221 protein-coding genes, 8 tRNA genes, 1 other RNA gene and 3 pseudogenes are annotated in these 224509 nt (G+C 66.3%); 137 read left to right on the top strand and 96 right to left on the bottom strand.

Annotated features, from left to right (window positions below; all coding sequences use genetic code 11):
* From ACT3HL_RS00005 to ACT3HL_RS00025, 5 genes and pseudogenes are all read right to left on the bottom strand, one after another.
* A pseudogene (locus ACT3HL_RS00005) lies at window positions 1-104 on the bottom strand (IS6 family transposase); the annotation flags it as partial.
* A gap of 201 nt (window positions 105-305) precedes the next feature.
* Window positions 306-701 (bottom strand): OB-fold domain-containing protein, encoded by a 396-nt coding sequence (locus tag ACT3HL_RS00010; protein WP_445084760.1) that lies wholly within the window; start codon window positions 699-701, stop codon window positions 306-308.
* Window positions 698-1864 carry a thiolase domain-containing protein gene (locus ACT3HL_RS00015; protein ID WP_445084761.1) on the bottom strand — a complete coding sequence of 389 codons (1167 nt, stop codon included), beginning with the start codon at window positions 1862-1864 and terminating at the stop codon, window positions 698-700. The genes ACT3HL_RS00010 and ACT3HL_RS00015 overlap by 4 nt, the downstream gene beginning before the upstream one ends.
* A gap of 173 nt (window positions 1865-2037) precedes the next feature.
* On the bottom strand, window positions 2038-3297 hold the full coding sequence (locus ACT3HL_RS00020; RefSeq protein WP_445084762.1) for an FAD-dependent monooxygenase: 1260 nt from the start codon (window positions 3295-3297) through the stop codon (window positions 2038-2040).
* Window positions 3298-3396: 99 nt separating this feature from the next.
* Window positions 3397-4299: a VOC family protein gene (locus ACT3HL_RS00025; protein WP_445084763.1), complete on the bottom strand. Its 903-nt coding sequence runs from the start codon at window positions 4297-4299 to the stop codon at window positions 3397-3399.
* Window positions 4300-4424: 125 nt separating this feature from the next.
* On the opposite strand from ACT3HL_RS00025, the gene ACT3HL_RS00030 reads away from it, so the two are divergent.
* The 3 genes from ACT3HL_RS00030 to ACT3HL_RS00040 all read left to right on the top strand — a co-directional run bounded on the left by ACT3HL_RS00030 (window position 4425) and on the right by ACT3HL_RS00040 (window position 7346).
* Window positions 4425-5792 carry a CoA-binding protein gene (locus ACT3HL_RS00030; RefSeq protein WP_445084764.1) on the top strand — a complete coding sequence of 456 codons (1368 nt, stop codon included), beginning with the start codon at window positions 4425-4427 and terminating at the stop codon, window positions 5790-5792.
* Window positions 5789-6487 (top strand): acetate--CoA ligase family protein, encoded by a 699-nt coding sequence (locus tag ACT3HL_RS00035; protein WP_445084765.1) that lies wholly within the window; start codon window positions 5789-5791, stop codon window positions 6485-6487. The genes ACT3HL_RS00030 and ACT3HL_RS00035 overlap by 4 nt, the downstream gene beginning before the upstream one ends.
* 67 nt (window positions 6488-6554) lie before the next feature.
* On the top strand, window positions 6555-7346 hold the full coding sequence (locus ACT3HL_RS00040) for a cyclase family protein (RefSeq protein WP_445084766.1): 792 nt from the start codon (window positions 6555-6557) through the stop codon (window positions 7344-7346).
* Window positions 7347-7636: 290 nt separating this feature from the next.
* Here the strand turns inward: ACT3HL_RS00040 and ACT3HL_RS00045 are convergent, their stop codons facing one another.
* Entirely contained in the window at window positions 7637-8425 is a 789-nt protein-coding gene (locus tag ACT3HL_RS00045) for an IclR family transcriptional regulator domain-containing protein (protein WP_445084767.1), read from the bottom strand.
* A 121-nt stretch (window positions 8426-8546) separates the two neighbouring features.
* Between ACT3HL_RS00045 and ACT3HL_RS00050 the strand changes: the two genes are divergently transcribed.
* The 19 genes from ACT3HL_RS00050 to ACT3HL_RS00140 all read left to right on the top strand — a co-directional run bounded on the left by ACT3HL_RS00050 (window position 8547) and on the right by ACT3HL_RS00140 (window position 27960).
* On the top strand, window positions 8547-9515 hold the full coding sequence (locus ACT3HL_RS00050) for an amidohydrolase family protein (RefSeq protein WP_445084768.1): 969 nt from the start codon (window positions 8547-8549) through the stop codon (window positions 9513-9515).
* 76 nt (window positions 9516-9591) lie between these two features.
* Entirely contained in the window at window positions 9592-10026 is a 435-nt protein-coding gene (locus tag ACT3HL_RS00055; RefSeq protein ID WP_445084769.1) for a VOC family protein, read from the top strand.
* A 164-nt stretch (window positions 10027-10190) separates the two neighbouring features.
* Window positions 10191-10943 carry a glucose 1-dehydrogenase gene (locus ACT3HL_RS00060; RefSeq protein ID WP_445084770.1) on the top strand — a complete coding sequence of 251 codons (753 nt, stop codon included), beginning with the start codon at window positions 10191-10193 and terminating at the stop codon, window positions 10941-10943.
* 67 nt (window positions 10944-11010) lie between these two features.
* Window positions 11011-11910 (top strand): VOC family protein, encoded by a 900-nt coding sequence (locus tag ACT3HL_RS00065; protein WP_445084771.1) that lies wholly within the window; start codon window positions 11011-11013, stop codon window positions 11908-11910.
* A gap of 195 nt (window positions 11911-12105) precedes the next feature.
* Entirely contained in the window at window positions 12106-13092 is a 987-nt protein-coding gene (locus ACT3HL_RS00070) for a dihydrodipicolinate synthase family protein (RefSeq protein ID WP_445084772.1), read from the top strand.
* 110 nt (window positions 13093-13202) lie between these two features.
* Window positions 13203-14696, top strand: a complete 1494-nt coding sequence (locus ACT3HL_RS00075) for an aldehyde dehydrogenase family protein (protein WP_445084773.1) — start codon at window positions 13203-13205, stop codon at window positions 14694-14696.
* 315 nt (window positions 14697-15011) lie between these two features.
* The gene (locus ACT3HL_RS00080) at window positions 15012-15401 is read left to right on the top strand and encodes a Rid family hydrolase (protein ID WP_445084774.1); all 390 of its coding nucleotides are present in this window, start codon (window positions 15012-15014) and stop codon (window positions 15399-15401) included.
* Between the two features lie 252 nt (window positions 15402-15653).
* Window positions 15654-17099 (top strand): Rieske 2Fe-2S domain-containing protein, encoded by a 1446-nt coding sequence (locus tag ACT3HL_RS00085; RefSeq protein ID WP_445084775.1) that lies wholly within the window; start codon window positions 15654-15656, stop codon window positions 17097-17099.
* Window positions 17096-17602, top strand: coding sequence for an aromatic-ring-hydroxylating dioxygenase subunit beta (locus tag ACT3HL_RS00090; protein ID WP_445084776.1), 507 nt, complete (start codon window positions 17096-17098; stop codon window positions 17600-17602). Before ACT3HL_RS00085 ends, ACT3HL_RS00090 begins: the two co-directional genes overlap by 4 nt.
* Window positions 17603-17604: 2 nt before the next feature.
* Window positions 17605-18012, top strand: a complete 408-nt coding sequence (locus ACT3HL_RS00095) for a hypothetical protein (protein WP_445084777.1) — start codon at window positions 17605-17607, stop codon at window positions 18010-18012.
* Between the two features lie 204 nt (window positions 18013-18216).
* Window positions 18217-19101 carry an aldolase/citrate lyase family protein gene (locus ACT3HL_RS00100; protein WP_445084778.1) on the top strand — a complete coding sequence of 295 codons (885 nt, stop codon included), beginning with the start codon at window positions 18217-18219 and terminating at the stop codon, window positions 19099-19101.
* Window positions 19102-19195: 94 nt separating this feature from the next.
* Window positions 19196-21190, top strand: a complete 1995-nt coding sequence (locus ACT3HL_RS00105; RefSeq protein WP_445084779.1) for an AMP-binding protein — start codon at window positions 19196-19198, stop codon at window positions 21188-21190.
* A 143-nt stretch (window positions 21191-21333) separates the two neighbouring features.
* On the top strand, window positions 21334-22206 hold the full coding sequence (locus tag ACT3HL_RS00110; protein WP_445084780.1) for a 3-keto-5-aminohexanoate cleavage protein: 873 nt from the start codon (window positions 21334-21336) through the stop codon (window positions 22204-22206).
* Window positions 22207-22497: 291 nt separating this feature from the next.
* Window positions 22498-23835, top strand: a complete 1338-nt coding sequence (locus tag ACT3HL_RS00115) for an ABC transporter substrate-binding protein (protein ID WP_445084781.1) — start codon at window positions 22498-22500, stop codon at window positions 23833-23835.
* A 2-nt stretch (window positions 23836-23837) separates the two neighbouring features.
* Window positions 23838-24704: an ABC transporter permease subunit gene (locus ACT3HL_RS00120; RefSeq protein ID WP_445084782.1), complete on the top strand. Its 867-nt coding sequence runs from the start codon at window positions 23838-23840 to the stop codon at window positions 24702-24704.
* Window positions 24701-25792 (top strand): ABC transporter permease subunit, encoded by a 1092-nt coding sequence (locus tag ACT3HL_RS00125; RefSeq protein ID WP_445084783.1) that lies wholly within the window; start codon window positions 24701-24703, stop codon window positions 25790-25792. Before ACT3HL_RS00120 ends, ACT3HL_RS00125 begins: the two co-directional genes overlap by 4 nt.
* A complete protein-coding gene (locus tag ACT3HL_RS00130) occupies window positions 25785-26573 on the top strand; it encodes an ATP-binding cassette domain-containing protein (protein WP_445084784.1) in 789 nt (262 codons plus the stop codon). Before ACT3HL_RS00125 ends, ACT3HL_RS00130 begins: the two co-directional genes overlap by 8 nt.
* The gene (locus tag ACT3HL_RS00135) at window positions 26573-27292 is read left to right on the top strand and encodes an ATP-binding cassette domain-containing protein (protein WP_445084785.1); all 720 of its coding nucleotides are present in this window, start codon (window positions 26573-26575) and stop codon (window positions 27290-27292) included. Before ACT3HL_RS00130 ends, ACT3HL_RS00135 begins: the two co-directional genes overlap by 1 nt.
* A gap of 530 nt (window positions 27293-27822) precedes the next feature.
* On the top strand, window positions 27823-27960 hold the full coding sequence (locus tag ACT3HL_RS00140) for a hypothetical protein (RefSeq protein WP_445084786.1): 138 nt from the start codon (window positions 27823-27825) through the stop codon (window positions 27958-27960).
* A gap of 67 nt (window positions 27961-28027) precedes the next feature.
* On the opposite strand, the gene ACT3HL_RS00145 is transcribed toward ACT3HL_RS00140, so the two are convergent.
* The gene (locus ACT3HL_RS00145) at window positions 28028-28984 is read right to left on the bottom strand and encodes an NAD(P)-dependent oxidoreductase (RefSeq protein ID WP_445085267.1); all 957 of its coding nucleotides are present in this window, start codon (window positions 28982-28984) and stop codon (window positions 28028-28030) included.
* 261 nt (window positions 28985-29245) lie between these two features.
* On the opposite strand from ACT3HL_RS00145, the gene ACT3HL_RS00150 reads away from it, so the two are divergent.
* Complete coding sequence (locus ACT3HL_RS00150) at window positions 29246-29581, top strand: 4Fe-4S binding protein (RefSeq protein WP_445084787.1); 336 nt, start codon at window positions 29246-29248, stop codon at window positions 29579-29581.
* Between the two features lie 86 nt (window positions 29582-29667).
* Here ACT3HL_RS00150 and ACT3HL_RS00155 read toward each other — a convergent pair whose 3' ends face one another.
* Complete coding sequence (locus tag ACT3HL_RS00155) at window positions 29668-30879, bottom strand: MFS transporter (protein ID WP_445084788.1); 1212 nt, start codon at window positions 30877-30879, stop codon at window positions 29668-29670.
* A 169-nt stretch (window positions 30880-31048) separates the two neighbouring features.
* Here ACT3HL_RS00155 and fer point away from each other — a divergent pair, with 169 nt between their 5' ends.
* The 4 genes from fer (at window position 31049) to ACT3HL_RS00175 (ending at window position 36670) form a co-directional block, all read left to right on the top strand.
* The gene (gene fer / locus ACT3HL_RS00160; RefSeq protein ID WP_445084789.1) at window positions 31049-31426 is read left to right on the top strand and encodes a ferredoxin Fer; all 378 of its coding nucleotides are present in this window, start codon (window positions 31049-31051) and stop codon (window positions 31424-31426) included.
* A 79-nt stretch (window positions 31427-31505) separates the two neighbouring features.
* Window positions 31506-31907: a hypothetical protein gene (locus ACT3HL_RS00165; RefSeq protein WP_445084790.1), complete on the top strand. Its 402-nt coding sequence runs from the start codon at window positions 31506-31508 to the stop codon at window positions 31905-31907.
* A 68-nt stretch (window positions 31908-31975) separates the two neighbouring features.
* A complete protein-coding gene (locus tag ACT3HL_RS00170) occupies window positions 31976-33187 on the top strand; it encodes an iron-containing alcohol dehydrogenase (protein WP_445084791.1) in 1212 nt (403 codons plus the stop codon).
* Window positions 33188-34201: 1014 nt separating this feature from the next.
* Window positions 34202-36670 (top strand): GmrSD restriction endonuclease domain-containing protein, encoded by a 2469-nt coding sequence (locus ACT3HL_RS00175; RefSeq protein ID WP_445084792.1) that lies wholly within the window; start codon window positions 34202-34204, stop codon window positions 36668-36670.
* Window positions 36671-37123: 453 nt separating this feature from the next.
* Here ACT3HL_RS00175 and ACT3HL_RS00180 read toward each other — a convergent pair.
* The 3 genes from ACT3HL_RS00180 to gnd form a co-directional block, all read right to left on the bottom strand.
* Window positions 37124-37196, bottom strand: a tRNA-Arg gene (locus tag ACT3HL_RS00180).
* 73 nt (window positions 37197-37269) lie between these two features.
* On the bottom strand, window positions 37270-37860 hold the full coding sequence (locus ACT3HL_RS00185) for a 2Fe-2S iron-sulfur cluster-binding protein (protein WP_445084793.1): 591 nt from the start codon (window positions 37858-37860) through the stop codon (window positions 37270-37272).
* A gap of 281 nt (window positions 37861-38141) precedes the next feature.
* Window positions 38142-39044 (bottom strand): phosphogluconate dehydrogenase (NAD(+)-dependent, decarboxylating), encoded by a 903-nt coding sequence (gene gnd / locus ACT3HL_RS00190; protein WP_445084794.1) that lies wholly within the window; start codon window positions 39042-39044, stop codon window positions 38142-38144.
* A gap of 161 nt (window positions 39045-39205) precedes the next feature.
* Between gnd and ACT3HL_RS00195 the strand changes: the two genes are divergently transcribed.
* From ACT3HL_RS00195 to ACT3HL_RS00230, 8 genes are all read left to right on the top strand, one after another.
* Window positions 39206-40303 (top strand): aminopeptidase, encoded by a 1098-nt coding sequence (locus tag ACT3HL_RS00195; RefSeq protein WP_445084795.1) that lies wholly within the window; start codon window positions 39206-39208, stop codon window positions 40301-40303.
* 69 nt (window positions 40304-40372) lie between these two features.
* Entirely contained in the window at window positions 40373-40807 is a 435-nt protein-coding gene (locus ACT3HL_RS00200) for a 30S ribosomal protein S6e (RefSeq protein WP_445084796.1), read from the top strand.
* Between the two features lie 6 nt (window positions 40808-40813).
* On the top strand, window positions 40814-41251 hold the full coding sequence (locus ACT3HL_RS00205; RefSeq protein ID WP_445084797.1) for a DUF7112 family protein: 438 nt from the start codon (window positions 40814-40816) through the stop codon (window positions 41249-41251).
* Between the two features lie 81 nt (window positions 41252-41332).
* Window positions 41333-43129 carry an oligoendopeptidase F gene (pepF, locus tag ACT3HL_RS00210; RefSeq protein WP_445084798.1) on the top strand — a complete coding sequence of 599 codons (1797 nt, stop codon included), beginning with the start codon at window positions 41333-41335 and terminating at the stop codon, window positions 43127-43129.
* Between the two features lie 3 nt (window positions 43130-43132).
* Window positions 43133-44560: an FAD-binding protein gene (locus ACT3HL_RS00215; protein ID WP_445084799.1), complete on the top strand. Its 1428-nt coding sequence runs from the start codon at window positions 43133-43135 to the stop codon at window positions 44558-44560.
* A 259-nt stretch (window positions 44561-44819) separates the two neighbouring features.
* On the top strand, window positions 44820-45902 hold the full coding sequence (locus ACT3HL_RS00220) for an aldo/keto reductase (RefSeq protein ID WP_445084800.1): 1083 nt from the start codon (window positions 44820-44822) through the stop codon (window positions 45900-45902).
* 1 nt (window position 45903) lies between these two features.
* Window positions 45904-46104, top strand: a complete 201-nt coding sequence (locus tag ACT3HL_RS00225) for a hypothetical protein (protein WP_445084801.1) — start codon at window positions 45904-45906, stop codon at window positions 46102-46104.
* 28 nt (window positions 46105-46132) lie between these two features.
* Window positions 46133-46573, top strand: coding sequence for a DUF1707 domain-containing protein (locus ACT3HL_RS00230; protein WP_445084802.1), 441 nt, complete (start codon window positions 46133-46135; stop codon window positions 46571-46573).
* Window positions 46574-46700: 127 nt separating this feature from the next.
* Here the strand turns inward: ACT3HL_RS00230 and ACT3HL_RS00235 are convergent, their stop codons facing one another.
* A complete protein-coding gene (locus tag ACT3HL_RS00235) occupies window positions 46701-48248 on the bottom strand; it encodes a heme-binding protein (protein WP_445084803.1) in 1548 nt (515 codons plus the stop codon).
* A gap of 96 nt (window positions 48249-48344) precedes the next feature.
* Complete coding sequence (locus ACT3HL_RS00240; RefSeq protein WP_445084804.1) at window positions 48345-50162, bottom strand: site-2 protease family protein; 1818 nt, start codon at window positions 50160-50162, stop codon at window positions 48345-48347.
* A gap of 262 nt (window positions 50163-50424) precedes the next feature.
* On the opposite strand from ACT3HL_RS00240, the gene ACT3HL_RS00245 reads away from it, so the two are divergent.
* Window positions 50425-50964, top strand: coding sequence for a hypothetical protein (locus tag ACT3HL_RS00245; protein WP_445084805.1), 540 nt, complete (start codon window positions 50425-50427; stop codon window positions 50962-50964).
* A 147-nt stretch (window positions 50965-51111) separates the two neighbouring features.
* Here the strand turns inward: ACT3HL_RS00245 and lysS are convergent, their stop codons facing one another.
* Window positions 51112-52836, bottom strand: coding sequence for a lysine--tRNA ligase (gene lysS, locus ACT3HL_RS00250; protein ID WP_445084806.1), 1725 nt, complete (start codon window positions 52834-52836; stop codon window positions 51112-51114).
* Window positions 52833-53555 (bottom strand): UMP kinase, encoded by a 723-nt coding sequence (pyrH, locus tag ACT3HL_RS00255; RefSeq protein ID WP_445084807.1) that lies wholly within the window; start codon window positions 53553-53555, stop codon window positions 52833-52835. Before pyrH ends, lysS begins: the two co-directional genes overlap by 4 nt.
* A 123-nt stretch (window positions 53556-53678) precedes the next feature.
* On the opposite strand from pyrH, the gene ACT3HL_RS00260 reads away from it, so the two are divergent.
* The 3 genes from ACT3HL_RS00260 to ACT3HL_RS00270 all read left to right on the top strand — a co-directional run bounded on the left by ACT3HL_RS00260 (window position 53679) and on the right by ACT3HL_RS00270 (window position 56427).
* Window positions 53679-54491 carry a molybdopterin synthase gene (locus ACT3HL_RS00260; RefSeq protein WP_445084808.1) on the top strand — a complete coding sequence of 271 codons (813 nt, stop codon included), beginning with the start codon at window positions 53679-53681 and terminating at the stop codon, window positions 54489-54491.
* A 349-nt stretch (window positions 54492-54840) separates the two neighbouring features.
* Window positions 54841-55110: a DUF7123 family protein gene (locus tag ACT3HL_RS00265; RefSeq protein ID WP_445084809.1), complete on the top strand. Its 270-nt coding sequence runs from the start codon at window positions 54841-54843 to the stop codon at window positions 55108-55110.
* Window positions 55111-55287: 177 nt separating this feature from the next.
* Window positions 55288-56427: a site-2 protease family protein gene (locus ACT3HL_RS00270; protein WP_445084810.1), complete on the top strand. Its 1140-nt coding sequence runs from the start codon at window positions 55288-55290 to the stop codon at window positions 56425-56427.
* 40 nt (window positions 56428-56467) lie between these two features.
* Here the strand turns inward: ACT3HL_RS00270 and ACT3HL_RS00275 are convergent, their stop codons facing one another.
* Both ACT3HL_RS00275 and thiL read right to left on the bottom strand, forming a co-directional pair.
* Complete coding sequence (locus tag ACT3HL_RS00275) at window positions 56468-56731, bottom strand: hypothetical protein (RefSeq protein WP_445084811.1); 264 nt, start codon at window positions 56729-56731, stop codon at window positions 56468-56470.
* Between the two features lie 95 nt (window positions 56732-56826).
* Window positions 56827-57699, bottom strand: a complete 873-nt coding sequence (gene thiL, locus ACT3HL_RS00280; protein ID WP_445084812.1) for a thiamine-phosphate kinase — start codon at window positions 57697-57699, stop codon at window positions 56827-56829.
* A gap of 90 nt (window positions 57700-57789) precedes the next feature.
* On the opposite strand from thiL, the gene ACT3HL_RS00285 reads away from it, so the two are divergent.
* The 10 genes from ACT3HL_RS00285 (at window position 57790) to ACT3HL_RS00330 (ending at window position 64691) form a co-directional block, all read left to right on the top strand.
* Window positions 57790-58839 carry a flippase-like domain-containing protein gene (locus ACT3HL_RS00285; protein WP_445084813.1) on the top strand — a complete coding sequence of 350 codons (1050 nt, stop codon included), beginning with the start codon at window positions 57790-57792 and terminating at the stop codon, window positions 58837-58839.
* Window positions 58840-58917: 78 nt separating this feature from the next.
* The gene (locus tag ACT3HL_RS00290) at window positions 58918-59373 is read left to right on the top strand and encodes a 30S ribosomal protein S19e (RefSeq protein ID WP_445084814.1); all 456 of its coding nucleotides are present in this window, start codon (window positions 58918-58920) and stop codon (window positions 59371-59373) included.
* 73 nt (window positions 59374-59446) lie between these two features.
* Window positions 59447-59806, top strand: a complete 360-nt coding sequence (locus ACT3HL_RS00295; RefSeq protein WP_445084815.1) for a DNA-binding protein — start codon at window positions 59447-59449, stop codon at window positions 59804-59806.
* Window positions 59807-59814: 8 nt separating this feature from the next.
* Window positions 59815-60405, top strand: a complete 591-nt coding sequence (locus ACT3HL_RS00300; RefSeq protein WP_445084816.1) for a DUF7411 family protein — start codon at window positions 59815-59817, stop codon at window positions 60403-60405.
* Window positions 60406-60648: 243 nt separating this feature from the next.
* Window positions 60649-61944, top strand: coding sequence for a histidine--tRNA ligase (gene hisS, locus ACT3HL_RS00305; RefSeq protein WP_445084817.1), 1296 nt, complete (start codon window positions 60649-60651; stop codon window positions 61942-61944).
* Between the two features lie 62 nt (window positions 61945-62006).
* On the top strand, window positions 62007-62483 hold the full coding sequence (locus tag ACT3HL_RS00310) for a universal stress protein (RefSeq protein WP_445084818.1): 477 nt from the start codon (window positions 62007-62009) through the stop codon (window positions 62481-62483).
* 3 nt (window positions 62484-62486) lie between these two features.
* Complete coding sequence (gene truA, locus ACT3HL_RS00315; RefSeq protein ID WP_445084819.1) at window positions 62487-63317, top strand: tRNA pseudouridine(38-40) synthase TruA; 831 nt, start codon at window positions 62487-62489, stop codon at window positions 63315-63317.
* Between the two features lie 264 nt (window positions 63318-63581).
* Window positions 63582-63845 carry a hypothetical protein gene (locus tag ACT3HL_RS00320; RefSeq protein WP_445084820.1) on the top strand — a complete coding sequence of 88 codons (264 nt, stop codon included), beginning with the start codon at window positions 63582-63584 and terminating at the stop codon, window positions 63843-63845.
* Window positions 63846-63967: 122 nt separating this feature from the next.
* On the top strand, window positions 63968-64123 hold the full coding sequence (locus tag ACT3HL_RS00325) for a DUF7563 family protein (protein ID WP_199723024.1): 156 nt from the start codon (window positions 63968-63970) through the stop codon (window positions 64121-64123).
* A 55-nt stretch (window positions 64124-64178) separates the two neighbouring features.
* On the top strand, window positions 64179-64691 hold the full coding sequence (locus ACT3HL_RS00330; RefSeq protein ID WP_445084821.1) for a DUF5807 family protein: 513 nt from the start codon (window positions 64179-64181) through the stop codon (window positions 64689-64691).
* A gap of 49 nt (window positions 64692-64740) precedes the next feature.
* On the opposite strand, the gene ACT3HL_RS00335 is transcribed toward ACT3HL_RS00330, so the two are convergent.
* The 4 genes from ACT3HL_RS00335 to ACT3HL_RS00350 form a co-directional block, all read right to left on the bottom strand.
* Window positions 64741-65994, bottom strand: coding sequence for a DHH family phosphoesterase (locus ACT3HL_RS00335; RefSeq protein ID WP_445084822.1), 1254 nt, complete (start codon window positions 65992-65994; stop codon window positions 64741-64743).
* Between the two features lie 85 nt (window positions 65995-66079).
* Window positions 66080-66547: a universal stress protein gene (locus tag ACT3HL_RS00340; RefSeq protein ID WP_445084823.1), complete on the bottom strand. Its 468-nt coding sequence runs from the start codon at window positions 66545-66547 to the stop codon at window positions 66080-66082.
* Between the two features lie 105 nt (window positions 66548-66652).
* The gene (locus ACT3HL_RS00345) at window positions 66653-67528 is read right to left on the bottom strand and encodes a phosphatase PAP2 family protein (protein ID WP_445084824.1); all 876 of its coding nucleotides are present in this window, start codon (window positions 67526-67528) and stop codon (window positions 66653-66655) included.
* A gap of 1 nt (window position 67529) precedes the next feature.
* Entirely contained in the window at window positions 67530-69413 is a 1884-nt protein-coding gene (locus ACT3HL_RS00350; protein ID WP_445084825.1) for an ABC transporter substrate-binding protein, read from the bottom strand.
* A gap of 114 nt (window positions 69414-69527) precedes the next feature.
* Here ACT3HL_RS00350 and ACT3HL_RS00355 point away from each other — a divergent pair, with 114 nt between their 5' ends.
* Window positions 69528-70916 carry an arylsulfotransferase (asst) gene (locus tag ACT3HL_RS00355; protein WP_445084826.1) on the top strand — a complete coding sequence of 463 codons (1389 nt, stop codon included), beginning with the start codon at window positions 69528-69530 and terminating at the stop codon, window positions 70914-70916.
* Window positions 70913-72565 (top strand): glycosyltransferase family 39 protein, encoded by a 1653-nt coding sequence (locus ACT3HL_RS00360; RefSeq protein WP_445084827.1) that lies wholly within the window; start codon window positions 70913-70915, stop codon window positions 72563-72565. Before ACT3HL_RS00355 ends, ACT3HL_RS00360 begins: the two co-directional genes overlap by 4 nt.
* A gap of 24 nt (window positions 72566-72589) precedes the next feature.
* On the opposite strand, the gene ACT3HL_RS00365 is transcribed toward ACT3HL_RS00360, so the two are convergent.
* Window positions 72590-73852 (bottom strand): hypothetical protein, encoded by a 1263-nt coding sequence (locus ACT3HL_RS00365; protein WP_445084828.1) that lies wholly within the window; start codon window positions 73850-73852, stop codon window positions 72590-72592.
* A 178-nt stretch (window positions 73853-74030) separates the two neighbouring features.
* On the opposite strand from ACT3HL_RS00365, the gene ACT3HL_RS00370 reads away from it, so the two are divergent.
* The 3 genes from ACT3HL_RS00370 (at window position 74031) to ACT3HL_RS00380 (ending at window position 76198) form a co-directional block, all read left to right on the top strand.
* A complete protein-coding gene (locus tag ACT3HL_RS00370; RefSeq protein ID WP_445084829.1) occupies window positions 74031-74195 on the top strand; it encodes a preprotein translocase subunit Sec61beta in 165 nt (54 codons plus the stop codon).
* Window positions 74196-74368: 173 nt separating this feature from the next.
* The gene (pdxT, locus tag ACT3HL_RS00375; RefSeq protein WP_445084830.1) at window positions 74369-74965 is read left to right on the top strand and encodes a pyridoxal 5'-phosphate synthase glutaminase subunit PdxT; all 597 of its coding nucleotides are present in this window, start codon (window positions 74369-74371) and stop codon (window positions 74963-74965) included.
* Window positions 74966-75082: 117 nt separating this feature from the next.
* Window positions 75083-76198, top strand: a complete 1116-nt coding sequence (locus tag ACT3HL_RS00380) for a M20/M25/M40 family metallo-hydrolase (protein WP_445084831.1) — start codon at window positions 75083-75085, stop codon at window positions 76196-76198.
* Between the two features lie 43 nt (window positions 76199-76241).
* Here ACT3HL_RS00380 and ACT3HL_RS00385 read toward each other — a convergent pair whose 3' ends face one another.
* Complete coding sequence (locus ACT3HL_RS00385) at window positions 76242-77075, bottom strand: NAD+ synthase (protein ID WP_445084832.1); 834 nt, start codon at window positions 77073-77075, stop codon at window positions 76242-76244.
* A 326-nt stretch (window positions 77076-77401) separates the two neighbouring features.
* Between ACT3HL_RS00385 and ACT3HL_RS00390 the strand changes: the two genes are divergently transcribed.
* From ACT3HL_RS00390 to ACT3HL_RS00400, 3 genes are all read left to right on the top strand, one after another.
* On the top strand, window positions 77402-78178 hold the full coding sequence (locus ACT3HL_RS00390) for a hypothetical protein (RefSeq protein WP_445084833.1): 777 nt from the start codon (window positions 77402-77404) through the stop codon (window positions 78176-78178).
* A gap of 169 nt (window positions 78179-78347) precedes the next feature.
* Entirely contained in the window at window positions 78348-78893 is a 546-nt protein-coding gene (locus tag ACT3HL_RS00395) for a DUF7344 domain-containing protein (protein WP_445084834.1), read from the top strand.
* Window positions 78894-79061: 168 nt separating this feature from the next.
* Window positions 79062-80708, top strand: coding sequence for a hypothetical protein (locus ACT3HL_RS00400; RefSeq protein ID WP_445084835.1), 1647 nt, complete (start codon window positions 79062-79064; stop codon window positions 80706-80708).
* Between the two features lie 4 nt (window positions 80709-80712).
* On the opposite strand, the gene ACT3HL_RS00405 is transcribed toward ACT3HL_RS00400, so the two are convergent.
* Complete coding sequence (locus ACT3HL_RS00405; RefSeq protein WP_445084836.1) at window positions 80713-81267, bottom strand: hypothetical protein; 555 nt, start codon at window positions 81265-81267, stop codon at window positions 80713-80715.
* 285 nt (window positions 81268-81552) lie between these two features.
* Here ACT3HL_RS00405 and ACT3HL_RS00410 point away from each other — a divergent pair, with 285 nt between their 5' ends.
* Window positions 81553-82122 carry a hypothetical protein gene (locus ACT3HL_RS00410; RefSeq protein WP_445084837.1) on the top strand — a complete coding sequence of 190 codons (570 nt, stop codon included), beginning with the start codon at window positions 81553-81555 and terminating at the stop codon, window positions 82120-82122.
* Between the two features lie 57 nt (window positions 82123-82179).
* On the opposite strand, the gene ACT3HL_RS00415 is transcribed toward ACT3HL_RS00410, so the two are convergent.
* Window positions 82180-83334 (bottom strand): signal peptidase I, encoded by a 1155-nt coding sequence (locus ACT3HL_RS00415; RefSeq protein ID WP_445084838.1) that lies wholly within the window; start codon window positions 83332-83334, stop codon window positions 82180-82182.
* Between the two features lie 98 nt (window positions 83335-83432).
* The gene (locus tag ACT3HL_RS00420) at window positions 83433-84455 is read right to left on the bottom strand and encodes a DUF5305 family protein (protein WP_445084839.1); all 1023 of its coding nucleotides are present in this window, start codon (window positions 84453-84455) and stop codon (window positions 83433-83435) included.
* Window positions 84456-84585: 130 nt separating this feature from the next.
* Here ACT3HL_RS00420 and ACT3HL_RS00425 point away from each other — a divergent pair, with 130 nt between their 5' ends.
* Entirely contained in the window at window positions 84586-85989 is a 1404-nt protein-coding gene (locus ACT3HL_RS00425; protein ID WP_445084840.1) for a hypothetical protein, read from the top strand.
* 15 nt (window positions 85990-86004) lie between these two features.
* Here the strand turns inward: ACT3HL_RS00425 and ACT3HL_RS00430 are convergent, their stop codons facing one another.
* The gene (locus ACT3HL_RS00430; RefSeq protein WP_445084841.1) at window positions 86005-86886 is read right to left on the bottom strand and encodes a DUF7504 family protein; all 882 of its coding nucleotides are present in this window, start codon (window positions 86884-86886) and stop codon (window positions 86005-86007) included.
* A gap of 114 nt (window positions 86887-87000) precedes the next feature.
* Between ACT3HL_RS00430 and ACT3HL_RS00435 the strand changes: the two genes are divergently transcribed.
* Together ACT3HL_RS00435 and ACT3HL_RS00440 are read left to right on the top strand one after the other, a co-directional pair.
* Window positions 87001-87567, top strand: a complete 567-nt coding sequence (locus ACT3HL_RS00435; protein WP_445084842.1) for a response regulator — start codon at window positions 87001-87003, stop codon at window positions 87565-87567.
* Between the two features lie 82 nt (window positions 87568-87649).
* Window positions 87650-87720, top strand: a tRNA-Gly gene (locus ACT3HL_RS00440).
* A gap of 271 nt (window positions 87721-87991) precedes the next feature.
* Here ACT3HL_RS00440 and ACT3HL_RS00445 read toward each other — a convergent pair.
* Window positions 87992-88900 carry an acyltransferase gene (locus ACT3HL_RS00445; RefSeq protein ID WP_445084843.1) on the bottom strand — a complete coding sequence of 303 codons (909 nt, stop codon included), beginning with the start codon at window positions 88898-88900 and terminating at the stop codon, window positions 87992-87994.
* A gap of 79 nt (window positions 88901-88979) precedes the next feature.
* Complete coding sequence (locus ACT3HL_RS00450; protein WP_445084844.1) at window positions 88980-89573, bottom strand: AsnC family transcriptional regulator; 594 nt, start codon at window positions 89571-89573, stop codon at window positions 88980-88982.
* A gap of 128 nt (window positions 89574-89701) precedes the next feature.
* On the opposite strand from ACT3HL_RS00450, the gene ACT3HL_RS00455 reads away from it, so the two are divergent.
* Window positions 89702-89905 carry a CopZ family metallochaperone gene (locus ACT3HL_RS00455; protein WP_445084845.1) on the top strand — a complete coding sequence of 68 codons (204 nt, stop codon included), beginning with the start codon at window positions 89702-89704 and terminating at the stop codon, window positions 89903-89905.
* Between the two features lie 19 nt (window positions 89906-89924).
* On the opposite strand, the gene ACT3HL_RS00460 is transcribed toward ACT3HL_RS00455, so the two are convergent.
* Window positions 89925-90344 (bottom strand): SHOCT domain-containing protein, encoded by a 420-nt coding sequence (locus ACT3HL_RS00460; protein WP_445084846.1) that lies wholly within the window; start codon window positions 90342-90344, stop codon window positions 89925-89927.
* 195 nt (window positions 90345-90539) lie between these two features.
* Between ACT3HL_RS00460 and ACT3HL_RS00465 the strand changes: the two genes are divergently transcribed.
* A complete protein-coding gene (locus ACT3HL_RS00465) occupies window positions 90540-92426 on the top strand; it encodes an SLC13 family permease (RefSeq protein ID WP_445084847.1) in 1887 nt (628 codons plus the stop codon).
* A 51-nt stretch (window positions 92427-92477) separates the two neighbouring features.
* Here the strand turns inward: ACT3HL_RS00465 and ACT3HL_RS00470 are convergent, their stop codons facing one another.
* The 3 genes from ACT3HL_RS00470 to ACT3HL_RS00480 all read right to left on the bottom strand — a co-directional run bounded on the left by ACT3HL_RS00470 (window position 92478) and on the right by ACT3HL_RS00480 (window position 95099).
* The gene (locus tag ACT3HL_RS00470; RefSeq protein WP_445084848.1) at window positions 92478-92780 is read right to left on the bottom strand and encodes a DUF6360 family protein; all 303 of its coding nucleotides are present in this window, start codon (window positions 92778-92780) and stop codon (window positions 92478-92480) included.
* Between the two features lie 170 nt (window positions 92781-92950).
* Window positions 92951-94699 carry a nitrite/sulfite reductase gene (locus ACT3HL_RS00475; protein WP_445084849.1) on the bottom strand — a complete coding sequence of 583 codons (1749 nt, stop codon included), beginning with the start codon at window positions 94697-94699 and terminating at the stop codon, window positions 92951-92953.
* 46 nt (window positions 94700-94745) lie between these two features.
* Window positions 94746-95099, bottom strand: coding sequence for a hypothetical protein (locus tag ACT3HL_RS00480; RefSeq protein ID WP_445084850.1), 354 nt, complete (start codon window positions 95097-95099; stop codon window positions 94746-94748).
* Window positions 95100-95317: 218 nt separating this feature from the next.
* On the opposite strand from ACT3HL_RS00480, the gene ACT3HL_RS00485 reads away from it, so the two are divergent.
* From ACT3HL_RS00485 to ACT3HL_RS00495, 3 genes are all read left to right on the top strand, one after another.
* A complete protein-coding gene (locus tag ACT3HL_RS00485; RefSeq protein WP_445084851.1) occupies window positions 95318-95503 on the top strand; it encodes a hypothetical protein in 186 nt (61 codons plus the stop codon).
* A complete protein-coding gene (locus ACT3HL_RS00490) occupies window positions 95500-95691 on the top strand; it encodes a hypothetical protein (protein WP_445084852.1) in 192 nt (63 codons plus the stop codon). Before ACT3HL_RS00485 ends, ACT3HL_RS00490 begins: the two co-directional genes overlap by 4 nt.
* A gap of 69 nt (window positions 95692-95760) precedes the next feature.
* A complete protein-coding gene (locus ACT3HL_RS00495) occupies window positions 95761-96456 on the top strand; it encodes a DUF7119 family protein (RefSeq protein WP_445084853.1) in 696 nt (231 codons plus the stop codon).
* 108 nt (window positions 96457-96564) lie between these two features.
* On the opposite strand, the gene ACT3HL_RS00500 is transcribed toward ACT3HL_RS00495, so the two are convergent.
* On the bottom strand, window positions 96565-98931 hold the full coding sequence (locus ACT3HL_RS00500) for a PAS domain S-box protein (protein ID WP_445084854.1): 2367 nt from the start codon (window positions 98929-98931) through the stop codon (window positions 96565-96567).
* Between the two features lie 263 nt (window positions 98932-99194).
* On the opposite strand from ACT3HL_RS00500, the gene ACT3HL_RS00505 reads away from it, so the two are divergent.
* Window positions 99195-99268 (top strand) — tRNA-Lys (locus ACT3HL_RS00505).
* Between the two features lie 172 nt (window positions 99269-99440).
* Here the strand turns inward: ACT3HL_RS00505 and ACT3HL_RS00510 are convergent.
* Complete coding sequence (locus ACT3HL_RS00510; protein WP_445084855.1) at window positions 99441-101024, bottom strand: ATP-binding protein; 1584 nt, start codon at window positions 101022-101024, stop codon at window positions 99441-99443.
* A 110-nt stretch (window positions 101025-101134) separates the two neighbouring features.
* On the bottom strand, window positions 101135-102565 hold the full coding sequence (locus ACT3HL_RS00515; RefSeq protein WP_445084856.1) for an FAD-dependent oxidoreductase: 1431 nt from the start codon (window positions 102563-102565) through the stop codon (window positions 101135-101137).
* 299 nt (window positions 102566-102864) lie between these two features.
* Between ACT3HL_RS00515 and glpK the strand changes: the two genes are divergently transcribed.
* On the top strand, window positions 102865-104400 hold the full coding sequence (glpK, locus tag ACT3HL_RS00520) for a glycerol kinase GlpK (RefSeq protein WP_445084857.1): 1536 nt from the start codon (window positions 102865-102867) through the stop codon (window positions 104398-104400).
* Between the two features lie 466 nt (window positions 104401-104866).
* On the opposite strand, the gene ACT3HL_RS00525 is transcribed toward glpK, so the two are convergent.
* Both ACT3HL_RS00525 and ACT3HL_RS00530 read right to left on the bottom strand, forming a co-directional pair.
* Window positions 104867-106168: a dihydroorotase gene (locus ACT3HL_RS00525; protein WP_445084858.1), complete on the bottom strand. Its 1302-nt coding sequence runs from the start codon at window positions 106166-106168 to the stop codon at window positions 104867-104869.
* Window positions 106169-106192: 24 nt separating this feature from the next.
* Window positions 106193-106879, bottom strand: a complete 687-nt coding sequence (locus ACT3HL_RS00530; protein ID WP_445085268.1) for a lipoyl protein ligase domain-containing protein — start codon at window positions 106877-106879, stop codon at window positions 106193-106195.
* 162 nt (window positions 106880-107041) lie between these two features.
* On the opposite strand from ACT3HL_RS00530, the gene ACT3HL_RS00535 reads away from it, so the two are divergent.
* On the top strand, window positions 107042-108055 hold the full coding sequence (locus ACT3HL_RS00535; protein ID WP_445084859.1) for a hypothetical protein: 1014 nt from the start codon (window positions 107042-107044) through the stop codon (window positions 108053-108055).
* A gap of 70 nt (window positions 108056-108125) precedes the next feature.
* Here the strand turns inward: ACT3HL_RS00535 and ACT3HL_RS00540 are convergent, their stop codons facing one another.
* Window positions 108126-108707, bottom strand: a complete 582-nt coding sequence (locus ACT3HL_RS00540; protein ID WP_445084860.1) for an isochorismatase family protein — start codon at window positions 108705-108707, stop codon at window positions 108126-108128.
* A gap of 90 nt (window positions 108708-108797) precedes the next feature.
* Between ACT3HL_RS00540 and ACT3HL_RS00545 the strand changes: the two genes are divergently transcribed.
* Together ACT3HL_RS00545 and ACT3HL_RS00550 are read left to right on the top strand one after the other, a co-directional pair.
* Window positions 108798-110282: an Hvo_1808 family surface protein gene (locus ACT3HL_RS00545; RefSeq protein ID WP_445084861.1), complete on the top strand. Its 1485-nt coding sequence runs from the start codon at window positions 108798-108800 to the stop codon at window positions 110280-110282.
* A gap of 117 nt (window positions 110283-110399) precedes the next feature.
* Entirely contained in the window at window positions 110400-111563 is a 1164-nt protein-coding gene (locus tag ACT3HL_RS00550; protein WP_445084862.1) for a nicotinate phosphoribosyltransferase, read from the top strand.
* Between the two features lie 13 nt (window positions 111564-111576).
* Here ACT3HL_RS00550 and ACT3HL_RS00555 read toward each other — a convergent pair whose 3' ends face one another.
* Window positions 111577-112179, bottom strand: a complete 603-nt coding sequence (locus ACT3HL_RS00555) for a TIGR00296 family protein (RefSeq protein WP_445084863.1) — start codon at window positions 112177-112179, stop codon at window positions 111577-111579.
* Between the two features lie 291 nt (window positions 112180-112470).
* On the opposite strand from ACT3HL_RS00555, the gene rnpB reads away from it, so the two are divergent.
* From rnpB to ACT3HL_RS00570, 3 genes are all read left to right on the top strand, one after another.
* Window positions 112471-112934, top strand: an RNA gene (gene rnpB / locus ACT3HL_RS00560) — RNase P RNA component.
* A gap of 92 nt (window positions 112935-113026) precedes the next feature.
* Complete coding sequence (locus tag ACT3HL_RS00565) at window positions 113027-114136, top strand: matrixin (RefSeq protein ID WP_445084864.1); 1110 nt, start codon at window positions 113027-113029, stop codon at window positions 114134-114136.
* 152 nt (window positions 114137-114288) lie between these two features.
* The gene (locus ACT3HL_RS00570; protein ID WP_445085269.1) at window positions 114289-114579 is read left to right on the top strand and encodes a hypothetical protein; all 291 of its coding nucleotides are present in this window, start codon (window positions 114289-114291) and stop codon (window positions 114577-114579) included.
* 55 nt (window positions 114580-114634) lie between these two features.
* Here the strand turns inward: ACT3HL_RS00570 and ACT3HL_RS00575 are convergent, their stop codons facing one another.
* Both ACT3HL_RS00575 and ACT3HL_RS00580 read right to left on the bottom strand, forming a co-directional pair.
* Window positions 114635-115921: an MBL fold metallo-hydrolase RNA specificity domain-containing protein gene (locus ACT3HL_RS00575; protein WP_445084865.1), complete on the bottom strand. Its 1287-nt coding sequence runs from the start codon at window positions 115919-115921 to the stop codon at window positions 114635-114637.
* Complete coding sequence (locus ACT3HL_RS00580) at window positions 115922-116710, bottom strand: DUF5806 family protein (RefSeq protein WP_445084866.1); 789 nt, start codon at window positions 116708-116710, stop codon at window positions 115922-115924.
* A gap of 134 nt (window positions 116711-116844) precedes the next feature.
* Between ACT3HL_RS00580 and ACT3HL_RS00585 the strand changes: the two genes are divergently transcribed.
* Window positions 116845-117213: a universal stress protein gene (locus tag ACT3HL_RS00585; protein ID WP_445084867.1), complete on the top strand. Its 369-nt coding sequence runs from the start codon at window positions 116845-116847 to the stop codon at window positions 117211-117213.
* A complete protein-coding gene (locus ACT3HL_RS00590) occupies window positions 117210-117767 on the top strand; it encodes a GNAT family N-acetyltransferase (protein WP_445084868.1) in 558 nt (185 codons plus the stop codon). The genes ACT3HL_RS00585 and ACT3HL_RS00590 overlap by 4 nt, the downstream gene beginning before the upstream one ends.
* A gap of 52 nt (window positions 117768-117819) precedes the next feature.
* On the opposite strand, the gene ACT3HL_RS00595 is transcribed toward ACT3HL_RS00590, so the two are convergent.
* Window positions 117820-118278: a universal stress protein gene (locus ACT3HL_RS00595; protein ID WP_445084869.1), complete on the bottom strand. Its 459-nt coding sequence runs from the start codon at window positions 118276-118278 to the stop codon at window positions 117820-117822.
* A 117-nt stretch (window positions 118279-118395) separates the two neighbouring features.
* On the opposite strand from ACT3HL_RS00595, the gene ACT3HL_RS00600 reads away from it, so the two are divergent.
* From ACT3HL_RS00600 to ACT3HL_RS00610, 3 genes are all read left to right on the top strand, one after another.
* Window positions 118396-118689, top strand: a complete 294-nt coding sequence (locus tag ACT3HL_RS00600) for a thioredoxin domain-containing protein (RefSeq protein WP_445084870.1) — start codon at window positions 118396-118398, stop codon at window positions 118687-118689.
* 115 nt (window positions 118690-118804) lie between these two features.
* Entirely contained in the window at window positions 118805-118954 is a 150-nt protein-coding gene (locus ACT3HL_RS00605; protein WP_445084871.1) for a 50S ribosomal protein L40e, read from the top strand.
* A 573-nt stretch (window positions 118955-119527) separates the two neighbouring features.
* Window positions 119528-120634, top strand: coding sequence for an AI-2E family transporter (locus ACT3HL_RS00610; protein WP_445084872.1), 1107 nt, complete (start codon window positions 119528-119530; stop codon window positions 120632-120634).
* 141 nt (window positions 120635-120775) lie between these two features.
* Here the strand turns inward: ACT3HL_RS00610 and ACT3HL_RS00615 are convergent, their stop codons facing one another.
* From ACT3HL_RS00615 to ACT3HL_RS00660, 10 genes are all read right to left on the bottom strand, one after another.
* Window positions 120776-121561, bottom strand: coding sequence for a DUF7260 family protein (locus ACT3HL_RS00615; RefSeq protein WP_445084873.1), 786 nt, complete (start codon window positions 121559-121561; stop codon window positions 120776-120778).
* 86 nt (window positions 121562-121647) lie between these two features.
* The gene (locus ACT3HL_RS00620) at window positions 121648-122331 is read right to left on the bottom strand and encodes a glycerophosphodiester phosphodiesterase family protein (protein ID WP_445084874.1); all 684 of its coding nucleotides are present in this window, start codon (window positions 122329-122331) and stop codon (window positions 121648-121650) included.
* 49 nt (window positions 122332-122380) lie between these two features.
* The gene (locus tag ACT3HL_RS00625; protein WP_445084875.1) at window positions 122381-123547 is read right to left on the bottom strand and encodes a sn-glycerol-3-phosphate ABC transporter ATP-binding protein UgpC; all 1167 of its coding nucleotides are present in this window, start codon (window positions 123545-123547) and stop codon (window positions 122381-122383) included.
* Between the two features lie 4 nt (window positions 123548-123551).
* Window positions 123552-124433 (bottom strand): ABC transporter permease subunit, encoded by an 882-nt coding sequence (locus tag ACT3HL_RS00630; protein ID WP_445084876.1) that lies wholly within the window; start codon window positions 124431-124433, stop codon window positions 123552-123554.
* Between the two features lie 4 nt (window positions 124434-124437).
* Entirely contained in the window at window positions 124438-125322 is an 885-nt protein-coding gene (locus ACT3HL_RS00635; RefSeq protein ID WP_445084877.1) for an ABC transporter permease subunit, read from the bottom strand.
* Window positions 125323-125342: 20 nt separating this feature from the next.
* A complete protein-coding gene (locus ACT3HL_RS00640; RefSeq protein WP_445085270.1) occupies window positions 125343-126530 on the bottom strand; it encodes an extracellular solute-binding protein in 1188 nt (395 codons plus the stop codon).
* 905 nt (window positions 126531-127435) lie between these two features.
* Window positions 127436-127720: a type II toxin-antitoxin system RelE family toxin gene (locus ACT3HL_RS00645; RefSeq protein WP_445084878.1), complete on the bottom strand. Its 285-nt coding sequence runs from the start codon at window positions 127718-127720 to the stop codon at window positions 127436-127438.
* Complete coding sequence (locus ACT3HL_RS00650; protein ID WP_008307424.1) at window positions 127713-127994, bottom strand: ribbon-helix-helix domain-containing protein; 282 nt, start codon at window positions 127992-127994, stop codon at window positions 127713-127715. The genes ACT3HL_RS00645 and ACT3HL_RS00650 overlap by 8 nt, the downstream gene beginning before the upstream one ends.
* A 356-nt stretch (window positions 127995-128350) precedes the next feature.
* Window positions 128351-128422, bottom strand: a tRNA-Thr gene (locus tag ACT3HL_RS00655).
* 93 nt (window positions 128423-128515) lie between these two features.
* The gene (locus tag ACT3HL_RS00660) at window positions 128516-129304 is read right to left on the bottom strand and encodes a DUF7114 family protein (protein WP_445084879.1); all 789 of its coding nucleotides are present in this window, start codon (window positions 129302-129304) and stop codon (window positions 128516-128518) included.
* A gap of 100 nt (window positions 129305-129404) precedes the next feature.
* Here ACT3HL_RS00660 and ACT3HL_RS00665 point away from each other — a divergent pair, with 100 nt between their 5' ends.
* The 4 genes from ACT3HL_RS00665 (at window position 129405) to ACT3HL_RS00680 (ending at window position 134736) form a co-directional block, all read left to right on the top strand.
* Complete coding sequence (locus tag ACT3HL_RS00665; protein WP_445084880.1) at window positions 129405-131003, top strand: carboxypeptidase M32; 1599 nt, start codon at window positions 129405-129407, stop codon at window positions 131001-131003.
* Between the two features lie 83 nt (window positions 131004-131086).
* Complete coding sequence (locus ACT3HL_RS00670; RefSeq protein WP_445084881.1) at window positions 131087-131269, top strand: HVO_0416 family zinc finger protein; 183 nt, start codon at window positions 131087-131089, stop codon at window positions 131267-131269.
* Between the two features lie 163 nt (window positions 131270-131432).
* A complete protein-coding gene (locus tag ACT3HL_RS00675; RefSeq protein ID WP_445084882.1) occupies window positions 131433-133289 on the top strand; it encodes a UvrD-helicase domain-containing protein in 1857 nt (618 codons plus the stop codon).
* 22 nt (window positions 133290-133311) lie between these two features.
* Window positions 133312-134736: a M24 family metallopeptidase gene (locus ACT3HL_RS00680; RefSeq protein ID WP_445084883.1), complete on the top strand. Its 1425-nt coding sequence runs from the start codon at window positions 133312-133314 to the stop codon at window positions 134734-134736.
* Window positions 134737-134824: 88 nt separating this feature from the next.
* Here the strand turns inward: ACT3HL_RS00680 and ACT3HL_RS00685 are convergent, their stop codons facing one another.
* A complete protein-coding gene (locus ACT3HL_RS00685) occupies window positions 134825-135076 on the bottom strand; it encodes a DUF7533 family protein (RefSeq protein WP_445084884.1) in 252 nt (83 codons plus the stop codon).
* Window positions 135077-135232: 156 nt separating this feature from the next.
* Between ACT3HL_RS00685 and ACT3HL_RS00690 the strand changes: the two genes are divergently transcribed.
* Complete coding sequence (locus ACT3HL_RS00690; protein ID WP_445084885.1) at window positions 135233-135904, top strand: riboflavin synthase; 672 nt, start codon at window positions 135233-135235, stop codon at window positions 135902-135904.
* A gap of 79 nt (window positions 135905-135983) precedes the next feature.
* Here the strand turns inward: ACT3HL_RS00690 and ACT3HL_RS00695 are convergent, their stop codons facing one another.
* Window positions 135984-136994: a PrsW family glutamic-type intramembrane protease gene (locus ACT3HL_RS00695; RefSeq protein WP_445084886.1), complete on the bottom strand. Its 1011-nt coding sequence runs from the start codon at window positions 136992-136994 to the stop codon at window positions 135984-135986.
* A gap of 111 nt (window positions 136995-137105) precedes the next feature.
* On the opposite strand from ACT3HL_RS00695, the gene ACT3HL_RS00700 reads away from it, so the two are divergent.
* From ACT3HL_RS00700 to ACT3HL_RS00750, 11 genes are all read left to right on the top strand, one after another.
* Window positions 137106-137480: a DUF7532 family protein gene (locus ACT3HL_RS00700; protein ID WP_445084887.1), complete on the top strand. Its 375-nt coding sequence runs from the start codon at window positions 137106-137108 to the stop codon at window positions 137478-137480.
* Between the two features lie 22 nt (window positions 137481-137502).
* Window positions 137503-139056: a DUF402 domain-containing protein gene (locus ACT3HL_RS00705; RefSeq protein WP_445084888.1), complete on the top strand. Its 1554-nt coding sequence runs from the start codon at window positions 137503-137505 to the stop codon at window positions 139054-139056.
* A 162-nt stretch (window positions 139057-139218) separates the two neighbouring features.
* Complete coding sequence (locus ACT3HL_RS00710) at window positions 139219-140448, top strand: translation initiation factor IF-2 subunit gamma (RefSeq protein WP_445085271.1); 1230 nt, start codon at window positions 139219-139221, stop codon at window positions 140446-140448.
* Between the two features lie 71 nt (window positions 140449-140519).
* A complete protein-coding gene (locus ACT3HL_RS00715; RefSeq protein WP_445084889.1) occupies window positions 140520-140903 on the top strand; it encodes a DUF188 domain-containing protein in 384 nt (127 codons plus the stop codon).
* Window positions 140904-140906: 3 nt separating this feature from the next.
* On the top strand, window positions 140907-141485 hold the full coding sequence (locus ACT3HL_RS00720) for a DNA-directed RNA polymerase (RefSeq protein WP_445084890.1): 579 nt from the start codon (window positions 140907-140909) through the stop codon (window positions 141483-141485).
* Complete coding sequence (spt4, locus tag ACT3HL_RS00725) at window positions 141486-141683, top strand: transcription elongation factor subunit Spt4 (protein WP_445084891.1); 198 nt, start codon at window positions 141486-141488, stop codon at window positions 141681-141683.
* A 7-nt stretch (window positions 141684-141690) separates the two neighbouring features.
* Window positions 141691-142224, top strand: coding sequence for a DUF359 domain-containing protein (locus tag ACT3HL_RS00730; protein WP_445084892.1), 534 nt, complete (start codon window positions 141691-141693; stop codon window positions 142222-142224).
* Between the two features lie 184 nt (window positions 142225-142408).
* Window positions 142409-142738, top strand: a complete 330-nt coding sequence (locus ACT3HL_RS00735; protein ID WP_445084893.1) for a 30S ribosomal protein S24e — start codon at window positions 142409-142411, stop codon at window positions 142736-142738.
* A 33-nt stretch (window positions 142739-142771) separates the two neighbouring features.
* Complete coding sequence (locus tag ACT3HL_RS00740; RefSeq protein WP_445084894.1) at window positions 142772-144367, top strand: bifunctional N(6)-L-threonylcarbamoyladenine synthase/serine/threonine protein kinase; 1596 nt, start codon at window positions 142772-142774, stop codon at window positions 144365-144367.
* A 261-nt stretch (window positions 144368-144628) separates the two neighbouring features.
* Entirely contained in the window at window positions 144629-144904 is a 276-nt protein-coding gene (locus tag ACT3HL_RS00745; RefSeq protein ID WP_445084895.1) for a DUF5808 domain-containing protein, read from the top strand.
* A 156-nt stretch (window positions 144905-145060) separates the two neighbouring features.
* Window positions 145061-145711, top strand: a complete 651-nt coding sequence (locus ACT3HL_RS00750) for a non-canonical purine NTP pyrophosphatase (protein WP_445085272.1) — start codon at window positions 145061-145063, stop codon at window positions 145709-145711.
* A 22-nt stretch (window positions 145712-145733) separates the two neighbouring features.
* Here ACT3HL_RS00750 and ACT3HL_RS00755 read toward each other — a convergent pair whose 3' ends face one another.
* Window positions 145734-148181, bottom strand: a complete 2448-nt coding sequence (locus tag ACT3HL_RS00755) for a DUF2298 domain-containing protein (RefSeq protein ID WP_445084896.1) — start codon at window positions 148179-148181, stop codon at window positions 145734-145736.
* 159 nt (window positions 148182-148340) lie between these two features.
* Here ACT3HL_RS00755 and ACT3HL_RS00760 point away from each other — a divergent pair, with 159 nt between their 5' ends.
* From ACT3HL_RS00760 to ACT3HL_RS00770, 3 genes are all read left to right on the top strand, one after another.
* A complete protein-coding gene (locus tag ACT3HL_RS00760; RefSeq protein ID WP_445084897.1) occupies window positions 148341-149153 on the top strand; it encodes a glycosyltransferase in 813 nt (270 codons plus the stop codon).
* Complete coding sequence (locus ACT3HL_RS00765; RefSeq protein ID WP_445084898.1) at window positions 149154-149603, top strand: GtrA family protein; 450 nt, start codon at window positions 149154-149156, stop codon at window positions 149601-149603. It begins immediately after the preceding gene.
* Window positions 149604-149672: 69 nt separating this feature from the next.
* Window positions 149673-149747 (top strand) — tRNA-Met (locus ACT3HL_RS00770).
* 84 nt (window positions 149748-149831) lie between these two features.
* Here ACT3HL_RS00770 and ACT3HL_RS00775 read toward each other — a convergent pair.
* From ACT3HL_RS00775 to ACT3HL_RS00790, 4 genes and pseudogenes are all read right to left on the bottom strand, one after another.
* Window positions 149832-150241: pseudogene (locus ACT3HL_RS00775) on the bottom strand (Rieske (2Fe-2S) protein).
* Between the two features lie 81 nt (window positions 150242-150322).
* Complete coding sequence (locus tag ACT3HL_RS00780; RefSeq protein WP_445084899.1) at window positions 150323-151147, bottom strand: helix-hairpin-helix domain-containing protein; 825 nt, start codon at window positions 151145-151147, stop codon at window positions 150323-150325.
* A gap of 165 nt (window positions 151148-151312) precedes the next feature.
* Entirely contained in the window at window positions 151313-151807 is a 495-nt protein-coding gene (locus ACT3HL_RS00785; protein ID WP_445084900.1) for a DUF5790 family protein, read from the bottom strand.
* An 84-nt stretch (window positions 151808-151891) separates the two neighbouring features.
* Window positions 151892-152236, bottom strand: coding sequence for a dihydroneopterin aldolase family protein (locus tag ACT3HL_RS00790; RefSeq protein ID WP_445084901.1), 345 nt, complete (start codon window positions 152234-152236; stop codon window positions 151892-151894).
* Between the two features lie 122 nt (window positions 152237-152358).
* Between ACT3HL_RS00790 and azf the strand changes: the two genes are divergently transcribed.
* Window positions 152359-153147 (top strand): NAD-dependent glucose-6-phosphate dehydrogenase Azf, encoded by a 789-nt coding sequence (gene azf / locus ACT3HL_RS00795; protein ID WP_445084902.1) that lies wholly within the window; start codon window positions 152359-152361, stop codon window positions 153145-153147.
* A 63-nt stretch (window positions 153148-153210) separates the two neighbouring features.
* On the opposite strand, the gene ACT3HL_RS00800 is transcribed toward azf, so the two are convergent.
* Both ACT3HL_RS00800 and ACT3HL_RS00805 read right to left on the bottom strand, forming a co-directional pair.
* Window positions 153211-153687, bottom strand: a complete 477-nt coding sequence (locus ACT3HL_RS00800) for a hypothetical protein (RefSeq protein ID WP_445084903.1) — start codon at window positions 153685-153687, stop codon at window positions 153211-153213.
* Window positions 153688-153768: 81 nt separating this feature from the next.
* Window positions 153769-154431, bottom strand: coding sequence for a DUF309 domain-containing protein (locus tag ACT3HL_RS00805; protein ID WP_445084904.1), 663 nt, complete (start codon window positions 154429-154431; stop codon window positions 153769-153771).
* A gap of 120 nt (window positions 154432-154551) precedes the next feature.
* Between ACT3HL_RS00805 and ACT3HL_RS00810 the strand changes: the two genes are divergently transcribed.
* A complete protein-coding gene (locus tag ACT3HL_RS00810) occupies window positions 154552-154788 on the top strand; it encodes a DUF7564 family protein (protein ID WP_445084905.1) in 237 nt (78 codons plus the stop codon).
* A gap of 360 nt (window positions 154789-155148) precedes the next feature.
* Here ACT3HL_RS00810 and ACT3HL_RS00815 read toward each other — a convergent pair.
* Window positions 155149-155221 (bottom strand) — tRNA-Arg (locus ACT3HL_RS00815).
* Window positions 155222-155387: 166 nt separating this feature from the next.
* Here ACT3HL_RS00815 and ACT3HL_RS00820 point away from each other — a divergent pair.
* The 4 genes from ACT3HL_RS00820 to ACT3HL_RS00835 all read left to right on the top strand — a co-directional run bounded on the left by ACT3HL_RS00820 (window position 155388) and on the right by ACT3HL_RS00835 (window position 159337).
* Complete coding sequence (locus ACT3HL_RS00820; RefSeq protein WP_445084906.1) at window positions 155388-155903, top strand: hypothetical protein; 516 nt, start codon at window positions 155388-155390, stop codon at window positions 155901-155903.
* Between the two features lie 315 nt (window positions 155904-156218).
* Window positions 156219-157676: a single-stranded DNA binding protein gene (locus ACT3HL_RS00825; protein ID WP_445084907.1), complete on the top strand. Its 1458-nt coding sequence runs from the start codon at window positions 156219-156221 to the stop codon at window positions 157674-157676.
* 211 nt (window positions 157677-157887) lie between these two features.
* Complete coding sequence (locus ACT3HL_RS00830) at window positions 157888-158319, top strand: histone (RefSeq protein ID WP_445084908.1); 432 nt, start codon at window positions 157888-157890, stop codon at window positions 158317-158319.
* Window position 158320: 1 nt separating this feature from the next.
* Window positions 158321-159337, top strand: a complete 1017-nt coding sequence (locus ACT3HL_RS00835) for a histone deacetylase family protein (protein WP_445084909.1) — start codon at window positions 158321-158323, stop codon at window positions 159335-159337.
* A 47-nt stretch (window positions 159338-159384) separates the two neighbouring features.
* Here ACT3HL_RS00835 and cca read toward each other — a convergent pair whose 3' ends face one another.
* Window positions 159385-160785 carry a CCA tRNA nucleotidyltransferase gene (gene cca, locus ACT3HL_RS00840; protein ID WP_445084910.1) on the bottom strand — a complete coding sequence of 467 codons (1401 nt, stop codon included), beginning with the start codon at window positions 160783-160785 and terminating at the stop codon, window positions 159385-159387.
* A 177-nt stretch (window positions 160786-160962) separates the two neighbouring features.
* Here cca and ACT3HL_RS00845 point away from each other — a divergent pair.
* From ACT3HL_RS00845 to ACT3HL_RS00860, 4 genes are all read left to right on the top strand, one after another.
* Window positions 160963-161035: transfer RNA gene (locus ACT3HL_RS00845), tRNA-Asn, on the top strand.
* Window positions 161036-161146: 111 nt separating this feature from the next.
* Window positions 161147-161221 (top strand) — tRNA-Ile (locus ACT3HL_RS00850).
* Window positions 161222-162041: 820 nt separating this feature from the next.
* Window positions 162042-164093, top strand: coding sequence for a hypothetical protein (locus ACT3HL_RS00855; RefSeq protein WP_445084911.1), 2052 nt, complete (start codon window positions 162042-162044; stop codon window positions 164091-164093).
* A gap of 180 nt (window positions 164094-164273) precedes the next feature.
* On the top strand, window positions 164274-164912 hold the full coding sequence (locus tag ACT3HL_RS00860; RefSeq protein ID WP_445084912.1) for a hypothetical protein: 639 nt from the start codon (window positions 164274-164276) through the stop codon (window positions 164910-164912).
* 82 nt (window positions 164913-164994) lie between these two features.
* Here the strand turns inward: ACT3HL_RS00860 and ACT3HL_RS00865 are convergent, their stop codons facing one another.
* Window positions 164995-165336, bottom strand: a complete 342-nt coding sequence (locus tag ACT3HL_RS00865) for a hypothetical protein (protein ID WP_445084913.1) — start codon at window positions 165334-165336, stop codon at window positions 164995-164997.
* A gap of 504 nt (window positions 165337-165840) precedes the next feature.
* On the opposite strand from ACT3HL_RS00865, the gene ACT3HL_RS00870 reads away from it, so the two are divergent.
* The 3 genes from ACT3HL_RS00870 (at window position 165841) to ACT3HL_RS00880 (ending at window position 168025) form a co-directional block, all read left to right on the top strand.
* Complete coding sequence (locus tag ACT3HL_RS00870; protein ID WP_445084914.1) at window positions 165841-166878, top strand: tyrosine-type recombinase/integrase; 1038 nt, start codon at window positions 165841-165843, stop codon at window positions 166876-166878.
* A 270-nt stretch (window positions 166879-167148) separates the two neighbouring features.
* Window positions 167149-167838: a DUF4382 domain-containing protein gene (locus ACT3HL_RS00875; RefSeq protein ID WP_445084915.1), complete on the top strand. Its 690-nt coding sequence runs from the start codon at window positions 167149-167151 to the stop codon at window positions 167836-167838.
* Window positions 167828-168025, top strand: a complete 198-nt coding sequence (locus ACT3HL_RS00880) for a hypothetical protein (protein WP_445084916.1) — start codon at window positions 167828-167830, stop codon at window positions 168023-168025. The genes ACT3HL_RS00875 and ACT3HL_RS00880 overlap by 11 nt, the downstream gene beginning before the upstream one ends.
* Before the next feature lie 8 nt (window positions 168026-168033).
* On the opposite strand, the gene ACT3HL_RS00885 is transcribed toward ACT3HL_RS00880, so the two are convergent.
* Entirely contained in the window at window positions 168034-168864 is an 831-nt protein-coding gene (locus ACT3HL_RS00885) for a ZIP family metal transporter (RefSeq protein ID WP_445085273.1), read from the bottom strand.
* A gap of 116 nt (window positions 168865-168980) precedes the next feature.
* Between ACT3HL_RS00885 and ACT3HL_RS00890 the strand changes: the two genes are divergently transcribed.
* Window positions 168981-169505, top strand: a complete 525-nt coding sequence (locus ACT3HL_RS00890; RefSeq protein ID WP_445084917.1) for a DUF7575 domain-containing protein — start codon at window positions 168981-168983, stop codon at window positions 169503-169505.
* 147 nt (window positions 169506-169652) lie between these two features.
* Here the strand turns inward: ACT3HL_RS00890 and ACT3HL_RS00895 are convergent, their stop codons facing one another.
* The 7 genes from ACT3HL_RS00895 to ACT3HL_RS00925 all read right to left on the bottom strand — a co-directional run bounded on the left by ACT3HL_RS00895 (window position 169653) and on the right by ACT3HL_RS00925 (window position 181709).
* Window positions 169653-170081, bottom strand: a complete 429-nt coding sequence (locus ACT3HL_RS00895) for a ribbon-helix-helix protein, CopG family (RefSeq protein ID WP_445084918.1) — start codon at window positions 170079-170081, stop codon at window positions 169653-169655.
* 94 nt (window positions 170082-170175) lie between these two features.
* Entirely contained in the window at window positions 170176-170877 is a 702-nt protein-coding gene (locus tag ACT3HL_RS00900; protein WP_445084919.1) for a DUF6663 family protein, read from the bottom strand.
* Window positions 170878-170888: 11 nt separating this feature from the next.
* Window positions 170889-171848, bottom strand: a complete 960-nt coding sequence (kdgK1, locus tag ACT3HL_RS00905; protein WP_445084920.1) for a bifunctional 2-dehydro-3-deoxygluconokinase/2-dehydro-3-deoxygalactonokinase — start codon at window positions 171846-171848, stop codon at window positions 170889-170891.
* Between the two features lie 255 nt (window positions 171849-172103).
* Window positions 172104-174611, bottom strand: a complete 2508-nt coding sequence (gene mutL, locus ACT3HL_RS00910) for a DNA mismatch repair endonuclease MutL (RefSeq protein WP_445084921.1) — start codon at window positions 174609-174611, stop codon at window positions 172104-172106.
* A complete protein-coding gene (locus ACT3HL_RS00915; RefSeq protein WP_445084922.1) occupies window positions 174608-175039 on the bottom strand; it encodes an NUDIX domain-containing protein in 432 nt (143 codons plus the stop codon). The genes mutL and ACT3HL_RS00915 overlap by 4 nt, the downstream gene beginning before the upstream one ends.
* A gap of 210 nt (window positions 175040-175249) precedes the next feature.
* Complete coding sequence (locus tag ACT3HL_RS00920) at window positions 175250-176683, bottom strand: PGF-pre-PGF domain-containing protein (protein ID WP_445084923.1); 1434 nt, start codon at window positions 176681-176683, stop codon at window positions 175250-175252.
* Entirely contained in the window at window positions 176676-181709 is a 5034-nt protein-coding gene (locus ACT3HL_RS00925; protein ID WP_445084924.1) for a hypothetical protein, read from the bottom strand. Before ACT3HL_RS00925 ends, ACT3HL_RS00920 begins: the two co-directional genes overlap by 8 nt.
* Before the next feature lie 433 nt (window positions 181710-182142).
* Here ACT3HL_RS00925 and ACT3HL_RS00930 point away from each other — a divergent pair, with 433 nt between their 5' ends.
* Complete coding sequence (locus tag ACT3HL_RS00930; RefSeq protein ID WP_445084925.1) at window positions 182143-182949, top strand: transcriptional regulator FilR1 domain-containing protein; 807 nt, start codon at window positions 182143-182145, stop codon at window positions 182947-182949.
* Window positions 182950-182977: 28 nt separating this feature from the next.
* Here the strand turns inward: ACT3HL_RS00930 and mutS are convergent, their stop codons facing one another.
* The 4 genes from mutS to leuS form a co-directional block, all read right to left on the bottom strand.
* Window positions 182978-185716, bottom strand: a complete 2739-nt coding sequence (mutS, locus tag ACT3HL_RS00935) for a DNA mismatch repair protein MutS (RefSeq protein ID WP_445084926.1) — start codon at window positions 185714-185716, stop codon at window positions 182978-182980.
* A 292-nt stretch (window positions 185717-186008) separates the two neighbouring features.
* On the bottom strand, window positions 186009-186821 hold the full coding sequence (ubaA, locus tag ACT3HL_RS00940; protein ID WP_445084927.1) for an SAMP-activating enzyme E1: 813 nt from the start codon (window positions 186819-186821) through the stop codon (window positions 186009-186011).
* Between the two features lie 182 nt (window positions 186822-187003).
* Window positions 187004-187297, bottom strand: a complete 294-nt coding sequence (locus ACT3HL_RS00945; protein WP_445084928.1) for an ArsR family transcriptional regulator — start codon at window positions 187295-187297, stop codon at window positions 187004-187006.
* Window positions 187298-187407: 110 nt separating this feature from the next.
* Window positions 187408-190320, bottom strand: a complete 2913-nt coding sequence (leuS, locus tag ACT3HL_RS00950) for a leucine--tRNA ligase (RefSeq protein ID WP_445084929.1) — start codon at window positions 190318-190320, stop codon at window positions 187408-187410.
* Between the two features lie 132 nt (window positions 190321-190452).
* Between leuS and ACT3HL_RS00955 the strand changes: the two genes are divergently transcribed.
* The 3 genes from ACT3HL_RS00955 (at window position 190453) to npdG (ending at window position 192268) form a co-directional block, all read left to right on the top strand.
* Window positions 190453-191319 (top strand): TIGR01548 family HAD-type hydrolase, encoded by an 867-nt coding sequence (locus ACT3HL_RS00955; RefSeq protein ID WP_445084930.1) that lies wholly within the window; start codon window positions 190453-190455, stop codon window positions 191317-191319.
* 13 nt (window positions 191320-191332) lie between these two features.
* On the top strand, window positions 191333-191527 hold the full coding sequence (locus ACT3HL_RS00960; protein ID WP_445084931.1) for a DUF7534 family protein: 195 nt from the start codon (window positions 191333-191335) through the stop codon (window positions 191525-191527).
* Between the two features lie 72 nt (window positions 191528-191599).
* Window positions 191600-192268: an NADPH-dependent F420 reductase gene (gene npdG, locus ACT3HL_RS00965; RefSeq protein WP_445084932.1), complete on the top strand. Its 669-nt coding sequence runs from the start codon at window positions 191600-191602 to the stop codon at window positions 192266-192268.
* A 28-nt stretch (window positions 192269-192296) separates the two neighbouring features.
* On the opposite strand, the gene ACT3HL_RS00970 is transcribed toward npdG, so the two are convergent.
* Window positions 192297-193283, bottom strand: coding sequence for a plastocyanin/azurin family copper-binding protein (locus ACT3HL_RS00970; protein WP_445084933.1), 987 nt, complete (start codon window positions 193281-193283; stop codon window positions 192297-192299).
* A gap of 645 nt (window positions 193284-193928) precedes the next feature.
* Here ACT3HL_RS00970 and ACT3HL_RS00975 point away from each other — a divergent pair.
* The 5 genes from ACT3HL_RS00975 to ACT3HL_RS00995 all read left to right on the top strand — a co-directional run bounded on the left by ACT3HL_RS00975 (window position 193929) and on the right by ACT3HL_RS00995 (window position 197595).
* Window positions 193929-194582 carry a DUF6517 family protein gene (locus tag ACT3HL_RS00975; protein ID WP_445084934.1) on the top strand — a complete coding sequence of 218 codons (654 nt, stop codon included), beginning with the start codon at window positions 193929-193931 and terminating at the stop codon, window positions 194580-194582.
* Window positions 194583-194699: 117 nt separating this feature from the next.
* Window positions 194700-194867 carry a hypothetical protein gene (locus tag ACT3HL_RS00980; protein ID WP_445084935.1) on the top strand — a complete coding sequence of 56 codons (168 nt, stop codon included), beginning with the start codon at window positions 194700-194702 and terminating at the stop codon, window positions 194865-194867.
* Entirely contained in the window at window positions 194864-195862 is a 999-nt protein-coding gene (gene corA / locus ACT3HL_RS00985) for a magnesium/cobalt transporter CorA (RefSeq protein ID WP_445084936.1), read from the top strand. Before ACT3HL_RS00980 ends, corA begins: the two co-directional genes overlap by 4 nt.
* A gap of 315 nt (window positions 195863-196177) precedes the next feature.
* Window positions 196178-197236 (top strand): transcription initiation factor IIB, encoded by a 1059-nt coding sequence (locus ACT3HL_RS00990; protein ID WP_445084937.1) that lies wholly within the window; start codon window positions 196178-196180, stop codon window positions 197234-197236.
* Window positions 197237-197415: 179 nt separating this feature from the next.
* Window positions 197416-197595, top strand: coding sequence for a DUF7836 family putative zinc-binding protein (locus ACT3HL_RS00995; RefSeq protein ID WP_445084938.1), 180 nt, complete (start codon window positions 197416-197418; stop codon window positions 197593-197595).
* Window positions 197596-197709: 114 nt separating this feature from the next.
* Here ACT3HL_RS00995 and ACT3HL_RS01000 read toward each other — a convergent pair whose 3' ends face one another.
* Complete coding sequence (locus ACT3HL_RS01000; RefSeq protein WP_445084939.1) at window positions 197710-198117, bottom strand: translation initiation factor IF-2 subunit beta; 408 nt, start codon at window positions 198115-198117, stop codon at window positions 197710-197712.
* A gap of 227 nt (window positions 198118-198344) precedes the next feature.
* On the opposite strand from ACT3HL_RS01000, the gene ACT3HL_RS01005 reads away from it, so the two are divergent.
* A complete protein-coding gene (locus tag ACT3HL_RS01005) occupies window positions 198345-198581 on the top strand; it encodes a UPF0058 family protein (protein WP_445084940.1) in 237 nt (78 codons plus the stop codon).
* Between the two features lie 238 nt (window positions 198582-198819).
* On the opposite strand, the gene ACT3HL_RS01010 is transcribed toward ACT3HL_RS01005, so the two are convergent.
* The 5 genes from ACT3HL_RS01010 to malQ form a co-directional block, all read right to left on the bottom strand.
* On the bottom strand, window positions 198820-199221 hold the full coding sequence (locus ACT3HL_RS01010) for a globin domain-containing protein (protein WP_445084941.1): 402 nt from the start codon (window positions 199219-199221) through the stop codon (window positions 198820-198822).
* Window positions 199222-199320: 99 nt separating this feature from the next.
* Window positions 199321-199797, bottom strand: coding sequence for a DUF555 domain-containing protein (locus tag ACT3HL_RS01015; RefSeq protein ID WP_445084942.1), 477 nt, complete (start codon window positions 199795-199797; stop codon window positions 199321-199323).
* A 56-nt stretch (window positions 199798-199853) separates the two neighbouring features.
* Window positions 199854-200852, bottom strand: coding sequence for a DNA glycosylase (locus tag ACT3HL_RS01020; protein WP_445084943.1), 999 nt, complete (start codon window positions 200850-200852; stop codon window positions 199854-199856).
* Between the two features lie 58 nt (window positions 200853-200910).
* Window positions 200911-201867, bottom strand: coding sequence for a mechanosensitive ion channel domain-containing protein (locus tag ACT3HL_RS01025; RefSeq protein WP_445084944.1), 957 nt, complete (start codon window positions 201865-201867; stop codon window positions 200911-200913).
* Window positions 201868-201962: 95 nt separating this feature from the next.
* The gene (gene malQ / locus ACT3HL_RS01030; RefSeq protein ID WP_445084945.1) at window positions 201963-203489 is read right to left on the bottom strand and encodes a 4-alpha-glucanotransferase; all 1527 of its coding nucleotides are present in this window, start codon (window positions 203487-203489) and stop codon (window positions 201963-201965) included.
* A 132-nt stretch (window positions 203490-203621) separates the two neighbouring features.
* Between malQ and ACT3HL_RS01035 the strand changes: the two genes are divergently transcribed.
* Window positions 203622-204530, top strand: a complete 909-nt coding sequence (locus tag ACT3HL_RS01035; RefSeq protein WP_445084946.1) for an SDR family NAD(P)-dependent oxidoreductase — start codon at window positions 203622-203624, stop codon at window positions 204528-204530.
* Between the two features lie 19 nt (window positions 204531-204549).
* On the opposite strand, the gene ACT3HL_RS01040 is transcribed toward ACT3HL_RS01035, so the two are convergent.
* Both ACT3HL_RS01040 and ACT3HL_RS01045 read right to left on the bottom strand, forming a co-directional pair.
* A complete protein-coding gene (locus ACT3HL_RS01040) occupies window positions 204550-205824 on the bottom strand; it encodes a TRC40/GET3/ArsA family transport-energizing ATPase (RefSeq protein ID WP_445084947.1) in 1275 nt (424 codons plus the stop codon).
* A gap of 65 nt (window positions 205825-205889) precedes the next feature.
* A complete protein-coding gene (locus ACT3HL_RS01045) occupies window positions 205890-207167 on the bottom strand; it encodes an aminotransferase class I/II-fold pyridoxal phosphate-dependent enzyme (RefSeq protein ID WP_445084948.1) in 1278 nt (425 codons plus the stop codon).
* 137 nt (window positions 207168-207304) lie between these two features.
* On the opposite strand from ACT3HL_RS01045, the gene ACT3HL_RS01050 reads away from it, so the two are divergent.
* From ACT3HL_RS01050 to ACT3HL_RS01065, 4 genes are all read left to right on the top strand, one after another.
* Window positions 207305-207823 (top strand): nicotinamide-nucleotide amidohydrolase family protein, encoded by a 519-nt coding sequence (locus tag ACT3HL_RS01050; protein WP_445084949.1) that lies wholly within the window; start codon window positions 207305-207307, stop codon window positions 207821-207823.
* Between the two features lie 387 nt (window positions 207824-208210).
* On the top strand, window positions 208211-208777 hold the full coding sequence (locus ACT3HL_RS01055; RefSeq protein ID WP_445084950.1) for a metal-dependent hydrolase: 567 nt from the start codon (window positions 208211-208213) through the stop codon (window positions 208775-208777).
* 141 nt (window positions 208778-208918) lie between these two features.
* Entirely contained in the window at window positions 208919-209725 is an 807-nt protein-coding gene (gene pheA / locus ACT3HL_RS01060) for a prephenate dehydratase (protein WP_445084951.1), read from the top strand.
* Between the two features lie 101 nt (window positions 209726-209826).
* Window positions 209827-210279: an Hsp20 family protein gene (locus ACT3HL_RS01065; protein ID WP_445084952.1), complete on the top strand. Its 453-nt coding sequence runs from the start codon at window positions 209827-209829 to the stop codon at window positions 210277-210279.
* Between the two features lie 15 nt (window positions 210280-210294).
* On the opposite strand, the gene ACT3HL_RS01070 is transcribed toward ACT3HL_RS01065, so the two are convergent.
* Window positions 210295-210723, bottom strand: coding sequence for a UPF0146 family protein (locus tag ACT3HL_RS01070; RefSeq protein ID WP_445084953.1), 429 nt, complete (start codon window positions 210721-210723; stop codon window positions 210295-210297).
* A 39-nt stretch (window positions 210724-210762) separates the two neighbouring features.
* Between ACT3HL_RS01070 and ACT3HL_RS01075 the strand changes: the two genes are divergently transcribed.
* The 4 genes from ACT3HL_RS01075 (at window position 210763) to ACT3HL_RS01090 (ending at window position 213505) form a co-directional block, all read left to right on the top strand.
* A complete protein-coding gene (locus ACT3HL_RS01075; RefSeq protein WP_445084954.1) occupies window positions 210763-211284 on the top strand; it encodes an archaemetzincin family Zn-dependent metalloprotease in 522 nt (173 codons plus the stop codon).
* A gap of 105 nt (window positions 211285-211389) precedes the next feature.
* Window positions 211390-211839, top strand: a complete 450-nt coding sequence (locus ACT3HL_RS01080; protein WP_445084955.1) for a universal stress protein — start codon at window positions 211390-211392, stop codon at window positions 211837-211839.
* On the top strand, window positions 211839-212987 hold the full coding sequence (rtcA, locus tag ACT3HL_RS01085; RefSeq protein ID WP_445084956.1) for an RNA 3'-terminal phosphate cyclase: 1149 nt from the start codon (window positions 211839-211841) through the stop codon (window positions 212985-212987). The genes ACT3HL_RS01080 and rtcA overlap by 1 nt, the downstream gene beginning before the upstream one ends.
* A gap of 272 nt (window positions 212988-213259) precedes the next feature.
* Window positions 213260-213505 (top strand): hypothetical protein, encoded by a 246-nt coding sequence (locus ACT3HL_RS01090; protein ID WP_445084957.1) that lies wholly within the window; start codon window positions 213260-213262, stop codon window positions 213503-213505.
* A 123-nt stretch (window positions 213506-213628) separates the two neighbouring features.
* On the opposite strand, the gene ACT3HL_RS01095 is transcribed toward ACT3HL_RS01090, so the two are convergent.
* The 5 genes from ACT3HL_RS01095 to ACT3HL_RS01115 form a co-directional block, all read right to left on the bottom strand.
* Window positions 213629-214117 carry a hypothetical protein gene (locus tag ACT3HL_RS01095; RefSeq protein WP_445084958.1) on the bottom strand — a complete coding sequence of 163 codons (489 nt, stop codon included), beginning with the start codon at window positions 214115-214117 and terminating at the stop codon, window positions 213629-213631.
* A 181-nt stretch (window positions 214118-214298) separates the two neighbouring features.
* Window positions 214299-215084 (bottom strand): TSUP family transporter, encoded by a 786-nt coding sequence (locus ACT3HL_RS01100; protein WP_445084959.1) that lies wholly within the window; start codon window positions 215082-215084, stop codon window positions 214299-214301.
* 3 nt (window positions 215085-215087) lie between these two features.
* The gene (locus ACT3HL_RS01105; RefSeq protein ID WP_445085274.1) at window positions 215088-215285 is read right to left on the bottom strand and encodes a Rieske 2Fe-2S domain-containing protein; all 198 of its coding nucleotides are present in this window, start codon (window positions 215283-215285) and stop codon (window positions 215088-215090) included.
* A gap of 407 nt (window positions 215286-215692) precedes the next feature.
* Window positions 215693-216049 carry a DsrE family protein gene (locus ACT3HL_RS01110; RefSeq protein ID WP_445084960.1) on the bottom strand — a complete coding sequence of 119 codons (357 nt, stop codon included), beginning with the start codon at window positions 216047-216049 and terminating at the stop codon, window positions 215693-215695.
* A gap of 146 nt (window positions 216050-216195) precedes the next feature.
* Entirely contained in the window at window positions 216196-217623 is a 1428-nt protein-coding gene (locus tag ACT3HL_RS01115) for a dihydrolipoyl dehydrogenase (protein WP_445084961.1), read from the bottom strand.
* Window positions 217624-217794: 171 nt separating this feature from the next.
* Between ACT3HL_RS01115 and ACT3HL_RS01120 the strand changes: the two genes are divergently transcribed.
* Both ACT3HL_RS01120 and ACT3HL_RS01125 read left to right on the top strand, forming a co-directional pair.
* Window positions 217795-218220, top strand: coding sequence for a hypothetical protein (locus ACT3HL_RS01120; protein WP_445084962.1), 426 nt, complete (start codon window positions 217795-217797; stop codon window positions 218218-218220).
* Window positions 218221-218280: 60 nt separating this feature from the next.
* Window positions 218281-219270 (top strand): TSUP family transporter, encoded by a 990-nt coding sequence (locus ACT3HL_RS01125; protein ID WP_445084963.1) that lies wholly within the window; start codon window positions 218281-218283, stop codon window positions 219268-219270.
* Between the two features lie 20 nt (window positions 219271-219290).
* Here ACT3HL_RS01125 and ACT3HL_RS01130 read toward each other — a convergent pair whose 3' ends face one another.
* The 4 genes and pseudogenes from ACT3HL_RS01130 to ACT3HL_RS01145 form a co-directional block, all read right to left on the bottom strand.
* Complete coding sequence (locus tag ACT3HL_RS01130) at window positions 219291-219887, bottom strand: helix-turn-helix domain-containing protein (RefSeq protein ID WP_445084964.1); 597 nt, start codon at window positions 219885-219887, stop codon at window positions 219291-219293.
* A gap of 58 nt (window positions 219888-219945) precedes the next feature.
* Window positions 219946-220218 carry a hypothetical protein gene (locus tag ACT3HL_RS01135; protein ID WP_445084965.1) on the bottom strand — a complete coding sequence of 91 codons (273 nt, stop codon included), beginning with the start codon at window positions 220216-220218 and terminating at the stop codon, window positions 219946-219948.
* Between the two features lie 130 nt (window positions 220219-220348).
* Window positions 220349-220666 (bottom strand): putative ATP-dependent zinc protease, encoded by a 318-nt coding sequence (locus ACT3HL_RS01140; protein ID WP_445085275.1) that lies wholly within the window; start codon window positions 220664-220666, stop codon window positions 220349-220351.
* 209 nt (window positions 220667-220875) lie between these two features.
* Window positions 220876-221637 (bottom strand): annotated as a pseudogene (locus tag ACT3HL_RS01145) (ATP-grasp domain-containing protein); the annotation flags it as partial.
* A 115-nt stretch (window positions 221638-221752) separates the two neighbouring features.
* On the opposite strand from ACT3HL_RS01145, the gene ACT3HL_RS01150 reads away from it, so the two are divergent.
* From ACT3HL_RS01150 to ACT3HL_RS01165, 4 genes are all read left to right on the top strand, one after another.
* Entirely contained in the window at window positions 221753-222778 is a 1026-nt protein-coding gene (locus tag ACT3HL_RS01150) for a succinylglutamate desuccinylase/aspartoacylase family protein (protein WP_445084966.1), read from the top strand.
* Between the two features lie 71 nt (window positions 222779-222849).
* The gene (locus ACT3HL_RS01155; RefSeq protein WP_445084967.1) at window positions 222850-223125 is read left to right on the top strand and encodes a glutathione S-transferase N-terminal domain-containing protein; all 276 of its coding nucleotides are present in this window, start codon (window positions 222850-222852) and stop codon (window positions 223123-223125) included.
* A gap of 3 nt (window positions 223126-223128) precedes the next feature.
* Window positions 223129-223644, top strand: coding sequence for a redoxin domain-containing protein (locus ACT3HL_RS01160; RefSeq protein ID WP_445084968.1), 516 nt, complete (start codon window positions 223129-223131; stop codon window positions 223642-223644).
* A gap of 117 nt (window positions 223645-223761) precedes the next feature.
* A complete protein-coding gene (locus tag ACT3HL_RS01165) occupies window positions 223762-224229 on the top strand; it encodes a cupin domain-containing protein (protein WP_445084969.1) in 468 nt (155 codons plus the stop codon).
* Window positions 224230-224509: the final 280 nt, after the last annotated feature.

A 224509-nucleotide genomic window follows, 5' to 3' on the forward strand; every position in this document is an offset into this window, starting at 1 on the left:
TGGAGCCGGACGGCGAACGCCCTGACGGGCGTCGCCGTCCGCTCACGCTCCCAACATTCATCTAACTCACCGTCTAAGTCCTCGTTGAGCAGGTCTGCGAGCATCTCTGGATAAGATACTCAACGACCTGCTCGTTCCTCAATCTACGCTAACTAGACAGTGCCGATTCAGAAAAAAGTTATTCAAAATTATACTATTGAGAAATCATCATTGAAATTATATCCTTACTTCGTCGGTCCACCAACCACTGAAACGTAGCTACGAGCGTTCGCCGACTGCTTCACCCAGCTAATCTGCACAGTGCCTCAGCGGTTCCGCGACGGCGGACAGAACACGACGGTTTGCTCGTCGGTCGTTCCCACGTCTCCGATGCTCAGTTCGACGGGCGTCCCCGGTTCGAGGGACTCAAACGCGCCATCGGAGAGCCGGCCGGTAATCCGAACGCCGCCGAACTCCGCGATGGCGACACCGACGGCGTCTCGGTATTCGTACCGGGGTGGCAGGACGCAAATTTCAGTGTACGTCTCGATACTCCCCTTGTCCGGGAGCGGCCGCCGATCGAAATCAGTCGCTCCGCACCGCGAACAGGCACGTCGCGGCGGCAGCCACGTATGACCGTTCGGGCAGACGAGCGCAAAAGCGTCGTTAGCAGCGATCGCCTCTAGCCACTCGCCGTGACTCGCGTGTTCGATGTCGCTCATTGCTCCACCTGGAGCACGTGAACAGTCGCGCTGGCGACTGTTCCGCCCGCGTTGTGAGCAACGCCCGTTTGTGCGTCGCTGACGACGTCGCTCCGGGGGTGATCGCCGCGGAGTAGCCGCGTCATTTCGACGAGCTGTGCCACGCCGGTCGCCCCGACAGGGTGTCCCTTCGCCTTCAGGCCGCCAGAGAGGTTCACCGGGAGATCGCCGTCCATCGTCGTTTCACCGCTCGCCGCCGCCTCGATGCCACTACCGGGCTCGTAGAATCCAAGCCCTTCGATCGCGAGCACCTCCGCGATCGTGAAGCAGTCGTGGACTTCGACTACGTCCACGTCTTCGGGCTCGACTCCCGCCTCGTCGTACGCTTCTGCGGCTGCCGTCTCGGTTGCGGGCGCCCGACACAGCGACGATCTGTCCTGCAACGCGAGCGAGTCACCGCCCTGTCCGGACCCGGAGATCACGACCGGCGCGTCCACCGAGCGGTCATCGGCGTATGCCTCGCTGACCAGGACCGCTGCCGCCGCACCGTCGGTCACGGGGCAGGAGTCATACAGCCCCAGCGGATCGGCGATCGTCGGCGCGTCAAGAACGTCTTCGACCGTGATTTCGCTCCGGAACTGCGCGTACTCATTCACGGTGGCGTTGGCGTGGTTCTTCACCGCAATGGCGGCCAGCGCATCGTGGGTCCCCCCGTACGTCTCGAAGTACGCCCGCGCCATCAGGGCGTACGCACCGGGGAACGTCAGTCCGGTCCGGCTCTCGAAGAGGTCGTCGGCGGCCATCGCGAGCGCCCCCGTGACGTGCGGCGTATCGAGCGACGTCATCTTTTCGACGCCGCCGACGAGCACTACGTCCGCCTCCCCGCTGCGGATCGCTCGCAGCGCACCCCGAATCGCCGTGCCGCCGGACGCACAGGCGTTCTCGAACCGGGTCGCCGGGGCGTCGATTCCGGCGGCGTCCGCCATCAGTGGCGCCTGATGTCCCTGACGCTCTGCGACGTCGCCGACGAAGTTCCCTAGACAGAGCTGATCGACGTCGCTCCGTGGGACCCCAGCGTCAGCTACGGCCGCTTTCGCGGCTTCTGCAAAGAGGTCTCGGCTGGTCTGGTTCGGGTGCTCGCCGAACGGCGTCAACCCTACACCAGCTATGCGAACTGGTTTCATCCAACTGGGAGTACTGGATCGAGCTAAGTATGTGTTATGGTTAGTGAACGATACCGAATCGATCATCGGACCGAAATTTGCGGACCGCTCTGGCGTGGAGCAGTCTTCGTCGAGCCGCCGCAACAGGACAGTGCTCGGAGGGGACATCCCCGTGAACGATCGCCGCGATCGAATCAGAACTTGCCGGTGGTGTGAATCGGGGGACTCTCGTGGGGGCCGAAGTGGGCCTTATCCAGCCACGCGCCGGCGCGGCCCGAAACCCGTCCGAGCTGCGCCGCCAGCCACTTCTTGGCGTTGGGCGTGAAGCGGTCACTGTAAATGTGCTCGAAGGCCTGTTTGGCGGCGCTCGTGTTCCAGTCGGCTGCCTCCTCGCGGATCCGGGCGTAGTTTTCGATGTCGCGGTCAGCGAGTTCGCGCGTCTCGGCGTTGAGCGCGCCGGCGACTGCCCACGCCGCGAGGTCCGCGTCGTGGATCCCGGAGTTCATCCCTCGGCCCCCGAACGGCGCGAGGAGATGTGCCGAATCGCCTGCCAAGAGGACGCGTTTGTCCTCGTCGATAAACCGATCGGCGGTGACGTGCTTGAACTGGTAGGTCGTCACCCACGCGATGTGGTCGGCATAGCGCTCACCCAGCGTTGCCGCGACGAATTCTCGGACGTTTTCATCGCTCGTCATCATCTCCACGTCGTCTGAAGTCCGGAGCGTGAGGTCGACGCGCCAGCCGCCTTTGAACGGGGCGATCAGGACGTTTCGTCCGTCGACGTCCGGGTGCCCGTAATGGAACGTCAGCACGGGGTCCAGTGGATCCTCCGAAATCTCGTCGACGTCGATGATCAAGAACGTGTTCGGCGACTCCGATCCCGACATACTGACTCCGATCTCCTTGCGCACGGTCGAGCCGGCACCGTCGGTGCCGATCACGTACGGGACGTTCCACGTCCGGCCGTCCCTCGTCTCGACGCGGACGCCCTCCTCGGTACTGTCGACCGTCTCGACGGGTGAATCCCAGTAAATCGGGACCGAGCGTTCCTCGAGTGCGTCGATCATATAGTCCTCGATGACGGGCTGTGGAATGCGCGTCGAATGGGGGAGGCCGTCGAGTTCGTCGGGGCTATCGGGGACCGGGAACTGTTTCGAGTACACCTCTCTCCCTTTCCAGCACGTCCGGCGTCTCGGAAGCATCAGCCCGTCCTCGACGATCCGTTCGCCCAGTCCCGGATGGGCGGCTTCGAGGATTGCGAGCGTGGACCCGTGGATGTAGTCCGCTCTCGTGCCCGGCCGTTCTCGGTCCTTCGATTCGGCTTCCAAGATCGCGACGTCGACTCCGCGCGCATCGAGCGCGAGGGCCGCACTCATACCGACCGGACCAGCACCGACGATGAGGACGGTTAACGGCTCCCCGGCGGTATCCTGATCACTACGTGTTGGCGTCATCTATTTTAGAAAATTAATCCGCATAAATTAATTCTACCGGTTCGTTCGATCGCTTCGGTAGCGATCCGCTGGAATCAGTAGCTGGATCCCTCGGTAGCGTTACTTCTGTACGAGTCCCGATCCCTCGTCAAACGATGCCGGCGGGTCAGGCCCCCACGCCGTCGTCGCTGACAGGTAGTCCTCCGCGTGGTCGGGTTCGTCGGTCTTGACGACGGCCATCTCCGCACAGAGCTCGAATCGGTTGCCGCCGGGCTCCCAGATGTACGCATAGAGGTTGTTACCAGCGTAATGGCGGCCGATACCGCGTTCGAAATCCATCCCTCGGCCGCTGACGGTGTCGAGAAACAGCTTCAGGTGGCCGATGTCGTCGAACCCCCACGCGACGTGGTGGAGGCTCGTATGATCCGGCCCGCCTTCGGGCATCTGCTTCAATGCGACGTCGTGGTGAAGGGTGTTACACCGCGCGAACGCGACCTCGAGGTCGTCCATCGGCCCGGCGATGTCGGAGACGGCCATCCCGATGGTGTCTCGAAGGAACCCGAGATCGGCGTCGATGTCCGGCGTGAAAAACTGGACGTGATCGATCGAGGACGGCGCCTGACCGGCCCGGCTGGGAAGCGAGATGTTTCCGTGGGGGTAGTCCTCGTCGGCGACGGTGACGATTTCCATCGGTACGCCCGACGGCATCTCGAAGCGTACACCGGCCTCCTGTCCGGGTTCGTCGCCGTCGACTCGCTCGGTCTCGACTCCCCGCGCCCCGAGTTCTCCTTCGTACTCGTCGACGAGGTCTGCGCTGTCGGCCCGCACGGCGAAGTGCTCGATTCCGGTGCCGCCTTCGGTCACCGCGAGCTCGAAGTTTTCCGTCAGCCCGGTCCCGAGGTACACAGTCCCGTTTTCGCGGGCCACCTCCACGAGTCCCATCGCGTCGGTGTAGAATTCGGTCGCCTCCTCGAGGTCCTCGACGTGGACGCTGGCGTGCTCTATCCGCTGCAAGTCTGCCATACTTCCCCGTTCAGCAAAAACATATAAAAATATGTCGTTGGATAGGCGCGGCTGCCGCGATGGTCCGGGACTCATAGGGGCGCGATGGGCAACTATTATACTAACAGTCTGACAATGACCGGTCGATGGCGTTGAACGCTCTCTTCAGTCCGGAGACTGTCGCCGTTATCGGCGCGTCGAAGTCCCCGGAAAAAATCGGCCACGAGGTACTGGCGAATCTCGGAGGATTCGACGGCGACGTCTTCCCCGTCAATCCGAACAGCGACGGAGAATTATTCGGACGGCCATTCCACGAATCGGTGACTGACGTACCGAAGCAGGTCGATCTGGCGCTGCTCTGTCTTCCCGCTCCGGTCACTCCGGACGTGATGGAAGACTGCGGCACGGCGGGTGTCGGAGCTGCTGTCATCTACGGCGGCGGCTTCGCCGAGGCGGGTGAGGAGGGCGAATCGCTCCAGCGGGCGGTGACCGAGATTGCCGACGAACGCGGGATTTCGATCCTCGGGCCCAACACCAGCGGCTTCCTCGTCCCTCGATCGGGACTGTACACGCACTTCGTCGACGGGACGGACCGCGTCGAGCACGGGAACGTCGCGGTCGTTGCCCAGAGCGGCGGCGTCGGGACGGCACTGGCGTTCCAAGCGGTGAGTGAGGGCCGCGGTCTCTCAGCGATGGTGGGCCTTGGTAACCGCGCGAACGTCGGCTTCAACTCCGTTATCGAGTACTTCGACGCCGACGAGGAGACCGACGCGATCGTACTCCACCTAGAGGGGACCGACGACGCCCGGGGCCTGCTAGAGGTCTGTGAGGCCGCGGACACGCCGGTCGCGGTGTACAAAGTCGGTCAAGAAGATGTCAACGACTTTGCCGCCTCCCACACCGGGGCGCTAACCGGCGACCACGAACTATACGTGGGAGGGTTCCGCCAGCACGGCATCGCTACGGCCTCGTCGACGACACGCCTTCTGGATGTGGGGGTCACGCTTGCGAAAGCTGGGCCTATCGATGGGCCGAACGTGGGCGTCGTCACCGCGCAGGCGGGACCGGGGATCATCGCTGCCGACCGATTGAAGGCCGCTGGTGCGGAGCTGCCATCGTTCGACGACGCGACCTCGGAATCCATCGACGCGATTCTACCGGGCATCACCTTTTCGGGAAATCCTGTTGACACGGGTCGACCGATGCCGGAATTCAGCGACGTCGTCGCCCACGTCGCCAGCGACGACGCGATCGACGTCGTCCTCGTCTATCAGGTATACGAGCCCGCCGTCGGATTCCACGCCGACGCCCTCTCATCACTCCCCGAGGAGACTGGAACGCCGGTACTGTTCGCGACCAACGGCCCCGAGGACGAGATCCGCGAGGACCTCTCGGAGCTCGAATCGGTCGGGATACCCGCCTTCCCCTCGGTCGAGCGCGGGGCCGACGCGGCGGCGGCAGCGATCGAATACGCTGCGCGACAACGCGTCGTCGGGGAGGGGAACGACCGATGACTGACGATCCCATCGTCGCGGCGCTTGCGGCAGGTCGCACGACGCTGACCGAACCCGAATCCAAGCGTCTTCTCGAGGCATACGGGGTCGATGTCCCGGATTTCGAGGTTGTGTCCTCCGCGTCGACCGCGGCCGAGGCCGCCGAGCGCATCGGCGGGCCGGTGGTGGCCAAACTCTCGACATCCAGCGTGGCTCACAAAAGCGAATGGGGCGGTGGAATCGGCGTCCAGACCGGTATCGACACGCCCGACGCGGCGGCGTCAGCTGCGAGTGCGATCCTCGAGGAGGCGGACGAGCAAGGCGTCGACGCGTCAGTCCTGATCGAAGAGAGCGCCGACCTCGACGCTGGCACGGAGATCATCGTTGGCGGGTCGAGGAATCCCTCGTTCGGTCCCAGCGTACTCGTCGGGCTCGGGGGCGTCTTCGCGGAGATATACGAGGATACGGCCCACCGACTCGCCCCGTTGTCTCCGGCGACCGCGCGTGACGCCATCGACGAACTCCGGGCGGCGCCGCTACTCGAGGGATACCGCGGCCGCCCGCCTGCGGACGTCGGGGCGCTGGCCGATGTCGTCACCGCAGTCGGTGACCTCCTCGAAAACCGCGAAGAGATCGCCGAGATCGACGTGAACCCGGTTTTTGTCTCTCCAGCGGGTGCGCGTGCGCTGGACGCGCACATCGTCTTGCACGGCTAGGGCCAGCCGTCCCCTCTCGGAAAACCCGCCGATAGTATCAAGGCGTTCCTCGTCGAGGACTCACGTGATGTTTCCGACGGACGCTCGTCTCATCGACCTGAGTATTGGAATCGAGCCCGACTCCGAGAGCGAACCGTGGCCCCCATCGATCGACTACGACGACCACCAGACGGGGGCACAGAATATCTCGGAGAAACTGCGCGAGATGGGCTATGACGTCTCCGCGATGGACTTCCCGGACGGGATCGCCTTGGCGGACGAAGCGATCGAGACGATGACGCACACGGGCACGCACGTCGACGCGCCGTGGCACTTCGGGCCGACTGTCGACGGCGAACCGGCCCCCACGATCGACGAGCTCCCGCTGGAGTGGTTCGTGGGGGAAGCGGTGGTTCTCGACTTCACGTGGAAGGAGGCCGGCAGCGAGATCGCCGCCGCGGAGGTCGAAGCACAGCTCGAAGAGCTGGATCACGAGCTCGGTGAGGGCGAAATTGTCCTCATCGAGACGGGTGCGGACGAACTCTGGGGAACGCCTGAGTACCTCACTGACTTTCCGGGAATGGGGTCCGAAGCCACCGAGTATATCCTCGATCGGGGCGTGACGGTCATCGGAACCGACGCCTACGGCTTCGACAAACCCTTCGAATCGATGGCGGAACGGTTCGTCGAAAGCGGTGACAGCAGCGAGCTCTGGCCCGCTCACTTCGTCGGCCGCGAACGGGAGTACACCCACATCGAGAAAATGGCTAACTTCGACGAGCTTCCGCGGCGTACGGGCGTCCCGATCGTCACGTTCCCCGTCAAGATCGCCGGCGGGAGCGCTGGCTGGGCTCGCCCGGTCGCCTTCGTCGAAGACTGACCCTGACTGCCGAATCCGCCCTTCGCTGCTCACAACACCGATAGCGGTCAGTCCCGCTGAGAGAGCACAGTCGTCTGTCCCGAGCGTTTCGAGCCCCGACGGGTTTGTATATGACAAATACGTGTGCGAAATGATATCTGTCCTCAAACAATCTATTACAACTATAACGCTGTAATCCCTGTACGAAGTGCGGGACTCGATGAGAGCGTGGAGCTGCGAATACGGCGTGCAGAATGCGAGTTCTCGATGAGCCGCTTCAGACGCGTTCGTCTATTGTAATATACGAACATTCACAACATCGGATTCGAATGGATCTCCATTTCGATGTTGTTCGCCGATCGGATGACCGACCGAGGAAGCTCCTCGCGGAACAGCCTGTCTTTCCAGTAGTTAGCCGGCCCGGAGATACTGATCGCGCCCTCGATGCTGCCGTCGTCACGCGTGATCGGCGCTCCCACCGCCCGGTGTCCCTTTGTCACCTCCTCGTCGTTCAGCGCGAACCCCTGCTCTCTCACCTCTTCGAGTTCCTCCATCAGCGATCCGATATCGGTGATCGTGTGAGACGTGTACTTCGGAAGACCGATCTCCTCGATTATGGCCCGGACCTCCGGTTCGGGGAGATGGGCCAGGATCGCCTTCCCCGCGGCAGTGCAGTGGATCGTCGTCTCGATCTGTTCGATCTTCCGTATGTGAAACTCCTTGCCAATGGCGTTCTGAGCGACCGCCTCGTGGAGGATGATGAGGCCGCGACCGGAGATCGTACTCAGGTGAGCGATCGAATCGTGTTCATACGCCAGCTTCTCCAGATGTTCTTTGCCCACGCGAAGCAGGTCCGTCTGCACCCGCACCTTGTTGCCGATCGGAATGAACTCCAGTCCCAGTCGGTACCGACCGTCATTCCGATCGATCAAATTGTTCGATTCGAGGGTCGCGAGGTACGTATGGACCGTTCCCGGGGTGAGGTCGATCGCCTCTGCGATCTCCGAGAGTCTCGCTTCGTCGTTCTCCCGCAGGTACTCGATGATCCGACACGCCCGATCGACGGTCTTTAGCTGGCGAACGTCCGTTTCCCGGTTCATTTTGGGTACCTTTCGCACGCAGTAGCAAAAATCTTTGTACTATACAAATCCTTCAGGGTAATATGTGTTGGACCGCGGGCACCGGTAGTTCGATAATCCCCCGGAGCGTACGGCGATCCGGATGTCACAACCGATCGTAGATTTCGGCGCGCATTATCACCCAGAACAGCCCGGGCCGATGCGGCCGATCCACGACTTCATCGACGACGCGGACGGGAATCCGATCTGCAGCGACACGGACACGATCAAACAGCGGTATCGGGCGGCTGGCGTCGACTATGCGGTCCTCTCGCAACCCTTCTATATGGGATCGGAAGACGCGGCGACCGCCGCCGCCGCGAACGATGCGCTGTTCGAGATCGTCGACGCCCACGAGCCGTTCCTCGGGTTGGCGAGTCTTCCCACCGCCGCCGGCGGTGAGGCTGCCGCAGCCGAATTCGAGCGAGCGCTGGAGATGGGCTATCACGGCGGTGCCCTCGAGACAACTTCGGACGGGATCGGCCTTCTGGATGAGACAGTCGAGCCGATGCTCGAGGTTGCAGACCGAACCGGCGCGCCGATTCTCGTCCACCCGAAGCTCCACGACTCGCTCGGCGAGCCCGTCCTCGATGACGCGTGGCAGCTCAACGCGATCTTCGGTCGCGAGGCCGCGCTCGCATCTAGCATCTGCAAAGTCATTCACGAGGGTGTCTACGATCGGTATCCCAACCTGACCCTCGTCTTTCACCACACCGGCGGTAATCTCTCGAGTATGCTCCCCCGCGTACGTCTGCAACTCGACGAGGGTCGGTGGCCGGGTCTGGACGGACTCAAGTCCCCCGCCGAGTTCGAGGCGCAGTTCGCCGAGCGAGTCTACTTGGATAGCTCCGGATACTTCGGCGAACGAGCGCCGATACGGCGGACCCTCGAGACGCTCCCGGCATCGAACTTCCTCTTTGCGACTGACTTCCCGTACGAGACGAGAGCGGAGTCCACCTTCCGCAAGTTCGTCGACGCCGTCAGCGACGTCTGTTCACCGCCCGACGTCGAGAAGGTCCTGGGTGGTAACGCGCTCGAGATCCTCGTCAACGGGCCTAATACCGAAACATAAATTACACGTCATCGAGTTGCGTAAAGCGTGGTCGTCGAACTGACGACCTGCAAGTGACCCCAATCCAACGAGACCTATGACACTGACAGCACACCACCAAGGAGTGAATGTATCGGATATCGACACCGCTCTCGAGTTCTACCGCGACACGCTCGGGTTCGAGGTCGATATGCGCATCCCGATGAGCGACGTTCAGAGCGACATCGTCGGCGTCGAGGGCATCGAGGGCGAACTGGCTTTCGTCGACACCGGCGAATTCAAAATCGAACTGATCTCGTACGCCAGCCCCGACAACGAGAACGTCCACGAGCAGTCCTCCGGCGTCGATATCGGCGTCACACACCTGTGTTTCGAGGTCGACGATCTCCAAGCGGAATACGACGAACTCCGATCCGGCGTCGAGTTCGTCAACGAGCCGCAGACCGTCGAGAACGGCGCCGAAATCGTCTACGGGCGCGACCCCGACGGGAACTTCATCGAATTCATCGAGCTTCCCGAAGGGATGGAGTAGCTCCCGACTATCCTGCCCCGCGAGCCGCCGATTCCGGGGCTCTGATCGCGGTCGATTACTCCGGCTTCGATCGTTCGGATCCGTCGGTTCGGGGGCCGATTTCGCGTCCGCTCGGCACGAACCGCTCGGGAAAAGCTTTAGTCGGGATACCGAGACCGACGCGTATGGTCGAACTTTCCGAGAGTACCGTCGTGGTCACGGGTGCCGCGTCGGGTATCGGACGAGAGATGGTGTCGGCGTTCGCGGCCGAGGGCGCATCGGTCGTCGCCGTCGACATCGACGAGGCTGTCACGGACATTCGAATTGAAACGCACGACGCCGGCGACGTGCTGGGTGTGGTCGGGGACGTGTCCGACGCTGATCGCGTGGACGAAATACTCCAGCGGACTGTCGACGCGTTCGCGACGGTCGATGTGCTCTGCAACAACGCCGGCGTCCTCGACGACTTCACGCCCGCGGGGGAGACCTCCGAGGAGCTCTGGGAGACCGTACTCGGTGTGAACCTCACCGGGGTGTTCCTGATGACGAGAGCGGCACTGCCGCACCTCCGTGACGGCGACGGCGAGGGTGTGGTGATCAACACGGCCTCCGTCGCGGCGAAGGCGGCCGGGGGTGGCGGTGCCGCGTACACGTCCTCGAAGCACGGTGTCCTCGGCTTCACGAAACAGCTCTCGCACGATTACGGACCCGAGATCCGCGCGAACGCTATCTGTCCCGGATTCGTCGACACCGCGATGACGGCCGAACAGTTCGAAGGCGCGCCCGAACGGGTCCAGCGCATCGTCGGTGACACTCCGGCGGGGCGAGCAGGAGATCCCGAGGAGGTCGCACGCGTCGCGACGTTTCTCGCCAGCTCTGAGGCGTCGTTTGTCCACGGGGCCGACATCAACGTCGACGGCGGCATCTCGGTCGACTGAACCCACCCGGCAGTGAGTGACCAGTGGATCGGTATGTTTAAATATATTTAATCGACATTCGAGATGTATGACGGACGTATCCAAAGCCGAGCATGCGAAGTTGCTCGTCGACGATCTCGACGAGGCGTACGAGTTCTATACCGGGGTTATGGACCTGAAGGAAATCGATCGGCGGGACGGCGTCGTCTACCTCGGTTGCGGCTACGACGAGAACTACGATCTGGCCATCGAGGAGGGCGGGACCGGTATTGAGCACTTCTCGATCCGCGTCGAGGACTCCGAGACGCTGGCGGAGTACGAGAGCCGGATGGAGGAAAACGGCGTCGACGTTCGACGAGAGGGCGCGGACGAACCCAACGTCGAGGAGTCGGTCCGCTTCGAGCTCCCGAGCGGTCACACGATGGAACTGGTACTCGTCGCCGACAACGAGTACTGGCACTCCGCGGACGCGCGGGTCCCGAACTCGGGTACTGTCCCTAAGGACCTCGACCACCACAACGTCTACTCCAGCGACATCGAGGCTGACGTGGAGTTCCTCGAAGAGAACCTCGATTTCAAGATCTCCGACGTCGTCGAGAACGAGGACGGCGACACGATGCTGGCGTTCACCCGGTACGGGGACTTTCACCACGACCTCGGTCTCATCCGTGCGATGGAGCCCGGCGTGACGCTGAACCACATCGGGTGGCAGGCAGACAACGTCGACCATATGACGCGCTTCATCGACAACATCGGTCAAGCCGGTGTTCGACTCGAGATCGGCATCAGCCGGCACAACATCGGCAACAACGTGTTCGCCTACTTCTGGGAGCCGGGCGGAAACCGCTTCGAGATCAGTACGGAGATGGCGACACTCAACGATAACTCTCCGACGGACTACCACACGATCACCGGGTTCATGGGTCAGGAGGACCTCTCGGCGTGGGGCGGTATCGACATCCCCGAATCCATCACCGACGGTTCGTAAGCGGCCGATCCGACGCGCGATTCGTCCATTCCGATTTCGGTTTCCCCTCGAGAGACCGATAGCCACGACACCGGGATTCCGTTCTGCGGTCCCGCGCTGACTAGGGGCACGGTATCGCGTTCAGTGTAGAGGGATAGCGGACCCGCCGGACGCTGATGGGATATATTTATATACGTTGTTGCTAAATTCGCAGGTATGCCTTCACAGCGGTTGACATACGAGGACGTCCGGGGAGTGTACTCGATAATGCCGACACCGGCCGTCGAAGACGCGACGGACCCGGAGACGACGTACTCGCTGAATCTCGAGGAGTCCCGACGCGGGGCGAAAGCGCTCGCCCGTGACGGTGTGGATGCGATCATGATCAACGGAACGTTCGGAGAGGGCGCAACCCTCACCGACGAGGAGTGGCGGATGTTCACTCAGGCGGTCGTCGACGCCGTCGACGGCGAGGTGCCGGTGCTGGCCGGTCCGACGACGCTGAACACCCGGAAAACGATCGACCGCGCGGAGTTCGCCCGTGACGTCGGTGCGGATGGGTTGCTGCTCGGCCGACCGATGTGGTGTAAACTGTCTGCGGAAGCCACCCTTGAGTTCTACCGAGACGTTGCCGAGTCCGTCCCCGAGCTGGGTATCGTCCTGTATTACAACCCAACGGCGTTCAAAAACGAGTTCGACCTCGACCTGTGGGAGCGGCTCGCAGAGATCCCGCAGATCGTGGGGACGAAGTACATCACCTTGGATGAGGACTACCCGAAGATATTCGAGCGAGTGAAAGGGAAGATGCGGGTGATGACGCTCGAACACAAGTGGGTGGAGGCCTACCAGCAGCTGCCGGAGCACGCCACCGCGTTCTGGTGCGGGAGCGCCTCCTGTGATCCTGCCCCCGCAGTCGCACTTCGGGAGGCCGTCTTTTCGGGTGATATGGACGCTGCAGAAGAGATCACCGATCGCCTCGCGGAGGCGAACTGGCCGATGATTCCCGAGGGCGATATGCGGACCTTCCGAACCTACAACATCCCGCTCCAGAAGGCCCGGATGAGCGAGGCGGGGTACATCGCCGCCGGACCGGCTCGGCCCCCGTATCACGTGGTTCCCGAAGCGTACGAGGAGGGCGCTCGCGAAGCGGGGCGACGGTGGAAGAAGCTTGCCGGAGAAATCGAGAACGGTGAGGTCCCCTGACCGAGCGCGGGGACTCCCGAGGCGCGCACCCGGGCCAGTGACTGACTCCCGAGGTACGCCGGCGGAACCACGGCACAAGCGATTTATAGCTCTACGATAGAATCCCGTGTATGGGTTTAGAAAGCAGTACGGGTAGTGACGCCACGATCGACAGGGAATGGGGACTATTCGTCGACGGCGAGTTCCGGCCCGCATCCGACGGTGCCCTCTTGGAGGTGCGAAACCCCGCGACGGGCGATCGGCTCACCGAAGTCGCGGCTGGCACGGCAGAGGACGTCGACGCGGCCGTCGAGACGGCCCGTGACGCGTTCAAAGAGTGGAAGTGGACCGATCCAGAACGCCGGGGCGACCTGCTCCGAGAGGTGGGCGACGTGATCGAGGCGCACGAAGACGAACTGACGAGAATCGAGAGCCTCGAGAACGGGAAGCCGATGTGGCAGGCCCGTCGGGACGTCGAACTGGCCGCGCGACGCTTTCGGTACTTCGCCGGCGCCGCGGACAAGCTCTACGGATCGGCCGTCTCTCATACCCCGGAGGAGGTCAGGACGATGGTGTACGAACCCTACGGGGTCGCGGGACTCATCATCCCGTGGAACTGGCCCGCGATGCACACTGGCGACTTCATGTCCGTCGCGCTTGCCGCCGGCAACTCGGTCGTTCTGAAGCCTTCGCCGAGCACGCCAGTGACGTCGTTGCGGATGGCAGAACTGGCAGACGAGATCCTCCCGGACGGCCTCATCAACGTCATCCCCGGCGGCGTCGAGCCCGGATCGGCCCTCTCGAGTCACGAGAACGTCGACATTGTCGCGTTCACCGGCAGCGACGCCAACGGCGTGAAGGTCCTCGAGAGCGCGGCACAGAACATCACGCCGGTAATGGCCGAACTCGGCGGCAAGAATCCGACGATCGTCTTCCCCGACGCTGACCTCGAGACGGCCGCCCAGACCGCCGTCTCGAACTCGTTTTTCAACAGCGGCCAGGCGTGTACGAACCCCGAACGGCTCCTGATCCACGAGGACGTCTACGACGAGTTCCTCGAACGCGTCAGCGCGCAGGTCGCGGACTTCGTGCTCGGATCTGGCCTCGACGACGAGACCCAGATCGGCCCGCAGGCGACACCCCAGCAGGCCCAGAAGTTCGCGGAGTACCTCGATATCGCCGTCGACGAGGGCGCGACGATCCACACGCAGGCGTCACTCCCGGATGACCCCGAACTCGAAGGCGGCAACTTCGTCCGGCCGACAGTCCTCACCGACGTCGACCCCGAGATGCGAATCGCACAGGAGGAGGTGTTCGGACCGCTCGTCGGCGTGATGTCATTCGCCGACGAAGCGGAGGCGATCGAGATCGCGAACGGAGTCAAGTACGGGCTGAGCGCTGCGATCTACACGCAGGACCTCGAGCGCGCCCATCGGGTCGCCAGCCGGATCGAGGCCGGAATCATCGGCGTCAACCATCCGAGTTTCGCCCTGCAGGGTCTCCCCTTCGGCGGGTACAAACGCAGTGGAATCGGTCGGAAGAACGATTTCGAGGAGGCGATGCACGACTTCGTACAGTCGAAAAGTATCGAGATAGACCTGACCGAGGGCGGAATGTCTCTCTGAACCAGGCTAGTGTCGTCTCTCCTTCCCGCTCGCGGCCCCGCCGACGCTCGGGTGTTAGTCCCCCATTCGGTAGTGGTCGTGGACCACGCATACACATTTATACTGAAACGTTTGGCCGTGTTTAGGTACGTATGAAGGGTGAGGTAGAAGTATTTCTTGGCGCTCTAGGACCTGAGACTGTCGAGAATTGGATCCGAGCGTTTGCCGCTTCGTTCAATGCGCCAAACTGACCACGAACAGGGCTGTGGCACAAACTTTTACTTAGCGTCCCCCAACCCGTGACATATGACGATCGAACGATTCGTTCCTGAGACAGTGTATGAGAAACTCCCGGACGGACTACCGGTCGCAAGTCTGTACTCCCAAGTCGTCCGGACGAGTCGCCCAACGCGGGTTCACATTGCGGGGACGGTAGCCGTCGACGACGAGGGAGATATCGTTGGAGAAGACGATATGGCGGCCCAGGTTCGGCAAGTCGTGAAAAACATCGAGAATTCACTCGCGGCAGCCGATGCCGATATGTCAGACGTCGTACGCACACGCGTGTACACCGTGGATATCGACCGATACCTCTCACAGGGAGTCGACGAGTTTCAGGTCGCCTTCGACGGGAACGAGCGGCCAGCGTCCACACTCGTCGGCGTCGACGAACTCGCGGTGCCGGAGTACCTCGTAGAGATAGAGGCCACCGCTGCTCCGGAGTGAAGGATATCATCGTACTGTGAACCACTATAGTAGCGTTTGCAACTGATTGCACAGCCGACCGCACGACGGCGTGCGGTCGAGTGTGTAAAGACTTGCAAACGCTACTATCGGCGGACCACTGGCGTTTCGGTCGAGGACCGGCAGCGTCGAGCACCACGACGCACGTCGTGTCTTGACTTTTCGTCTCACTGGACACGACGGATATATGAGGCGAAAAATTATTATATGTATGTTGGAAACGGTTATGTGGTTATGTCCCACGAAGAGTCATATGACAGCAGTTCAGCATCCCTCGGGGGCGATGGCCCCGACTCGTCGCCGTCTCTCCGAGAGTTTCTCGAATCCGGCGACGAGGTGGTCCAGGAAGGGCTCGTTCCGTTAAAGGCGTACAACGACGCAGAGGTCTTTGAGCTCGAACGCGAACGAATCTTCGGTCAGTGCTGGGTTTTCCTTGGTCACGGGTCGGAGATCCCCGATCCGGGCGACTACGCGTCGCGGTACATCGGCACGGACCCGTTTATTATGACTCGGGACGAGGCCGGCGATATTCGGGTCCTGTTCAATAGCTGTCGGCACAAAGGAGCCAAGGTCTGTCGGACCGAACAGGGGAATTCGAGTCACTTCCGGTGTCCGTACCACGGCTGGACCTACAAGAACGACGGCGATCTCATCGGCGTCCCGAACCGGGATTTGCTCCACGGGGAGAGCGAGCTGTGGACAGATATCGGGCTCAAACAAGCGCCGCGCGTCGATGACTACAACGGTCTCATCTTCGCCTCGCTCGACAGGGACGCGCCGCCGCTAGAGGAGTTCCTCGGTCCGGCAACGTGGTATCTCGACCTCTTCACGAAGGGGTTCAAAGGCGGGATGGAAGTGCTCGGGGAGCCGCACCGCGTCGAGATCGACTCCGACTGGAAGAGCGGCTCGGACAACTTCTTCGGCGACGCGCACCACACGGAGGTGGCCCACCAGTCCCTCCTCGAAATCGGGATGGCCGAGCCCGAGGCCGTACAGTACAGCCAAGAACTGAAGCAGGTCGTCGACCGTGTCAACGTCAGTCACGCCGGGCCCGCAGCGGGCACGTTCCGCATTCACAAGCAGGCGCCGGAGATCTATCTGGGGCAGGACCCGGCGTATATGTCCGGCGAAGAGCTGACCGAAGAACAGCAGGAAGCGCTCTCAAGGATGATGATCTACGTCGGGAGCGTCTTCCCGAATCTCTCCTTTATTTTCACGCCGGACACCGGTGCGCCGGGTGAGCCGGGCGCGACCGCGTCGATCCGTCAGTGGCAACCGCTCGGTCCCGGAAAAGCGGAAATGTGGAGCTGGGTCGTCGCCCCGGCCGACGCGCCTGACAGCTACAAAGAAGAGATACACAAAGCGACGACATCCACGTTCTCTCCCTCCGGGAACTTCGAACAGGACGATCTGGCGGTCTGGGAAACCATCGCCGACGTGGCCGACAGCACGTTCGCATCGAAAGAGGACTTACAGCTGAATTATAAGGGCGGGTGGCAGGTCGGCAATATATCGCCCAGAGACGACGACTGGTACGGTCCCGGTGTGGCGTGGGACGACGTCGTGACGGACGTTTCCTCGTATGCGTTCCACCAGAACTGGTACCACAAAATGCTCCAGAAAGACGGTTGGGCCTCCTGTCCCGACGTCGGAGACGGAAACGGGGGTGACGAGAGATGACCGCTGAATACGAGCGGCACTACCAGTGCGTTCAGTTCTACAACAGGGAGGCAGAGCTTCTGGATAGTCGGGAGTTCGAGGAATGGGTCGATCTGCTTTCCGACGATATCAATTACGAGATGCCGGTCCGCAACACCAAAGAGATTGGCGCGGACGCTGACGAGTTCAGTGACCAGACGTACTATTACTGCGAGAACAAAGCGAGACTCGAAAAGCGCGCTGAACGGTTTCACACGGAATACGCTTGGTCGGAGGATCCGCCGTCACTGACGCGGCGGTTCGTCACGAACGTCCGCATCGAGGAGGCGGACGACGAGGTGATCGAGACACGGAACAATCTCCTCGTGTATCGGAGTATGGGGGGCGACCGGCGACCGGTGTATCTGATCTCCGCAGAGCGGCGGGACACGCTGATCGAAGACGGGGACGAACTACTGCTCGACGACCGACAGATCCTCCTCGACGACCCAAGCGTCAAAGAGCGGTTGTCGCTGTTCCTGTGACAATGAGCGCAACCACTGATTCGCCAGAAGTTCGGCTCGAAAAGGTCGACACGAGGATGGGGTACCGGTTAGAAGTGAGGAGCACTCACTCGGGGAGTTCGATTCGAATTGATCCGCTCGGTCTCGAAGGGCTCTCTTGGCAGGATTTCGACGAACTGACAGAAGACACCGAAGCGAACCCCGATATCACACTCTACAAAGACGGGGAACCCGTGACGCCACCGCAGGAGATTCGGTTCCGGAACGAATACGCCTTGGCACTCGTCGACGTGACCGACGACAGCGTGGAGATATCGTCGCCGAAGATCGGTTTCACGAACCAGCTGACCGGTGAGGACCTCTCTTGGCTGTCGGAGCAGACCACCGAAATACTGTCTGAATTCCTCGAAAACCCCCTCGGTCCGGATTGAAGCACAGCACAGATGACTTACTGTGGACGCAATTGGGGAGGTGATCCACCTCTTGTCTGTCGATGACGACCGGGGTTTGGCGGACTTCACTGTGATTGTTCTCGAATGAGCAGACGTCCGGTTCGACCCGTCCGAGCCGATCGCGTCCCTGTCTGAAGGCAGTCGAAACGGTTACGGTCCGTGCGCGCGGTACCAATCGAGTATATGGACGAAATCCGCTCAATCCTGTACGTTCCGGCGCACCACAGCGACTGGGTCGCGGCGGCGACGACGCACGGGGCCGACGCCGTCATCCTCGATCTCGAAGACTCTGTCCCGGTCGATCAGAAGCCGACCGCGAGAGAAGCACTCGACGAGAACAAATCGACACTCGCAGAGGCCGAGACGGTCATCACTGTGCGGACCAACGAGTTCGGCTCCGAACTGTTCTACGAGGACATCGAGAGTCTCGGAGAGTGGGTCGACGCAGTCGTCGTCCCGAAAATCGAGTCCGCCGAAACCGTGAGTTCGATCGAAACGCTCCTCGAGTACGTCGAAGCGAAGGCGGGACTCGAGGATCGGATCGGACTCATCCCGTTACTCGAGAGCCCCGGGGGGGTCTACAACGCCCACGACATCCTCGCTGAAAGCGATCGAATCTCTGCTGTCGGAGGCGGAACGAGTCGCGGAGGCGACATCCAGCAGTCTCTCGACCTCGGTTGGTCTGCGGAGGGGTCCGAGACGATGTACCTCCGGTCGAAACTCGTGCTCGAAGCGAAGACGGCTGGCGTCGATCAAATCCTCTCGGGAATCTGGTCGACGGTCGACGACGAGGACGGTCTCCGAGAGAAGGCGAGACGACAGCGGCAGTTCGGCTTCACGGGGATGCAGGTCATCCACCCCTCGCAGGTGACTCCGGTCAACGAGGTCTTCACCCCGGACGCCGACACGGTCGAGTACTACCGCGAACTCGTCGAGGCCTTCGAGCGAAGCCAGGGCAGCGAGCAGGGCGTCATCGAGTTCGATGGCGAGATGGTCGACGCCGCGAAAGTCAAAAAGGCCCGACGCGTCCTCGAGCGCTCGGAGGTCATGGAGCCGGACTCGACGTAGCATCCCGCGCGAAGGCGACAGTGCGTCCGCCTCAACCCCCGGTATACTCAACAACATTTAATACCGCTCTGTCATCCAGTATTTGATAGTCACGATGGTAGATTCAGTAGATGACGAAATATGCTACGAACCAACAGAGGAGTTCGTCGAGCAGAGCAACGTGAGCGCGTTTATGCGCGAACACGGCATCGAGACGTTCGAGGACCTCCACGAACGCACGGTTTCGAACATCGAGGGGGTCGAAGATTCGGGTCTGGACTGGTTCTGGGACGAGGTGATCGAACACCTCGGGCTGGAGTTCTTCGAGGAGTACGACCTCGTCCGCGACGCCACCGACGGTCCGCAGTTCACAGACTGGTACGCCGGCGGCGAACTCAACATCGCACACAACACCGTCGACCGCCACGCCCGACTCGAGTCCGAACGCCGCAACAAGGTCGCGACGATCTGGGAGGGCGAGGACGGCGACGTCCGCGAGGTGACGTACCACGAACTGCACCGGCAGTCGAACCGCGTCGCCAACGCCCTCGAGAACCGAGGAATCGAGACCGGCGACACGGTCGGACTGTATATGCCGATGGTCCCGGAGATCGTCCCGCTGCTCTACGGCTGTTTCAAGGCCGGAGCCATCGCCGTCCCGATCTTTTCGGGGTTCGGCGTCGACGCCACCGCCACGCGCATCGACGACGCCGAGTGCGCCGTGCTGTTCACCGGCGACGGATACTACCGGCGCGGCGACGAGATCCGCCTCAAGGCGCAGGCCGACGAGGCCATCGAGAAAGCGGGTCACATCGAGCACACGATCGTGTACGACCGTCTGGGATCCGACGAGGCGTCCATCCCGTGGGACGACGCCCGCGACGAGTGGTGGGACGACGCCGTCGGGTCGGCGTCCGCCGAGTACGAGACCAAATCGCTCCCCTCGGATCACGAGTCGATGCTGCTGTACTCCTCGGGGACGACGGGAAAGCCCAAAGGGATCGTCCACACCCACGCCGGCGGGCTGGTGCAGCCGACTAAAGAGATCTACTTCGCGTTCGACCACAAGCCCGCAGACCGGTTCTTCTGGGTGAGCGACATCGGCTGGATGATGGGGCCGTGGACGCTCATCGGCAACCACGCGCTCGGCGGGACGGTCTTCCTCTATGAGGGCGCGCCGGACTACCCGAACCCCGACCGCTTCTGGGAGCTGATCGACGAGCACGGGCTCTCGGTGTTCGGGATCTCGCCGACCGCTATTCGCGCGCTGCAAAAGCACGGCGACGAGTGGCTCGCGGGCCACGACTTCTCGACGCTCCGCCTGCTGGGGTCGACGGGAGAACCGTGGGACCCCGACTCCTGGAAGTGGTTCCTCGACCGCGTCGGCGGCGGCGAGACGCCGATTATGAACATCTCGGGCGGGACAGAGATCTTCGGGTGCTTCCTCCAGCCGACGCCGCTTCACGCGCTGAAACCGGGGACCCTCGGCGGGCCGGCGCTCGGGATGGACGTCGACGTCGTCGATGCCGGCGGGGAGTCGGTAGCCGACGACAACGAGAAGGGGTATCTCGTCTGTAAGTCCTCTGCGCCCTCGATGACAAAATCGCTGTGGAGCGGCGACGAGCGATATCTCGAGGAGTACTGGTCGCGGTTCGAGGACATGTGGGACCACGGCGACTGGGCCCAGAAAGACGAGGAGGGCTTCTGGTTCCTCCACGGGCGCTCCGACGACGTGCTGAACGTGGCCGGACGAAAGGTCGGGCCCGCGGAGGTCGAGGGCGCGCTCATCGAACACGAGGCGGTCAACGCCGCCGTCGCGGTCGGGGCCGACGACGAGACGAAGGGGACGGCGATCGTCACCTACGTGATCCTCAACGAGGGGTACACGGAGACGGAGGCCCTGCGGGAGGAACTCCGGAGACGGGTCGGCGACGAACTGGGCAAGCCGTTTCGGCCCCGCGAGATCCTGTTCGTCGATGAGTTCCCCAAGACCCAGAGCGGGAAGATCGTCCGGCGGATCATCCAGAGCGTCTACGAGGGCGACGAGATCGGGGATCTCTCCAGCATCGAGAACCCCGAGGCGATCGACGGAATCGACGCCGCTCGGTAACGGGGTCGAATTATTCGCTTCTGGGCACTGAAGACAACGGGAGAACGACCGCAACCTCTCAATCGCGTCCCCTCGGAGTATGTGTCCACAATAGTTTTATAGTATGTCGCTGAATTCGCAGATGGTAGGTACCGCTGATTCCAATGAGTAAGGTAATCGTCACCGTCGCCCCTACGGGCGGCTTCGCAGGGAAAGAACAGAATCCGAACCTCCCGACCCGGCCCGATGAAATCGCAGAAGACGTCGCGAGGTGTCGCGAGGCCGGAGCGAGTATCGCGGCGATCCACGCCAGGAACCCCGACGACTCGGCCACATGCAACCCGGAGATCTATTCGGAGATCAACCGAAAGGTGCGCGATCGGTGTGACATCGTCATCAACAACAGCACGGGCGGCGGGTTCGGCGGCGATATGGACAAGGACCTCCCCGGCGGGCGCATCGAAGCGGACTGGGAAGAACGAAAGAAGGGCCTCGAGGCCGAGGGGGTCGAGATGGCCACGTTCGACTGCTTTACCACCTCTGTCGCTGTCGGCGATAAGACACAGATTCTCGACACCTCGATGGAACGATGTCGCGAACTCGGCGACCGCTTTGAGGAACGGGGGATCAAGCCCGAGTGGGAGGTGTTCGCCCCCACGCACATCCAGACGGTCAAGCAACTCATCGAGGAGGGGTACGACGAACCGCCGTACTACATCAACATCGTACTGAACGGCCACAAGACGTTCCAAGACGCGATGCCGTACAAGCCTGAGATCCTCCAGAACATGGCCTCGCAGCTGCCCGAGGAATCGAACCTCTGCGTGTCGGCTATCGGACCCGCCCAACTTCCGGCGACGACGCATTCGATCCTTCTCGGCGGCAACCTCCGCGTGGGGCTCGAGGACAACCTCTACTACGACGAAGGCGAGCTCGCGACCAACGTCGAACTCGTCGAACGAGCCGTTCGCATCATCCGCGAGCTGGGTCACGAGCCAGCCACGCCGGACGAGGCGCGCGAGATGCTCGGTCTGTAAGGCGCGCTCACTCGTTTCTCCGAGCGGGCGTCCGACCGGTGCGTGATTCGTGACGCCCGCTCATCCCTATAGAACGCCGTATCGGTGTCAGTATCGGATCAGTGATCGACGCTGGAGACCGGACGATCGCTTCTGCGGTCCGTTTCTGCGAATTACTCACTCGGACAGCCTCGTTCGACGGGACCGGACTCCGCCGAATCAGTACGAAAATTATTTATAGATCATAATGAATTGCTTTGGTAGGCTTTGGCAGTAGAGGTACGAGCAGAAGCCAGAGCAGATACTAGAATAATGTCAGATAAGCCTACGCGGTCGTTCGATCGGCGGTCGTTCCTGATGGCGGGAGCGGCCGTCGCGACCACTGGTGTGGCAGGGTGTCAGAATGGACAGAGCGGCGACGGGGGACAATCCGGCGACGGTGGAACGACTACCGGACAGGGAGGGGATTCGAGTAGCGACCCCCTGAAGATCGGCGTCCTCGCTCCCTCGCCGAACAACAATCCGGTCGGCGAAGGAATGCAGAACGCGGCGGCGTTAGCCGCGGAGCAGCTGAACGCCAACGGCGGAGTCGTTGGGAGAGACGTCGAGGTCGTCGTCGGCGACACCGAGGGAACCGCACAGGCGGGACGTGAGGCGTATCGAGACCTCACGCTGGGCGAAGAAGTCGATTTCACCACCGGCGTGTTCAACGCCGAAGTACTGCTCGGACTGATGGACTCGTTCGCCGATCAGGAGACGGTCCACCTGACGACGGCCGTGCTCACTCCCCAAGCGTCGCAGATGGTGAGCCGGGACTACGAGTCCTACAAATACCACTTCCGGCCGATGCCGAACGCGGTGGAGTTCGGCAACGCCGCCGTCGACTTCGTCACGCAGCGCTTCGCCGACTACGGGTGGAACAGGATCGCGGGGTTGGGCCTCGACGTCGACGATATGGCCCCACTCCAAAACGGTATCCTCGGTGCCGTTCGCGAGATGGAGGATTTCGAGGTCGTACTGGACGAGACCTACTCGCCCGGCACAGAGAACTTCGGCCCGCTCTTCGACCAAGTCGAGGAGAACGACGCCGACGTGTTGATGCCGTTTATGCCGTCGCCGCCGGATACGGCCGCCGCCGTCCAGTGGGCCCGCGGCGAGCGACAGTTCGAGTTCGCCGGCCTCCACGTTCCGTCGCAGTCACCGGACTTCTATCAAGAGACCGACGGGGCCGCGGCGTACACGATGTCGCTGACCGGGTTCACTCCGACAGTCGAGTTCAGTGAGGCCACCCAACCGTTCCTCTCGGAGTACCGCGAGACGTTCGATACCACTGGCGTGTTCTCGGCGCTCATCACGTACGCGGCCGTCAACATCGCCGTCACGGCCATCGAACAGGTCGGCGAGATGAACACCGAAGCGCTCATCTCGACGCTGGAATCGAACGAGTACGAAAGCTCTCAAGGGGCGATCAACTTCTACGGACCCGATCATGACTTCGCACACGACATGATGTATCAGATCGGCGAAAGTCCGCCGATCATCCAGCAGTGGCAGCCCACGGCGGACGATTCGAGCCGCGGGACACAGGAGGTCGTCTTCCCCTCCGAGTTCCAGACGGCAGAGCACCAGTCTCCGCCTTGGATCAATTAGGTATGGCGGATCCACTCACAATCGTCGTACAGGCGGCGATGATAAGCGCGCTGTACGCGCTCGTCGCCATCGGATTCACGCTGATCTTCGGCGTCGGCGGCGTCCTGAACCTCGCACACGGCGCGACGCTCACGATCGGCGCCTTCTCGGCGTACTATGCCGTGAACGCGCTTGGACTGGGACTCCTCGGAGCGGTGGCTACAGCGGCCGTCGTCCCAGCGCTGTTCGGCGCAGGGCTGTATTTCGTGTTGATTCGGAAGTTCCGAGACGACCCGATCATCGTGATGATCCTCACGCTCGTCGTGACCGTCGCGGTCGAGTCGCTATTCCTCGTTGTGGAGGGAACGAGCGCGTACACGCTCCCGCAACTCCTCTCGGGGAACACGACTGTCGCAGGGGCCAGCGTCTCGTACAATCTCGTGGCCATCTTCGCGCTATCTTGGGTGATCATCGGTGCCGTGTTCTACTGGGTCAACCGAACCGATACCGGTCGGGCGATTCTCGCGACGAGTATGGATGGGAAGGGAGCGTTCCTCGTCGGGATCGACACTGGACGCGTGAACCTCCTGATGTGGGTCGTCGCCAGTGTACTCGCGGGGCTCGCCGGGTACTTTCTCGGATCGCACCTGACGATTGGCTGGAGTATGGGACGGACGCCGTTTATCCTCTCGTTCGCCATCGTCATTCTCGGCGGCCTCGGCTCCGTCAAGGGCAGCGTCGTCGGCGCGTACGTGATCGGGACGATCGAGGTCCTCACGACGAACGTCCTCAATCCGCAGCTCCAAGGGCTGGCTCCGCTCGTCGTAGTGATTATCGTGCTCTTGGTCCGCCCATCCGGACTGTACGGAACCGAGGTGGATATCGGATGAGCACGGGCGCGGACGTGGCGACCGACCGCGAAGGCGGGGGGGCGTCCCTTCTGGAAACGGTCAACCCGTTGGCGAAGCCGCTTCGGTACAAGCTCGGGCTTTTCGGGTTCGTACTGCTGGCGGTGTTACCCATCGCGCTCACTCCGTTGCAGGCACTGACAGTCGCGACAGCGTACTTCTTCGCGATGTTTGCGATGAGTTGGGACGTCGTCTCTGGGTACACCGGTCAGATCAGCCTCGGCCACGGTGCGTTCTTCACGGCCGGCGGGTACACCTCGACGCTTCTGAACCTCACGTTCGGACTCGATCCGGTGTTGACGATTCCCGCAGGTGTCGTCGTGGCTGTCGTCGCAGGCCTGATCCTCGGTATCCCGACTCTCAGGCTCAAGGGGCCCTACTTCTCGCTGGTGACGCTGATCGCACCGCTGATACTGTTGCGAGTGTTTATCGTTTACAGCGACGTCCTCGGTGGCACTACCGGTCTCAGCCGCCCCGACGCGCTGTTCGACCTCGGTTCGACCGATGCAATCGCGACGTACTACGTCGCATTCGGTCTGTTTACGATCGTGCTCGCCGTCCTGCTCGCCGTGACTCGATCGAACGCAGGCGACGTGTTCACCGCGATCAGGGAGAGCGAAGACGCCGTCAGTTCCGCCGGTCTGAACCCCGCGAAATTCAAGCTCTTCGCGTTCGCTCTCAGTGCGGCTATCGGGGGGCTTGCGGGCGCCGTCTTCGTTCACACGCCCGTCGGAAGCCCGACGCCGAGTTCGCTACTGGATCTCTTCGTCAGCGTCGAGGTCATCATCGCGGCCATCATCGGCGGGATGGGAACCATTGTCGGGGCCGCCGTCGGCGGCCTCTTCTTCGTTCTCCTCCGAGAGGTCCTCAGCGGAGTGGCAGTAGAGATCCCGATGCTCGGCGTCAGCGTCGCCGAGGTCGATACGGTCCTCTTCGCGGTATTGACGATCGCGCTGGTGTATTATTATCCCAGCGGCCTGCTCGGGGGCGCGCTCACCGAGGGAAGGCGACTGCAACGCGGGTTTGTGACCCGGTTCGGGAACTCTGAGGGGGGGCTCGACGATGAGTAACGCCCGCCGCCGCGACGGGGGTGAGGACCCCGATTTCGGGTCGACAGACGGCAAGCTCGTCGTCTCCGGACTGACCAAGCGCTTCGGCGGTCTCACCGCAGTTGATCACCTCTCTTTCGCGGTCACTGGGGGTGAGATTCTCGGATTCATCGGACCGAACGGCGCTGGGAAATCGACAACATTCAACTGTATTACGGGGGCCCTTGAGCCGACATCCGGAACTGTTTGGTACGAGGGCGAAAACGTCACGCGACTGGCGCCGCATCAGATGGTGAAACGAGGACTCGCTCGCACCTATCAGTCGTTTCGCCCGCTCGAAGACCGACCCGTCATCGAGAACGTGAAGCTCTCGTTAGTTCCGGACAAACTGCTCTCGCTGTCGGGGCTTCGCGGTGAAACCCGATCGAGGGCCCGAAGTGTCTGCGAACTCGTCGGCCTCGCGGACGATCTCGAGACGATGCCGGACGAGCTGCCGCACGCCGGCGTCCTCCGGCTCGAACTCGCTCGCGCACTGGCGACTGATCCGGAGTTCCTATTGATCGACGAGCCGTTCGCCGGACTCGCCGAACAGGAGGTCGAGGAACTCTCAGCGCTCATCAGGCGACTCCGAGACGAAAACGGCGTCACGGTCGTTATCGTCGATCACAATATGCGCGGACTGCTGTCCCTCGTCGACCGGGTCGTCGTCATCCGGTTCGGCGAGCACATCGCCGAGGGATCGCCCGAAGAGATCCGCGACGACCCCGTCGTCAAGCAGGCGTACCTCGGGGGTGAGTCGTGATGAGCGACGATACTGGGGCGGACGGTTCGCTCCTTCGCGCAGAAGACCTCTCGGTCTCCTACGGAAAGGTCGCAGCGCTCCGCGGCGTCTCTTTCTCCGTGGATGACGGGGAGTTTGTCGCCGTTATCGGTCCAAACGGCGCCGGAAAGTCGACACTCTGTGATGCGATTTCCGGCTATCTGGACTACGAGGGATCGATCGAATACGCGGGAACGGAGGTCAGAGAGACCGGCCACGTCGTAGAGGACGGCCTCATCTACTGCTCTGAATCCCGCAACCTCTTCGGAAATATGAGCGTCGCGAACAACCTCGAACTCGGCGCGTACCGAAGGAAGGGTAACGTCGACGAGCGTCGGGAGTTCGTCTACGACCTGTTCCCGGTTCTGGAGGATCGAAAGAAGCAACTGGCGCGTACGCTCAGCGGCGGCCAACAGCAAATGCTCGCCATCGGTCGGGCACTGATGGGAGATCCGCGCGCGCTGGTGCTCGATGAACCGACGATCGGTCTCGCGCCGGTCATCTGTGACGACATCACCGAGGCACTCGCGCAGATTCACGACGAGGGCGTTTCGGTGATCCTCCTCGAACAGAATGTGACCTTCGCGATGGATCTGGCCGATCGAGTCTTTCTCCTTGAGAACGGTTCCTTCGCCCGTGAGGGGCCGCCGGAGGTCCTCGAAGACGACGAATACATCCGGGACGCCTATCTCGGAGGATAGCGCCGCTGTGTGAGGCGCTCTACTGCATCGCACTCGTGGCTCTCACTCTCGGACCGTATCGACTGACCGCGTTTTCATACCCTCCGGAGCGTCGGCGCTCCGTCACAACGGCCGTGATTATCACGAACGTAGATGTTTGTTATATACGAAGTTTATTTGATCGGCTGATAGCTCCCTTTGGACATATACTATTACGAAACTACTGTTGTAACACCTTGGGGATATTCTCGAACTTCGGTCGTATTTTCACCGCTCGCGATCGCCACTCCGTAGCTTGGGTATACGGAGATCGAGATACGTCTTTCATCATCGACTCGCTCCATTTCCCTTTGCAATATACGAACCATAGCTCGAAACCGCTCCCGACTCCCCGATCGGCTATGTAGGATCACGGGACCGAACTCCCCCTCGACGACCGCTGGACGGACCACGAGTGACAGGGTCTACACCTGCGCGGACGTCGTCCAATCGCATCGCTGGGTGCGTCCCTCGAAGTCGGTGACGGCATCACTACCGGCACGCACGCAGGCGTGAGCGAACTCCACGGCGGCGACGCCATCGAGACCGAGATCGAAGGCGTCGGCTCGATGACCGTCGATGTCGCCGGTCGCGACGTCAGCTACGCCGACGCCAGCGTTCAGCAGGGCGGGCAGGAAGAGCAGGTCTGAGTACACTCCCGAACGTCTCAAGGCGGATTCTGGCGTGCAGGCCCTCGAATGGCCCTATCCCATCGGTTCAGGGTACCACTTGATTTTCCAGACCAGTCCACGTGTCCGTCTCTTCGGCCTGTTCGACGTTCCGAGCGAGGATATCCGCGCGCCGCGTCCAGTACGCCGGCGTGTAGCCGGCGACGTGTGGCGTAATGAAGACGTTCTGGAAATTCCACAGCGGATGGTCCTGCGGCAGCGGCTCAGGGTCCGTTACGTCGAGTGCGGCCCCCCCGAGCTGACCGCGACGAATCGCGTTCACCAACGCATCGGTATCGACGACTCCACCTCGACTGACATTCACTACGATCGCATCGGAGGGAAGCACATCAAGGGTATCAGCGTCTATGAGGCCCGCTGTCGTCTCGGTGAGCGGACACGCCAACACGAGGTAGTCCGCTCGAACGAGTGCGGATTCGATTTCGTCGAACCCCAGTACCTCGTCGCTCGGGCCTCCCTTTTCGGGCGTATATCGGATGCCGATGGTCTCGACGCCGAACGGTTCGAGCCGGTTGACGATGGCTGTCCCCACCGCACCGAGGCCGACGACCGTGACAGTCGAACCGTTCAATTCGCCGGCCGCTTGGAAATGTCTCCACTCTGCTCTATTTTGTCGACGAATTCCTTCGTCGAGCCGCCGGACGAACGTGAGCAGCCACCCGATAACGTGTTCGGCGATGTTCGGACCGTGGACGCCCGATGCGTTTGTTACCGTAACACCCCGCTCACGAAGGTGGTCCAGCGGGAGTTGATCGTACCCGGCCGATACAGCGGCGAAAAGACGGAGTTCGGTAGCCGCCGAGAGCAACGATTCGGGGAGAAAGAGTCCCGTAATAACGTCGGCATCGACAGCCTCGCTCTCTCTTTCCGACGCGGTTTTCGGATGAACCATAGTCGCCTCCGGCAACTGCTCCGACAGCGCGTCGACGTACTCTCTCACAGGGATACCGTGTACAGCGTCGTCGAGGACGAGAACTTTTGTCATCGTTTCTCGCACGTCATTTCAGCAGGGGCAGGCAAAGTCTTTCCTCTGCTCGAGAGGAGCCACCGCTCGAAGTCACAAGCGTCGACTCTCTCGGGAACCACGCACCCACACATCTTGAGCCGGGGAGTTCGTAATATACAAAGGCAGTCCGGATGTCGTAGTGTCCCTCTTTTGATCCGGTCTGGTTCAGCTTTGACGTCGGATCGACCCGATGGATTATTGATTACTATTAAGTGGGCTCCTGTAGCATATATGGTAACGATGTCCATCGATACGGAGTTCGAGGAGACGTACGAGAAGGTCGACGGCCACGCGGACCATCGGGTTTGGACCCCAGACGGTGACGCTCCGACTGCGGAAAAACAGGGTATCCACGGAACAAACGTCGCGGTCGACTTCGATGTCTGTATGGCGGACGGTTCCTGTCTCGACGGATGCCCGGTTTCCGTGTTCGAGTGGACGGAAGCGCCGGGCGACGATGGGAGAAAGAAGGTTGTTCCGACCAACGAAAGCAAGTGCATCGAGTGTATGCTCTGTGTCGAGATCTGTCCGGTCGATGCCGTCGACGTCGATTCCGGCCGAGAGAGCCGAATATGATGCTGTGCACGTCGATTGTCGTATTCTACTCTAAGACCCCCCGTCTCAACACGCGTTCGAAATCGACCAACTGACGCCATTCTCGGTTACGAACGGCGAACGAGAACGAACAGGATTGTCGCGCTGACGAGGAGCAGCGAACCAAACGCGGCGACGAGGAATCGGTATCCGTCGACAGTAGACGCAAAGCCGGTCTCTGCGAGATACGTGAATGAGACGGGTCCGACGGTCTGGCCGAGCCGAAGCATACTCGTCCGCAGTCCCATCACGCCCGCACGGAGTCTGTTCGAGACCGACGAAACGATGGTGGTATCGATAGAGGGCGTGACGACCCCGAAGCCGAGACCGAAGGCGAGCAACGACGCGCCGACGAACACCGGCGACGGTGACAGTCGAACACCCAAGAGGCCGGCTCCACAGAAGGCAAACCCGACCAGAATCAGTTCCGGTGCGGGTAGCCGGGCAGAGATCCGCCCGTATTGTGCGGCGATCACCGCTGTCGAGAGGGATACTGCCCCGAGGACGAGGCCGATCCCGCCTGATGAGAGCGCGAACCCGTCTCTGAGCAGGAGCGGCACGGCAGTCTGGACCGCACCGTAGAACACGAAAAACAGCGTGAAAATCGCCCCGAAGATCGCCACCGCTTTCGGGTGCATCGCCGCGATCCGCAGCTGGCCGAAGTAGGCGCGTATATCGTCCGACTGCGCGCTATCGGGTTCTGGAAGCACGACCACGGCGACGATTCCGACGAGGATTCCCACCCCGAAGAAATAGAACGGAACGTTCCAGCGGATCCCGGCTAGCGCCCCACCGATCAGCGGATACAGCGCTGCCCCAGTGCCGATCATGCTCGCGTTCACGCCCAGCACCGCGTTCTGTTGTGTCCCGTGGTAGAAATCACCGATCAACGTGACCGTCAGCGTCACGAGTGCGCTCGCGCCCACTCCTTGGAGGAATCGAAGAATCAAGACTACCTGAAAGGTCTCGACGAATCCGATTCCGGCCCCGCTGGCTCCGAATATAAACAGCAGCGGGATGATGACGCGTCGTCGTCCGATACGGTCCGCGACCAGACCGATAAACGGTGTCAGGACGATTCCCGGGAGCGTATAGACCGTCAGCAGGAGACCGACTCGGGCGTCAGAGATTCCGAACACGGTTCGCAACTCCGGCAGGAGGGGACTGATGAGCGAAACGCCCATGACTCCCATCAGTGAACTTGCGAGGATTATACTCAGCGTTCCCGACCCCCACGGAATCTGTGAGCCTGTGACGTCCGTCTCAGTGACCGAACTCATATTCACACTCGGATCGTGCCATCATCTCGATGGATCTGCTTCTCCCCAGTGACGTACTGGCGCGTTTCTCCGCTATTCTTTTAATCGCTTTGATGTTCTGCGTCTACAGAGCCTGTTTCGCATATGTTTTGCGAAGAGTATATGTGTGATCGAACGTGACGCTACAGGTATGCCAACCGTCGAGTATCTCGACTACGACGTGATCGAAAAAGAAGAGTGGGACGTCGATAACGAGGACAATTTCGAACGGGCCGCCGAAATGGACCTCCCCGAGGAATCTTACGGGACGATAGATGTTGACGAGGGAGAGACGATTCTTGACGCCGCCGAGGCTGCGGGCCTCGAGTGGTCCTACTCCTGTCGGGCGGCCTCGTGTGCGAACTGCACTGCGTTCCTCGTCGATGGCGAGATCGAGATGGGGATGCAGCACGTCCTGAGCCACGCTGATATCAACGAAGAACATTTTAGGCTGACGTGTGTTGGGTCACCGGCGACCGATTCCGTGAAGATCGTGTGTAACGCTAAGGGTCTCACACCGTACTGGTAATAGAATTTCCGGCCGTCAGAATATCTGACTTGAGTATCACAACGGTACGTTTTAGTTCAGAAGCACAATCCACCGGTGTATGTCGCGTGAGGAATACCGAGACGCGAAGAATTACACCATCGAATGGGACAGCGACGTCGAGTCCGTGATTCACACTTGGACGCGGTTCTCGACCGGTCAGGCCTTTCGAGACGGTCTCGACGAGGCACTCGAGGCAATCAGGTACTACGGGTCTTCGAGAATTATCTTTGACACCAGTAACATCAAGGCACACAGTTCGAACGATAAAGAGTGGCTTCAGACCGAGTGGCTTCCGGACATGCTCGATGCGGGTGTAGACTCGGTCGCGACAGTCCACGCCGACAGTTCGATTTCGGCATCCGAGCGCAGGCAAATGCAAGAAGAGATGAGTAGCGCTCGACACGATCAGTTTGTAACCGAAGATCTCGAAACGGCACGAGACTGGATGGATACTCGGTAGACTGCCCTCGATTGCCGTCCACCGACGTCTACGCCACAGTTATGCCCCCACGATGTCTGCCTCGGAGTATGGACTCGGAAACCGAGCCGTTCACCTTCGAGTATCTCCCGACGGAGGTCGCATTCGGTCGTGGATGTGTCCGGATGCTCGGTGAGAGATTGGATGAACTGGGGCTCTCGCGGGCGCTCGTTGTGTGCGGAGAGAACGTCGGTGCGAATCGAGACGTGATCGAACCGGTGGAATCAGCTCTCGACGCACGGCGGGTATCAACATTCGATTCCACCACGCCCACGAAGCGATTGGAAACAGTGTTCGACGGTATCCGTCGAATCGACGAACGCACTGTCGACTGTGTCGTCGCCGTCGGGGGCGGCAGTTCGATCAACATCGCGAAGGCGATGTGTCTGCTCGAGCCGTCCGACCACTCTCACAACAGTATCCGTATCGCAGTCCGCGAAACGGGTGCGCTCCCGAAGCCCGACACAGATAAGACGGTTCTGCCGAACGTCGTGATTCCGACGACGATGGCCGGGGCTGACCTCACCGACGATGGAGGGGTCACGTACGCACATTCCGCAACAGAGGCGCCGGGAACGAGTGACCGGCGCACCGCGTCCTACTCGGACTCGAGGATTATGCCTTCTGCCGTGTTCTACGATCCGGAGCTATTCGCGACGACACCGACGGATGTCCTCGCGGCGTCTGCGATGAACGGGTTCGACAAGGGGATTGAGACGGTCTATTCGCGCGAAGCGACGCCAGTCTCGCGTGCTCACGCGTTACAGGGGTTGCGGTATCTCCAGGCCGGCCTCCCGCGTTTGTCCGCTAACCACTCTGAGGGAGCACTTGACCGATCGGTGCTGGGTATTCTGTTGGTGCAATACGGCCGAAAGACGAATATCATTCACACGTTCGGAAATGGCGTTTCTGACCACTGCGACGTCCATCAGGGACTCGTTCACGCCGTAGTGGCCCCGGCCGTCCTCCGATACGTCTTCGACCGCGCCGATGCCAAACGTCGAGAGATCGCTTCCGCCCTCGACCTGCAACAAACAAATCTCTCCGACGGTCAGGTCGCTGACGCCGCGGTCGAACGTCTGTCGACAATCCGTGATCAACTCGGACTCCCTTCGAGACTTCGCGAACTTGACGGAATCAAACCCGAGTACCTACCCAGTGCCGCCAAAGCCATCGCAGCGAACCCGAAACACGCCCGGAACCCTCCCCGTGTCTCTCCATCGTCTGAGGAAATACTGGAAATATTACAAGCGGTTTGGTGAGAAGCTCTCTCACTCTCGTGCGATCAGTGACATAGAAACCCGTCTCTACGTTGTAGAATTATCAATATGAAATACAGTCATCTCAGTCATTAATAATGCCTCAAAACGGAGTCATGTCACTGTTCACAACTGGATGCGGAAAGCAGGTTTACCGCCACTAGCGGTGCGCATCCGAATCGGGTTGCGAGACGTCTGAAGGCGGTTCGTATCAGTGGTGAGCGGTACTATCGTAGCGTGTGCACCCGCGTGCGCACCGACCGCACGCGGTCGGGCGATCGGGTGAGTGAAGACGGGAAAACGCTACGATATCTGTGTGCTGCGGTCGATCCTCAAACGAATCGAGTCCTATGCTCAAATTTCCGATATACTATCTTTCGGTCGCTCGAGAGTACCGTACTGATTAGCCGAGAGATACGACGTTGAGAGGACCTCCTTCTCGTTGATGACGCCGACGACCCGGTCGTTGGTCTCCACTGTGACGGTTACAGCTTCCGCATCGAACAACACGAATTCAGGAACTCAAAAAATATATTTTGAATGGTAAGTCTGATCATCTACTTGTTCTCGAACTAGTATTGCTACGTCGATTCACCACCCGCCGAAAGGAGGTGTCCCCTCCAGTCGTGATCCCGACGAATGCGACACTACCAGTGGTATTCCGGAGATTGCAGTCAACGACCGGGCGAATCTTCGCTCTACTCTCGTGTGAGATTGTAGCGCTTTCACGTCTCCGCTCGCTCGAATTCGCGCTGGTGCGATCGGGCGCGTACGCAGGTGCAAACGCTATGATACCCACAATCGTGGTCACGACGTCGAGCCCGTCGAGTACCTCACAGAAATTTGGGCAGAGCCCCCAAACCGGGAGTCCGGCGACCATCCGAACTCCTCAAACGGACTGCATCTCACTACCACGTGATCTCGTCCTCGGAGGCCTTCGCGCGCGGCCAATTTCACCTGACCAGCGTGTCTGCTGATTCGCGATACTACTATGTGCGTCCTCTCTGACAGGCCGATATGGCTGACGATGCTCGGACGCTCTACAATGCCTACATCGACTACGATCACGTTGATCTCGACATCGCAGCGGTCGCAGACCACGTCGCGATGCAGCAGATCGCGGGCGAGAATTTCGAGATGGAAAAGCGAACGGTAGGAGACGTGCTGTCAGATCGGACGTTCAACGTTCCGGAATATCAGCGACTGTTCTCGTGGAAGGAGACGCATCACCGGCAATTGTGGTCCGACCTCCAACAGTTCGTGGAGGCCGATCTCGTCGAGGATTCAGACGTCTCCGACGTGTTCTTCAGTTCGATGTACTTCGCCGTCGACAAAGACAGCAACACACACGAGATTATCGACGGCCAACAGCGACTCACCTCGATCAATATCCTCTTGCTCTCCATCCTCGAGGAACTCCGCGCCCTCGATCCTGAATCGATCCAGCAGGAGACAGTCAGTCGGCTCCGCGATGGAAGCATTCAGCAGATAGAATCTCTTCTCTATCGCTTCGAGAACCCTCTCAAGGGAGACGTTCCGCGCCTTTCGCTCAATAAACACGACGATGATGACGACGCAGACTTGGGATTCTTCGAGGCGCTTATGCTGGGCCCCGAAACTCGGTTGGAGTACCTCTGTTCGGACGAGCGTGAATCCGTCGACGGTCGTCGTGGCGATGCGACGCGAATCTCGGATCTCGTCGATGAATTCCGGATTAGCGACCGAGTCATCGAAGAAAACGACCCCGATACGTCGTCGTTCTCTAATTTCACCCCGGTCTACGACTCGAACTGGCGGTTACTCGACGCGTACAACTTCTACAAAGGCCGAATTGAGGAGGTCGTCGCCGCGGCGGACGATACCGACAGCGAGGCGCTCGCGCTGATCAACCTCAGCCATTACATCCAGAACTCGTACCACGTTGGCGAGTTCATCATCCGGAACGCAGCACCCGATTTCCGGATGCAGATCTTCGAGATCCTCAACGACCGCGGGCTCGAACTCACGAAGATCGACCGCATCCGAGCCGCAGTCGTGAACGCGTTCTTCGACGCCGACGACCGACAAGAGTACGTGGACAAGTGGGAGGACATCGTGGTCGCGTTCGCCACTGATGAAGCCCAGATAGACGAGTATCTCTCTGTCTATCTCAGCCTCGTCGATCCCGAAATCGAGACGGTGGGGGAAGCCAGTGCAGAACTCACCAACGCGTTCGCGACTCGTAATCTCGAATCCGACGTCCGACCGCGGTTGCGGTACCTTGACGACGCTCGAGACTTCCTCGACCACGCCCACGACCTCGTTCCGTACTATAAAGACATCACGAATTCGGCACTGGAACCTACAGACCTCGCGCTCGCGGAGGCACACAAGAAGTGCCACGAGGTGCTGGTTCGTCTAAACGACCAGCGGATGAACCAGTGGCGTCCGTTCATTTTGGCGCTCTACCACCACACAGTGACGGACTCGAATGCGAGCGGCGAACAGCTCTTCGATGTGCTCGACACGGTCGAGAAACTCAATTTCAGACGGCTCCTCGTCGGCGAAGATCCGAACATCTTCCAAGAGATCTTTATCGAGACCGTTCACCGGTTCTCGCTCTCGCCCGAAAACGAAGCCGACGAGCGCGTCTACGACGACTCGCGTCGGCATCTGATCGACGAGATGCGGTCGTCGAATCCGTCGATGTTCTCCGATCGATTCGTGGATATCGTCACTCAGGCGCAGGCGTGGAACCCTCAGAACGCGAAACTCCTGTTCGGCAAAATCGCGAACGAGCACTTCCGTGGGGAGGGGATGTACGTCGAACGACGCCTGAATATGGGCAGTATCCATCTCGAACACGTCCTCCCACAGAGTCTGATACACGATGCCGACGACCCGGTATGGTTGATTGAATTCTTCCACCTTGAGGACGACGAGGTCGAAATCGCTGACGCGATTCGGACCTATATCGAGTTGTACCGCCGGGACGACGACGAACTCACCGAAGACGAGCGCCAACGTCGCGACAGCATCGAGGAGTTCATCACCCAGCGATTCGTCAATGACCTCGGAAACTTCCTCTTGCTCCGCGACAGCGACAACATCAGGGCGAGCAATCTCCCCCTCGTCGAGAAAATGCCACAGTACTTCGACACCGGTGAAGACTTTCGGAGTATTCACCCGAATCGATACTTCACCGAAACTGAGGGAGTGGTCGACCGATCGAAGCTCGAGGACTTGCTCGAACAGTCTCGGGCCGTCCAGCGGGGTGAACGTGACGAGATCGATCCATCCTTGGCAGACTATTTCAATTCCCTCTGGACGTACGAGGCGTTGCAGGCCAGACGTGTCGGGCTTCTCGAGGACACGCTCGATATTGTCGCGTTCGAACAGCTCGATGATGAGTTCGGGTTCGTGTCCGACCGCGATGATGTCCGAGAACGGATTTGCAGGCAAACCGAACGGGAGTTCGAGAAACGCCTCTCACTTCGCTCGCTCTGATAAGCGGATACACTATCGTCGCGTTTGCAATTGATTGCTCATTCGATCGCACGACTGCGTACGATCGGATGAGTGAAGACGTACAAACGCTACTATAGTCGACTAAATTTTTCTTCGGCGCTCGAACCACTTGACCCCGAGACGGTTCACGCCGCTTTTGACTCTACTCTGTGCAGAAATCGAACGGACCGGGATTCGGAACCCGCCTTTTACTCGCTCTCTTCGGCCGCTCGCAAAAGCTGGTCCAAAAATCCGAAGACCGAGAAAAACGGACCCGACGGGACTCCCGCGAGCGAAGCGAGCGGGAGGTCGTCGGGGGAGTGAGGCCGAGCGAAGCGAAGGCCGAACGGACCCGACGGGATTTGAACCCCGGTCGCTCGCTCCACTCGCTCCCTGATTCAAATCCCGCGGCTGTCGCTGATTCATTCTTCGCTTCGCTCCGAACAGAATCAGCGGACCCGACGGGATTTGAACCCGCGACATCCTGGTCCGGAACCAGGAACTCTGTCCACTGAGCTACGGGCCCTCGAAAACGGATAGACTATCCGTCGCTTTAACCGTTGTGAACGAGCACTGTAGGGGAGGAAAAACCGACCGTCTCAGGGTGCTTCGCCCGTCTCGATCGTGAAGTCCGCGCGGGGGTAGGCGACGCAGGTGAGCGTGTACCCCTCGTCGAGTTCGCCGTCGTCGAGCATCTGTTGGTTGTCGTGGACGACGTAGTCCTCGGAGTTACCGCCGGAGGTGATCTGACCCGCACAGGAGACACACTGCCCTTCGCGGCAGGCGTACGGGAGATCCCAGCCCTCGTCTTCGCCGGATTCGAGAACGGTCTTGTTGTTCGCGATCTCGATGGTCTCGCCCTGCTTTGCGAATTCGACCTCGAAGTACTCGACCTCGTCTTCGGGGATATCGGCGGGGCTTTCTCCCTCGCTGTCCTCGCTCTCTTCGAGTTCGGCGCCGTCCTCGCCGCCAGCGACCGCTCCCGCGGGTGCGACACCGCCGCCGCCGATGGATCGGTTCATCGGTTCGGGGAAGTCCGTCTCCGAGACGGTGCTCGCCCGTTGTTCGAGCACCTCTTGGGTGATATCCGCCGTGGGCGCCCATCCGGTGCCGCGGGCGTAGTGTAGCGACACCGCGAGGAGCGTGAGGGTCACCCCGAGACCCAGCCCCACGAAGTTTATTTCGACCATATCGGCGGCTACGGAGTCGGGGGTTAAGGAAATTGTGATTACCGCGGCGATGCGGGTGCGAAACTCGCGTGAGAGCTGGGAGAATAGCCGAGAAGCACTCGGAAGCTCCCGCTGTCGACTCGATGACCTCGGTGCACTCCTCGGCCTCCGGCCTGCGGTGCTTACATCGCCCTCGCTGCGGTCGCACCCCCGGCCGTCTCATACTGATTATTCTCGTCTACACCCGGTGAGCGCTGTCAACGGGGTGGGCGCTCACCGGTACACAGTGAGAACAATCAGTATCACTCCTCGCGCCGCTGTACCTCGTGGCGGCCGAAGCCGTATCGCAGGCGGTTCGCCAGCCGGCGGGCGAACCGCCCGTCGTCGGCGCGACTGTCGAAGCGCTCGGCGAGCGCCTGATAGATGAGCGGCACCGGGACCTCCTGTTCGAGCGCCTCCTGCACCGTCCACGTGCCGGTCGAGCCGCCCGCGACGTGGTCGGCGACGTCGCCGAGGTCGGTGCCCTCCTCGCGGAACGCCTCCTCGCAGAGTTCGAGCAGCCACGAGCGGATGACTGCGCCGTTGTTCCACGTGCGCGAGACCGCCTCCAGATCGAGGTCGTAGCGGCCGTTCGCGAGGAGTTCGAAGCCCTCCCCGTAGGCCTGCATCAGCGCGTACTCCACGCCGTTGTGGACCATCTTCACGTAGTGGCCCGACCCGCTCGGCCCCATCCGGTCGTGCCCAGCGGGCCCGGTCGCGACGGCATCGAAGACGGGTGTCATCGCCTCGTAGGCCCACTCGGGCCCGCCGATCATCAGCGAGAAGCCGAGTTCCGCGCCCGCGGGGCCACCGGAGGTCCCGCAGTCGAGGTAGGCGGCGTCGGTCGACTCCGCTCGCCGGACGGAGGCCTCGAAGTGGGAGTTACCGCCGTCGACGACGACGTCGTCACCGCTGAGGTGGGGGTCCAGTTCCGAGAGCGTCGCGTCGACGGCCTCGCCCGCGGGCACCATCAGCCAGACCCGCTTCTCCGCGCCGAGACGGTCGGTCAGATCGGCGAGGCCTTCGGCTGGCGTCGCGCCCGCGTCGGCCGCCGTCGCGACCGCTCCCGCGTCGAGATCGAACGCCACGACCTCGTGGCCCGCATCGAGCACGCGGTCGACGACGATCTGTCCCATCCGGCCGAGTCCGATGACGCCCAGTTGCATACGGCTGATTCGGCTATGGGGGGAGGTAGTGATTGTGGTTTCTCCGTACGAACGGTCGCAGACGCGGCCGCGGGCTCTCTGGGCTGGTAAACGCGACAAGGTCAGGTCGGATCACCCCGTCGAGCGATAAGCGTTTTTCACTCGCGGCGCGAGGAGCGCGTATGGACGAACGGATCCGCGAGCACGCGGACGTGCTGGTCGACTGGAGCGCCCGGATCGAGTCGGGCGACGACGTTGTCGTCAGCGTCGCAGAGGGCGCTCACGATCTCGCTGTCGCCGTCGCGGCGGCGCTCGGCGAACGCGGCGCGAACGTCGTCACCACGTACGCGTCCGACGAGGTCTCTCGGGCGTATCTGCGCGCGCACCCCGGCGACTTCGACGTCGCCGACCCCGAACTCGCACTCTACGAGCGCGCCGACGCGGTGCTGTTTCTCGGCGGGGGCCGCAACACCTTCGCGACGGCCGACGTCGACGGCGAGACCCGGCAGGCCGCGGCGCGGGCGAACCGCCCCGTCCGCGAGGCCCGACTCGCGACCGACTGGGTGTCGACGGTCCACCCGACCCGCTCGCTCGCCCAGCAGGCGGGGATGTCGTTCGAGGCGTACCGGGAGTTCGTCTACGACGCGATCCTCCGCGACTGGGAGGCCCTCGCCGGTGAGATGGCGCGGCTGAAGCGGATCCTCGACGACGGCAGCGAGGTCCGACTCGTCTCCGCCGACACCGACCTGACGATGTCAATCGAGGGGCGCACGGCGGTCAACTCGGCCGCCTCGGTCGCCTACGACTCGCACAACCTCCCCTCGGGCGAGGTGTTCACGGCGCCGTACGACCCGGAGGGCGTCGTCAGGTTCGACGTTCCGATGACTATCTCCGGGGCGCGTGTCCGCGACGTAACACTCCGATTCGAGGGCGGCGAGGTCGTCGATTTCGACGCCGCGGCCGGCGCGGAGGCCATCGCCGATATCCTCGATACCGACGGGGGCGCGCGCCGGCTCGGAGAACTCGGGATCGGGATGAACCGCGGTATCGACCGCGTGACCGACAACATCCTCTTCGACGAGAAGATGGGCGATACGGTGCATCTCGCGCTCGGGCGCGCGTACGAGGCCTGTCTCCCGGCGGGCGAGCCGGGCAACGACTCTGCGGTTCACGTCGACCTGATCACCGATATGAGCGAGGAGTCGCGCCTCGAGGTCGACGGCGAGGTCGTCCAGCGGAACGGGCGGTTCCGCTGGGAGGAGGGGTCCGCCCCCGAGTAGCCGCACACACCGCGAGAGGCGGGAGTCGCTTTCGACGTACTTTTTATCGGCGGCCGTCTCCTCACCTCTATGGCTGAATTCAAGGTCGTCGTCTCCGACGAGACCGGACACACAGAGCAGTTCGAGGTCGACGGACAGGACGCGAACCGATTCCTGGGTCGAGACATCGGCGACGAGGTCGACGGCGGCGCCGTCGGACTCGACGGGTACACCCTGGAACTCACCGGCGGCTCCGACGAGGCCGGCCGCCCGATGCGCGCCGACGTCGCCGGATCGAACCTGAAAGAGCTCCTGCTGGAGGGCGGCGTCGGGTACAACCCCTCCCGCGACGGCGAGCGAAAGCGGATCACTGTCCGCGGTCGGCAGGTCTCCGACGAGACCGCACAGGTCAACGCCGCGGTCGTCGACGGTGGGACGATCGCCGACGCCCTCGCCGGCGACGAGGACGAGGCCGCCGACGAGGACGGAGCGACTGACGACGAAGCCGACGGCGACGACGAGTAAGCGACCGTGTCCGAGCGCGTTCCGAGCGATCACCCCTCGGTGGGGAACCTCCGGGCGTCGCTCGCCCGTAGCGGGGCCACGAGGCGACCGTGTCTCCGCCTCCCCGACGACGCCGAACTCGAGGCGGACGACGTCGTCAGATTGTTGCTCGACGGCGAGGCGACGCACGCACGTGTCGTTTCCGACGCCACCGGACTGCTGCTTCGCGGCGCCTACGACAACGAACGGCTTGTCCGCGAGCCCCGGGAGGGTGAGAACCGTCTCCTCGAGTGGTGTGACGAACACGGGCGCGGTCCGGACGACGCTGTCGTGCTCGACGAGCTCGACCCCGGCTTCTGCTATGGCCTCCGCGAACCCGGCGACCGACTCGTCTACGACGTCCCGGCCCGGCCAAACCAGTCGCTGCGCGACATCGCCTCGTCGCTCCGCGACACCTCGGGCTAACCGCGCGTCGCGCTCACGACCGGCCGGAGAACGCGACCGGAAGTGAGTAAGCCTTACGCCGCCGCCGACGTTTCTCCACGTATGAGTTCGGTTCCCGAGCGGAGCGAAATCGCCCGCGAGCACCGGTGGGATCTGACGAGCATCTACGAGACCGATGACGACTGGGAGGCGGCCTACGAGTCCGTGAGCTCACGCGTCGAGGACCTCCGAGAGTACGAGGGCCGCGCGACCGAGAGCCCCGAGACGCTCTTGGAGCTCTTGGAACTCCGCGAGACGATCCACCGCGAGGTGTCGAAGGTGAGCAGTTACGCGAGCCTCAAAAGCGCAGAGGACACGCGGAACCAAGAATACCAAGCGCTGAAGGCGAAAGCGGAGTCGCTCGCCTCCTCGGCGTCCTCGGCGGTGAGCTTTCTCGAACCGGAGCTCCAGCGACTCGACGAGGACGACATCGCGTCGTTCGTCGAGGCGGAGCCGGAACTGGCCGAGTACGAGCACTACTTCGACGACGTCCTGCGGGTGAAACCGCACACTCGGTCCGCTGAGATCGAGGAACTGCTCGCCGAACTCGGTGAAGTCGCGGGCGCCTCGTCGGACATCTACGGGATGCTCTCGAACGCCGATATGACGTTCCCGACCGTCGAGCGCCCCGACGGCGAGTCGGTGGAGATCACGCAGGGCAACTTCACGAAACTCCAGAAGCACCCCGATCGCGCGTTCCGACGCGACGTCTACGAGGCGTTCTACGACGAGTGGGCGGACGTCCGCAACGCCGTCGGCACGTCGCTGAAACACAGCGTGAAAAAGGACGTGAAGTACGCCCGCGCGCGGGACTACGAGACGGCGCGCGAGGCGGCTCTCGACGGCCCCAACGTGCCGGTCGGGGTGTACGACACGCTCGTCGAGACGGTCAGGGGGAACCTCGACAGCCTCCACAGACACGCCGAGTTGAAGCGCGAGGCGCTCGGCGTCGACGACCTCCGAATGTGGGATCTGTATATGTCGATCACCGGCGACGAGGGGCCGGATATCCCCTACGAGCGGGCGACCGAGTACATCGTCGACGCCCTCGAACCGCTCGGCGGGGAGTACCAAGACCGGGTCCGGTCGGGGCTGGACTCCCGATGGGTCGACGTCTACGAGAACCGCGGGAAGCGCTCGGGCGCGTTCTCTTCGGGGACCTACGACACCCAACCGTTCATCCTGATGAACTACCAGGACGACATTGCCTCGATGTTCACGCTGGCGCACGAGCTCGGCCACTCGCTGCACTCCGAACTCGCGAAGGAGGCCCAGCCGTGGCAGTACGCGGATTACACGATCTTCGTCGCCGAGGTGGCCTCGACGGTCAACGAGACGCTGCTGACGCAGCACCTCCTCGACACCGTCGAGGATGACGAGCTACGGATGCACGTGCTCGATGAGTACCTCGAGCGCTTCCGATCGACGCTCTACCGGCAGACGATGTTCGCGGACTTCGAGCTACGGATCCACGAGATCGCGGAGGACGACGGCGCGCTCACCCCCGACCGATTCGACGAACACTACCGCGAGCTGAAATCAGAGTTCTACGAACCGGCGGCGCTCGACGACCGGATCGACCGCGAGTGGATGCGGATTCCGCATTTCTACTACAACTACTACGTATACCAGTACGCGACCGGAATCTCCGCGGCCGTCGCGATCGTCGAACGGATTCTCGACGACGGCGAAGACGCGGCCGCGGCGTACCGCGAGGCGCTCTCGCTCGGCGGTTCGGCGTACCCGATCGAGGTGCTCGAAACGGCTGGCGTCGACATGGCCTCGTCTGAGCCGATCGAATCCGCGCTCGGCGTCTACGACGACTACCTCGATCGGATGGCCGCGTTGCTTTCGGAGTGAGCGATGGCCGCGAACCGACGTGCCCGCGCGGTCGCGGCGGCGCTGCCCCTCGACGTACTCGCAGAGCGACTCGCCGGTTCGATCGTGACACCGACGGACGAGCGCTACCCCGAGGCGCGCCGCGTCTGGAACGGGATGATCAACGAGTACCCGGCGGCCATCGCGTATTGTGAATCCGTCGACGACGTGCTCGCCGCGGTCTCGTTCGCGGGCGAACGCGACCTCGCTGTCGCCGTCAGAAGCGGCGGCCACAGCGTGTCGGGCGCGTCGGTCGTCTCCGCCGGCCTCGTCGTCGACTGTTCGCGGATGGCGTGGGTGCGCGTCGCCCCCGACGAGCGCACCGCCCGAGTCGGTCCGGGTGCGACGTGGGGGACGGTCGACCGCGCCACGCAGTCGTTCGGTCTGGCGACCCCGGGCGGCGTGGTCTCCGACACCGGCGTCGCGGGGCTAACGCTCGGCGGTGGGACGGGCTATCTCTCCCCGAAACACGGCTTCGCGTCCGACAACCTCCGTTCGATCGACGTCGTCACCGGTCGGGGAGAGCGCGTGACCGCGAGCCGAGAGCACAACGAGGACCTGTTCTGGGCCGCTCGCGGCGGCGGAACCGTCGGCGTCGTCACGGCGTTCGAGTTCGATCTCCATCCGCTCGATCACGACGTGGTCTACTTCGAGTCGTGGCTGCCGCTGGACCGCGCGGTCGACGCACTCGGCGAGTACCGCGCGTACCAGCGTGACGCTCCCGCCGAGTCCTGCGTCTCGCCGTACTTCGCGCGCGTGCCGGAGCGCATCGACGCTGCCGGCGGCTCGGGGGACGCGCCGGCGTTTCCGGGGCAACGCCGCGGCGATCCCGCGCTCGTCCTCTCGGGCGTCTACACCGGTGACCCCGACGCCGCTCGCAGCGAATTCGACCCGCTTCTCGGCCGGCCGTCCGCGTTCGCGGAGACGGTCGAGACGATGCCCTACGTCGACCTCCAGTCGATGATGGACGAGGACTTCCCCGCCGGGCGCCGATACTACTGGAAGTCGGTTCCCCTCGCTGATCTCTCGGACGACGCCATTGCGATGCTTCGAGACGCGGCCGAGTGCGCTCCCTCCGAACTCTCGACGGTCGTGATCTGGCCGATGCACGGCGCTGTCGAGCGCGTTTCCGACTCGGCGGGGCCGCTCGTCGGCCGCGACGCCGCGGTCGTGGCGAACGTCGAGGCCGCCTGGGACGATCCGGCGTCGACCTCAGCGAACGTCCAGTGGGTCCGCGAGACGTGCCGGCGGCTCCGGGGACTCGGTTCGACGGCGGGACCGGGAGCGCTCCCGAACTTCGCGGGCGGACGCGAGTCCGACGCCGACGAGGTGTACGCGGGACACGCAGCGCGGCTCCGAGAGATCCGCGGGCGCTACGATCCCGACGGCGTGTTCGCGTACGAACGAGACTGAGTCTGCGTACGAACTGGATACGTGTGGCTGACAGCCGGCACCCGCTCGCGACGAGTCTCCGAACTCGTCGCCTCCCGCGTCGACGTGCCGGGCAACCGCAGACCGACGCGGGGTGGCTCCTACGTCACGGGGGTGCTGGCCCCGTCCCGGTATATAAATGTCCGGCCGCAGACTGCGCTGCTGCGTCGTGGTCGAGCGTCGACTGCTCCCCGCCGCCCGAGTCGACAGTATCAATAAAACGACGCTCCAACGATCCGGTATGAACCATCGGACACTCGGCAACTCGGACGTCGAAGTGAGCGAGGTCGGCTTCGGCGCGTGGGTCGTCGGCACCGACTGGTGGGGCGACCGGACGCGCGAGGACTCGATCGAGCTCCTTCGACACGCCGTCGACGAGGGAATCACCTACTTCGACACGGGCGACGTGTACGGCCACGGCGCGAGCGAGGAACTGCTCGGCGAGGCGCTCGCGGGCGTCCGCGAGGAGGTGACCGTCGCCACGAAGGTCGGCTACGACTTCTACAATCACCCGCAGGCGGGCCACGGCGAACTCCCGAAGGAGATGACCGGCGAGTGGGTCCGCTCGGCGACCGAAAAGAGCCTCGATCGGCTCGGAATGGAGTACGTCGACGTCCTCCAACTGCACAACGCGAACGCCGACGAGGTCGACGCCGACGTCCTCGAAGCGCTGGACGAACTCCGCGAGGAGGGGCTCGTCCGCGCGGTCGGCTGGGCGCTCGGCCCCTCGATCGGTTGGCTCGCCGAGGGCGATGCGGCCATCGAGGAGGAGTTCGACGCCGTCCAACTGGTCTGGAACCTCTTCGAGCAGGAGGTCGGCAACCACTTCCTCGACACCATCGAGCGGACCGGCTCCTCGACCAGCCTCATCCCGCGCGTGCCGCACTCCTCGGGGCTGCTGAACGAGCAGGTGACGCCGGAGACGGGTCACGACCTCGACGACCACCGCGGCTTCCGCCCCGACGCGTGGTACGAGACGGGCTGGGAGAAGGTCGAAGCGCTTCGGTTCTTAGAGCGCGAGGGCGAGCGCACGATGGGACAGGCCGCCATCGCCTACCTGCTCAGCCACGACGAGGTCGCCTCGGTCACGCCGACGTTCCACACGAAGGCGGACATCACCGAGTGGGCGGCCGCCTCCGACGTCCCGAAACTCTCCGGGGAGGAGATGGACCGGGTCGCGTCTCTCTACGCCGATAATTTCGGCGTCGACCGCGACGACGGGATGGACGAGCTCCGATCCTCTGTCGGCGGCGCGGACATCCGCGCGGCGGGGATCGACAAGCGCGCGACGACCGGACCGCGGAACTCGGCGTCGTCGGACTGACGTGCTTCGGGTCTCGAACGCCCGTCGAACGGCGTTCCTCGTCGTCACGGCCGCGGCGCACGTCGCGCTGACGATCTGGGTCCGACGCGACGCCCACGGGCGCGGCGCCGATCCGTCCCCGTGGGACACGCTGACGCTCCTGACCGGCGTGGCCGGCGCGGTCGCGTACGGGCGCCAGCGGCGGTCACCCGACCGAAAATAATTTTCTATCGGCCGACAGATTCGGATGTATGACTGCCCTCCACCGACTCGGTTCCCGTCTCTCCGCGTACGTCTCAGCCGTCGTCGAAAGCCCGCCCCTGCTCGGTCTGGTCGTCGGCTCGTGGATCGCCGTTATGTCGCTTTTCACGGCCGCCAATCCGGTGATGTCCTTTCTCGCCGTGGCTCCGATGACGATGGTCCTCTGGTACGCCGTCCTGTACGGCGTTCGGCGGCTCAGCGGTGAGCCGCTCGTCGAATCGAGTGCGCCGAACGCGACGACTCACGCGAACAGGGCCGCAGACGTCGATGAAGAACGAGCTATCGTCCGACTGCGTGAGCGATACGCCGACGGGGAGATAGATCACGCGGAGTTCGAGACGCGACTCGAGGCGCTCGTCGAAACGGAGTTCGTGCTCTCGGAGGCGGCGCCTGAGGCGACTCGAGAGCCGTCGGTCGCGCGCGAACGCTAGGTGCGCTCCGCGTCGGATGACCGATCGCAACCCCCCTGTTTCGCTTCGAAACCGTTCGACGGCGGCGCGTCTGACGTTGCAGTCGCAATCGATGCACGAGCGGTGAAAACCGCGCGGTTGCGGCGACCTACGCCAAGAAGACGTGTCGCGGTCGGTCGGCCAGGACGTCGCGGCCCCACTCGACGGTCTCGCGGAAGTCGTCCGAACGGAAGAACGCCATCGCGTCCTCGCGGGCGTCCCACTGACTGGAGATGAACATATCGTTCTCGTCTTCGAGGTTCATCAGCAGGTCGGTCTCTTGGTGGCCGTCCATTCCCTCGAGGAGCTCGCCGACGGTCCCGAACGTGTCGACGAAGTCATCGTGGTGTTCGGGCTTGACGGTGTAGAACATCCCCATCGTCCCGAACCCGGACTCCTCGCCCGCTCGGGAGACGATATCGGGGAGCTCAGAGAGGAAGCCCGCGGCCGTCTCCGCCGCAGACTGCGTCTCCCAGATACTCACGACGGCGCTGCGGGGGCGCCCGCGAGCCTCGTAGACCGCGGTCTTCACGTGCGTGCCGTAGTGGTCGAAGTTCCCGCGGAGGCCGGTGACCTCCTCGAAGAGCTCGTCGGTGTCGGCCTCCGAGTAGAGAACCGTCGCGTACACGTCCTCGCCGTGGGGCTGTCCGGCGTAGATGTTCAGGTCGGCGAGTTCCTCGCGGATGTCGCCGTCGCCGTCTCCGTCGCCGTCACTTCCGCCGGCTTCCGAGCCGTGTGGTGAGTCGCCGTGTGCGCTTCCGCCGCCGTGCGCGCCGCCGTGTCCGCCCGACCCGCTGTGGGCGGAATCCCCGTGCGCGCTATCGCCGTGTGCGCCGTCGCCGTGCGCGTGCGCGTGACTCCCGCCCTCCTCGTGCTCGCTCGTCGGAACGGCGTCGCCACGAAGGTACGCACCGAGGTCCGACGGCGGGAAGCGGCGGCCGACGTAGAAGGTGCCGAACTCGCCGTACTTCGAGGAGACCTCGTCGAAGCGCATGTCGTAGACGATGTCCTTGATGTGCGTCGGATCGTCCGAAAAGAGCGTGACGCCCCACTCGTAGTCGTCGAAACCGACCGAGGAGGCGATCACCTGCTTGATCTTGCCGGCGTACTCCTTCCCGGTCTCGGCGTGCGTCGCCATCATATCGGCTCGCTCCTCGAAGGAGAGGTCATACCAGTTGTGCTCTTCGCCCCGCCGCTTCGACATCGGGTAGAAGGAGACGTACTCGTCGTCGGGGATCTCGGGCGCCAGCTTCCCCTCCATATAGCGGCGGAGCCCCTCGTCGGCCGACTCGGGGTCCTCGAAGTACTCGGGCGTCGAGTACCCCGAGATCTCGGTGACCGAGACGTACGAGGTGGGCTGTTCGGTGAAGCCGGCGAGCGCGGTTCGCTCGAAGGCGCGCTCGGCTCGCGAGAGGTCATCGAGCGTGGGTCGGAAGTGGACGACGAGCAGATCGGCCTTGTGTCCGATCACGGAGAAGACCGCGGATGCGCCCTCGTCGGCGTCGGCGACGGCCTCGTGGCGTTCGAGGTACGCCGTCCCCTCCTCCACGGCGCGCTCGCGCTCGCGATCGGGGGCGTCACGCCACGCGTCCCAGTCGACGGTGCGGAAGTCGTGCAGCACGAACCAGCCCTCGTCAGTCGGTGGGGCCTCTGGCATACGCCCGCGTTTGGGCGCCACCCGTATGGGCGTTGCGAGTCGTTCTCGGTCTGTGGGAAACAGGTGACGAGACGCCCGCGAACGCGCCGACCGACCTCACCCGCCGAGGAGGGTCGGTCCGAACACGAGGACCAGAAGCGACAGCAGCATCGTCACCCCGATGCTGGTGGTGATGGTGGTGACGACGCGGTTGCGGTCGGAGACGGGAAGCCGCGAGACGACCGCTTCGACGCTCGTTCGGAGGATCCGGCCGCCGTCGAGCGGATAGCCGGGGATGCAGTTGAAGATCCCCAGCTGGAGGTTGATCCACGCCATCCAGAAGGAGACGTTCGCGAGGAGGAACACGCCCGTTCCGAGCCCGCCGAGCGGGCCGCCGACGCTGTAGAAGTTGAACACCGTCGTGGTGAACCCGGGGAAGTTCGGGATGCCGAGCACCAGCGAGGCGAGCGGCAGCACCAGCGAGACGTAGACGGTCGCCAGCGGCGAGTCGGCGATCGCCCCGGAGAGGCCGGCCGCGTCGGGACCGCCGTCGCCGCCGAGCAGTTCGAGGTACGTTCCGGCGGGGTACGACTCCACGCCGAAGTCGGTCAGGAGCAGCCCGCTCGTGCCCGGGAAGATGTTGACGCCGAGGAAGCCGCTGCCGTCCTGCGGATTCTCCCCGAGCGTGACCTCGTGGGTCTCGATCGAGCCGCCGTGATACAGCTCGACGGTCACCGTCTCGTCGGGATCGGTCGCATCGAGCGCTCGAGTGAGGTCAGCCGAGGAGACGACGCGCTCACCGGCGACGGCCGTTACGATCACGCCCGGATCGGTCGGCGCACCCGACTGCGCCAGCGGGCCGTCGGGCGATACCTGCGTGAGGTACGCGCCGATCGGTACCGTGACCGTTCCGCGGTCAGTCTCGAGTTCGGCGAACCGGTCCTCGCCGACGGCATCGGCGAATCCGGCCCTCGTGTGCACCGCTGTTCCGTTCACGCGCGTGACGGTGATCCGCTCGCCGTCCGCGACGCTGACGTTCGCGGGGTTCCCCTCGACCGACCCAGCGACGACGAGCGACCGCTCGACGTCCACCGCCCGCGACTCCCTGTCTGCGGCGCTCTCGCCGCCGTCGAGCTCGACCGAGACCGTCCGCTTGTCGGAGTCGAGGAGCGCCGATTCGAGCGCCGTCTCGTTGCCGACGGGGACGCCCTCGACGGCGGTGATCCGGTCGCCCTGTGCGATCCCCGCCGTCGCCGCGGGCGAGCCGTCGTACGCCCCTTGGACGGCCATTCCCGGGGCGACAGCGATGCTTCCGATCACGGGGCCGAAGAGCAGCGCGAACGCGAGGACCGTCACGAAGAAGTTGTTCGTCACGCCCGCGGCGAACATCCGGGTCCGGCCGCCCCGGCTCACCCCCCGCTGGCTCTCCTCGTCCGGCTGGACGAACGCGCCCAGCGGGATCACGGTGAAGAGGAAGACGCCCATCGACTCGATGTCGATCCCCTCGACCCGACAGAGGATGCCGTGGCCCCCCTCGTGGACGACGAGGCCGACGAGCAGGCCGAAGACGATCTCCGGCGCGACCGAGAGGGGGAGAAAGTCGTTGACGCCGGGGATAACGAGGAAGTTCTGCGGCTGATTCACCGACGAGGGCGCCGGTGGGTTCTGTACGATCGCGACGCCCTGGACCACTAAGAAGAGGAACATCCCCGTCATAATGACGAGCGTGACGCCGACGCCGAGGTTGGTCCACGCGCGCCAGAAGCGCTTCGGCGTCGCGAGCCAGTTTATGAGGTCCCGCCCCCGTTTCGTGTGCACGGTCGTGAAGGGGCCCTGAATGCGGACCGAGGAGGGCAAGAGCCCGCGCTGTGAGAGATACAGCGCGGCGGCCGAGTACGCCGCGAGGCCGACGAGCACCCACAGAAGCGTGTTCATCGTCGGGATTGTGGGGGCGAACGCGGAAATGTGTTCCTAACCCACCTTTTTCCACGGAGGGGTCCGCCGGACCCCTCCGCGCAAAAACCTGGAGGGAAAAACGACCACGTGGCGAGAAAATGCGAACCTCGTGGCACGGTCGCTGGCGTACTGATCCGATCGCTCGTGAGACATACCCGTGTCTCACGACGAACACTCGCTAGCGTCCATATTTGTCTCCCGGTGCGAACGTCTTTATCCGATGCCGAACGAGTCCCCGTAGATGTTCGAGAGCCGCTCCTACGAGGTCCGCCAGAAGCTCGCGATCGGGAACAAATACCGGATCTACGAGGGAGATACCCCCATCCTCGAGTCCGCCCAGAAGAAGCTCCGGCTCAAGGAGGACTTCCGGTTCACCGATCCCGAGACCGGCGAGGAGCGCTTTCGAGTGAAAGCCGACAGCGTCCTCGACATCACCGCCGCCTACGACATCGTCGACGCACAGACCGGCGAGCGCGTCGGCGCGGTCAAACGCGAGGCGATCTCGTTTTTCAAACACACGTACTCGCTTCTCGGCCCCGACGGCGACGTCGTCGCGACGCTCACCGAGGACAGCGTTCCGCTGGCGATCGCCCGGCGGTTCCTGACGACGCTTATCCCCTTTTCCTACGAGATACGAACGCCGGACGGCCGGAGCGCCGGCGAGGCCAAGGGCGCGTTCTCGCTCCGCGATAAGTACTCGATTACGCTCCACGGCGACGAGGTCGACCCCCGACTCGCCGTGGTCGGGACGGTCGTCGCGGACGCCATCGAGGAGAACTAGACACCCACCTTTTTCCTGTGGAGGGTTCCCGCAGGCTCGCTGCGGGAACCCTCCCAGCAAAAACCTGGAGGGAAAAAGGCCGCTCGCTCGGCCGCCGGCCGAGCGAGCGGTGCGACCGCTGGGAAAGACACCGACCGCCGCCGACTCCTATCCCTCGCGTCGAAGCCGCGCGACGACGAACTCGGCGTCGAGTTCGCCGAGGAACTCGCCCAGCCGGGGGCCCTGTGGCTGGTCGAAGAAGAGCAGATAGCCCGCCTCGAAGAAGTCGCCGATCTCGATGTCGTGCCGGCGGGCGATCTCGTACATCTCCCCTTGGATCTCCTCGCCGTCGTGGCCGGCGGCGACGAAGTCCGCGAGCTCGGTGAGCGCGGCCGCAACGTCGTCGCCGAAGTCGACGTCGGGGCGGTTCTCCTGAAGGCGGTAGTTGTAGGCGTTGTCCATCCGCTCGGCCCACGCGCGCGCCCGGTCGACCCGTTCGAGCGCCTCTTCGATCGCCCACTCGGGCGTGTCGTCGTCGACGTACCCCTCGTTTCGGGCCATCTCGATCCGGAGGTCGCGGTCGTCGGTCATCCCGAGGACGGCCGCGAAGGTGTACGGCAGGCGCACGCGGTCTTCGCGCACTTCCTCGACCACGAACGGGTACGCGCGCTCGGCGAACGCCGTCAGGGCCTCGTCGTCGACGCCGCCAAAGTACGCCCGCTCGAAGCGGTCGAAATCGTCGACCAGCTGATCCAGCCGGGAGAGATCGAGGTCGCGGGCCTTCCGCGGATTGAGAGCGAAGAAGTACCGGAGCACCGCCGGTTCGAGGAGCTCGAGCATCTCCGCGACCGTGACAATGTTCCCCGCCGACGAGGAGAGCGCCGCGCCGTTGAGCGTGAACCACTCGTACACCATCGGCTCCGGCGGCTCGATCCCGAGGACGTTGCGGGCGATGTCCTCGCCGGAGGGCCACGACCCCTCGGCGTGGTCCTTGCCGAACGGCTCGAAATCGACGCCGAGGACCTGCCACTGGGCGGGCCACTCGAAGCGCCACGGGAGCTTGCCCTCGCGGAACGTCGCCGTCCCCTCGTGGCCGCAGCCCTCGATAGTGTTGTCGCCGACGGTCATGTCCGTGCAGACGTACTCGACGGTGCCGGCGTCGAGGTCGATCGACGTGACGGTCTCGGTGATCTTCCCGCAGTTCTCACAGACCGGATTGAACGGGACGTAGTCGTCGTCGACCTTCGATTGGTACTTCGAGAGCACCTCCCGGGCGATGTCGACGCGTTCGAGGACGCGCTCGACGACGTCGTCGAAGGCGCCCTCCTCGTACATTCCCGTGTTCGAGAGCATTTCCACCTCGATCCCGAGGCGGTCGGCGTCGGCCTTCAGCAGGGCGGCGAAGTGCGCCGCGTACGACGTCGACTCGCCGAACGGGTCGGGGATGTCGGTGTACGGCTTGCCGAGGTTCCGCCCGAGCGCACCGGCGTCGACGTCGCCGAGACCGACGATGTTCCCGTCCACGTCCGCGAGCTTTCGGGGGAGCTTTCGGAGCGGATCGCGGTCGTCGCTCGTGAAGACCTGCCGGACCTCGTGGCCGCGCTCGCGGAGCACCGCGGCGACGAAGTACCCGCGTATGATCTCGTTGAAGTTCCCGAGGTGTGCGACCCCCGACGGCGAGACGCCGCCTTTGATCACGATCGGTTCGTCGGGGCCGCGCGCCTCGATCTCGTCGGCGACCTCCTCGGCCCAGAACGCGCGGTGTGACTCCTCGCCCGTGTGGTCCGCGTCGGTGTCGGCGCCGGTCTCTGCGTCGGCGCCGGCGCCGGTGTCCGCGCCGCTACCGTCAGGAACGGTCTCCGCGGCGGTCTCGTCGTCGTGTTCCGCGGTCATTCTCGCTGCGCCCAGTACGTCGGTTCGTCGTCGGCGCCGGTCGGGATCACGTCGGTCCCGTCGTGCTCGCCTCGGAGGACGGCGTCCTCGATCCTCGAGGGATCGGTCCCGTCGAGGACGATGGTCCGCATCCCCGCGCGCTCGATGAGCTTCGCGGCGAGTAGGTCCACCGGCGCGGACGCGCCCGCGTCGCGGCTCATCGGGGCGATCACGTCGACTAACTCCCCCGGCGTCAGCCGGTCGTACTTCTCCGCGCCGTCGTCCGCGCTCGGATCGGCGCTGTAGACGCCGTTGACGCTCGTGGCGTACACGAGCAGTTCGGCCCCGACGTACTCGGCGAGCGCGGCCGCGACCGCGTCGGTCGTCTGGCCGGGCATCACGCCGCCCATCACCGAGACGTCGCCCCGACGGAGGGCGTCGCCGGCGCCCTCGTAGTCGTGTGCGACCTTCGGGTCGACCGCGGGCCCGAGCGCGGCGATGAGCAGGCGGGCGTTGATGCGGGTCACGTCGATGCCGATCTGATCCAGTTGGACCTCGTTCGCGCCGAGGTCCCGAGCGGCCCCGATGTAGTCGCGAGCGACGCCTCCGCCGCCGACGACGGCCCCGATCTCACACCCCTCGGCCGCGAGTGCCTCGACGACTGCTGCGTGGCCCTCGACGCGGCGCGCATCGAGATCCGGAGCGAGCACGCTCCCTCCGATGGAGACGACGACTCTCATTGCCCCGTGATTGCTCCGAATCGGGCTTAAGGGTTGTCAACCGAGACGCCTTCCGCCCGCCGGGCGCTCGGCGCAGCGTTCCGACAGTAAGTGTCAAGCCGATCGCTCCCCCGAATGCGGAGTATGCAAGTACTGGGAGTCGTCGGCCCCGACGCGCGGGCGCTCTGTGAGCGGATCGCACCGCATCTCGACGGGCGGGTCGCCGTCGTAGCGCACCGGCCACCCGAGTCGGAGTCCGCGTCCGAGCCAGCATCGACGGAGCCGTCTCCTCCGGACGGGATCGACGCGTCCTACGCGGTCGGCGCCGACGGTACGTGGGAGGCGACCGGCAGGGACCGCAGCCTAGACGGCGTTCTCGACGACCTCGCGGCGACGGCCGACCACGCGCTGCTCGTCGGGTTCCCCGACGCGGACGTGCCGACGGTCTCGCTCGGCGGCGCCGACGCGGAACGCGTGGTTCTCGCGGCCGATGACGCCTCGGAGGCCGAACTCGACGACGTGCTCGAAGCGGTCGCGGCCGCGGACCCGCACGTGACGCTCGAAACGCTGATCGAGCGCGTGAAGGCCTCACCGCGGGCCGAGCGCGCGGGCGCGATCGCGACGTTCACGGGCCGCGTCCGCGCGAAAGATGGAGAGGCGGACCCCGAGACGCTCCGATTGACCTTCGAGAAGTACGAGGGCGTCGCCGACGAGCGGCTCCGGACGATCGAATCCGAACTGATGGAGCGCGAGGGCGTCGAGGAGGTCGCGCTCTTCCATCGGACGGGTACGCTCGAAGCCGGCGAGGACATCGTCTTCGTCGTCGTGCTCGCCGGTCACCGGGCGGAGGCGTTCGAGACCGTCTCGGACGGGATCGACCGGCTGAAGGACGAGGTTCCGATCTTCAAGCGGGAGACGACCGTCGAAGAGGACTTCTGGGTTCACGACCGCCCCTGATAGCGAGTGTTCCCGCTGACCCCGGTGAGCGCCCCCAGGTGACGGCGCCGATCTGTTACAGATCGCTGGCGCGCCGGCTTCCTACCGACGTTCATACCAGAAATTTGCGGCTATATCAGCCGCTAACCCGCCGGTAGATGGTATCTACTCCGATCATCTCGGAATATAATTTCCCGATTTATATATAGAAATAAAACCTCAGCGGACTGAATGAAATTTGTAAACAGATCTAATACGATACTAAAACATCGCGTCAGACGTGATTTTGCGGTGAATAGAGCCGAATTCCTCCTAACGTTCCTCCGTTTATATACTCTCCCGAGGACAAGGCGAGATTGAGGTGACATAGATGAGCGCAACCGCGACACCCTCCACCGAGTCCGCCACCGACGAGCCGTCTAAAGAGGAACGGCTGCAATCCTACCTGCTCAGCAAGGCGCAGGACGGCGAGCTGTACTTCAAATCGAAGTTCATCGCCGACGAGGTCGGGCTCTCGCCGAAGGAGATCGGCGCCCTGATGGTGAAGCTCAGGGATTCGGCCTCCGAGCTCACGATCGAGAAGTGGTCGTACACGAGCGCGACCACGTGGCGCATCGAGCCGGCACAGGACCCGGCCTGACGGCCGGGGCGACGCGCCGATACGATGGCTGACTCCCGCCGGACGACCCGGCGCGGACATCCGAGCCAGCACGCGGGCGATGGCGGTGTTCGAGCACCCGACTCGTCCTGAATCAGTCCCCACCGTCCTTCCGCGCTGTCGGGGAGTTTATCAGACTGTACGCCGTACCCACGCCTGATGGATTCCCGCGACACGGCGGCGGAGCCGCCGGTCGACGCGCTGCGGCCGGTTTTTCATCTCCACGAGATCCACCGCGACGGAGCGCAGGTGCTCTACTACGGCGAGTCGCTGGTCCCCGAGCGGATGCTGATCCGCGAGGTGTGGCCCTCGTTCCGCGAGGCGGGCTACGAGGTGGAGGTAGCGACCGTTCGCGGCGGCCGCGAGGACGTGGTCGTCGCTCGCCCCGTCAGCACCGGTATCGACGGCGTCCCGTGGAAGAACGTGGGGCTGTTCCTCGCCACGATCGTGTCCACGCTGCTCGTCGGCGCCCTGACCTGGTATTACATTCCGCCGGCGGAGATTCTCGCCGACCCGGCGTCACTACTCCGCGCGTTACCCTTCACCGCGGCCGTGCTCGGCGTCCTCGCGACGCACGAACTCGGCCACTACGTGATGGGGCGATATCACGGCGTCGACGTCTCGCTACCGTACGTGATCCCCTTTATTTTCCCGTTCGGGACGCTCGGGGCGGTCATCCGGATGCGTGGACAGATGCCGGACCGAAAGGCGCTCTTCGACATCGGCGTGGCGGGCCCGATCGCGGGGCTGGCGGCGACGGTCGTCGTCACCGCGATCGGGCTCTCGCTCCCGCCGATTCAGGTCCCCGAGTGGGCGCTGCAGGGGAGTCGCCAGGTCATCATATTCAACAACCCGCCGCTTCTCGATCTCATCGCGACGCTGCTCGGCAGGCCCACGGAGTACGCCGATCCGTCGGTCGCGGTCAACCCGGTGATCATCGGCGGCTGGGTCGGGATGTTCTTCACCGTATTGAACCTCCTTCCGGTCGGCCAGCTCGACGGCGGTCACATCCTCCGGGCGATGGTCGGCGAGTCGCAGGAACGCGTCGCCGCGCTCGTCCCGGCGGTGCTCTTCGGACTCGCGGCATACCTCTACTACGGTCTCGGGTACTCCCTGAACGAGTCGGTCGGCCTCTGGGGCTTCTGGGGGCTCCTCTCGGCGGTGATCGCGTTCAAGGGACCGGCGGACCCCGTCGAGGAGTCGTCGATCGGCACGCCCCGCGTCCTCGTCGGCGCCGCGACCTTCGCGCTCGGGGCGCTCTGTTTCCTCCTCGTACCGATCGAGATTATGTCGGTGTGACCGTCGAGCGATTCCGAACCCGGAGGCGGACGTCCCCGGTTCACGCCTCGGCGAGGTCGATTCCGCGGGCGACGACGTACATCAGCACGATTCCGGTTCCGATCGCGAGGACAAACTGTCCGACGACGGCGAGGAACGCGCCAAACGCCGAGTTCCCGAAGAACACGAACGTGAGCGCGAACGGGACGAGCGCGATCACGCCGAACCACAGGATGAGCTTGGCGAGCGGGACCGCCTCCGAGACGACCTGATTCGTGTCGACAGTGCCGGTCGCCGCGTCGATGAATGGAGGGCTGGATGCCATACGTCGACACGTTCAGAATGGCGGATATCTCTTGTGGTCGCTCGAACCCCGCCCGTCGCCCGGGATACCCGAAACCCTCCCGCCGCTCGGAGTCCTCATCCGTGCGTGTAGCCCGCGTCTGCGAGCGGTTCGCCGTCCAGCAGCACGCCCTCCTCGATCACGTCGCCGATCACGCTGAGCTCGACGCCGACGGCGTCGCGGGCGCCGTCCACGGCGTCTCCGGGGAGCGTACACACGAGCTCGAAATCCTCGCCGACGGTCGTCGCCATCTCCCGCCGATCGGCGTCGTCAGCGGCGTAGTCGTCGACCGCGTCGTGGACCGGAAGCGCGTCCCACGAGACGTCGAAGCCGACGTCGGAGGCCTCCGCAAGCTGGTGCAGCGAGCGGGCGAGCCCGTCTGAGGAGTCCATCATCGCGGTCGCGGAGGGAGCGAGCGCGACGCCCGCGCCGACGCGCGGCGCGAACTGAAAGAGGTCGTTCCCGCGCGCTGTGTCGCCGGTATCGAACGCTCTGAGCGCGGCCGCGGTCCGACCGAGGGCGCCGGTGACGCAGACGACGTCGCCGACGGCGGCGCCGCGCCGTCTGACCGGCGCGTCCGTCTCTCCCAACGCGGTCGTCGAGACGGTGAACTCCGAGATCGTGTCAAGGTCGCCGCCGACGTACTCGGCGCCGACGGCCTCGCAGACGTCGACGGCGCCGCGGAGAAAGGCGTCGAGCTCCGACTCCTCGAGCGTCGGGGCCGCGTAGGCGGCGACGGCGGCGGTCGCGGTGGCACCCATCGCGGCGACGTCCGAGAGGGACGCGCCGACGGCGCGCCAGCCGGCCGTATAGCGGGTCGTCCCCGCCGGGAAGTCCGTCGTCTCGTGGAGCATATCCGTCGTCACGACGAGCCCGTCGACGACGGCGGCGTCGTCGCCCGCGGCCGGGAGCGCGGCCGCGAGTCGCCGGAGCGCCGATCGTTCGTCCATACCATCGGTGGGCGGCGGGCGGGCAAAAGTTCGGCGCCACGCCGCGGGCGGTTTCGATGGCTTGATGGCCGGAAGGACTGACTGACGCGTATGGCCCGCGAGAACCTTCGAGCGACGGTCCTCGGGTTCGGCGCGGCCGTCGGCGTCTTCGCGCTCCTGTTTTCGTTCGCCGGCTTCGATGAGCTGTTGCGTACGCTCGGACGCGCTGACCCGAGGTACGTCGGTCTCGTGATTCTCGCGACGCTCGCGTGGCTCGCGCTGTGGAGTGTATCCCTGAACACCGTGCTGGGAATCCTCGGCGTCGAACTCTCGTATACGACGTCGTTTCTCGTCTTCGCGGGCGCGACGTTCTCGAACAACGTCACGCCGTTCGGGCAGGCGGGCGGCGAGCCGGTGACGGCGTATCTCATCTCCCGGGTCGCAGACGCCGAGTACGAGCGGAGCCTCGCCGCCATCGCCAGCGTCGACACGCTGAACTTCGTCCCCTCGATCACGCTCGCGCTGGTCGGGGCGGGCTATTTCGCCTCGGAGCTCGCGCTCGGCGCCAACGAGAATCTGCTCGTCGCCGTGGCGGCCGTCGTCGCGCTCGCGGTGCTCGTTCCCGCACTGGTCTTCGTCGGCTGGCGCCGTCGGTACCGCCTCGAAGCGCGCATCGTGGAGGCCCTGACGCCCGTGATCCGCGCGGTCGCAGACCGGCTCCCGCGGATCCCCGTTCCGTCGCCGGAGGGTATCGAACGGCGTATACGCGGCTTCTTCAGGGCGATCGAACGCGTCGCCTCGAACCCGCGGGAGCTCGCGATCGCGCTCGGCGCGTCGGCGACCGGCTGGCTCTGTCAGATGCTCGCGCTCTGGCTGGCGTTCGGGGCCCTCGGCGTCGACGTGCGCCTCTCGATCGCGCTCATCGTCGTACCGATCGCCGCAATAGCGGGTGTGACGCCGTTACCCGGCGGCGCCGGCGGGATCGAGACCGTCTTGGTGCTCCTGCTTCTCGCCGCGCCGCTCCCGCAGGTGACGGAACCGATCGCGGTCGCGGCGGTCGTCATCTTCCGCGGCGCCGTCTACTGGATTCCGACGGTCATCGGCGGTGTCGTCGCCGCGTGGATCGGCTCCGGGATCGGACTGGGGTCGATCGGTCGGTGAGCGAGCTCTGAGATACCGTCACACCCGTCGTAGCACCGATACGATGGCTTTAAACGACGCGACGGGGAACCAGTAGCTATGGTAAGCGTCTACGACGTTCCGGCCGACGCCCTCATCGAGGACGTCGCCGACCGCCTCTCGGATCGAATCGAGGAGCCCGACTGGATCAACTACGCGAAGACCGGCCAGACCCGCGAGCTGCCGCCCAAACAGGACGACTTCTGGTACGTCCGTGCGGCCTCGCTCCTCCGGAAAGTCGCGAAAGAGGGCCCGATCGGCGTCGACCGCCTCTCGACGGAGTACGGCGGGCGAAAGCGCGGATCGACCCGCTACCGCGTCTCCGGCAACAGCTCCGACACCGGCAGTAAGAACATCATCCGGACGATACTCCAACAGCTCGAATCCGAAGGCCTCGTCGAGACGGCGAAGGGCCAGGGTCGCCGTATCACCGCCGATGGGCAGGGCCTCCTCGACAACGCCGCCGCCGACGTGCTCGAAGAGCTCGACCGCCCGGAACTCGAACGATACGCCTGAGTCGAACCGCGCGGGGATCCGGCGGGGCCGAACGACGTAACCGTTTTTAGCGCCGCGACGGAATCGTATCCCGATGAGTGGAACCCCCGACGACGACCGACTGGAGGAACTGCGCGAACAGAAGATGCAGGAGCTCCGCGAGCAGGCCGAAGGCCAGCAGGGCGGACAGAACGAGGCCAGAGAGGAGGCCGCGCGCCAGCAGGCGGAAGCCAAACAGGAGGCGATGCTGAAACAGTACCTCACCGACGGCGCGCGCCAGCGGCTGAACGCGGTCGAGATGTCGAAGCCCGACTTCGCGGAGTCGGTGAAAAAGCAGATCGTCGCGCTCGCCCAGAGCGGCCGCATCCAGAACCGCATCGACGAAGAGCAGATGCGCGACCTGCTCAAAGAGCTCCAACCCGAGTCGAAGAGCTTCGATATCCGCCGCCGATAAGCCGAGCCGTGGATCTCGCGCTTCTCTACAGCGGCGGCAAGGACTCGACGCTCGCCGCGTTGATTCTCGACCCGTTTTACGACGTGACCCTCGTGACCGGTCGGTTCGAGATCACCGACGACTGGGAGCACGCGGCGGCGGCGGCCGATCGGCTCGGCTACGCGTTCGAACCGATCGATCTCGACCGCGCGGTCGCCGAGTCTGCCGCCGAGCGTATGATCGACGACGGGTACCCCCGAAACGGGATTCAGCGCGTCCACGAACACGCGCTCGAGCGGGCGGCCGAGCTCGACGTCGACGCCGTGGCTGACGGGACGCGGCGTGACGATCGGGTGCCGACGATCTCTCGGGCGCAGGCGCAGAGCCTCGAAGACAGACACGACGTCGACTACCTCTCGCCGCTCGCCGGCCTCGGGCGCCGCGCGGTCGACCGGCTCGTCGAGGAGACGCTACGGGTGGAGACGGGTCCCTCCGAACAGATCCCGAAGGGCGACTACGAGGCGGAGCTCCGCGCGCTAATCGCGGCGAAGGGCGGCGACGCGGCCGTCGCATCGGTGTTCCCGGATCACGTACAGTCGTACGTCCGCGGGGTTCGGTAGACGAAGGTCGAACTTCCCAGTGTGGGTGGCTCCGCTTCCTCGACGTGAAAACCGAACACGTGTCTCCCGGGGACTGCCCCACTCGGACGTGCTCTCTCGGCCCGGACATCGGCTACGCGCTCGCTGTCATCGGCGTCGAGCTGGTCGCGGCGTAGCCGCTCGCCCTCCGTGCGGGCGCCCCGGAGGAGTCACGGCGGCGTCTGCTTCAACAGTTTCAAGCGCGCCACCGCCGAATCCGCGGGTATGTACGACCGACTCAAGGGATTCCGGGACTTCTACCCCGAGGAGATGGCCGCCCGGCGGCGGGTCATCGACACGCTGGAGGACGCTGCCGCCCGGTACGGCTTCCGAGAGATCTCGACGCCCGCGCTCGAACGGACGCGGATGTACGTCGACAAGAGCGGCGAGGAGATCGTCGACGAACTGTACGCGTTCGAGGACAAGGGCGGCCGCGAGGTGTCGCTGACGCCGGAGTTGACGCCGACGGTCGCGCGGATGGTCGTCGCGAAGCAGCAGGCGCTCTCGAAGCCGATCAAATGGTACTCAACCCGTCCGTTCTGGCGCTTCGAGCAGGTCCAGCAGGGCCGGTTCCGCGAGTTCTATCAGACGAACGTCGACATCTTTGGATCGTCGGCACCCGAGGCCGACGCGGAGGTACTGGCGTACGCCGCTGACGCGCTCACCGGTCTCGGACTGACGGGCGAGGATTTCGAGTTCCGCGTCTCTCACCGCGACATCCTCGGCGGCCTCCTGCGGTCCTTCGACGACGACGTCGCCGTTCGCGATGCGATCCGCGCGGTCGACAAGCGCGCGAAGGTCGAGGAGACCGAGTACCTCGGGCTCCTCTCTGACGCGGGGCTCGCCTACGAGCAGGCCGAGGAGTTCGACGACCTCGTCGTTTCGGGCGACCTCGAGGAGATCGCCGCGTTCGGCGGCGACGACGTCGAGGCGGCGGTCGAGAACCTCCAGAACGTCCTCGCGGCCGCGGAGGACTTCGGCGCGCGCGAGTACTGCGACGTGTCGCTGACGACGGCCCGCGGCCTCGATTACTACACGGGCGTCGTCTTCGAGTGCTTCGACTCGACGGGCGAGATCTCGCGGTCGGTGTTCGGCGGCGGCCGCTACGACGACCTCATCGAGAGCTTCGGCGGTCAGCCCACGCCCGCGGTCGGCGTCGCCCCCGGTCTCGCCCCGCTCTCGCTGCTCTGTCAGCGCGCCGGCGTCTGGCCCGACGAGGCGCTCGCGACCGATTACTACGTCTTGACCGTCGGCGATACCCGCGGCGTCGCGGCGCGGATCGCCCGCGACCTGCGCGCGTCGGGGAACGTCGTCGAAACCGACGTCTCAGATCGGAGCTTCGGCGCGCAGATGGGCTACGCGGACGGGGTCAACGCCGAGACGGTGGTCATCGTCGGCGAGCAGGACCTCGCGAACGGTGAGGTGACGGTGAAAGACATGGGCTCGGGCGAGCAGACGACGGTTCCCGTCGACGCCTTCCCGGGCGACCGCGCGTCGCCGACGTACGACGACCTGCGCTGAGGCGGCCGAGAACGCTCTGCACACGGGGGACTTTACTCCCCGCGACGCGTCTACGGGGACGCATGTACGACACGATTCTCGTCCCGGTCGACGGGAGCGGACCGAGCGACGCGGCGGCCGACCACGCGATAGCGCTGGCTCGGGGCTCCGACGCGTTGCTCTCCGTCGTCGAGGTCGTCGACGTCAACGAGCTCTCTATCGCCGGGCTCGATACGGACGCGCTGCTCGACGGCTACGAGGCCGAGGCCGAACGCCACGTCGAATCGGTGGCCGACCGCGCCCGCGAGGCTGACGTCGCGGTCGAGACCGCCGTCGTCCGCGGCCGACCGTACCGCGCGATCCTCGATCGGAGCGACGCCGTCGACGCCGACCTCGTCGTAATGGGTAGCCGCGGCCGCCGCGGGCTCGACCGCTACCTCCTCGGCAGCACGACCGAACGCGTGCTGAGGCTCTCGCCCGTTCCCGTGCTCGTGCTCCGCGGCGAGGAACGCGACTACCGCGCTCCCGTCCGCGACGACGCGGCGGCGCCCCCCGAGTGAGACGTGCGCGCCTTTCGAATCGCCTACGACGGCCGCCCGTTCTACGGCTTTCAGCGACAGCCCTCGGTCCCGACGGTCGAGGACGCGATCTTCGACGCGCTCGACTCCCTCGGCGTGTTCGACCGGTCGACCCGACACCGACCGGCGGGGTACGCCGCCGCCGGGCGGACGGACGCTGGCGTCTCGGCGCTCGCACAGACGGTCGCGTTCGACTGCCCGGAGTGGTGTGCGCCGCGGGCGCTGAACGGCGAACTCCCGGCTGACGTCCGCGCGTGGGCCGCCGCGGAGGCGCCCGCTGACTTCCACGCGACGCACGACGCCGCTCGCCGTGAGTACGTCTACGACCTCTACGGTCCCGACCTCGACGACGGGCGCGCAGCGAACGCCGCGGCGGAGCTCAGCGGCGAGCACGACTTTCACAACCTCACGCCGGACTCTGGGGGGACGGTTCGGGACGTCTCGATCCGGATCGACCGAGTCGAGGAGTTCCTGACGCTCCGCGTCGCCGCCGGCGGCTTCCCGCGGCAGCTCGTCCGCCGGCTCGTTTCCGTCGTACACGGCGTCGCGTCCGGCGAGATGACGCGTTCTGACGTCCGCCGGCTGCTCGGCCCGGAGCCGCTCGACGGTCCCGACGGCGTTCCCCCGGCGCCGCCGGAGCCGCTGCTTCTGGCGGACGTCTCGTACCCCGGACTCGACTTCCGGAGGGACCCCAACGCTGCAGAGAGCGCTCGAGACGTCTTCGAGAACCGGCGACGGGACGCGCTCGTGTCCGCCTCCGTAGCAGGGCGGATAGCCGACGGCGTCGGCGGTGCCGAGGGCGGCGAAGGCGACTGACAGTCAGCGGCCGTCGCGTTCGGAGTCGGGACTGTCGGCGGGGATGGCTTACAGCCGGCACCCGCACGCGACGAACTTCCGAACTCGTCGCGTCCCGCGTCGACGTGCCGGGCAACCGCGGCCCGACGCGGGGTGATCGTCACGTCACGGGGGTGCTGGCCCCGTCATCGTATAAAAATGCTCCCGGCAGCACGGGGTCGGCCCCACGAGCGCGAACATAACCGGGACTGAACCTTTTTCACCACTGTCGCGGACGTCGAAGGTATGAGTACCCAACACTCTCCGCCGCCCACCGCGCAGGCACACCGCGACGCGGCGTACCGGTTCGCCGTCGGCGCGCTCTACTTTGCGGTCATCTCCGGTGTCGGATCGCTCGTCGCGCTGCTTTTCGGCTCGTTCGGGATTGTCGTGAGTATTCTCGTCTCCCTCGTCGGGGTCTACGTCGGCGGTATCGAGGTCGCGCGCGGAATCGATATCGTCGTCCGGCACGCCCGTTCGGAGTCACGGAACGGCGCAGAAGACGTTTGACGCGTACGGACCCCGACGCCGTCCGCGGGTGCTCCCGAACGCTCTCGTCGGCGCGGATCGTGACAAGAAACGTATCTGTCTGCCCCTAAATGTTATTTCGATTCACTACAAATCGCCGACCAATGCCGAACTGCGAGAACTGTGGTTCGTTCGTCACCGCGGAGTACGTCCGGGTGTTCGCGCCGAACGGGATGGAGCACCCCCGCGTCTGTCCGAACTGCGAGGACAAGGTCCGCGACGGTGCCGACGTCCGAGAGGCGCGCGCGACGCGACATTAGAGTCGACCGTGCCCGATTTCACGCGTCTTTTATCGCTCCGCGCCCTTCCGGCGGTATGAGCCAACTCGAGGAGTTCCTCGCCGGGGAGCGCCACGACGACGTCGCGCTGTATCTCACCGAGTCGTATCTCGACAGTCAGGGGAAGCTCCCGAAGATGGGCGAGACGGTCGACTCCGGGTACGTGCTCGTCGTCGACGGCGACGACGGTCGCCGCGCGTTCGCCGCCGGCACCGGACTGGACGCGATGGAGTTCGCCCGCGGCGCGATGGAGGCCCGCGGCCATGTCTCCCGCGGCCTCGACGGCGGCGAGTGTCCAGCGGCAGACCGGAGCGGCGCGTCGAACGACGCCGACGATGCGGAGGCCGACGACCACGAGGTCGAGTTCATCTTCGCGTTTTCGGAGGAACGAAACGACGAGGTCGGCGGTCTCTACGCGCGCGGCGACGTGGTTCACGCCTACGCGCACTGTGCCTGCGGCGCGAGCTACTCGGACAAGTGGGTCGTCGGCGAAGAGACCGAGACCGGCGTCCAGCCCGGCGGATCCGAACCCGCAGAAGAGCTCCAGTAGCGATTCTCGGGACCGGTCCTCTCCCGATGGTGCGTCGCTCGACCGTTCGTCACTCCGTGGCGTGCTCGTCGCCGTCGTCGCCGTCCGCCACGTCGGCTGCGACTCGCTCGAACGCTCGGAGGATCACTCGTTTCGTCGTCGCGCCCTGCGTCGTCCAGTGGTGCGCGTAATCGAGCATATCGTCGTAGATGTCCGGCTTACACCCTGCGGCTCGCGGGTGCCCGCCGCCGTTTACCTGCCCCGCGACCTCGTGGGCGCGCTCGAAGGTCTCGGAGCCGCGGATGCTCGCGCTCCCGGCGGGCTTGACGACGACGGCGGCGTCAGCGCCTTCTTCGCGGAGCGCCTCCGCGACCTCGTTCTGCGAGCACCGCCCGTACGTGACGCCGACCGTCCATGGTCCGACGCGCTTCAGCTCGGCCCGTGACACCGCGGCGTCGATCAGCGCCCGCTTCTCCACGCGGCGCAGTTCGATGTACTCCTCGACGACTTCGGGGAGGTCCGCGCCGAACGTGCCGACGACGGTGACGTACTCCTCCGGATCGCTCCAGTAGGCGTAGTCCGCGAGGTCGTCGCTCCGCGGGTCCTCCTTCAGCCAGAGGTCGTGATCGCGGGTGACCGCCGCCAGTTCGGTCCATCGATCCTCGAAGTCGTACTCGAGCGACCGCAGCGTCACGTCGACCGTGCACTCCTCGTCCGATTCGCCGACGACGAGGTCGACGCCCGCCCCGCGCACCGCCTCGGCGGTCTCGTCGGCCCACTGGTGGTGATCGTACCACGCGACGGCGTCGGCGAGATCGACCGCGGCGTCGAGTTCGTCCTCGATCCACCCGTACTCGTCGGGACAGAGGTCGCAGACGTAGAGGTCGATCCCCTCGGCCGCGTACGCCGCGACGTGTTCGAGCGCCTCGTCGAGCGAGTACGGTCCCGCGCCGACGAGCGCGACCGTCGAGCGCGGGGAGTCGTCTTCGTCGCCGTCTGCCGCGTCCTCCCCGTCGGCGTCGCCATCGGCATCCCCGTCGGCCGGCGCGTCCCGCTCCCAGCGCTCGATGCGCTCTGACACGTCCGATTCGTACGTTGCCCACTCCAGCGTCGCGTCGTACGCCTCGCGGACCAGCGCGACACAGCCCAGCCCGTCGGCGTCGGTGTCGGCGATGACGACGGCCTCGGCGCCGTCGACCGCCTCCGCGACTCGCGCTTCGGTCCGGTCCTCGTCGAGCGAATCGGGATAGAAGAAGCCGGTCCCCGGGAGCTGAGACTTCCGGGACAAAGAGAGACTCGCGCTGTCGATGAGTTCGTCTTCCATGGCTCACACCACGGGTCCCCAAGTGAAAACCGGCGTGGTTCCGCGTTCGTCGGTGCGCCGGGCGGGCGTGCGGCTGCGGCGCCGCTCAGCCCGTCTCGGGCGTTCCGGTCAGCTCCGTCTCCCCCTCGTCGGCGGCGAGTTGGCGGACGGTCAACACCGGAACCGGACACGTTCGCACCACGCGCTCTGCGACCGACCCGATGAGGAACCGATTCTCGCCGTGACGACCGCGGGTCCCCATCGCCACCATATCGGCGTCGACACCCCGGGCGTACTCGTCGATCACGCTGGGTGGGTGTCCCTCCTCGATCGCGGTCACGACATCTCTGTCCGCCGCGTCGCGGATCTCCGCGATCGCCTCTTCGCCCCGCTCGACGAGGGCGTCCCGCATCTCCTCTCGAAGGCGCTCCGGCGAGGACGCCACGTCGCCCTCGTCGACGACGTACAGGCAGTGTACCTCGGCGTCGAACCGCGCTGCGAGATCGAGGGCCACGTCGACGGCGCGGCGGACGCTCTCGGAGCCGTCTGTGGCGACGACGATCGTCTCGAACATAGCGCTCCGTTCGACTTGAACCGGGATAAATCCCGCCGGCTCGGCCTCGAGCCGGCGCGTCGTCCTCGTCGCGTCGCGGTCGTCGACTCGGTCACCTCGCGGACGTCACTTGGAGGCGGCGTCCGTCTCGCGCAGGCGTCGTCGCCACCTGCGGAGCAGCGCCGAGAGCGACTCGTCGTCGATCCGCACGGATATTTTGACGCTCGCCCACGCGACGATGACGCCGGCGACGACGTCTGTCGCCCAGTGGATTCCGAGATACATCGTCGAGATAACGATCGAGACGGCCAGCGCGACCGCGATGGGAAGCCAGCGGGGGTAGACCGATCGGAACCGAACGGCGATGATGGCGACCGTCGCCGACAGCGACGTGTGCAGCGACGGGAAGACGTTCGTGTTCGTGTTCACTTGTTGGACGAGTAGCTGCGACTGCGGCCAGCTCGAGTACAGCAGCGGCTCGACCAGCTCCGGCATGAAGTTCCGCGGCCCGTAGGCGACGAATAGCAGATAACAGAGCAGGCCGATGCCGTAGTTCAGCACGTACGAGAGGAACAGCACTCGAAGCGGCCGCACGTCGTCGTGCAGCGCGTACGCGAGCACCGGAAACGTCAGGAGAAAGGTGTACCCGAACACGTACACGAACCCGAAGTACGCGGTCAGCGTCGGCGTGGCGAAACTCTGGACTGTCGCGACGAGCGTGGACTCGAGCGCGTAGATGTATCCGGTGAGGTTGATACCGATCAGCCACGCGATATCGATGCTGACGTTTCGGACGACCTTGTTGATCGCGAGCACGGCGGCCAGAACGCCGAAGGCGGGCGCCGCGGCGGTCAGATTCGACCGCAGCCGCTGCCGGCGCGACAGCGATGCGCCCCCGCCCGCGCCGCGTCTGGGTCGCCCCTCGACGACGAACAGCAGCGAGAGGACGTGACCGAGGACGACGACCGCACCGACCTGCAACAGGACGTCGACGAGCGCCATCTTATGCACCCCGCATAAGCCGCCCGCCGTTGTACTGGAACCCGGCATCGCGGAACGCCGCCCGGGCCTGATCTACGTCCACCTCGCCGTCGTCACCGAAAAACGGAGTGACCGGATTCCCGTTCTCCTTGTCCCACTGGAGGTCCTCTGGGACCCACGCCGACCTCCCGAGCGGGCTCGCCGCCGGTCGGGCGTACCCGTCGAAGACACGCGAGACGACGTGCGTCTGATCGATCAGTCTCGCGAGCGTGTGTCTGAACCGAGGGTTCGTGAGCGGGGGGCTCTGCGCGTTGTACCCCACGATGTAGGGGGCGTCGGATCGGTTGACGAGGAGTTCGAGGTCTTCCGACCGTCCGATTCGCGGGACGGACGCGGCACCCACGGGCGTCCCCGTCGCGTCGGCGTCGCCGGCGGCGACGACGCCGACGGCGGCGTTGTCAGACCCGACGACCTGCAGGGCCAAGCGGTCGAAGTCGGGAACGGGCACCGACACCGGCTCGTCCGCGTCGCCGCCGGCGATGAAATGGTCCTCGAACGGCTCGAGGACGAGCGACTCGCGCGGCGCGTTCTCCGCGAAGCGGAGGGGACCGCTCCCGACCGGCGGGATGTTGTTCGTCACGAGCGCTTCCGTCGCTCTGCCGACTTCGATCCCGCTGATGGAGACCGGATTCGTTCGGTTCTCCCAGACGTGCTTCGGGAGGATCGGGACGGTGAACGCGCGGGTCGCCACGCGGGGATCGCAGTCGGCGAACCGAAAGACCGCGGTTTCCGCGTCCGTCGCTCGGACGTCGTCGACGAGTCCCGCTCGACCTTGGAACCGCGGTGCAGGCACGCGCGCGTCCTGCTCGGTCTCGCCGCCTTCCCGCTCCGTGCTGCCCAGCGACGTGTCCGCGAACAGCGCGTAGGTGAACGCGATGTCCTCGGCGGTCACCGACGTCCCGTCGTGCCACCGCAGCCCGGGCCGCAATCGAACCGTCGCCTGGGGTCCGCCGCCGTCGTCGGCGAACGTCCACGACTCCGCCATCCACGTGGTCGTCCCCTGCGAGGTCACCGTTCCGATCGAGTCGTACAGGAGCCCCATGATGACCCCCGACCGCCGGTATTCGACCGACAGCGGATTCAGATTCTCTGTTGCGCGACTGTCGGTGACGACGATCCGGAGCACCGATTCGTCGCCGGCGTCTTCCCCGTCGATCTCGACGGCCTCGCCGCCGTCTGGATCCGTGCTCGCGCGCTCGTCTGACCCGTCTCGATCGATCCGATCGAGCGAGAGGTACCCGTAGGGAGACTGCAGGTCGACCCCCCGCCAGTTCCGGAACTGATCGCTTCGCGCGGCCCGTATCTCGTCCGGGAACGCGAGCAGAGTGAACGGCTGTGAACGGGCGATCGAGCGCTGTAGCTCAGCGACGGCCTCCCGGCGCTGATCGCCGCTGATCCGTCGCTGCCTCTCCAGCAGTTCGTCGACGTCGAAGTCGGCGAATCCGAAGGGGTTCTGCCAGCCGCGGGCGTCGGCGAACTTCGAGTGCAGAAGGCCATAGAGGGCGTCTGGATCCCGTCTTTGCGTGTCCATTCGGCCCAGAAACACGTCGAAGTCGTTGCTCACGAGGACCTGCCTGAGGAGTTCCTCCTCGGAGACCGGGACCACCTGGGCGTCGATTCCCGCGCGCTGAAACCATGCCGCGATCGTTCGCCCGGCCGAGAGCGCGTACGGGTCCGAGTCCGCCGGGAGCGTCTTGATCCGGAGCGACACGTGGGTCATCGACTCCCACCCCGCGACCGAACGAGCGCGACGTAAACAGCCGCCGAGACTCGCGGCGGCTCCGCTCGCGAGCGTCCCGAGGACTGCCCGCCGGCGGACACCGCTCCCGTTCGGTGACTGCACCATACCCGTATTCTAGCCGGACGACGCTAATAGCGCTTGGGTCTCCCGGTGGCGGACGATACCTCACGGCGCGATCACACGAACCGTTATCGTCGTTGCCGCCGCCTCTCTGACTGTATGGCCCTCCGCTACCGATCGGTGCGATCACTCCTCGCTGTCCTCGTGGTGTTGTCGGGCGCGGTCGTCATCGGCGGGTACGTCCACGCGGAACGGACGAACGACAGGGTGACCGGCGACCCGAGCATCGAGCAGGCGTTTCGGAGCGGCGACCGATCGCCGGTTGTCGCGCCGCGGCCGAACGTGACCGTCGTCGCCACCGACTCGAACGCGTTCGTCGCCGACGACAACGCCGCGCCGCGGGCACAGGCCGAACTCGTCGCGTTCGCACCCGACGGGCGCGTCTACTACTACGAGAACCGACACACGCGGTACTGGGACGTCGATCCCGTCTCCGGGACGGACGCGACCGTCGAGTTCGTCTACGCCGATCACCTCGAGGCGTCCGAGTGCGGCGGCGAATCCGTCTGTACGCGAAACGGCGTCGAGCGCGTCAACCTCACGACGGGCGAGCGAAGCGGGGTCTTCAGTCGAATCACGCCCGGCAAACACTCGACGCGGTGGCACGACGTCGACCGGATCGGCGACGATCGGCTGCTCGTCGCCGACATCGACGGAGACCGCGTCTTCGTCGTCAACGTGACCTCGGGGCTGACCGAGTGGGAATGGGACGCCCAGTCCGATTTCGGCGTGGCCTCCGGCGGCCCGTTCCCGGACGACTGGACGCACCTCAACGACGTCGAACACGTCGAGATCGACGGCCGCGGGGCGGCGATGATCAGCCTCCGCAACCACGATCAGGTCGTCTTCGTCGGCTACGAGCGCGGCCTGCTGGAGGAGTGGACGCTCGGCGCTGACGGCGACCGCGACGTCCTGTACGAACAGCACAACCCCGATTACATCCCGCCCGAGCGCGGCGGTCCGGCGGTCCTCGTCGGCGACTCGGAGAACGGCCGCGTCGTCGAGTATCAGCGCGTCGACGGGTCGTGGGAGCGATCGTGGTCCTGGAGCGACGAGCGGGTGCAGTGGCCCCGCGACGCCGACCGACTGCCGAACGGGCACACGCTCGTGACCGACTCCAACGGCGACCGCGTCGTCGAGATCGACCGGACCGGCGAGATCGTCTGGTCCGCGACGGTCGGGTTCCCCTACGAGTCAGAACGGCTCGGAACCGGTGATGAGAGTAGCGGCGGCCAGAGCGCGGCCGCGCTCGGCCTCTCATCTCGATCGCCGGACGCGGACGCCGCCGGGTGGAGCCGCCTCGAAGCCGCGCTTCCGCCGAAGGTCGTGAACGGGGTCGCGTATCTGTTCCCGCGCTGGGTCGGCTGGATCGAGGGGCTGGCGGTGCTGACGCTCCTCGTCGCGCTCCCCACGCTGCTGCTCGTCGAGTACCGCCGGGCCGGCGTCACCGTCGGCGTCAGATCGCCGCTTCGGTTCGATCGAAAATGAGCGCGGACGAGCGGCGCCGACCCCTCGGCCGGCGCCTTCGATCGACTTTATCGATCGACGCCCGCGACCGCCCGTGGCTCGCCCTGGCGCTCCTGCCCGGACTTCTCGCCGCGGGGATCTACCTTGCGACGAATCCCTACGCCGCCTACGGCGCGGGACTGTACGCGAAGATCGCCGCGGAGATCGTCGCTAACGGCTACGCGCCGCCGGCTCACATCCCGGGTTACACCGCCGGCGGGGTCCCGTTCGCCTACCCGCCGCTGCAGTTCTACCTGTTCGCGGCGATTTTGGACCTCGGCGGCGATCCGGTCGCCGTCTCCCGGTGGCTCCCGAGCGTCGGCGTCCTCGCCGCGTCGGTTCCGCTCTACCTGCTCGGCCGCGACGTCGCCGGGTCCCGACCCGCGGGCGCCGCGACGGCCGCGCTGGCGGCGCTGAACCCGCAGGTGCTGGAGTGGCACATCTCCGCCGGCGGGGTCGTCCGCGCGTTCGCGTTCGTGTACGCGATGACCGCGATCTACGCGGGATATCGGATATTCGTCAGCGACGCGAACGGGGCGACAGGCCCCGGTGGGATGCTCGCGCTCGGTGCGGTCTCGTTCGGGCTCACGGCGCTCACTCACCCCTCGTACACGCTGTTCGTCGTCGTGAGCTACCTCCTCTTCTGGCTCGTCCGGGACCGTTCGCTTCGCGGCTTTCGCTCGGGGCTCGCGGTCGGCCTCGGCGGCGCGCTGCTCGCGTCGCCGTGGCTCGCCTGGGTCGCGACTACGCACGGACTCGACGTGTTCGCGGCCGCGTCCGGCACCCACGGCGGGATCGGCGGCGGACTCGTCGTTCTCGGAGGCGGCTTCTCCGCCGGCATCGCGGCCGCCCTGATCGTCGCCGCGTACCTGCTCTCTCGGCGCCGGTACCTGCTCTCGATCTGGCTCGTCGCCTCGATGCTGGTGTTCCGGCAGCCGCGGTTCGCGTACGCGGTCGCTGCGATCCTCGTCCCCGTCGCAGCCGTCGAACTCGCTCGACGACTGGCTCCGACCGGGCCGGGCGGTCCCCTCGGACTGGGTCGCGTTCGCTCGCTCTCCGCCGCGCCCGGTTTTGGCGCCGATCTCGGCATCGATCTGACCGTCGACTGGCGTGCCGCGACTGCGGTCGCGCTGGTCCTCGCGTGGACCGCGATCAGCGGCGCGTACGTCGCCTACGAGTCGACGCTCGTCACCGACCCGTCCACCCCCGAGTTCCTCGACGACGAGGACGTGGCCGCGATGGCGTGGATCGAAGCCGAGACCGACTCCGACGCGACGTTCGTCGCCCTCGGCGACGCCGCCGAGTGGCTGCCGGCGCTGACCGATCGGACGCTCCTCGTCGGTCCGTGGGGCGTCGAGTGGGTAGGCGCGGCGACGTTCGAGCGACAGGAGCGCGCCTACGAGGCGGTCTCGACGTGTCAGAGCGCGGCGTGTGTCGAGCGCGTCGCGGGCGGCGTCGACGGCTCGCCGACGCACGTTTACGTCCCGAAAGGGCAGTACACGATCCGCGGTGACGCGGCCGCCCAGTTCGGAACGATAGAGCGGTCCTTCGAACGCTCCGAACGCTGGGAGCGGGTGTACGAAAACGACGGGGTCGTGATCTACGCCGCCGGTGAAAACGCGAGCCGCTGACCGCGCTGCCTCGGTCGACGCCCGTCAGAGCAGGCCGAGAAGCGACGCGGCGAGCACGATGAGCCAGACCGCGAGTCCGACGCCGGCCGCCGTTCGGTCCCCGCGAGCCACACCGTGCGTGAACAGCCCGAGCGCCGCGATCAGCGCCGTCCGCTGCAACACGAGGTCGATCGGAACGACGTTCACGCCGAGGCCGCCCAAGTCGAGGACGAAGCCGGCCCCGAGTCCCACGGCGGCGAGCAGTCCCGCGTGCTTTGTCGACCGGTCGTGCACGATCTGTGCGGCGATCGCGGGCGGTCCGGCGACGAGCACCGGGTACAGCATCGCGGCGAACACCTTCGGGTTCGCCGCCGGGAACAGGCTCTCGGCGGCGATCCCGACGGAGCGGACCCCGAGGACGAGCGCGACCATCGCGAGGGGGAGGGCGGCGTCCCGAACCGGAACTCGGCGCCGGAACGGCGACACGGCGATCGCGAGAAGCGCCGCGGCGGGGACGACCGACGCCCCCGACGCGGGCAGACCACCGGGCACGCCCAGACTGGACGTCCCCGAGGCCCTCCGAATCGCAGAAGAGAGCTCGATCACGGTCATCCAGCCGTCGCTTCCGCCGCCGCGGTGGCCGTGGTAGACGCGGCTGACCCCGACGACGAACGGCTCGTCGCGGAGGTCGCCCTCGACGACCCGCGCGCCCTCGGAGACGCCTGTCACCGTGTGCCGCAGTCGGTACCAGTCCCAGTACTCCGTGTGCGCCTGCAGCGCGGTCCAGTTGTCCGACGGCCCCGGATACGCCCGGATGTGCGTTCGCCCTCCGAGGTACGTGCCCGTCGCGAGTTGGTACTCGGAGTGGACCCACTGCCCGGAACTCGCGTTGTCGGCGACGTAGGTGTAGCGCGCCGCCCCGCGCGCCGGGTTCCACGCCGAGAACGTCACGTTTTCTCCGAGCGTCACGTTCTCGGAGACCGTTATGTTCTCCGCGAGTGTCGCGTTGTCGTCGACGCCGCGGTCGCTCTCGGCCGTCTCCCACGCGAGCTCAGAGCGGTCGGTGAGCGCCGCTCGGACCTCCCCGGGCGATCCAACGACGATCACGTTCAGCGCGAGCGTCCGCCCTTCGGTGGTGTGACTTCGGCTCGTGTAGGGCCAGACGAAGCTCTCGGCCTCCGACGGTCGGAGGAGCTGTTCCGCCGGCGGCCGTTCGCCGGCTTCCGCCCCGCCGGAACCGAGGAACGCGCTTCCGACCACGCCCGCGGTGACAATCGTGACGATCAGCAGCGCTAGACGGTACCGCACGGGTCTCTCTCACACGCCGACGGTAATCACCCTGTCGGCTGTCCGCCCCCACCTCGATAACGGCGGCTGTGAGCCTTCACGAACGTGTTCTCACACGCGGTCGTGCGATCACCGAGCAGCCGCTCTCGATCGGGCGTGCATCCGAAACGTTTAGGCGACGCACAGACGAGAGGAGTGTATGAGCAGCGGCCAGAACAGCGGCGGTCTGATGTCGAGTGCGGGTCTCGTCAGGTACTTCGACGCCGAGGACCGCAACGCGATTCGAATCGATCCGAAGACCGTCGTCGCGTTCGGACTCCTCTTCGGCGTCGGCGTCCTCGTGCTGAACGCCGTCGCGATCTGATCGGTCCTCGCGTCCAATCAGTCCCGCGCGATCTGATCACTCCCTCGCGACCCCGCAAGCTCGCTTTCCCGATGCGGTGAGAGCGGCCGGGACCACGCGTTCCCGGGTGGCTTCCGGGGGCGTATCGCCCCGGGAACGCACGCTTTTTGTCGGTTCGATCCCGACCCACGGGTATGCTACGAGCGGGCGTCGTCGCCGTCCAGGGCGACGTCACAGAACACGCCGCCGCCATCCGCCGCGCCGGCGCGGCCCACGGCGAGGACGTCGAGGTGGTCGAGATCAGACAGTCGGGGCGCGTCCCCGACTGCGACGTGCTGTTGCTGCCCGGCGGGGAGTCGACGGCGATCTCGCGGCTCCTCGCTCGCGAGGGGATCGACGGGGAGATCCGCGAGCACGTCGCCGCCGGCAATCCGGTGCTGGCGACGTGTGCGGGCCTCATCGTCGCCTCCCGCGACGCCAACGACGACCGCGTCGACACGCTCGACCTCGTGGACGTGACGGTCGACCGCAACGCCTTCGGCCGGCAGGTCGACAGCTTCGAGGCCCCGCTCGACGTCGTCGGACTCGACGAGCCGTTCCCCGCGGTGTTCATCCGCGCGCCCGCCATCGACGAGGTCGGCGCGGGCGTCGAGGTCCTCGCTGAGTGGGACGGTCGACCGGTCGCCGTCCGCGACGGACCGGTCGTCGGGACCGCGTTCCACCCCGAACTGACCGCCGACAGCCGGATCCACGACCTCGCGTTTTTCGCGGACCTCGCAGTCGACGCCTGACTCGGCATCGGCCGGCCTCCGCGGTCTTTGATGTCTCATTCCGACTGGCACGGGCGCTGACGGCTCCGCCCGTCTCCCTCCCGGAGCTTTTTCTACTGAGACGCACCACGTTCGCGTGTGAGCGCGGACCGGACCGAACTGGTGGCACTGACCCGACGGCTCGTCTCGATCCCGAGCCACGAGGACGAGACGGTCGCGGGCGACGCCGTCGAGTCGTGGCTGTGCGAGGAGACTGACGGGGACGTGACGCGCGACGGACACGGGAACGTCATCGCCCGCCGCGGCGACGCCGACGGGACGCCTTCGCTGGCGCTCGTCGGCCACCACGACGTCGTCGCCCCCGACGACTCGCAGATCTACACGCGCGGCGGGGACGACGCCCCGGCGTACGTCGTCGAAGCGCGCGACGGGCGGATGTACGGCCGCGGGACGGCGGATATGAAGGGATCGCTGGCGGCCGCGATGCTCGCCTTCCGCGACGCCGACCCCGCCGGCGAGCTGGTCTTCGCCTCCTTCGTGGGGGAGGAACAGGGCGGCGTGGGTGCGCGCGCCGCCATCGAAGACGGCTTCGCGCCCGACTACGCCGTCGTGGGCGAGGGATCGACCAACTACGCGGGCGACGACCAGACCGATGTCGTCGTCGCCCACCGGGGTCGCCGCGGTTCGACGATCACGGCGCGGGGGACGGCCGCGCACGCGAGCGAGCCCGAAGCGGGCGAGAACGCCGTCTACCGCGCCTGCGACGCCGTCGACGTCGTCCGCGCCCTCGACGCGCCAGAGGCGACAGTACTCGGCGAGCGCGTTCGGGGCAGCGTCGTCGTCACCGGGATCGACGGCGGGTCGGCGTGGAACGTCGTCCCCGAGGAGTGCACGGTGACGGTGGACGAGCGAACGGTCCCGGGATCGCGCGCGCCGCTCGACCGCGTCGAGGGCGTCGACGGCGCCCGCTGGACGGTCGAACAGGACCTGCCGCCGATGGCGTGCGACGACGCCGACTTCGCCGACGCGGCGCTCGCCGCGGCCGACGCGGCGCAGGCGGCGACGCCCGAACTGGTGACGAAGCCGCACGCGACCGACGCCGGGTGGCTCGCCGCCGCGGGGACGACCTGCGTCGTCGCCGGCGCGTCCGAACCCGGCGAGGCCCACACGGCGACCGAGAGCGTCTCGATCGACGCGCTGGTGCGGTGTCGACGGCTCTACCGGACGCTCGCGGAGCGGTGGCCCGGCGGCTGACGCGTGACTCGGTCGCGGAGACGGCGGCGAGCGCCGACGGACGCTACAAATGCAGCGGGTCGGGCGCGGGCGGCGTCGACCGCTTGTGCGCGCTGCGCTCGTACAGTTCGACGACGCGCTCGACCTGCGCCTCGGTGACGCCGAGGTGCCGGACGGTGGCGGCGGTCGACAGCGGGCCGTCCACGTGGAGCGCGAGGATCGCATCGAGCGTGTCGTATCCGACGCCCATCTCCGCTTCGTCGGTCTGTCCCTCCCACATCTCCGCGGAGGGGGTCTTCATCACCAGCTCCTCGGGCGCGCCCAGATGGGCGGCGAGCTGCCGGACCTGCTGTTTGTAGAGGTTGCCGATCGGGTGGCAGTCGACCGCGCCGTCGCCGTACTTCGTGAAGTATCCCGTCAGCGCCTCCGAGCGGTTGCCCGTCCCGAGGACGATCCGGTCCTTGTGGTTCGCCACGAAGTAATTCAGGATCGCCCGCGTGCGGACGTAGACGTTCCCGGCGGCCGTCCGATCGTCTGCGGCCTCCGGGAACGCGTCGAAGAACGTCTCCGCGATGGGCTGGATCTCGATCACGTCGTAGGGCATTCCGAGCTCTCGGGCGACCCACTCGGCGTCACTCATGTTGTCCTCGGCGTTCACCACGCTCGGCATCACGAGCCCGTGGACGCGCTCCGCGCCGAGCGCCTCGACGGCCAGATAGGCGACCGTCGTGCTGTCGATGCCGCCGGAGAGTCCGAGCACCGCGCCCTCCGCGCCGGCGTCGTCGACGACGCCTTCCAGGAACGACGTGAGGTGGTCGACGGTCGCCTCGAGTTCGGCCTCGGAGAGCCGGAGGTCCAGCGGCGCGTCCGCCGAGAGGACCGATTGATTCGGAGTCATCACCGACTCGTACCGTCTCGGGGAACTAATACCCACCCGTTGCGGCGTATCGGTGGACGAACATTGTGTTCTGTGACGAATAATGACGATCTCGTAACTACGAGCGTCCACAGGCGACCGTTCGACAGACGGCTTCCGGCTGACCGCGTTCGCCCGTTGCGGGGTGCGGTGAGAGCGAGCACCGACGCGGCAAGACACTGACCCTCGGTACCACACCACGGGAGGGATATCCTCGTTAATGAGTCGTTAAGGGCTTCAGGACCGGCTTGTAGCATCCTCAAGCTACCTACGATTAAGTGGTATCCGGTCTACGGGTGAAGCGAGAAATGGTCGATCTATCGCGACGCAAGATGGTACTCGGCATCGGACTTCTCGCGACCGGGAGCGGGGCGTCCTTCACGTCTGCGGCGTTCAGCGACGAAACGTCTCCGAGTTCTGACTTCCGAGTCGTCGCCGCGGGCGACCTCAACGTCAGGCGGGGGACGGCATTCAAAAATAACAGTGAAAGCTACGTTATCTCGAGTTACGACCCTGCCAACCCCAGCGGATCCGAGATCACGGACTGGAGCGCGCTGAACCCGGATGATCTGCCCGTAGCGTGGGCCGATGACAACGAGAACGGCAGTCTCTCGGTCCAATTGGCGTACCAGAACAAGGACAACTCAGCGAGTCCGGACACGCTCAGTAACTTCCTCCAGATCTCGAACGACGGCACGACTACCGAGGAGGTCGGGATCAACTACGAGGGGGGATACGCCTTCGACGGGTCCGAGGACTGGACGGCGTCGTCGAGTGACTTCTATAATTCCGGGACCGACGTCATCGGGAAAGACGACGTGCAGTCGATATTCAAGTTCCAAGACAACAGCGATAGCACTCTCGTTTCGCCGTCGTCTCCCGACAGCGCCGAAGACCCCGCGAACTGGATCGAATTGACTCCCGGCGACACGCTCGACGTCGATCTGACGGTGACGCTCGACAGCGACCAGGTCTCGACGTTCGCCTCGAACGCCGGTGGCGCCAGTCCGTTCAGCGAGGGGCTGGTGGACTTCCAGCTGCTCAGTTCGATCACCGTCGGCAGCAAGGAGCAGAGCTCGGCGTAGTCGAGGAGCGCTATCTCCCGTCCTCTCCCACCGTGGTCCCCCCATTACCGACGCGAACCGCGCCGTCGCGCCCCCGATCGTATGAACAGCTATATGTGGAACAGTTCAGAGACTGCTCACGTATGCAGTGTGGTCGACTGCCATCGCCGCTGTCGAGGAGCGGCCCCTGATGTCGCTCTCCCGGCAGCAGAAGTTCGACACGCCCGAGAAGAACGAGCTCTACGACCTCCTGAGCAACCACCGGCGCCGGTACGTCATCCACTTCTGCAAGCGCGCGGACGGGCCGGTGACGCTCTCGGACCTCGCCGAGCAGGTCGCCGCGTGGGAGCAGGACAAAGAGATCGCAGAGCTCACCTCCGCGGAGCGAAAGCGGGTGTACACCTCGCTCCAGCAGACGCACCTCGACCGGCTGGCCGACGCCGGGATCATCGACTACGACGGCGACGAGATCGTCCTCACCGAGGACGCCGAGGAGCTGGACATCTACCTCGACATCGTCCCGGCGAAGTCGATCCCGTGGGGCGTCTACTACCTCGGGCTCTCGCTCCTCGCGGGCGTCGTGCTCGCCGGTATCTGGCTCGATCTCGTCCCGACCGAGACGATCCCGGTCGTCGGCTGGGCGACGATCGTCTTCGCGGCGTTTCTGTTCTCCTCGATCGCACAGGTCGTCCAGAACCGCCGGTACCGACTCGATCGGTTCGACCGGCCGCCGTGACGATGCTCGGGCGTCGTCCCCGCCTCACCGCTCGTTTCGGGTTTCAGGCACACCAATACAATAGGGCTTGGGGACGTAGTACCCCCGTGAGTACGGGCCGACGGACCGTGTGGGACCACTCCGAGGGCGTAGCGCGTCACAGTCGCTGCGCCGTCAGACCGGGAACCTATGGCACGTAAACGAACGCGCAGTCGGGGCGGCTCCGGGGGGCCGATCAGCCGACGCACCCTGTTACTCCTGTTCGGGGTGGGGGGCGTCGGGACGATCGATTACTACACCACCGGCGCGTTCGATTCGATCGCCGGCCGTCGGCCCTTCGAGATCGGCAGCACCACCGACGACGCCGCGCTCGTCGGGATCGACGCGACGGCGCAGTCCGGCGACGACGGGGCGACCGTCACGCTGCTCACGCTGACCAACCGCTTCGATAGCCCGCTGACGTCGATTTCGGCGTCGATCGTCGGCCCGTCGAACCCGCCGCTCGACACCGCGGCCCTCCAGACGCCGGACCGGCTCGATCCGGGCGAATCCGGGGCGATCGAAGCGCCGCTCGCGTGTTCGACCGACCGCCAGCAGTCCGTCGACGTGTCCGTCAGCGTCTCCGGCCCGCAGGAGTCCGTCGAGTTCACGCGCTCGGTCCAGCTCAGCTGTCGGGCCGGCGCTGCCCCCGTCTGTAACCCCCTCCCGCTGCCCACCGAGTGCACCGTCGATTCGGTCCCGCAGTGGGGCCAGACCGAGTGCAGCGTCGTCGTCGACACCGGGGATGAGTTCGACGAACGGATCGGCGGCGGCGTGACTATCGGCGGCGCGGTCGACGTCACGTCGGGCGACGAGACGTCGCTGGCCGTCCGGGGAGGGGCGACGATCGCCGACTACCTCCGGCTCGAGTCGTCCGACGACATCGAGTTCGCGTCCGGCGGCGGCTCGACGATCGGGGGCCCCGTCCAACTCGACGCCGGCGGGGACGTCACCGTCGACGTCAACAGCGCCATCGAGGGCGGCCTCTGCGTCGCCGACAGCGGCGAACTCGACGTCTCCGTCGCGCGCGGCGGCTCGGTCGGCGGGGAGCAGTCGCTCACGGCCGGGGACGGCGTCTCACTCGAGATCGAGGGGAGCTCCTCTGTCGGGGCGACGACGATCGACGCCCGCGGTGACGTCGACGTCACCACGACCGGGAGCGCCGGGATCTCCGGCTCCCTCGACGTCGAATCGACCGGCGACGTGGGCGTCTCCGTCGACGGCAACGGCACCGTCGGGGGGTCGGTCGACGTCGTCGCGGGCGGCGCGGTCGACCTGACGCTCACCGGCAGTTCGTCGGTCGACGGCGACGTGCGCGTCGAGACCGATACCGACGTCTCGGTGACGCTGTCGGGCAGCACGTCCATCGGCGGGGAACTCCACGTCGACACCGCCGGCGACGTCGACATCGAGATCGCCGGCAGTTCGTCCGTCGGCGGCGGGATCGTCGTCACCGGGGCCGACGAGTCGACGCTCTCGATGGGCGGCGGTGGATCGACCGTCCACAGCGGAGCCACGTTCGAGACCGACGGCGGGGTGACCGTCGAGATTGACGACGGCGCGACGATCGACGGCGGCGTCGTGGTGCAGTCCGCGGGCGATGCCTCGATCGGCGTCGACGGCGGCGGCTCCTCGATCACCGGCAACGCCGTCGTCGACACGTCCGGCGAGGTGTCGATCGATCTCGATAGCGGCGGGGGGATCGGCGGCGACCTCACGATTCAGAACTCGAGCGATGTCTCGGTCTCGGACTGTTCTGCCGTCGGCGGCACGGTCACGCCCCAGAGCGCCTGCTGAGGCGCTACGTCCGAATCGCCCGGACGTGAAGCGTCACGTCGAACTGCTCGTCCGGCAGATCCGAGATCCCCCCGGGGGCGCGTTCCGCGAGCAGGTTCACCGCGACACCGAACTCGGCGCTGTCGCCGGGAGCCAGCGTCTCCTCGCTGGATTCGAGCAGCGTGTGCACGCCCCCGTCGGTGGTGACCGGACCGTCGGCGGTGACGCGGAGCGTCTCCCGCACGTCCTCGCGCTCGCCGCTCGCGTCCGTCACCTCGAACTCGAACTCGACCTGATCGACCGTCACGTCGCCGTTGTTCGTGAGCAGAGCGATGCGGTCGAACTGGGAGTCCGCCCGCTGATTCAGCGTCTTCAGGACGATCTCCGTCACCTCTCCCTCCTCGTCCGTCTCGACGTACGCCTCGTCGTCGCGGGCGGGAGTGAGCGCGAGCTCTGAGACCACGACGACGCGCATGTCCGCGGCGGCGCTGCTCCCGGAGGTGAACGCCCCCGCGGAGGCAACCGCTCCCCCGAGGGCGGCGGACGCGATAGCCAGCGTGACCTGTCGTCGGTTGAGCATAGTGTCTGTGGCGCCGTCGAACGGCGTGGGTGACGGGCGGTGCGCTTCCCGTCGGCGAGGGCACGATGCGCCGACCGATCCGGTGAGTCGTCCTCCCCGCCCCTCTGAGTACCCTCACGGTCCCACAGCCCTTTGTATTGTGCGGCTTTTCCCCGGGGAAAGCCGGGCTTGAAGCGCGTCCCGAGCGGCCGACCACACGTTCAGGCCGGACGATACCGCGTTCAATCACCGATGAAGCATCTTCAAGCGACCTAATACAAAGTGGGAAGGGGGTAACTACGAGGTATGGCAAGCAGACGAACGGTTCTGGTCGGACTCGGTGGACTGGTCGCCGGCGGCGGCGCGCTGATCGGGACGGGCGCGTTCACGACGGTCGAGGCACAGCGGACGGTGAGCGTGTCGACCGCGGGCGACGCCAATGCGTTCCTCGCACTCACTCCTGCGCGCGGCGACAGCGCCTACGTCGATGACTCCGGCGACACGATCCAGATCAACCTCGACGGAACCGACAGCAACAACGGCGCCGCGAGCGGGCTGAACCAGAACGCTCGCACGCGGTTCGAGAACCTCGTTCAGGTCGCAAACAACGGGACACAGGACGTCGCGAGCCTGACGTTCACGTTTTCGGTCACCGGAACCAACAACGACAGCGGCCACGAGGCCGCGCTAAAGATCACGTCCGGGAGCACGACGATCGACGCCGACGGCTCGACGAACCTCTTGGACAGCGATCTCACCCCCGGTAACAGCGTGACCTTCGGCGTCGAGGTCGACCTGCTCGACAGCGGTATCTCCGACATCAGCGACAGCGCGGAGATCGACCTCACGATCACCGCCGAGACGTCGAGTAACTGATCCCGCAGTCGATCGCTTTCTTCGCTTTCTCGGCTTCCCCGCTCTCACCCTCTCCGTTCACAGCTTCCGCCTGAGCCACTCGCCGAGCGAGACGTTCCGCGACCGCGAGCGGAGCCGGAGCGGTTCCAGCCCGACGGCGACGACGAACACCGTCGACAGCGCGACGATCACGGCCAGATCGATCGCGGCGACGACCACGAACGGGTGAATCGCGTGCAGCCGGACGATCACCGGAACCGGGAGGAGGCGGACGTACTGCCACTCGGAGATCGAGCGGACGTACGTCCCCGTCTCCTCTGGCGCGTAGATCGTCGCGGTCGTCCCGCTCGTTTGCCCCCTCGAGACCACGTGCGTCGTCTGGTCTATGACCACGCCGGTACTGGCGGGCTCGATGATGGCGACGCGGGTGATGTACCCGCTGTTGGTGATCTCGTAGTCGACGGTCTCGCTGCCGCCCCGCTGGATCACGGTCGGGCTCTCGCTCGGGGCGTCCGAACTCACGATCGTGATGTCGTCGGTGCCGGAGGGCAGCACCATACTCGCCGTGATCGGGACGACGATCAGCGACAGGATGACCAAGAGCACGACGGAGGCCCGAATCACCCCGCCTCGGGAGGTCGACCGGCTGTCCCGTCCGCGCCCCGACGACACGGAGTCGACGGCGAAGCTGTACAGCAACAGCGCTCCGCCGCCCACCAGCATCATCGTCCCGAGGTCGCCGTCGGCGAGGCCGCCCATCCCGGGAACTCCGGCGACAATCCCGACGACGAACCCGACGCCCTCCTGCATCGCCATCGCGGCGGTCCCCAGATTCGGAAGCACGACGACCTCGCCGTTCACCTGCAGGGCCACGGCGGCGATCTGCGACTCCTGTACCGGTGGCTCGTCGCTGTCTTGGTCGGTGAAGGGGTTCGCGTCACCGCGGGTGATGTACCCCTCGTCGGTTCGCCCGACGATTCGGTGCGTCGTCAGTCCGCCCCCCTCGAGCTCCTGTGCGTCGAACGTCACCACGTCGCCGTCCTCGATATCGCCGGCGAGCGCGGGGGGAACCGCGACGAATCCGTCGCCGGGTTCGAGCGTGGGCGACATGCTGCCCGTCACGACGAACCCGAGGAGAATCGGCTGGCCGAGCTGCTGTCCGACGAACATCGCGATCAGCACGAGTACGAGCACGGCCGTCAGGACGCTTCCAGCCGATGATCGCAGACTCATTCCCCGTCTGCCGTATCTGGGGCGGTCGACGGCTTATGTGTGTCGCCGCTCCGAGAGGTACGCCGCCCGGCTCTCTCGACAGGTTCGCGAATCCGCTATCAGATCCCGAGCCACTCGTCGGCCTCGACGTCCTCCAGGGCGTAGTAGTAGATCTCCGAGCCGTCGATCACGGCGTAGGCGTCGATCTGGGGATCGTGGATCACGCGGCGGTTGGTGTCGATGGCGACGTCGACGAGGTCCTCGAGCGTCAGGATCGAGATGTACTGCTTCTCGGAGTTGGTGGGGAACTCGCCGCGGGAGATCCACTCGGCGTGCTGGTCGTGCACGATCCTCGTCCGGAGCTCCTCGGGGTCGACGTGGTTTTCGATCCGCGTCACGACGGCGGCGGCGCCGAAGAACAGGAGCCCGAGCGCCCCGAGGGCGCCGTATTCGAGGGGGTCCGGCGGCTGCGTGATCTGTCGCTGCGCGGGCGTCGACTCGGTTTCCTCGGCGACGAGCGATCCGTCGACGTAGTACGCCACCTCGTCGATCACGAAGGGGGCACTCGCCCGGAGCGTTCCCTCGTAGGACTCCGTCCGGTAGGTCGCCTCCATCACCAAGCGGAGCTGAAACTGCCCGACTGATTGGACCTCCTGTTGTATCGCCGCCAGTTCCTGATTGAGCGCCGAGACGTTCAGCGTCTCCGAAGCGGCCGCCCGGCCGTCTTCGACCGTCCGGTCCGTGTCGACGATGGTCCGCGTCGACTGATAGAACGGCTCGCCGTCGCGGACGCCGCGGACCTCCAGTTCGAGGCGCTGGGCGACCTGCACGGGCTCGCCCGCCGGCACGCTCGTGGTCATATCGAGCGTCATCGACGGCGACGCCGACAGGAAGTACACGGAGCGGTTCTCGAGCCGTTCGCCCTGCTCGTAGAGCGCGCTCGGCCGCGTGACGAGCGCGCTCGAGTACGTCTGCGTGCTGAACGCCTGTTGGTCCGTCTCCTCGGTGACCGTCTGCGTCGTGGGCGTGCTGAAGACGTATCCCGCCCCGACGAGACAGAGCACCCCGAGGACCACGAACGCCCCCACGACGAGGCGGTGGTTCTCGCTGATGAACAGTTTGAGGCGGTGTTCAAGCGCCATTGGCGGGGGTGCCTCCGAAACTGCGGGCGGTCGAACACCGTGGAGCGGCGGACATCACGCCGGATATGGCCGCAGTGGCAACAAAACTTTTGTCCTCGCCGAATAATAGCTCTGTAGGATAGGCGCCGTTATGTCAGACGAGTTTCCCGACCGCGGCGATGGCACCCCCTCGACGACGTCGTTCGAGGAGTGGCTAGACCAACAGGCCAAGAGTCAGGGAATCTCTCGCGAGGAGCTGTTCGATCGGCTGATCTCCTCGTACTGGACGCTCAACGAGATGATGCAGCTACTCGACGACTCCGGAGGGAGCGATCCGGGGTCCGACAGAAGCCGCTCGCGCTCATCGGACGACGACCCCCGATCTGCCCCGCGGATCGGCCACACGCCGGGGGGCGACCGCTCGGGACGCGCCCCGAGCGGCGAGTCGAGGACCGGAACGCCGCCCGCCGGTTCGGGGCTCGACCCCGTCGAGAGCGAGGAACCGCCCAGTGGCGGGCGTTCGGGAGACGCCCCCGCGGACGACCGGATCGACGCGCTCGCCGACCGGGTCGAGTCGCTCACAGAGCGGCTCGAGCGCGAGACCGACCGCGGACAATCGCTGGACGAGTTCGCCGACTCGCTGGCGGCGCGGCTGACGCGGATCGAAGCCGATCTGGACGAACTGGAGGCCGACGCGACGTCCGCGCACGACGCCCTCGAATCCGAGCACGACGCGCTCGCCGACCGGATCGAGTCGTTGGAGGCGGACCTCACCGATCGGCAGGCGTCGCTGGCGGACGAGCAGCGGTCGCTCGCGGACGAGCAACAGCAGGTCCGGAGGTGGCTCGACTCTGAGTTCGACAGCCTCCAGACGATTCTCGAGTACCTCGTCTCTCAGACCGACGAACTGGACGCCCACCTTTCCAGCGCAGAGGAGCGATACGAGGCGGAGCTCTCGCGGCTTCGCGCCGAGCGCGCGGCGCTGCGATCGCTCAAGGAAGAGGCGGCGGCGCTCGGCGTTCGCGCAGGCGAGTGTGAGTCTTGCGGGACCGAGATCGACCTCGGCCTGCTCGAACATGCGTCCTGTCCCGACTGCGACGCGCCGCTTTCCGGCGTCGACGCGCGGGATCGGTGGCTGGTTTTCACAGACTACGTCGTCACCACCGAGGAGGACGGCGGCGTCCCCTCGGCGGCGCGACAGGCTCCCCCGGCGGAACGCTCGGACACGTCGCCGGCACGGCAGCCGGCGGCGTCCCCCGCCGACCCGGCCGTGGACTTCTCCGGGATCGGCGAGCCGCCACCCCAGACGTCCGAGCGCCCCGAGAGCGACCACGACGGCGCCGGCACCGACGCCGCTGGTCGGGACGGGAACGACCCGCAGACGCGGATTCAGATCGGCACACCGAACGCCGCCGAGGACGCGAGCGACGGGACGGCCGCCGAGCGCGATGACGCCGGCGACGGGGATGAACGCGGACCGGACACGGCGTTCGAGTCGCCGTTCGGCGACCTGAGTGACCTCCAACGACAGGAGGGAGACGGCGCCGACGACTGACCGCGATTTCAGAACTCACAGGAGCGAGACGGAGCCGTCTTCGTCGAACGTGATCACCGTATCGAACAGCGACTCGAAGGACCGCACCGACTCGTCGGGGTGCTGCTCGGGGTCGAGGTGGTAGTGTGCGCGCGCGCCGGCCGCCTGCACTCGACCGCGGAGGACGTGTAGAAAACGGAACACGCGCTGGCGGTCGCCGGTGAGGCTGAGGAGGTCCGAGAGCGAGTGAAAACACACCGTCGTCTCGCCCGGCTTCTCCTCCCACTTCGTGAGCTGTTTGCTGGTGATGATGCCGATGCGGCGGAGGTCCTGCGCGTTCGTGACGGTCCGGATGTCGACCGGGCCGTCGTACTGGTCGTAGTTCGACTCCCGGTTGTAGTTCCGCACGTCGATGACCGCGGTTTCGCCGACCGGCCCGTCGAGGTAGTTTTCGAGCACCGAGAGCCGCTGACTCGGCGTCTCCGTGATCGTGATCACCAAGAGGTTGACGGGCTCGTCCGTCCGAGACGCCATCAACCGGGAGCACAGGCCCTCTTCGGAGGGGGAGTCGCCGGGGCCGGAGATGAGCACGTTCGACGCGTCGCCGATCAACTCCAGGACGGCCTCGGTCTTCGGGTCGAGCGCGGCCGCGCCGCCGGCCGTCTCGCCCCGGACGAAGTCCCACTCGCCGGCGTCCGCCTCCTCGTCACCGAGTGCTTCCTCGTCCGTCCGTCGGCCTTGGAGGGAGTCCGCGAGCTGCGACAGCGGCGTGTTCTCCTCGGAGTCGCCGGCGTCGGCATCGGCGTCCGTGGACTCGTCCGCCCGAGGGGCTCCCGCCTTGATCCGGTCTGCGAGGTCCGAAAGGGACGAAGAGGGCTCGTCGTCGGCTGCGGATGATTCCTCCTCTTCGTCGCGCATACGAAATACTGTGAGAGATATACAATAAGTCTTGACAAATTTCGAAGTCAGCGACGGAAAGGGAGTAGACTTATCACCTCGACGACCCAATAATAAGACGGTTGTACCGATAGTATGAGCGCCCATCCCCACGTCCTGATCGTCGACGACGAGCCCGATCTCGCCGACCTCTACGCGTCTTGGCTGGAGGCGGAACACATCGTCCAGACGGCCAACGACGGCACGAGCGCGCTCGAACTGCTCGATGAGTCCGTCGACGTGGTCCTTCTCGACCGCCGGATGCCCGGGATGTCCGGCGACGAGGTGCTCGAACGGATCCGCGAGCGGTATCCCGACTGTACCGTCGCGATGATCACCGCTGTCGACCCGGACTTCGACATCCTGAAGATGGGCTTCGACGCCTATCTCACGAAGCCCGTCGGACAGACTGATCTCAACGACGTCATCGACCGGCTGCTCCGCCGCTCCGAGTACACCGAGACCCTCCGTGAGTTCTTTATGAAACTCTCGAAGCGCGAGGCGCTGGAGGCCGAAAAGCCCGACTTCGAGCTCGAATCCGACGAGCGGTACCGACAGCTCGAATCGGAGATCGAGTCCCTGCGGCGCCAGTCGGAGGCGCATATGGCGGATCTCGACGGCGAGGACTTCGAGGCGCTGTTCTACCGGCTCGACGCGGTCTGAGCCCTGTTCGGTCCATTCGTCATACTTAAGTTGAGCCTGGGGCTCTGTTTCGAGTGGAGGCGGACCGGTCCGCGTGCGACGCGCGCCAGTGGTCCAGTGGCAGGACAGTGGCTTCCCAAGCCACTAGCCCGGGTTCAATTCCCGGCTGGCGCATTTTTCATCCTCGCTTCGCTCGGCAGAAAAATCCGCCAGCCGACGTCCCGCTCGCGTCGCTCGCGGGACTCCCGGCTGGCGCATTCTGTGGGGGATCATACGACAAGTGAAGGCGTTACGCCGGGAATCGGATCCGACGTCCCGCTCGCGTCGCTCGCGGGACTCCCGGCTGGCGCTCGAATTCCACCAGTCGGTGTGATTGTCTTCGGATCACCACTCGCCGGCGAACTCGACGGATGGTACCGCCCCGCTCGTCACAACGAACAGTCAGTCACTCCGGCGTGTTTGGGGCAGTCCGATCCCGCTCGAACTCGTCGAACGTGTCGAGGTCCGCAGGGAGGTCGTAGTCGAGTTTCCGCTCGGACTGACGGTTGGTGAGGCTGTCCTCGACCGGCTCGGCGACGTCCTCCCAGCCGGGTTTCACCTTCAGGCTCTTCGCGGGGATCCCGGCCGCGATATGGTGGTCCGGGACGTCGCCCTGCACGACCGAGCGCGCGCCGACGACGGCGTTCTCGCCGACGCGACACCCCGCACGCACCATCGCGTCGTAGGTGACGCGGGCGTCGTCGCCGACGATCGTGCGGTAGTTCGAGACGTCGGTCTGGTCGACGACGTCGTGGTCGTGGCTGTAGAGGTGGACGTTGTCCGAGATCGAGGCGCGATCGCCGATTTCCAGCTCGCCGCGGTCGTCGAGGTGGACGTCGTCGTGGATCACGACGTTGTCGCCGACGGAGATGTTGTGGCCGTAGGTGAACGTGATCCCCTTGAAGAACCGGCAGTCGTCGCCGCACTCCGCGAAGAGGTGCCCGGCGAGCATCTGTCGGAACCGGTGGGCGAACGCCACGTTGTCGGCCATCGGAGTGGCGTCGAACTGCCGCCAGAGCCACTGGAGGTACTTCGAGCGCTCGAACCGCGATTCGTCCTTCTCGGCGTAGTACTCCGACTCCAGCGTCGCGTTGCAGGGGTCGTACCCCTGGAGCCGGACGCGCTCGGCGGCCGAGACGTCCTCGCCGGCCTGCCAGCGGTCGTACGCCCCGCGGTCCCCGTGGAGGTCGACGAGTATCTCCGTGACGACGCGGCAGGTGTCCTCGTCCGAGGCGAGCCGCTCGTCCACTTCGTCGATGAACGACTCGACGTTCGCTTCCGCCTCCGCGGGAAGGGAGACGTTGACTTTGGTCATCGACGCCGAGTTCGACCTCCGGCGGCAAATCCGTTCGGGTGTGCGAACCGACCGACCGACCGCGTCGGATTTACGTCGCTCACGCGGCGTCGGCCTCGAACCGTTCGTATCGTTCGCGGAACTGCGCCAGACACGAGGGACAACAGAAGTGGTACCGCTCGCCGCCGAGGCGTTCGCTGCGCCCCTCGCTAGTGACGGTGTTTCCGCACTCCGCACACGACAGCGCGAACTCCGCGCCGCCGACCGCCGGCGACCACTCGACGTCGCCGACGACGGTCACCTCGTAGTCGTCGACGAGAGAGAGGTCGACGAGGCGGCCGAGCTGCGCGCGGACGGCGTCGGCGCGCAGGCGGCCGTGAAACACGACGTCGCCCTCGGCGGTGACGAAGACGTGTTCGACCGCGTCCGCCTCGAGCACGTCGTCGCGAACGTCCTCGACCGCGTCCGCGGGCAGTTCGAGCGTCACGAGGACGGGCACGCCGGCCCGGAGCTGTGAGCGGTCGATATCGACCGTGAAGCGCCGGATGACGCCCGACTCGCGGAGCCGTTCGATCCGGTCGGAGACCGCCGGCGGCGAGAGGTCGACCGCCTCGGCGATGTCGCTGTAGGGGCGGCGGCCGTCCGCGACGAGCAGTTCGAGGATTCGAACGTCGGTTTCGTCGAGCGTTGACATACCCGACGTTCGTGAGCCGGGACCAAGTCCGTTTCCCCTTCGACTTTGGTTTCGAAGCTTCTTGGGTGATCTAACTGGGAATAAAAAAACGGGAACGGACTTACTTTCCCGGGACCAAGGATACACCGATGGCTTCGACACGAACGATCTCGGTCTCGGGAATGAGCTGTGACCACTGCGAACAGACCGTCGAGGACGCCCTCCTGTCGGTTCCGGGTGTGGAGTCGGTGACGGTCGATCGCGAGTCCGGGTCGGCGACCGTCGCGGGCGACGCCGACGTCTCGTCGCTCGTCGCCGCGGTCGACGACGCGGGCTACGAGGCGTCGGCGTAGCGGTCGAGCGGTCCCCACGCTACTCTCTTCGGAGTCGTTCCCGGCGTCGCTCGTACTCCTCCTCGGAGATGTCGCCGCGGGCGTAGGCGCCTCGTAGCTCTTCCATCGCCGGATCCCGTCGATCGGCTGTCTCACCTCGGTCGCCCGAGGCTGCGCGGTAGAGCACGTAGCCGCCGCCGACGAGAGTCACGAGCAGCAGTAGCCGCCACAGCAGTACGACGACCCACCAGACGGTTCCGCCGCCCCCGCCGTCGTGCATCGGCCCCCACATCCCGCCGTCGTACATCGGCCTCCACATCCCGCCGTCGTACATCGGCCCCCACATCCCGCCGGCCCACGCCCCGCCGGACATTCCGAACAGGAGCGGGCCGGCGAGCAGGAGCACACCGAGAACGACGAGCGCGCCGACGAGCCACTGGATCGCGTCTCTCTCTGGCATAGCCATCACCGTTCGTTGCTACGGGGCGCTCCCTTACTTCGGTTCGCACTTCGAAATCGACTGTTTCTCGGATTGAGAGTTCGGTTTCGAAGGTGCTTTCGAGCGGCCAGTCACCGGTTGCGACGTCCGCGGCGACTCCGGACCGCGGCGGTGACCACGAAACGTATATCCGCCACGGACACACTCGAAGTGAGTATGCCGCTTTTCGGGATCCCGGGCGTGGCGGTCGTCTTCGCGCTGGTCGTTCTCGCTCTCGTCGCGTTCGTCACGGAGGTGGTCCCGAGCGACGTCACCGCGATCGGGATCATCGCCGCGCTCGTGATTCTCGAACCGTGGACCGGCGTCGGGCCGCGGGCCGCTATCTCCGGGTTCGCGAACCCCGCGACCGTCACGATCATCGCGATGTATATGCTCAGCGCCGGCATCCAAGAGACGGGGCTGATCAAGCGTCTCGGCGCGGTACTCGCTGACCTCGTCGACGGGAGCGAGTACCGCGCGCTCGTCGCGACAGTCGGGACCACGGGGCCCATCGCGGGCGTCATCAACAACACGCCGGTGGTCGCCATCTTCATCCCAATGATCACGGACTTGGCCGAGCGGACGAACACGAGTCCCTCGAAGCTCCTCTTGCCGCTGTCTTACGCCGCGATCCTCGGCGGGACGCTCACGCTCATTGGGACCTCGACGAACATCCTCGCGAGCGACTTCGCTCGCCTGCTCATCGACGGCCGCGACGGCATCGGGATGTTCGAGTTCACCGGTCTCGGGGTCGTGCTGCTGCTCGTCGGGACGGCGTACCTCCTGACGGTCGGGCGGTGGCTCACTCCCGCTCGAATCCCTGTCGACGCCGACCGCGTCGCGGAGTTCGACCTGTCCGACCACCTCGCGTTCGTCCGCGTGAAAGCGGACTCGGCGGCTGTCGGAGCGTCGCTCAACGCCTTCGACGCGGGCTACCCGGAGATCCGCGTCCTCCAGCTTCGCCGCGATGGGAACGCGCAGGCGGGACCGCACGCGAGGACGCCGATCGAGGCGGGCGACGTACTCGTCGTTCACGGCTCGCTTCAGGCCGTCAACCGGTTCCGAGAGGACGCGGATGTGAGCCACCTCGTCCGGGAACCCGTCACCGAGGACACCTTCGAATCGTCGGCGACGGACGGGACCTTGGCTCGGGCGGTTGTCCCCGATCACTCACGCTACGTGGACGAGACCGTCGCGGAGACGGGACTCGAGGAGTACCACCGGACGACGGTGCTGGCGGTCCGTCGCGCCGGCGAACTGCGCCGAACGGAGCTCAGTGAGCTGACGCTGCAGGCCGGCGACCTGCTCTTGGTTCGGACCACGCCGGCGTCGATCGGGTACTTCGCCGACACGGGCGATCTCGTCGTCGTCGACGAGCCCTCGGAGCCGCCTCGGGACGGCGAACGGGAGGCCGACTCTGACGACGAGCGCGGGGTCGCCTCCGACGACGGCGGTACCGCGCGGCCACCGGTCGCACCGAACGCCCCGATCGCGGTCGGGATCCTCCTCGGCGTCGTCGCGGTCGCGGCGTTGGATCTCCTGCCGATCGTGATCGCCGCGCTCGGCGGTGTCGTGGCGATGGTCCTGACGGGCTGTCTCACGACCGCGGACGCCTACGACGCCGTCTCTTGGAACATCGTCTTCCTCCTTGCGGGGGTCATCCCGCTCGGGCTCGCGCTCGATTCGACCGGCGGCGCCGCGCTGCTGGCCGAACTGCTCGTCGCGACCGGGGACGTCCTGCCGCTCGTGGCCGTTATGTTCGTCCTCTACGTGGCCGTCGGGCTGCTCGCGAGCGTCATCACTCCGGTCGCGACCGTCGTCCTCGCGATCCCCGTCGCGGTCGACGCGGCCGCCCGCCTCGGCGCGAACGAGTTCTCGTTCCTGCTGGCGGCGATGTTCGCCTCCGCGACCTCGTTCGTGACGCCCGTCGGCTACCAGACGAACCTGATGGTGTACGGCCCCGGCGGCTACGAGTTCGCCGACTTCGTCCGCGTCGGTGGGCCGCTCCAGTTGCTCCTCTCGGTGGTCGCGACCGTCGGAATCGTTACGATCTGGGGGCTGTGATCGCTATCGGCGGCGCTCGCAGCGCGCGGTCGGAACCGATGCTCGCCCGCGTCACTCGTTCGAGTCGGCAGCCTCGTCGGCGTTCGCCTCGACCTTCTCTGCGTGCGACCGCAGCGCGTCCGCGAGTGTCCGCGCCTCCGCCGCCGAGAGCGTCACCTCGTCCGCGTGGGCGGGAAGGGACTCAAGGTGAGCGTTGTCGAGCTCGAGCTGGAGCGTCACGTGATCGGGGTTCTCCCTCGGGGACGTGACGTTCAACACGCCGACCGCCTCGTCCTCGAAGTCGTGTCCGCGAGCCGCCGCATCGACGAGATCGAGCGTCGTGTAGGCGTTCACCCTGAGTAGTCGGTTAGGCATTGGGTATCTCTCGCACGGCCGGGAGTAAGTCGGTGTCGCCTCCGAAGAGCGGTTCCGCGCCGGGAATCGAACGTCCTGCGTCGCGGCTCATACTGATTGTTCCCGTCTCGTCGCGGTGACCGCCGTCAACCGGGTGGACGCTCACCGGTACACAGACAGAACGATACGTATCAGTCGTCCCCGGGCGTCGGTGGCGCCGCGTCCATCGAGTCGTCCGCCGCGTAGGGGTACCACGTCAGCTTCGTGTTGTGCATCATCGGGTCCTCGTAGTCCGTCTCCTCGGGCTCGACGAACGCGTCGAGTTCCTCGTCGTCGTGGCGGGCGACGAACGCGCGGAAGGACTCGCCCTCCTCGCGCTCGGCGGCGAAGGACTCGATCAGGTTCGCGATGGCTCCGGGGACCTCGTCGACGGGGACGCGCTGGGTCACCCAGCGCGCGAACTGCGGCTCGTCTCCGAGTCCCCCGCCGAGGCCGATATCGAGCGCCTCGACGGCCTCGCCGTCCTTTCTCGTTTTCATCCCGCGGAGGCTCACGTCGGCGATCTGCGGCTGTGCACAGGAGGCCGTACAGCCCGAGAGGTGGACGTGGAACTCATCGACGCCCTCCGGGAGGTCGACGTTCTGCTTCAGCCAGCGCGCGAAGCGCACCTGCCGGTTCTTCGTCTCGACGATCGAGAGCGAACAGAACTCCGTGCCCGTACAGGCGACGGAGCCGCGCATGAACGGCGAGGGATCCGGCGAGTAGTGTTCGAGGAGGTCCTCCGCGAGGAAATCGTCGAGTTCGGACTCGGGGACGTCGGTCACGATGACGTTCTGTCGCTGGGAGAGCCGCACTTCGCCGGAGCCGTACTCCTCGGCGAGATCCGCGAGCTCGAGGACCTCCTCGGCGCCCATCCGGCCGACGAGGACGTTCAGCCCGACGAAGTACCGCCCGTCTTTCTGTTCGTGAACGCCGACGAGGTCGTTCCGCTCGCCCGCGCCGGTGTTGTAGGTGTACTCCTCGCGGACGTCGCGGCCGGCGGTGTGAAGCTCGAAGTCGACGTACTCCGATTGGAGCGTCTCGCGGACCTTCTCTGCGCCCCACTCGTCGACGAGGAACTTGACGCGGGCGTTGTAGCGGTCCTCGCGGTCGCCGTAGTCGCGGAAGAGCGCCGAGATGCCGCCCGCGACCGCGGAGACGTTCTCCGGGCTGACCCACACGTCGATGTCGCGGGCGAAGCGCGGCTCGTTGCGCGAGAGACCGCCGCCGACGCGGACGTTGAAGCCGACGACGTCCTCGCCCGCGACCTCCTTGTACGCCGGCTCGAAGGCGAGGTCGTTGATGTCGCCCTGCCCTGAGCCGTCGGCGGAGCCCGTCACGGAGACCTTCCACTTCCGCGGGAGGTTCGAGTGGTCCTCGTTGCCCTTGAACGTCTCGTTGAGCTCGCGGATGACCGGCCAGGCGTCGATGACCTCCTGACCGTCCTTGCCGGCGACGGGGTTGCCGACAATGTTCCGCCAGGAGTCGCCGCAGGCCTGCTGGGTGGACAGCCCGTTCTCCTCCATCTTCTCGAAGATCGCCGGAACGTCGGAGAGCTCGATCCAGTGGAGCTGAATCGCCTGTCGGGTGGTGTAGTCGGCGTAGGCGTCGCCGAAGATCGGATTCGTCCCCGGGCCCCGCGCGTACTCGTCGGCGATCTCGCCGACGACGCGGAGCTGTCCCGGTTCCAGCAACCCGTTCGGCGTCCCGATCCGCATCATGAAGTACCCCTCTTGCCCGTTCCGCTGGTGGTACAGTCCCCACCACTTGAAGCGCTCGAACCACGCGTCGCGCTCGTCGTCGGGGATGGTCTCGAAGCCCTCCTCCGCGAACCGGAAGAGGTGCTCTCGGATCTCGTTTCCGTACACCTCGGATTTCCACTGCTCGACGTCCGTTGGCATCCTTATCAGGTACAGTGTCCCCACCTTCAAAGAGGAACGCGTGCCGTCAACCCTTCCCGCTGCTCCCGCTCTCAGGCGAGTATTTCCGGTTCTTCGCGCCGCGCGTGCGGAGCACGCCCTCGCGCCCGCGATCGACGTATTCGCCGTCGACGATCCGACCCACGGGGACCCAGTCAGTCGTCGATTTCGCCCCGCAGGCGATGCACTGGCCGTAGACGCGCACCTCGACGGACCGGCCGTCGACGCCCACTTCTTGGAAGTTCTCGACGACCAGATCGGCGAGGTCACAGTCGCAGAACGCCGACGCGTCGAGCCGCCAGAGCTCGCTCACGCTCACCCGCCGCTCGTCGTCGACAGAGAGCCACGCGCCGTCGTCGAGGATGCGCAGTCGAGTCGTCACACGCCCCCGTACGCGCTCGAAGGACCACTCTTTGACGACGGTCACAACGGTCGTCGCTGTCGGTGACGCCGACGGGGCGAGAGATCCCGTCGCAGTCGTTCGATTCGCCGTCGAACACGGCGTCGTAGATGCCGGAACGGAATTCCGGTATCCGGGAGTAGGGGTCCGATTTACTCCGGAAGCGTCGCTTATGCGGGACGGGGTCTTACGGAGGATCGATGACCGATCCGGTCCCCACAGACGAACGCGCATCGACCGATCGCACCCCGACCGGCCGGCGGCAACACGCCTCGGTGGACGTCGCTCCCGAACTCTACGACGCGGGTGCGGCCGAGCCGAAGTCCGCCGAGAGCACAGCACAGCGCGCCGGAACCGACCGCACTCCCGCCACGGATCTCCGATGAGCCTCACGATGGACGCCGAAGACGACGACCGAGCCGAACCGACCGACGAGCGGGCCGAACCGACCGACGAGCGGGCCGAACCGACCGACGACCGCGACGATGCGTCGTACGGCCACCTCGACGATCTCGCCGACGGGGCGGGCTGCACCGAGATCTGGGAGCACCTCTCGGACAGCCGCGAGGAGTAGCGCCGGACGTCCGCCCCGTCTGCCGCAGGGAGAGCCTTTTAATGGCGGACTCGCTACGTGGATGCGAAGATGACTGACGACGCCCCCGGTCGCGGTCGACGACTGCCCGCCGACCGCGAAGAGCCCGTGGGCGCGCCCGTCGTCCGCGCGGACCCCGCCGTCACGGGCGAGCGCGCCGAGCGGGCGGTCGGGTTCGACCCGGACGACCCCGAGAGCGTCGCCGAGGCCGCCGAAACCGTCCGGGCGTTCTCGGAGAACACCGTCGGCGCCGCCGACAACGTGTATATGCTCCGCGGCGCGGCCGCCTGTGCGGCGCTCGTCAGGGGCGTCGGCTCCTACAAGGAGGCCGTCGAGCGCGCCGGCGGCGACGTCTCCGTCTCGTTCGTCCGCAAGTGGGCGCGCGTTCACGACCTCCCGCAGGCGATCCGCCGGCACGTCGCCCGGGGGGACATCGCGCCGACGGCCGCAAAGCACATCGCCCGCGTCTCCGGCGTCGATCGGTTCGACCTCGCGTGGGCCGTCGTCGACGCGGATCTCACGGTGCGCCAGGTCCGGCGGATCGCGAGCGAGATCGACGGGGAGACGACCGCCGTCGACGCGCTCGCCGCCCGTGGGATCGAACTCGGTCGGCTCGAAGTGTCGCTTCCGATCGACGTTTACCGGGAGCTTCGGCGTCGCGCCTCCCTCGAGAACTGTGACCCCGGCGACATCGTCGCGGAGGCGCTCGAAGCGCACTTTGCGGACGCGTCAGTCTCCGACGAGTGACCCCTGTGACGCGTCTGTCGCCCGCGAGTGACCACGGTATCGACCGCGAGTGACTTCGGCGCGGGTTCCCGAGCGACCTCGGCGCGGGTCCCCGAGCCGTTCGGTCGGTCAGTCGTTCCGGCGCGTCTCACTCGACGGCTTCGCCGACGACGCCGTGGCGTCTGCGCGGTTGGATCGGCTGTCCGCCGCCTCTGCTGTCGGATCGGCGTCTGAGACGGCGGCGTCCGTCGCCTCGTCTCCGCCCGTCCCGTCCGGCACCGGGAGGTGAAGCTCGACGATCGCCCCGATCGCGTCGCCGTCGGTCCCTACGCCGTTTTTCGCCGCGCTCGTCCCGGATCCGTCCGGCGCGGGCGACGCGAAGCGAAGCGATCCACCGGAGCGCTTCGCCGCGTGATAGACGAACTGCAGACCCAGCCCGGAGCCGTGAAACAGCTGCGTGATGTCCGTCACTCCCTGTGCGGCCTTCCGTTCCATCTCGGGGATCCCGGGCCCCGTGTCGGTGATGGTGACGACGATTCGCTCGCCCTCGCGGGCGACCGCGACAGACACCCGCGGCGACTCCTCGGCGTGGATGATCGCGTTCTCGATCAGCTCCGAGATCGCCTCGCGGATCTCCGGGATCGCTTGGACCTCGAACGGTTCGGGGCAGTCGACTGAGATGTCGTGGTCGGGGTGGGCCTCCCGGCGCTCTGTGACGATCTCCTCGAGGAGTGCACAGACCTCGACTCGCTGGCGGACCGAGCCGCCGGTCAGTAGGTCGACGATCCGCCGCTCCTTGTCGGCGAGCGAGACCAGTTCCTCGCCGGTCTCTCGGATCTTCCGGGCGGAGCGTTGGGTCGTGTTCGTCCCCGACTCGAGAATCTCCGCGTGGCCGAGGATCAGGTTCATCTTGTTGTAGAGGTTGTGTCTGAGCACGCGATCGAGGACGTGTAGCTGGTGCTCGCGCTCGGCCTGTTCGGTGATGTCCCGACAGATGGCGACGGTGCCGTCGACGCTGCCGTCCTCGTCGTAGTGGGGGTAGCGGGTCGTCACGAACGAGTGCTTGCCCTTCGTCGGGAACACCGGATCGACCTCGTAGGTGATCGTCTGTTCCCGTTCCAGTACGTGCGACTTCCGCCGCTGGATCTCTTGTGCCGCGGTATCGTTCATAAACGCGCGCTCGTCGAGGCCGATCAGCTGGTCTTTGGGTATCCCGGCGTACTCGGCGACCGCGTCGTTCACGACATCGAAGGTCCCGTCGCGCCCCTGGAGCATAATGGGGTCCTCGAGCCGGTGGACGATCTCGCGGAACGTCTCGAGCTGTTCTTTCGTGTGGACCTGCTCTGTGACGTCAGTCTGAATGGCGACGAACCCCTCGACGGCGCCGTCGTCGCCGACGATCGGCGCGATGGTCTCGGAGGCGTGGTAGTGTTCGCCCGACTTCCGCGCGTTGACGATCGGCTGTGACCACACCTCGCCGCCGAGGACCGTGCTCCAGAGGTTGGTGTAGTATTCGGGGTCCATCTCGCCGGATTTGAGGATCGAGGGGTCCCGCCCGACCGCCTCGGCGGCGTCGTAGCCGGTGATCGACTCGAACGCGGGATTGACGTACGTGATCTCCCCGTTTCGCTTCGTGATGAATATCGCGTGGCCGGCGGCCTCGACCGCCCGCTTGAAGCGACGTGTCTCCTCCTCCCGATGCTTTCGCGGCGTGACGTCCTGAAACGAGCCGATGACGCCCGTGACGTCGCCGTCCTCGACGGTCGGCTCCCCGCGGGAGCGGACCCATCGCACCTCGCCGTCGGCCCGACGGAGCCGATAGGTCGAATCGAACGGCTCGCCGTCCAGCGCGTTCTCGATGTCGTCGCGGACGGCGCCTCTGTCTGCCGGGAGGTAAAACCCGATGGACTCGTCGACCGTCGGCTCGAACGACTCATCGACGCCGTGGAGCCGGTAGGTCTCGGCGGTCCACTCGACCTCCCGTCGTCCCGCGTCGACTTTCCAGCCGCCGACGTCAGCGAGCGCGGACGTCTGCGCGAGGAGGCTACAGCGCTCTTCGAGCAACTGCTCTCGTTCGGTCGCTTCGATCGCGGTCTCGACCGCGTCCACGAGGAGGGAGCGCTCGTCGGTGTCGATCGACCGCGGAAGGTACCGGACCGAGCCGCGGTCGGTCGAGCTGCGGGCGAGTTCCGGGTCCGCCGTCCCGGGGTACAGAATCAGCGCGCTGTGTGGTGCGGCGTCGCGGACGGCCTCGACGGATGCGGTGTCGCCGGCTGTGTCCGTCGCATCGGACACTGAATCCGGGGCCGGCGCGGCGGTCTCCCCCGCCCAGACGATACAGTCCGCAGCGGACGCAGACACCGTCCCCCGCCACTCTGTCGGGGACGGCGTGATCACTCGCACGTCTGACGCGGCGCTCTCTAGCGCCGCGCGGATCGACGACTCCAATTCGGTGTCGGCGGCGAGGACCACGACCGCGGCAGATCGACCGGTCATTCCGCACCGCGTCGCCCGCGCAGCGCCGGCTGCTGTGGGTACAGGGGGGGACTCTTCCCCAATTTAATACAGATCACACTACTTACGAACGCTTTCGCCGGAGAGTATTTATGTTCTTTTGACAGTGATCAGGACTGATAACGTCGACTTGCTGTCTCGATGCCCGCGTCTAGTCGTCGGGTTACAAATACAAATAGTGGATAACATCCCGATGATATCCGAGAGTAAACGCTTATCACGGCCGACCAGCTATCAATCGGTGCGGGCCGGTAGCTCAGTTCGGCAGAGCGTCTGGCTTTTAACCAGACGGTCGGGGGTTCAAGTCCCTCCCGGCCCGTGAGAACCCGACGAGCGGAGCGAGTCGTGGTTGGTGAGACGTCGGGGGGGCTTGAATCAGGGAGCGGAGAGACCGTGGTTCAAGTCCCTCCCGGCCCGTGAGAACCCGACGAGTGGAGCGAGTCGAACCGAGGTAAGTACCGATATGCCGGTTGGTATTCTGGGGCCTCGTGTCAACCGGTGTCTCCGGCACCCTGTCTCAGTCGCTCACCGAACCGGGTCATCCTCGGGGTGAGGTATCGGTATCCCAACGCAGTGAGTACGCCGAGCGTGATACCCCATACGAGGTGGTTCAGGAGCAGTGGGACCGATACGTTCGGAATCTGTGCCGAGACGCCCAGCAGTCGTAACCAGACCGGAGCTATCATCCCGGCGGCAACGGCCCACAGACAGAGCGCCCACGCGATAGCGACCGTCACGTAGGCACCGACGCTGTTTTGGTACCGCGCCGGTGTGACGGAGACGATCCCGGAGAACATGAACCCGAAGACGACGCTGTGGAACTGGTGCGTGAGCCAGCCGACGGTCACGTTCTCGATCCCGTAGAAGACGCCGATCGCCGCGATAGACCCGCCGAGTTGCGACCCCGCGACGCCGTATGCGACGCCGGCGACCAGCGCCGCCCCGAGAGTGACCAACAGGTGGGGGGCCGCGGGACGAACGCCGGTCAGTCGCGTCCGACTCGGCTCGAAGCCGAGGCTTCGCTTCGCGGTTAACGGGAGGACGACAGTGATCGTCGTTCCGTCCTCCCCCACGTCGGTCTCGATGGCTCCTCCGACACTCTCGATGAGTAACCTGACGATGTTGAGCCCGAAGCCGGACCCGGGATCGTCGAACTCCTGAATCTCGCCCTCCTCGAGGATTCGGCGCTGAGTCTCGGGCAGCCCGGCCCCGTTGTCGCTCACGCTGACGCGGGCGCTGGTCGTCGTCGTCGCCGTCGAAACCTCCACGGCGGGATCGGTCGTCGGTGCGTGGACGATCGCGTTCTCGAGTAGGTGTCCGAAGACGTGATTGAGCCGTTCGGTCGCACGCACAGTGATCTCTCGATCGTGGATATCGAGGGAGACGGTGGCGTTCGGGTGGTTCTCTCGCGTCTCCGCTATGCTCTCTCTGAGACACTCCCCGAGGTCGACCGGGACGCTGTCTGTCTCCGCCCCGATGCGTTTCGTGAGGTATCTCACCTCGTCGATCGTCTCGTCGATGGTGTCCGCACGCTCTTTGATGATCGTCTCAGCGTCGAGGTTCTCAGCCGCGCTCATCGACGCGTATCCCCGAATCACGCTCACGGAATTGAGCACTTCGTGGCGGAGCAACCGATTGAGCACTTCGAGGCGGTACGTTTGGTGTCGGAGCTCGGAGCGCTGCTCGCGATTGCGCGCGGCGTACAACCCAATCAGGGTTCCGCCGGCGCTCCCACCGATCAGGAAGTTCGAGAGGTAGGTCTGTGACCGAACCGTACTGAAGTCGGGGAAGCCGCCCGGCGATGTTCCGAAGAGCGTGAGCACAACGAGAACGAACATCCCCCCGGCACCGATACAACACCAGCGCGCGGTCGTCCGGACCAGCGACGCCTCGACGTCGACGACGGTCAGCGCGACGCCGAAGGCGGCCAACCCGAGACCGAGCGACAGCGGGACGACGCCCGCGAGGTAGAACCGGACCGGCGTTTCGTAGATACTGAGGGTGACGGTGAACCGTGTGAGGAAAAACCCGAGCCCAGCGATAACGAGGCCGCTGTAGTTCACCTGCGTGGCCATTGACTACACTGGTAAGCCATATTAAATAAACCTTGGCTGAAAAGGAGACGAGCGACGTCGTCTACCGCAGTGTACCTGCGCTCTTGCCGGACAGCGAAGAGGCTCGCAGCTCAGTCAAGCGACCCGTTCAGCACCTTCGCGGCGACGAGTACGGGATCCCACACGGGGCTGAACGGCGGCGCGTAGCCCAGATCCTGTCGCTCGAGTTCCGCGACGGACATCTCCCCGCCGAGCGCCGTCGCGACCGTGTCGATCCGGACCGCGGCGCGGTCGGTGCCGACGATGCTGCCGCCGAGAAGCCGCCCCGTGTCGCGGTCGGCGACGAGCGTGACCGTCGTTTCGGCCGCGCCGGGGTAATAGCCCGAGCGCGACCCCGCGGTGATCGTCTTCGAGACGGGATCGAACCCGGCCTCGCGGGCGCGGTCGTGATCGAGGATGCCCGTCCTGCCGCACCCGAGGTCGAACGCCTTCACCATCGCCGTGTTCGCCACGGCCCCGGTCGGTGTCGGATCGCCCGCGACCGTCGCGCCGATGGCCCGGCCGGCCCGGTTCGCCGGCAGGCCGAGCGGGTCCCACGTCGGGTCGCCGGTGACCGTCTGCGGCATCTCCGCGACGTCGCCCGCGGCGAAGATGCCGTCGACGTTCGTCTCCCCGTAGGCGTCGGTGGCGACGGCCCCCGAGCCGCCGAGTTCGACCGGCGTGCCCTCGAGGAGCCCCGTGTTCGGTCGGATGCCGATGCCGACGAGCGCGGCGTCGACCGCGAGTTCGGCTCCGCTCTCGCAGACGAGACCGGCGACGCGGCCGTCGTCGCCCCGGAGGCGGACGACTTCCTCCCCGAGGTGAAGCGTCACGCCGGCCTCGCGGAGCGCTCTCGCGACTTCCTCGCCGACCGTCTCGCCGAACCCCGGAACGAGCAGCTCGGACCGCTGGAAGACGTGAACGTCCAGTCCCCACGCCTCGAACGCCTCGGCCATCTCGACGCCGACGTAGCCGCCGCCGACGACCGCGACCGTCTCCGGTGGGGTCAGCTCGCCGTACCTGAGGACGGCCGGTTCGTCGAGGGCGTCGCCGCCGCCGAGATCCGCGACGTCGAACGCCGCCGGCGGGGTCAGATACGCCCGAATCGCGGCCGCGTGATCGAGGCCGTGGAGGGTGAAGACGCCGTCGAGCGACGCGCCCTCGATCGGATCGGAGACGGCGCGTGCGCCCGTCGCGATCAGTAGATCGCCGTAGGGCTGCTCGAACGTCGTGTCCTCGGATTCGACGGTGACTGTCTCGGCGTCGGCGTCGACCGCGACGACCTCGTGACCGCGCCGGAGATCGATTCCGCGCTCCTCGGCCTCGTCGGGCGACAGCGAGAGCAACTGGTCGAGCCGATCGACCTCGCCCTTCACGAAGTACGGCGTCCCGCAGTGGGCGTAGGAGATCCACTCGCCCTTCTCGAAGACGACGACGTCGCGCTCGGGATCGGTCCGTCGACACTTGCTCGCCGCCGAGAGTCCCGCGGCGTCACCGCCAACGACGACAAAAGGATCCGACATACCGCCACCTGCGGTCGCCGGCGATAGATAGCTTTCGCCGGACGGCGTCGCTCGCGCACGAACGGCACGGTCGGTGTCGGACGCCGCAGGCATCGGCGGGTTTTACGATTCTCCGCGTGGGAGGTGTACTATCGTAGCGGTTACAACTGAGTACGCATCCGATCCACGACAGCGTACGATCGGATGCGTCGTACTCGGCAGCGCCGCAGTGGCGCCCCGAACACCACGACACCGAGCAGTCCACGCCCCTCGGAACGCCCTATGACCGCTCGAAACACCGTCCCGTGACCCACGAGACAATGACTGAATCCACGTACGTCGGCGCGATCGATCAGGGAACGACCGGAACGCGCTTTCTCGTGTTCGATCGCGGCGGCCGGCCCATCGCGAACGCGTACGAGACCCACGAGCAGCTGTACCCCGAACCGGGGTGGGTCGAGCACGACCCAGAAGAGATCTGGTCGAACACGACCGCCGTTATCGGCCGCGCGCTCGACGCCGCCGGGATCGACGCCTCGCAGCTTTCGGCGATCGGCATCACGAACCAGCGGGAGACGACGGTCCTCTGGGACCGGGAGTCGGGGGCGCCGGTGTACAACGCGATCGTCTGGCAGGACCGCCGGACGACAGAGCGAATCGAAGCGCTCGAAGCCGACGGCAAAGCCGAGTGGATCCGCGCGGTCACCGGGCTGGAACCCGACGCGTACTTCTCGGCGACGAAGGCGGAGTGGATCCTCGACAACGCCGATCCGATCAAGATCAAGCGGACGTGCCCGGACGACGTCCGAGACCGCGCCGAGGCGGGGGACCTGTGCTTCGGGACGATCGACGCTTGGCTCATCTACCGGCTGACTGGCGAGCACGTCACGGACGTGACGAACGCCTCGCGGACGATGCTCTTCGACATCCACGAGCTCGTCTGGGACGACGAGCTGCTCGCGGAGTTCGACGTGCCGCCCGAAATCCTGCCGACGGTCCGTCCCTCGTCGGACGACGACTACTACGGGCGGACCGACCCCGAGGGGTTCCTCGGCGCGTCGGTCCCGGTGACGGGTGCGCTCGGCGATCAGCAGGCGGCGCTCTTCGGCCAGACGTGCTTCGACGCGGGCGACGCGAAGAACACCTACGGGACGGGATCGTTTATGCTGATGAACACCGGGACGGACGCGGTCTCGTCCGACAACGGCCTGCTCACGACCGTCGGTTTCCAGCGCTCGGGGGAGCCCGTCCAGTACGCGCTGGAGGGATCGATCTTCGCCACGGGCGCGGCCGTCGAGTGGCTGGCGGATATGACGCTCATCGACGACCCGGCCGAGAGCGAAGCGCTCGCGCGCGCCGTCGACACTACTGACGGTGTCTACGTCGTCCCCGCGTTCACCGGGCTCGGAGCGCCGCACTGGGACCAGCGCGCCCGCGGGACGATCGTCGGGATGACGCGCGGCACCCGGCGCGAGCACGTCGTCCGCGCGACGCTGGAGTCGATCGCGTACCAGACGCGCGACGTCGCCGAGGCGATGCTCGAAGACAGCGGCATCGAGCTCTCGGGCCTCCGCGTCGACGGCGGCGCGGTGAAGAACAACTTCCTCTGTCAGCTGCAGGCGGATATCCTCGGAACGGAAATCGTCCGCCCGGAGGTCGACGAGACGACCGCGCTCGGCGCGGCGTACGCGGCCGGCCTCGCGGTCGGGTACTGGGAGTCGCGTTCGGACCTCCGGGACAACTGGCGGGTCGACCGCGACTTCCGGCCCGATCCCGACGACGACGTCGACGAGCGGTACGGACGCTGGCGGGACGCCGTCGAGCGCTCGCTCGATTGGGCCAGAGAGGGCGAGTGACGATGCGCGTCGCAGCCGTCCAACTCCGCGCGTCGAACGGCCCGGGAGGACCCGCCGTCGCTGTCACGAGCAAAACGAAGTGACGGGCCCCCGCTCACTCCGTTCACGAAGACGCCGAGAGCGCACTCGCTTCCATTCCCGCCGACGGCGGCTCTCCAAAACGCAATCGCGTATCTGAACACCGCCCGCGCTCGGACGAACGTTCATATACGATCGCGGGGGCAGCACCCCCGTGACGTGAGGATCGCCCCGCGTCGGGTCGCGGGTGCCCGGCACGTCGACGCGGGACGCGACGACCTCTGAGACTCGTCGCGAGCGGGTGCCGGCTGTTCGCCCCTCTGTGATCGCGAGTATTCGCCTATAGTAGCGTTTGCAACTGATCGCACATCCGATCGCACGTACTCGTGCGATCGAGTGAGCGAAGACGTGCGAACGCTACTATAGTGAGGCCACCTCTCGGGCGTCGCTACCGGCGAACGTTCTCGCCGGTCGGCTCACCGACGACCTCCTCGCCGTCGTAGACCACCTCGCCTCGGACGAGCGTCAGATCGGGGAAGACGCCGGACATCCCCTCGAACGGCGTCCACCCGCACTTCGAGTGGAGGTCGTCTCCGCGGATCTCTCGTTCGTCCTCGGGGTCGACGAGCACGAGGTCCGCGTCGTAGCCCTCGGCGACGCGCCCCTTCCGCGGCAGGTCGAACACGTCGGCGACGTTCGCGGCGGTGACGTCCCGGACGCGCTCGTAGGTGATCTCGCTCCGCCGCGCGCGCTCGAGGAGCAGCGGCAGCATCGTCTCGACGCCGGGGACGCCGCTCGGCGCGTCCCACAGGCCGACGTCCTTCTCCGCCGTCGTGTGCGGCGCGTGATCGGTCGCGACGACGTCGACGTCGCCGCCGACGAGTCGGTCCCACAGCGCCCGACGCCGCTCTTCGCTCCTGAGCGGCGGGTTCATCCGCCCGTACGTCCCGAGTTCGCTCGCGTCCTCCCGCGAGAGAAAGAGGTGATGCGGCGTCACCTCGCACGTCGCGCCGCCGGCCGCGGCCGCGTCGACGCCCTCGGGCGTGCTCGTGTGCGCGATGTGGATCGCGGCCCCCGCCTCGGATCCGACTTCGACGGCGCGTTCGACAGCCGCCGCCTCGGCCTCGGCGCGGCGGTACTGGCTCCAGACGTCGGCGTCCGCGTCGCGGCCGGCGCCGCCGGCGTCGCGCTCGCGGGCGCTCCCGTCGAACAGGTCGGCGTCTTCGGCGTGGACCGTCACGACGACGCCTCGGAGCGCTGCGCGCTCGACGGCGTCGGCGAAGCGGTCGGTATCGATGCCCATATCGCCGGTCGAGTCGGCGAGGAACACCTCGCCCAGCGCGAACAGCGGCCGATCGAACAGCGAGTCGGGAGCCCAATCGGGGGTGACGCCCCCGTTGATGCCGTAATCGACGCACGACGCGCCCGCGAGCGACGCCTTCTCGTCGAACGCCGCGCCGGTGGTCGTCGGCGGCGTGGTGTTCGGCTGATCGACGACGGTCGTCACCCCGCCGGCCGCCGCGCTTCGAGAGCCGGTCGTCCACGTCTCCTTCTGGGCGTGTCCCGGTTCGCGAAAGTGCACGTGCGCGTCGATCGCCCCCGGGAGGAGCAGCCGCTCCGTGGCGTCGATGACGCGGTCCTCGTCCGTGGCGTCGACCGCGGAACCGACCGCGACGATCGTCCCCGATTCGACCCGGACGTCGCGGCGCCGCCCGTCGGCGAGCCGCGCGTCGCGAAAGAGTGTCGACATACGCGGGGATCGCCCGCTGTCGACCTAAGCCCGGCGGTTCCGATCGCCCGAGCCCGACCCCTGCCGACGCGACATGCCGTTCCCGTCGGACAGCGAATCGACCGCGACCGGCCGGCGCTGCAACTCGCCGCAGAACGACTCGACGAGCGCGTCGATCACCGCTTCGGAGTCGGCCGTGCCCCCGATCGCGGCGACGCTGTCGACCGACTCGGGGTCGAACGGCACGCCGAGCGCCTCGTACACCGGGTCGAGCACGGCCGCGAGTTCGTCGCGGGCGTCGACGACGACGATGCCGGAGACGAGGGCGGCGTCGCGCCGGACGCGCTGGGCGATACCCGAGAGCTTCCCGCGCGCTTGGACCGAGTGCGCTCCCGGACAGAACGACGCGTCGGGCTCTCCGCGACGCGCCGGCACGCCGAGCGACCGCAGCGCGCCGACGACACCGGTCACGGCGGCGTCGTACCGAGTACCGATCCCGCTGCGCGCGTCGGCTATGGGGACGACGACACCGAACGCCACGGTCGTCCCCGTGTACGCGACGGCCCGCCCACCGACGTCCCGTTCGATCGCGGGATAGCCGCGGGACTCGGCGGCCGACCGCGCCCGGTCGTATCCGTCGCTGCGGGCGTCGCGCCGGCCGAACGCCACCTGTCTGTGGGGCGTCCACGCGCGGACCGCGGCGACGCCGGAATCGGCGGTCCGATCCAGCATCGCGTCCGAGACTCCCCGGTCCGCGTCGGGAGCGCCGGGGCGGCCGCGCACGATCCGGACTGCCTCGGCGTCCGGGACCAACTCCTCGATCACGGGCGGCGATGCGTGCCGACGGACCTAAGCGCTCTCGGTCCGGCGGTGGGGTATGGTCGGTGATGTCGGGTGAACGCCGAGCGAGTCGTTCGCCTCTCCGGATCGACGCTTCGAACGTACTCGCGCTTCTCGCGGTACAACTCGCCGTATCCCGCGCACGATTCCGGCTGTGCCGTCGATCTCTATCCGGCGACGAACGAGGCCGCTTCGCCCGTCGCCGGCGACGTGATCGAGACGAAAACGGTCCGCGCGCCGGCGAAACCGTACGCGGCGGACGAGGAGTACCTCGTCCTCGTCGACGTCGACGCCGGGCGAAGCGACATCGACGTCGTTGCCTCTGGTGCGGATAACGCGGATGCGGACGACCTCATCGCGCGCGTCCTCCACGTCCGTCCGACCGTCGAACCGGGCGACACCATCGGCGTCGGCGACCCGATCGGCGAGCTGGTCCGCTCGGGCTTTTTCGCTCCGTGGGTCGAGAACCACCTCCACGTGGGGTTCCGGCGGGTCGACCAGAACCCGTACCGGGCGGGGGGATCGCTCCCTGTCGTCGCCGACGTCGCGGTCGAGCCCCTCCCGTGGGACGGCGTCGGAACCGTCGTCGACGCGGGCGAGACGTACGCGCTCCTCGACGCGCCGAGACACCCCGCCCAGGGGGATCGGTTCGCGGGTATCGCGGCGTCCGCCGATGTCGGCGACGGGTGTCGCCCGCCCGATGCCGGCGAGGCGTCAACCGAGAGAGCGCTCGTCGCTCTCGATGGCGGCGTGGCTCACTACGCGGGCGGCGGCGTCCTGACTGGGACGCGACCCAGCGGCGGGACGGGGGCCCACGGGGGCGAACCGGGCGGGACTGGGGCCGTTTCGTTTCTCGGACATCCGATCGGTGATCGGACCGGACGAAACGTCGCTTGGCGCGATATCGACGTCCTCGCGAACGGCGAGCGAATCACCGGGCTCTCGCTCTTCGTCGGCTTCGATGCGGCGTGCGGCGCGAAGCTCGTCTGTCCCGATCGGGAGTTCGAGACCGGCGACCGGGTCCGCGTCACGATACGCGACAGCGACGACCCGGTCAGGCTCGGCTGAGGTGCCCGGCACGTGGCCGTTCGGCGCTACTCGCCGGGCGCCGTTCACCGGGCGCCTGTGGGGCCGGATCTCACTCGAATTCGACGGCCTCGCGCTGGAGAACCTCGCCGAACAGCCAGTCGGCGTGTTCGAGCGCGTATTCCCGGTGGTCCTCCTCGACCGCGCCGATCGCGTCCGCGACCAGCACCGGTCGGTAATCTCGGAGACCGGCGCTGCCGGCGGTGTGGAGCACGCAGACGTTCGCGAGCGTCCCGCAGATCAGCAGGTCGTCGATGCGGCGGGCCGTCAGCCAGCCGTCGAGTTCGGTCTCGTAGAACGCGTCGTAGGTGTGCTTTTCGACGACGTGGTCGTTCGGGCGGACGTCGAGTTCCTCGACGATGTCGGCCTCCCACGACCCCTCGACGACGTGTTCGCCCCAGCGATCGAACTCGTCGTAGTAGTGCGCGCCCTCGAACTGCTCGGGCGGGTGGACGTCGCGAGTGTAGACGATCTGTGCGCCCGCGTCGCGCGCGTCAGACACGAGCGCGTCGACGTCATCGACGACCGACTCGCTCCCGGGAGCGTGGAGGCTTCCGTCGGGGTGACAGAAGCCGTTCTGCATATCGACGACGACGACGGCGGTGCGTTCGGGATCGAACGAAGCGACTGCCATACGCAGTAGTCGTCAGCGACCGGACAAATGAGTTCTCCCGGACAGCCGGTGCGGAAAGGTACTTCCGCGCGTGGCCCGTCCGTGCCCACAATGACGCAGCGACGCGGGCTCGCGGTCTCGGCCGTCGCCCTGTTACTCGTTATTGCGGGGTGCAGCGCGCCGACGATGGAGGCCGGACCGGGGGTCGGCAGCGACGCGGTCGCGGCCCCGAACGCCGACTTCGAGGATCCCAGTCGGGACGTCCTCGGCTGGGAGGACGGCTACTGGTACAACGAGTCGAGCGACGTCGACCAGTCTGACGGGCTCTCCGACGAGGAGCTGGACGCGTACGTGGCTCGTTCGATGGCGCGCGTCGAATACCTCCGCGGACTGGAGTTCGAGGACCGCGTCCCGGTTTCTATCATCTCGCGCGAGGAGTACCGCAACCGCTCGGAGGGGTCCTCCGACGCCGGGACGGACGGTGAAGGCGGACCGGATACGACGGGCGAAGCGAGTCAGGCCGACGCGTACAACCGCTGGAACGACCAAGTGTGGGAGGCGCTGTTCGTCACGGGCGAGTCCCAGAGCAGCGGCTCGGCCATCGGCGAGACCCGGAGCTCCGCGGTCGCCGGCTTCTACTCGCCGTCCGACGACGAGATCAAGATCATCACCGACACCCCCGAGTCGCCGACGATCAACAACGCGACGCTCGTCCACGAACTCGTCCACGCGCTCCAGGATCAGCACTACGATCTGACGAAAGAGAAGTACGCCGGTCGGACGCAGGACGAACAGCTCGCCACCGACGGGCTGATCGAGGGCGACGCGGGGTACGTCGAGCAGCGGTACGCCGAACGCTGCGGCGCCGAGTGGGAGTGCGTTTCGACGCCTCCGAGTAGCGGCGGTGGCGGCAGCGGCGGCGACGGCCCCAACCTCGGCGTCTTCCTGACGATCTTCCAGCCGTACTCCGACGGTCCGGCGTACGTCCACGACCTCGTCGGCTCGGAGGGGTGGGACGCGCTCGAGGAGCGCTTCGAGACGCCCCCGGAATCCTCCGAGCAGATCATCCACCGGACCGGTGAGTCCCCGGTGCCGATCGACTACCGAGACCGCGCTCGAAACGGCTGGGAGACGTTCCCCGAACAGGGCGTCGACGGCTCCGACACCGCCGGCGAGGCGTCGATGTACGTGATGTTCTGGTACCAGGCGCAGCGGTACGGCGCCGATACGATCGATTTCCGGGCCATCACGACCTCGGACAACCGATACGACACGTACAACTACGCCGCCCCGCCCTCCGCGGGATGGGGCAACGACCGCCTGTTCCCCTATGAGAAACGGGGCGAGGCGGGGACGCAGTACGGCTACGTCTGGGTGACCGAGTGGGACACAGAGCGCGACGCCCGGCAGTTCCAGCGGGCCTACCGGTCGATTCTCGACGCCCACGACGCCGAACAGCGGGCCGAGGGGACGTACGTCGTCCCAGACGGTGAGTTCGAGGACGCGTTCCGCGTCACCCGCTCGGGGACGCGCGTGACGGTCGTGAACGGGCCGACCGTCGACGACCTCTCGGACATCCGGCCACGGGACTCGTGACCGCTGACTGACCCGCCGCTCTCGCCCCACGTCTGCGGAAACACAGTGAAGACGAGCGGCTTTCGGTCCGGCGAGACGAACGAGTGCGTTTTTCAGCGCGCCCGGCGAACGGCGCCTATGGAGTTCGACATCGTCGGTCCCGACGCCATCTCCGAGGGGTCGGCGACCGACGCGTACTTCGATCGGACCGAGACGACGCTTCGGCACGCAGGGCGGAACCCCCACGTGGTCGCGGAGGTCACCGCCGATCAGTTCCCCGACGGCGAGTACGAGTTGTTGGCGGGCGTCAAAGACGCCGCGGCGCTTCTCGAGGGACGGGACGTCGACGTCGACGCGATCCCGTCGGGACGGCTGTTCGACGGCGGCCCCGTGATGCGGATCGAGGGCGACTACCTGGAGTTCGCGCGCTTCGAGACGTCTCTTCTGGGCTTCCTCTCGCACGCGTCCGGCGTCGCGACCGCCGCGCTCGATGTCCGGCGGGCGGCCCCCGACTCGCTCGTCCTCTCGTTCGGCGCGCGGCACGTTCACCCGTCGATCGCCGCGATGGTCGAACGCAGCGCGCTCGTCGCGGGGCTCGACGGCTTCTCCCACGTCGCCGCCGGCGACGTGATCGGCCGCGAGGCGAGCGGGACGATGCCGCACGCGCTCGTCATCTGCTTCGGCCGGGGCGAGCAGGAACAGGCGTGGAGGGCCTTCGACGAGGCGGTCGGCGAGGGCGTCCCGCGCGTCGCGCTGTGCGACACCTACTCCGACGAGGTCGACGAGACGCTCCGGGCCGCGGCCGCCCTCGGCGATCGGCTCGACAGCGTCCGCCTCGATACGACCGGCTCCCGGCGCGGCGACTTCCGGCACATCCTCAGAGAGGTCCGGTGGACGCTCGACGCCCACGGCCACGAGCACGTCGACGTCTTCGCCTCCGGCGGCCTCGGCCCCGAGGACCTCCGCGACCTCGGAGACGTCGCCGACGGGTTCGGCGTCGGCGGCTACGTCTCCAACGCGGACCCGGTCGACTTCGCGCTCGACATCGTCGAAGTCGACGGCGACCCGGCGGCCAAACGCGGGAAGCTCACCGGCGCCAAGGACGTCTACCGGACCGTCGACGGCGGTCACCACGTCGGCCTCCGGGGTCAGGAGGGGCCGACAGACGGCGAGAAGCTCCTGCAGCCGCTGCTCCGCGACGGCGAGATCGTCGACGAGTTCGATTTCGGAATCGATGCCGCCGCCGAGCGGGCCGCTCTGGATGCCGATCGGTGCGGCTACGAGGCGTCAGACGGCCGCTAATCTCTCCGAAGAACTATACTTCTTCGACGCTGCCGCCGTCGGCGCGCTCGCGGAAGACCTGTCCGTCGAAGAGCGTGACTGTCGTGTCGTCGTCCTGCCACGCGAGCGGCGAGATGCCGGCCTTCCGGCAGGCGTGTGTGAGGAACTGCTCTTCGTTCCAGCCGTTTTCGATCGGGATGGTCGGGTAGAGCCACCCGTGGCTGCCGTCCTTGTCGACGACGACGCCGTGCGTCCCGAGTTCGACGTCCTCGAGCGGTCTATCGGTCGGCGTGTAATCGCAGACGATGCAGACCGAGATGGTGAGATTCGACAGTTCGGGCTGTTCGATCTCGGACCCGCAGGAGTCCCCCGACGCGGCCTGGATGGCGGCGTCGACGATGGCGTGTCCGAGTTGATCGCTGCCCCTATACGCGCCCGCACAGCCGCGGAGGCGGCCGCGACCCCGAGTCGATCGGATACGGACGAACGCCCCGGTGCGCGCGTAGAACGCGTCACGCATACTGCCGGGCTGTTCGCGCTGGCCGTGGAGAACGTACGATTCGACCGATTCTCGCGCTAGCTCGACCGCTCTCGCCCCGTCGTCGTAGGAGAGACGAACGGTCTGCGCCTCGGACATACATCGGTACAGGGCCTCACCCGACTTGAACGCTTCCCTTCCTCCGGGGCTCGCAGGGCTGTACTGGTAGGTTCCGGCTGTGTCATCCGAAACGGTGGTAGTAAGGTGATACGCTTTCCTCGACGTCCTCGGTATTCGGCGGTTCGGGGGTAGGCGGCGATTACCGCCTGCGTCAGCATACCGGTATCAATTGGATACCGTCCACGACGGGACGAGCCGAAGTGCAGCGTGCGACGACTGTTCGGCAGCCGACCGAACGCCTTATGCGACGAACGTCCCTACGTATCGGACGGCAGAGAGAGCTCGGCTCCCGTCGGTCCGATCGGACCGATGAGGAAAGTCCCCCCACCGTCCGGACGGGTGACCGGGCGCAAGCCCGGAGTCGGAGACGGCTGGCTCTGGAACAGAAACGAGACCCCTCGGCCCGACCGATGAGACGCGCGCGGCGACACCGCCGCCGGCGCTCGCGGGGAGACCCGCGGGCGCGCGAACCGACCCGCGAGGGGAGGGAGTTGACCCGTCGAGGGCAGTGCGGTCGCAACGCGACCGCAGAACGTGAGCGGCGACAGCCGCGAACAGCGCGGTCGCTCCGCGGCTGCGACTGTCGAACGGCCGCCACGCTCGCCGACGGCCGAGAACGGATGGAACGGCGAATCTTCACCGGTGCAAGTCCGCGCCGCGAAAGTAGTCCGGACAGGGCGCGGACGCTCAGCCGAATGCCGAGACGAACAGAAGGGGGCTTACTCCTCTCAGCCGCTTTGTGACCGGGAGTGCCGACTGTGTGAGCGCCGCGCTCCCACCGGCGTCGGTCCGAACATTCTTTGTCGCCTCCGACCACGGCTCGACCGTGTCGAACAGATCATCGAGACGGGTGGGCGTCACGGCGGCGCTCGCACTCGTACTCGTCCTCTCGGGCTGCGCCGGTCCGATCGTCGACGTTCCCGGGGCGGATCCGACGACGAGCCGAGGCGGTGTCGGGACGACGGGGTCCGCCGTCACCGACTCGCCGATGCCGGACGCGCCGCAGGCGACGTCGCCTGCGGAGCCCTCGCCGACGCCGACGGCGGCTCCCGGCCGTGAGAGCCCGTGGGGTGCTGATCCGATCGTCGTCGCCGTGGCCGACGCCGCGGGGACCGGTCGCGAGTGGACGCCGCTCGTTCGCGAGGCGGCGGCGTACTGGGAGGAGCGCGCCGAGCGCTTCGCCGGATACCCCGTCGAGTACGAGATCCGCCCGGACGCGTCGAACCCGGACCTCGTCGTCGAGTTCGTCGACGCGGTCCCCGAGTGCGACGGCGCGGCCGACGCCGCGGGATGCGCGCCGCTGATCGAGGACCGACGACAGATCGATCGGCCGGAGACGGTGTCCGTCCGGACGGGGTTCTCCGACGATTCGACCGTGCTCGTGCTCGAACACGAACTCGGCCACACGCTCGGGCTCACCCACGAGGACGCCCCGGCGGACGTGATGGCGAGCCGCTCGGTGCTCTACACCGAACCGCTCCCGGACGCGACCGAACGGGCGTTCCCGTGGGACGACGCCGAGTTCACCGTCTACGTCGACGCCGCGAACGCCTCAGATCCGGACGCGTTCCGCCGTCAGGTCCGCCACGCCCTGACGTACTACGAGGACGGCCCGCCGGGGATGCCGACGAACCTCTCGTTCACGACGGTCGATTCCGCCGCCGCCGAGATCGTCGTGCGCCCGGTCGAGACGTCGCCCTGCGGCGGGGGCGCGGCCTCCTGCGGTCGGACCGCCGGCTGGGACCCCGACGGCGACGGGGCCATCGAGACGTACTCGCAGCTTCGGGTCTCGCTCGTCGACCTCGACGCCGACGCGGTCGGCTGGCACGTCGGTTACTGGATGGCCCACGGCTTCGGTGCCGAAGCCGACGCCGAGAAGCCGCCGCCGTTCCGCGACGCCTCCTACGAGGAGATCCGTAGCGAGTGGTGGGCGTAGCTCCGTAGCGAGTGGTGGGAGTTAGCGCGCGGTAGGTCGCGGCTCTCTCGGGGACGACTCACGGCACCACGCGCCGGCGGATTCTTCTCGGTGCAGTCCGAATTACGTCTGTGACCGAGAAACGTGACGGCGACGGCGACTCGCCCCTTGAGATGGCGGGATTCGACGCCGAGGAACTGACCGCACGGCTCGAAGCGGAGTTCGAGGGCGACGACGCCGAGTTCCGCGTCGTGGCGCGACAGGCGCGCGACCTCGCCGACGCCGGGATCGTCGCCGACGACCGCGGTCAGCCGCTCACCGTCGAGTCGATCGTCCGCAACTTGGCGGACGCACCGTCGGAATCGACCGTCGCCGACCGCTGGAACTGGTGGCTGAGCGCGCTGGAGACGGCCTACGGCGGCTACCGCGAGTTCGAGGTCCGAGCGTTTCCGGAGGGGGAGTGACGCGCCTCGAGCGCCAGCCGTCGTTCTTCGGGTGTCCGAAGCGCCCTCGACCGCGCTACGATCCGTCGACGGTGACTGTTTCTCCGACGGCTGGGGCGGAGGCGTCGAAGCCGTCGGCCGCCAACTCCGCTGCGAACGCCGCGCAGCGGTCGCCGTGGTTTATCAAGATCTCGGCGTCCCCGTAACCGTCGAGGAACGACCTGATCCCGTCTCGATCGGCGTGGGCGGAGAAGTCGTACTGCTCGACGCGCGCGCTGATCGGCATCACCCGACCGTCGATCTCGGCGCTCCCCGTCTCGAGGAGGTCGCGTCCGGGCGTCCCCTCGACCTGATAACCGGTCAGCGCGATCTTGTTCACCGGGCTCCCCCGTATCTCTGGGACGTACGTCATCGCGGGGCCGCCCGAGAGCATCCCGCTGGTGGTGATGATCGCCGCCTTCTGCTGTGTGATGCGCTTGCGCTGGCCGTCGCGCCCCGTGACGAACCGCGCGTGTGACTTCGCCCGCCGGAGCGCGTCGGCGTCGCGAAGGAACTCGGGGTGTCGCAGGAGCATCCGCGTGACTCCCTTGCCCATCCCGTCGACGTAACAGGGTATGTCGTGCGCCTCGCAGACGAGCATCATCTCTTGGGTGCGGCCGATGGCGAACGCCGGCACGACGACCGTGCCGCCCTCCCACAGCGTCGTTTCGACGCTCTCGACGAAGCGTTCCTCGACGGTCGCGCGCGCCTCGTGATCCACGTCGGCGTACGTGCTCTCGCAGACGACGACGTCCGCGTCGGGTCGCGCAGTTGTCCCAGAGACCAACCGCTGGTCGTGGGTGTGGAAATCGCCGGTGTAGAGCAGTCGCGTCTCCCCGCCGTCGTCATCGGACTGCGCCCGATCGCTCGAGGGACTCCGTCCCTCGCTGACGAGAACGTGCGCGCTCCCGGGGATGTGACCGGCGTTGTAGAACGTCACCTCGAAGCCGGCGGCCTCGAAGGGCTCGCGGTAGCCGTGCGCCTCCGAGACCTCCGCGACGCGCCGGAGGTCGTTCTCGGTGAACGGACACCGCAGCGTCCCGCCGTGTAACTTCAGCGTGTCGCGGGCGAGCGTTCGCGCGAGCTCCCGCGTCGGCGGCGTCCAGTGGATCGGCGGTCTGGCGTCCCCGGAGAGCAGCGACGGAAGCGTGCCGACGTGATCCAGATGGCCGTGGGAGACGACGACCGCGTCGGGCGCGGGCGTCTCCACCGGAAACCGAGGTGGATTGCCGGTCAGCAGTCCGAAGTCCAAAAGCAGCGAGTCGTTGACGAGGATCGCGCTCCGCCCGACTTCGCGCGCGCCGCCGAGGAACCTGAGCTCCATCTACGCGTCGCCGCCGGCGTTCGGCTCGTCGGTGACGCCACCGCCGCTGTCCGCGTCCGCCCCGCCGTTGAGCTCCTCGGCTCGGAGGTCGGCGCTCGCCTCCCTGACTTCCCGCATCACGCTCGAGATGCGCTCTTCGGCCTCTAACTCCTCCTCGACGGAGAGGTCGACGCCCTCGACCTCCAGCAGGAACTTCGCGATCTCGGTCACCTCGTACATCAGCTCGTCGAGCTCCTCGGCGGTGAAAAAGCCCGACATCGCGCCGTAGAGGAACGTCGCCCCCGACTTCCGCACTTTCCCCTCGAACGACGACCGCGCCTGATTGACCGCCTGCGGCGTGTACGTGTCGGTCATGAACGGCACGAGGTCGGGGAGGTTCTCCCCGATCTTCGTCATCTCGACCCCCGTCTCGGTCCGAAAGTCCGCACAGAGCCGGGCGATCGCCCACTCGCGGGCGGTGACGTAGGTCCGATCGCGCAGGAAATCGTTGACCCGGTCGTACTGCGCGCCGTCGACCTTCTTGAACCGCGCGTACTTGCGGACGTCCGCCGGGGTGTCGTCGCCGGCCCCGTCAGCGTCGCCGGTGTCGTCCCCCGCTCCGACGTCGTTGTCGGCCTCGACGTCTTCTCCCGCTCCGACGTCGTCGTCCCCGACGCTGTCACCCGATCCGACGTCTTCTCCCGCTCCGACGTCGCCATCCGCGTATTCGGCGGTGCCCTCAGCCGCGTCGGTATCGCCGCCGTCGGCCTCGGCGTCGGCCGGCGACGCTTCGGCGTCGTCGTCTTCCATACTGCCGCGTGTCGCCCCGACGCCAAAAAGCGTTCTGTCGGCCGACTGTGCGCTCCGAGGTGGGCGCGCGGACCGATGGCCGGAAAACCGACGCACCCGACGATTTTTCTACTCCGGCGACGACATCCGGGCGTATGAGAATCCTCCTCGGGATCGACGGCGCCGACGACTCGATCCACGCACTGGAGCAGACGGTCACGCGGGTCGCAGAGACGGACGACGAGCTGACAGTCGCCATCGTCGACGGCGCGGGCGCCGATCGCGCGGCCGACGACGTCGAAGCCGAGGTCGACCGCGTCGTCGACGACGCGGGGATCGACGCGACGATCCGCCGCGTCGACGGCGACGCCGGGAGCGAACTCGTTCACATCGCCGAGTCGGAGGGCTTCGACCGGATCGCCCTCAGCGGCGGGACGACGAGTCCGATGGGCAAGATCCAGCTCGGCAGCACGGCGGAGTTCGTCCTGCTGAACTCACACGTCAGCGTCCTCCTCATCAGATGAGCCGAGACCGCCGCTACCCCGACGCGGTCGCGGGACCGTTCGAAACCCCGCCGCTTCGGTTCGAGGACCACGAGGGCCGGGCGATAGAGGTCCGCCCCTACGAGGGGACCGACCGCGAGTACGAGGCCGTCGCGTCGATGTACGTCGCGTTCGATCCCGCCGACCGCGCGCAGGGCATCCCTCCGAGCGAGGAGCAGCGGATCCACGAGTGGCTCGGGAACATCCTGACCGACGAGTGTCTGAACGTCGTCGCGTGGGACGGAGAGACGGCCGCGGGCCACGCCACGCTCGTCCCGGACGGCGACGCCTACGAACTCGCCATCTTCGTGCTGCAGGCGTACCAGCAGGCCGGCATCGGAACGCATCTGATGAAGAGCCTGCTGGGATACGGGGCGGAGTCCGGCGTCGAGAAGGTGTGGCTCACCGTCGAGCGGTGGAATCAGCCGGCCGTGAACCTGTACCGAAAGATCGGGTTCGAGGTCAGCGACTCCGAGAGCTTCGAGATGGAGATGGGGATCCGACTCACCACCGCCGGGAGCGCCGCCGACGAGTAGACGCGGCCCGCCGCCGACGAGAGTGGGACCGGAGCGGGTGTCGGTCGCCCGCCTACACGGAGAGTACCGGCTGGCTCGCGTACAGGAGCACGTACTCTGCGGCCTTCGCGAGAATCTCGCCGGGGTCGCCCGAGACGGGTTCCCGCGGGACGACGAGGAAGTCGGCTTCGAGTTCCTCCGCGGTGTCGAGCACGACGCTCCCCGGGTGTCTGAGTTTCATCTTCGTCGAGAAGCCGTAGGCGACCGACGTCGAGACCGACACGTCGTTGGCGGCCGCGATCTCCTCGGCGGTCTCGGTGATGGCTTCGCTGTCGGCGGCGACCTGTGCGTCGTCGACCTCTCCGTTCTCGATCGCCTCGACGACGTCCTCGGCGAGGACGTGGACGACGTGCACCGTGGCGTCGTACTCGGCGGCGATCGCGGCGGCGTGCGCTACCGCGTCTGCCGACTCGTCGCTCGCGTCAACCGGGACGAGTACGAGGTCGACTGACAGCGGTCGGCGTGCGGTCATACACGCACCTGCGACGTGCGACGGCAAAAATCCTCATACTGTCGACGGACGTTCGGTGACCCTCCCGAGAGCGCGGCTTCGCCGCCGTGGAAACGCTTATGCGCCGTCCCGCGCAAGGTGGCTACGCACACGATGACCGTTCGAGTACTCGATTTCTACGCCGACTGGTGCGGGCCATGCAAGAAGCAGGATCCCATTTTGGAGGACCTCGAAAGCGACTACGGCGACGTCGAGTTCCAGAAGATCGACGTCGACGACGCACAGGACGTCGCGAATCAGTATCAGGTCCGATCGCTGCCGACGGTCGTCGTCGAGACCGACGACGGCATCGTCGACCGCTTTGTGGGCTTCACCCAGCGCGAGGACATCGAGTCCGCGCTCCAGCGGGCCGCGCAGCCAGCCGACGCCTGACCGGGCGGCCCACGGCCCTCTCGGGAGCACCTCCGTCCACGTACGAGCCCCCCGTCCCGCGCTCCCGTTCTCTCGTCTCGCAAGCGTTATACTTCCACGTCCGGAACCGAGGGGTATGCCCAAGAACGAAGCCGCCGTGAACCGAACGCTCGAGAAGCAGATCTGTATGCGCTGTAACGCGCGCAACCCGAAACGCGCGACGCAGTGCCGCAAGTGCGGCTACAAGAACCTTCGACCCAAGTCGAAGGAACGCCGGGCGGCCTAGATCGGTCGCACTACCGGAACGGCCGCGCTTCGGTCGGTGGACGTATCGTAAGAGCCGGCGGCATCGCGGTTTCTCGACGGCTGGGTCGCGGACGCTCTCGGACAGTCGATTTCGTCGATGGTCAATGCTCTCGAATAGGCGACGCTCTCGACAGTCAATGCCTTCGGTTATAGTAGCGTTTGCAAGTCTTCGCGCATCTGATCGCACGACTGCGTGCGATCGAATGCGCACTCAGTTGCAAACGCTACTATAGATATCCCCGACTAGGCGAATTATATTAGGTATATATACTTATCTGTCCAAAAATATTTTATATCGACGCCCGTTTGATACCTCATATGGGTGAAGATGACAAACAATCTCCAGTGCCGCCACACACCGAATACGCGCACACTCGGTTCCGATGTCGTCGGTGCGGTGTGACTGTTCCGCTGGACAGCGTCGATGGTCCTCTGTGCGTGAACTGTCGATCGGCGATCTGACGCGGACTGTTGTCGTCTCCGCTCGGTGACTGTCATCTCACGGGCCGCCGTCGGTTACGTTTTTAGGTTCGATACGCGAAGCGTCGGCTGTATGAACGGTAACCGATTCGCCGTCGCCCTGTTCGGTATCCTCGTTTCCGTCGCCATCGCCGCCCTCGCCTTCGAGTTCATCGCCCCGCTGACGGTTTCGGTCTTCCTGTACTACTCGACGCGCCGGTACCATCAGGCGCTCAGCCGCTTCCGTCTCCCGGCGAGGATCCGCGCCGCGATCGTGATGGCCTCGCTCGCGGTTCCGCTCATCTTCTTGGTGAGCTATGCGACGGTGCTCATGGTGGTCGAAGCGCGGCAGTTCATCGAGGAGTACGCTCTCGTCAGCGTCGCCAACGACAACTTCGAGTGGTTCGGCGGCATCACGGAGATTCCGGAGTTCACGGTCCAAGGGCTCTACGACGCGTACCAGTCGGGCGATCTGGCGCCGTTTATCGACTTCGCGACCGAGCACGCCACCTTCCTGACGACGCTGGTCTCGGAGTTCTTCTTGAACGTGTTCATCGTCGTCATCGTCACCTACTACCTGCTGATCGACGGGCACCGAATCAGCCGGTGGCTCCTCAGATTCGACGATGAGGCGATCATCCGCGAGTACCTCGAAGCTGTCGACAAGGAACTCGAGGCGGTCCTGTTCGGTAACCTGCTGAACGTGCTCGCCATCTCGCTGATCGCGATCGGATCGTTCAGCGCGTACAACGCGTTCGTGCCCGCGCCGGCGGAGGTCCCGTACCCCGCCCTCGCTGGTGCACTCACCGGCATCGCGAGTCTGATCCCCGTCGTCGGGATGAAGATCGTCTACGTCCCGCTGGTGATCATCAGCGCGCTGCCGATCGTCCTCGGCGGCGACCCGACGAACCTGGCGTACATCGCCGGCCTCGTCGTCGTCGCGGTCGTCGTCGTCGACACGATCCCGGATCTGGTGCTCAGACCGCTGCTCAGCGGCGAGGAGACCCACGTCGGACTGTTGATGTTGGCCTACACGCTCGGCCCGGTCGTGCTCGGGTTCTACGGGCTCTTCTTCGCGCCGATCCTGCTCGTGGTGGGACTGACGTTCGCGAACACGGCGCTCCCGAGGCTGCTGAACGGGTCCGTTAGCGAGGGGCCTCCCGCGTCCGAACGGGGTGAACACGCCGGCGAACAGCAGTGACGGGAACGCCGTCGGACGCTGTCGACGACCCCCTCCAACCCGTTCCGTCGACCACACAGGGGCAGGCGTACGCCGCGAACAGCCCGGGGGGTTCATCCACCGCATCGGTCGCTCCCGAGAGTAGCCTTTGCCACTGAGTACTCATCCACCTCGGGAGAGCGCGCGCTCTCGATCGGTGCGGTACGTCCGGACGGTTTCGTCCAGCGAGACGATCAGCGACAGGATCGGGTATCGCTCCTCGAACTCGTGATAGAGATACGTTGGAATGTCGGGCGCGGCCGTCGGAATGTTGAACTCGCGCCGCTGCCGTATTATCGCCTCCTGCCGGTCGATCGAGATCCCCTCGCACTTACCGGAGAGCGTGTTCAGTCGGTTCCATTCCGCTTCGAGCGCGCCGTAGCTCCATCGCGGGGACACCTCCGGATCGAAATCGCGAAGCTCCCTGCGGATCGGATCGATTGCCTGCTCCACCGCACTGATCGACTCGGATTCGATGTCGAGCGTCCGGAGCAGTCCCTCGCGCTCGGAGCAGCACTCCCGTGCCTTCGACAGCAGCGCCCGCTTGAGTTGCTCGCCGAGGTGGTCCCCCGCTGTCAGGAGATATCCGATCTCCGGGCCGAACTCCTCGGTCACGCTCTCCTCGTAGGTGTCGCCGTACTCGTGGACGTAGTGTGGAACGTCCATCACAGTCGACTCGTACGCGTCGCGAACCCGGTCCAGTCCCGGCGTCCGTTCGATACTGCGAAGCTGTGCCGCGCCCGCAGACGGCGCGGCCGCGGTCGGCTCGACGGCGTCCACCCGGTCGGCAAAGGCTTCGAACGCCTCCCGCTCGTCGGTCACGTAGCGGCGTTCCGTTCGAACGCAGGCTCGAACGGCGTCGAGAACGCGCTTCGAGTCGCCCACATCCGGCGCGGTTACGGCCGCCATACCCGGAGTCGGGTCGGCAGACCGCGTAAAGGCTTATAATAGACGTATTGGGGGGACGATAGCGCTCTGACCGCTATGTACTCTCCCTAGACGACGTCCCACCTGTCGACGATGAGTCCGTCCGCCCCGGACGCGATGAGTTCTGCTGCCGCGGTCTCGTCGGCAACCGTCCAAGCGTAGACGGAGAGGTCCATCTCGTGTGCCGATTGGACGACTCCGGTGTCGAGGACTAGCTCTTGGCTCGGATGGACGGCGCTGCAGCCGAGCGTCGTCGCAGTTTCGACCGCTCGCTCGGCGTCCGAGGCGGTGATGAGGGCGATATCGGCGGTCGGATCGGCATCGCGTACCTCGCGGAGGGCGGTCGGGAGAAACGACGAGAACCGGACCTCGTTTTCGACCTCGTTCGCGGCCGGTAGCGCGTCGACCGCGATCCCGGGCTCCTTGAGCTCCAAGTTGACGCGGGTGTCAGCCGGAACTGCCTCGAGAACGGCCGACAGTCGAGGAATCGGTTCAGCGGAGTTGAGGATGTCGAGTTCCCGAAGCGTCCGGTACTCCACCTCGGAGACGGCCCCGCTTCTGCCCGTCAAACGGTCCAATCGCTCGTCGTGAAAGACCACAAGCTCCCCCGATCCGCAGCGCCGCACGTCGACTTCGATCTCGTCGACGTGTGGGGCCGACAGCTCGACCGCTCGAAAGGTGTTCTCGGGGTACTGACCGGCGCACCCACGGTGAGCGCTGATCCGCACCCCGTCGCTCCTCGAGTCCGTCATCGCTGTTCCGCGGGGACGTCCCCCGGTCGGCGGGAGCTGACCGCCGTCATCAGTCGCCCCCGACCCGATTGACCTCGGCGGGGGCAGCGAGCGCGCCCTCGGCGTGGTAGAACGCCTTACCGGTTTCGGGGTCGAAGAGGTGGAGCCGCGCGGGATCGTACGCGACTTCGATCTCGTCACCCGGCCGGACGTCGGTCCGCGGCGCCGCTTGGATCTTGACGACCGAACCGCCAACCGAGCAGTGAGCGAGCAGGCTGTCCCCGAGCGGTTCCGTGACCTCGACCGTGGCAGGGAACGGTTCCACGGCGGGATCTGCCGCCCGATCCGTCAGTGAGAGGTCTTCCGGGCGAATACCGAGGACAGCGGATCTCCGCCCGCCAAACGGTCGACCGGAGCCGGGCCGTTCCCCGGGACCGCCCCGTTCGCCGACCGGAAGCGGGATCGAGAACGCATCGTGGACCGCCCGGCCGCCGTCGAGGCCAACGTCGAGCATATTCATCGCCGGGTCACCGATGAACTCCGCGACGAACCGGTTCGCGGGGGAGTCATACAGCTCCTGCGGCGGGGCGACCTGCATAATCCGCCCGTCTCGCATCACGACGACGCGCTCACCGAGCGTCATCGCCTCCGTCTGGTCGTGCGTGACGTAGACGGTCGTCGTGCCGAGTTGGTCGTGGAGCTTGGTCAGTTCGGCCCGCATCTGGATCCGGAGCTTCGCGTCTAGGTTCGAGAGCGGTTCGTCCAGCAGGAACGCGTCGGGGTCTCGCACGATCGCCCGCCCGAGGGCGACGCGCTGGCGCTCCCCGCCCGACATCGCCTTCGGCTTTCGATCCAGCAGATCCGTGATGTCGAGTGTCTCTGCGGCCTGCTCGAGGCGCTGTTCGATTTCCTCGTCGGTGAAATCGCCGGCGGACCGCAGTCCGAAGGTGATGTTCCGCCGTCCCGTCATATGAGGGTACAGCGCGTAGTTTTGGAACACCATTGCCACGTTACGCTCCTCCGGCTCTACTGCGGTGACGTCGCGGCCGTCCATCAAGATTCGCCCGTCAGTCGCCCGTTCGAGCCCGGCAAGCAATCGGAGCGTCGTGCTCTTTCCGCAGCCCGACGGACCGACGATGACGAGGAACTCCCCGTCCTCGACGACGAGATCGAGGCCCTTCACGGCCACGACGTCGTCGAACGATTTCTTCAGGTCCTGTAGCTGTAGTGTCGTCATCTGTCTATTTTTGTTGGATCGTGAACGTTTCGAGAAGCGGTTTCCGGAAGGCGATCATCAGGGCCAGCGGCGGAAGCAGCGTCAGCATCGACCCGGCCATCACTAGCGACCAAGAGAGCTGCCCCCCTTGGACGTCGCCCTGAAGCAGGCTCAGACCGACTTGTGCGACCTGATTGGCCTCGGAGTCGATGATCACGAGCGGCCAGAGATACTGGTTCCACGCGTAAACGAACATAATGATCGAGACGCCGATTAACACGCCTTTCGACATCGGAATCAGCACGTGAACCATGAACTTCGCCGGTCCGACGCCGTCTAACTTCGCGGTCTCGACGACTGAACTCGGAATCGAGAGAAAGTGCTGTCGGAGGATGAACACGGTCGTCGCGCTGGCGAGGTACGGTACGGTAATCGCGAGGAGTCCGTTTCCCCACCCCAAGTCGCTGATCAGCCTGAAGAGCGGGACGAATCGGACGGGAACGGGGAGCATCAACGTGAACAGGATGAACAGGAACACGAGGTTCTTGTAGGGGACCCGGTAGTAGACAATCGCCATCGCCGCGAGCAGCGAGATGATCAGCTTACCGACGACGACAATGACCGACATCAGCAGCGAGTTCCACATAAACCGGCCGAAGCCGTAATCGACGAGTGCCTCGCGGTAATTCTCGACCGCGTGCGTTCCCGGGAGCAGATCCCCGAGGTTCGTCACGATGCCCTGCGGTTTCGTACTCACGGCGGCGGCGACGACGATGGGAAACACGATGAGAAAAACGAGCGCCAAGAGCTGGACGTGAACGCCCCCGTCGGTTCCGGTATCGATCGCTTTTGCGCCGTTCCGTCGCACGGCGTCGACCCGTCGCTTCGCGCGTTGCAATGCGTTCATGGTTTCAGGCCCCGTAGTGCGCGTACTCGTCGGTCAACCGGAACTGGACGTACATCAACACCCCGACGACGAGGAACAACAGCACCGACTTTGTGGAGGCCATCCCGAAGTTGAAGAAGGAGAACGCCTCGCGGTAGAGGTCGAAAATCAGGATGTTCGTCGCGTTCGAGGGGCCGCCGCTCGTTAGCAGGTCGACGAACGCGAACGTACTGAAGAACGCGTAGATCGTGTTGATGATGACGAGGAAGAACAGCGTCGGCGTCATGATCGGGACGTAGATCCACAGCAGGCGCCGAAGTCGACTGACGCCGTCGAGTTCGGCGGTTTCCGAGAGTGCGTCGGGTATCGTGTTCATCGATGCGACCATAAAGATCACGTTGTAGCCGATCTGCTTCCAGATCGCCGCCAAGAGGACGACGACGAACGCCTGCCGCCCGTTGTTGAACCAATCCAGTTCGAGGCCGAGTGCCTCTAGCGGTCCGGTGAGAACGCCCAGCGTCGGGTGAACAATGAAGAGGAACACCAACGCGGCGACCGTGGGCGGCAGTGCGTACGGCCAGATCGCGGCGAGCAGATAGGCGCTCTGTCCGCGGTCGACCTCGTGAACGAGGAAGGTCACGTACAGCGAAAACGCCATCACGCCCACGACGACAAGCGCGGCGAAGAGCACCGACAGCAACACGCTCGAGTGGTACGACGGGTCCGTCAGCAGGGAATAGTAGTTCTCTAGGCCGACGAACGCCTCCCCCCGGCCGAACCGCGAGTCGAAGAAGCTGGTCCGAACCGCGAGCCCCGTGGGATAGTACAGGAACACGACGGAGACGGCGATCGTGGGGAGGAGTAGCAGGATCGCCTGCAGGCGTCCGTCGAATATCTCTCGGGTAGACATAGTGCTCGATCGTCCCCCTCTTAACCGTAGTACTCGCCCAGGATCTCGTCGACTGCGGATTTCATCGCGTCGATCTCGGAACCGATGTCGTCGGCGTTGATGATGTCGACTGAGTGGTCTTGGATGGTCGTCTGGACGTCGCGGGCCGGGCCGAGAAGCGCCCGCTTCGTCGCCGGGTCGTCGGCATCGCCGTTCCGCAGTTGCTCGAGTGCCACGCTGTACATCGGATTCTCCTCGAACCACCCCTCCTGTTCGAGCGACTCGACGGAGCTCTCCGTGATGGGATAATACCCGGACCCCTTATGCCACTCCGTCTGGACCTCGGGGTCGGCCATATACTCGAGCAGTTTCCCGATGTCCTCGTAGCGGTCGTCCGGCAGCCCCGAGGGAACGTAAAACGACGCGCCACCGATGACCGGACCGACCCGCGTCTCGCTGATACTCGGGTACGGGGCCGCGTCGACCGTGAAATCTTCGGAGTCGGCGATCAGCCCCGCGACGGACGCGGTGCTCGTGAGGAGCATCGCCGATTCCCCCTCAACGAACAGCGACGTCGCCTCGCCCCATGCCTCGATGCCGGGGTTGGTGTACAGTTCATCGTCGGCCATCCCCTTCCACCAATCGTAGAGGTCGTAGATCGCGTCGGGGGTTCGGAGTTCCGACGGGTCGCCGTCGTGACCGTTTTCGGCGTCGGTCAGGAGCTCCCCCTCGAAGGAGTACCACGTTTCGACGAACCAGACGTGGTTCGGCCAGCAGATTCCGAACTGCGTGACGTCCTGCTCGACGAGCGCCTCCGAGGCGCTCCGCACCTCGGCGAGCGTCCGCGGCGGCGAGTCGGGATCGAGCCCCGCCTCCGCGAACGCGTCGCGGTTGATGTACATAATCGCGTTCGAGTTGTTGAACGGCAGCGACGCCAGCTGACCGTCGACAGTGAAGAACTCCGCGACGTTGTCTAGGAACTCATCGGTGTCGAAGTCCTCCGGCAGGATGTTTTCGACCGGCTCGATCTGGCCGGTGTCGAGCACCTGCTGGGCGAACAGACTGTCGACCTGCAGCATATCGGAGACGCTCCCGGAGTCGAAGCCGGCGAGCGTACTCGTCAGAACGTTCTCGTAGGTGTCCTGAAACTCCATATTGACGGGGACCCCGGTCTCGGACTCGAAATCGGAGCCGATCTTGTCGAGCGTTTCCCCGTTGGTGCCTCCCATCGCGTGCCAGACGGTCAGCTCGTCTGCGACGGGCGAAAATTCCGCCGCCTGTCGCCCCGTACTGTCACCCATACACCCTGCGATACTCGCGAGCGTCCCGATGCCCAGCGCAGCGCCTGTCTGTCGGAGCGTCGTTCGTCTAGATATTCCGCTCTCTGACCCGGTCTCGGGTTCCATACGGGAGCACAGTCTAAAAGTCAAATCATAGCCGTTTATATGAGGGATACAGGTCGGTATGTATCAGTAGGTACCGCTCTTTCGCCGCTCGTACTGGTGGGTTGGGATCCCGACCCGCTCGTTTTGAACCCCGAGGGCGTACCGGGGGAGACGATCCGAGCGGACCAAACCGATTTCGGAGAACGCACCGAATCAGAGCGCGCTACGGAGTTCGCCCATATCGCCGCCGGTCGGCGTTAGTATCGTAGCGTTTGCAACTGATTGCGCATTCAATCGCACGCAGTCGTGCGATCAGATGAGCGAAGACCTGCAAACACTACTATAAATAACGTGTTCGGGTAAGCGTTGCCCTACTTGGCACATCAGAATCGTGTGGGGTTCGAGTGGTTCAGCTGAATGACTTCCTTCATCGAGTCGGGCGGAACACAATGGAATAACTCAGTCCTGTCGTTGGACGATGGACAAATGCATAAGCAATCCGAGGATGCCCAAGAATCCCAAAGCGACGCCACGGAGTTGCGGATTGGAGAATCCCCGTTTCGCCGAATCGGAATACACGTAGTAGCCGACAGTCGGCCAAAATACAAGCAAGTACAGGCCGACTCGAATCAACAGACCGTTGTAAGCGGTTAGGAGACTCATCTCGCTTTCACCTCATCGACACGGGGAACCATATCGAGAATGTCAGTCAGGTGTTGAGAAATATCTGCCGGCGTATATCCAACTATTTAGTCGTCGTCAGCGGTGTACGCGCCGCCTCGACGCTTGATACGTGCGACGACGAGCCGCCCGTCGTCCTGCCGGAAGCTCACGGAGAGCCGGAACTCCCCGATGCGTACCTTCTTGTACGGACTGTTCTGGAGCGGTTCACCGTAGTCGGGTGGGTCGCGCCACGGCGAGGAGATGATTTCATCGAGCTTGTCGAGTATCCGGTCTTGGTCGGCGGGGGAGAGTCCGTCGAGGTCGTCTTCGGCGGTCGAGGAGAGTTCCCACGTCCACCCGTCGTCACTCATCGCTCGTGCCGAACCGCTCGCGGGCTTCCTCGGCGCTCGTCGTTCGTCCCTCGCGGATGTCCTCCTCGGCTTCGAGCAGGGCGACGAGTTCGTCGCGGTCGAACGTCGGGAACTCGACGGCGTCCCGAAGCGTGTACCGGATGAACTCGCTCCGGCTGTTGAACCCGCGCCCCTGCCACGTATCGTCTATCTGTTCGAGGAACGACTCGGTGAGTTTGAAATTCACCGTGGCGATGTCGTCCCCGCCGTCGTCGTTTGTGGCTGCTTCGGACATATAGATGTAATACGCTAGTCTTACCAATAGTCGTTTCGGCGGGACATCACTCACCGCGTACTCGTCGTGAATAGCCACATCGAGGGCGTTCTATCACATTCCTGACTAAGATTCAGTCATTTCTCTGTGAGCGTTGATTAGCGAAATCCGTGGTGTCGCTTGAGGGGGACGCGCACCCGGTCGATTTCGGGTCTACCCCACCGCAGTCTGTGAATTGGTTTGTGTGTCCTGACACTTCCCCGAATCGCAACACGGCGAGGGATGCCCTGTTTAGCGAGAGAAGCGAATCTTGAACGGGTTTCGTTCAGACGAGTGTAGCCCGAAAAGTGTGCGTACAAGGCGTGTACGACAGAAAGAGCCTAGGCCGGGATTTGAACCCGGGGTCTCGTCCTTACCAAGGACGCGCTTTACCGCTAAGCTACCCAGGCGCGTTTCTCCGTAGCCCGGATTCGTCTTTAGGCGTTTCGATTCGTGGGCGCTCCGTCCGTCGAACGGCGAGCCGCGACGCGCTCGCTACGACCTCACGAATCGGTCGCCGAGGAGGGAACGCGGTCGTTCGCGCCGCCCCCGACCGCCGACAGCGACGCGATGCGCTCGGCGGTCTTCTCCGAGAAGGCTGCATCGGCCGGCTGGAGGCGGCCGTCGGCGTCGCAGTCGCGACCCAGTTCGGCCGCGTACTCGAGCAGCGCTGGCGAGGGCGTCGCGCCGACGGCCGTCATCCCGGCCACGACCGCGAGCGCGAAGACGTCCGCCTCGAGGTTGCGGTCGAGCGCCTCGACGTCCGCGCCGTCGCGTCGGCCGAGCGTCTGATCGCGGCCGAAGGCGCGGACGACGTCGACCGCGCGGGCGGCGGCGTCGGTCCGCGCGAGCAGATAGAAGCCGCGCGAGACGAGGATGTCGGCGGCGATGACGTCCAGATCGGCGTCGATGTCGCCGGCTTTGCCGGCTGCTCGGGACTCCTTTGGAGTCCCGTTGTCGTCGGACTTCGTCCGGCTGCCCGCGGAGCCCCGCTCGGCGGTGTCACCGGCGGCGTCGCCGTCGGCGAGCCGCGTCCACGGCTCCTCGCGCGCGAGCGAGCGGGTGAGCCGAAGCCCCTCGTAGATCAGTTGCACGCCCGCGGCGCGCTCTATGAGCCCGTCGGTGTCCGTCTCTACTCCGGTGTCGGGGGCGCGAGCGCTCACCAGCGCCAACACGGCCGGTGTCATCGGCGCATCGGAGAGGCGATCGGACAGGACCTCGCGGAGCCGGTCGGGCTCCACATCGTCGATTGCCTCGTGCGCGGCGTCACGGACCCGCACGGCGTCGTCCATCGAACCGGGCTAGCGGCGCGAGAGGCAAAGACCTTTGGAAACCTCCCGACTGACGACCGGAACGCCGGCTTGATACCCGTTCGCACCCACGAGTACGACGATGACGACAGGCACGTCCGACCGCGACGCCGGAGACGAATCGGGGGCGCCGCCAGCGCCCTACGCGCGGCTCCTCGAGGAGTACCGCCGCGTGGCGAACGTCCGCAACGCGAGCGGCGTCCTCTCGTGGGACCAGCAGGTGATGATGCCCGAGGGCGGGACGCCCGCTCGCGCGCAGCAGCTCTCGACGCTCTCGTCGCTCTCGCACGATCTGCTCGCCGACGACGCGGTGTCCGACGCGCTCGCGGAACTCGACGGCGCCGAGCGGGGCTCGGCGGGCGGCCGGACGGGGTCCGGCACCGCCGCCGACCTCACTGATGCGCAGTCGGCGGCCGTCAGGGAGATCCGCCGGAAACACGAGCGCGCCGCGGCCGTCCCCACCGAGCTGATCGAGGAGATATCGACGACCGCTTCGGAGGCGCTGCCGGCGTGGAAGGAGGCGAAAGCCGAGGACGACTTCGAGACGTTCGCGCCCTACCTGCGGGAACACGTCGAACTCAAGCGGGAGTACGCCGAGCACGTCGACCCCGACCGCGACCCCTACGAGGTGCTCTTCGAGGACTTCGAGCCGTGCCTCTCGCTGGATCGCGCGGAGGACATCCTGACGGCGATGCGTGAGACGCTGGTGCCGATGATCGATGAGATCAGGGCCTCCGAGACCGACCTCGCGACGGACGCGTTCACGTCGCTCGGGACGTACGCGGCCGACGAACAGGAGGCGCTGTGCCGCGACGTCCTCTCGACGCTGGGGTACCCGTGGGAGCGCGGGCGGCTCGACACCGCGCCGCACCCGTTCTCGACGGGGACGACGTTCGACGCGCGGGTGACGACCCGCTTCGACGAGTCGGACCCGCTCGGTTCGCTGCTCTCGACGGTCCACGAGTTCGGGCACGCGACGTACACCCTCGGCCTGCCGGACGAACACTACGGGACGCCGCTCGGAGAGGACCGAGACCTCTCGGTCCACGAGTCGCAGTCGCGCCTCTGGGAGAACCACGTCGGCCGCTCGGCGGCGTTCTGGGAGCACTTCCTGCCGACGCTCGTCGAGCAGTTCCCGAAGGCCGCCGACGTGACGCCGCGGGAGGCCTACGAGGCGGCCAATCAGGTGTACGAGGACAACCTGATCCGCACCGAGGCCGACGAGCTCACCTACCACCTCCACATCCTCGTCCGCTTCGAGATCGAGCGCGCGCTGATCGCGGGGGACCTCGACGTCGACGACGTGCCCGCGGTCTGGAACGACAAATACGAGGCGTACCTCGGTGTCCGCCCCGAAACCGACGCGGCGGGCTGCCTCCAGGACATCCACTGGAGCCACGGCAACTTCGGGTACTTCCCGACGTACTCGCTCGGCTCCGCGATGGCCGCGCAGCTGTATCACGCCGCCGACGCCGATATCGCGGACCTAGACCGGGACGTCGCCGCGGGGGACTTCGACGCGCTGCACGAGTGGCTGACCGAGCGCGTCCACCGCCACGGCGCCCGCTATGAGACCAACGACCTCGTCGAGGCCGCCACCGGCGAGCCGTTCACCGCCGACGCGTTCCTCGAGTACGTGACGGCGAAGTACGGCGCGCTCTACGACCTCGATTCGGTCTAGCGAGCCCGACGCGCCTCTTCGATTCTCTCCCGACAGGAACTGGGCAATAAGACTAAGTGATGGTAAGCCATACCACAGTCCGTATGTCGTCAGCACCGACTTCCGACGATGCGCTGTTCGACCAGTTCCTCGACGACCGCGGTCACGAGGTCGAGACGGTAGACTGGGAGACCTCGTATAACAAAAAGCAGTGCCCGGAGTGCGGTGCGCTCCACGACTCGACCGCCAGCGACTGTGCCGTCTGTGGATGGGACCCGCGGGCGTAGCGGGGGACAGACGGTCGCCGTGAGCGTTTTTCGTCCGTCATCGAGTACGGCAGCGGTTTCTCGCCGACTCAGGCGCGCCCGCGGGTCGCCGGCCAGTCCGTCGGCGTCCCGAGACACGCCCGAAACACGTAGTTTATCACGCACAAGCCCCTGAACGCGTTCAATGAGCGACTCCGACGCGACGGTCACCCGGTTGTTCGGTGGCCCCGGAAGCGGGAAGACGACGGCACTGCTTGATCGGGTCGACGAACTCCTCGAACGGGAGGACGTGACGATCCGCGACATCCTCGTCGTCTCGTACACGCGGGCGGCCGCCGCGGAGGTTCGAGAGCGTCTCGCGGAGCGACGCGACGTCTCTCCGCGCGCGCTGAAGGGCAACGTGGCCACGATGCACGCGAAGGCGTACGAACTGCTGGATCTCTCCCGCGGCGACGTCGTCGGCGAGAAGGACAAAAAGGAGTTCTGCGAGGACTACGGCATCGAGTTCGAAGACGAGTACGGCGGCGCGGGCCGGCGGACGGCCCGCTCGACGACGATCGGCAACAAGATCATCGCGACGAGCCAGTGGCTCCAGCGGACCCGCCGCGACGTCGCCGACTGGTACGACGTCCCCTTCCAGTGGAACGTCGAGGAGGTCCGCCTCCCGCCGGAGATCGACCCGAACGCCCAGGAGGGCAACAAGTACACGCCGACGTGGCCCTCCGACGACGACCGGATCGACGTCCCGGAGGTCATCCGGGCGTGGCGCGCCTACAAGGGCGAACACGGCCTCACCGGCTTCGCGGACATGCTCGAGCGGGTGAAACAGCGCTCGCTCGTCCCGCACGTCGACTACCTCGTCATCGACGAGTTTCAGGACATCACGACCCTGCAGTACGAGGTCTACGAGGAGTGGAAGCCGCACATGGAGCGCGTGCTCATCGCCGGCGACGACGACCAGGTCGTCTACGCGTGGCAGGGCGCAGACCCCAATCTGCTCCTCGACGCCGACCGCGAGGAGGACGTCGTCCTGCCGAACTCCTATCGGCTCCCCTCGCGCGTCCTCAACGTCGTGAACCAGGAGATCCGCCACATCGACAAGCGCCAGGAGAAGGACCTCCGGCCGCGCAAGGAGGGCGGCGTCGTCGAGGGGATCGAGTCCCCCTCGATGCTGGATCTCGCCCGGAACGTCCGCTACACGATCGAACAGGGCGAGGACGACGAGACCCTGATGGTCCTGTTCCGCGCCCGCTATCAGCTGTTCCAGTTCATCGACGAGTTCCTCCCGCTGGGGATGCCCTTCTCGGCGCTCACCGACCAGCGGATGTGGACCGACCGGCTGACGCAGTACGTCCGCGCCATCGAACGCTTAGAGCGCGAGGAGCACCTCGACGGCCTCCAAGCGCGTCGGCTCGCGGATATGCTGCAGGACTCGGCGTTCGGCGCGAACGAGCGCGACGAGCTGTTCGATCGCATCGACGAACTGCAGGAGGACGCCGGCGTCGAAGACCTGACGGACCTCTCGGTGCACCCGGACGTGATCACGGAGTTCGCGCCGTTCGTCCCCGACGGCGACGCCGCGGGCGACATGCTCCGGAAGGTCACCTCGTTCCAGCGGAAGTCCGTCGAGGCGTACTTCTCCGGGGAGTACAAGGGGATGGACCCCAACCGCGTCCGCATCGGCACGATCCACTCCGCGAAGGGCCGCGAGGCCGACCACGTCTTCGTCGCGACCGACCTGACCGAGAAGGTCGTCGAGCAGATGGCCGCCTCCGTCGAGGACGAGGCCGTCCCCGGCGTCGAGGAGTTCACCTCCACGACCGACCCCGTGCCGATCCTCACCGACAACGAGCGCCGGGTGTTCTACGTCGGGATGTCCCGCGCCCGCGAGCGCCTCGTCCTCCTCGAGAACCTCGTCAGCGGCGCGCCGACGCTCCCGGTGAGCGTCCTGCTGCACAACGAGATCCGCGACGAGACCGTCGAGGAACTGCTCGACGCGGCGCAGGAAGGCGAGGTGCCGGCGCCCGAACCGGACGCGTGAGCCGAATCTCCACTCATCCACAGTGACGCCGGACCCCCCGCGCGCCCCCGCCCCCGACCGATCGTTTCTCGACGCCGCCGTCACCGAGGCTGACGCGGTCGGCTTCGTCGCCGTCGGCGGTCGATTCGACGCCGACCTCCGGTACCTGACGCGGTTCGAGGGTCCCGAGCGGGAGTACGCGTACGTCCGAACGCCCGCGGGGTCTGACACGGGGACACGGGACGTGCTCTGTGCGCCCCGCGGCTTCGCCGGGCGCGCCGCCCGACAGTTCGACGGCCGCGTCGCGACCGGGCGCGCCGCCGATCCCGCCGGTCAGCGCGCGGGGGCGGTCCTCGACGCGGCCGTCGGCGGGGCGGACGGGTGCGACTCGGCCGCTGCCGACACCGCCGGGGACGACGCCGCCGACGCCGACACCGCCGGGGACGACGCCGCCGACGCCCCGACGATTCTCGTCCCGCCCACGATCCCGCACGACGCCGCCCTGTATCTCGAGAACGCCGGCTACGACCTGCGGTCGACTACGGCCGTCGGCGACGCGCGAGCCACGAAGACGAGCGAGGAGATCGAGGCGATCCACGCCGTCCAGCGCGCCGCCGAGGCGGGCGCGAGACGCGCCGAGCGCGTGCTCGCCGCCGCGGAGCCAGCGCGTGCTCCCGCGGACGACGCCGCCGGCGGGACAACGCCCGGTCTCCGCTGGCAGAACGCGCCGCTCACGGCCGAACGCCTTCGCCGCGAGGTCGACGCCGAGTTGGCCGCGCGCGGCGTCCGGAACGCGGGAAACACGGTCGTCGTGGCCGGTGGGAGGGGCAGCACGTGTCGGCCGCGCGACGCGAACCGCTCGCGTGACGCGCCGGAGGGAGATTCGGCCCCGGAGAGCGGTCAGATCCGAGCGGGCGACCCGATCCGCGTCGACGTCGCGCCGCGGGGGCCGCACGGCTACCACGGCGCGCTCTCGCGGACGGTCGTCGTCGACGGCGACGGGGGCTGGGTGCGGCGAGCCTACGTCGCCGTCGAAGCGGCGCTCGACGCCGCGCTCGGGGCGATTGAATCCGGTGTGACTCCTGCCGCGGTCGCCCGCGAGGCGCGCGCCGAGCTGGCGGCGTTCGGGTTCGATTCCGGCGTCGGCGGGGCTTCGGACGGCTCCGACGGCGCGGACGCTGACGCCGCTGCCGACGACCGCGTCGCCGCCGGCGCCCACGACGTACCGGACGCCGTCTTCCACGGCGTCGGGCTGTCGCCGCGGGAGCCTCCACTGGCGCACACCAGATCGGACTCGACACTCCGCGGATCGGACGCCGCGCTCCGAGCGGGGGCGGTCGTCGCCGTCGCGCCGAGCGTGGCCGACCCCGCGGCCGGATCCGTTCGCCTCGGCGAACTCGTCGCGGTCACCGATGCCGGATACGAGCGCCTGGGAGCGGATTCGCGGTCGTACGCGCCGCGGGAGTGAGCCGACTTTTCGATCTGACCCGCGAGCGTTCGTAAGCGCCGCCGCTGTCGCTCTCTGGGTCTTACTTTCGGAGTGGTTGCCCCCGGTCTCACGGGGAGTCTTCGTCCTCGTCGGGCGTCTTCACGACCGCGCCGACGACGCGCTCGCCGAGCGCCATCGGGACGTCGGCCGGCGTCGTGAGGTACTGCGGGAGGAGGACCATCGCGACGGCGACCGCGAAGAGTCCGCCGCCGATGACCGTCTGTCCCTCCAGCAGTCGCGTGAGCCCGAAGATCCCGACCGGCCCGGCGAAGACGAGCGTCGCGGCCAGTTGGATCGTTCCGGCGATCCCGAGTCGCATCGTTTCCCCTCGGCGACTGCGACCTAAAAGCATCGCGGTCGTCGGTGTGACGGCTCCTGCGACGGCCTCACGCGTCTCGACCGGACGGGACCGGTACCGATCGGCCTCGATTCCGGTTTCGGGACGCTTTTCGGCTCCGCGACGGAACGAACGCGTATGTTCACCGGGATCGTCGAGGCGACGGGAACCGTCGTCGAGACGACTGACGACGAGGGGGGGCGACGAATTCGCATTCGCCCCGACACCGACGCAGCCGGACCTAACGCCGCAGACGACGCGGGAAGCGCGGGGACGGACGCCTTCGCGGACCTCCATCACGGCCAGTCGATCGCCGTCAGCGGCGTCTGCCTGACCGTCGAGGAGTTCCGGACGGGGGCAGACCCGTGGTTCGAGGTCTTCCTCGCGGCGGAGACGGTCGAGAAGACCTACCTCGGCTCGGTCGGCGCGGGCGACCGCGTCAACCTCGAACGCGCGCTCGCCGCCGACGGGCGGTTCGACGGCCACCTCGTGCAGGGGCACGTCGACACGACGGGCGAGGTGCTGGCGGTCGAGCGCGTCGGCGACGACTGGTTCTTCGAGTTCGCCCTTCCCCCGGAGGTGGCGCGCTACGTCGTCGAGAAGGGCTCTGTCGCGCTCGACGGGATCAGCCTCACCGTCGCCGACCGCCGCGAGGACCGCTTCGCCGTTGCGATCATCCCGACGACATACGAGCTCACGACGCTCTCGGAGAAGTCGGTCGGCGACCCGATTCACCTCGAGGTCGACGTCGTCGCGAAGTACGTCGAACAGCTGGTGTCGGGCTACCGGGACGCCGTCGTCGGGGAGTGACGCCGTTAAAGAACGAGACGCCGTCGACGGGCGAGACGCCAACAACAGGGAGTGACGGCGACTCCCCGCCGTTGACTTCTCACTCGAACTCGGTCATCTCCGAGTCGAACTCGGAACCGTCCGACGCGGGCCTGTGGGCCTGGTGATAGCTGTCGCGGTATTTCTGGATCTTCCGGAGGAGGTAGAGTCCGAAGATACCGTCGTAGATCAGGACGTAGATCAGGAACGCAGCGAGTCCGCCCAGCCCGGTCACGGCCGCGATGATCGCGGAGCCGATTCCGACGGTCGCGTTGTACGTGGCGTGGACCAGCGCGGCGAGAATCAGTCCCTTGATCACGATCGGGCCGCGCTTGCCGGGGTTGAACTTCGCGAGGCCGAGGTAGTAGCCGGCGATGGCGGAGTAGATGACGTGTCCCGGGCCGGCGAGCGCCCTGATGGCGGTGATGCCGCCGCCGACGCCGATGAGGCCGAGGCCGAGGTCGAGATTGACCCCCTGCTCGGGCAGTTGGCGGGTGATGTAGAGCGCGTTTTCGATGACGGCGAAGCCGAGACCGGCCATCGCGCCGTAGACCGCGCCATCGAGGACGGCGTCGAAGCGATCGTCGGTGTAGGCGTACAGGCGCACGGCCAGCAGCTTCACCGTCTCCTCGACGGGTCCGACGACGACGAAGAAAAAGAGGACCGTTCCGAGGAACCCGAGTCCGCCGAAATACGGCCGGAGGACGGTGTTGAGGACGGCGGCGAAGTTCGCAGTCAGCACGCCGAGGAGGAACGTCCCCACCAGCAGTGACAGCGGTTCACTCGACGTCACGTCCGTCGAGTAGACGTACGCCGCCAGCCCGATCGCGGGGATCGCAGAGAGCGCCGTGAGGAGCCCGATCTGCGGATCCGTCAGCGCTGCGAGCCCGCCGATCCCGAGGAGGAGGATGAACGCGAGAAGCACCACCGCTAGGCGCGCCGATCCGTGGACGATCCGCCAGATGATGGCGGAAATCCTGTCGAGCGGCGTCCGCACGTCCCACGTCGCCACGTCGTAGAGATCCATCGAATCGTCCGCCGCCTCTTCGATCGGGTCCCGGCGTTCCCTCATCGCCGAGAGGTACTCGCGCGGTCGCCTAAGGTCTTCGGCCGAGTGTGACGGGGACCGACCGAGACCGACTGCCGGGATTCAAAAGCCGCCCCGCCGTAGCGCCGCGTACCGATGCACTTCGATCAGCGCACACAGCACGCTCTCCGCGACGTCGGCCTCGACGGCGAACAGATCCGGGCGGCCTCAGAGCTCGTCTCCGAGTCCGTCGCCGAGGACGCCGAGCGCCTCCGCGCGTTCTTCGAGTGCGACGTCGTCTACTCGGACATGGAGATGGCCCACAGCAGCGGCGGCATCAACGAGCACGCGGTCGAGTTCGTCGACCTCTTCACGCACGGCGGTGACCTCCGCGGGTATCTCCGCTTCGACACGTGGGGCGTCCCAGTCGAGGACGGACGCGTGCTCTCGGACGACGTCGTGGAGCTCACGCTGGGGCCGACCGTAAACGACCGCGTTCGGTTCGCCCGCGACGAGGCCGATCTGCGATGACCGCCGCGGCGGTGACGAGGCGATGAGCGACGCGGAAGCCGACGCCGCCTCCGACGCTTCGGGGACGCGCGTTCGCGTCCGCGGGATCTACGCGACCGCGGCGACTCGCCTGCTCCTCGACGCCGGACACGAGGTCGTACAGGCGTCCGAGCCGATCCGCGAGCGGTTCGACGCGGACTTCGGCGACGGCCACCACGAGGCGACGGTCGCGACGACGCGAGACCGCCAAGGCGTCGGCGTCCACGGCGACGTCGACGCCGCTGAGTCCGCCGCTGCGGTCCTCGTCGACGTCGCCAGAGACGCGTTTCGGTGGCGGGATCCGACGCCGCCCGGTGCCGTGTTCGACGCGGCAGTGACGGAGACGCTCGGCTCCGGCGCGGTCTGTGATCTCGGCGACGTCGCCGAGCTTTGCTCGGCGGGCAGCCAGACTGCGTCTGGCGACGCCGAGGGCTTCCTCCCGTACGACGAGTGCGACGCGTACGTCGAAAGCGGTGACACCGTCCGCGTGCAGGTCCGAGAGAGCGCGCCGCCGTGGGTCGACCGGCGGGCGAGGCTCGGCACCGGCATCCGCGCCGCCGCCGGTCTCGCGACGCTCGTCCGCGGGCGCGACGGCGTCGCGGTCGATACCCGAGACGACGCCGCGGGGCGCGAGCTCGCGGGGATGACAGAGCTCCTCTCCGTCTCGGTCCCCGACGGCTGGGGGATCGAGTGGTCTCACGCCGCGACGCGCGCCGGTATGGACGCGCTCGGCGACGCGCTCGAACGCGCCGTCGAGCGGTCGGATGCCCTCTCAGCGGCGCTCGATGCCGCAGACGCCTCCTCCGCGGACGAGGGAGCACCGACTTCCCCTCGGATCGCCGCGCCGTCGGCCGGGGAGTGGCTATGGTTCGGCCGCGAGTCCCGCTTCGCGCTCGACGACGCGCGGCGCGCGGTGACGGCGACGATGCCGGGACACCACCGGACGAAAGCCGCGAGCGAGTCGGCGAGTGCGGGCGTCGACCTCGCGGAGGCGCTCTGCGGCGACGGCGCGCTCGGCACGGTCGACGGCGGGGCCGACTCCGACCTCGACTCCGAGTTCCCCTTCGGCGTCGTGACGCGGCAGTTCGGCCCCGTCGAGGGCGACGTCGTTGCGATCCGCCACGGCAAGCCCGACGGGCGCGCGTTCTCGCTCGGCCGCGGCGAGGTCACAGACTGGGAGGGCGACGGCACCGTCGCCGTCGAGCGGACGCTCTCTGGGAGCGGCACCTACGACGGGCTCGGGACCCGGCGGGAGGCGGGCGACACCGCGCTGACGAAGTTCCGCGAGGGGCGCTGGTGGTACCCCACGGTCTATCGGAGCGCCGAGGGCGACCCGCGGGGGACGTACGTCAACGTCTGCACGCCCGTCGAGTGCTTCCCCGACGAGATCAGGTACGTCGACCTGCACGTCGACGTCGTGAAGCGACCCGACGGGACGGTCGAGCGCGTCGACGACGACGAACTCGACGCGGCGGTCGAGGCGGGCGAGGTCCCCGAGGCGGCGGCGAAGAACGCTCGGGCGGTCGCGACGAGCCTCGAACGCGCGCTCTCGAAGTGAAGGCCGGCGCCGTCGCGGGCGGCGCTCTCGGAGAGGGGGGTCGCGTCCGCGATCGCGCGGCGTGCGACGGGCGGCAGATTCGCGCCACGCGGGCGGAGAACAGCAAGTTTATCAGTCGCTCGCGGCGAATTGCACCCAAGATTACTCTCTAGGAGGTCAATGGTGACACAACAAACACAGCAACCGGAGGTGAACATCGGACTGGTCGGGCACGTCGACCACGGGAAGACGACTCTCGTGCAGGCGCTGTCCGGTTCGTGGACGGATCAGCACTCCGAGGAGATGAAACGCGGCATCTCCATCCGTCTCGGCTACGCTGACGCCACGTTCAGAAAGGTTCCCGGCGTCGACCCGCCGGAGTGCTACACGGTCGAGGAGACGGGACCGGACGGCGAGGAGACCGAGGTGCTTCGGACGGTCTCGTTCGTCGACGCACCGGGACACGAGACGCTCATGGCGACGATGCTCTCGGGCGCGGCCATTATGGACGGCGCCGTCCTCGTCGTGAGCGCGACCGAGGACGTCCCGCAGGCACAGACCGAAGAGCACCTGATGGCGCTCGACATCATCGGCATCGACAACATCGTCATCGCCCAGAACAAGATCGATCTGGTCGATCGCGACCGCGCCGTCGAGTCCCACGAACAGATCCAGGCGTTCGTCGAGGGCACCGTCGCCGAGGACGCGCCGATCGTCCCCGTCAGCGCCCAGCAGGAAGTGAACATCGACCTCCTCATCGACGCGATCGAGCGGGAGATCCCGACGCCCGAGCGCGACGAGTCGGAGTCGCCGCGGCTGTTCGCCGCGCGGTCGTTCGACATCAACCGCCCGGGGACGACGTGGGAAGACCTCAAAGGCGGCGTCGTCGGCGGGTCCGTCGTGTCGGGGAAGCTCGAGACCGGAGAGGAGCTCGAACTCCGGCCCGGCCGCGAGGTCGAAGAGGGCGGCCAATCGGAGTGGCGGCCGATCACGACCGAGATCCGATCGCTGCAGTCCGGCGGACAGATGGTCGATGAGGTCCGCCCCGGCGGCCTCTGCGGCGTCGGGACCGGGCTCGATCCGAGCCTCACCAAGGGCGACGCGCTCGCCGGTCAAATCGCCGGCGAACCGGGCACGCTGCCGCCGACGCGCGAGGAGTTCACGATGGGCGTCGAACTGCTCGACCGGATCGTCGGCGAGGACGAGGGCGAGATCGAGGAGATCTCGACCGGCGAGCCGCTGATGCTCACCGTCGGGACCGCCACGACCGTCGGCGCGGTCACGAGCGCTCGCTCGGGCGAGGCCGAGGTGTCGCTGAAACGCCCCGTCTGCGCCGCCTCGGGCGCGAAGATCGCCATCAACCGCCGGGTCGGCGCGCGGTGGCGGCTCATCGGGATCGGAACGCTGCAGTGATCGCGGCGGTGACGAGACCGGACGACAGCCCGGGCGCGAGGAACTGACGCCGGAACACGGAGACGAGGGAGATGACCACGGTGATACTCGATACGAACGCGCTGATGATGCCGGTGGAACTCGACGTCCGGGTCTTCGAGGAGCTCGACCGCCTCGTCGGCGCGGACGCCGATCTGGTCACCCCGCGTGCGGTCGTCGCCGAGTTAGAGAAGCTCAGCGAGGCCGGAAACGGCGTCGAGGCGACGGCCGCGAGCGTCGGACGCGACCTCGTCTCGCGCTGTCGGATCGTCGAAACCGGGGTCTCCTACGCCGACGACGCGGTGGTCGAACTCGCAGCGCAGGAGGGCGGCTACGTCCTCACCAACGACAGGCCGCTCCGCGACCGGTTGCTCGAACGCGGTATTCGCGTAATCGGTTTAAGGGGCCGAAACACATTGCAAATAACAGAACCATAACGCATGTACAAACGGGTACGACTCAAAGACACAGTCGAGGTGCCGCCAACGCACCTCGCGGACGTGACGCCACAGCGGGTCAAGCGGCTCCTGCAGGACAAACTCGAGGGACGGATGGACGAAGACGTCGGCAGCGTCGTCAGCGTCGTCGACGTTCACGACATCGGCGAGGGGACGGTGCTCCCCGGCCGCGCCGGCGTGTACTACGAGGCGGAGTTCGACGCGATCACCTTCGACCCGTCGATGCAGGAGGTCGTCGACGGCGAGGTCGTCGAGGTCGTCGAGTTCGGCGCGTTCGTCGGGATCGGCCCCGTCGACGGGCTGTTGCACGTCTCGCAGATCTCCGACGAGTTCCTCGCGTACGACGGCGAGAACCAGCAGCTGGCGTCGACGGAATCGAACCGGACGCTGAGCGTCGGCGACTCCGTCCGCGTCCGCGTGGTCACGAAGAGCATCGACGAGCGCAACCCGCGCGACTCGAAGATCGGCCTCACCGCGAAACAGCCGGGGCTCGGCAAACACGGCTGGCTCGAGGCGGACCGACAGGCGGGGACCGCCACGACGGAGGCGGAGGGCGAATAGATGGCTGAGTCCCGTCTCGCCTGCCGGGAGTGTCACTACATCAACCACGGCGACGCGCAGGCGTGTGAGAACTGCGGCTCGAGCAGCCTCACCGAGGACTGGGCGGGCTACGTCGTCATCACGCACCCCGAGCACTCCGAAATCGCCGCCGAGATGAACGTCAACGAACCGGGCGGCTACGCGCTGAAGGTCCGCTGACGGGTCGATGCTCACGCTCCCCGAGGACCTCCGCGGCGCGTTCAAAGACCCGTTCGGCCCCGTCTACACCGACGCAGCGGCGCTGCTCGCCGACGCCGGCCACCCCGTGATCGCCGTCGGCGACGTCGTCACGTACCACCTCCGCGAGGCCGGTCACGTCCCGGCCGTCGCCGTCGTCGACGGACGGACGAAGCGCGAGGCCGTCGGCGCCGAGATCAGCGAGGCGCTCGCCGATCCCGAGCGCCGCCGCGACGTGGAGAACCCGCCGGGCGCGCTCTCGGAACCGCTGTGTGCGGCGCTCGCAGACTCCCTCGACGACGAGGACCCCGTCACGGTCGTCGTCGACGGCGAGGAGGACCTCGCGGCGCTGCCGGCGGTCCTGCTCGCGCCGCTCGGTGCGACCGTCGTCTACGGCCAGCCCGACGAGGGGATGGTTCGCATCGACGTGACCGACGCCGCGAAGGCGGAGATGCGCTCGCTGATCGAGCGGATGGACGGCGACGCCGCCTGTGTCCTCGACGCGCTCGACGCCAGCGGCTGACCACGTCGGCGACTGACCACGTCGGCGACTGACCGCGTCAGCGGCTGACCACGTCGGCGACTGACCACGTCGGCGACTGACCGCGCCATCGACTGACTCGGTCCGCGACGACCCGTACCGCCACCGCGTTCGGCTCTTCGAAATCCTTTTACTCCTTTCGGGTGGATGGTAGGACAACTGAACCATGGAAATCGACATCATCTCCGAGGACACGAACCCGATGTTACATCGGGCCGACGTCCGCTTCGAGATCGTTCACGACGACGCGACTCCCTCTCGACTCTCCGTGCGCGACAGCCTCGCGGCCAAACTGAACAAAGACTCCGCCGAGGTCGTCGTCCACAAACTCGACACGAAGTTCGGAATGCGAAAGACCGTCGGCTACGCGAAGGTCTACGACTCCCCCGAGTTCGCCCGCGACATCGAACAGGACTACATGCTCGATCGGAACAAGATCGAGGGCGGCGACGCCGAGGCCGACGCCGACGCCGAAGCCGAGGCCGAAGAGGCCTGATCGAGCGGACAGACACACGGACACACATTCTCGATGCGAATCGTCGGAATCGAGGGGACCGCGTGGGCCGCGAGCGCGGCGCTCTACGACACCGAAACCGATGAGGTCGTCATCGAATCGGACCCCTACGAACCCGATAGCGGCGGCATTCACCCGCGCGAGGCGGCCGAACACATGGGGTCGGCCGTCCCGTCGGTCGTCTCGGCGATTCTCGACCGGGCCGCAGACACGGCGGACAGTGGGGGCGTCGACGTCGACGCCGTCGCGTTCTCCCGCGGCCCCGGGCTCGGCCCGTGTCTCCGCATCGTCGGGACCGCGGCGCGAGCGCTCGCTGGGACGCTCTCGGTACCGCTCGTCGGCGTCAACCACATGGTCGCACACCTCGAGATCGGCCGCCACCGCTCGGGGTTCGACTCGCCGGTCTGTCTGAACGCCTCGGGCGCGAACGCGCATCTCTTGGGGTATCACAACGGCCGCTACCGCATCCTCGGCGAGACGATGGACACGGGCGTTGGAAATGCAATCGATAAGTTCACTCGGCATCTCGGCTGGTCGCACCCCGGGGGTCCGAAGGTCGAACAGCGCGCGCGAGAGGGCGAGTACCACGACCTCCCGTACGTCGTCAAGGGGATGGATTTCTCCTTCTCGGGGATCATGTCGGCTGCGAAAGACGCCGTCGACGACGGCGTGCCCGTAGAGGACGTCTGTGCGGGCTTACAGGAGACGATATTCGCGATGCTCACCGAGGTCGCAGAGCGCGCGCTCTCTCTGACCGGCACCGACGAACTCGTCCTCGGCGGCGGCGTGGGACAGAACGAACGCCTCAGAGAGATGCTCGCCTCGATGTGCGAACAGCGCGGGGCCGAGTTTCACGCCCCCGAACCGCGGTTTCTCCGGGACAACGCGGGAATGATCGCGGTACTGGGCGCGAAGATGTACGCCGCCGGCGACACGCTCGCGGTCCCGGAGTCGTCGGTCGACCCCGACTTCCGCCCCGACGAGGTGGCGGTGACCTGGCGCGGCGACGGCGAGTCGGTCGTCCGCGACCCGGCGGCGTCGGGGACGGTCCGCGGCGCCGAGGCGACGGTCACGTTCGACGGCGACCGCGTCGTCAAGCGGCGGATCCCGAAATCGTACCGCCATCCGGCGCTCGATGCGCGGCTCCGGTCCGAGCGGACCCGCGCGGAAGCGCGGCTGACGAGCGCCGCCCGCCGCGTCGGCGTTCCGACGCCCGTCGTCTACGACATCGACCCGGCGTCGGCGACGCTCGTCTTCCAGCACGTCGGCGACGCGGACCTCGCCGAGGCGCTCAGCGCCGATCGGTGCCGCGCCGTCGGCCGGCACCTCGCTGCGATCCACGGCGCGGGGTTCGTCCACGGCGACCCGACCACCCGGAACGTCCGCGTCGGCGGCGACCGGACGTACCTCGTCGACTTCGGCCTCGGTTACCACACCGTCCACGTGGAGGATCACGCGATGGATCTCCACGTGTTCAAACAGAGCGTCGCCGGGACGGCGCTGTCCCCGGCCGACCTGCTCGAGGCGTTCGAGGCGGGCTACGCTGCGGCGGGCGAAGACGACGTCCGGCGTCGGCTCCGGGAGATCGAGGGGCGCGGCCGGTATCAGTAGTGGCTGTGATCTCTGACGTGTCTCCGTCGCGTGCCAGGCCTCCTCCCGTCGCCGGCGCGCTTATATACGAAGACGCGGCCAGAGGCCGCGTGATCTGAGCGCTCCCCCGCGCCGGGCCGCGGTTGTTCGGCACGTCGGCGCGGGTCCGTGGGCTGGAATCCGGCCGTGCCGACTGTTCGCCACCACCGTGTCGCCGACGCGTCCCCAAGCGACGCACAGCGATGCCCAAACGATTTATTCCAGCCCGGCGTACCGGTTCGTATGGCAGACAAACCGAAACAGGGCGAGATTCTCGGCATCCCGTACAACTTCGAGCGACCGTCGTTCGGTCGCATGCTCTCGTCGTACTGGCAGCCCGATGAGGGGATGCTCGTGAAGAAGCCCTTCGGCATCGGCTACACGCTCAACCTCGCGAGCTGGCGCTCTTGGATCGCGCTGGCGGTCGTCGCCGGCCTCCTCTGGCAGGAGCAGCAGTCCCGATCGGGCGAGGCTGAGGACGCAGACGACGACGGGCCGGTCGAAGTCATCGTCGACTGATACTGATTGTTCTCACTTGTTACCGGTGAGCGCCCGCCCGTTGACGGCGCTCACCGGTAAGAGACGAGAACACTCAGTATGAGTGCGCTCCCGTTCGACGACCCGCTCGGCTCGGAACCGACGACGCTTTCTCGCGACCCGACAACGTCGGGACGAATGCTCCGATACGTCACGACCAACGACGGGAAGGTCCGAGAGGCCCGCGAGTACCTCGACGGCGTCGAGCAACTGGACTACGATTACACCGAGATCCAGGCCGCTAGGCTCGGACCGATCGCCGCGCGCGGCGCCCGCGAGGCCTACCGCCACGCCGGTGAGCCGGTCCTCGTCGACGACGCCGGCCTGTTCGTCGAGGGCTTCGACGGCTTCCCCGGCCCCTACTCCGCGTACGTGGAGGACACGCTGGGCGTCGAGGCCGTCCAGCGGCTCGTCGCCGCGGAGATAGACGAGCCGCGCCGGGCGTCGTTTCGCTGTGTGATGGCCTACTGCGACGGCGACGACTTCGCGGCCACGCCGGATCCGATCGACCGCGACGACCGGAGCGCCGCCGCGGCCGCGGGCGTCGAACGCGTCGAAACCGGAGGTTCGGATCTCGCTGCCGAGAGCGACGCCCTCCCCGTGAAACTCTTTCACGGGACAGTCAGAGGGCGGATCGTCGAACCGCGGGGCGATGGGGGGTTCGGCTACGATCCCGTCTTCGAGCACGAGGGGACGACGTTCGCGGAGATGAGCCCCGCCGAAAAGAACGCCGTCTCCCACCGGGGACGAGCGCTCGCGAAGTTCGCCGAGTGGTTCGAGAGCCGCTGACGGCGGCTCCGAGCCCGTTCTGTCACCCCTCCCCGCGAACCTCGTAGATCGTCACGTCGCCCGACTGATGAGCGACGGTGATCTCCGCTGCGCCGAACGACACCGACCCGTAGCGAGCGCGCTCGTTCGGACCGACCCAGATGTACCGCACGCCGTACGCTTCGAGGAGCGACGCGCGCACGGAGGCGTTGCCGGTGTACATCGCGTCCACGTCGCGGACGCGCTCCCCGTACGCCGCCTGTCCGCGATAGCCGACCTCGTGTTGCCAGCCGGCGACAGTCGGCACGCCGGTCAGACTCGACGCGGGGTTGGCAGACCAACTGTACATCGCGCGGTCGCGCCCGTCGGTGCCGCCCGCGTAGGTGAGCGTCCCCGGCGCTTCCAGCATCGTCGGCTGCCCCGGCCGGTCGTCGAGCCAGGCGATCGCCGCCGCCTGCTCGGGGTGATCCGTCCCGACGAACGCCGTCGCGTCGAGCGTCGGTCCACCGGCCGGGCCGCGATCGAAGTGCGCGCCGACCGCGAGGACGCCGTAGACGCTCGTGGAGGCCACCAGCGCGATCACGAGCGCGACCGACGCAACGCGCCCGATGCGCCGCCACGGGACGGTTGCACTCCCCGCGGCCGATCGTCTTCCGTCGGACGCGCCGCGGTCGGCGTCACCGAAGACCAGTCCGGGCAGCGCGACGCCCATCGCCGTGCCGAAGAACACCCACACCTGCGCGTACGTCTTGAACACGGTGTTCATCCGGCCGGGACCGGCCTGCTCGCTCACGTAGATCAGTTCCACGAGCGTGACCAGTCCGGCCCCGGCGACGACGAGCACCGCCTCGTAGCCGACGCCGCGTTCGACGCGGAGCGCGACCCACGCGAGGACCAGAAGCGGCACCGACACCGCGAGCGCCGCGAAACCGATCGCGTGACCGACGTAGCCGACAGCGACGAGCGCGCCGAGGAGAACCAGGGGTCGACGGACGCGGACCCGCGCGAGTAGGTAGCCGCCCAGCCCGACGACGAACGCGCCGTGGACGAGAAGCAGCGCGCCGAGACCGCTCCGCATCTCCGGCCCGAGCAGTTCGGCCGACCGCTCGCCGCCGCCGGTCGCCGCGCCCAAGAGGAACGGTGACGCGAGGATGATGGCCGTGATCGCGGGAACGGCGGTCACGAGGACGGCAGCACCGATGCGACCGACCTCGCTCGTCGCCGTCGCGGCGAGCGGGCGCAGCCTCTCGGTCGCCTCCGCCGCCTCCGCTTTCCCCGCTTCCTCCGCTCCGCCGAGCTCCCCCGGCCGCCGGCGGAGCGGTACCGTCCCGGGAAGCAGCGTCGACGGGTCAGCGGGCGCCAACGTCGCCGCCAGCCAGCCGAGCGCGAGGACGCTCGGGAAACTCCACGTGCTCTGGATCGCCTGCCACCCGGCGAGAACCGGGAGCGCCCCGAACAGAAGCGCGCGCCGTCGCCGCCGCGCCGATTCGGGCGTCCGGTAGTAGGCGTAGCCGACGGCCGCGGCGAGCAGCAGCGTCGGCGTGCCCATCATGTGCGCGTGCAGGTCGCCGTTGAGCCACGCGAAGAGCGGGAACTCGTTGATCGTCCCCGGGATGACCCGCGAGGCGTTCCAGTAGCTGAACGACTCCGCGCCGGCGACGATCTGCGGGACGGTGTACTCCGTCCGCGCGGCGACGTGCGCGGCGACCGGCTGCTGCACCGCGTCGGGGAGCGCGAGCAGCGCGAAGCGGCCGGCGGTGACGAGGTTGCTCGCGAGGCCGACGAAGAACGCCGCAGTCACGCCGGCGACGCGTCGGGCGGTCCGCGGGGCGAGCGATCTCCCCCGTACCGAGAGGTCGCGGTCGGCTCCGATCGCCCCCGCGAGCTCGAACGCCGCGGTGACGAGCGACGCGTAGAACCCCGCGAGCGCGAGGTTGTAGGCGAACCGCGGCGGCGTCCCCGAGAGCCACGCCAGAAGCGTCGCCGTCAGGTGGCCGCCGTAGTAGTACTTCACCGGTTCGTTCGCGAACCAGAAGTCCTCCGGCGGGAGGACCGTCGATCGCCCCAGCGTCTTCAGGAGGCCGAAATCGAGGAACTTCTCGCCGCCGCCGGGGTGGACCGCGGGGTCGAACGCGCGGATCGCGACGAGGAAGGCGAATCCGAGCAGGAAGACGGCGGCGGCGTCGGTCGCGGCGTCGCGGTCGATGTCGACGCCGGGGCGCACCCGGCCGTCGCGAAGCGCGGCGAGATCGACGCCCGAGAGCGCGCTGGCGAGAAGCAGCGACGAGACGCCGGCCGCGAGCGCAATCGGGCCCCACGTCACCTGTCCGACCCAGTAGGCCGGGACGCTGAGGACGACGAGCGACGCGGGGACGGCCAGCCCCGCGCCGCGCCCCGTCGCGCGCGGCAGGAGTCGGGTGGCGAGCGGGAGCCCCAACGCGAAGAGGGCGGCGTAGAGGACCAGCCAGCGAACGACGAGGGCGTACTCCATACTCCGTATCGCACGGGGCGCGACGCCGAACCATACACTTTGTGATGCGGCGCCGATCTCTCGGGTGCAGTGCCGGCCCCCGCGAACGGGACGGCCGAGCCGAGGCCGCACCGCTCGGTAGCGGTTCGTTTTTCACACAGAAGCGGGTATCTGGGGGTGATGACTCGCTCCGTCGGGATCGTCGTCCCCGCCTATCGGCCCGATCCCGAACGCCTCCGCGCGTACCTCCGTGCGCTCGTCGAGCGGCTGGACCCCGCCGTCGTCCGCGTCGAACTCGACGCTCCCAGCGACGGGATCCGCGACCGTCTCGGCGACGTCCCAGACCGCGTCGAGGTCGCGACCGCCGACGCCAGACGCGGCAAGGGAGCGGCGGTCACCGCGGGGTTCGAGGCGCTCTCGCAGTCGGTTGAGACGCTCGCGTTCGCCGACGCAGACGGCAGCACCCCCGCAGACTCCTTCGCCGCGGTCGTCGACGCCGTCGACTCGGGCGAGGCCGACCTGGCCACCGGCTCGCGCCGACATCCGGACTCGGACGTCGCCTCCCACCAGACGTTCGCCCGCCGCCGCCTCGGCGACGGCTTCGCGTGGCTCGCGCGCCGCTTCCTCGATGAGCAGCTGTACGACTACCAGTGCGGCGCGAAGGCGCTCTCCGCCGAGGCGTGGCGGGCGGTCCGGCCGCATCTCTACGAACCGGGCTTCGCGTGGGACATCGAGCTGATCGCCGTCGCGGGCGCGCTGGAGTGCCGGATCGTCGAGGTGCCCGTCCGCTGGGAGGACCGACCGGGATCGACCGTCTCGACCGTCGGAACGACGCTTCGGCTCGCCCGGGCGCTCGTGACCGCGAGACACCGCGCCCGCCTCCTCCGTGCGGATCGCCTGCACGAACTGCTCGAGTCGCGGACGTCGGGCCGGCGGTCGCTCGTCGAACGACTCGCCGCGGCCGACGCGGCGGACGTCGCCGAGGCCGACTGAATGGTTCGCGAGACGGTCGACGCGCTCGTCTCCGGCGTCCGGTTCGGGAAGTTCGTCTCCGTCGGCGCGGTCGGCGCGGCGTTCGATATGACGACGACGACGGCGCTCATCGTCGGGTTCGGCGTTCTCGGGGAGTACGCGAAACTCGTCGGCGCGGAGGTCGCGATCGTCGTGATGTTCGCGATCAACGAGCGCTGGACGTTCGCCGAGCTCGGCGAACCGGGGGCGGTCCCGACGGTGAAGCGGTTCCTGCGGTCGAACCTCGTTCGAAGCGGCGGGCTGGCGGTCCAGTTTCTGATCGTCCGGGCGCTCCGACAGCTCGACGTCTCCGTCGTCGTCGCCGGCTTCGACCTCTGGCAGCTGATCCCGATTCCGATCGCGATCGGCGCGTCAGTGGTTCTGAACTACGTCGCAGAGAGCCTCCTGACGTGGCGTATCACGCGCTCGTGATCGCGGTGGAAATTGCCACACTGCGGGCGAAACACAACCCTTAACCGTAGCCCACGGCTTCGTTTCGATAGCGGGATGGGATAGCCAGGAGATTCCGCCGGGCTCATAACCCGGAGATCGGTAGTTCAAATCTACCTCCCGCTATCTCCTTGCGACGTTTCGATTCGTCGGCGGTTCGTTTCTGCCCTTTTCGATTCGAGAAGCGCCGTCTCACTTCGACACTCGCGATTAGAAATCGATCCGACCGCCCGAGGAGAGGTCTCGCTCCTCGGAGAGCCCGGGTTCGGCCGCGTCCCAGTCGTCGTCGACGAGGTACACGGCGCCGTCTTCGACGGTCACCGCGAACGTGTCGAGACGGCGCCCTCACAGGGGCCGAAGTCGCAGCGGCCGTCCGCCTTCTCGAACGTCGCGCCGTGTTTCTGACAGACGAGCTGGCCGTCTCTGATGAGCGCGCTCGACCCCTTGTCGAGCCGGACGTCTCGCCAGTGCGGGCAGTAGTTCGTGAAGGCGACGACCGCGCCGTCATCGAGGCGCGTGAGGAGCCCCTCGGTCGTCTCGAATCCGGACTTCGCCGTGAACACGACTGTCTCCTCGGCGTCGACCTCGTCGGCCGCGACGATGCGACGTTCCTCGTCCATGGCCGCCGTTCGACGCACCGCGATTCAAGCGTGGCGATTTCGTCGGGATACCACCCGGTCACGCGTCGGCATACCGCCTGCTCACTCCGCGTCGCGGGCGCGGTCGATCCAGTCTGAGACCCGCTTCTCCGAGACGTCGATGTCGGCCGCGACCTCCTCGGCGTCGGCGACTGCGAGCTCGCCGACCGTCTCGATGCCGGCGTTTCCGAGCCGCTCGGCGTAGGCGGGACCGATCCCCTTGAGCCTCTCGACCGGCCGGTCGTCCTCGGCGCCGGCCGGTTCCGCGTCGGTGTCGTCGTCTTCGTCGTCGGCCTCCGCAGTTTCGCCGTCTCCATCGACGGATTCGGACTCCGTCGGCACGACCGCTTCGGCGGGCTCCTTTCCGGTCTCCTCGTCGACGAGGGTCCCTGTCGAGGCGGCGGCGTCGGTCTCGGCGGCGACGGCCTCCTCGGAGGACGCAGAGTGCGCGTCATCGGAATCAGTATCGAGGTCGTCGGCTCCGACCGCCTCCTCGCCCTCGCCGGCGGTCTCGACGACCTCGGCGGGTTCCTTTCCGGCGTCCTCGTCGACGAGCGTTCCCGTCGAGGCGGAGGCATCGGTTTCGGCGGCGACGGCGTCGTCGCCGTCGTCTGTTTCGACGTCGTTGCCGTCGTCGCCTTCGCCGTTTTCGTCGTCCCCGCCGGCGTCGCGGCCGCTCTCGTCGGCGTCTGCGGTTGTCTCGACCTCGGATTCGGCTCCCTTGACACGCGCTTCGGTCGATGCGTCCGCCTCGCCGCGCTCGCGCTCGACGGAGACTGTCCCCTCAGAGCGGTCCGATTCTGCCGACTCAGACGGCGCCGATTCCGACTCGTCCGAGACGCCGAGGAGCGAGCGAAGCGACGACCGGATCGTATCGAAGATACTCATCGTATCGGTGGTATGAACGTGGAGTATTTAAAAATCGGCTACGATCCGGCCGAATCGCTGCGCGGTGCCGTCGCGGTGTGCCGCTCTCCGTGTCGAGACGTCTCTCCCCGGATCCGTTGCCTTGGTGTGCCCGCCAACGCCGCCGCGGTGGCGGTCGACGGCTGATCAGTCGTCGGCGTCCGCGTCGCCGTCCGCGTCGGCGTCCGCGTCCTCTGCCGAACTGTCGGCCTCCCCGCTGTCGGCCTCCGCTTCGCTCGCTTGCTCGCCGTCGGAGAGGTCCTGTAGCCGGCTCCGAAGCTGTGGCATCGTTCCGGTGAGGTCGCCGACGAGTTCTTCGGCGTCCTCGATGGCGCCGAGGAGTTCCTCGACGCCCTCCACCTGCGATTCGAGTTCCTCCGGGTCGTCGAAGGCGTCCGCGCGCTGGCCGACGATGAAGGTCTTTTTTGCCTGCCGGAGATGCGCTTCGGCCTCGCCGGCGTCGAGGGTCGACCGGAGCGCGTTGAGGACGCCGAGGACGTTGTCCGCCTCGGTCTCCCACACCGCGTCGGCGTCGGGGAGCTCCGCGCGCGCGTCGGCGAGATGTCCCTCGACCTCCTCGCGCATCTCGGCTGCGGCCTCTCCGAACAGGTCGTCGTCTGCGAGTGTGCTCTGGCTACTCATACCACTCGATTCATCGCCGGGACGGTTAAAAACACGCCCAAAAGTGAAAGTGAAATCGTCGCTCTCGGCCCCGGGCGGACGGATTCACTCTCCGACCGAGACGAGTTTCATAAGCGGGTAGTCGTCTTCCATCTCCATACGGGTGCGGACGGTTACCTCCCCGTACTCGATTCGCATCTCGACGTCGAGGAAGCGGCCGGTCAGTTCCGTGTACTCCGCCGATTGCGAGGACAACTCCGCGGCGATGCGGTCGGTTCGGACGTCGACGTCGACGTCGACGCAGTACGGTTGATTCTCGATCGCCTCCTCCATCGCGCGGCCGAGGCTCGCGGCGCTCTCGGGGCTCACCGGCGTCCCCGCGAACTGGTGGTACAGCGAGCCGAACTTGATGCCGGCCTCGAAGCACGCGCTTTCTCGTTCGGTTGGCATACTCGACGGTGAACCTCGGAACCAAAGTGCGTGTCGGCCGCCGCGCTCCGCGGAACGTATCAACGCGCGATCACGCCGAAAATCGGACGTTTCTTGGCCTCCCTGCTCCGATAGGTGGTTGAATGGACGACCCGGTTCTCTTGACAGGCGCGGGCGGACGCGTCGGGCAGGCCATTCTGCGCCACCTCGGCGACGCCTTCGCGTGGCGACTCCTCGACCGGGAGCCGCTTCCGGACGCGAAAGTCCCCGACGGCGTCGGCGACGAGCGCGTCTTCGTCGCGGACGTCACCGACGACGAGGCGGTTCGGAACGCGCTCGACGGCTGTGGGGCCGTGATCCACCTCGCGGGCGATCCGCGCCCGGAAGCGCCGTGGGACAGCGTCCTCCAGAACAACATCGACGGCACGCAGACGATGTTCGAGGCCGCCGTCGAGACGGGCGTCGAGAAGTTCGTATTCGCCTCCTCGAACCACGCGGTCGGCGCGTACGAGACGGACGCGCGGACGCCGGAGATGTACCGCTCACACGACGACTACCGGCTCGACGGCACGGAGCTCCCCCGCCCGAGCAACCTCTACGGCGTGAGCAAAGCGACCGGCGAGGTGTTGGGCCGCTACTACCACGACCACCACGACATCTCGGTCGTCAACGTCCGTATCGGCAACCTCACTGAGGGTCACCCGCCGATCGACTACGAGCGCGGGCAGGCGATGTGGCTCTCCTACCGCGACTGCGCGCACCTCTTCGAGCGGTGCCTGCTCGCGGCGTACGACTACGAGATCGTCTACGGCATCTCCGATAACGACCGCAAGTACTACTCGATCGAGCGCGCCCGCGACGTGCTGGGGTACGATCCGCAGGACAACTCCGCCGAATGGGACGGCGAAAAGCGGGTCATCGACGGGGCGTGACGCGAACACCACTTTTTGGTTTAATAATCATCTCCCCAAGTGTGTGATCGTGTGTCTATTTTGCTATTCGGCATACGTAAATTGTATACCAGCGACGTCGTTTCCCAATTGATAGCTAACCCAAAATGAAGCCACTCCCACCACCCACAAAAGCGGCTTCGATACTGACTCTATCATAAGCACAACCCCGACACCGAGCAGGAGGAGGACGAGTATTGATTTGATATATATGTGAGATGTCCCGTTACTTTCTTCAATAGCTATGGTTGCGTTCTCACCCTCGGAACCGCCCATCCCGTCCGAAGATGGTGGTGCTACAGCTCTCTCAAAGGCGTGGTTCCTTGTCCGTTGATCGCGTAGACAAGTGTTGCACAGACAAGTCCGTTCAAGGCGTTCATACGCCGATACATTCGCGTTCTCCCCTATAGGACGGGGATAGAAATTCACCCCACCACCTGCCTCGACGACTTCTCCACAGACGTCACACAGTGGCTCGTCGGCCACACCTTCCCACCCGTAAACAGTGGTTGAGTCGTCCATAGGTTTTCTTCCCTTTCAGTTATAAAAATTGTTGGTTGTGAATGTGATACTTACTCGTGGCCCCCGGACGGTTCGCTCCCGTCACTCGAACAGCCCCGAGACGTCGCGCTCTCTGCTCCGGCGCCGCTCGACGTGTCCCCGCAGCCGGTCGTAGACGATCGCCCGCCGAGCGCGGTCGGCGACGAAGTCGAAGAGCATCCCGACGAACCCGCGGGACCGCGCGGACGGGACCGACGCCGGCGAGCCCTCGGACCCGCGGTCTGTCTCCTCGCTGATCGCCTCGCGCCCGTACCGAACCGCGTCGTCGACGACGGTTTCATCGAAGGCGTCGTACTCGGCCGCGAGCAGCGTCGCAGCCGCGGCGACCGCCGCGAACGACAGGTCGGTCGCCTCCAGCGCGTCGCCGTCGTACCGGAGCGCGAGCGGCCGAGCGCGCTCCGCGTACTCCGGATCTGCAGCGAGTCGTCGGAGGGACGCGCGGACCGCCGCGACGTTCACGCCGCGGTGGTCGTCGTCGACGCCTGCGAGGTACTCCGCCCCGCTCTCGGCGAGGCCGCGCGCGCCGCTCCAGTTTCGCCGACGGGCGTGGTGGACTGCGGCTGCGTACTGGATGAGCCCGTGGAGCAACCGCTCGTCGGGCGCCCCGTCGTCGAGTGCGAGCCACGGCTCCTCCCACGCCTCGTGTGCGGCGCGGTGGTCACCGGCGTTGAAGACCGCGACCCCGATTCGCAGTGCGTCCTGCACGGTCTCTCGTCGCCGCCGCGCGAGTATATATGCGGCGCTCGGTGACGAACTTATCCGCATGCGGGGCGTTCTCTCACGTGTACCGATCATGATCGCACAGCCCTCACCGTTCCCCCACCGATGACCCGCCGGCGTGTGACGTGTCTGGACTGCGGTACCGAGTTCGTCCGACCGAACGGCTACGAGGGGAACTACTGCCCCTCCTGCCACGAATCGTGGGCGTCCGACGCCCGCGACCGCGACGCCGACGCGAGCGCTGACCCCGAACCCCGCCGACTCCGTCGCCGCACGACGTCCTCTGTCCGGCGACTGGACGACGAGGACGCGGACGCTCCCTCGCGGTACGAAGCGGAATGAGCCGGCGCGGGCGACTCGCTGCGCTCGTCGCGTTGCGCCGGTAACGTGTCGCATCCTGACGGAGTTCCACGCAAGCGGCGCGAGCGTGGAGCACGTCAGGTCGTGAACAGGGCGAGAGCGAAGCTCTCGCTTGAAACCGGCGACGGCGTCGCCGGTGACGAAGTGAGCGTCCTGACGGAGATTTGAACTCGCCGAGACGTTCCGGGTCGCTCGCTCCGCTCGTCGTGTTGCGCTGCAGAGAAACGTCCTGACGGAGTTCCACGCGAGCGGACGCGAGCGTGGAGCAAGTCAGGTCGCGAACAGGGCGAGAGCGAAGCTCTCGCTTGAAACCGGCGACGGCGTCGCCGGTGACGAAGTGAGCGTCCTGACGGAGATTTGAACTCCGGTCCCTGGCTCCGCAAGCCAAGAGGATAGTCCACTACCCTACCAGGACTCATCTCTCCGTACTCCGCATTCACTTATGAGGGTTACGATGCTCCCGGACCGCGGCACGGCGGCACACGGCACGCCCGCCGCGCGAGACGGGGGAACGTGCGCGTGACACAAGGGGACGTTTGAACCTCCGATACCGCTTTTGGGCCCCTCCACTCACTACGAGTATGCGCCGCCGCACGGTCCTCACAGGCGTCACTGCCCTCATTTCAGTCGCACTCGCCGGATGCACAGGCGGAGCCGGCCCGGGCGCCCCGGGAGACGGTTCCACGGACACCGACGGCGCGGAAACGCCAGCCGGGACCGTCGACACCGACACCTCGACCGCGACGGGCGACCGCTTCACGGCGCGCTTCTCGCGCCGGGAGCGCTGTCCGAACCCCGGTGAGGCGACCGTCGACTTCGGCGGCGACGGGCCCGTCTCGGTCGTCGGCTGCGTCGTCGGTAAGAACGGCTGCACTGTTCCGCGGCTTCGGGACGCCGCCTACGACGCGGGGGCAGACGAGATCACCGTCGTCGTCGCCGCGGTGGAGGAACGCGACGAGGACGAGGCCTGCACGGAGGCGCTCGTGAACCTCGGCTACGAGGTCGAACTCTCGATCGACGGTGACCCGCCGACGTCCGTCCGGGTCGTCCACGACGACGTCGACGGCCGTCGGACCGTCGTCGACGTGACGCGGTAGCCGGTCCCGTTGTCGACGTGGCAGGGTAGCCGGTCCCGTCGCCGATGCACGGACCGATCGCCGGCGAACGTTCATATACGAACGCGACCCACGCCCGCCGTGTCACGAACCGAAGCCGGAACTGGAGGGCGACAGGCGGGATTCACCGGAGGACGACGGGCGGGACCCGTCGCCGGGTCGCGGAGTCGAACCGGCGACAAGACAACCCTTAAGCGGCGTCCTGCCTTGGCTGTGGATATGCCTGTGGCCGTATTCGCTCGAACCGCGGGTCGCTCGCTCGGACCCGACGGCCGTCACTGTGGGGGTGTCGCGTAGATGGGCGCGATCGAGGACGTGTACGAGGACCTCGAGACCGACGTCGACTTCGAGGAGTTCGAGGCCGCCGTCGAGGACAAGGTCGAACAGATGGGTGGGCTCGCCGACGAGGAGACCGCGGCGATGCTGATCGCCCACGAACTCCGCGACGAGGAGGTCGAGGGCGTCGCCGACGTCGCGCCGGGAATGAACGACGTCAAATTCCTCGCGAAGGTGATGAGCGTCGGCGAACTCCGGACGTTCGAGCGCGACGGCGAGGACGAGGACGGCCACGTCATCAACGTCGAGGTCGCCGACGAGTCCGGGCGGATCAGAATCGCGATGTGGGACGGGATGGCCGAAGACGCCGTCGACCGCCTCGAAGTCGGGCAGGTCCTCCGCGTGGCCGGTCGGCCGAAGGAGGGCTACAACGGCGTCGAGATCGACGTCGACAAGGTCGAGCCGGCGCCGGACGCGGAGGTCGACGTGGAGGCGCTCGACACCTACCGGGTCGAGGACCTCGCGCTCGGGCTCTCGGACGTGAACCTGAAGGGCCGCGTCCTCAGCACCGACAGCGTGCGGACGTTCGACCGCGACGACGGCTCGGAAGGCCGCGTCGCGAACCTGATGCTCGGCGACTCCACCGGTCGCATCCGCGTCACGCTCTGGGACGAGAAGGCGGACCTCGCCGAGGAGTTCTCCGCGGGCGAGTCGGCCGAGGTCGTCGACGGGTACGTCAGAGACCGCGACGGCACGCTCGAACTGCACGTCGGCAACCGCGGCGCGGTCGAGGAACTCGAAGAGGACATCGAGTACGTCCCCGACACGCGCGACATCGGCTCGCTCGAGATCGGCGAGACGGTCGACATCGCCGGCGGCGTCATCGAGACCGATCCGAAGCGGACGTTCGACCGCGACGACGGCTCGCAGGGACAGGTCAGAAACGTCCGAATCAAAGACGACACCGGCGATATCCGGGTTGCGCTGTGGGGGGAGAAAGCCGACCGCGACATCGACCTCGCGGACTACGTGGTCTTCACCGACGTCGAGATTCAGGACGGCTACCAGGACGACCTCGAGGCCTCCGCCGGGTGGCAGTCGGCGGTCAGCGTGATGGACGACGCCCCCGAGGACGCCGCCGACACCGGGGCGGACGCGGCCCAGTCGACTGGGCTGGGTGCGTTCGGCGACGGCGGCGGTTCGAACGGGACAGAAGCGGCCGGATCCAGCGGCGTCGGAGCCGGCTCTGCGGCCGCCGCGGTCGCCGAGCGGCCGGACGGGGAGACCGGCGACGGCGGCGAACCCGAGACGTTCACCGGAACGGTCGTCCAAGCCGGGTCGCCCGTCGTCCTCGACGACGGCGCCGAGACGCGGAGCGTCGAGACCGACGAGTCACTCCGACTCGGCGAGAAAGTGACCGTCACCGGTCCCGCCCGCGACGGCACGATCGACGCCGACGACATCGAGCGCCCGGAGTAGGAGGCGCGTCCGACCCACTGGAGCCCGTCGACAGCACCGCCGATCGACAGTATCGCCGAGCGCGAGCGCTGGTGTCAACTCGGCGCTCCGCCGCGAGTGCTGTCGGGTCCCCACGGCAAGCGCCGTCGCGTCCGCGCAGGCGAGTCGCCGCCTGCGGGCCGAGAGGATGTCAAGGAAAGGATTATACGCCGGTCGAACCGCATATGTGGTAATGAGTGTCGAGTTGCCGTTCGCCCCCGTGGACACCATCATTCGACGGAGAGCCGGCGACCTCCGGGTCAGCGCCGGGGCAGCCGAGGAACTCGCTCGTCGCGTCCAGGAACACGGGGCGGCGCTCGCCGTCGACGCCGCCGAACGGGCGGCCGAGGACGGTCGAAAGACGCTGATGGCCGAGGACTTCGACGTTCAACAGGTCGTGAGCCGCCGGGAACTCGAACTGCCCGTCGCCCCGATCGATCGCATCGCACGCCTCCGAATCGACGACCGATACCGCGTCTCGATGGACGCCCGGATCGCCCTCGCGGACATCCTCGAGGACTACGCCGACAACGTCGCCAGCGCGGCGGCGACGCTCGCTCGCCACGCGGACCGGCGGACGATTCAGGCCGAAGACATCGAGACGTACTTCGCCCTCTTCGAGTAGTATGCAGTTCGGCTACAGCGAGACCTGTCTCGCACACGACACCGGTGACCGTCACCCCGAGACCGCGGACCGGCTCCGCGCGATACGCCGCGCGCTCTCGAAGCGCCACGGCGTCTCCTATGTCGAGGCCGAGCCGGCGTCGGAGACCGCGGTCGCGTCCGTCCACGACCCGGCGTACGTCGAGGAGATCAGTGGGTTCTGCGAGGACGGCGGCGGCAACTGGGACCCCGACACCGTCGCGTCCGGCGAGACGTGGGACGCCGCGCTCGTGTCCGCCGGACTCGCCCAGTGGGCCGCGGAGACCGCCGTAGACGGCGCAGGCGGCCGCGATACGCCCTTCTCGATCGGTCGACCGCCGGGCCACCACGCCGTCGAGGACGACGCGATGGGATTCTGCTTCATCAACAACGCCGCCGTCGCCGCGCAGACCGTCCTCGATGACCCCGACACCGACGTCGACCGCGCGGTCATCTTCGACTGGGACGTCCACCACGGCAACGGCACGCAGGACATCTTCTACGACCAGGGCGACGTCCTCTACGCCTCGGTGCACGAAGACGGGCTCTACCCGGGCACGGGCGAGGTCGAGGAGACGGGGACCGGCGACGGCGAGGGGACGACGCTGAACGTCCCGCTCGCGGCGGGCGCGGACGACGCCGACTACCTCCTCTCGGTCGACGAACTGCTCTGCCCCGTCGTCGAACGGTACGATCCCGATCTCTTCATCGTCAGCGCCGGCTTCGACGCGCACCGGCACGACCCCATCTCTCGGATGCGGGTCTCGACCGAGGGGTACGCGCTCCTGACGGACCGGATCCGCTCGCTCACCGACGACGTCGGCGCGGCGCTGGCGTTCGTCCTCGAAGGCGGATACGGCCTCGATACGCTCTCGGAGGGCGTCTCGATCGTCCACGAGACGTTCGACGGACGGACCCCGATGGACCCCGACAGCGACCCCAACCAGGACACCGAACGGCTCGTCGAAGAGGTCCGCGAGGCGCACCACCTCGACGGGTGAGGGCGCGAAAAACGCCAGCGCCATCGGACCGCCGAGGCGGGCGGCTCCTACGGGCGCGGGTCGAAATACGACGCGAGCTCCACGCCGAACTCCTCACACAGCGTCGCGACGTCGTCGCCGACGAGCACGTCGTAGCCGTCCGCTAACCGGGACTCGATCTGCGCGCCGAGTCCGACCGAAAACAGCTCGTCCGAGCGGAGCAGATCGACGGCGTCCGTGAACGGCCGGGGGCGCTCGACAACGTACCGATTGCCGTCGATAAATGGGCCGTAGGTCTCCGGTGGTGTGCCCCCGCCTCCGCGTTCATCGGGGGCGTCTCTCTCGCCGGCGTACGCCTCGTAGAACCCGTCGGCGTGCCCGCGGACGGCCACCGGCGGCCCGTCGTGGCGCTCGATCGCCGGGAGTCGGCGGTGGGCGAGTTCGACGAACAGGACCGCGCGGTCGTCGGCGAAGGCCGTCGAGCGGATCGGTCCGAACCCCCGGCGACCGAGTTCGCCGCGGACGCCCGCGAGCGACTTTTTGAGCTGCGGATACAGCTGATCGTCGACGATGTCAGGCGCGTCGAAGACGACGGCGACGGGCGTCGTCCCGCGGCGCTCGACGTGTGCGCGAACCGCCGCGGGCGCGAGCGGATCGGGCTCCCGCGACTCGAACAGTCCCGCCCGCGGCGCGTCGAGAAAGCCCCGCGCGTAGTGCTGAAGGCGCGCGACGTTTTCGGCCGAGCAGACCGCCGCCACGTTCCGCTCTGGGTCCGTCGGATCGACCATCACGAGGGTGTCGTCGTGCGATCCCGTTCCGTGGTTCTCGGGGTCGAAACTGACGGGCGGATGCCAGTCCGCCGCCGCGCGGAGGAGCGCGTCGACGCCCCCGTGTTCGAGCACGAGAAGCTCCGAGAGATACCCCGAAAACCCCTCGGTCCTGAGGTTACTGCCGTAGACGCCGATGCCCTTCAGGAACTGCTTGAAGACGCGGATCTCCCCGGCGAGGTCGTCGTCGATCCGCGCTTCGAGGTACGCGTTGTGGTGCGGCGTCCGGTCGACCGCCGACTGGAGGGACGCGCCGTCGCCGACGTCGTAGCAGGGGACGAGATCCACGTCGAAGCCCTCGAACTCGCCGGTCACGTACGGGTGTTCGGCGTACTCCTCGTGGCCGTCGGGCAGGACCGCGTTGCCGATATCGAGCCCGTAGCGCTCCAGCGTCTCACGTTCGAGGTCCGCGGGGAAACGGACGAAGAGGTCGATGTCGCGGTCGCCGGCGAGCCACGTCCCGCGCGCGGTCGATCCCACTTGGACGACGTCGGCCTCGACCGGGAGATCCGAAAGCTCGGCCTCAACGCGCTCTGTGAGCGCCGCCACCGCGGACCGCATCGCCTCGCGCTCCGCGGCGTCGGGCGTGACGCGCTCGCGGACGCGCTCGATCACTCGGCGTCTCTCGTCGGCGTCGGCCATCGTTGTCGCGGCTTCGAGGGGCGCCGGCGAAAGGGTGTCGATGCGATGCAAGCGCCAGCGGACGGTCGGTCTGGTGCCCGTCTGCCCGCGTGTCTGTGGGGTGATTCTCGGTCCCGTTGCGAGGAAAACGAAAGCCCTATCATACTACCTCGGTGTACGTTCGTGTGCGGACAGAGAGCCGTCGTAGCTCAGTTGGTAGAGCACCTCGCTGTTAACGAGGTGGTCCCAGGTTCGAGTCCTGGCGACGGCGTCACTTCCTCTCGGTGCCGACGTTCGAGCCGCGGGTGTGTCTCGGTTGCGATCCGGCCGGGCGTCCCCAACGACAACGTCTAAGAGGGAGACCGCGGAACGATAGACCGCAGGGCCCTTAGCTCAGTCTGGTCAGAGCGCTCGGCTCATAACCGGGTGGTCATGGGTTCGAAGCCCATAGGGCCCATGTACTAAACCCTCGTTTCCTACCCGATTGGGAAACAGGGTATAGGCGGCTTCTAACACGCGTATTCTACGTTTTAGCTACCCCCGCATACCCCCCTTCTGAGACGAATGTCAACTGCTCGGCACCCGCGGGCCTCCGCTGTCCGTCGAAAACCCAACTCGAAACCGCGGCTGAGGGAATATCCGCCGATAGGCTGCGTTCGAGCCTCTGGTTAGGCTGGTCATCTGGTCCGGCTCCACATTCCTCAGCCCGTATATCACGGGTTTCCCACCCCTCTACCTACCTACCCCTATTCAGTGAGTGGGGTAGCCTGAGCGCGCGCCGGAGGGCCCCCTCGCGGGGTCCGGGGTCGCGCGCTCTGCCAAGCAATGCAGCTCCTCGACGTTCTCACCGAGCCGATCGCCGGAGGTGGCTCCGGTGAATTTCAAGCGTCTCGGTCCGAAGTACGTTCGATATCACTGCCGGTGCTGTCGGTGCGGCTGTATCACTACTCGCGAAGAGCCTCACGCACGGTATCGAGAGTGCCAACTCTGTCACTCTGTCCCCGTTCTTGACCGAGGTGAGCCGATCGATAAGCTCCACCGCGGTCTTATCTGGGCTGCTGAGGCGCTACTTCGTGGCCTGAGCCTTCCACCGCAAGCGACGGAGCGGCCCCCTCACATGGGGGCCCGGAGGCGCGCACGCCGCCGACCCCCGGGCGGCGGCGAACGAGAGGCGGTGCGGGGCGGTGCTGCGGCTGCTGATCCAATGAGGTCATCCAGTGACTGATTCGATCAGTCCGCTCTCGGATCGACTGCTACCTCTCTAGACCCTTCTCTCTATGAGTACTTCCACTTCCATCTCCGACGGATGTAACACATCCCCCATCCGTGACTACCTACTCGGAGAGTTGGAAGCGGAGGGACTGCTCGGCCGTGGGCAGCTGGTCGACGGATCGTACACAGAACGAGATCGCGACCGCGCGCGTCTTCTTCAACTCGTCGCAGAACGCCCTGAGGGAATCTTACGCTCTAAGTTGGTCCACGTCGGCCTCTACGGGCTCAGAGTCTACGGAAAGGAACCGTGGCGGAATACAGTTGGTTTCGATAATCTCGACTGGTACAACGCTGAGGAGCGCCATGACGCTGCGCTCGACCGGATAGCTGAACGAGGAGCGGCTGAGGAAGAGATCGACGGTAGTGATTCAGAATATCAGTTTGCTTATAGATTTACAAAAAAGGCTGAAGCTGCCGGATTCGTCCGTCTCGAAAGTTCTGGTGGATCGACCTCCGTCCACCCCACCCTGCGGCTTCTTGACTTGATTTCATCAGGCATTAGTGAAACAGCGAGCCCCGACGACGGAACCCTCTCTGATCGTAATTTCGTCCGTCGGATGCTCGAATCGGTGGATTCCCACCTTTCAGACGCTCAGAAGTCTGCTGCGGCTGAGGGGCTTCTTCGTTACATTCGGCGCATCGACGATTACCGATTAGCCTTCGACGTACACGTTCGATCTCGAAAAGGGACCGAAACGCGGCGGATGACGAAGGAGTACAAAACTAGGTTCAACTCCGAGGATCGTCACGGCCGGTCCTTCGCTCGACTTCAGGATGCGCTCGACGCGCGCGCCGAGCCGGGCGCGACCGCAGCGTTCGCGACGCTTACCACAGATCCGAAGCTAAACGATTCTCTGCTTGATTCGACGCAGAACATTAATCCGAACTTTCACCGGCTCCAGCAGTACCTTTCCTCGGATCCGTCGACGAAGGCCGACACACGAGAGGCCGGTGTAGCTGGCTGGCGTCCCGATCTCGACGACAAAGTGACTGGCCGCCCTCGGCAGACGCTCGACTACGTGAAAGTGCTCGAATTCGCATCCGGTGGCTTGCCTCACCTCCATACGCTCTATTTCAATCCGCCAAGACGCGAGTCCGACGGAATGCCGTGGCTGATCGACAAAGGAGAGCTGTCTAAGAAATGGTCGGACTACGGGCAGGGTTCGATCGTCGACGTTCGCCCGCTGGTGTTTCGCGACGATCTCCGCCCAGCCGGTGACCCGGACGACCCCGAAGAGAACGGAGTGCTCGATCTCGTGCCGTTTGTCGGTTCCTCTCTGGACGAGCTAGGCGTGTCGACTTTGGTTCAGGAGTGTACGGAGGACACGATCCTCAACTGGTACCGACGAGAGCACGATCTCGACGACGTGCGGTTCAACTCTTCCGAGGGGTGGGTCGACTGGTACCGGTACGGAGATAACGACCTATCACGCGAAGAGGCCGCAGAACGCGCCGGACAGCACGACCTCGTGAATATGGAAGGCGACGATGAGATTATTTTCCAAAAAACCGCAGGCTCGTATCTCGGCAAGTACCTGAGCGCTACGTACGGGGCGCTTTCAAACGTCGCTGAATCCTTCGAGGACCGGGAAACGGTTACCTCCGGTGAAGACGACTCAAAGGAAGCCGTCTGGAAGCTCGCGCTCTACTGGGCGACGGACAAACAGTTCTGGTCTACCTCACACGGGATCGAGCGGGTGATTGATCTGGAAGAGCCAGAATTAGAGGGTGAGGCGCGCGACGTTGCTGAATGGGCCTCTCAAGAAACCGTGATCGCGCTGTCGAGAGAATACGCTGAGACTTGGGTCTATGAACCAGATCTAGACGAACTACTAGACTCTGGTCGTGCGCAGGCGACGCTTCGGGAACTTGGAACGGAACACTGGATCTCGATTGATTACCTCGGTGCGTACGCCTACTGGGATATGCCGGTAACAGCCTCGCAGGCTACTTCTCTCGAAGTCATCGAGGGGAATATGCACGAACCTGACGAGCCTTCGGTTTTGGTGGAAACTGACCGGCCACCACCTGTTGCTGCGGTGTGGGGAGAGTCTTAGGCTGCGTCCGTTGCTTTGTTAGACTGGTCACTGGTTAGACTCTTATCGAGGGTGCGATAGAACTCTGGATACGGTGTTTATTTCACAATCTTGCAACCGAATCAGCCGTGAGAATTTGTCTGCGAATATAGAGCCAATTTACGACAAAGAATTTGTACACAGAGTGGCCGTTATGATCCGATGGTTTCCGTTACCCGATATGATATTCCCTCTCTCATACTCGCTCTCATAGGTCTGCTGGTAATCATCCAAGGTATTCAGGCAATTCCACATTCCGGTGAACCGGAATATCAACATCAAATTGAGTCTGTGTCTGCTACCGAGATCCCAAATGAGGCGAACATTCTCAACTATTCTGAACTCTCACCGAATGGACGGAAAGTAGTTTCCGAAACTATTCAATCGGATAACAATCAGTTCGTTATACACGGTAGATCTAATAAACCATCGGAATTCACGTATTCCGATCATCAGGAAGTAAACCACGGAATTCACTACATCTCATATCAGGGTAATTACTATGAATTGACTACCGTTCAAGGGCCACCCGGTACTCTCGACTGGGTTTTCCTTGGCGGCTATGGGCTAGTTGGTGGGGTTGCTATCGGTATCGCGTTTTACTCAATACGATATGAGCGTCTTCGTCTCCCACTCACGCTCATTTCCGGGATAGTCATTTGGTGGGGAATCTCCGAGACTAGCATCTATAGACTCTCTTCAAATACGCAACTTGTCGTTGGGATCGTTCTCAGCCTTGTACTCATTCCTACAGTTGTTATCTGGTATCTTCTCGGACGAATCGGCTACGGGAAAGACTAGCCCATAATACCGATAGATAGCCTGTACTGAACAATTCTTGAACCCAGCGTGGGAACACTTCTATCACTCCCTCTTTCATCCGTTAGGTGCCGTAAATTAGATACCCGATACCTAGCTTCGTAATCTGGTATTTCCCTCTTCCTTTCTTTTCGACTAATCCCCCCGCATTTAGCGTGCTTAACCGTCTTGAGATCCCCGGCCTCGATCGGCCAGTATTATCTGCAATTACTGCTGGCGTAAGTGTTAAATTAAATACTAGAGTCCTTAGAATTTCTTTATCCATATCTGTTATCCAATCGTAATCCTCTGGATCTTCTTTTAGCCAAGCTTCCTCTGCTTCGGAAAATTCGGGAGTAATTTCGCCAAGGACTACCTTTTCCATATCTTCGAAATCAGGTAGCTCTTCGTCTTCGGTGTTGGTCATATATTTTCGAACCACCGGGTACACAAAAGATGTTCCCTGTTGGTACCTACCGAATTCAAGTTACCAATTAGTAGCAATTATTAAGTAATCACAGTTTGAATACGATAGCTGAGGGCTACTAGTCGGTTGATGATGATTCCGTTGGTCCGCGAGAAAGGCCGTGCTGGCACACGGCCTACGGTAGTTCTCGTGACCGCCTATGCACGGAACCACCGCGGGGCTTTCCAGCCCCAGAAGATCGGACGTATTGCTCAGTGAAAACTCCGACGCCACTTGTTCCTACTGTGGCGACTACGCCGAGGGGATCGACGCGAAGCGACACATAGCCGTCTGTGAACGCTGCGCTCGAATCCTCTCAGACTGGCGTTTCTGTAAGGAGTGCGGCGAAGCCATCGAGCCGTTGTCTGATAGCTTCACGTTCCAGTCTCGAATGGTCCGCGGGTACTTCGCTCACCTAGCTAGCGAGCATCCGAACCACGCGGTGTGGGATCCGCTGGGTGATCGATGAGCGACGATCTCGAACCGCTCTCTCCGAGCGAGGGTGTTGAGATGTATCTCGAAGCCCGCCGGGACGAGCTGAGCAAGGAGACCTTGAGCGGCCAAAAGTACCGGCTTGCTTCGTTCCTCCAGTGGTGTGACGAAGAGGAAGTAGAGAACCTGAACGATCTCAACGGGAGAGATCTCTATCGTTTCCGCGTCTGGAGACGTGAAGGATTAGGCCAAGGCCGCGAGGAGATACAACAGGTTACTCTCCGAGGTCAGCTGTCGACGCTCCGCGCGTTCCTCCGGTTCGCCGAGGAGATCGACGCAGTGCGGGAGGGACTTCGCGTAGATGTTCCGCTACCGACTGTGAGTAACGGTCAGAACGTCAGTGATACGACGCTCGACCCAGACCGTGCTGCGGACATTCTAGAGTACCTGAACCGCTACCACTACGCCAGCCGTACGCACGGGATCCTGCTTCTGATGTGGCATACCGGTGCGCGAGTCGGTGCGATTCGATCGCTGGACCTGTCCGACCTCGACCTCGACACCGACCGGCCGGGTATCCAGTTTCGGCACCGTCCGGAAACTGACACGCCGCTCAAAAACAAGGAGAAGGGTGAGCGGTGGAACGCGATCAATCCGAACGTTGCGCGCGTGCTGGAGGACTACATTGACGGTCCTCGTGAGAACGCACGCGATGAGCATGGCCGTTTTCCGCTCTTCACCACGGAGTACGGTCGTCCTGCGTTGACAACGTTCCGAGACGCAGTGTACCGCGTTACACGTCCGTGCTGGCGCGGTGAGGAGTGTCCGCACGGGGAAGACGTGGATACCTGCGAGGCCGCGTACCTTACACACGCGAGTAAGTGCCCGTCTTCTCGTTCGCCTCACGACGTACGGAGCGGTCGGGTCACTGCGTACCGGCGGAACGACGTTCCGCGTCGGGTGGTCTCCGATCGACTAAACGCGAGTACAGACATCCTCGATGAGCATTACGACCGGCGTAGTGCGCGCGAGAAAGCCGAACAGCGGCGCGATTACCTCAGAAATCAATGACCGAACAGCGTTCAATCCGTCAGGAGCACTGCCCGAGAGACATCCGAACCGTTCGCCGATCGGTTGGTAACCCGAGAGGAGCGAAATCGCAATACGGCGCTTCCCATAGGGCCCATCTCTGCGGACTCACTTTGCCCCCGACGACACGCCAATTAACCCGATTTATCTCGTCAAAACAGAGAAAATCGGCGACTACCCGCGGTGAATCACGGTTATTCTGGGTCACGGAATCCCCGAACTAAGTGCTGTCTCGTCGATGAGACAGACACGATGAACCGAACGAGACCGAAGGCCGATCTGAGCCGACGGACGTACCTCAAGGCAGCGGGAATCGCAGCGGCGGGTACGGTCGGGGTGGCGGGATGTGCCGGGACCGCATCGGCGACCGGAACGCTCGCCACGCGGGTGACGGACCAGCCCGGCGATATCGCGGATTTCGAGTCGTGCGTCGTGACGATTCAGGGGATCTGGGTCAAGCCGAGCGACGGCAGCGACGGCGACACCGAGACCGCGGAGACCGAAGCGGACGATACCGGAACCGACGGCGGGCGGGCCGAAACGAACGGCACAGAGCAACAGGACGACGCCGACGTCGACGAGAGCAGCGGTCGGGAATACTACGAGTTCGAGGAGCCACAGGAGGCCGACCTCGTAGAGCTACAGAACGGAAACACGCAACTGATCGACGAGCGAGAGTTCGACGTCGGGACGTACGCGTTCCTGCAGCTCGACGTAACGGACGTGGAGGGGGTACTCGAAAGCGGCGGCGACGCCGACGTCGACACGCCCGGCGGCGCCCCCCTGCAGTTCAAAGAGTCGTTCGAGATCCGCGAAGACCAAGTGACGACGTTCACGGGAGACTTCACGCCCGTTCGCCGGGGACGGACCGATCAGTACCTGCTGCAGCCGGTCGCGAACGGCACTCGAGTCGAATACGGGAACGGGGACGATGGGACCTAGCACCGCGTTGCTGTTCGGCGGCCCGCTCACCTCCCCACTCGGGGTCTTCGGGGCGTTACTCGTCCTGCTCGTGGTGATCGTGGTGGGACGTCTCGTGCTGGCGCTCGCGTGGCGCGTCGTCCTCGTCGCCCTCGCCGTCAGCCTCGTACTGTGGCTGCTGGGCGCCGTCGGGATCGGACCGATCTGATGCGGGCGTCATCCGAGCGAGATGTCGAGATACAGCATCACGACGATCCCGAGGATCGTCCCGAGTGTCGCGACGCGCTCGTGACCACCGGCGTGCGTCTCGGGGACAATCTCGTCGCTAATGACGAACAGCATCGCGCCGGCGGCGAAGCCCATCGCGTAGGGGAGCAGCGCCGAGACGGTCTGGACGGCGTACGCGCCGAGGACGGCCAGCGGGATCTCCACCAGCCCCGAGCGAATCCCCGTGAAGACGGCGTACGCGCGGCGGTCGAGCCCGGCGTTGACGGCGGCGACCGAGACGGCGAGCCCTTCGGGGATGTTCTGGATCCCGATCGCGAGCATCAGCGGGATCGCGCCCGCGACGTCGCCGCTGCCGAACCCGACGCCGACGGCGAGCCCCTCGGGCATATTGTGCAGTGTAATCGCGAGCACGAAGAGCACCACCGGTGCGAGGCGCTCGTTGTCGATGGGGAGCGAGTCGCCGGGGTCGGCGGCGTCGCTCCGCCGCCGCCCCGTCAGGAGGATGTGAGCGTGCGGAACCAACACGTCGGAGCGGTCGAGAAACAGGGCGCCGAGGAGCACGCCGACGAGTACCGGGATCGGGTTCCCACCGGAGTACACCTCGATCCCCGGAATGATGAGGCTCGTGAAACTGGCCGCGAGCATCACTCCCGCGGCGAATCCGAGCGCGCCGTCGAGCGCCCGCTCCGACGGGTCCCGCCAGACGAGCACGAGCGAGGCGCCAAAGAGGTTCAACCCCGCGATGACGAGTCCGCCGACGAGGCCGTGGACGATCGGGTTCGCGCCGAACCACTCGACGAACAGCTCAGCGATCACGATACGGGCGACTCGTCGCGGAATGATTTATAGTATGGGTTCGTCAGCCGACCGAATGGCGTCTGTCAGCGGGGCCCACAGATCCACAAGACCTAATCGGGCGCACTCGTAGAGTACGTATGGACAGTCAGCGGTCGAAGCGCCCGTGGCTCGCGGCGCTTCTCGCGACGCTCGCCACCGGGCTCGGGCACGTCTACCTCCGGCGGTGGAAGCGCGGCCTCGGCTGGTTCACCGCGGCGGTCGCCGTGTCTGTGCTGTTTGTCCCGCCGGAGGCGACCCAAGAGCTCTTCTCCGGCGGCGGCAATCCGGTGGCGCTCGCCCCCGCCCTCGCGGTGGGCGTCGCGAGCGTCGCCGACGCGTACGTCCTCGCGCGGAGCCAGCAGCGGCGGGCTCGGGCGACAGCCGGGCGCGCTCGTCAGAGCGGTCTCGAACGTGATCCTGCGGATGTCGGCAACGGGCAGTCACCCGTAGACGCCGAGATATCGCCCGCGGACGACGACGCGGGCCCTGCCGCTGCTGTGACTGTTGGATCGTCGGCCCCGACGGGCGCGTCGGACTGCCCACACTGCGGGAAGGAACTGGATCCGGACCTCGACTTCTGCCCGTGGTGTACGACGCGGCTGACGGACGCGTCAGATCGGTAAGCGAAGCGGCGGGTCCCCGTTCCGTACCGGGTCGGGGCCGATTCCGACCGGGCGCCCTCGTCGCGTTCGTACCGGCGTTCACGTCTCGTCCCGGCTGTCGCCCACCCCGTTGGTGGCGATCACTGGTACACCGTGTGGACAGTCAGATCACTGCTCGGCGTCGAGCGCGGCGAGCTCGTCGACGGGCATCACCGAGTAGTCGACGCTGAGGGTGTCCTTCGTTGCGCGGATCTTGCCGACGAACGTCGCGATGTCTTCGAGTTCGCCTTCGAGGACGAACAGCTCCATACAGCGGTGCTCGCCGACGTGGCTGTGGAAGTTCGAGGCGACGAGCGACTCGTACTCGTGGCGGAGTTTCATCATCCGCTCTTCGACGTTCGTCGTCTCATACTCGAAAACGACCGTCACGACGGCCATCAACTCTCTGTCCTCCAGTCGCTTGTCCTCGAACTCTCCGAGGAGGCTGCGGGAGGCTTCGCGGAGGACTTCGCTCCGGCCGGTGTAGCCGTGCTCTTCGGCGAACGCGTCGAGTCGTTCGACCAACGCTTCGGGCATCGAGACGCTGACGACGGTCATATATTAACGTAGCGGGCCGAATATATTAATGTGTAATGAACGACGGGGCGCTGCGGCGATCGGGATTAGCAATCCGGCACAGCGGGTGCCGCCGTCACTCGGTCGTCCCAGCGTCGGTCGCACTGGCGCCGGCCGGGCCCGAGCCGGGCCCGTACGTCGACCGCATCGTCTCCGCCAGCACGCCGTCGCGGCGGAACACCACGTAGACGACGAGAAACGGCTCGTCCAGCGGGCGGAGCACGAACACGGCGCGGGGTTGGTTGGCCTCCGGCGGGACCGACTCGCCCTGGTCGACGCGGGAGACGAGGGGGTCTAGGGGCGTGACCCCAGTCCGGAACTCCTCGAAGAGGTCGCGAGCGCCCGACTGCTTTGCGAACACGTACAGCGCCCCGTTCGGTTCGCCGTCGGTGTTTTTCGTCACGCGCCCGTTCATCCCCTCGTGCTCCGCTTCGGCGACCATCCACGCCCGCTTCGCCGCCTCGAAGACGCCGGTGACGCCGTCGTAGAACTCGAAGACCGTGTCCGCGACCACCTCGACGCGATCGAATCGGGGCTCGCTGTCGACCCACGACAGCGTGGCATCGACCAGCGCGCCGGCGTGAAGCCCGGCGACGACGCGGGCGAGCTCCCCGTCGTAGCCGCTCGTATCGACGTACGCAGGCGAGAACGCCTCCTCCGGAGGCCCGTCGGGGCGGTCGCGGTCGGCGTCCCCCCCGTCGACCGACACGAGCAGGAGCTCAGACGGGTCCCGCGGACGGCCGAGAACGCGGTACCGCCCCGCGGTCGTCGGGTTCATCGCTCCCCCGCTCACCGCGAGATCCCGCCCCCGTTCTCCGCGACGACGGACTCGACTTCCTCGGGCGTGACGACCGCGACGTCCCCGCCGATCGTCCGCTTCAGCGACGCGGTCGCGGCGCCGTACGCGAGCGCCTCACCCACGTCGCCGCCGCTTACGCGCTTCGCGAGGTAGCCCCCCACGAAGGCGTCGCCCGTCCCGATGGCGTCGAAGGTGTCCGCGGCGTAGACCTGCTGCTCGAACACCTCGCCGTCTGCGACGGCGACCGAGCCGTTCTCGCCGCGCGTGAGGACGACGGTCTCGAACCCGAACTCGCGTCTGAGTCCGTTCGCCACGTCGATCGGGTCGCCCTCGCGACCGAGACAGGTGTCGACGTCGCGCTCTGCAGCGACGAGCACGTCGACGTGCGGAAACAGCGACTCGTAGGCGTCGCCTGCCTCCCCGGCCGACCACAGCTTCGAGCGGTAGTTCAGATCGAAGGCGGTCTTCACGCCCGCTCGCGCGGCCGCGCCGAGGAGCGCGCTCGTCGTCTCCGCGAGCGTCGGCGACAGCGCCGGCGTGATCCCGCTCGTGAAGAAGAGCGCCGCGCCGTCGAGGACGGAGACCGGGAGTTCGTCCGGAACGGCGGTCGTGATCGACGACTCCGCCCGGTCGTAGAGCACGTCGGTCCCGCGGGGGTCGCCGCCGCGCTCGTGGTAGTACGTCCCGAGCCTCGCGGCGGGCGCGTCGTCCCACGCGACCGCGGTCTCGACGCCGTGGCCGCGGAGTTCGTCGACGACCCGCCGTCCGAGGGGCGAGTCGGGGACCTTCGAGATCCACGCCGCGTCGCGGCCGAGTCGAGCGGCCGCCACGGCGACGTTGCTCTCTGCGCCCCCGACCCGGACATCCAGCTCTCGCGCCCGTTCGAGGCGCTCGCCCGGCGGCGAGGAGAGCCTGAGCATTGTCTCGCCGAAGGTCACGATGTCGGTCATACCGGCCTTTCACCCAGCGCGCACATAAATAGCGGTCGTCGCGTTCGGTGATCGATACACTGCAGCCGCGCGTCTCGCCACCTACGCTCACCACAAGGCCGCGCCTCGCGCCGCCAGGTCTCGCCTCTCGTCGCGAGCCCGCGCGTGCTCCCGTCGAACCGACTGCCGAAGATCATAATGATTGTTCTCACTTTTTACCGATGAGCGTCCACCCCGTTGGCGGCGCTCACCGGTACGAGACGAGCACAATCACTATCACTCGTCTCGTCGTCCGCCGTGACCCGGGTAGTCCCGCTCGAACCGCGAGCCGATCTCCTCGGCGTCGATGGAGACGATCACCGGGCGGCCGTGCGGGCAGGCGTAGGGGTTCTCGCAGTCGTCGAGCGCTTCGAGGAGCCCGACGACGGACCCCTCCGTCAGCGAGGTGTTGCCCGTCACCGAGGGGTAGCACGCCAGATCCGCGAGCAGTTCGTCGGCGACCGACTCGACCGTCTCCGCGCCGCCCGCGTCGCTCTCCCCGACGAACGCGGTGAGAACGTCGCGCAGGAGCTCGGGGTCGAGCGCCTCGGCGAACACGGCGGGAACGCTCTCGACGGCGACGGTCCGCTCGCCGGCGCGCTCCGCGCGGAAGCCGAGGCGTGCGAGCGCCTCGCGGTACTCGTCGAACAGCGCCGCCTCGCGCGCGGTGAGTTCGAGCTCGACCGACTCCGCGAGCGCTTGTGTGGCGACGTCGCCGTCGAGTTCGCGACGCAGGCGCTCGTAGTTCACCCGCTCGTCGGCGGCGTGCTGGTCGATCAGCAGCATTCCCCCGTCGGTCTCGGCCACCACGTACGTGTCGTGCAACTGCCCGAGGACGCGCATCGACGGCAGCGAGTCGAACTCGGGTTCGAGTGTGGCGGCCTCGCCGTGCAGGTCGCGCTGGACCGTGGGCCCGAGGACGCCGGTCGGACGCGGTCGGTCGCCGCCACCGCCTGAACGGGAGGAGCTGTCGGCCGGGGCCGACGACCGCGGACCATCGCTCGCGCTGCCGGTGCCAGGCGACGATGCGGTCCGCTCCGCCGACGGCGGCCCGCCCGTACTGCTGTCGGCGGCGTCGCTCCACGTCTCCCCGTCGCTCCCGAAGCCGCCCGGGCTCCGACCGGCGTCGGAACCGGAACCGACTGATCCGCGTTCCCGGTCGCCTCGCGAAACCGTCCACGCGTCGTCGGCGTCGGGATCGACCGTCCGCGCCCGGTTGCGGTTCTCGCTGCCGAGGTCTGCGACCTCGTCGCCACCGAGGCTGTCGCTCTCACCGTCGATACCGAGATTGGCGTTCTCCCCGTCGCCACCGACGCTGTCGCCGCCCTCGGTGTCGCCGGCCGGTCTCTCGGTGTCGTCGCCGCCCGGCCCGCTCTCAGTGTCGTCGCCGCCCGGCCCGCTCTCAGTGTCGTCGCCGCCGCCCGCCGCGCTCTCGGCTTCGGAGTTCGACTGGACGCCGTCGTCGACCCGCCCCTCGCTCTGAGACGCGGTTCCGCGCCGCGTTTCGGGGTCGGGGCCGTGTCCGGCACCGCCGCGTGCCTCCGAGGCGGGCGACTCGGGTTCGATCTCGGTCTCCGCGGGCGCCGAGCGCCCCCGCGGCGCGGTAGAGCGGATCAGCCCCGCATCGAGGAGCGCGGTCCGGACCGCCTCCGTGACCGCCCCGCGGACCCCCTCCTCGTCGTCGAAGCGGACCTCCATCTTCCGCGGGTGGACGTTCACGTCAACCGCGTCGGCGGGGACGTCGACGAACAGCACGGCGAACGGGTACCGATCGGTCGCCAGTTGGCCGCCGTAGGCGTCGAGGACGGCCTCGCGCAGCGTCCGGGCCGTGACGTACCGTCCGTTGACGAACGTCGAGAGGTACTCCCGCGTGCTCCGGGTCGTCTCGGGGTGGCTGACCAGCCCGCGCACGTTCCGGACCGACGCCGTCGCGGGGTCGTTCTCGTCGCCCTCGGCGCCCTCCTCGCTCGGGTCGCCGCCCCCGACGCGGATCATCGACTCGGCCACCTCGCGGCCGTACACCGACAGCACCGCCGACTGGAGGCTCCCGCGGCCCTCCGTCGCGAACACCTCGCGGTCGTCGTGCTCGAGCGAGATGGCGACGTCGGGGTTCGCGAGCGCGTAGTGCGTGACCACCGTGTTGACGTGGTCGAACTCCGTCGCGGTCGTCTTCAGGAACTTCCGGCGGGCGGGCGTGTTGTAAAACAGGTCCGCGACCTCGACGACCGTTCCCTCGGGACAGCCCGCGGCGCCGACCTCGGTCACCTCGCCGCCCTCGACGCGCAGTTCGGTCCCGGCCGCGTCGCCGCCGCGCGGCTTCGTCCGGATCGTCAGCCGCGAGACCGCGCTGATGGTGTGCAGCGCCTCGCCGCGGAAGCCGAGGGTTCCGACTCCCGCTTCGAGGTCGTCGATGTCGGCGATCTTGCTCGTGGTGTGTTCTTCGACCGCGCGCCGGACCGACTCGCGGTCCATCCCGACGCCGTCGTCGCGGACGCGCACGCCCTCGGTGCCGCCGGCCTCGACGGCGACGGAGATCCGGTTCGCCCCGGCGTCGAGGCTGTTCTCGACCAGTTCTTTCACGACCGAGGCGGGCCGCTCGACGACCTCGCCGGCGGCGATCTGTCTCACGGTCCGGTCGTCGAGTTCGCGGATCGTCGGCGCAGACGATGGTTCCGAGTCGGCCTCTTCAGCGCCGTCCGTCTTGGCGTCCGCAGCGCCGTTCGCCCTCGTGGTCTCGTCGGTCATCCCCTGTGGACCTCCGCGGCTATCGAGACCGCGCGCTGCTGGACGTCGCTCAGCCGATCGGCTGCCGTCGCCGGCGGGAGCCACCGGTGATCGATGTGCTCGTCGCTGAGCGTGACCGGATCGTCGTCGGCGACGTCGAGTCCGTCGGGGACCACGCACCAATAGTAGACCGCGAAGCGCCCCTGGTCGGTGTCGTTGCGCCACGAGGCGGTATGGACCGGCCGTCGTACGTGCACGTCCAGCCCCGTCTCCTCGATGATCTCCCTGTGAACGCCCTCCGGGGCGTCCTCGTAGGGGTCGAGGCGGCCACCGGGGAGTTCCCACCCGCCGTCGGTGCTACGTCGGACGACGAGTATCTTCTCGGACGGGGCGAAGAGCACGCCGCGCTGGCTGATCGTCGCCCGGAGGTGGTCGTCGTCCCCAGTCACGTCAGGACACCCCGGCGTGATTCGCCCATCTCGCGTCGGCGCTGGCGCCGAATCGGAGTCGGATCGCGACGCAGTCCCTCGTCCCGGCACATTTCCTACCTACGTAGTCGAGGGTTGCACCCTAATCGTTATCGGTGACACCGGTCGAACTGGCGGGGGCCAACGCGCCTCGCGGAGAGCGCAGCCCGAACATCTGCGACTGAAGCGGGATCAGTGCCTCCGACGGCGTGCAGCAACGAGCGCCGCGCCCAGTACGGCCGCGACGGTGACCGCGGCGCCGAATCCCGGCGTACCGGTCGCGGTCGTCGTCGACGACGTTCGAGCCTCCGTCGTCCCGGGGGCGTCCGTCGCCGTCCGGGTCTCCGTCGTGACCGTTGTCGCCGTCGCCGCGTTGGACTCAGTCACCGCGAACAGCGAGAACCCCGGCGTCTCGGCCTCGAATTCCACGACCTCGCCGCTCTCACTGACGACGCTCGTCTCGAGTTCGGCCCACGTGTCCGTCTCCGCGTCGTACCGTTGGATCACGACCCGCTCCGGCGACGTCTCGATCCGATCCGCGGAGAGGCTCACGCGCAGCGTCGCGGGGGAGTTGCGGGCGCTCTCGGGGACGGTGATCTCCACCGCGGAGCGGACCCCGCCCGTCGGCGGAGAGACGTCCGGAGACACCGCGTCCGACTCCCGCACCTCGATCGCGCCGGTGCCGGCGACGTCCTCGCTCGCGAAGCTAATCTCTCGCATCGTCTCCGTTTCGGACTCCTCGAACCGGACTTGGACGCCCGCTCGGTCGGGATCGACGTCGGCGAGGTCGCGGGACGCCTGCCGCTGCACCGCGTCCGACGGCAGCACGAGGTCCCCGGGGTCCGCAGTGCTCGGAGCCGCGGGGCCGGTGGAGCCGCCGTCGCCACCACCGCCACCGCTGGGAACCGTTACCTCGACTGTCTCCGAGCCGGTCAGCGTCTGGTCGTTGTCGCCGTTCACGGTGATGTCGACCGTTCGATCGCCACCGGCATCGCCGGTGAGCGAGAACTCGACCGTGTCGATGCCCCCGCCGTCAACGGAGCCGCTGGCGTCCGCGTCGTCGACGGAGAGCCCGGTGTCCGGCGAGACTGAGGCCGTATAGGAGGTGGACTGATCCCCGGTGTTGTGGACCACGACGGTCAGTCCAGTCGAACCCCCCTCGTCGATCGACGCGTCGTCGACGCTGGTGCTGAGCGTCAGACTGGCGGGGCTGAGAACGCTGATCCCCGTCTGGGTCCCGTCGCTGATGGTCGTCCCGTCGTCGGTCCGGTCCCCGGTGAGCGTCACGCCGATGTCGCCGTCGTACTCGCCCGGCGCCCCGGCGGTGCACGAGAAGGTGGCCGTCCCCTCCCCGTCACTCAGCGATACGTCTTGCGTCCCGCCGGGCGAGCAGGACAGGCCGTCGGGGAGCGAGAGCGTCACGCCGACGTCCTCGACAGCTTCGCCCTCGACGCTGACCTGAATGTCGAATTCGTCGCCCTGCGTCACGCTGCTCGGCAGGTCGACCTCGTCGATACGCAGTTCGGCGGCCGCCGCCGGACCGACGGCGACGCTCAGTACGACTACCACCGCGACGACGGCGGCGAGAAGGGTTGTCCGTCCGGGAATCGGATCTTCCTCACGCATCGTCGTTCACCTCGAGCACTGCGCTGTCGATGTCGGTGGCGTTCGGCCCGTCGAGCCGCACCAGATAGGTCCCCTCGGCTCTGTCCCGCGAGAAGACGCCGTAGTGGGCGTCACCGTCCTCGCGATTCAGCGCGACGCTGCTGGTGCCGTTCGCGCTGATGATGGTCGCGCTCATGTTCCCGCGATCGGTCCGGACATAGACGTCCTCGCTCGTGCCGAACGTCGTGGCGTTGCTGTCGAGACCAGGACCGACGCGCAGCACTGGGTCGCTCGCGGTGCCCTCGACGTTCCGGACGACGACGTCGGTGCCGACGCCGGGGACGTCCAGCTCGAAGACGTACGTCCCGGGCGAACCGAGAGTGAGGCTCGTCGCCGTGGCGTTGCTCTCGTTGATCGACAGATCGCGCTGTTCGACCATCGATCCCGTTCCCGGCGAGTACACCGAAAGCGTCGCCGAGGTGTTGAGCGTCGCGTTCGCGTTCGTCTCGAACGCTGTTTCGGCGACGAGCCCCTCCTCGACCGAGAGCGACGCGTTCTCCGAGTCGTTTCTGACTTGGATCAGCGTCGAGTCGAACGCGAGTGAGCTCCCGTTGCGGACGGCGACGTCGATGGTCTGCGTGCCGGTGAGCTCGGAGTCGTTCGGCAGCCCGACCTGGACCTCGTACGGGGCGGTGCCGCTTCGGTTGAAGGGCTCGAACTGCTCGTCGCCGCCGGGGAGTGCCAGCCTGACGACGCCCTCGATGTCCGAGACGTTCGCGCCCGTCGTCCGGTTAGTCACGCCTATCGAGAGGTTCACGGTCTCACCGACGGCGTACGCCGGCTCCTCGGACTGAACGTCGGCAGTGATCTGGCTGATCAGGAGACCGTCGTAGGCGCGGACGTCCTCGTCGGGCAGCCGGACCTGCAGCGCGTACTCGCCCTCAGTGAGATCGGCGGGGAGCGTCGGCTCGATCGTGGCGGTCCCGGCGTCGTCGGTGGTGGCGGTTCCGATCTTTCGCTCGCTCGACCGGCTGACGATCGCGAACTCGACTGTCTCGTCCGCGACGGGTGAGCCCCCCTGCGTCACTGTGGCGCTGAACGTCCCGGTTTCGTCGGGAGCGTAGATCCGACCCTCCGCGTCCGCGTCGACCTCGATCGCTTGGGCGCCGGAGACCGAAAGCGCGCCGGTCGTCCGGTCGAAGCCGTCGGGAGTGTCGACGTTCACGCCGAGCGGGTACGTTCCGGCGGCGCTCGACGGCACGGTGAACGTGAGATTCGCCGTCCCGCCGCTGATCTCGCCCTCACCGAGGCGGATCCGCTCGCCGTCGACGAACACCACGGCCCTGATCGTGCCTTCGTCGATGTCGCTACCGTCCGTCGCGTTCGTCACGCTGACGTTGAGCGTCCCCTCGCCGCCCGCGTCGACGGTGTAGGTGTCTACCGACGACCCGTCGCGATCGACGAGCGTCGCGTTCACACTCGTCACTCGGACCGGGCTGTAGGCCTCCTGTCCGTCGACTTCCGCGACGACGACGTGGGAGCCGGTGGCGCTGCTTCCCGTCGAGAGGGTCGCAGTCGCGCGCCCGTCGCTGCCGGTTCCGACGCTGGCGTTCCGGTCGATCTGCACCGGTCGGTCACCGATCTGATAGAGCGTGAGCGTGACGTCTTTGCCCTCGATGGCGCTGCCGTTCAGGTAGCGCACGCTGGCCGTCGCGTTGACCGTTTCGTCGGGCTGGTAGGTGTAGTGCTCCGTCTCGACGCGGACGGAGAGCGACGCCACCCTGACTCGCAGCGTGTCCCCGGCAGTTCGGCCGTTGTCGTTCGTGGCTTCGATCTGCACGCGGTTCGCGCCGGATGCGAGAACGCCCGACCCGACCTCGATGCGGAAGTAGCCGCCCCGATCGGTAACGCTGTACTGGCCGTCATCGATGCTGCTCCCTCCGACGCTCGTGACGGAGACGTTGTCGGGGGCGACGTTCGTCCCCGGCGGGACGAGCATATCGATCGTGGCGTTGTTGCCCGACTGGAACTGCGGCCGGGTCGGCCGGGTTCTGATATCGAACGGACGGACGACGACGCGCTGTCCGCTCTCTAGGCTGGCCACGTCGCCGCCGTGCTGGACCGTCGCCTTCACCTCGACGAAGGTGGTCCCGTCCCACTCGCCGTCCGCGATCTGTGCCGGATCCAGCACGAGCGTCGCCTCGCCGGTCGAGGCGTCCGTCGTCGACGAGTTCGTCGTTCCGCTGACGGTCGTCTCGACGGTCGCGTCGCCGATCGGATCTCCGCTGGCGTCCTCGACGGTCGCGGTCAGTTCGACCGGATCGTCCGGTCGGTAGACCGATTGATTCACCGAGACGTCGAGGCTGGCCTCGGCCACCCGAATCCAGGTGGTGGCGTAGCCCTGCTGGCCGCTGTCGTTCTCGACGACGACGCTCATCCGGTATCGGCCGACGTTTTCGGGGGCGGTCAGTTCGACCGAACCGTACCCCCCGTCGACGCCCTCGTCGGCGGTCGTCTCGTTGATCTGGTTTCCGGCCTGATCGTAGAGCGTGACGGTCACGTTGTCGGCGCTGGCGTCGATCCCGGCGGGCGGATCGGTGGTCAGATCGAACGCCCGGAGGTCGGTTCGGACCGTCCCCTCGGGAGCCGCGACGCGCTGGCTCACCCGGACGTCTGTGGCGAAGTCGGAGACGACCATCCCGTCGCGGACCGTCGTGTTGTACGTGCGGGTGCCGTTCTCGTGGCTCGCCCGGAGCTCCAGGATGTACAGCCCCGCGTCCAGCCCCGAGTCGGCGGGAGTGATGTCGCTCCGGTTGAACGCTTGGATCGAACTCTCGTAGGTGAGATCCTCGTCGGCCGCGAGCGTTCCGTTGAGGTACTTGAACCGGACTGAGACGCTTATGTTACTGTCGGTCAGTACCTGCTCGGTTGCCGGATCACCGACCCTGATCGCGAGGGAGTTGTCCGCCGTGCGACGGAACGGCACGTCACTCGCTTCCGGGACCGGTTCGATCAGGAAGTCACGCCCGCTGTCGAGGTCGGCTGTCGTCTCCGCACCGGCGGTAACGGTGTAGTTGCTCGTCTCTCTGACCGTGGTGCGGTCTTGGAACTGTTCGGTGGGCCGGAGTTCGACCGTGTAGTTGCCCGGCGGAACCGGCAGACCGAGCGTGTACGGAGTCTCGCTGTCTTCGAGCAGGAACGGCTGGATGCTCCCGGGACCGAGGTACGTCGTGACGTTGCCCGTCGAGGCGTTCCGGACGATCAGTTCGTTCCGGAAGTACGCGTCAGCTTGGCCGGCGGGGAGCGCCCGCGAGTCGCCCGTCTGTCCGACGATGCCCTCGTGCTGCGTGAGGCTGATCGCTAGGACGCCCTCCTCTTCGAGCGCGCAGGCGGAGTCGGTGGTCTCGCTCTGTGAGACGCCGAACTGATCGGCGCAGACGTACGAGGGGTCGGGTGGACCCCCCGAATTCGGCGGCGCCAGCCCCCACATATTGTATCCGACGTTCGACTGTGCTCCCGTGGTGGGCGATGGCTGTCTCACGAGAATCTGCTCGGGCTGTATCGGGCCGAGCTGGAACAGCCCGAGCGATTCCGTCAGCGCCGTCCGGGCTCGGTCGCCCGTTCTATCGCTCGTCTGGCTCAGGCTCGAAAGCCCCATCGGCGTCGGGACGGTGCCGCCGGTGGCGTTCGTCACGTTGACGTCGACCTCCCCGCCCCGTTTCAGTTCGAGCGTCGGCAGCACCGTCTGGCGCTCGTGGACGACGTACCCGTTCCAGTCGTTGCCGTCGGTGGTCGGGTAGTACTGGAGCCGTCCGTCACTCGTCCGGTTGCTCGTGAGTCGGAACTGATATCTGACGTTCGTGGGGTCGCTCTCCGGCAGCCGCATCGAGAACGTGCCGTTCCCGCCGGTCGTGGTGCTGTTGAACGTCCGCAGCTCAGGCGACGGATCGCCCATTCGCTCGGCCGCGACGACCACGTTCGGGACGGGATCGCCCGACTCGTTCACCACCTGACCGCTCACCCGTGTGGTCGGTGTCGACTGATCGTCGTCGGGAAGCAGGAACACCTGCTGGGCCATCCCCTTGGTCGGCACGGTGACGTATCGGCGTCTTGTCTCCCCCCGAGTCGCGTTCTCGAAGACGACCTCGTAGGGCGTCTTCGGCCGCAGGAGCGCCAGCCGATTCGGCGTGACGCCGTCCCTCCACCGATAGACCACCTCGTCGCTGGTCCGGTTTCTGATCCGGATCTCGTCAGCGAAGGAGGCGTCGCCGCCGGTTCGTTCCCGTGCGAAAAATTCGTACGGCGCGCCGGACTGATTGGTACGGAGCGTCGTCGTCTCGTTGAGCGGCAGGTCAGCCCGCGGCGTCGCGTTGGCCGTCGAGAGCCGGAAGGCCGCCCCCGAGAGCGTCGTCGGGTACGGCGTCGGTGTTTTCGGTCCCGCCGCCGTCGCTCCGCTGGCGTATATGTGCGGGTCGTCGGTGCTGTCCGGATCCACACACGTGTCGCCGTCGAGGGCACCCCCGCAGTGCAGCCCCGCCGATCCGCCAGTGGCCAAGGCGGTGCCGCGGAGCGTCTCGGACGAACGGTTGTACAGGAACACCGGCGTACTGCCCGAAAGCTGGCTTCCGGTGGCGTTCTGCAGTGTGATCCGGTGCGCGTTCGCCGTCAACACCGACCGGTTGGCCGCGTCAGCGTTCTCGTAGGCGGTGCCGCCAGTCGAGGCGTTCAGCGTCAGCGTACTCTGTTCGTAGGATGCGGAGTCGTTCAGGACGAACCGCACCATCCCGCTGTCGCCCGTCTGATTCGAGAATCCGTTGCCGCCGTAACTGTCCTCGTCCCGCTTGCTCGCGTTCGCGACGTACGCGTCCACGACGCCCCCGTTATCGTAGCTCAGCGGTCCGATCACGTCCGTCTGATTCTCATAGCGGATCCGGACGTCGTCGACCTCCTCGCCGGTCTGCGCTCGGACGACAACGACGGTGTGGCCGCTCTCGTTACTGTAGGCGTCGACGATCGCGATGCGGCCGTCGCCGTGGGTCGCTGCCACCTCCCCGGGGGCAAGTCCCACGAACAGCACCGCAAGCACGAGTGTGAGAGCGATTACCCCACAGATCCTCCAGCTGTCGGGCGTGTCGGTCCCCCGACCACGCCTCGACGGCGGTGTCGTCTCGCCCCCCGCGCTGGACGGGGTTCGTCTCTCATCTGTCGTTTCACCGTATTCGTCGAGATACCCCCCGTTGTCCCCTCCACAACGCTGGACCCACATACTCGGGTGGTGCAGAGACGGGTGTATAATGCTACCTCGTGAGAAAACCCGCGCCGTGAACGGTGTGCGCGCCGTGCACAGTTGAAGATGTTATGTGATATATTCTTAAATCGATCGTATGGCTGCTATAGGGTCCTAAATGACTCTTTCCTTAAAAAATATATGAAATATTACCTTCGGTACACTGATTAATCGTGCTGGTCTACCGGATTCTATGCTCGACGACGGGGACACAGGGGAAATCGAGCGTGTACGCTTTCTGGCACGGGCCACCTCGCGGGTACGGGTGATGCAGTATCTCGCGTCGTTCGGGCCGGCGACACAGCGCGAGCTTCGACAGCATCTAGACGGGTCGCGGACGACGATCGCACGCGCGGTCCGATCGCTGTGTGAGGCGGGCTGGGTCGACGACGGCGATGACGGATACCGACTGACGCACACCGGGGCTGTCGTCGCCGAGGAGTTCTCATCGCTGCTCGAGACCATTCGACGGACGGAGGAGTTGTCGTCGTTTCTGCGGTGGTTCCCCGCCGACGAGGACGTACCGGACTTCGTCAGCGCCGACGACGTCGAGGTGACGACGTCCGACACCGCGAACCCGTACGCACCGGCGAAGAAGCAGGCGGAGATACTCGAAAGGGCCGACGACCTCCGTATCCTGCTTCCCTCCGTCGATCCGGACGCGACGGAGACGATCAGCGAGGAGGTCGTCGGTCGGGACTTCCGGGTCGAGACGATCATTGCGAACGAGCTCGAACCGGTCTTCGAGTCCGAGCAGTTCGCGCCGCTCATCGCAGAGATGGTCGAGACCGGCCGATCCGACGTGCTGGTCGCTCCCGGACCGCTTCCGTTCTATCTCGGGCTCGCGGGCGACGGACTGGTACAGATCGGTGTCGAGGACGGCGAGGGATTCCCGCGCGCGCTGCTCGAGACGCCTGACGAAGACGTCAGAGCGTGGGCCGAAGACGTATACGAGAGCTACCGTTCGGAGGCGCGGCTCAAGCCGATCTCGGGGCTCTGACGGCTCCGGCCGCTGTCCTCGAGGCTGTTCATTCGCCGTCTAATCGTTCCTGCCACTCCTGCACCCGCTTCATTAGTTCGATCGGCGACGTCTCGTTCAGATCCAGCGCGTCCAGTTCCGTCGCGACTGCTTCGGCTTCCGGATCGGTCGCCGACCCCGTCGACCCCGGGTCGACCCCGCCCACCGACGCCCCCCCATCAGTCGCTTCCGCCTCTGCGCTCGTATCCGTCGCCCCACTCGCCGAATCGACGAACTGCCCGGAGGAGAGATCGAAGACGGCCTGCGTGGCTCCGCCGCTCCCTCCCCCGCGCGCTTCGATCGCCTCGTCGGCCCGCAGCCGGGCCAACACGTCGTCCGCGCGGGAGACGACCGGGTCGGGGACGCCGGCCAGCTCGGCGACGTGGACGCCGTAGGAGCGGTCGGTCGGTCCCTCCTCGATCGTCCGGAGGAACGTCACGTCGTCGCCGGCGTCGTCGACGGAAACGTGGACGTTTTCGACTCGATCGAGGTGCTCCGCCAGCGACGTGAGCTCGTGATAGTGTGTCGCAAAGAGCGTCTTCGCGCGCACCTCGTTGTGGAGGTACTCCGTGGCGGCCCACGCGATGGAGATGCCGTCGTACGTCGCGGTGCCGCGACCCACCTCGTCGAGGACGACGAGCGAGTCCTCGGTGGCGGAGTGGAGGATGTTTGACAGCTCCTGCATCTCGACCATGAACGTCGAGCGCCCCTGTGCGAGTTCGTCGAGCGCGCCGACCCGCGTGTAGATGCCGTCGACGACGCCGACCGTGGCCGAGCGGGCGGGGACGAAACTCCCGATCTGCGCCAGCAGCGTGATGAGCGCGACCTGCCGCATATACGTCGACTTCCCGCTCATGTTCGGCCCGGTGACGATCAGGAACTCCCGCGCGTCGGCCGCGCGCCCGCCGGCGCGGTTCGGGTCGCCTGCGGTAGCCCCCCCGCCCATCCGGAGGTCGTTCGGGACGAACTCCGTCGTCTGCTCGACGACGGGGTGGCGCCCCGCCTCGATCTGCAGGGGGCCCGCTTCGGTCAGCTCGGGGCGCGTCCAGTCGTTGCCGGCGGCGTGCGCCGCGAGCGACGCGAGCGCGTCGACCTCCGCGAGCGCGCGGCCGACGTCCTGCAGGAGCTCCGCGTGCGCCGCCACCCGCTCGCGGAGATCACAGAAGAGCTCGTACTCCAGATCGCCGCGAGCCTCCTCGATGCGGAGGATCTCCCGCTCGCGCTCCTCCAGTTCGTCGGTGACGAACCGCTTCGAGTTCTTCAGCGTCTTGATCTCGCGGTAGTGCTCGGGCACTTGGTCGGCGACCGACTTCCCCACCTGAATGTAGTGGCCGTCGGTCTTGTTCCGGTCGACCGTGACGTGGCTCAGCCCGTGCGCTCGTTTCTCGCGGTCGGCCAGGGTGTCGATCCACTCCTGTGCCTCCTCGTGGCGCGTCAGGAGCCCGTCGAGCTCGTCGTCGTAGCCGCGGCGGAACAGCCCGCCCTGCCTGACGGTCTTCGGCGGATCGTCGGCGAGCGCCGCGTCGAGTTCCTCGCGAACGCGTCGGGCGGTCTCCCGATCTGGCCGTCCGACGACGCCTGCGAGCGGAGAGTCCGCGAGCGGCGATCCCTCGATGGCGTCGGCGACGTCCGGGAGGATCGCGAGCGTGCGCCGAACCGCGAGCAGGTCCGCGGCGTCTGCGCGTCCGGACGTCGCGCGCGCGGCCAGCCGTTCGAGGTCGTAGCCGCCGTCGAGCGTCTCTCTGACGCGTTCGCGGGCGAGCGCGGCGGCGGCGAGCGCTTCCACGCAGTCGAGCCGCCGGGTCAGCTCCCCCCGGTCCCGACGCGGGCGTGTCACCCACTCGCGGAGGAGCCGTCCGCCCGGGCTCGTCACCGTGTGATCGATCGTCTCGAGTAGCGTGCCGCCGCGTTCGCCCTGCATCGTCTCCGTGAGTTCGAGGTTGCGCTGCGTCGTCGCGTCGAGTTCGAGGTGCTCGGTGGTCTCGAAGGCGCGCAGCCGCGTCATCGACGGCAGGACGCCCGCGCCGGTCTCCTCGACGTAGCGGAGCACCGCGCCGGCGGCCCGGATCGCGCTCTCGTCCCCGAGGCCGACGCTGTCCAGCGTCTCTCCGCCGAACTGTTCTTTGAGCGCGTGCGTCGCTCGCCCCGGCGCGAACGCGTCGGCCTCGAACAGCGACACCGCGGCGTCGGTCTCCTCGCGGAGTCGCCGGGTGAACGCGTCGTCCGAGCGGGCGTCCGGTCCCGGCAGGATCTCCACGGGACCGAACCGATACAGCTCCGCGAGCGCGTCGTCGGCGTCGTCGGCGACGGTGACGAGGAACTGGCCGGTCGTCGCGTCGGCGAACGCGAGGCCAACTCCGTCGCCCGCACCGCCGCCTTTCACGACCGCGGCGATGTAGCGCGCGTCGGCGTCGTCGGTCTCCACGAGCGTCCCCGGCGTGACGATCCGCGTCACCTCCCGGTAGTGGTCGCCGCTCTCGTCTTCGAACTGATCGGCGACGGCGACGCGGTAGCCGCGCTCGACGAGCGCTTTCAGATACGGCGTGAGGTCGTCGACGGGGACGCCGGCCATCGGGTACGACGAGCCGTGTGCGGACTTCTGTGAGACCGTCAGACCGAGTTCGTCGGCGACGCGCTCGGCGTCGTCGGCGAAGAACTCGTAGAAGTCACCGCACTGCATCGTCAGGATGTCCGCGTCGGTCTCGGACTTCAGAGAGAGAAACTGCTCGACGATCCCCTGCGAGGTCATACGCTCACGTGGGTCGTCGGGCGGATAAAACGCTGCGGTCTGGGGGACGGGCGGAGCGTCTCCGGTTACGCAGCCGCCCCCGGCGTGAGTTTATATATGATGACGGGGGCAGCACTCCCGTGACCTGAGAGACGCCCCGCGCCGTCGAGCGGTTGTTCGGCACGCCGGCGCGGGGGCTGCTGTGCCGACTGTCAGCCAATATCGCCCGTACGGTCCGAACAGCGGCCGAACGCCTTCGGAAAGCCGAGGCGTTGGTCCGTCGGCGCGCCGTTGACGCCGCGGCGCGCCGGCGTCAGTCGCCGCCGACCGCGCACACGGCCGTGTACTCCACGTTCTCGATCGAGTCGATCGGCTCGTCGCCGCAGACCGGACAGTCGGGGTTCCGCTGGTACGGGACGGTCTCGAAGCTCATCTCCATCGCGTCGTAGAACAGCAGCCGACCGGTCAGGGGCTCTCCGGCGTCGAGTACGAGCTTCACCGCCTCGGTCGCCTGCACGCACCCGACGGTCCCCGGGAGCACGCCGAGCACGCCCGTCGTCGCGCAGTCCGGGACGGTCCCCGGCTCGGGGGCCTCCGGGAAGAGACAGCGGTAACACGGCCCGCCGGGGACGAGCGTCGTCAGTTGCCCCTCGAACTTGTAGATCGCGCCGTGGGCGATCGGGATTCCCTCGAGCCGGCAGAAATCGTTCAGCAGATAGCGCGTCGGGAAGTTGTCGGAGGCGTCGACGACGACGTCGTATCCCGGGACGATCTCGTCGACGTTCGCCTTCGTCAGACGCGTCTCGTACGTCTCGACGGCGACGTCGGGGTTGAGGTTCTCTACGAACGCGGCCGCGCTTTCGACCTTGGGCCGGCCCACGTCGCCGTCGCCGTGGATGACCTGTCGCTGGAGGTTGCTCCGCTCGACGACGTCGTCGTCGACGACGCCGAGCACCCCGACGCCGGCCGCCGCGAGGTACTGAATCACCGGCGAGCCGAGCCCGCCCGCGCCGACGACGAGGACGCGCGAGTCGAGCAGTCGCTTCTGCCCCTCCGGGCCGATGTCGTCCATAATGATGTGTCTCGAGTAGCGGTCCAGTTGCGTGGAATCGAGCGAGAGCGACATAGTCGTACTCGGAGGGCGAGGGGGATAACTTCTCGTGGAAACGGCGGCTGCACCGGGAGCACCCGGCGGCGGTGTCGGGGCGTCGATGTTGCAGTGTCGATGTCGGGGCGTCGATGCCGCCCTCGCGCCCTCGCGCGGCAGTCGTTACTCGGGGGCGCGAGTGCGACTCGGCAGAGCCGCTTTCACTCCGCGCAGCAGGCTTCGGCCTCGTCGGCGTCGCCCTCGGCGGGGTGAGAATCCGGCGCGGCGTCCGTGAGTTGATAGAGGTTCTGCCGCGCGTCGGCGAAGTACACGTCCTCGTCGACGATGTCGATCCCCTCGAGTCGCTCGAGCGCGTACCGGACCGTCCGAGCCGACAGCATCGACTCCTGGACGATGCCCTTCTGCGTCAGCGGCCCGTTGTATTCGAGTACCTTGAAAACCAACTTCGCGCTCGGCGGGAGGTCGTCGAGACTCTCCTGTTCTGCCTCTGCCATCGTTGGCTTCGAGACAGCGAACGCAGATAAACCTTCGCGAGTCGCCCCGCGCGCTCGCCTCGCGGGTACGGGTTCCTTACCTCGCTTTGGCTCCTGTCCCGCGTTGGCTCTTACTCGGCTTCGAGTTCGATCGCCGGGCGGAACGGCACCGCCTGCTTTCTCGCCTCGACGTCCTCGCCCTCCTTTTCGACGGCGATCTCGGCGTCGAACTCCGCCCCGAGGAAGTCGGCGGCGCGCTCGTAGGCGTCCCGTTCGTCGATGCCCGCGAGCGCGTCGAGCTCGTCGTCACCGCGGCCGCGAGCGAACTCGACGAGTTCGGAGACGAGGTCGTTGACGGCGTTCCCGCGCTCGCGGAGGTCGGGATTCTGCATCACTTCGCCCATCACCGCCCCCTGGTCTGCACCCAGCTCCGCGACCGTCGCGAACACCTCCTGCTTCCAGTCGGCGGCCACCGTGACGCGAATGCGGTCGGGGTCGGCCTCGGGGACGTCCTCCTCGGCGTTCTGCAGCGACTGCCGAATGCCTTGGATGTCGTCGACGAGCCGCTCGACCTGGGTTTCGGCGGCCTCGATGTCCCGGTCGAGTAGTTCGTCGTCGACCGCGGGCCACGGCGCGTCCTCGGCTGGCGTGCCCGTCAGCCGCTCGTGGAGCTCGTTCGTCAGGAACGGCACGAACGGCGCGAGCAGACGCAGGCGGGTCTCGAGCGCCTCCCGGAGGGTCCACCTCGCCGCGGGACGCGACAGGTCGGTCCGCCGGCGGTACCACCGGAGGTCCTCCTCGAAGTCGTAGAATGCGGCCTGACTCGCGGTTCTGGTCTCCGAGCCCTCCATCGCCTCGGTGACCGTCGAGACGGTGCGCTGCAGGCGCGACAGCAGCCAGCGGTCCTCGGTCGCCGGCTCCGGCCGTTCCTCGGGGCCGGGGTTCTCGATGACGTCCCGCGCCCGGTTCCAGAACCGCTCCAGTTGGTCCCGGACCGAGGCGACCTGCTCGGCCCGCCAGTCGTAGTCCTGCCACGGCTCCGCGGAGTTGAGGAGGAAAAAGCGCACGGTGTCGGCGCCGTACTCCTCGATCGCCTTCCCGGGGAGGACGACGTGGCCCTTCGAGGAGGACATCTTCTCGCCCTCGAGCAGACCCATCCCCATGATGACGATCCCCTCGGGCCACTGCGCCTCCTCGAACAGCTCCGCGTGGTGGAACAGATAGAACGTCAGGTGATTCGAGATGAGGTCGTTCGCGGAGAACCGGTAGGTCACCGGGTACCAGTAGCGCCACTCCGCGCGCAGTTCCAGCGCCCGCTCGTCGGTGTCGTCGACGGCGTCGGGGCCGTAAAAGAGCGCGTCGAAGAAGTCGCGGTCGAGGTCCTCGGTGGGGATCTCCTGCAGTCGGTGGGCGATCGTGTAGTACGCCATGTAGATCGTCGAGTCCGACAGCGGCTCGATGACGAACTCGTCGTCCCACGGCAGCCGGGTCCCGAGCCCGTAGTTCCGGATGCACGGCCACTCGTTCAGCCAGTCGATGGTGTGATCGTACTCGCCGCGGGTGTTCTCGGGGATCGCCTCCATCTTCGCGACGACGTCGTGGGCCTTCCGCTTCCAGGCCTCGTCGTTGTAGCGCAGGAACCACGTGTCCTGCTCGGCGACGACGACGTCGCCGCCGCAGCGGCAGACGACCTCCTCTGAGAACTCCCGCATCGTTCCGAACGCCCCCTCCTCGCGGTAGGCGTCGCGGAACCGACCTCGAACGTCCTCGACGATCTCGCCGGCGAACTCGCCGTACTCGTCGTTGAGCGTCCCCCGGTGGAACTCGCTGTTGTACAGCTCCTTGGTCGCCTCCTCGAGCGCCGGATCGGCGCTGGACTCGATCCCTGCCTCCTCGACGGCGGTCTCCGCGGGGATCTCGCCGTAGCCCTCGATCGCGAGGATCGGGATCGGCTCGATGGCGTCGACGTCTGCGGGATCGATCCCGTACTCGGCCATTCGCTCGTCGTCGGCCTTCGCCTCCCGCAGCGCGACGTAGTCGTCCGGCGAGTGGGCCGGCACCGACATCACGACGCCGGTGGCGTTCTCGGCGTCGACGAAGTCGGCGGGGAGCACGAGGACCTCCTCGCCGGTGATCGGGTTCGCGACGCGCTCGCCGACGAGGTGCTCGCCGGCGACCGTGCGCTTCGGCGTGACCTCGTGGCCCTGTAGCTGGAGCTTCTCGACGGCCGCCGCGGAGACGAACCACTCCTCGCCGTCGACGTCGGCGATCACGTAGTCGGCGTCGGGGTCGATGTAGGCGTTCGTCACGCCGCGGACCGTCTCGGGGCGCAGCGTCGCCATCGGGACGACCGTGTCGCCGTGGCCGAAGCGGACCAGCGTGTACTCTTGGAACTCCGCCTCTTCGCCCTCCAGCAGATCGTGCGTCGTGACCGGCTGTTTCTCGTTGGTGCAGTACTTGACGGGGTGGAGCCCCTTCTCCAGCAGGCCGCGATCGCGGAGCGTCTCGTACTGCCAAGTGATGAACTTCGAGTACCGCTCGTCGTTGGTGGTGAACTCCCGCCGCCAGTCGATCGAGAGCCCGAGGTCTTTCATCCCCTTCTTGTAGTGCTGCTCGATGAAGTGGCGGGCGTAGCCCATCGGGGTCTCGAGGTCCTCGAGGGTGCCCTCGGCGACGTTGTAGGTGTCGCGGAGGACCGAGAGCTGGTCTTCTTCGCCCTTCTTCAGGCGCTCGACCGCACCGATGATCGGCGTGCCGGTGACGTGCCAGGCGATCGGAAAGAGAACGTTGTCGCCGCGCTGTCGCCGGTACCGCGCGTAGACGTCGGGGACGGTGTAGGTCCGGGCGTGACCGATGTGCATCCCGCCGCTGGGGTAGGGATACGGGACGGTGATGAAGGTGGCGTCGTCGGCCGCCGCGTCGACAGCGTCGCTCGCGTCCGCCGTCTCGGCGTCCGCTCCGTCGACGGGGTCGGCCTCGTAGCGACCCCCTTCGGCCCACCGCTCCCGCCAGCGCGCTTCGAGTTCCTGCGGGTCGTATTCCATATCTACCCTCTAACGATCCCACGGTAAAATAGCTCCTAACTCCGCCGGCGCCCGCCTGTCCCGTCCGTGCTCGCCGTCGAGCGTCGCTCCCGAAAGGACAACGCTAAGGCCGCCGCCGGGCCGCCTACGAGTATGCACGCAGACGCGGTCGTCCTCGACATCGATGGCGTCCTCCTCGACGTCGCCGACTCCTACCGGCGCGCGATCGTGGAGTCCGTCGAGCGACTGTACGACCGGACGATAGACCGCGACGACGTCCAGCGGTTCAAGGACGCGGGCGGCTTCAACAACGACTGGGACGTGACGTACGCCGCGGCGCTGTACGTCCTCGCTGACGACCGCGAGCCGATCGCGCTGTCGGCGTTCGCCGAACGTATCGAATCCGACGGCGGCGGTCTCGACGCCGCCGAGTCGGTCGCGGCCGCGCACCTCGACGCCGACGACCTGTCGGCCGTCCGCGACGCGTGGGACCGAGACGGACTTCGAGCGGCCTTTCAGGCGCTGTACCTCGGCGCGGAGCTCTACCGCGACCTCGAAGGCGGCGACCCGCCGTTCGAGGCGGCGGGGTACATCCACGACGAACCCGTGCTGGTCGATCGGGAGACGCTCGACGCGCTCGAAGCGAACGCGTCGGTCGGGATCCTCACCGGTCGCCCGGCGGCGGAGGCCGACATCGCGCTCGATCGCGTCGGCCTCTCGGTGCCCGACGACCACCGGTTCACGATGGACGACTGGGAGCAGGGCAAGCCGCACCCCCGCGCGCTGACGACGCTCGCCGAACGCTTCGACGCCGAGCGCGTCGCCTTCGCGGGCGACACCCTCGACGACGTGAAGACGGCGGTCAACGCCGCGGCCGCGGACCCCTCGCGGGCCTACGACGGAATCGGCGTCCTCACCGGCGGACTGACGGGCGAATCCGGGCGCGAAGCGTTCGAGTCCGCCGGCGCGCGGGCCGTCGTCGACTCCGTGAACGACCTCCCGGCGCTGCTCTTCGCGTGAGGTATCGATCGAGATGAGCGACGTCCGATCGGACTTCCTCCGGTTCGTCGCGGTCGTGTTCGCGGTCGACGTGCTCGGGCTCGGACTGTGGCAGGTACTCCCGCCGGAGACGTCGATCCGGACCGCCGTCCTCTTCGGGACGCTCGTCGTCGCCCCGCTTCTCGGATTCCTCCTCGTGTACGCTCCGGCGGCGTCTGAAGCCGGATAGGGGGCGAACCGGGGTCGAGCCGCGGCGTGACGTCGCGCAACGCTTTACCGCGTCCCCGTCCGAGCCCGGGGTATGCGAATCGCCCTGCTCGGCGGTACCGGCGACCTCGGACGGGGGCTCGCGCTCCGATTCGGGTTCCACACGGACCACGACGTCGTGGTCGGATCCCGCGACCCCGACCGCGCGCACGAGGCGGCCGACGCGTACGAGTCGACCCTGCACGACCACGGTCGCGAGCGGAAGATCACCGGCTTCGAGAACGCGATGGCGACCGACCGCGCCGACGTCGTCGTGCTCGCAGTCCCGCCGTATCACGTCGCCGACGCCGTCGAGGCCGTCTCCGGGACCCTCGATTCAGACGACGTCGTCGTCTCCCCGGCCGCGGGGATGCGCCGGGACGAGTCGGGCGCGCACGCCCACCCGCCGAGCGCGGGGAGCGTGACCGCCCTCGCCGCCGACGCCGCCCCGGACGACGTCCCGGTCGTCGGCGCGTTCCACGGGCTCGCGGCCGGACGCCTCGCCGCCCTCGGCGCCGACCTCGGTATCGACACGCTGCTCGTCGGCGACGACGAGCGGGCGAAAGAGGTCGTCTCCGGGATCGTCGAAGACGTCGACGGCCTCCGCGCGCTCGACGCCGGCGGTCTCGCGAACGCCGCCGAGGTCGAGTCGCTGACGCCGCTCCTGCTCAACGTCGCCCGCCACGCCGACGGCTTGCACGACCCCGGTGTGTCGTTCCGGTAGGCGGGGTCTCCCGCTGTCCCGTCGACGCCTATAGGTCTCCGTTTTCGTCTGCCGCTCCGTTCTCACCGGTCGCCTCCCCGTCGCTCTCGCCGTTCTCGGCTTCGGCGTCTTCCCCGTTCTCCTCGTCTTCTTCCTCCGCCCCGTTCTCGCCGTCACCGCCGCCTCCGTTCGCTTCGAGGGCGTCCCACTCGACGGTCCCCTCGCTGACGATGGCGTCGGGGTCGAGGGCCGGATCGGTCAGCGTCGTCCGAGCCAGTTCGACCGGTCCCGCCCGCGGTTCGGGGAGGGCCTCCGGGTCCGACGTCTCGAAGGGCGCCTCGGTGACGTCGCCGACGACGACGCGCATCGCCATCCCGAACCCCTCGTGCGGCGAACAGAGGAGGTCGTAGACGCCCGGGGTCTCGAAGGCGTACAGCCACGTGTCGGGCACCGGTCCCCCGGCGCTCTCGTCGCCACCGCCGGGGGCTTCGTTCGTCTCCTCGTCGGTCTCGTCGGCCCCGTCCCCGTCGGCCCCGGTGGCGCTCTCCTCCGGCGGTCCCATCTCGGCCGGCGGCTCGATCTGATCGCCCGGGATCGACTCGGGGCGCCAGCCGAGCAGCGGCGAGGAGAACGCCGTGACGCCCGTCGGAACGCGTCGCTGCATTCCGAAGGCGGGGTGGTACGAAACGACGTTGTGATCGGGCGTCCGAAACACGAACTTCACCACGTCGCCGGGCTGGACGTGGAGGCCGGTCGGCTGAAAGAAGAAGTCGGCCGGCCGCTCGGGGTTCGTGGGGGGGCCGCGGATCAGCGTTTCGACGGTGTGAGCCGCGTTCGTGCCGTCGGTTTCCTCGCCGTCGGAGTCCCCCTCGACCCCGCTGTCGTCGTCGGGTTCGTCGACCGGTTCGTCGTCCTGTTGGGCCACCGCGGTGCCGCCGGCCATCGACAGCGCCGCGCCGGCACCGAGCACTTTCATCAGCGGTCTGCGCCGCGAACGGAGCGGGTCGTCGGAGCGGAGTGATTCGTCGGTTGGCATTGCCTGTGGAGGTACTCGATCGGCGCAAATTGTTATGCGCGTGTTAGCGCGATCCGCGGCAAATACGTCGGCTCAGGCGATTTCGCGGATCGTCTCTCCCGTCGGGATAGCCGAAATTACTCCTCGCGTGTGGCGGCTTACCGCGCGACGGCGTCGGCGTCGTGACGCGGTCGCGCGCCGAGATCCGAGCGGGCGCCGCCGACGTACTGTCGCCTTACGGCGGCCGGCTCGTTCGGCGTACGGATCCGACTCGCAGCCGTCGCGCGACCGCGACAAATTTATGGTAAGAGTTAACACAAAACATTGTGTACCGAGGGATAATGGGCGGGCGTCGGTCCTTCGTCTGTCGGGACTGCGGCTCTCGCGTTTCGCCGGGGTCCTTCCACGCCAGATGTCCCGAGTGCGACGGCGGCCTCGGCGTTTTCGACGCTGTGCAGGGCGACGAGCGGTAGGTGCCGGATGCCCGAGACCGGCTTATAGTAGCGTTTGCAACTGATTGCACATCCGACCGCACGACGTCGTGCGGTCGAGTGTGTACAGACTTGCAAACGCTACTATAATTCGGCTCACTTGCGGTTGATTCGGCCGAAACCCGGAGACAACTGACCAGCGAATTTAACTCCTCTCAGGAGCGTACTCCCGGGCGTGCTATCGAATCGCCGCGCGCTGGCCGCTGTCGCCGTCGCGCTCCTTTTGACGACGAGCGGGTGTATCGGATTTCTGACCGGGGACGAGGCGCTCACGTTCGCGGCGGATCCGGCCGCCGTCGACGACACCGCGGTGGAGGAGGCGGGCTACGAACTGAACGACACGCGAACCGTCGCGGTGAACCGGACCTTCGAGGTCGCCGGCCAGGAGCGCGAGGTCGTCGCCTCGAACGAACTCACCTCCTACGACAAGGAGTTCGATCTCGGCCCGCTGGGTGAGGCGCAGCTCGGGCTCTTCACCGTGGTCTCGACGCCCGCCGTCGAAATCGCCGGCCGAACGCTCAACCCGATCGGGAGCTACTCGAACGCGCGCCTCGTCGAGTTCGTCCAGCAGCGCTACTCCGGGATGAGCGACATCGAGAGAGTGAGCGAGCAGAACATCACCGTTCAGGGGACCCAGACCACGGTCACGAAGTTCTCCGCGACGGCGACCGTCGAGGGGCAGGAGGTCGACGTCTTCATCCACGTGACGAAGTACCGCGACGGCGACGATTTCATCCTCGCACTCGGCGTCTACCCGCAGCAACTCAGTGGCGAGGAGGAGAACGTCCTCTCGATGATGCGCGCGATCGAACACCCGGCCTCCGAGTGACGACCCGCTACGACGCTGGTCTCCGAGTGACGGGCTGACCCAACACTGTTTCACGCCGCGGCGGCGAGTCGCTCGCTCCCGAACAACGCTTTTGGTCCCGCTCCGAGTGTGTGGCCTATGCGACGCACTCGAGTGCTCGGCATCGGACTCACCGCCCTCGCCGTCGTCGGGTACGCGATCGGTATCGCGGCGCCGTACCCGGGCCGGTCGGCGAGTATCGTCGGGGTGATGGTCGGCGTGACGCTCTACGCCGTGGGATACGACACGGGTGGGTCGGCGTCGTGATCACCGCGCTCGTCTACGACGTCGGCACGGTCGAACACCGGACGATCGACGGCGAGTCGGATCTCGCGGCGGCGCGCGAGGCGCCCGGGACCACGTGGGTCCGCGTGAGTTCGCCGACCCAAGAGGAGGTCCGACTCGTCTCGGAGGCGTTCTCGCTGCACCCGCTCGAAATCGAAGACGTACGGGGCGGCGTGCGACCGAAGACCGAGGAGTTCGAGGGGCACACCTTCGTCCTCGTGAAGACCGTCGCGCTCAAACGCGGCGAGACGACGTTCGACGAGGAGGTACAGACGCAGCCGATCGGCCTGTTTCTCGGTGACGGGTGGCTGGTGACGGTGACCGTCGAGGACGAGCGCGTCCCGGTCGTCTCCGACGTCTGGCAGTCCGTCGAGAATCAGGAGGGCCGGACGCTGAAACAGGGTCCGGACTTCGCCGCGTACCGCGTCATCGATCACACTGTCGACGACTACTTCGATCTGCTCGACAGCCTCGGCGACACCATCGAGGAGATTGAGGAGGCGATCCTCTCGACGCCGGACAGCGAGCTCATCGAGGGGCTGAACGCCGTTCGGCGTGACCTCCTGTCTTTCCGCAAGGTCGTCTGGCCGATGCGCGAGGCACTCAGCGTGCTCGCACGAGGGGAGATCGAGGAGATCAGCGAATCCACAGAGAAGTACTACCGCGACGTCTACGACCACCTCGTCGAGATCGTCGACCTCACCGAGACGTACCGCGATCTCACTCGCGGCACGCGAGACATCTACCTGAACGTCGTCTCCCAGTCGACGAACGAGGTGATGAAGCGACTCACCGTCGTCGCGACGATCTTCATCCCGCTGACGTTCGTCGTCGGCGTCTACGGGATGAACTTCGGCGAACACGCGACCAACCTCCCCGAACTGTTCTGGCCCTACGCCTATCCCGCCGTCATCGTCGGGATGAGTCTCGTCACCGCGATCCTACTCGTCCACTTCCGTAAAGAGGGCTGGATCTGACTTCGTCGCGCTTGCACGCCGTCGCGAACTCGACCGCACGACGGCGTGCGGTCGGACGGACAATCAGGCGCACACGCTACGCTCTCTCCGCTGTTCGGAACGGGACCATCCGGTACGGAACATATATATATCCTTGAAATCGCCGCTCTCGCCCGTGACAGATGCCGAATACGTGTCCGCTGACCCCTCTTGGTCACGAATACTGACTAATTGTTACATAGGAACATTTAAATACTGCGCGCACTTACTGATTGTAAGGTCAGTCCGGGCCGGCTCTCTTATTCTTCGCCGGTCGCGGACGAGCCCCCTCCCATCATGAGTGACACACGCACCAGAGAGCACGTCGAGAGCGGGTACGCGACACACACAGGCGACACTGTCGACGAGCACACACGCGAGGCACAGGCGGACGAACGGCGGACGACGGATGGACCGCGAACGAGCGAAACACAGCAGGACGAGGCGACCCGCGAGGAGCGGCAGGTCTGTCCGGAGTGCGGCGGCACGCTCGTCACCGACGAGACGCACGGCGAGACGGTCTGTGCGGACTGCGGGCTCGTCGTCGACGAGGACTCGATCGACCGCGGGCCCGAGTGGCGCGCCTTCGACAGCGCCGAGCGCGATCAGAAGTCCCGCGTGGGCGCGCCCACGACGAACCTGATGCACGACAAGGGGCTGTCGACCAACATCGGCTGGCAGAACAAAGACGCCTACGGCAACTCCCTGTCGTCGCGCCAGCGCGAACAGATGCAGCGGCTCCGCACGTGGAACGAGCGCTTCCGGACCCGAGACTCGAAGGAGCGCAACCTCAAGCAGGCGCTCGGCGAGATCGACCGGATGGCCTCCGCGCTCGGCCTCCCAGAGACCGTCCGCGAGACCGCCTCGGTCATCTACCGCCGCGCGCTCGACGAGGATCTCCTGCCCGGACGCTCCATCGAGGGCGTCGCGACCGCGGCGCTGTACGCCGCGGCCAGACAGGCCGGAACCCCGCGCTCGCTCGATGAGATCGAGCGCGTCTCGCGCGTCGACAAGATGGAGCTGACTCGGACGTACCGGTACGTCGTCCGCGAGCTCAAACTGGAAGTCGAGCCGGCCGATCCCGAGCAGTACGTCCCGCGGTTCGCCTCTGATCTCGGCCTCTCCGACGAGGCCGAGCGGACGGCGCGGGAACTCCTTCGCAACGCGAAGCGCGCCGCGATCCACTCGGGGAAGTCGCCGGTGGGCCTCGCCGCCGCCGCGGTCTACGCCGCCGCGCTCCTCACCAACGAGAAGGTGACACAGAGCCAAGTCAGCGATGTCGCCGACGTCTCCGAGGTGACGATCCGGAACCGCTACAAGGAGCTCCTCGAAGCCGACGCCGAGGTCATCGCCTGAGACTGATTGTTCTCAGTAGGTACCGGTGACCGCCACCGACGGGGCGTGCGATCGGCGGCGGCTTGTCGCCCCCGTCGGCGGACACGGCCCGGTGTCTCACACACCCGACGGCCGCACGCGCTCGCCTGATCTCTGGTCGCGCACTAACTTTTATTGGCGTCCCCAGAGTCTGTCCGGGTATGGTCGAAGCGTTTGTCCGGCTGCTGTGTCCCGAGTGCGGGAAAGACTGGCAATCGGAGCCGACGTCGCTGCCGGGCCATCGAGAGAACTACACCTGTTCGTCCTGCGGGGCGACCCGTCGACTCGCGGAGTTTATGCGGACCGAACGCGACCTCGACGCGCTCAAACAGTTCGAGTGATCCCCTGAATCCGGCGAGAACGACTGTTTCGAGACACTCGTCCCACGCGGTGACCACGTTCTATACCGTTCGGGCGACCGACGCCACAACTCCGAGGACCGTTTGTCGAGCGTGTCACACCTCCGGGACCGTCGAGAGCGCGCCGCAGGCGTCACATTTCAGCACTGTCGTCCCGTGCTCGTCGGTGAGCCGAGTATCGGGCGAACCGCACTCGCTGCACGTCACGAACCCCTCGACGTAGGACGCGAGCGCGTCGGCGACGCGGCGCTGCTTGAAATCGCCGGTGAACCGCGCGCGCCCCCGGTCGTCGATCCGGGCGCTGGTGCCGAGCGCCGACTGTATGACTCCGAGGAGGTGGTCCGGATCCCGCGCGAGCCGGTCGTGCGTCGCTGCGAAGTTCTCCCAGACGGTAGCGTGTCCCTCCGTTCGGAGCGCGGGATCGGGAACCGCGAACCGATCGCCGCCCTCCGTGATGTCCGGTGACTGCTCGAGCGCACGTTCGAGTTGTTCGTCGTACTCCATACACGGGGCCGTATAGCGCGCGCGAGCTAAAACGTTCAGGACACCGCGCGGTTCGCTCCGAACGATCACGACCCACCCGGATCTCCCCCCCGCAGTCGGCGGAATCCTTCATCATTGAAGACACTGATTCGGCTGATTCGGGGCGTTTCACCCCCAAATTCGACAGGTCCGTGTTAACGAGACTCAGGATAGTAATATATCCTTCCAGTCTTAAGTCAGCCTTGCTTATGAAAAAGCAGGAGCTTATCCACCTTCACGGCCTGCTTGCAGAGGTTCACACCCAGGTCGAATCGTGGGAGGACGAAGACGTATCGCTGGAAGCGTACAACGAACTCGGCGTCCGGCCGACATCGATCCACAAATCGAAGACAGACCACAAGGCCGCCGTTTTTAAACTGATCAAGGGAATCACCGCGTCGCTCGACGAAGCCGAACAGGACCGCGTCGCGGCGACCGCCGACTGAATCGACGACTTTGCCGCATCCTCCCGAACGTGACGCCCGTGAGCGGCTGCGCTACAGCGGACGCGATCGCCCGACCCCGAACCACGCGAACGCTCGCGTAGCTGTTGGAAACGCACCCGGTGAGTGGTTGTTCCGAACCGGTGTGGTGTGTTACTCCTCTATCGTAGCGTTTGCACGTCTTCGCTCATCAGATCGCACGACTGCGTGCGATCGAATGCGCACTCAGTTGCAAACGCTACTATAGCTGACCGCTTTCGCGCTCGTCCCGTTCCTCCTCGGGGCGCGCCAGCAACTCCTCGCGGTAGCCCGCGATGACTCCGACGACGGCCTCTGCGTCCGCCGCCGGCACGTCGAAGGAGTCGAGGCTGTCGGTGAGGTGGTCGAGCGCGCGCTCGATGTGGGACTCGGTGAACGGGACGTGCAAGTGCGCCTCGCGCACCGGCTCGGCGTCGTACGTTTCCGGCCCGCCGGCCGCCTCACACAGGAAGTCCGTCTGCGTTCGCCGGAGGCGGTCGACGTCGGCGTCGGAAAAGAACGGCGCCAGGGTCTCGTCGTCGAGGAGGCGGTCGTAGAAGTCGTCGACGACGGCGCGGATCCCGTCGCGCTCTCCGAGTCGTTCGTACAGCGTTGGTTGCGTCATACCGGCCGATCGAACTCGAAGCACACGAGCCTATCGACTGCCGCGCGAGGATATCCCCTGACCATATCGTCAGCCTCCAGCTGCGCCGAAAGCGCCGTCTCAGCCGTCCTCGACGAGATCGTCGAATTCGGGGATGAGGTCGTCCCCGGAGCCGTCGCCGGACGTCTCAGCCGAGTTGTCCGCCTCGGACTCGGGGTCCGGTGTCTCTCCGTCGCCGCCGGCCTCCGTCGACCCGTCGGCCTCCTCGATCGGTTCGACCGAGAGTATCTTCAGCGGGACGTTCTCGAGGCGCTGGCCGATCTCCTTGCGCGCGATCCGGGAGGCGTGTTCCTCCTGCTCGACGTTGAAGACCGTCATCTCGAGTTCGAGGGCGACGAGCGCCTCGTCGGCCGCGATGAACGCCGGGGCGAGCGCCTCGCCGTCGGGCGAGGTGCGCGATCCCATCGAGATCTCGACGTAGCTCAGGTCCGGATTCAGCATCTCGCCCGTCTTCGAGATGGCGATGCGGATCGCTTCGTCCGGCGTCGACACGTCGTACACCGGGATGGCAGCCTCGACGACGACTCTGCAATCCATACGAGGAGATACGGTCGCCGGCGGCATCAAAGGTTCGCCCGTCGCGCCCGTTCGGATCAGTCGCCGCCCCGCGCTCGCAGGTAATGGAAGAGGTACGTCTGTGCGTAGCCGGCGTACTCGCCGCCGAGGCGCTCGCGGAGCGCGCGCGAGGTCTCCGCGTAGCCCCCGCGGTCGCAGTCGGGGAAGTGGTCGGCGATGGCCCCGCGGATCCACGTGTCGAGCGGGACCGCTTCGAGGAAGCCGAGCGAGAACAGCAGCACGCAGTCTGCGACCTTGTCGCCGACGCCGACGAAGCGCGTCAGGGACGCCCGCGCGTCCTCGTATGGGAGCGAGGCGGCCTCGCTCGGGTGCGCTTCGCCCTCGGCGATCATCTCGGCCGTCCGCCGGACGTACGGCGCGCGGTAGCCGAGCTTGAGGTCTCGGAGGGCGGCCTCGCTCTGGGCGGCCAGCCGCTCGGGCCGCGGGAAGGCGTGGAGCGTCTCCCCGTCGACCGCGTAGCGCTCGCCGAACTCCCGGGCGAGCGCCGTCTGCATCCCGTGGATCCGCGAGACGCGCATCTGCGCCGAACAGATGAACGAGACCAGACAGGGAAACGGCGGGTCGCGGACCAGCCGCATCCCCCGGTACGCGTCGGTCGCCCGTGCGAAGAGGTCGTCGTCAGGGATCGCGGCGTAGACCGCGTCGAGGTCGTCGTCGAGGCGGAGCAGGTGCGTCAACAGCGGGACGGCATCGGTCGTCGCCTCCCACTCCAGCGCTCCCTCGCGCTGGCGAACGCGAACGAGGACCTCCTCGTCGGTGACGCCGTCGATCGGCCGGGCGACGGTCCGATACCACGCGCCGCCGCCGTGGACGTCCATCGACTCGTACATCCGGCCGTCGGCGCGGTCCCACAGGTACGACTGGCCGCTCTCCAGCGTCGACTGCAGGTCGAACGGCCCGGCAAGCGCCGAGAGGTCGATCGCCCCGGACTCGAGTGACTCGAACGTGTGAGCCGCGTCGGCGTCGGCCGGGGGGCCGGTATCGGCTCCGCCCGTCCGACCGGGGTCTGACGTCATCGGCTATCCCGACGAGCCCGCCTCGTATGCCGGTTTCGCTTCGCGTCCTCGGCGCCGATCAGCGGTTCCGGCTGACCGGGAACTTCACCCGGTCCGGCTCCTCGTTGAAGCGCGCGAGAATCCGCTCATAGAGCGCGTTCCTGTTCCGCGTCACCTGTCGGGAGCGGGCGAGAAATCGCAGCCGGAGCTCGACCCAAGACTCCTGTTGCACGACGTTCACGGTCGGCCCCTCCCGAACGTCGAGGTCGACGGCCGTCCGGTCGAGGTGGCTCCGATACGTCTGTACGCCGCGGCGCATCTCCTCGCCGAGGACCTCGGTGGCTTCCTCGATCATCGTCTCGCGGGCGAACTCGAGGTCGGTCTCGTAGGCCACCTGCACCGCTACCTCGCTCCAGACGAACTCGAAGAGCGCCGTGTCGTTGACGACCTGCGAGGAGAGCACCTCGGCGTTCGGGACCGTGACGACTCGGCCCGAGGGCTGTCCCGAGGTGACGAGCCGTCCGCCGACCTCCCACAGGGTCGTGGTGAGAAAGCCCACCTCGATGACGTCGCCGCGGATGGTCGCGATCTCCACCCGATCGCCCACGCCGTAGGGTCGCTTCAGGGCGATGTAGAACCAGCCGATGAGCGAGAGCAGCGGTTGCTGGAGCGCGAAGGTGACCGCGAAGCCGACGACCCCGAGCGAGAGGAGGACGCCGAGCCACTGCTCTGTGAGGACGCCCGCGACGCCGGTCAACGCGATCGCACCGAAGACGAGGCGGAGGACGTTCCGCGCGTCGTGGATCCGGCGCTTGTTGGAGATCCGCGCGGCGAGAACCGACTCGACGATCAGATACGCGCCGACTGTCGCAGCGAGCACCGCGGTCGTGACGAGCCCGCGAACGAGCTGCGGCTGAACCGACCCGTCTCCGACCGCGATGTCGGCGAACAGCCCGTTCGAGTTCACGACGGAGGCGGCGACGACGAGGGCGGCGGCGGCCGCGAGCGAGACGTATCCGACGGATCGACGTACCACGTTCGGCCGTGGTCGGGGGGCGACAAAAAACGGCCGGCTTCGTCCGTCTGAGGCGGCGATGGTCTCTCAGGCGGCGGCGGTCGCCCAGTTGGCGATCAGTTCCGGATGTGCTCGTCCGTTAGCCGCGCGAGACGCTCGGCGAGGTCGTCGTCGAAGGCCGCCTCGGTGCACCGCCACGCCCAGTTGCCCCTCGCGGTCCCGGGGCGGTTGAACCGCGCGTGCTCGTCGAGGCCGAGGACGTCCTGCATCGTCGTCAGGGCGATCACGGCGTCCGAGCGCCAGACGGCCTCGATCATCGACCAGTGGATCTCCGAGCCGTCGGCGCCGATGTTGTACTGCAGGCAGTCGCGTTGCGCCGGCGGCAGCGACTCGTAGTAGCCGACGAGCGTGTTCGTGTCGTGCGTCGAGGTGTACCCGACGCTGGATTCGGGGTAGTGCATCGGCTGGTACATGTCTCCCTCCCGGCACCAGTCGGCGTAGTGGGGGACTCGCATCGACGGGAACCCGAAGCGCTCGCGGAGGTCGACGACCCCCCGATCGACGAACCCGAGGTCCTCGACGAGGAACGGCAGCTCACCGAAACGGTCGGCGACGGCCTCGAAGAAGTCGTACCCCGGAGCGTCGCGCCACTCGCCGGCGGCCGGGTCGTCGGCGTCGGCCGGAATCGCCCAGTACTCGTCGAAGCCCTTGAAGTGGTCGATGCGGGTCACGTCGACGAGGTCGAGGAGCCGACCGATCCGGGCGAGCCACCACTCGTAACCGTCCGCCCGGAGCGACTCCCAGTCGTAGACCGGGTTCCCCCAGCGCTGGCCGTCGTCGCCCGGGTTCGGCGGGACGCCCGCCACCGCGGCGGGGGCGTGATCGTCGGTCAGGTCAAACACCTCGGGGTTCGCCCAGACGTCGGCGCTGTCGAGCGCGACGTAGATCGGGAGGTCGCCGACGAGGGCGATCCCCCGCTCCCCGGCGTCGCGCCGCAGGTCGTGCCACTGCCGGTCGAAGACGAACTGGACGAACTCGCGGTAGGCGACCTCCGCGGCCAGCTCCTCGCGATGCGCCGCGAGCGCGTCGGGGTCGCGCTGCCTGACCGGCTCCGGCCACGACGTCCACGCGCCGTCGTATCGAGTCCGCAGCGCCATAAACAGCGCGTAGTCGTCGAGCCACGCCGACTCGCGCTCGCGGAACGCCGCGAACGCCTCGCGGTCGGCGTCGGCTTCGCGCTCGCCCCCGACATCACCCTCGCGGAAGCGTTCGGCGGCCTCGCGGAGCTTCTCGGTCTTGTACTCGCGGACGCGGTCGTAGTCGACTTCGTGCGCCGTCCCAATCTCGCGCGCCGAACCGTCGGCCCCGCCGCAGAGGTCCGACTCCTCGAGGTAGCCGTCGTCGACGAGCCGATCGAGGCTGACGAGCAGGGGGTTCCCGGCGAACGCGGAGTACGACTGATAGGGCGAGTCGCCGTGGACGGACGCGGTCGGCCCGATCGGGCAGAACTGCCAGTAGGACTGCTCCGCCGCGTCGAGCCACGCAAGGAACGCGCGAGCGCCGTCGCCGAGGTCGCCGATGCCGTGCGGCCCGGGCAACGACGTGAGGTGGAGGAAGACGCCGGCCCGTCGATCGAACTGCATACCCGATCCACCCGGAGCGGACAGTTAAGGGTGTGGTCGGCGCCCATCCCTCGGAGACGACGGCGTCGGGGGCGACACCCGTCCAGCGACAAACCGCACATAATTAACACGGCGCACCCCGTCTACTGGGGCGTGCATCCGAAGACGGTCCTCATCACCGGCTGTTCGTCCGGCATCGGTCGCGCTACGGCGCTCGCCTTCCTCGAGGAGGACTGGTGCGTCTACGCGACGGCCCGAAACCCCGCCGACATCGAGACGCTCGGCGAGAGGGGCTGTCACATCGCGACGCTCGACGTCACCGACGAGGACGACGTCGAGCGAGTGGTCGACCGGATCATCGACGAGGAGGGACACATCTCCTGTCTCGTCAACAACGCCGGGTACGGACAGTTGGGCCCGCTCGAGGACGTTCCCACGTCGAAGGTCCACCGGCAGTTCGACGTGAACGTGTACGGTCCCCACCGGTTACTCCGCGCGGTCCTGCCGCACATGCGCGCCCAGGAGGAGGGGACGATCGTGAACGTCTCCAGCGCGGCCGGGCGCGTCTCGTTCCCGGGCGGCGGCGTCTACGCGGGCTCGAAGTTCGCGCTGGAGGCGATGAGCGACGCGCTCCGCAACGAGGTCGACGAGTACGGCGTCGACGTCGTCCTCGTCGAACCGGGCCCGGTGGAGACGAGCTTCTCCGACCGCGCCGAGCGCGAGGTCAACGGCGACGACGCGAATGGACGCGGCGCGGGCGGCGTGGACACCGAAAACGACGCTGACGACGACAGCAACGCCGACAACGGTATCTCGGGACTGGACCGATCCGGGGCCTACGAGTCGTTCTACGAACTGTTCTCGGAGACGCAACTGATCGGCGGCGGCGGGCTCGGTGCGATCTCCGCCGAGCGCGTCGCCGAGGACATCGTCGACGCCGCCTCCTCGACGAAGCCCCCGGCGCGATACGTTCCGGGGACCGTCGCGCGCGTCGCAACGCTGGCTCGACACCTCCCCGCGCGGTGGCTCGACACCGGCTACCGGTTCCTCAGAAAGCTGTAGTCGGGCGTCCGAGACGCCGCTATTCTAGGCACGCGGCGACGACGCGGAGCGCCTGCTCGCCGCGGACCTCCTCGGCGAGGAGCGGCACGCGCTTGACGTCGCGGCCGCGGAACAGCTCTGTCGCCCGGCCGATGGCGTCCTGCTGGACCCGCCAGCGTCGCTGACAGAACTCACAGTGTTCCAGATCCGGCGAGACCACCCAGCGGTCGTCGACGTCGGCGCCCGTCACGTCGGCGAGGTCTTCCATCACCCGATTGACCACGAGCGTCTGAACGGGGATGCCGTAGCCGTCGAGTCGCTCGACCAACCGTTCGGTTTCGACGACGCTCATCTCTTCGGGGATCATCACGACGCGGAAGTCCGTCTTCGCCGGATCGCGCAGAACCGCCCGGAGGCGTTCGATGCGCCCGCGGAGTTCGTCGAGGTCGGGCGCCGCGGCGCCGTCTGTGCCCATCCCGAACATCCCTTTGACGCCCTCCATCATCCCCGAGAACTGCTGGCGCAGCTTCGTGATTCGCCCGAGCATCGTGTCCATCAGCTCCGGGAGTTCAAGCAGCCGGAGCGTGTGCCCGGTCGGCGCCGTGTCGACGACGACTCGATCGAACCGCGGATCGTCGAGGTACGCGAGCAGCTGCTGCATCGCGGCCGCCTCGTCCGCGCCGGGCATCGATCCGGGGCCCATCGCGCCGCCGAGGAGCTCTTCCATCCCGCCGAGGTCGCCGAACGGCGACGCCCCGTTGTCGCCGCCCGACGGCCCCGAATCGAAGGGGTTCTCGCCGATGTCGGCGTCCGGATCGAAGCCCCCGGCGCCGTCGCTCGGTCCCGCCGTCCTGCCCGGACCGCCGGCGAACGGTCCGCCCACGACCGCGTCGGGATCGATCTCGGCGGCGTACAGCGGCAGCTCGTCTCTGATTTGCGTCGGCTCCGACGGCACGTCGACCCCGAGGGTGTCCGACAGCGAGTGGGCGGGGTCGGTCGAGACGACGAGCGTGGCGGTCCCGGCAGCGGCAGACGCGAGCGCCGTCGCGGCCGCCATCGTGGTCTTTCCGACGCCGCCCTTGCCGCCGTAGAGGACGTAATCGGGGGCGTCGATCCGGTCGGGGAGACCGACCGAATCGTCGGTCGTTTCGGTCTCGTCGGCGTCGTCAACGTCGGGGCCGCCGCCGCTCGCGTCCTCGACGGGCTCGACGTCGATCGCGTGGTCGTGCGCCTCCTCGTCGTCGGGGGGATCCGTCGCTTCCCGCCGCTCGTCACGTTCGACGGCGTCTGTAGTGTCGATATCGGAATTCGGCATACGGGCCACGATGGGTCGGGGACTTGTGTACTTCTCGGTCGTCGGACCGTCGGTCCCGCCCCCGTTCATCGCTCCGCGAAATACGCCGCGAGCCGCCCTGCGGCCTCCTCCGCGCGGTCGGTACAGAGCGCGAACCGGATCCACTCGCTGTAGGCGTCGCCGAAGGCCTCGCCGGGCATCCCCGCGACGCCCGCCTCGTCGATCAGTCGCTCGACGTGTTCCATCGTCCCGGGGAAGCCCTCGAAGCGCGCCAGCACGTAGAACGCGCCGTCCGGCGTGGTGTAGTCCGCGCCCGCGGTGTCGAGCGCGTCGGTGAAGGCCCGGACGCGTTGCTCGAGCGTCTCGCGGACGGACTCGTAGTACGACGGCGGCGTCTCTCGAAGGGCCCTCGAGACGGCCGCCTGCGCGGGGCGGCTGCCGGCGACGTTGACGAGCATATGCCGCGTCTTCGCGCCCTCGACGAGCGCCTCGGGGAAGACTCCGTAGCCGACGCGGAAGCCCGTTATCCCCAGCGACTTCGAGAACGCCGTGGTCACGATGACGTTCTCGCGGTCGAGCGTGAGCGCGCTCTCGAAGCGGCCGGAGAAGTCGAAGTGGTCGTACACCTCGTCGACGACGAGGACCGCGTCGCTCGCGGCCGCGATATCCGCCAGTTCCGCGATGGCCTCGCGCTCGTAGACGGCCCCCGTAGGGTTGTTCGGCGTGTTGATCACGATTGCCGCGGTCGCCGCGCTGGCGGCCGCGCGCATCCCGTCGACGTCGACGTGTCCGTCCTCGCGGACCGGGACGCGTGTCACACGTCCGCCGAGCATCGCCGCTTTGCCGGGGTAGTACGGGTACGCCGGGTCCGTCAGGAGAAACTCCACTCCGGAACCGTCCTGTCCGGACCCTATCGTCGCCGACGACGCGCCCGCCGTTCGCTCGCGGTCGATCGCCGCCGCCATCGCGAGGTAGTTCGCCTCGCCAGCGCCGTTGGTGACGATGACGCGCGACTCGTCGACGTTCCGCCGCGCGGCGATCTCCTCGCGGAGCGACCTGAGCCCCTCGGACGGCGGGTACTGGAAGTCTCGCGGGTCGCCGTCGGCGTACGCGTGCAGGCCGTCTCGGAGCGCCTCGGGCGGCTCCCAATCGGGGTGGCCCGAGACCATATCGACGACGTCGCGGTCGGCCCCGACCGCGTACTGGATGACGCGCTGAAAGAGCGGTTCGTCGTACGCGTCGTCGGCGCCGTCGCCGACTGATCCGGTGTCGCACGCGTCGCTCGCGGTGGCGTCAACGCGCTCTCGGTCTGCCGCGTCGGCGCTCCCCGTATCAGTCCCCTCGGCGTCCTCCCCGTCACTCATCTCGTCTGCGGCGACGGCCGGCGACACCGTGTGTCTTTCGCCGCTGGGAGGCGATATCGAGTGACCACGTCGCTCGCCGGATCGCCCCGTCGCTCGTCGGAGCGGGACTTTTGGCGTCGGCGCCCGTCGGGGCGTCTATGCGCGAGTTCGCTTCCGACCCGCCGGTCGAGGTCCGCGTCGGCGACGCCCTCCGGGAGGCAGACGCGACCGTCGCCGTCGCCGAGTCCTGCACCGGCGGCCTGATCGGGTCGCTTCTGACCGACGTGCCCGGCTCCTCGGCGTACTTCGACCGGTCGCTCGTCACGTACTCCTACGACGCGAAGCTCACCGCGCTCGGCGTCGCGCGGGAGTCACTGGACGACCACGGCGCCGTCTCGGAGCCGGTCGCCGGCGAGATGGCCGCCGGCGTCCGCGACGTCTCGGGGACGGACTGGGGCGTCGCAACGACCGGCATCGCCGGCCCAGAGGGGGGGACGGCCGAGAAACCGGTCGGGACGGTCTACATCGGCCTCGCACACCGCGGCGAGTGGGGGACGGGCGAGTCCTACACCCGCGTCGAGCGTCACGAGTTCGACGGCGATCGGCGACAGATCAAAGAGCAGATCGCGCGGCGGGCGCTGGAGACGCTCGCGACGGCCCTCGGTGAGCGCGAGTGACGGCGCAGGGACACTCTTGATAGCGAACAGTCGGCACCCGCTCGCGCCGACGCCCTCGCCGGCGCCGTCGCTGTCGTCTTCCGCGTCGACGTGCCGAGCAACCGCGACTCGACGCGGGGTCGCGTTCAGATCACGCGGGTGTTGCCCCCGGCTTCGTATATGAACCCGTGGGCGATGCGACCGTTTCGTGGATGCGTCCAGTCGATCTCGGCATCGACTGGCTGTCCCATCACCCGTCCGGTCCGGTTCCTCGCGGGCGACTGATCGGTCCCGGGCGTCGTCACTGTCGTATGACCTGCCCCGGGCGTCGTCACTTCCGTATCGACGGCGGGCCCCGCCTGCGTCGAGACACAACGTTTGTAGGGCCCCCGGTCACAGTCACGCCCGATGAACAAAGACGGGCACGTACTGAACGGGGCACTGCTGGCGATCGGGCTTGGGTTCATTCTCTCGATCGATCCCACGGCGGGTCCCGTCGTCGGCGGCGCGAACGGCGCCGTCAGCGTCGGCGCCGTGGCTGGAGTCGCCGGCGACGTCGCGGAGATGGTCGTGGCGCTGTCGCTTCCGGTCATCCTCGGGTCACTGTTCCCGGACGTCGACACCGCGTTCGGCCGGCACCGAAAGACGCTGCACAACCTCCCGGTGCTCGGGATTTTCGTCGTGTTCCCGTACCTCTTCGGGAACCTCCAGTTCGTCTGGATCGGCGTCGCGACGCACTATCTCCTCGACATGGTCGGCTCGAAGCGCGGGATCGCGCTCTTCTACCCGTTCTCGTCGACCGAGTACGACCTTCCGACGGGCGTGGCGACCTCGAGCGGTTGGGCAAGGAAAGTGACTGTCGTGGTGACGGCGATGGAGCTCCTCGTGTTGATGGTCGTCCACAACTACGTCTTCGCGCTCGACACGTCGCTGACCGAGGCGGCGAGTATGATCCGAACGGTGATTGGCGCCTGAATCGGATTATCGGACCAGTAGATAGCTTCTCGCCGTCCCGTCCGGCGAGTCGATGCGGACGTTCGATGGCCCCTCTGAGCGGGCGGTCGCCCCGGCGAGGTTCCCGACGGGCTTTTAGGAATCCCCGAAGTACACGGCGCCATGCAGGTAGTCACGCTGGGTCCCGCGGGAACGTATTCGCATCGAGCAGCCCGGGCGGTCGACGATGACGTCGTGTTCCGCGAGTCGGTCTCGGCGATCGTCACCGCGGTCGACGCCGGCGAGTTCGAGCGCGGCGTCGTCCCCATCGAAAACAGCATCGAGGGGAGCGTCACGGAGACGCTCGATTCGATCGCGAACGCGGACATCGCAGTCACCCAAGAGATCGTTACGCCTATCCGCCACGCGCTGCTCGCGCAGTCGCCGAACTTCGATACGGTCGCCTCCCACTCGCAGGCGCTCGCGCAGTGTCGGTCCTACCTCGAACGCGAGTACCCCAACGCCGAGTTGGAACCCGTCACGAGCACTGCCCGGGGCGTCGAATACGCGCGAGAGAACGCGAACGTCGCCGGCATCGGCCACCCCGACAACGCCGGTGACGACCTCACGGTGATCGCCGAGGACATCCAAGACCGCTCCTCGAACGCGACGCGATTCTTCGTCATCGCGCCGCTCACGGAGCGCGCCGAGGGCGGCGGCAAGTCGACGATCGTCGTCTACCCGAACACGAACTACCCGGGGCTCCTGCTCGAACTGCTCGAGGCGTTCGCCGAGCGCAACATCAACCTCTCGCGGATCGAATCGCGCCCCAGCGGGAACCGCCTCGGCGATTACCTCTTCCATCTCGATTTCGAGGCCGGACTCTACGAGGACCGCGCGCAGGCCGCCCTCGACGACGTCGAGGCGATCGCAGAAAACGGCTGGGTGAAACGGCTCGGATCGTACGATAAGCGACACGTCCTGTATTAGTCCGAATGGCGGTGTCGGCGCGTCTCGCGTGCGATCTGCGAGCATAGTTCCAGCTCACTTTATGGTCTCAGCCGTCTATTCTGTACGTTGGTGAGTATTCAATGATGAAGCGTTCCCCCAGTTTCGACGAGTTCGACGACCTGTTCGCCCGAATGTCCCGACAGCTCGAAGAGATGAGCCGACAGTTCGACGCACCCCGTCCGTTCGGTCACGAGACGGCGATCGACCTCCGCGAGGATTCGGAGTCGTTCGTCGCCGTCGTCGACCTCCCGGGATTCGACCGCGAGGACATCGACCTGTCGGTGGCCGACCGACTCCTGACGATCGAAGCCGTCCGCGAGGAGTCTACGGACACCGGGAACGAACACGGGAGTGAGGAACACTACGTTCGCCGCGAGCGTCGCTCGGACTCGGTCCGACGGTCGCTCCGACTCCCGGCGGATGTCCGCGCTGACGACGCCTCGGCGACGTACAACAACGGTGTCCTCACCGTGATCCTCCCGAAGCTGCTCGTCGAGGACGACGAGGCGTCCCACCACATCGACGTCGAATAGGCGTCGACGAGGCGTTCACACCGATTCCCGGGCCACATAGAGCGTCTCGCCGCCCGCGAGCGACTCGGTCGAACACGGGACCGCCGGCGCGTCGTATCCGAGCGTGGTGAAGAGGAAGTCGGCGCCGACGGCGCGGGCGACGGCCGCCGCCGGCCGGTGGAGTTCCGGCGGGAGGTTCAGCCCGTAGAGGAGATCCGCGCGGTAGCCCGAACCCGGATCGTCCCGCTCGCTCGCCGCGACCACGTCGTCGAGTACGAACGTGACCGATGGATGGAGGTCGACGTCCTCGATTTCACGGACGTCGAAAACGTCCGTGGCGGTGACTGACGTCCCCGCATCGGCGAGGCCGGCGGCGACCGCTGGGCGGCGTCCGATCCCGATCTCTACGGCGGTCTCGTAGCTCGAAAAACGGGCGACGAGGGCGGCCTCACGGGCGGTTCTCACGGCGGGATATTTATCAATCCGCCCCGCTTAAGCCCTTCTATGCTCGTCGACATCGTGCCGATCGGGGATCTCCCCGCGCAGGTCAAACGGGAGGCGTCCGCTGCGCTCCGGGGAGTGTACGACTGCGACGTCACGGTACAGGAGGAACAGTCGATCCCCGACGGCGCGTTCGACCGGAGCCGGAACCAGTACCGCGCCGAGCAGTTCATCGAACTGGCCAGCCGGGTCGGCACGGGCGAGAAGAACATCGGCATCACCGCACAGGACCTGTATTACCGGCGCCGGAACTACGTGTTCGGGCTCGCGTACCTGAACGGCAACGGCTCCGTGATCTCCACGCACCGCCTCCATACCTCCTCGGACGGCGGCATCACCTCGAAACCCCAATCGGAGGTGTTCTCCGATCGCATCCGCAAGGAGGTCGTCCACGAGATCGGCCACACGCTCGGGCTCGAACACTGCGACAACAGCAAGTGTGTGATGTCCTTCTCACCGACGGTCCGCGAGGTCGACGTCAAAGAGGAGAACCTCTGCGGGACGTGTAGTCAGTTACTGTACTGAGATCGGTTGTTGCCACTGTACTGAGATCGGTTTCGTCGCCTCGCTACCACCGTCTCGCTGTTCTGCACAAATTACTAAGCGACCGTGAACGTAGTTCAGTAGGTGATGCAGTATCTTGTCGCCGTCGACGGTTCGGAGTCGAGTACCGAGGCGCTCGAATACGCGATCGACCTCGCCTCGCAGACCGACGCGTCCCTGCTCGTCGCGTACGCCGTCGAACCCCGGGTACTCGTCGAAGAGACCGGGGAGGAAGCGCCGACGAACGCCGAGGTGGGCCAGCGGATCTACACCGAGGACATCGACGTGGCCGAGACGCGCGGGGAGGAAGTGCTTGACGACGCCCGCGAGCGGGCCGAGCGCGCGGACGTCGCGGTCGAGACGACGCTGCTCTACGGGAGCCCCGTCGACAGCGTCGCCGAGTACGCCGAGAGCGAGGCCGTCGACGGGATCTTCGTCGGCCACCGCGGCCTGTCGGACCGCGTCGAGGGGATGGTCGGTAGCGTCGCGAAGGGGCTCGTCAGGCACGCGACAGTCCCGGTGACCGTCGTGAAGTGATGCTCGAACTCGACGGCACCGACGGCGGCGGACAGCTCGTCCGAACCGCACTGACGCTCTCGGCCCTCGACGGCGTGCCGTTTCGGATGGAGAACGTCCGGGGCGATCGACCGAACCCCGGACTGAAGCGCCAGCACCGCACCTGCGTGGAACTGCTCGCGACGCTCGCCGACGCCGACGTTTCAGGTGCCGATGTCGGCTCGGAGACGCTCGTCTTCGAGCCGAACGGACCGACCGTCGACGGCCTCGATGTCGGGGCAGCTTCCGACTCGGCGACCCTCGATTTCGACGTCGGAACCGCCGGGAGCGTCACGCTCGTGGCCGACACCGTGCTCCCGCTCGCGGCGCGGTTGGAGTCACCCGTTCGGGTCCGGCTCGCCGGCGGCACCGACGTGAAGTGGTCGCCGCCGACCGACTACCTCCGCTCGGTCAAGCTTCCGCTCCTTCGATCCTGTGGCCTCGATGCCGCGGTCGACGTGACACGACGCGGCTTTTACCCCGCTGGCGGCGGGGGACTCGTCGTCGATGTCCGTCCGTCGGCTATCTCGCCGCTCGAGCTCCCGGCACGCGGCTCCGTGGGCGACTGGGACTGGACCGTTCACGCCGTCGCGTCGGCGGCGCTCGAAGACGCCGACGTCGCCGACAGGATGGCCGAATCGGCCGCCGCCGAACTCTCGGATCGGGCGACGGCCGAGGATATCGCGGCGAGCGTGGCGTACGGCGAGTCCCGCTCGCCGGGCGGCGTCGTGACGATCGTCGCGGAACGGCCGGATCGCGACGCCGCGATTGGACCCGCTCACGGCGAATCTAAGGACGTCCGTCACGACCCGCGCGGCATCGCCGGATTCGCCGCCTACGCAGCGCGCGGCGTCCCGTCCGAGGACGTCGCGTCCGAGGCCGTCGATGCCGCGGTCCGCTGGTGTGATACCGACGCGCCCGTCGACGCCCACCTCGGCGATCAGCTCGTGGTGTGGCTCGCCCTCGCGGGCGGTCGCGCCCGCGTCCCGCGCGTGACCGATCACGTCCGCACGAACGTCGACCTCGTTCGCGCGTTCGGATACGACGTGTCGATCGAGGGCGACGTGGAGATCGAGGGACCTAGTTCAGGAGGGTCGGAGGCGACGCTCTCCGCACCGGTGCCGTCGTAGTGCGATTCCGTCGGTCACCGACTTGTTTTCGGTATCGATACTCGTATTCGCCTCTTCAGCGACGACCGCCGCCGGGACGATCGGACACCGGTTCGATACCACATCGGAGAGCCGCTCTGATCCGGATTTGCCCGCTCTGCACCGGAGTCGACCGCCCTCGCTCGCGGTCCGGCCGGTACCTCGGAGGATCCCACAACCAAACACAGCCATCTGGTATCGAATATGATAATTGGAACAGTAGATATAATTGTCCGTTCAGCGATTCTGTGAATATGGGAGCAAACGAATCGTCGTACGCGGAAACGAGCGTTCACGCCGGTTCGCTACTCATCGCCCTCGGAGTCGGGATCTGGATGCTCCACTACGCCGTCGGGGTGTTCACCGGCTGGGGCTGGGCGGCGGCCATCGGGAGCCTCTGGATCGTGCTGGGATCGTTGTTCCTGTTCTCCGACATCCGCGTCTACCAGTTCGACCGCTCGCCGATGGAGCAACTACTGGCCGAACACGAAGAGCGGTGACTGGGTCGTCTGCGGCTGTTTTCGTCGCTTCCCGTCCGTCGATATCTCGCCCTCGTAGCTGAGATAACTCTGGCGAGCGAATGGTGCTGACACGCCCGTCCGAGAGCAGTCGGACGGTCTGTCTCAGAAGTCGAGACCGACCGCGGAGGGAGTCACGTCGACGGCGGCGTCGCGGAGTTCCTGTTTGTGCTTGACGGCCAGTCCGACCGTGAGGACCGCCCCGTACAGCGCGATCCCGAACCACCCGTAGGCGACGATCGTCGCGCTGAGGGACCCGACGCTTCCGAGCACCCACGCTGCGGTGAGAACGCCCCACGCGCCCATTCCGGCCACGTACAGATGCAGCGGCGTACTGCCCAGCGAGTGGGCCTCGAAGCGCTTCCGATGCCGTCGATCGGTCCGAAACAGCTGATAGTCGTCGTGAACGCGCATCGTGACCATCGTCCCGGCCAAGACGGCGCCGACGGCGGCGATCGCGAGCCACCCGTACCCGATTGTCGCCGGGTCCATCCTCAGGCCGGTCCCGGCCCACGCGATCGACCATCCGGCCCACACCACTGCTGCCACGCCGTACCCGCGGTAGGTTTGTCGTACTATGTTGGGTAGTGCCATACTAACGTGTGTGTGCAGACACATAATAAAGTTTGAGGGTAAATCAGCGGTTGTTTCTCGTAGTGACTGCCAAGAGCGGGACCCCGCTCCGTCTGGCGCGGGAGGAAGCCCACAACCCCTTTGGAGTCGATTCCGATCCGGTCTCGCCGAGTCGACACTTCTTCGGTCACCGACCCGTTCGCTAGATGATTCCGACCCCACCGCCGACCAATCGGACTCCCACCACTGTGAGCAGTCCCAACACGACGAGCCGACGGGAGCGTTCGCTGGCGGTGGCCCGGAGCCGCTTCCCGATGGCGACACCGATCACGGCCGGCAGCGCAGCGGCGACGGAGGCGACCAGAACGGCGGGACTCGGGTAGAGCCCGAACAGCCCGGCGACGGCGACTCGGATTCCGTTGAGTCCCAAGAATACGAGGGCGACGACGCCGACGAACAGCCCGTGTGAGAGGTCGAAGCTCCGGAGGTACGCGATGAGCTGGATTCCGACGTTCGTCCCGCCGAACAGGAGTCCCGAAACACCGCCGATGCCGAGCATCCCGACCCGCGAGTGACTGAACGCATCCGCCCCGCCCGAGGACAGTTTCGGGAGCGGAATCCGTCGCTGGGCGGTCGCGACGAATCCGAGAGTCAGCACCCCGAGACCGACACGCAAGGGACCGCTCGGAATACGACCGAGGGCTGCCATTCCGACGACTGTTCCGGCCAACGACGCACCGATGAGGGGGGCGAACCGCCGACTACAGGTCCGGAGCTGTTCCCCGGAGAGGTCCCCCACCAGCGAGAGATTCACCGTGAGGATCGGAATTATCATAAATACGACGGCCGTTGCTGGATCGATCATCGTCGCGAGCGCCATGGTCCCGACGACGGCGAACCCGAAGCCGGCGAGCCCGTTCGTCGCTCCGGCGAGCAGAATGACGAGCGTCATCAGGGCGACGGTCGTCCATCCGATAGCGGGAATCATTTGTCAGTGGGCCCGCGCTGCTCGTATAGCCTTGGGGGTCTCGGTCGAGCCCTCGCCCAGTGGGCCGCCCTGATGCGGGCAGTTGGTATCGAGAGCGGCATATTCGTCGTCGTAACGAGTCATTGCCACGGAGGTGTCGCCACAGCTGATCGCCTCGACTCGGCCCTCGGGTAGCTCACCGTGGGAAGCGCCTTGTAACAGACTATATTTCCGCGTGTCGCGTCCGCGGGCGAGTTCTCGGCCATATTCTTCTCAGCCGTTGAGAGGAGATTTAATAGCACCGTGGCCGTTCAGCGGCGTTTCACCTCACCACCGCAGTTATATACTGGACGCTGGAGTTCGTCTGCGTCGACGACGCCGATCCCGAGATTAGGGAATCAATCCGCGACTGCAGCCGTGGGCTTGTCTGCGGACTCTCGGTCTGCCCTCGAATTGGCCTCTGATATATAATAAACCCGATAATATCTCGTCCATCGGCGGTGGATGACAATACGGGTGAACCGAGCCAACCGTTCGACCTTCTGCCCACGTTCCCGTCAGTTGACGTTGTTTGCTGTGCCCTGACGGGAGCGGTGTCAGGGATCCTGACTGTCTTTCGAGTCCGGACTTCAGAACGTGATGATCTCGTAGTCGTCGTCGACCAGCGAACGGACACTCGGGTGGCCGTCGTGGTCGTCGAGCGTCACGACACCTGCGTCGGCGACGGCGTCTTCGACGCCGAAGGCGCCGGAACAGAAGTCACAGACGGAGGCCTCATCGCGGACGGTCTGATATAGTTCGTGGTAGTCGCTGTCTTCGTCTTCGAGTTCGGGAACCCACTGCGTCCCCGCCCCGTCGAAGATGAGTTCGACCTCGTCGCCGTCGGTCTCGGCGAATTCCTTGGCTGTTTCGAGGCCGTTCACGACCCGACCGACGTTTGCGTGTCCTTCGGTTCCTGCGAGGATGACGACTGCTGCTTTTGCCATTGCGCCCTATCCTTTCGCTCGGGGCCGTATATGCTGGCCGTAGCCGTGCGAACCCGACGCGGCTACGGGCAAGAGTTATATAACCGGTCCGTCGCGACGCCTCGTCTGTATCGATGACTGCGGCTGAATCGGACCGCTTGACGCGGTCAGTGCGAGTGACCGCTGTTCCCGCGATGGAACTGCCCCGAGAACCCACGTTGGACGACTTCGGACAGGGCGGGGTGGATATGGACGGACTCGCGGATGTCTCGAACGGTACCTGACCCCGCTTTCATCACCACGACGACCTCCTGAATGAGGTCGGACGCCTCTGGGCCGATGACGTGGCAGCCGAGGATTCGGCCGTCGAGATCGATGATGGCCTTCAGGAACCCGTCCGCCTTCATCGCGCTCCCGCGCGCGGTCTGGTCGTAGCGATACGTTCGCGTCGCGTACTCCCGGCCGGCGTCTCTGAGTTCCTCCTCCCGCGCGCCGACGCCGGCGACCTCCGGCGAGGAGAACACCGCGAACGGCATCGCGGTGTAGTCGACCGCTTCGAGCTCATCGCCGAAGAGGTTCCGGGCGACGGCCTGCGCCTCGTGGTTCGCGCTGTGTTTCAGCAGGTACTCGCCGACGACGTCGCCGAGCGCCCACACGCCGTCGGCAGTCGTCCGGAGGTGCTCGTCGGTCTCGACGAAGCCCCGGTCGTCGGTTTCGATCCCCGCTGCGTCCAGATTGAGGCGGTCCGTATTGGGTGTCCGCCCCGCAGCAACAAGCAGTTCGTCCCCTGTCACGGTCACGGACGCTTCGTCGCTGACGCCGCCGTCGGGGCCGTACTCGTACGGGTGTGCCTCGACGGTGACTGTCCCGTTGTCCTCCGAGACCGCGGTGGCCGCGTGACCCGTGTGGACCGTGAACCGCTCGGCGTAGCGCTCGGTGAACGCTTCCGCGATCTCCTCGTCGGCTTCCGGAAGTAGATTCGGACGCCGTCCAATGATCGTCACGTCGCTCCCGAACGTCCCGAAGAAGTGCCCGAGTTCCGCGGCGATGTACCCGCCGCCGACGATCACGAGGTGGTCCGGTGGCGTCTCGAGCTGGAGCGCCTCGGTGCTCGTCAGGTACTCGACCGCTTCGATCCCGCCGATATCTGGAACTGCGGGGCGGGTCCCCGCGGCGATGAGGATCGTTTCGGCTCGGATTTGCGCCCCTTCGTCGGCGCCGCTCGCGATTTCGACCGTCCGCTCGTCGACGAACCGTCCTTCGCCTTCGTAGAGGTCGTGAGCGTTGGATGAGCGCAACCCGTCTCTGATCGATTCCGAGTCAGTGTGCACTTCCTCGTTGACCTCGCGGACGATTTCCGAGAACTCGACGTCAGCCACGTCCGCCTCGATATGGAACTCGTCGGCGCGTTCGATCGTCTCCAGCACGTCCGCGTGATACAGCAGCATCTTCGAGGGGATACACCCGCGGTTGAGACACGTCCCGCCGAGCGGGCCTTTCTCAACGACCGCGACCGACTGTCCTCGGTTCGCGGCCGCGTTGGCCACGTCTAACCCGGATCCCGATCCGATGACCAGAAAATCAACTTCGTCCATGTCTCAGTCAACGGCGGGCGACAGTAAGAATCATCCGCGGGTGTTCGATACGAGTGCATCCTGAATACGGACCCCTCACCGTTTTGAAGCGGATGGGTCCGCGAGTGTGCGACTGCGTTCAACGACCGCGCCGCGGTTTAATACTGCTCCCGCGTCTGATAGAACCGAAATATGGCCTCGATTATCGCCGGTCTGGCTGGCGGACTCGTCGCAACGATTGGTATGACCATCGTCATGATGGTGATGGGCGATGGCGGGCCACCGCCGACGGCGTCGCTGGTCGCGAAAGTCGTGGGCGGCGACCCCGAGGACCACGCGATGCCCGGGATGATATTGCATCTGATGTACGGCATCGTCGCGGGTGCGGTCTTCGCCGTCGGTGTGCCGGTAGTCGGCCTGAGTCTCGGGTCGATAGCTGTGGCGGCCGGCCTCGGCCTCGTCTACGGCATCATTCTGATGATCGGCGGGATGGTGTTCTGGATGCGGATGGTCATCGGGATGGAACCCGACCGCGATATGATGGTGATGTTCGGGACCGTCCACGTCGTCTACGGTGTCGTCTTGGGTGCCTTCCTCGGGGCTGGCGTTCTCGCCTGAGCGGATCGCCACCGACGCTTGCGCCCGCTGTATACAGACACTTCAGTACGACACACTCTCATGATATGGAACCGCTCGGTCGTCTTCGGTGGCGTCGTTTTCCTAGGCAGCCTGCTCACAGTCTCAGCAACACACGAGATAGCGACACTCTCACTCCAGCCCCCCGTGCTACAATCGCTGCCGATACCAGCCGGGTTTCCGGCTGCCCGGTTCCTCGCGCACTGGTGGGTGTTTCCCGCGTCGATTCTGTTTTCGACGATCGCGCTCGCGTCCGGCGTCTCGGGAGCGCTGTTCTTCAGTCCGTTCTTCATGCTGGTCGTCGGTCTCTCCCCCTCGCAGGCGATCGGTGCCGGCCTCTTAACCGAGGTGTTCGGGATGGGGAACGGGCTGGTGAACTACGTCCGCCAGCGGGTCGTCGACTACGCGACCGCGAAGTGGCTCCTCCTCGGTGCGGTACCGGCGGTCATCGTCGGCGCGTTCGCCGCGCATTACGTTCCGACGACGCTTCTCACACTCGCCTTCGGGGTCGGCCTCCTCGTTCTGGGCGGCTTTCTCGTGTATTACGACCCTCCCGAGGAGTGCGTCCCCGGCGAATGTGAAGGCGAGTTCCTCACACGGAAGAATGCCGGCCGTGGAGAGACGGTCATCGAAACGACGGACGGCGAGACGTTCCGCTACAACAACTGCTGGCGACTCCCCGGCGTCGGCCTCGCGACTGCGGGCGGATTCATCACGGGACTGATCAGTGCTGGGCTCCCGGAAGTCACGACGACACAACTAATCGTCCGGTGCCGACTCCCCCCGCGGGTCGCGATCGCGACGAGCGTGTTCGTCCTCGCTATCGCGGCCTTCGCGGGCGCCGTCGTCCACGCGCTGGCTGCGACCCCCGTCTGGTATATCATCGCTTGGTCCGTCCCCGGCGTTCTGATCGGCGGCACTATCGGCACACGCGTCGGAAAGTACGTTCCCAGCGAAATTATGGAACCGGCGCTCGGGGTCGTCTTCGCGATTGTCGGGGTGGTCGTCCTCGCGAGCGAGCTTCTGGCCTGATTCCGCGCCCGCCCCGATACCTAGTCGTCGGGGAACGACTCCCAGAACACGTCCGGCAGGGCTTGGTCCGGGTTCTCCTCGAGGTAGTCCTGTTTCGTCAGGTTCGCGTCCTCGATGAGCGCGGCGGCTTCGCCGGCCCAGACGTAGAACCCGATCAGCGTCTCGCGGCGCATCCGTTCGAGGTCGACCGAGTGATAGACGTTGACCACGCCGCCCGCCTCGCGGTTCAGTTCGGACCGCCGCAGGAGGCCCAGCTCAACCAACGTGTTGAGATACCGCGTGATGGTGCTCCGATCGTACCCCAGCGACTCGGCGACTTCGTTCGCCGACAGCGGCCCTTCGCCGATCACACACAGACAGATGTCGAGCCCCGCCTTCGGCAGGCCGAACGCCTGCAGGAGCACCTGCTTGACGTCCGGTGGCTTCACGCTCATCTCCACGTCCGTCACGCGCTCCATCGGCGTGTCGTGACAGGACATCGGCGGTTCGTCGCGGCCGAGTGCGAGGACGATGTTATCGCAGTCGGGGCACTCGTACAGATTGTACCGACTGGATTCGGGATCGTACTGTACCTCTCCGGACTCCGCCGCCGACTCGTCCGTCTCGTTTTCTACCACTAGCGATTCAGCCCCATTTCCTCAAGCATCATACGGACACCTCATAAATTCCGTTCTCTTATTTCTCTGCGTCATTTGCCGACGAATCGACGACGATCATCTCATCGACATCGAGTTCCAGTAGCTCTTCGCCAGTAATCGTCACTCGTGCGTTCCCATCGGCGGTCACTCGGGCCAGATCACAGGCCTCCAGCCCGTGGAGATGCGCTTCGATGGCGTGTTCGTCGGCGTCGAGCGTCGCCGCAAGCGCTTCGATAGTCGTCGTCTCTCGTGCTGTCGCGTCGCTGGCCACGGCGAGGTGTTCTAACACGGTTCGCCTCGTTATGGACATATGGACCGAGGGGGGTGCAGCCCCGATAGACCCGAGATCCGCGCGGTCGGGGTGCCCTGTGTACCACTCTCCGCTGATGGGCGTGCAGTACGTCGACGACGGGTTGTGGTGTGCATCGGACGACTGACGGTTATTCTTCTGCGGTTCGGCTGATGTCCAGCGTGTACGCTTCGAGCACGTCCTTGCCCAGAAGGACTGGATAGGCCATCTCCGACCGATCGGTGATGCTGGTCGTGACCGTGCGCCAGCGGCCGTTCAGACGGAGTTCGACGTCGACGAGTGGCCGTGTCTCTGTCTCACTCCCCGTTCCCGACCGGGCCCGAGTGGTGCCGACGAGTGGGCCTGCGCCGACCCGGCCGGCGAGATCGGTGTCGATACTCGTCCGTTCGGCTCCCGTGTCCGACTTCGCGATTGCGTGCTCGGCCCCGTCCCGGCCAGTGAGTTGTATCCGCGTCGTGTACCCGAGGAGACCGTCACCTCCCTTCTCTGCGACGAGTGGGGGTTACAATCGGGGACAGAATCGTCTAGGCTCGATTCCAGCTCACCGACCCGTGACGCCTCGACGCTCCCCCCTGCGCGCTCGATAGCGAGGCGAGAGATATGAGGCGCTACCGAGACGCCTGTCGCCGAAACCAGGCCCTTGAATCCCGCCGTAGCGTTGATTTCGAGTATGTACCAGTAGCCTCCGATAGACATCAGATCGACCCCGGCCACGTCCAATCCGAGGACGCTCGTCGCTTCTGTTGCGAGTCGACGTGGGGTTTCACCGAGTTCGCTCGTGACCCCTTCGACCCCGCCGCCGAGGGCCACGTTCGTTCGCCAGTCTCCCTCGGGAGCATAGCGTCGCATTGCGCCGACGATCTCGCCGCCCACTACGTAGACACGCACGTCCGATGGACGGTTTTCGGTGTCTTCCAGAAACTCCTGAACGAACGAGTGCTCGTCGCTTATCATCGGACTGATCGGACCGCTCGGCGCGACGATCGACATCTGCTGCCCGTTTGTCCCGATGGTACGTTTGTGTGCGGCGTCGTCTGGGAGCTGCACCGGCCACTTTTCGGGGGTTCGCGGTGAGTTCACAACGGGTGTCGTCTCCGCGTAGAGCGCGGCGAGTTGGAGGTCTTCGAGCCGGCGGTCACTCTTCGTCAGGAGCAGTCGGTTCACGAGGACGTCGACGCCCGGCGAGAGCTGGACGGTGCCCGCTTCGATCCACGAGGCGACGTTCTCGTCGCGGATCCACACGGGGTCGTGCCCCAGCGCCCGAACCGAGTTCAGGATCGCTTTGGTCTCCTTGCTGTTGTGGGTGCTCAACACGCCGACCCGTTGTGTTCCGGCGTCGGCCTGCGCACGCTCGATGCACGAAGACCGCGTCGAGTCCGTCACACCCGCTGGCTCGGGCGAATTGGAGGAGACTGTCATACGCGTTACTCTGGTACAGATTTGGGGCGACAATCATTACGCGTTCTGCGAGCGTGTAACACAGTTACAACCACTCTCCCGATTTAACCCGATAGGGAACACCATCTCGGGGCAGATGACCGCCCAACAGGCAGATGCGTTCACATTCGCCGGTGGCCGGGTAGAGCCGGGCGAAACCGAGGAGTTTCGCTACCCCGTGAGCGAAACGTATCTCGGCGATCCGGTTCGAATTCCGGTCACGGTCATCAACTGGCCACGGCCCGGACCGACCGCGTTTCTCTCGGCCGCCATTCACGGTGACGAACTCAACGGCATCGAGGTCGTTCGAGAAGTCGCTCAGGAATGGGACCACTCGGAGGTCTGTGGGACGCTCGTCTGCCTCCCTGTCCTGAACGTCCAAGGGTTCGTCGCACAGGAGCGGTACCTACCAATCTACGAACGGGACCTGAATCGAGCCTTCCCAGGTAAACAGGGCAGTACGAGCTCGAACCGGATCGCCTATCGGATATATCATAACTTTATCGAGCCCTGTGATTTCGGCCTCGATTTCCACACCTCGACGCGGGGGCGGACGAATATGTTCCACGTCCGCGCGGATATGGACGACGAGGGGGCAGCGCGACTCGCCCGCGCCTTCGGAGCGAACCTCATTATGGCCGGTGAAGGCTCCTCGGGGATGCTTCGTCGCGAGGCGACTGACGATGGTATCCCGACGATCACACTCGAGATGGGGGAAGCACACCGCTTCGAGCGAGAGCTGATCGACCACGCCCTCGATGGCGTCCGAAGCGTCTTCGCTGAATACGGGATTTACCAACAGGAAACGGTCCGGTGGCCGGGATGGCGGACTGTGATCGAGGGCTGGAGCGAAAAGACGTGGCTCCGGGCCGACGCGGGTGGGATCGTGGAAATGAACTGCGAACGGGGGGAGTTAGTCCACGAAGGCGAGACGATTTGCCGGATCACGAATCCGTTCAAATCCGATGAAACGACCGTTGAGGCCCCATTCACCGGACTGCTCGTCGGGGTACTGGAAAACCCGGTCGTCTATCCAGGAAACCCACTCTGTCACTTCATACGGATCGGCGATATGCAAGAACGAATCATCGAGGAGCAGCGTGGCGTTCCACACGTAGCCTAATCCCGTGTGCCTCACAAACCGAGACAGCACAGTGTTTACCACCACGCGACACCAAGTCAAACAAGTTCACAATGAGCGGATCCGCGTCCACCACCGACCCCTCGATCACGTTGTATCGGCTGCAAGCCTGCCCGTTCTGCGAGCGCGTCGTTCGCAAACTCACGGAGTACGACCTCGACTACCGCTCGCGGTTCGTCGAGGCGATGCACTCCGAACGTGACGTCGTCAAGCGCATCAGCGGCAAGCGCACCGTTCCGGCGATCGTCGACGAGAACACCGGCGTGACGATGTCCGAGAGCGCGAACATCGTCGAGTACCTCGAGAACACCTACGGACCGGAGGCCTAACCGATGGATCTCGATTTCGACGTGGTCGACCTTGAGGAGTCGAACCATCCCGACGACGGAGCGAAAGCTCCCGATTTCGCCCGCCCCTTGGTGAACGACGAGTACTGGGAGGACGTTGCCCTGTCGGAACTCACTGCCGCGGGTCCGGTTCTCCTCGTGTTCTACCCGATGGACGGCGCCTTCCCGGCGACGTACATCTGGAACGAACTGCGTGATCGCGCGTGGGACGACGACTACGACGTCACGATCGTCGGGCTCTCAATCTCGTCGCCCTACGAGCACAAGACGTTCATGGAGGAGCGCGAGATGTCGTATCGGCTGTTCAGCGACCCACAGAACGGCGTCGCCGAGGAGTACGGGATCGTCAACGACCTCGACGGGATGGCCGGCATCAGCGAGCCACGACCCGCCGTGTTTCTCCTCGACGGGGAACGGACGATCCAGTACGCGTGGGTGGCCCAGGAATGGCCTGAATTCCCCGATTACGACGAGATCGAAGACGAACTCGCCGTCCGCTGACTGCCCGCAGTAGACAGGGACGCACCGGGCGTCCGCCAGGCGCTGAGTCTCGCGTCTTCAGCCGCGGGAGGACGTCAGAACCAACAGGACTTTTCGAGCCTCGCCCGTGTCCCGGCTATGGACAAGATACGCATCGACGACGTCGATGGGGAAATTGACTCCGCGACTGTCAAGCGGCCCTTGACCGACGCGATCAGCGCCGCCAACGTGGCGCTCAACTACTACGAACTGGCACCGGGGGATAGCTTTGCGTACGGGTACCATATGCACGAAAACCAAGAGGAGATCTTCGTTGTTCAGGACGGGCGGGTGACGTTCGAGACGGAGGAGGGAGACATCGATGTGGGGGCGGGGGAAGTGATCCGGTTCGCGCCCGGCGAGTACCAGCAGGGGACCAACACCGGTGAGGAGCCGGTCGTCGCCTTGGTTCTCGGTGCGCCGCAAGAAGCGGGTGAGTCGAAAATCCTCCGGGAGTGCGTCGACTGCGGCGAGCGCACCCCGAATACTATCGAACGTGCTCCGGACGGTCACGCCAAGATCACTCGGTGTCTGGCGTGCGGAACCGAAACGGGACGGTTCGAGTAGCCACGTCGCGCTCGAGGCGGCTCGAAACCGGCGCGGAGGCTTCGCGATATCGGCCACAATTCAAGCCATACGCCGCTCGATCCTGCCGTTGGCACACCCGCTCGATCGCGCGAACGGGACGGGACACGAGCGAACGGCCCGTGGAGACTGTGAACACCCCACTCGCGGCTCGGGGGCCCCGAGAGCGGGGTATGCCTTCAAGTGTCGGCAGAGGAGGTAAGCAACGACTCGGTCTATCGGTTCTATGTACCAGTTCCCTCACTTTGCTATCGTCTCTGCC

Source organism: Halobellus sp. GM3 (assembly GCF_052545375.1).

Coding starts and splice junctions, on each gene's coding strand:
- ACT3HL_RS00010 (WP_445084760.1), bottom strand. CDS start 701: ATGAGCGACATCGAACACGCGAGTCACGGCGAGTGGCTAGAGGCGATC.
- ACT3HL_RS00015 (WP_445084761.1), bottom strand. CDS start 1,864: ATGAAACCAGTTCGCATAGCTGGTGTAGGGTTGACGCCGTTCGGCGAG.
- ACT3HL_RS00020 (WP_445084762.1), bottom strand. CDS start 3,297: ATGACGCCAACACGTAGTGATCAGGATACCGCCGGGGAGCCGTTAACC.
- ACT3HL_RS00025 (WP_445084763.1), bottom strand. CDS start 4,299: ATGGCAGACTTGCAGCGGATAGAGCACGCCAGCGTCCACGTCGAGGAC.
- ACT3HL_RS00030 (WP_445084764.1), top strand. CDS start 4,425: ATGGCGTTGAACGCTCTCTTCAGTCCGGAGACTGTCGCCGTTATCGGC.
- ACT3HL_RS00035 (WP_445084765.1), top strand. CDS start 5,789: ATGACTGACGATCCCATCGTCGCGGCGCTTGCGGCAGGTCGCACGACG.
- ACT3HL_RS00040 (WP_445084766.1), top strand. CDS start 6,555: ATGTTTCCGACGGACGCTCGTCTCATCGACCTGAGTATTGGAATCGAG.
- ACT3HL_RS00045 (WP_445084767.1), bottom strand. CDS start 8,425: ATGAACCGGGAAACGGACGTTCGCCAGCTAAAGACCGTCGATCGGGCG.
- ACT3HL_RS00050 (WP_445084768.1), top strand. CDS start 8,547: ATGTCACAACCGATCGTAGATTTCGGCGCGCATTATCACCCAGAACAG.
- ACT3HL_RS00055 (WP_445084769.1), top strand. CDS start 9,592: ATGACACTGACAGCACACCACCAAGGAGTGAATGTATCGGATATCGAC.
- ACT3HL_RS00060 (WP_445084770.1), top strand. CDS start 10,191: ATGGTCGAACTTTCCGAGAGTACCGTCGTGGTCACGGGTGCCGCGTCG.
- ACT3HL_RS00065 (WP_445084771.1), top strand. CDS start 11,011: ATGACGGACGTATCCAAAGCCGAGCATGCGAAGTTGCTCGTCGACGAT.
- ACT3HL_RS00070 (WP_445084772.1), top strand. CDS start 12,106: ATGCCTTCACAGCGGTTGACATACGAGGACGTCCGGGGAGTGTACTCG.
- ACT3HL_RS00075 (WP_445084773.1), top strand. CDS start 13,203: ATGGGTTTAGAAAGCAGTACGGGTAGTGACGCCACGATCGACAGGGAA.
- ACT3HL_RS00085 (WP_445084775.1), top strand. CDS start 15,654: ATGTCCCACGAAGAGTCATATGACAGCAGTTCAGCATCCCTCGGGGGC.
- ACT3HL_RS00090 (WP_445084776.1), top strand. CDS start 17,096: ATGACCGCTGAATACGAGCGGCACTACCAGTGCGTTCAGTTCTACAAC.
- ACT3HL_RS00095 (WP_445084777.1), top strand. CDS start 17,605: ATGAGCGCAACCACTGATTCGCCAGAAGTTCGGCTCGAAAAGGTCGAC.
- ACT3HL_RS00100 (WP_445084778.1), top strand. CDS start 18,217: ATGGACGAAATCCGCTCAATCCTGTACGTTCCGGCGCACCACAGCGAC.
- ACT3HL_RS00105 (WP_445084779.1), top strand. CDS start 19,196: ATGGTAGATTCAGTAGATGACGAAATATGCTACGAACCAACAGAGGAG.
- ACT3HL_RS00110 (WP_445084780.1), top strand. CDS start 21,334: ATGAGTAAGGTAATCGTCACCGTCGCCCCTACGGGCGGCTTCGCAGGG.
- ACT3HL_RS00115 (WP_445084781.1), top strand. CDS start 22,498: ATGTCAGATAAGCCTACGCGGTCGTTCGATCGGCGGTCGTTCCTGATG.
- ACT3HL_RS00120 (WP_445084782.1), top strand. CDS start 23,838: ATGGCGGATCCACTCACAATCGTCGTACAGGCGGCGATGATAAGCGCG.
- ACT3HL_RS00125 (WP_445084783.1), top strand. CDS start 24,701: ATGAGCACGGGCGCGGACGTGGCGACCGACCGCGAAGGCGGGGGGGCG.
- ACT3HL_RS00130 (WP_445084784.1), top strand. CDS start 25,785: ATGAGTAACGCCCGCCGCCGCGACGGGGGTGAGGACCCCGATTTCGGG.
- ACT3HL_RS00135 (WP_445084785.1), top strand. CDS start 26,573: ATGAGCGACGATACTGGGGCGGACGGTTCGCTCCTTCGCGCAGAAGAC.
- ACT3HL_RS00145 (WP_445085267.1), bottom strand. CDS start 28,984: ATGACAAAAGTTCTCGTCCTCGACGACGCTGTACACGGTATCCCTGTG.
- ACT3HL_RS00150 (WP_445084787.1), top strand. CDS start 29,246: ATGTCCATCGATACGGAGTTCGAGGAGACGTACGAGAAGGTCGACGGC.
- ACT3HL_RS00155 (WP_445084788.1), bottom strand. CDS start 30,879: ATGAGTTCGGTCACTGAGACGGACGTCACAGGCTCACAGATTCCGTGG.
- fer (WP_445084789.1), top strand. CDS start 31,049: ATGCCAACCGTCGAGTATCTCGACTACGACGTGATCGAAAAAGAAGAG.
- ACT3HL_RS00165 (WP_445084790.1), top strand. CDS start 31,506: ATGTCGCGTGAGGAATACCGAGACGCGAAGAATTACACCATCGAATGG.
- ACT3HL_RS00170 (WP_445084791.1), top strand. CDS start 31,976: ATGGACTCGGAAACCGAGCCGTTCACCTTCGAGTATCTCCCGACGGAG.
- ACT3HL_RS00175 (WP_445084792.1), top strand. CDS start 34,202: ATGGCTGACGATGCTCGGACGCTCTACAATGCCTACATCGACTACGAT.
- ACT3HL_RS00185 (WP_445084793.1), bottom strand. CDS start 37,860: ATGGTCGAAATAAACTTCGTGGGGCTGGGTCTCGGGGTGACCCTCACG.
- gnd (WP_445084794.1), bottom strand. CDS start 39,044: ATGCAACTGGGCGTCATCGGACTCGGCCGGATGGGACAGATCGTCGTC.
- ACT3HL_RS00195 (WP_445084795.1), top strand. CDS start 39,206: ATGGACGAACGGATCCGCGAGCACGCGGACGTGCTGGTCGACTGGAGC.
- ACT3HL_RS00200 (WP_445084796.1), top strand. CDS start 40,373: ATGGCTGAATTCAAGGTCGTCGTCTCCGACGAGACCGGACACACAGAG.
- pepF (WP_445084798.1), top strand. CDS start 41,333: ATGAGTTCGGTTCCCGAGCGGAGCGAAATCGCCCGCGAGCACCGGTGG.
- ACT3HL_RS00215 (WP_445084799.1), top strand. CDS start 43,133: ATGGCCGCGAACCGACGTGCCCGCGCGGTCGCGGCGGCGCTGCCCCTC.
- ACT3HL_RS00220 (WP_445084800.1), top strand. CDS start 44,820: ATGAACCATCGGACACTCGGCAACTCGGACGTCGAAGTGAGCGAGGTC.
- ACT3HL_RS00230 (WP_445084802.1), top strand. CDS start 46,133: ATGACTGCCCTCCACCGACTCGGTTCCCGTCTCTCCGCGTACGTCTCA.
- ACT3HL_RS00235 (WP_445084803.1), bottom strand. CDS start 48,248: ATGCCAGAGGCCCCACCGACTGACGAGGGCTGGTTCGTGCTGCACGAC.
- ACT3HL_RS00240 (WP_445084804.1), bottom strand. CDS start 50,162: ATGAACACGCTTCTGTGGGTGCTCGTCGGCCTCGCGGCGTACTCGGCC.
- ACT3HL_RS00245 (WP_445084805.1), top strand. CDS start 50,425: ATGTTCGAGAGCCGCTCCTACGAGGTCCGCCAGAAGCTCGCGATCGGG.
- lysS (WP_445084806.1), bottom strand. CDS start 52,836: ATGACCGCGGAACACGACGACGAGACCGCCGCGGAGACCGTTCCTGAC.
- pyrH (WP_445084807.1), bottom strand. CDS start 53,555: ATGAGAGTCGTCGTCTCCATCGGAGGGAGCGTGCTCGCTCCGGATCTC.
- ACT3HL_RS00260 (WP_445084808.1), top strand. CDS start 53,679: ATGCAAGTACTGGGAGTCGTCGGCCCCGACGCGCGGGCGCTCTGTGAG.
- ACT3HL_RS00265 (WP_445084809.1), top strand. CDS start 54,841: ATGAGCGCAACCGCGACACCCTCCACCGAGTCCGCCACCGACGAGCCG.
- ACT3HL_RS00270 (WP_445084810.1), top strand. CDS start 55,288: ATGGATTCCCGCGACACGGCGGCGGAGCCGCCGGTCGACGCGCTGCGG.
- ACT3HL_RS00275 (WP_445084811.1), bottom strand. CDS start 56,731: ATGGCATCCAGCCCTCCATTCATCGACGCGGCGACCGGCACTGTCGAC.
- thiL (WP_445084812.1), bottom strand. CDS start 57,699: ATGGACGAACGATCGGCGCTCCGGCGACTCGCGGCCGCGCTCCCGGCC.
- ACT3HL_RS00285 (WP_445084813.1), top strand. CDS start 57,790: ATGGCCCGCGAGAACCTTCGAGCGACGGTCCTCGGGTTCGGCGCGGCC.
- ACT3HL_RS00290 (WP_445084814.1), top strand. CDS start 58,918: ATGGTAAGCGTCTACGACGTTCCGGCCGACGCCCTCATCGAGGACGTC.
- ACT3HL_RS00295 (WP_445084815.1), top strand. CDS start 59,447: ATGAGTGGAACCCCCGACGACGACCGACTGGAGGAACTGCGCGAACAG.
- hisS (WP_445084817.1), top strand. CDS start 60,649: ATGTACGACCGACTCAAGGGATTCCGGGACTTCTACCCCGAGGAGATG.
- ACT3HL_RS00310 (WP_445084818.1), top strand. CDS start 62,007: ATGTACGACACGATTCTCGTCCCGGTCGACGGGAGCGGACCGAGCGAC.
- ACT3HL_RS00320 (WP_445084820.1), top strand. CDS start 63,582: ATGAGTACCCAACACTCTCCGCCGCCCACCGCGCAGGCACACCGCGAC.
- ACT3HL_RS00325 (WP_199723024.1), top strand. CDS start 63,968: ATGCCGAACTGCGAGAACTGTGGTTCGTTCGTCACCGCGGAGTACGTC.
- ACT3HL_RS00330 (WP_445084821.1), top strand. CDS start 64,179: ATGAGCCAACTCGAGGAGTTCCTCGCCGGGGAGCGCCACGACGACGTC.
- ACT3HL_RS00335 (WP_445084822.1), bottom strand. CDS start 65,994: ATGGAAGACGAACTCATCGACAGCGCGAGTCTCTCTTTGTCCCGGAAG.
- ACT3HL_RS00340 (WP_445084823.1), bottom strand. CDS start 66,547: ATGTTCGAGACGATCGTCGTCGCCACAGACGGCTCCGAGAGCGTCCGC.
- ACT3HL_RS00345 (WP_445084824.1), bottom strand. CDS start 67,528: ATGGCGCTCGTCGACGTCCTGTTGCAGGTCGGTGCGGTCGTCGTCCTC.
- ACT3HL_RS00350 (WP_445084825.1), bottom strand. CDS start 69,413: ATGGTGCAGTCACCGAACGGGAGCGGTGTCCGCCGGCGGGCAGTCCTC.
- ACT3HL_RS00355 (WP_445084826.1), top strand. CDS start 69,528: ATGGCCCTCCGCTACCGATCGGTGCGATCACTCCTCGCTGTCCTCGTG.
- ACT3HL_RS00360 (WP_445084827.1), top strand. CDS start 70,913: ATGAGCGCGGACGAGCGGCGCCGACCCCTCGGCCGGCGCCTTCGATCG.
- ACT3HL_RS00370 (WP_445084829.1), top strand. CDS start 74,031: ATGAGCAGCGGCCAGAACAGCGGCGGTCTGATGTCGAGTGCGGGTCTC.
- pdxT (WP_445084830.1), top strand. CDS start 74,369: ATGCTACGAGCGGGCGTCGTCGCCGTCCAGGGCGACGTCACAGAACAC.
- ACT3HL_RS00385 (WP_445084832.1), bottom strand. CDS start 77,075: ATGACTCCGAATCAATCGGTCCTCTCGGCGGACGCGCCGCTGGACCTC.
- ACT3HL_RS00390 (WP_445084833.1), top strand. CDS start 77,402: ATGGTCGATCTATCGCGACGCAAGATGGTACTCGGCATCGGACTTCTC.
- ACT3HL_RS00395 (WP_445084834.1), top strand. CDS start 78,348: ATGTCGCTCTCCCGGCAGCAGAAGTTCGACACGCCCGAGAAGAACGAG.
- ACT3HL_RS00400 (WP_445084835.1), top strand. CDS start 79,062: ATGGCACGTAAACGAACGCGCAGTCGGGGCGGCTCCGGGGGGCCGATC.
- ACT3HL_RS00405 (WP_445084836.1), bottom strand. CDS start 81,267: ATGCTCAACCGACGACAGGTCACGCTGGCTATCGCGTCCGCCGCCCTC.
- ACT3HL_RS00410 (WP_445084837.1), top strand. CDS start 81,553: ATGGCAAGCAGACGAACGGTTCTGGTCGGACTCGGTGGACTGGTCGCC.
- ACT3HL_RS00415 (WP_445084838.1), bottom strand. CDS start 83,334: ATGAGTCTGCGATCATCGGCTGGAAGCGTCCTGACGGCCGTGCTCGTA.
- ACT3HL_RS00420 (WP_445084839.1), bottom strand. CDS start 84,455: ATGGCGCTTGAACACCGCCTCAAACTGTTCATCAGCGAGAACCACCGC.
- ACT3HL_RS00425 (WP_445084840.1), top strand. CDS start 84,586: ATGTCAGACGAGTTTCCCGACCGCGGCGATGGCACCCCCTCGACGACG.
- ACT3HL_RS00430 (WP_445084841.1), bottom strand. CDS start 86,886: ATGCGCGACGAAGAGGAGGAATCATCCGCAGCCGACGACGAGCCCTCT.
- ACT3HL_RS00435 (WP_445084842.1), top strand. CDS start 87,001: ATGAGCGCCCATCCCCACGTCCTGATCGTCGACGACGAGCCCGATCTC.
- ACT3HL_RS00445 (WP_445084843.1), bottom strand. CDS start 88,900: ATGACCAAAGTCAACGTCTCCCTTCCCGCGGAGGCGGAAGCGAACGTC.
- ACT3HL_RS00450 (WP_445084844.1), bottom strand. CDS start 89,573: ATGTCAACGCTCGACGAAACCGACGTTCGAATCCTCGAACTGCTCGTC.
- ACT3HL_RS00455 (WP_445084845.1), top strand. CDS start 89,702: ATGGCTTCGACACGAACGATCTCGGTCTCGGGAATGAGCTGTGACCAC.
- ACT3HL_RS00460 (WP_445084846.1), bottom strand. CDS start 90,344: ATGCCAGAGAGAGACGCGATCCAGTGGCTCGTCGGCGCGCTCGTCGTT.
- ACT3HL_RS00465 (WP_445084847.1), top strand. CDS start 90,540: ATGCCGCTTTTCGGGATCCCGGGCGTGGCGGTCGTCTTCGCGCTGGTC.
- ACT3HL_RS00470 (WP_445084848.1), bottom strand. CDS start 92,780: ATGCCTAACCGACTACTCAGGGTGAACGCCTACACGACGCTCGATCTC.
- ACT3HL_RS00475 (WP_445084849.1), bottom strand. CDS start 94,699: ATGCCAACGGACGTCGAGCAGTGGAAATCCGAGGTGTACGGAAACGAG.
- ACT3HL_RS00485 (WP_445084851.1), top strand. CDS start 95,318: ATGACCGATCCGGTCCCCACAGACGAACGCGCATCGACCGATCGCACC.
- ACT3HL_RS00490 (WP_445084852.1), top strand. CDS start 95,500: ATGAGCCTCACGATGGACGCCGAAGACGACGACCGAGCCGAACCGACC.
- ACT3HL_RS00495 (WP_445084853.1), top strand. CDS start 95,761: ATGACTGACGACGCCCCCGGTCGCGGTCGACGACTGCCCGCCGACCGC.
- ACT3HL_RS00500 (WP_445084854.1), bottom strand. CDS start 98,931: ATGACCGGTCGATCTGCCGCGGTCGTGGTCCTCGCCGCCGACACCGAA.
- ACT3HL_RS00510 (WP_445084855.1), bottom strand. CDS start 101,024: ATGGCCACGCAGGTGAACTACAGCGGCCTCGTTATCGCTGGGCTCGGG.
- ACT3HL_RS00515 (WP_445084856.1), bottom strand. CDS start 102,565: ATGTCGGATCCTTTTGTCGTCGTTGGCGGTGACGCCGCGGGACTCTCG.
- glpK (WP_445084857.1), top strand. CDS start 102,865: ATGACTGAATCCACGTACGTCGGCGCGATCGATCAGGGAACGACCGGA.
- ACT3HL_RS00525 (WP_445084858.1), bottom strand. CDS start 106,168: ATGTCGACACTCTTTCGCGACGCGCGGCTCGCCGACGGGCGGCGCCGC.
- ACT3HL_RS00530 (WP_445085268.1), bottom strand. CDS start 106,879: ATGCTGGATCGGACCGCCGATTCCGGCGTCGCCGCGGTCCGCGCGTGG.
- ACT3HL_RS00540 (WP_445084860.1), bottom strand. CDS start 108,707: ATGGCAGTCGCTTCGTTCGATCCCGAACGCACCGCCGTCGTCGTCGTC.
- ACT3HL_RS00545 (WP_445084861.1), top strand. CDS start 108,798: ATGACGCAGCGACGCGGGCTCGCGGTCTCGGCCGTCGCCCTGTTACTC.
- ACT3HL_RS00550 (WP_445084862.1), top strand. CDS start 110,400: ATGGAGTTCGACATCGTCGGTCCCGACGCCATCTCCGAGGGGTCGGCG.
- ACT3HL_RS00555 (WP_445084863.1), bottom strand. CDS start 112,179: ATGTCCGAGGCGCAGACCGTTCGTCTCTCCTACGACGACGGGGCGAGA.
- ACT3HL_RS00570 (WP_445085269.1), top strand. CDS start 114,289: ATGGCGGGATTCGACGCCGAGGAACTGACCGCACGGCTCGAAGCGGAG.
- ACT3HL_RS00575 (WP_445084865.1), bottom strand. CDS start 115,921: ATGGAGCTCAGGTTCCTCGGCGGCGCGCGCGAAGTCGGGCGGAGCGCG.
- ACT3HL_RS00580 (WP_445084866.1), bottom strand. CDS start 116,710: ATGGAAGACGACGACGCCGAAGCGTCGCCGGCCGACGCCGAGGCCGAC.
- ACT3HL_RS00585 (WP_445084867.1), top strand. CDS start 116,845: ATGAGAATCCTCCTCGGGATCGACGGCGCCGACGACTCGATCCACGCA.
- ACT3HL_RS00590 (WP_445084868.1), top strand. CDS start 117,210: ATGAGCCGAGACCGCCGCTACCCCGACGCGGTCGCGGGACCGTTCGAA.
- ACT3HL_RS00595 (WP_445084869.1), bottom strand. CDS start 118,278: ATGACCGCACGCCGACCGCTGTCAGTCGACCTCGTACTCGTCCCGGTT.
- ACT3HL_RS00605 (WP_445084871.1), top strand. CDS start 118,805: ATGCCCAAGAACGAAGCCGCCGTGAACCGAACGCTCGAGAAGCAGATC.
- ACT3HL_RS00610 (WP_445084872.1), top strand. CDS start 119,528: ATGAACGGTAACCGATTCGCCGTCGCCCTGTTCGGTATCCTCGTTTCC.
- ACT3HL_RS00615 (WP_445084873.1), bottom strand. CDS start 121,561: ATGGCGGCCGTAACCGCGCCGGATGTGGGCGACTCGAAGCGCGTTCTC.
- ACT3HL_RS00620 (WP_445084874.1), bottom strand. CDS start 122,331: ATGACGGACTCGAGGAGCGACGGGGTGCGGATCAGCGCTCACCGTGGG.
- ACT3HL_RS00625 (WP_445084875.1), bottom strand. CDS start 123,547: ATGACGACACTACAGCTACAGGACCTGAAGAAATCGTTCGACGACGTC.
- ACT3HL_RS00630 (WP_445084876.1), bottom strand. CDS start 124,433: ATGAACGCATTGCAACGCGCGAAGCGACGGGTCGACGCCGTGCGACGG.
- ACT3HL_RS00635 (WP_445084877.1), bottom strand. CDS start 125,322: ATGTCTACCCGAGAGATATTCGACGGACGCCTGCAGGCGATCCTGCTA.
- ACT3HL_RS00640 (WP_445085270.1), bottom strand. CDS start 126,530: ATGGGAGGCACCAACGGGGAAACGCTCGACAAGATCGGCTCCGATTTC.
- ACT3HL_RS00645 (WP_445084878.1), bottom strand. CDS start 127,720: ATGAGTGACGACGGGTGGACGTGGGAACTCTCCTCGACCGCCGAAGAC.
- ACT3HL_RS00650 (WP_008307424.1), bottom strand. CDS start 127,994: ATGTCCGAAGCAGCCACAAACGACGACGGCGGGGACGACATCGCCACG.
- ACT3HL_RS00660 (WP_445084879.1), bottom strand. CDS start 129,304: ATGGACGACGCCGTGCGGGTCCGTGACGCCGCGCACGAGGCAATCGAC.
- ACT3HL_RS00665 (WP_445084880.1), top strand. CDS start 129,405: ATGACGACAGGCACGTCCGACCGCGACGCCGGAGACGAATCGGGGGCG.
- ACT3HL_RS00670 (WP_445084881.1), top strand. CDS start 131,087: ATGTCGTCAGCACCGACTTCCGACGATGCGCTGTTCGACCAGTTCCTC.
- ACT3HL_RS00675 (WP_445084882.1), top strand. CDS start 131,433: ATGAGCGACTCCGACGCGACGGTCACCCGGTTGTTCGGTGGCCCCGGA.
- ACT3HL_RS00685 (WP_445084884.1), bottom strand. CDS start 135,076: ATGCGACTCGGGATCGCCGGAACGATCCAACTGGCCGCGACGCTCGTC.
- ACT3HL_RS00690 (WP_445084885.1), top strand. CDS start 135,233: ATGTTCACCGGGATCGTCGAGGCGACGGGAACCGTCGTCGAGACGACT.
- ACT3HL_RS00695 (WP_445084886.1), bottom strand. CDS start 136,994: ATGAGGGAACGCCGGGACCCGATCGAAGAGGCGGCGGACGATTCGATG.
- ACT3HL_RS00700 (WP_445084887.1), top strand. CDS start 137,106: ATGCACTTCGATCAGCGCACACAGCACGCTCTCCGCGACGTCGGCCTC.
- ACT3HL_RS00705 (WP_445084888.1), top strand. CDS start 137,503: ATGAGCGACGCGGAAGCCGACGCCGCCTCCGACGCTTCGGGGACGCGC.
- ACT3HL_RS00715 (WP_445084889.1), top strand. CDS start 140,520: ATGACCACGGTGATACTCGATACGAACGCGCTGATGATGCCGGTGGAA.
- ACT3HL_RS00720 (WP_445084890.1), top strand. CDS start 140,907: ATGTACAAACGGGTACGACTCAAAGACACAGTCGAGGTGCCGCCAACG.
- spt4 (WP_445084891.1), top strand. CDS start 141,486: ATGGCTGAGTCCCGTCTCGCCTGCCGGGAGTGTCACTACATCAACCAC.
- ACT3HL_RS00730 (WP_445084892.1), top strand. CDS start 141,691: ATGCTCACGCTCCCCGAGGACCTCCGCGGCGCGTTCAAAGACCCGTTC.
- ACT3HL_RS00735 (WP_445084893.1), top strand. CDS start 142,409: ATGGAAATCGACATCATCTCCGAGGACACGAACCCGATGTTACATCGG.
- ACT3HL_RS00740 (WP_445084894.1), top strand. CDS start 142,772: ATGCGAATCGTCGGAATCGAGGGGACCGCGTGGGCCGCGAGCGCGGCG.
- ACT3HL_RS00745 (WP_445084895.1), top strand. CDS start 144,629: ATGGCAGACAAACCGAAACAGGGCGAGATTCTCGGCATCCCGTACAAC.
- ACT3HL_RS00750 (WP_445085272.1), top strand. CDS start 145,061: ATGCTCCGATACGTCACGACCAACGACGGGAAGGTCCGAGAGGCCCGC.
- ACT3HL_RS00755 (WP_445084896.1), bottom strand. CDS start 148,181: ATGGAGTACGCCCTCGTCGTTCGCTGGCTGGTCCTCTACGCCGCCCTC.
- ACT3HL_RS00760 (WP_445084897.1), top strand. CDS start 148,341: ATGACTCGCTCCGTCGGGATCGTCGTCCCCGCCTATCGGCCCGATCCC.
- ACT3HL_RS00765 (WP_445084898.1), top strand. CDS start 149,154: ATGGTTCGCGAGACGGTCGACGCGCTCGTCTCCGGCGTCCGGTTCGGG.
- ACT3HL_RS00780 (WP_445084899.1), bottom strand. CDS start 151,147: ATGAGTATCTTCGATACGATCCGGTCGTCGCTTCGCTCGCTCCTCGGC.
- ACT3HL_RS00785 (WP_445084900.1), bottom strand. CDS start 151,807: ATGAGTAGCCAGAGCACACTCGCAGACGACGACCTGTTCGGAGAGGCC.
- ACT3HL_RS00790 (WP_445084901.1), bottom strand. CDS start 152,236: ATGCCAACCGAACGAGAAAGCGCGTGCTTCGAGGCCGGCATCAAGTTC.
- azf (WP_445084902.1), top strand. CDS start 152,359: ATGGACGACCCGGTTCTCTTGACAGGCGCGGGCGGACGCGTCGGGCAG.
- ACT3HL_RS00800 (WP_445084903.1), bottom strand. CDS start 153,687: ATGGACGACTCAACCACTGTTTACGGGTGGGAAGGTGTGGCCGACGAG.
- ACT3HL_RS00810 (WP_445084905.1), top strand. CDS start 154,552: ATGACCCGCCGGCGTGTGACGTGTCTGGACTGCGGTACCGAGTTCGTC.
- ACT3HL_RS00820 (WP_445084906.1), top strand. CDS start 155,388: ATGCGCCGCCGCACGGTCCTCACAGGCGTCACTGCCCTCATTTCAGTC.
- ACT3HL_RS00825 (WP_445084907.1), top strand. CDS start 156,219: ATGGGCGCGATCGAGGACGTGTACGAGGACCTCGAGACCGACGTCGAC.
- ACT3HL_RS00830 (WP_445084908.1), top strand. CDS start 157,888: ATGAGTGTCGAGTTGCCGTTCGCCCCCGTGGACACCATCATTCGACGG.
- ACT3HL_RS00835 (WP_445084909.1), top strand. CDS start 158,321: ATGCAGTTCGGCTACAGCGAGACCTGTCTCGCACACGACACCGGTGAC.
- cca (WP_445084910.1), bottom strand. CDS start 160,785: ATGGCCGACGCCGACGAGAGACGCCGAGTGATCGAGCGCGTCCGCGAG.
- ACT3HL_RS00855 (WP_445084911.1), top strand. CDS start 162,042: ATGAGTACTTCCACTTCCATCTCCGACGGATGTAACACATCCCCCATC.
- ACT3HL_RS00860 (WP_445084912.1), top strand. CDS start 164,274: ATGGTTTCCGTTACCCGATATGATATTCCCTCTCTCATACTCGCTCTC.
- ACT3HL_RS00865 (WP_445084913.1), bottom strand. CDS start 165,336: ATGACCAACACCGAAGACGAAGAGCTACCTGATTTCGAAGATATGGAA.
- ACT3HL_RS00870 (WP_445084914.1), top strand. CDS start 165,841: ATGAGCGACGATCTCGAACCGCTCTCTCCGAGCGAGGGTGTTGAGATG.
- ACT3HL_RS00875 (WP_445084915.1), top strand. CDS start 167,149: ATGAACCGAACGAGACCGAAGGCCGATCTGAGCCGACGGACGTACCTC.
- ACT3HL_RS00880 (WP_445084916.1), top strand. CDS start 167,828: ATGGGACCTAGCACCGCGTTGCTGTTCGGCGGCCCGCTCACCTCCCCA.
- ACT3HL_RS00890 (WP_445084917.1), top strand. CDS start 168,981: ATGGACAGTCAGCGGTCGAAGCGCCCGTGGCTCGCGGCGCTTCTCGCG.
- ACT3HL_RS00895 (WP_445084918.1), bottom strand. CDS start 170,081: ATGACCGTCGTCAGCGTCTCGATGCCCGAAGCGTTGGTCGAACGACTC.
- ACT3HL_RS00900 (WP_445084919.1), bottom strand. CDS start 170,877: ATGAACCCGACGACCGCGGGGCGGTACCGCGTTCTCGGCCGTCCGCGG.
- kdgK1 (WP_445084920.1), bottom strand. CDS start 171,848: ATGACCGACATCGTGACCTTCGGCGAGACAATGCTCAGGCTCTCCTCG.
- mutL (WP_445084921.1), bottom strand. CDS start 174,611: ATGACCGACGAGACCACGAGGGCGAACGGCGCTGCGGACGCCAAGACG.
- ACT3HL_RS00920 (WP_445084923.1), bottom strand. CDS start 176,683: ATGCGTGAGGAAGATCCGATTCCCGGACGGACAACCCTTCTCGCCGCC.
- ACT3HL_RS00930 (WP_445084925.1), top strand. CDS start 182,143: ATGCTCGACGACGGGGACACAGGGGAAATCGAGCGTGTACGCTTTCTG.
- mutS (WP_445084926.1), bottom strand. CDS start 185,716: ATGACCTCGCAGGGGATCGTCGAGCAGTTTCTCTCTCTGAAGTCCGAG.
- ubaA (WP_445084927.1), bottom strand. CDS start 186,821: ATGTCGCTCTCGCTCGATTCCACGCAACTGGACCGCTACTCGAGACAC.
- ACT3HL_RS00945 (WP_445084928.1), bottom strand. CDS start 187,297: ATGGCAGAGGCAGAACAGGAGAGTCTCGACGACCTCCCGCCGAGCGCG.
- leuS (WP_445084929.1), bottom strand. CDS start 190,320: ATGGAATACGACCCGCAGGAACTCGAAGCGCGCTGGCGGGAGCGGTGG.
- ACT3HL_RS00955 (WP_445084930.1), top strand. CDS start 190,453: ATGCACGCAGACGCGGTCGTCCTCGACATCGATGGCGTCCTCCTCGAC.
- ACT3HL_RS00960 (WP_445084931.1), top strand. CDS start 191,333: ATGAGCGACGTCCGATCGGACTTCCTCCGGTTCGTCGCGGTCGTGTTC.
- npdG (WP_445084932.1), top strand. CDS start 191,600: ATGCGAATCGCCCTGCTCGGCGGTACCGGCGACCTCGGACGGGGGCTC.
- ACT3HL_RS00970 (WP_445084933.1), bottom strand. CDS start 193,283: ATGCCAACCGACGAATCACTCCGCTCCGACGACCCGCTCCGTTCGCGG.
- ACT3HL_RS00980 (WP_445084935.1), top strand. CDS start 194,700: ATGCGACGCACTCGAGTGCTCGGCATCGGACTCACCGCCCTCGCCGTC.
- ACT3HL_RS00990 (WP_445084937.1), top strand. CDS start 196,178: ATGAGTGACACACGCACCAGAGAGCACGTCGAGAGCGGGTACGCGACA.
- ACT3HL_RS00995 (WP_445084938.1), top strand. CDS start 197,416: ATGGTCGAAGCGTTTGTCCGGCTGCTGTGTCCCGAGTGCGGGAAAGAC.
- ACT3HL_RS01000 (WP_445084939.1), bottom strand. CDS start 198,117: ATGGAGTACGACGAACAACTCGAACGTGCGCTCGAGCAGTCACCGGAC.
- ACT3HL_RS01005 (WP_445084940.1), top strand. CDS start 198,345: ATGAAAAAGCAGGAGCTTATCCACCTTCACGGCCTGCTTGCAGAGGTT.
- ACT3HL_RS01010 (WP_445084941.1), bottom strand. CDS start 199,221: ATGACGCAACCAACGCTGTACGAACGACTCGGAGAGCGCGACGGGATC.
- ACT3HL_RS01015 (WP_445084942.1), bottom strand. CDS start 199,797: ATGGATTGCAGAGTCGTCGTCGAGGCTGCCATCCCGGTGTACGACGTG.
- ACT3HL_RS01020 (WP_445084943.1), bottom strand. CDS start 200,852: ATGACGTCAGACCCCGGTCGGACGGGCGGAGCCGATACCGGCCCCCCG.
- malQ (WP_445084945.1), bottom strand. CDS start 203,489: ATGCAGTTCGATCGACGGGCCGGCGTCTTCCTCCACCTCACGTCGTTG.
- ACT3HL_RS01040 (WP_445084947.1), bottom strand. CDS start 205,824: ATGCCGAATTCCGATATCGACACTACAGACGCCGTCGAACGTGACGAG.
- ACT3HL_RS01045 (WP_445084948.1), bottom strand. CDS start 207,167: ATGAGTGACGGGGAGGACGCCGAGGGGACTGATACGGGGAGCGCCGAC.
- ACT3HL_RS01050 (WP_445084949.1), top strand. CDS start 207,305: ATGCGCGAGTTCGCTTCCGACCCGCCGGTCGAGGTCCGCGTCGGCGAC.
- ACT3HL_RS01055 (WP_445084950.1), top strand. CDS start 208,211: ATGAACAAAGACGGGCACGTACTGAACGGGGCACTGCTGGCGATCGGG.
- pheA (WP_445084951.1), top strand. CDS start 208,919: ATGCAGGTAGTCACGCTGGGTCCCGCGGGAACGTATTCGCATCGAGCA.
- ACT3HL_RS01065 (WP_445084952.1), top strand. CDS start 209,827: ATGATGAAGCGTTCCCCCAGTTTCGACGAGTTCGACGACCTGTTCGCC.
- ACT3HL_RS01075 (WP_445084954.1), top strand. CDS start 210,763: ATGCTCGTCGACATCGTGCCGATCGGGGATCTCCCCGCGCAGGTCAAA.
- ACT3HL_RS01080 (WP_445084955.1), top strand. CDS start 211,390: ATGCAGTATCTTGTCGCCGTCGACGGTTCGGAGTCGAGTACCGAGGCG.
- rtcA (WP_445084956.1), top strand. CDS start 211,839: ATGCTCGAACTCGACGGCACCGACGGCGGCGGACAGCTCGTCCGAACC.
- ACT3HL_RS01090 (WP_445084957.1), top strand. CDS start 213,260: ATGGGAGCAAACGAATCGTCGTACGCGGAAACGAGCGTTCACGCCGGT.
- ACT3HL_RS01095 (WP_445084958.1), bottom strand. CDS start 214,117: ATGGCACTACCCAACATAGTACGACAAACCTACCGCGGGTACGGCGTG.
- ACT3HL_RS01100 (WP_445084959.1), bottom strand. CDS start 215,084: ATGATTCCCGCTATCGGATGGACGACCGTCGCCCTGATGACGCTCGTC.
- ACT3HL_RS01110 (WP_445084960.1), bottom strand. CDS start 216,049: ATGGCAAAAGCAGCAGTCGTCATCCTCGCAGGAACCGAAGGACACGCA.
- ACT3HL_RS01115 (WP_445084961.1), bottom strand. CDS start 217,623: ATGGACGAAGTTGATTTTCTGGTCATCGGATCGGGATCCGGGTTAGAC.
- ACT3HL_RS01120 (WP_445084962.1), top strand. CDS start 217,795: ATGGCCTCGATTATCGCCGGTCTGGCTGGCGGACTCGTCGCAACGATT.
- ACT3HL_RS01125 (WP_445084963.1), top strand. CDS start 218,281: ATGATATGGAACCGCTCGGTCGTCTTCGGTGGCGTCGTTTTCCTAGGC.
- ACT3HL_RS01135 (WP_445084965.1), bottom strand. CDS start 220,218: ATGTCCATAACGAGGCGAACCGTGTTAGAACACCTCGCCGTGGCCAGC.
- ACT3HL_RS01150 (WP_445084966.1), top strand. CDS start 221,753: ATGACCGCCCAACAGGCAGATGCGTTCACATTCGCCGGTGGCCGGGTA.
- ACT3HL_RS01155 (WP_445084967.1), top strand. CDS start 222,850: ATGAGCGGATCCGCGTCCACCACCGACCCCTCGATCACGTTGTATCGG.
- ACT3HL_RS01160 (WP_445084968.1), top strand. CDS start 223,129: ATGGATCTCGATTTCGACGTGGTCGACCTTGAGGAGTCGAACCATCCC.
- ACT3HL_RS01165 (WP_445084969.1), top strand. CDS start 223,762: ATGGACAAGATACGCATCGACGACGTCGATGGGGAAATTGACTCCGCG.